The organism is Enterococcus sp. E4-223, assembly GCF_035727065.1.
GTDB classification, from domain to species: Bacteria; Bacillota; Bacilli; order Lactobacillales; family Enterococcaceae; genus Enterococcus_B; species Enterococcus_B faecium.
On the sequence record NZ_JAPMLH010000006.1, the window covers coordinates 1 to 209,064 of the forward strand.

General features: G+C 38.3%; 189 protein-coding genes, 2 rRNA genes, 6 pseudogenes, 1 riboswitch and 3 other annotated features. Of the genes and pseudogenes, 154 read left to right on the forward strand and 43 right to left on the reverse strand.

The features are described from left to right. Both OS139_RS09045 and rrf read left to right on the forward strand, forming a co-directional pair. Positions 1-110, forward strand: a 23S ribosomal RNA gene (locus OS139_RS09045); the annotation flags it as partial. A gap of 94 nt (positions 111-204) precedes the next feature. After that, positions 205-320, forward strand: a 5S ribosomal RNA gene (gene rrf, locus OS139_RS09050). A 52-nt stretch (positions 321-372) separates the two neighbouring features. Here rrf and OS139_RS09055 read toward each other — a convergent pair. The 4 genes from OS139_RS09055 to OS139_RS09070 all read right to left on the reverse strand — a co-directional run bounded on the left by OS139_RS09055 (position 373) and on the right by OS139_RS09070 (position 3,707). After that, positions 373-843 (reverse strand): glutathione peroxidase, encoded by a 471-nt coding sequence (locus OS139_RS09055; protein ID WP_002289440.1) that lies wholly within the window; start codon positions 841-843, stop codon positions 373-375. Positions 844-1,001: 158 nt separating this feature from the next. After that, positions 1,002-1,460 (reverse strand): S-ribosylhomocysteine lyase, encoded by a 459-nt coding sequence (locus tag OS139_RS09060; RefSeq protein ID WP_002289439.1) that lies wholly within the window; start codon positions 1,458-1,460, stop codon positions 1,002-1,004. A gap of 171 nt (positions 1,461-1,631) precedes the next feature. Next, positions 1,632-2,777 (reverse strand): cystathionine gamma-synthase, encoded by a 1,146-nt coding sequence (locus OS139_RS09065; protein WP_002289438.1) that lies wholly within the window; start codon positions 2,775-2,777, stop codon positions 1,632-1,634. A 12-nt stretch (positions 2,778-2,789) separates the two neighbouring features. Further along, positions 2,790-3,707, reverse strand: coding sequence for a PLP-dependent cysteine synthase family protein (locus OS139_RS09070; RefSeq protein ID WP_002289436.1), 918 nt, complete (start codon positions 3,705-3,707; stop codon positions 2,790-2,792). A gap of 426 nt (positions 3,708-4,133) precedes the next feature. Between OS139_RS09070 and efp the strand changes: the two genes are divergently transcribed. The 14 genes and pseudogenes from efp (at position 4,134) to OS139_RS09140 (ending at position 17,647) form a co-directional block, all read left to right on the forward strand. Next, complete coding sequence (gene efp, locus OS139_RS09075) at positions 4,134-4,697, forward strand: elongation factor P (RefSeq protein WP_002289434.1); 564 nt, start codon at positions 4,134-4,136, stop codon at positions 4,695-4,697. A gap of 100 nt (positions 4,698-4,797) precedes the next feature. Further along, positions 4,798-4,968: a hypothetical protein gene (locus OS139_RS09080; protein WP_002294348.1), complete on the forward strand. Its 171-nt coding sequence runs from the start codon at positions 4,798-4,800 to the stop codon at positions 4,966-4,968. A 214-nt stretch (positions 4,969-5,182) separates the two neighbouring features. Further along, the gene (lysA, locus tag OS139_RS09085; protein WP_002286883.1) at positions 5,183-6,442 is read left to right on the forward strand and encodes a diaminopimelate decarboxylase; all 1,260 of its coding nucleotides are present in this window, start codon (positions 5,183-5,185) and stop codon (positions 6,440-6,442) included. Further along, entirely contained in the window at positions 6,429-7,229 is an 801-nt protein-coding gene (gene dapF / locus OS139_RS09090) for a diaminopimelate epimerase (RefSeq protein WP_002331674.1), read from the forward strand. The genes lysA and dapF overlap by 14 nt, the downstream gene beginning before the upstream one ends. Before the next feature lie 2 nt (positions 7,230-7,231). Beyond that, entirely contained in the window at positions 7,232-8,113 is an 882-nt protein-coding gene (dapA, locus tag OS139_RS09095; protein ID WP_002286879.1) for a 4-hydroxy-tetrahydrodipicolinate synthase, read from the forward strand. Beyond that, the gene (dapB, locus tag OS139_RS09100) at positions 8,110-8,826 is read left to right on the forward strand and encodes a 4-hydroxy-tetrahydrodipicolinate reductase (RefSeq protein WP_002331673.1); all 717 of its coding nucleotides are present in this window, start codon (positions 8,110-8,112) and stop codon (positions 8,824-8,826) included. Before dapA ends, dapB begins: the two co-directional genes overlap by 4 nt. A 5-nt stretch (positions 8,827-8,831) precedes the next feature. After that, a complete protein-coding gene (gene dapD, locus OS139_RS09105; RefSeq protein ID WP_002301230.1) occupies positions 8,832-9,527 on the forward strand; it encodes a 2,3,4,5-tetrahydropyridine-2,6-dicarboxylate N-acetyltransferase in 696 nt (231 codons plus the stop codon). Positions 9,528-9,542: 15 nt separating this feature from the next. Continuing rightward, positions 9,543-10,544, forward strand: a complete 1,002-nt coding sequence (locus OS139_RS09110; protein WP_002286873.1) for an aspartate-semialdehyde dehydrogenase — start codon at positions 9,543-9,545, stop codon at positions 10,542-10,544. A gap of 8 nt (positions 10,545-10,552) precedes the next feature. Further along, positions 10,553-11,902, forward strand: a complete 1,350-nt coding sequence (locus OS139_RS09115) for an aspartate kinase (RefSeq protein ID WP_002304192.1) — start codon at positions 10,553-10,555, stop codon at positions 11,900-11,902. Further along, positions 11,862-13,013 carry a M20 family metallopeptidase gene (locus OS139_RS09120; RefSeq protein WP_002297890.1) on the forward strand — a complete coding sequence of 384 codons (1,152 nt, stop codon included), beginning with the start codon at positions 11,862-11,864 and terminating at the stop codon, positions 13,011-13,013. The genes OS139_RS09115 and OS139_RS09120 overlap by 41 nt, the downstream gene beginning before the upstream one ends. Further along, a complete protein-coding gene (locus tag OS139_RS09125; RefSeq protein WP_002331672.1) occupies positions 12,988-14,157 on the forward strand; it encodes a pyridoxal phosphate-dependent aminotransferase in 1,170 nt (389 codons plus the stop codon). Before OS139_RS09120 ends, OS139_RS09125 begins: the two co-directional genes overlap by 26 nt. 175 nt (positions 14,158-14,332) lie before the next feature. Further along, the gene (locus tag OS139_RS09130) at positions 14,333-15,712 is read left to right on the forward strand and encodes an FAD-dependent oxidoreductase (RefSeq protein ID WP_002286868.1); all 1,380 of its coding nucleotides are present in this window, start codon (positions 14,333-14,335) and stop codon (positions 15,710-15,712) included. Positions 15,713-15,992: 280 nt separating this feature from the next. After that, positions 15,993-16,790, forward strand: a pseudogene (locus OS139_RS09135) (IS3 family transposase); the annotation flags it as partial. Between the two features lie 188 nt (positions 16,791-16,978). After that, positions 16,979-17,647 (forward strand): DUF421 domain-containing protein, encoded by a 669-nt coding sequence (locus OS139_RS09140; protein ID WP_002297894.1) that lies wholly within the window; start codon positions 16,979-16,981, stop codon positions 17,645-17,647. Between the two features lie 195 nt (positions 17,648-17,842). On the opposite strand, the gene OS139_RS09145 is transcribed toward OS139_RS09140, so the two are convergent. The 5 genes from OS139_RS09145 to OS139_RS09165 all read right to left on the reverse strand — a co-directional run bounded on the left by OS139_RS09145 (position 17,843) and on the right by OS139_RS09165 (position 23,434). Continuing rightward, positions 17,843-18,229 (reverse strand): hypothetical protein, encoded by a 387-nt coding sequence (locus OS139_RS09145; RefSeq protein ID WP_002293692.1) that lies wholly within the window; start codon positions 18,227-18,229, stop codon positions 17,843-17,845. Next, the gene (locus OS139_RS09150) at positions 18,201-19,583 is read right to left on the reverse strand and encodes a Y-family DNA polymerase (RefSeq protein WP_002323727.1); all 1,383 of its coding nucleotides are present in this window, start codon (positions 19,581-19,583) and stop codon (positions 18,201-18,203) included. Before OS139_RS09150 ends, OS139_RS09145 begins: the two co-directional genes overlap by 29 nt. 155 nt (positions 19,584-19,738) lie before the next feature. After that, positions 19,739-20,926, reverse strand: a complete 1,188-nt coding sequence (locus tag OS139_RS09155; RefSeq protein ID WP_002286858.1) for a galactokinase — start codon at positions 20,924-20,926, stop codon at positions 19,739-19,741. A 6-nt stretch (positions 20,927-20,932) separates the two neighbouring features. Continuing rightward, entirely contained in the window at positions 20,933-21,964 is a 1,032-nt protein-coding gene (locus OS139_RS09160) for an aldose epimerase family protein (RefSeq protein WP_002331671.1), read from the reverse strand. A 15-nt stretch (positions 21,965-21,979) separates the two neighbouring features. Continuing rightward, positions 21,980-23,434 (reverse strand): glycoside-pentoside-hexuronide (GPH):cation symporter, encoded by a 1,455-nt coding sequence (locus tag OS139_RS09165; protein ID WP_002293689.1) that lies wholly within the window; start codon positions 23,432-23,434, stop codon positions 21,980-21,982. A gap of 174 nt (positions 23,435-23,608) precedes the next feature. Here OS139_RS09165 and OS139_RS09170 point away from each other — a divergent pair, with 174 nt between their 5' ends. The 4 genes from OS139_RS09170 (at position 23,609) to OS139_RS09185 (ending at position 26,458) form a co-directional block, all read left to right on the forward strand. Beyond that, entirely contained in the window at positions 23,609-24,514 is a 906-nt protein-coding gene (locus tag OS139_RS09170) for an AraC family transcriptional regulator (RefSeq protein ID WP_002286852.1), read from the forward strand. Positions 24,515-24,604: 90 nt separating this feature from the next. Continuing rightward, entirely contained in the window at positions 24,605-25,282 is a 678-nt protein-coding gene (locus OS139_RS09175) for an NAD(P)H-dependent oxidoreductase (protein WP_002286851.1), read from the forward strand. Continuing rightward, a complete protein-coding gene (locus OS139_RS09180) occupies positions 25,279-25,449 on the forward strand; it encodes a hypothetical protein (RefSeq protein ID WP_002286849.1) in 171 nt (56 codons plus the stop codon). Before OS139_RS09175 ends, OS139_RS09180 begins: the two co-directional genes overlap by 4 nt. A 112-nt stretch (positions 25,450-25,561) precedes the next feature. Next, a complete protein-coding gene (locus tag OS139_RS09185; RefSeq protein WP_325066882.1) occupies positions 25,562-26,458 on the forward strand; it encodes a LysM peptidoglycan-binding domain-containing protein in 897 nt (298 codons plus the stop codon). Positions 26,459-26,512: 54 nt separating this feature from the next. Here OS139_RS09185 and OS139_RS09190 read toward each other — a convergent pair whose 3' ends face one another. Next, positions 26,513-27,883 carry an amino acid permease gene (locus tag OS139_RS09190; protein WP_002318348.1) on the reverse strand — a complete coding sequence of 457 codons (1,371 nt, stop codon included), beginning with the start codon at positions 27,881-27,883 and terminating at the stop codon, positions 26,513-26,515. Positions 27,884-28,120: 237 nt separating this feature from the next. Between OS139_RS09190 and OS139_RS09195 the strand changes: the two genes are divergently transcribed. From OS139_RS09195 to OS139_RS09225, 7 genes are all read left to right on the forward strand, one after another. Then, a complete protein-coding gene (locus OS139_RS09195; RefSeq protein WP_002331669.1) occupies positions 28,121-28,867 on the forward strand; it encodes a metal ABC transporter ATP-binding protein in 747 nt (248 codons plus the stop codon). Next, the gene (locus OS139_RS09200; RefSeq protein ID WP_002286845.1) at positions 28,864-29,703 is read left to right on the forward strand and encodes a metal ABC transporter permease; all 840 of its coding nucleotides are present in this window, start codon (positions 28,864-28,866) and stop codon (positions 29,701-29,703) included. The genes OS139_RS09195 and OS139_RS09200 overlap by 4 nt, the downstream gene beginning before the upstream one ends. Further along, complete coding sequence (locus OS139_RS09205) at positions 29,704-30,654, forward strand: metal ABC transporter substrate-binding protein (protein WP_002297904.1); 951 nt, start codon at positions 29,704-29,706, stop codon at positions 30,652-30,654. A 139-nt stretch (positions 30,655-30,793) separates the two neighbouring features. Further along, entirely contained in the window at positions 30,794-31,546 is a 753-nt protein-coding gene (locus OS139_RS09210) for a hypothetical protein (RefSeq protein WP_002331668.1), read from the forward strand. Positions 31,547-31,564: 18 nt separating this feature from the next. Then, on the forward strand, positions 31,565-32,716 hold the full coding sequence (queG, locus tag OS139_RS09215) for a tRNA epoxyqueuosine(34) reductase QueG (RefSeq protein WP_002331667.1): 1,152 nt from the start codon (positions 31,565-31,567) through the stop codon (positions 32,714-32,716). Between the two features lie 383 nt (positions 32,717-33,099). After that, a complete protein-coding gene (locus tag OS139_RS09220) occupies positions 33,100-33,708 on the forward strand; it encodes a LysM peptidoglycan-binding domain-containing protein (RefSeq protein ID WP_002286836.1) in 609 nt (202 codons plus the stop codon). 167 nt (positions 33,709-33,875) lie between these two features. Further along, a complete protein-coding gene (locus OS139_RS09225; protein ID WP_002331666.1) occupies positions 33,876-35,513 on the forward strand; it encodes a phosphoenolpyruvate carboxykinase (ATP) in 1,638 nt (545 codons plus the stop codon). A gap of 71 nt (positions 35,514-35,584) precedes the next feature. On the opposite strand, the gene OS139_RS09230 is transcribed toward OS139_RS09225, so the two are convergent. Then, positions 35,585-36,697, reverse strand: a complete 1,113-nt coding sequence (locus OS139_RS09230) for an NAD(P)/FAD-dependent oxidoreductase (protein WP_002286834.1) — start codon at positions 36,695-36,697, stop codon at positions 35,585-35,587. A 74-nt stretch (positions 36,698-36,771) separates the two neighbouring features. After that, positions 36,772-38,145, reverse strand: a complete 1,374-nt coding sequence (locus OS139_RS09235; protein WP_002293681.1) for an MFS transporter — start codon at positions 38,143-38,145, stop codon at positions 36,772-36,774. Between the two features lie 220 nt (positions 38,146-38,365). Between OS139_RS09235 and OS139_RS09240 the strand changes: the two genes are divergently transcribed. The 9 genes from OS139_RS09240 (at position 38,366) to OS139_RS09280 (ending at position 46,048) form a co-directional block, all read left to right on the forward strand. Next, positions 38,366-38,983, forward strand: coding sequence for a GyrI-like domain-containing protein (locus tag OS139_RS09240; RefSeq protein WP_002331665.1), 618 nt, complete (start codon positions 38,366-38,368; stop codon positions 38,981-38,983). Between the two features lie 97 nt (positions 38,984-39,080). After that, positions 39,081-39,536: an arginine repressor gene (argR, locus tag OS139_RS09245; RefSeq protein WP_002286829.1), complete on the forward strand. Its 456-nt coding sequence runs from the start codon at positions 39,081-39,083 to the stop codon at positions 39,534-39,536. A gap of 17 nt (positions 39,537-39,553) precedes the next feature. Next, the gene (locus OS139_RS09250) at positions 39,554-41,056 is read left to right on the forward strand and encodes a phosphomannomutase/phosphoglucomutase (RefSeq protein WP_325066884.1); all 1,503 of its coding nucleotides are present in this window, start codon (positions 39,554-39,556) and stop codon (positions 41,054-41,056) included. A 94-nt stretch (positions 41,057-41,150) separates the two neighbouring features. After that, positions 41,151-41,357, forward strand: a complete 207-nt coding sequence (locus OS139_RS09255) for a hypothetical protein (protein WP_002293677.1) — start codon at positions 41,151-41,153, stop codon at positions 41,355-41,357. Positions 41,358-41,442: 85 nt separating this feature from the next. After that, positions 41,443-41,844, forward strand: a complete 402-nt coding sequence (locus OS139_RS09260; RefSeq protein WP_002286825.1) for an organic hydroperoxide resistance protein — start codon at positions 41,443-41,445, stop codon at positions 41,842-41,844. Between the two features lie 153 nt (positions 41,845-41,997). Further along, complete coding sequence (locus OS139_RS09265; protein WP_002331664.1) at positions 41,998-43,329, forward strand: FAD-containing oxidoreductase; 1,332 nt, start codon at positions 41,998-42,000, stop codon at positions 43,327-43,329. A gap of 21 nt (positions 43,330-43,350) precedes the next feature. Then, positions 43,351-43,977, forward strand: a complete 627-nt coding sequence (locus OS139_RS09270) for a cysteine hydrolase (protein ID WP_002286816.1) — start codon at positions 43,351-43,353, stop codon at positions 43,975-43,977. A gap of 182 nt (positions 43,978-44,159) precedes the next feature. Further along, a complete protein-coding gene (locus OS139_RS09275; protein ID WP_002331663.1) occupies positions 44,160-44,741 on the forward strand; it encodes a TetR/AcrR family transcriptional regulator in 582 nt (193 codons plus the stop codon). Positions 44,742-45,472: 731 nt separating this feature from the next. Further along, positions 45,473-46,048, forward strand: a complete 576-nt coding sequence (locus OS139_RS09280; protein ID WP_002331662.1) for an SOS response-associated peptidase — start codon at positions 45,473-45,475, stop codon at positions 46,046-46,048. Between the two features lie 190 nt (positions 46,049-46,238). Here the strand turns inward: OS139_RS09280 and OS139_RS09285 are convergent, their stop codons facing one another. After that, positions 46,239-46,577, reverse strand: a complete 339-nt coding sequence (locus tag OS139_RS09285) for a hypothetical protein (protein ID WP_002306002.1) — start codon at positions 46,575-46,577, stop codon at positions 46,239-46,241. Positions 46,578-46,863: 286 nt separating this feature from the next. On the opposite strand from OS139_RS09285, the gene mazE reads away from it, so the two are divergent. From mazE to OS139_RS09310, 5 genes and pseudogenes are all read left to right on the forward strand, one after another. Then, positions 46,864-47,094: a type II toxin-antitoxin system PemI/MazE family antitoxin gene (gene mazE, locus OS139_RS09290; protein ID WP_002323011.1), complete on the forward strand. Its 231-nt coding sequence runs from the start codon at positions 46,864-46,866 to the stop codon at positions 47,092-47,094. Next, positions 47,094-47,435 (forward strand): type II toxin-antitoxin system PemK/MazF family toxin, encoded by a 342-nt coding sequence (locus OS139_RS09295; protein WP_002306003.1) that lies wholly within the window; start codon positions 47,094-47,096, stop codon positions 47,433-47,435. The genes mazE and OS139_RS09295 overlap by 1 nt, the downstream gene beginning before the upstream one ends. An 849-nt stretch (positions 47,436-48,284) precedes the next feature. After that, the gene (locus OS139_RS09300; protein WP_002304207.1) at positions 48,285-48,470 is read left to right on the forward strand and encodes a hypothetical protein; all 186 of its coding nucleotides are present in this window, start codon (positions 48,285-48,287) and stop codon (positions 48,468-48,470) included. Between the two features lie 504 nt (positions 48,471-48,974). After that, positions 48,975-49,169, forward strand: coding sequence for a hypothetical protein (locus tag OS139_RS09305; protein ID WP_002295146.1), 195 nt, complete (start codon positions 48,975-48,977; stop codon positions 49,167-49,169). A gap of 190 nt (positions 49,170-49,359) precedes the next feature. Further along, positions 49,360-49,609, forward strand: a pseudogene (locus OS139_RS09310) (transposase). Positions 49,610-49,852: 243 nt separating this feature from the next. Here the strand turns inward: OS139_RS09310 and OS139_RS09315 are convergent. Next, on the reverse strand, positions 49,853-50,683 hold the full coding sequence (locus OS139_RS09315) for a manganese catalase family protein (RefSeq protein ID WP_002286789.1): 831 nt from the start codon (positions 50,681-50,683) through the stop codon (positions 49,853-49,855). A gap of 207 nt (positions 50,684-50,890) precedes the next feature. Between OS139_RS09315 and OS139_RS09320 the strand changes: the two genes are divergently transcribed. The 13 genes from OS139_RS09320 to OS139_RS09380 all read left to right on the forward strand — a co-directional run bounded on the left by OS139_RS09320 (position 50,891) and on the right by OS139_RS09380 (position 68,206). Further along, complete coding sequence (locus tag OS139_RS09320; protein ID WP_002286788.1) at positions 50,891-52,225, forward strand: ABC transporter substrate-binding protein; 1,335 nt, start codon at positions 50,891-50,893, stop codon at positions 52,223-52,225. Between the two features lie 40 nt (positions 52,226-52,265). Beyond that, complete coding sequence (locus tag OS139_RS09325; protein ID WP_002286787.1) at positions 52,266-53,177, forward strand: carbohydrate ABC transporter permease; 912 nt, start codon at positions 52,266-52,268, stop codon at positions 53,175-53,177. Continuing rightward, complete coding sequence (locus OS139_RS09330) at positions 53,174-54,028, forward strand: carbohydrate ABC transporter permease (RefSeq protein WP_002286786.1); 855 nt, start codon at positions 53,174-53,176, stop codon at positions 54,026-54,028. Before OS139_RS09325 ends, OS139_RS09330 begins: the two co-directional genes overlap by 4 nt. Beyond that, complete coding sequence (locus OS139_RS09335) at positions 54,025-54,642, forward strand: YesL family protein (protein ID WP_002286784.1); 618 nt, start codon at positions 54,025-54,027, stop codon at positions 54,640-54,642. The genes OS139_RS09330 and OS139_RS09335 overlap by 4 nt, the downstream gene beginning before the upstream one ends. 1 nt (position 54,643) lies before the next feature. Then, positions 54,644-55,162 (forward strand): phosphatase PAP2 family protein, encoded by a 519-nt coding sequence (locus OS139_RS09340; RefSeq protein ID WP_002286782.1) that lies wholly within the window; start codon positions 54,644-54,646, stop codon positions 55,160-55,162. Positions 55,163-55,459: 297 nt separating this feature from the next. Further along, positions 55,460-59,968 (forward strand): SpaA isopeptide-forming pilin-related protein, encoded by a 4,509-nt coding sequence (locus OS139_RS09345; protein ID WP_325066885.1) that lies wholly within the window; start codon positions 55,460-55,462, stop codon positions 59,966-59,968. Continuing rightward, a complete protein-coding gene (locus OS139_RS09350) occupies positions 59,968-61,281 on the forward strand; it encodes a pilin N-terminal domain-containing protein (RefSeq protein WP_002331659.1) in 1,314 nt (437 codons plus the stop codon). The genes OS139_RS09345 and OS139_RS09350 overlap by 1 nt, the downstream gene beginning before the upstream one ends. Beyond that, positions 61,274-62,971, forward strand: a complete 1,698-nt coding sequence (locus OS139_RS09355) for a SpaH/EbpB family LPXTG-anchored major pilin (protein ID WP_002331658.1) — start codon at positions 61,274-61,276, stop codon at positions 62,969-62,971. The genes OS139_RS09350 and OS139_RS09355 overlap by 8 nt, the downstream gene beginning before the upstream one ends. Positions 62,972-63,044: 73 nt before the next feature. Further along, entirely contained in the window at positions 63,045-63,938 is an 894-nt protein-coding gene (locus OS139_RS09360; RefSeq protein ID WP_002331657.1) for a class C sortase, read from the forward strand. 182 nt (positions 63,939-64,120) lie between these two features. Continuing rightward, positions 64,121-64,795 (forward strand): two-component system response regulator SapR, encoded by a 675-nt coding sequence (gene sapR, locus OS139_RS09365; protein ID WP_002291233.1) that lies wholly within the window; start codon positions 64,121-64,123, stop codon positions 64,793-64,795. Between the two features lie 17 nt (positions 64,796-64,812). Continuing rightward, a complete protein-coding gene (gene sapS, locus OS139_RS09370) occupies positions 64,813-65,838 on the forward strand; it encodes a two-component system sensor histidine kinase SapS (RefSeq protein WP_002286770.1) in 1,026 nt (341 codons plus the stop codon). Between the two features lie 88 nt (positions 65,839-65,926). Then, positions 65,927-66,793, forward strand: a complete 867-nt coding sequence (locus OS139_RS09375) for a GRP family sugar transporter (protein WP_002286769.1) — start codon at positions 65,927-65,929, stop codon at positions 66,791-66,793. A 36-nt stretch (positions 66,794-66,829) separates the two neighbouring features. Then, a complete protein-coding gene (locus OS139_RS09380) occupies positions 66,830-68,206 on the forward strand; it encodes an amino acid permease (RefSeq protein ID WP_002286768.1) in 1,377 nt (458 codons plus the stop codon). Positions 68,207-68,306: 100 nt separating this feature from the next. Here OS139_RS09380 and OS139_RS09385 read toward each other — a convergent pair whose 3' ends face one another. Next, on the reverse strand, positions 68,307-69,503 hold the full coding sequence (locus OS139_RS09385) for a toxic anion resistance protein (protein ID WP_002286766.1): 1,197 nt from the start codon (positions 69,501-69,503) through the stop codon (positions 68,307-68,309). Positions 69,504-69,626: 123 nt separating this feature from the next. Further along, positions 69,627-70,289, reverse strand: coding sequence for a 5-bromo-4-chloroindolyl phosphate hydrolysis family protein (locus OS139_RS09390; protein WP_002286764.1), 663 nt, complete (start codon positions 70,287-70,289; stop codon positions 69,627-69,629). 227 nt (positions 70,290-70,516) lie between these two features. Here OS139_RS09390 and OS139_RS09395 point away from each other — a divergent pair, with 227 nt between their 5' ends. The 5 genes from OS139_RS09395 to OS139_RS09415 all read left to right on the forward strand — a co-directional run bounded on the left by OS139_RS09395 (position 70,517) and on the right by OS139_RS09415 (position 76,258). Further along, the gene (locus OS139_RS09395) at positions 70,517-71,080 is read left to right on the forward strand and encodes an NUDIX hydrolase (RefSeq protein WP_002325125.1); all 564 of its coding nucleotides are present in this window, start codon (positions 70,517-70,519) and stop codon (positions 71,078-71,080) included. Positions 71,081-71,092: 12 nt separating this feature from the next. Beyond that, positions 71,093-71,377, forward strand: a complete 285-nt coding sequence (macP, locus tag OS139_RS09400) for a cell wall synthase accessory phosphoprotein MacP (protein WP_002286760.1) — start codon at positions 71,093-71,095, stop codon at positions 71,375-71,377. Positions 71,378-71,395: 18 nt separating this feature from the next. Beyond that, complete coding sequence (locus OS139_RS09405) at positions 71,396-72,088, forward strand: 5'-methylthioadenosine/adenosylhomocysteine nucleosidase (RefSeq protein ID WP_002291218.1); 693 nt, start codon at positions 71,396-71,398, stop codon at positions 72,086-72,088. Positions 72,089-72,099: 11 nt separating this feature from the next. Next, positions 72,100-72,645 carry a cysteine hydrolase family protein gene (locus tag OS139_RS09410; RefSeq protein ID WP_002291217.1) on the forward strand — a complete coding sequence of 182 codons (546 nt, stop codon included), beginning with the start codon at positions 72,100-72,102 and terminating at the stop codon, positions 72,643-72,645. Positions 72,646-72,916: 271 nt separating this feature from the next. Then, positions 72,917-76,258, forward strand: coding sequence for a right-handed parallel beta-helix repeat-containing protein (locus OS139_RS09415; protein WP_002331656.1), 3,342 nt, complete (start codon positions 72,917-72,919; stop codon positions 76,256-76,258). A gap of 718 nt (positions 76,259-76,976) precedes the next feature. Here the strand turns inward: OS139_RS09415 and OS139_RS09420 are convergent. After that, positions 76,977-78,884 (reverse strand): M13 family metallopeptidase, encoded by a 1,908-nt coding sequence (locus OS139_RS09420; RefSeq protein ID WP_002331655.1) that lies wholly within the window; start codon positions 78,882-78,884, stop codon positions 76,977-76,979. A gap of 129 nt (positions 78,885-79,013) precedes the next feature. Between OS139_RS09420 and OS139_RS09425 the strand changes: the two genes are divergently transcribed. From OS139_RS09425 to efmA, 5 genes are all read left to right on the forward strand, one after another. Further along, on the forward strand, positions 79,014-79,889 hold the full coding sequence (locus OS139_RS09425) for a hypothetical protein (protein WP_002331654.1): 876 nt from the start codon (positions 79,014-79,016) through the stop codon (positions 79,887-79,889). Positions 79,890-79,968: 79 nt separating this feature from the next. Continuing rightward, positions 79,969-80,943 (forward strand): ribose-phosphate diphosphokinase, encoded by a 975-nt coding sequence (locus tag OS139_RS09430; RefSeq protein ID WP_002286741.1) that lies wholly within the window; start codon positions 79,969-79,971, stop codon positions 80,941-80,943. A gap of 179 nt (positions 80,944-81,122) precedes the next feature. After that, complete coding sequence (locus tag OS139_RS09435; RefSeq protein WP_002295158.1) at positions 81,123-82,268, forward strand: cysteine desulfurase family protein; 1,146 nt, start codon at positions 81,123-81,125, stop codon at positions 82,266-82,268. A 136-nt stretch (positions 82,269-82,404) separates the two neighbouring features. After that, positions 82,405-82,749, forward strand: coding sequence for a DUF1831 domain-containing protein (locus tag OS139_RS09440; RefSeq protein WP_002286736.1), 345 nt, complete (start codon positions 82,405-82,407; stop codon positions 82,747-82,749). 270 nt (positions 82,750-83,019) lie between these two features. Then, positions 83,020-84,306, forward strand: a complete 1,287-nt coding sequence (gene efmA / locus OS139_RS09445) for a multidrug efflux MFS transporter EfmA (RefSeq protein WP_002291207.1) — start codon at positions 83,020-83,022, stop codon at positions 84,304-84,306. 137 nt (positions 84,307-84,443) lie between these two features. On the opposite strand, the gene OS139_RS09450 is transcribed toward efmA, so the two are convergent. Further along, the gene (locus tag OS139_RS09450) at positions 84,444-85,043 is read right to left on the reverse strand and encodes a metallophosphoesterase (protein WP_002331653.1); all 600 of its coding nucleotides are present in this window, start codon (positions 85,041-85,043) and stop codon (positions 84,444-84,446) included. 403 nt (positions 85,044-85,446) lie between these two features. Here OS139_RS09450 and mnmA point away from each other — a divergent pair, with 403 nt between their 5' ends. From mnmA to OS139_RS09465, 3 genes are all read left to right on the forward strand, one after another. Further along, a complete protein-coding gene (gene mnmA, locus OS139_RS09455) occupies positions 85,447-86,568 on the forward strand; it encodes a tRNA 2-thiouridine(34) synthase MnmA (RefSeq protein WP_002286726.1) in 1,122 nt (373 codons plus the stop codon). 246 nt (positions 86,569-86,814) lie between these two features. Next, on the forward strand, positions 86,815-88,236 hold the full coding sequence (gene arcD / locus OS139_RS09460; RefSeq protein WP_002331652.1) for an arginine-ornithine antiporter: 1,422 nt from the start codon (positions 86,815-86,817) through the stop codon (positions 88,234-88,236). A gap of 13 nt (positions 88,237-88,249) precedes the next feature. Next, positions 88,250-89,368 carry an aminotransferase gene (locus OS139_RS09465; protein WP_002331651.1) on the forward strand — a complete coding sequence of 373 codons (1,119 nt, stop codon included), beginning with the start codon at positions 88,250-88,252 and terminating at the stop codon, positions 89,366-89,368. A gap of 59 nt (positions 89,369-89,427) precedes the next feature. On the opposite strand, the gene OS139_RS09470 is transcribed toward OS139_RS09465, so the two are convergent. Continuing rightward, positions 89,428-90,720, reverse strand: coding sequence for a multidrug efflux MFS transporter (locus OS139_RS09470; RefSeq protein WP_002325116.1), 1,293 nt, complete (start codon positions 90,718-90,720; stop codon positions 89,428-89,430). Between the two features lie 149 nt (positions 90,721-90,869). On the opposite strand from OS139_RS09470, the gene OS139_RS09475 reads away from it, so the two are divergent. The 3 genes from OS139_RS09475 to OS139_RS09485 all read left to right on the forward strand — a co-directional run bounded on the left by OS139_RS09475 (position 90,870) and on the right by OS139_RS09485 (position 93,941). Beyond that, positions 90,870-91,430, forward strand: a complete 561-nt coding sequence (locus tag OS139_RS09475; RefSeq protein WP_002323745.1) for a TetR/AcrR family transcriptional regulator — start codon at positions 90,870-90,872, stop codon at positions 91,428-91,430. Positions 91,431-91,558: 128 nt separating this feature from the next. Continuing rightward, the gene (locus OS139_RS09480; protein WP_002306018.1) at positions 91,559-91,936 is read left to right on the forward strand and encodes a DUF1033 family protein; all 378 of its coding nucleotides are present in this window, start codon (positions 91,559-91,561) and stop codon (positions 91,934-91,936) included. Then, the gene (locus OS139_RS09485; RefSeq protein ID WP_033581948.1) at positions 91,869-93,941 is read left to right on the forward strand and encodes a DNA topoisomerase III; all 2,073 of its coding nucleotides are present in this window, start codon (positions 91,869-91,871) and stop codon (positions 93,939-93,941) included. Before OS139_RS09480 ends, OS139_RS09485 begins: the two co-directional genes overlap by 68 nt. 210 nt (positions 93,942-94,151) lie before the next feature. Here the strand turns inward: OS139_RS09485 and OS139_RS09490 are convergent, their stop codons facing one another. After that, positions 94,152-95,099 carry a glycosyltransferase family 2 protein gene (locus tag OS139_RS09490; RefSeq protein WP_002331650.1) on the reverse strand — a complete coding sequence of 316 codons (948 nt, stop codon included), beginning with the start codon at positions 95,097-95,099 and terminating at the stop codon, positions 94,152-94,154. Positions 95,100-95,344: 245 nt separating this feature from the next. Here OS139_RS09490 and OS139_RS09495 point away from each other — a divergent pair, with 245 nt between their 5' ends. Next, positions 95,345-95,809: a methylated-DNA--[protein]-cysteine S-methyltransferase gene (locus tag OS139_RS09495; RefSeq protein WP_002298278.1), complete on the forward strand. Its 465-nt coding sequence runs from the start codon at positions 95,345-95,347 to the stop codon at positions 95,807-95,809. A 61-nt stretch (positions 95,810-95,870) separates the two neighbouring features. On the opposite strand, the gene OS139_RS09500 is transcribed toward OS139_RS09495, so the two are convergent. Beyond that, entirely contained in the window at positions 95,871-96,914 is a 1,044-nt protein-coding gene (locus OS139_RS09500; protein WP_002331649.1) for a YeiH family protein, read from the reverse strand. A gap of 499 nt (positions 96,915-97,413) precedes the next feature. Further along, a complete protein-coding gene (locus OS139_RS09505) occupies positions 97,414-98,379 on the reverse strand; it encodes a TDT family transporter (protein WP_002291188.1) in 966 nt (321 codons plus the stop codon). Between the two features lie 233 nt (positions 98,380-98,612). Between OS139_RS09505 and OS139_RS09510 the strand changes: the two genes are divergently transcribed. The 12 genes from OS139_RS09510 (at position 98,613) to sufB (ending at position 109,872) form a co-directional block, all read left to right on the forward strand. Further along, positions 98,613-99,458, forward strand: coding sequence for a LysR family transcriptional regulator (locus OS139_RS09510; protein WP_002291186.1), 846 nt, complete (start codon positions 98,613-98,615; stop codon positions 99,456-99,458). 190 nt (positions 99,459-99,648) lie between these two features. Continuing rightward, positions 99,649-100,836 carry an FtsW/RodA/SpoVE family cell cycle protein gene (locus OS139_RS09515; RefSeq protein ID WP_002291183.1) on the forward strand — a complete coding sequence of 396 codons (1,188 nt, stop codon included), beginning with the start codon at positions 99,649-99,651 and terminating at the stop codon, positions 100,834-100,836. Between the two features lie 5 nt (positions 100,837-100,841). Beyond that, positions 100,842-101,198: an arsenate reductase family protein gene (locus OS139_RS09520; RefSeq protein WP_002306033.1), complete on the forward strand. Its 357-nt coding sequence runs from the start codon at positions 100,842-100,844 to the stop codon at positions 101,196-101,198. Position 101,199: 1 nt separating this feature from the next. Continuing rightward, positions 101,200-101,538 (forward strand): glycine cleavage system protein H, encoded by a 339-nt coding sequence (locus OS139_RS09525; RefSeq protein WP_002291179.1) that lies wholly within the window; start codon positions 101,200-101,202, stop codon positions 101,536-101,538. A gap of 75 nt (positions 101,539-101,613) precedes the next feature. Then, positions 101,614-101,870: a binding site (T-box leader), on the forward strand. Between the two features lie 62 nt (positions 101,871-101,932). Continuing rightward, positions 101,933-102,967, forward strand: a complete 1,035-nt coding sequence (locus OS139_RS09530) for a methionine ABC transporter ATP-binding protein (RefSeq protein ID WP_002304234.1) — start codon at positions 101,933-101,935, stop codon at positions 102,965-102,967. Next, the gene (locus OS139_RS09535) at positions 102,960-103,646 is read left to right on the forward strand and encodes a methionine ABC transporter permease (RefSeq protein ID WP_002287674.1); all 687 of its coding nucleotides are present in this window, start codon (positions 102,960-102,962) and stop codon (positions 103,644-103,646) included. The genes OS139_RS09530 and OS139_RS09535 overlap by 8 nt, the downstream gene beginning before the upstream one ends. Before the next feature lie 23 nt (positions 103,647-103,669). Then, the gene (locus OS139_RS09540) at positions 103,670-104,518 is read left to right on the forward strand and encodes a MetQ/NlpA family ABC transporter substrate-binding protein (protein WP_002287678.1); all 849 of its coding nucleotides are present in this window, start codon (positions 103,670-103,672) and stop codon (positions 104,516-104,518) included. A 196-nt stretch (positions 104,519-104,714) separates the two neighbouring features. After that, a complete protein-coding gene (gene sufC, locus OS139_RS09545) occupies positions 104,715-105,488 on the forward strand; it encodes a Fe-S cluster assembly ATPase SufC (protein ID WP_002306034.1) in 774 nt (257 codons plus the stop codon). Between the two features lie 12 nt (positions 105,489-105,500). Next, positions 105,501-106,787 (forward strand): Fe-S cluster assembly protein SufD, encoded by a 1,287-nt coding sequence (gene sufD, locus OS139_RS09550; RefSeq protein WP_002331648.1) that lies wholly within the window; start codon positions 105,501-105,503, stop codon positions 106,785-106,787. Beyond that, positions 106,784-108,019, forward strand: coding sequence for a cysteine desulfurase (locus OS139_RS09555; RefSeq protein ID WP_002331647.1), 1,236 nt, complete (start codon positions 106,784-106,786; stop codon positions 108,017-108,019). Before sufD ends, OS139_RS09555 begins: the two co-directional genes overlap by 4 nt. Then, positions 108,006-108,476 carry a Fe-S cluster assembly sulfur transfer protein SufU gene (gene sufU / locus OS139_RS09560; RefSeq protein ID WP_002287684.1) on the forward strand — a complete coding sequence of 157 codons (471 nt, stop codon included), beginning with the start codon at positions 108,006-108,008 and terminating at the stop codon, positions 108,474-108,476. Before OS139_RS09555 ends, sufU begins: the two co-directional genes overlap by 14 nt. A 4-nt stretch (positions 108,477-108,480) precedes the next feature. Continuing rightward, positions 108,481-109,872, forward strand: coding sequence for a Fe-S cluster assembly protein SufB (gene sufB, locus OS139_RS09565; RefSeq protein ID WP_002287686.1), 1,392 nt, complete (start codon positions 108,481-108,483; stop codon positions 109,870-109,872). Positions 109,873-109,969: 97 nt separating this feature from the next. Here the strand turns inward: sufB and OS139_RS09570 are convergent, their stop codons facing one another. Then, a complete protein-coding gene (locus OS139_RS09570) occupies positions 109,970-111,112 on the reverse strand; it encodes a tyrosine-type recombinase/integrase (RefSeq protein ID WP_002295169.1) in 1,143 nt (380 codons plus the stop codon). A gap of 50 nt (positions 111,113-111,162) precedes the next feature. Next, positions 111,163-111,960, reverse strand: coding sequence for a helix-turn-helix domain-containing protein (locus OS139_RS09575; protein ID WP_002331646.1), 798 nt, complete (start codon positions 111,958-111,960; stop codon positions 111,163-111,165). 196 nt (positions 111,961-112,156) lie between these two features. On the opposite strand from OS139_RS09575, the gene OS139_RS09580 reads away from it, so the two are divergent. The 6 genes and pseudogenes from OS139_RS09580 (at position 112,157) to tnpA (ending at position 117,181) form a co-directional block, all read left to right on the forward strand. Further along, a complete protein-coding gene (locus OS139_RS09580) occupies positions 112,157-112,459 on the forward strand; it encodes a helix-turn-helix domain-containing protein (protein WP_002313373.1) in 303 nt (100 codons plus the stop codon). A 156-nt stretch (positions 112,460-112,615) separates the two neighbouring features. Further along, positions 112,616-113,413: a helix-turn-helix domain-containing protein gene (locus OS139_RS09585; RefSeq protein ID WP_002331645.1), complete on the forward strand. Its 798-nt coding sequence runs from the start codon at positions 112,616-112,618 to the stop codon at positions 113,411-113,413. Next, positions 113,410-113,619: a hypothetical protein gene (locus OS139_RS09590; RefSeq protein WP_002331644.1), complete on the forward strand. Its 210-nt coding sequence runs from the start codon at positions 113,410-113,412 to the stop codon at positions 113,617-113,619. Before OS139_RS09585 ends, OS139_RS09590 begins: the two co-directional genes overlap by 4 nt. Further along, positions 113,616-114,956 (forward strand): annotated as a pseudogene (locus OS139_RS09595) (pLS20_p028 family conjugation system transmembrane protein); the annotation flags it as partial. The gene OS139_RS09590 and the pseudogene OS139_RS09595, both read left to right, overlap by 4 nt. 20 nt (positions 114,957-114,976) lie before the next feature. Continuing rightward, positions 114,977-116,473: a BREX-1 system adenine-specific DNA-methyltransferase PglX gene (pglX, locus tag OS139_RS09600; RefSeq protein ID WP_149031635.1), complete on the forward strand. Its 1,497-nt coding sequence runs from the start codon at positions 114,977-114,979 to the stop codon at positions 116,471-116,473. Between the two features lie 231 nt (positions 116,474-116,704). Further along, complete coding sequence (tnpA, locus tag OS139_RS09605; RefSeq protein ID WP_002327395.1) at positions 116,705-117,181, forward strand: IS200/IS605 family transposase; 477 nt, start codon at positions 116,705-116,707, stop codon at positions 117,179-117,181. 143 nt (positions 117,182-117,324) lie between these two features. Here tnpA and OS139_RS13690 read toward each other — a convergent pair. Beyond that, a pseudogene (locus OS139_RS13690) lies at positions 117,325-117,489 on the reverse strand (IS5/IS1182 family transposase); the annotation flags it as partial. A 157-nt stretch (positions 117,490-117,646) separates the two neighbouring features. Here OS139_RS13690 and pglZ point away from each other — a divergent pair. Together pglZ and brxL are read left to right on the forward strand one after the other, a co-directional pair. After that, a complete protein-coding gene (pglZ, locus tag OS139_RS09610; RefSeq protein WP_325066898.1) occupies positions 117,647-120,169 on the forward strand; it encodes a BREX-1 system phosphatase PglZ type A in 2,523 nt (840 codons plus the stop codon). Positions 120,170-120,412: 243 nt separating this feature from the next. After that, complete coding sequence (gene brxL, locus OS139_RS09615; protein ID WP_002327393.1) at positions 120,413-122,446, forward strand: protease Lon-related BREX system protein BrxL; 2,034 nt, start codon at positions 120,413-120,415, stop codon at positions 122,444-122,446. A gap of 391 nt (positions 122,447-122,837) precedes the next feature. Here brxL and OS139_RS09620 read toward each other — a convergent pair. Beyond that, positions 122,838-123,503: pseudogene (locus OS139_RS09620) on the reverse strand (helix-turn-helix domain-containing protein). A gap of 125 nt (positions 123,504-123,628) precedes the next feature. On the opposite strand from OS139_RS09620, the gene OS139_RS09625 reads away from it, so the two are divergent. The 8 genes from OS139_RS09625 (at position 123,629) to OS139_RS09660 (ending at position 134,423) form a co-directional block, all read left to right on the forward strand. Further along, positions 123,629-125,665 carry a DUF1430 domain-containing protein gene (locus tag OS139_RS09625; protein WP_002331639.1) on the forward strand — a complete coding sequence of 679 codons (2,037 nt, stop codon included), beginning with the start codon at positions 123,629-123,631 and terminating at the stop codon, positions 125,663-125,665. Positions 125,666-125,668: 3 nt separating this feature from the next. Next, entirely contained in the window at positions 125,669-126,307 is a 639-nt protein-coding gene (locus OS139_RS09630; protein ID WP_002291166.1) for an ABC transporter ATP-binding protein, read from the forward strand. A 376-nt stretch (positions 126,308-126,683) separates the two neighbouring features. Then, positions 126,684-127,595, forward strand: coding sequence for a peptidylprolyl isomerase (locus OS139_RS09635; protein ID WP_325066886.1), 912 nt, complete (start codon positions 126,684-126,686; stop codon positions 127,593-127,595). Between the two features lie 216 nt (positions 127,596-127,811). Continuing rightward, the gene (locus OS139_RS09640; protein ID WP_002331638.1) at positions 127,812-128,249 is read left to right on the forward strand and encodes a hypothetical protein; all 438 of its coding nucleotides are present in this window, start codon (positions 127,812-127,814) and stop codon (positions 128,247-128,249) included. A 94-nt stretch (positions 128,250-128,343) separates the two neighbouring features. Then, positions 128,344-129,228, forward strand: a complete 885-nt coding sequence (locus OS139_RS09645; RefSeq protein ID WP_002291161.1) for a diacylglycerol/lipid kinase family protein — start codon at positions 128,344-128,346, stop codon at positions 129,226-129,228. Positions 129,229-129,449: 221 nt separating this feature from the next. Further along, positions 129,450-132,620: an Ig-like domain-containing protein gene (locus tag OS139_RS09650; protein ID WP_325066887.1), complete on the forward strand. Its 3,171-nt coding sequence runs from the start codon at positions 129,450-129,452 to the stop codon at positions 132,618-132,620. A 19-nt stretch (positions 132,621-132,639) separates the two neighbouring features. Next, positions 132,640-133,668 (forward strand): DUF916 and DUF3324 domain-containing protein, encoded by a 1,029-nt coding sequence (locus OS139_RS09655; protein WP_002306053.1) that lies wholly within the window; start codon positions 132,640-132,642, stop codon positions 133,666-133,668. Then, positions 133,665-134,423 (forward strand): WxL domain-containing protein, encoded by a 759-nt coding sequence (locus OS139_RS09660; RefSeq protein ID WP_325066888.1) that lies wholly within the window; start codon positions 133,665-133,667, stop codon positions 134,421-134,423. Before OS139_RS09655 ends, OS139_RS09660 begins: the two co-directional genes overlap by 4 nt. An 85-nt stretch (positions 134,424-134,508) precedes the next feature. Here OS139_RS09660 and OS139_RS09665 read toward each other — a convergent pair whose 3' ends face one another. Further along, positions 134,509-135,249: a LytR/AlgR family response regulator transcription factor gene (locus OS139_RS09665; protein WP_002306055.1), complete on the reverse strand. Its 741-nt coding sequence runs from the start codon at positions 135,247-135,249 to the stop codon at positions 134,509-134,511. A gap of 60 nt (positions 135,250-135,309) precedes the next feature. Between OS139_RS09665 and OS139_RS09670 the strand changes: the two genes are divergently transcribed. The 15 genes and pseudogenes from OS139_RS09670 (at position 135,310) to OS139_RS09740 (ending at position 151,396) form a co-directional block, all read left to right on the forward strand. Beyond that, positions 135,310-136,563, forward strand: a complete 1,254-nt coding sequence (locus OS139_RS09670; RefSeq protein WP_002306056.1) for a GHKL domain-containing protein — start codon at positions 135,310-135,312, stop codon at positions 136,561-136,563. A 294-nt stretch (positions 136,564-136,857) separates the two neighbouring features. Further along, positions 136,858-137,112, forward strand: a pseudogene (locus OS139_RS09675) (winged helix-turn-helix transcriptional regulator); the annotation flags it as partial. Between the two features lie 121 nt (positions 137,113-137,233). Continuing rightward, a complete protein-coding gene (locus OS139_RS09680; RefSeq protein ID WP_002291148.1) occupies positions 137,234-137,560 on the forward strand; it encodes a nucleotide pyrophosphohydrolase in 327 nt (108 codons plus the stop codon). 67 nt (positions 137,561-137,627) lie between these two features. Continuing rightward, positions 137,628-138,341, forward strand: coding sequence for a class A sortase (locus OS139_RS09685; protein WP_002317959.1), 714 nt, complete (start codon positions 137,628-137,630; stop codon positions 138,339-138,341). A gap of 311 nt (positions 138,342-138,652) precedes the next feature. Beyond that, positions 138,653-139,504 (forward strand): BglG family transcription antiterminator LicT, encoded by an 852-nt coding sequence (gene licT, locus OS139_RS09690; RefSeq protein WP_002331635.1) that lies wholly within the window; start codon positions 138,653-138,655, stop codon positions 139,502-139,504. Positions 139,505-139,624: 120 nt separating this feature from the next. Continuing rightward, entirely contained in the window at positions 139,625-141,490 is a 1,866-nt protein-coding gene (locus OS139_RS09695; RefSeq protein ID WP_002306060.1) for a beta-glucoside-specific PTS transporter subunit IIABC, read from the forward strand. A gap of 13 nt (positions 141,491-141,503) precedes the next feature. Continuing rightward, the gene (locus tag OS139_RS09700; RefSeq protein ID WP_002331634.1) at positions 141,504-142,946 is read left to right on the forward strand and encodes a glycoside hydrolase family 1 protein; all 1,443 of its coding nucleotides are present in this window, start codon (positions 141,504-141,506) and stop codon (positions 142,944-142,946) included. Positions 142,947-143,053: 107 nt separating this feature from the next. Beyond that, positions 143,054-143,755: a GntR family transcriptional regulator gene (locus tag OS139_RS09705; protein ID WP_002306063.1), complete on the forward strand. Its 702-nt coding sequence runs from the start codon at positions 143,054-143,056 to the stop codon at positions 143,753-143,755. Positions 143,756-144,051: 296 nt separating this feature from the next. Then, positions 144,052-145,392 carry a PTS sugar transporter subunit IIC gene (locus OS139_RS09710; RefSeq protein WP_002306065.1) on the forward strand — a complete coding sequence of 447 codons (1,341 nt, stop codon included), beginning with the start codon at positions 144,052-144,054 and terminating at the stop codon, positions 145,390-145,392. Between the two features lie 25 nt (positions 145,393-145,417). After that, the gene (locus tag OS139_RS09715) at positions 145,418-146,506 is read left to right on the forward strand and encodes a DUF871 domain-containing protein (RefSeq protein WP_325066889.1); all 1,089 of its coding nucleotides are present in this window, start codon (positions 145,418-145,420) and stop codon (positions 146,504-146,506) included. Positions 146,507-146,514: 8 nt separating this feature from the next. Continuing rightward, positions 146,515-147,627 carry an amidohydrolase/deacetylase family metallohydrolase gene (locus OS139_RS09720; protein ID WP_002331633.1) on the forward strand — a complete coding sequence of 371 codons (1,113 nt, stop codon included), beginning with the start codon at positions 146,515-146,517 and terminating at the stop codon, positions 147,625-147,627. Beyond that, a complete protein-coding gene (locus OS139_RS09725) occupies positions 147,611-148,708 on the forward strand; it encodes a DgaE family pyridoxal phosphate-dependent ammonia lyase (protein ID WP_325066890.1) in 1,098 nt (365 codons plus the stop codon). The genes OS139_RS09720 and OS139_RS09725 overlap by 17 nt, the downstream gene beginning before the upstream one ends. 13 nt (positions 148,709-148,721) lie before the next feature. Next, positions 148,722-149,462, forward strand: coding sequence for a 2-dehydro-3-deoxy-phosphogluconate aldolase (gene dagF, locus OS139_RS09730; RefSeq protein WP_002306070.1), 741 nt, complete (start codon positions 148,722-148,724; stop codon positions 149,460-149,462). A 10-nt stretch (positions 149,463-149,472) separates the two neighbouring features. Next, a complete protein-coding gene (locus OS139_RS09735) occupies positions 149,473-150,486 on the forward strand; it encodes a sugar kinase (protein ID WP_002291132.1) in 1,014 nt (337 codons plus the stop codon). A 586-nt stretch (positions 150,487-151,072) separates the two neighbouring features. Beyond that, positions 151,073-151,396, forward strand: coding sequence for a hypothetical protein (locus tag OS139_RS09740; RefSeq protein WP_002306071.1), 324 nt, complete (start codon positions 151,073-151,075; stop codon positions 151,394-151,396). Positions 151,397-151,819: 423 nt separating this feature from the next. On the opposite strand, the gene OS139_RS09745 is transcribed toward OS139_RS09740, so the two are convergent. Continuing rightward, positions 151,820-152,278: a hypothetical protein gene (locus OS139_RS09745; RefSeq protein ID WP_325066891.1), complete on the reverse strand. Its 459-nt coding sequence runs from the start codon at positions 152,276-152,278 to the stop codon at positions 151,820-151,822. Positions 152,279-152,481: 203 nt separating this feature from the next. Further along, the gene (locus OS139_RS09750) at positions 152,482-152,835 is read right to left on the reverse strand and encodes a hypothetical protein (protein WP_002306073.1); all 354 of its coding nucleotides are present in this window, start codon (positions 152,833-152,835) and stop codon (positions 152,482-152,484) included. A gap of 1,077 nt (positions 152,836-153,912) precedes the next feature. Here OS139_RS09750 and OS139_RS09755 point away from each other — a divergent pair. From OS139_RS09755 to OS139_RS09775, 5 genes are all read left to right on the forward strand, one after another. After that, a complete protein-coding gene (locus OS139_RS09755) occupies positions 153,913-154,134 on the forward strand; it encodes a CAT RNA binding domain-containing protein (protein ID WP_016628078.1) in 222 nt (73 codons plus the stop codon). A gap of 94 nt (positions 154,135-154,228) precedes the next feature. Next, the gene (locus OS139_RS09760; protein ID WP_002331631.1) at positions 154,229-154,678 is read left to right on the forward strand and encodes a PTS sugar transporter subunit IIA; all 450 of its coding nucleotides are present in this window, start codon (positions 154,229-154,231) and stop codon (positions 154,676-154,678) included. Between the two features lie 15 nt (positions 154,679-154,693). Beyond that, positions 154,694-155,563: a ketose-bisphosphate aldolase gene (locus OS139_RS09765; RefSeq protein WP_002331630.1), complete on the forward strand. Its 870-nt coding sequence runs from the start codon at positions 154,694-154,696 to the stop codon at positions 155,561-155,563. Positions 155,564-155,575: 12 nt separating this feature from the next. After that, positions 155,576-155,902, forward strand: coding sequence for a PTS fructose transporter subunit IIB (locus OS139_RS09770; RefSeq protein WP_002331629.1), 327 nt, complete (start codon positions 155,576-155,578; stop codon positions 155,900-155,902). Between the two features lies 1 nt (position 155,903). After that, on the forward strand, positions 155,904-157,001 hold the full coding sequence (locus tag OS139_RS09775) for a PTS fructose transporter subunit IIC (protein WP_002331628.1): 1,098 nt from the start codon (positions 155,904-155,906) through the stop codon (positions 156,999-157,001). A 397-nt stretch (positions 157,002-157,398) separates the two neighbouring features. On the opposite strand, the gene OS139_RS09780 is transcribed toward OS139_RS09775, so the two are convergent. Next, the gene (locus OS139_RS09780; protein ID WP_016628075.1) at positions 157,399-157,608 is read right to left on the reverse strand and encodes a hypothetical protein; all 210 of its coding nucleotides are present in this window, start codon (positions 157,606-157,608) and stop codon (positions 157,399-157,401) included. Positions 157,609-157,848: 240 nt separating this feature from the next. Here OS139_RS09780 and OS139_RS09785 point away from each other — a divergent pair, with 240 nt between their 5' ends. From OS139_RS09785 to OS139_RS09795, 3 genes are read left to right on the forward strand one after another with little or no spacing between them, the layout of a single operon-like run. Continuing rightward, a complete protein-coding gene (locus OS139_RS09785; protein ID WP_002293608.1) occupies positions 157,849-158,424 on the forward strand; it encodes a TIGR00730 family Rossman fold protein in 576 nt (191 codons plus the stop codon). Then, positions 158,424-158,864, forward strand: coding sequence for a nucleoside 2-deoxyribosyltransferase (locus tag OS139_RS09790; protein ID WP_002306079.1), 441 nt, complete (start codon positions 158,424-158,426; stop codon positions 158,862-158,864). The genes OS139_RS09785 and OS139_RS09790 overlap by 1 nt, the downstream gene beginning before the upstream one ends. Before the next feature lie 15 nt (positions 158,865-158,879). Then, on the forward strand, positions 158,880-159,581 hold the full coding sequence (locus OS139_RS09795) for a deoxynucleoside kinase (protein WP_002293604.1): 702 nt from the start codon (positions 158,880-158,882) through the stop codon (positions 159,579-159,581). 487 nt (positions 159,582-160,068) lie between these two features. Here OS139_RS09795 and OS139_RS09800 read toward each other — a convergent pair whose 3' ends face one another. Next, a complete protein-coding gene (locus tag OS139_RS09800) occupies positions 160,069-160,494 on the reverse strand; it encodes a hypothetical protein (protein WP_002293832.1) in 426 nt (141 codons plus the stop codon). A 373-nt stretch (positions 160,495-160,867) separates the two neighbouring features. Here OS139_RS09800 and OS139_RS09805 point away from each other — a divergent pair, with 373 nt between their 5' ends. The 5 genes from OS139_RS09805 (at position 160,868) to OS139_RS09825 (ending at position 167,916) form a co-directional block, all read left to right on the forward strand. Beyond that, complete coding sequence (locus OS139_RS09805) at positions 160,868-161,839, forward strand: LacI family DNA-binding transcriptional regulator (RefSeq protein ID WP_002331627.1); 972 nt, start codon at positions 160,868-160,870, stop codon at positions 161,837-161,839. A gap of 31 nt (positions 161,840-161,870) precedes the next feature. Then, entirely contained in the window at positions 161,871-163,268 is a 1,398-nt protein-coding gene (locus tag OS139_RS09810; protein WP_002306082.1) for a glycoside hydrolase family 1 protein, read from the forward strand. A 158-nt stretch (positions 163,269-163,426) separates the two neighbouring features. Further along, the gene (locus tag OS139_RS09815) at positions 163,427-164,050 is read left to right on the forward strand and encodes a hypothetical protein (protein WP_002306084.1); all 624 of its coding nucleotides are present in this window, start codon (positions 163,427-163,429) and stop codon (positions 164,048-164,050) included. Between the two features lie 747 nt (positions 164,051-164,797). Continuing rightward, positions 164,798-166,891, forward strand: a complete 2,094-nt coding sequence (locus OS139_RS09820) for an LTA synthase family protein (protein ID WP_325066893.1) — start codon at positions 164,798-164,800, stop codon at positions 166,889-166,891. Between the two features lie 158 nt (positions 166,892-167,049). Beyond that, positions 167,050-167,916 carry an Rgg/GadR/MutR family transcriptional regulator gene (locus tag OS139_RS09825; RefSeq protein ID WP_002293329.1) on the forward strand — a complete coding sequence of 289 codons (867 nt, stop codon included), beginning with the start codon at positions 167,050-167,052 and terminating at the stop codon, positions 167,914-167,916. A 21-nt stretch (positions 167,917-167,937) separates the two neighbouring features. On the opposite strand, the gene ndk is transcribed toward OS139_RS09825, so the two are convergent. Then, positions 167,938-168,375: a nucleoside-diphosphate kinase gene (ndk, locus tag OS139_RS09830; protein WP_002293327.1), complete on the reverse strand. Its 438-nt coding sequence runs from the start codon at positions 168,373-168,375 to the stop codon at positions 167,938-167,940. A 172-nt stretch (positions 168,376-168,547) separates the two neighbouring features. Next, a riboswitch (M-box (ykoK) riboswitch) is annotated at positions 168,548-168,722 on the forward strand. A 341-nt stretch (positions 168,723-169,063) separates the two neighbouring features. Between ndk and mgtA the strand changes: the two genes are divergently transcribed. The 7 genes from mgtA (at position 169,064) to nhaC (ending at position 178,802) form a co-directional block, all read left to right on the forward strand. After that, positions 169,064-171,712: a magnesium-translocating P-type ATPase gene (gene mgtA / locus OS139_RS09835; protein ID WP_002323359.1), complete on the forward strand. Its 2,649-nt coding sequence runs from the start codon at positions 169,064-169,066 to the stop codon at positions 171,710-171,712. An 86-nt stretch (positions 171,713-171,798) separates the two neighbouring features. After that, positions 171,799-172,470 (forward strand): HAD family hydrolase, encoded by a 672-nt coding sequence (locus OS139_RS09840; protein WP_002293780.1) that lies wholly within the window; start codon positions 171,799-171,801, stop codon positions 172,468-172,470. Positions 172,471-172,546: 76 nt separating this feature from the next. Further along, positions 172,547-172,780: a binding site (T-box leader), on the forward strand. Between the two features lie 42 nt (positions 172,781-172,822). After that, positions 172,823-173,061 (forward strand) — a binding site (T-box leader). 54 nt (positions 173,062-173,115) lie between these two features. Further along, positions 173,116-174,189: a methionine ABC transporter ATP-binding protein gene (locus OS139_RS09845; RefSeq protein ID WP_002293318.1), complete on the forward strand. Its 1,074-nt coding sequence runs from the start codon at positions 173,116-173,118 to the stop codon at positions 174,187-174,189. Between the two features lies 1 nt (position 174,190). Then, positions 174,191-174,871, forward strand: coding sequence for a methionine ABC transporter permease (locus tag OS139_RS09850; RefSeq protein WP_002293786.1), 681 nt, complete (start codon positions 174,191-174,193; stop codon positions 174,869-174,871). Positions 174,872-174,887: 16 nt separating this feature from the next. Beyond that, positions 174,888-175,727: a MetQ/NlpA family ABC transporter substrate-binding protein gene (locus OS139_RS09855; RefSeq protein ID WP_002306089.1), complete on the forward strand. Its 840-nt coding sequence runs from the start codon at positions 174,888-174,890 to the stop codon at positions 175,725-175,727. Positions 175,728-175,757: 30 nt separating this feature from the next. Then, positions 175,758-176,981 carry a M20 family metallopeptidase gene (locus OS139_RS09860; protein WP_002306090.1) on the forward strand — a complete coding sequence of 408 codons (1,224 nt, stop codon included), beginning with the start codon at positions 175,758-175,760 and terminating at the stop codon, positions 176,979-176,981. A gap of 402 nt (positions 176,982-177,383) precedes the next feature. Further along, positions 177,384-178,802, forward strand: a complete 1,419-nt coding sequence (gene nhaC / locus OS139_RS09865) for a Na+/H+ antiporter NhaC (protein WP_325066895.1) — start codon at positions 177,384-177,386, stop codon at positions 178,800-178,802. Positions 178,803-178,877: 75 nt separating this feature from the next. On the opposite strand, the gene OS139_RS09870 is transcribed toward nhaC, so the two are convergent. Next, complete coding sequence (locus OS139_RS09870; protein ID WP_002293791.1) at positions 178,878-179,321, reverse strand: DUF305 domain-containing protein; 444 nt, start codon at positions 179,319-179,321, stop codon at positions 178,878-178,880. Positions 179,322-179,637: 316 nt separating this feature from the next. Then, positions 179,638-180,978, reverse strand: a complete 1,341-nt coding sequence (locus OS139_RS09875; protein WP_002331624.1) for an amino acid permease — start codon at positions 180,976-180,978, stop codon at positions 179,638-179,640. 281 nt (positions 180,979-181,259) lie between these two features. On the opposite strand from OS139_RS09875, the gene OS139_RS09880 reads away from it, so the two are divergent. Then, positions 181,260-182,156, forward strand: a complete 897-nt coding sequence (locus OS139_RS09880) for a hypothetical protein (RefSeq protein WP_002306093.1) — start codon at positions 181,260-181,262, stop codon at positions 182,154-182,156. A gap of 142 nt (positions 182,157-182,298) precedes the next feature. On the opposite strand, the gene OS139_RS09885 is transcribed toward OS139_RS09880, so the two are convergent. Then, on the reverse strand, positions 182,299-183,240 hold the full coding sequence (locus OS139_RS09885; RefSeq protein WP_002306094.1) for a 2-dehydropantoate 2-reductase: 942 nt from the start codon (positions 183,238-183,240) through the stop codon (positions 182,299-182,301). Between the two features lie 125 nt (positions 183,241-183,365). Here OS139_RS09885 and OS139_RS09890 point away from each other — a divergent pair, with 125 nt between their 5' ends. From OS139_RS09890 to OS139_RS09915, 6 genes are all read left to right on the forward strand, one after another. Next, on the forward strand, positions 183,366-184,487 hold the full coding sequence (locus tag OS139_RS09890) for a glycerate kinase family protein (protein ID WP_002306095.1): 1,122 nt from the start codon (positions 183,366-183,368) through the stop codon (positions 184,485-184,487). A gap of 257 nt (positions 184,488-184,744) precedes the next feature. Further along, positions 184,745-186,247 (forward strand): ABC-F type ribosomal protection-like protein Eat(A), encoded by a 1,503-nt coding sequence (gene eat(A) / locus OS139_RS09895; RefSeq protein ID WP_002331623.1) that lies wholly within the window; start codon positions 184,745-184,747, stop codon positions 186,245-186,247. Positions 186,248-186,313: 66 nt separating this feature from the next. Further along, on the forward strand, positions 186,314-186,841 hold the full coding sequence (locus tag OS139_RS09900) for a histidine phosphatase family protein (protein ID WP_002331622.1): 528 nt from the start codon (positions 186,314-186,316) through the stop codon (positions 186,839-186,841). A 211-nt stretch (positions 186,842-187,052) separates the two neighbouring features. Continuing rightward, positions 187,053-188,114 (forward strand): DUF871 domain-containing protein, encoded by a 1,062-nt coding sequence (locus OS139_RS09905; protein ID WP_002331621.1) that lies wholly within the window; start codon positions 187,053-187,055, stop codon positions 188,112-188,114. A 2-nt stretch (positions 188,115-188,116) separates the two neighbouring features. Beyond that, a complete protein-coding gene (murQ, locus tag OS139_RS09910; RefSeq protein ID WP_002306098.1) occupies positions 188,117-189,013 on the forward strand; it encodes an N-acetylmuramic acid 6-phosphate etherase in 897 nt (298 codons plus the stop codon). Between the two features lie 13 nt (positions 189,014-189,026). Then, positions 189,027-191,009 (forward strand): glucose PTS transporter subunit IIA, encoded by a 1,983-nt coding sequence (locus OS139_RS09915; RefSeq protein WP_002308350.1) that lies wholly within the window; start codon positions 189,027-189,029, stop codon positions 191,007-191,009. A 69-nt stretch (positions 191,010-191,078) separates the two neighbouring features. Here OS139_RS09915 and nrdI read toward each other — a convergent pair whose 3' ends face one another. Further along, a complete protein-coding gene (nrdI, locus tag OS139_RS09920) occupies positions 191,079-191,525 on the reverse strand; it encodes a class Ib ribonucleoside-diphosphate reductase assembly flavoprotein NrdI (protein WP_002306102.1) in 447 nt (148 codons plus the stop codon). 209 nt (positions 191,526-191,734) lie between these two features. Here nrdI and OS139_RS09925 point away from each other — a divergent pair, with 209 nt between their 5' ends. Continuing rightward, positions 191,735-193,159: a basic amino acid/polyamine antiporter gene (locus tag OS139_RS09925; protein ID WP_002306103.1), complete on the forward strand. Its 1,425-nt coding sequence runs from the start codon at positions 191,735-191,737 to the stop codon at positions 193,157-193,159. A gap of 180 nt (positions 193,160-193,339) precedes the next feature. On the opposite strand, the gene OS139_RS09930 is transcribed toward OS139_RS09925, so the two are convergent. From OS139_RS09930 to OS139_RS09940, 3 genes are all read right to left on the reverse strand, one after another. Continuing rightward, positions 193,340-194,113, reverse strand: coding sequence for an ABC transporter permease subunit (locus tag OS139_RS09930; RefSeq protein WP_002287088.1), 774 nt, complete (start codon positions 194,111-194,113; stop codon positions 193,340-193,342). Beyond that, entirely contained in the window at positions 194,110-195,015 is a 906-nt protein-coding gene (locus tag OS139_RS09935) for an ABC transporter ATP-binding protein (RefSeq protein WP_002331619.1), read from the reverse strand. The genes OS139_RS09930 and OS139_RS09935 overlap by 4 nt, the downstream gene beginning before the upstream one ends. 153 nt (positions 195,016-195,168) lie before the next feature. Beyond that, complete coding sequence (locus OS139_RS09940) at positions 195,169-195,489, reverse strand: DMT family transporter (RefSeq protein ID WP_002287086.1); 321 nt, start codon at positions 195,487-195,489, stop codon at positions 195,169-195,171. A gap of 473 nt (positions 195,490-195,962) precedes the next feature. Between OS139_RS09940 and OS139_RS09945 the strand changes: the two genes are divergently transcribed. The 4 genes from OS139_RS09945 to OS139_RS09960 all read left to right on the forward strand — a co-directional run bounded on the left by OS139_RS09945 (position 195,963) and on the right by OS139_RS09960 (position 199,794). Continuing rightward, a complete protein-coding gene (locus tag OS139_RS09945) occupies positions 195,963-196,649 on the forward strand; it encodes a DUF969 domain-containing protein (RefSeq protein WP_002291575.1) in 687 nt (228 codons plus the stop codon). Between the two features lies 1 nt (position 196,650). Then, positions 196,651-197,595, forward strand: coding sequence for a DUF979 domain-containing protein (locus OS139_RS09950; protein WP_002306105.1), 945 nt, complete (start codon positions 196,651-196,653; stop codon positions 197,593-197,595). 198 nt (positions 197,596-197,793) lie between these two features. Then, positions 197,794-198,438, forward strand: coding sequence for a pyroglutamyl-peptidase I (pcp, locus tag OS139_RS09955; RefSeq protein WP_002287081.1), 645 nt, complete (start codon positions 197,794-197,796; stop codon positions 198,436-198,438). Positions 198,439-198,516: 78 nt separating this feature from the next. Beyond that, positions 198,517-199,794: a hypothetical protein gene (locus OS139_RS09960; RefSeq protein WP_002306106.1), complete on the forward strand. Its 1,278-nt coding sequence runs from the start codon at positions 198,517-198,519 to the stop codon at positions 199,792-199,794. Between the two features lie 183 nt (positions 199,795-199,977). Here OS139_RS09960 and pnuC read toward each other — a convergent pair whose 3' ends face one another. Next, positions 199,978-200,727, reverse strand: a complete 750-nt coding sequence (pnuC, locus tag OS139_RS09965) for a nicotinamide riboside transporter PnuC (protein ID WP_002299958.1) — start codon at positions 200,725-200,727, stop codon at positions 199,978-199,980. 330 nt (positions 200,728-201,057) lie between these two features. Here pnuC and gloA2 point away from each other — a divergent pair, with 330 nt between their 5' ends. From gloA2 to OS139_RS09985, 4 genes are all read left to right on the forward strand, one after another. Then, entirely contained in the window at positions 201,058-201,438 is a 381-nt protein-coding gene (gene gloA2, locus OS139_RS09970; RefSeq protein WP_002287076.1) for an SMU1112c/YaeR family gloxylase I-like metalloprotein, read from the forward strand. 95 nt (positions 201,439-201,533) lie between these two features. After that, a complete protein-coding gene (locus OS139_RS09975; RefSeq protein WP_002291572.1) occupies positions 201,534-202,043 on the forward strand; it encodes a hypothetical protein in 510 nt (169 codons plus the stop codon). A 76-nt stretch (positions 202,044-202,119) separates the two neighbouring features. Continuing rightward, complete coding sequence (locus tag OS139_RS09980) at positions 202,120-202,299, forward strand: hypothetical protein (protein ID WP_002291570.1); 180 nt, start codon at positions 202,120-202,122, stop codon at positions 202,297-202,299. Between the two features lie 54 nt (positions 202,300-202,353). Next, the gene (locus tag OS139_RS09985; protein WP_002331618.1) at positions 202,354-202,917 is read left to right on the forward strand and encodes a GNAT family N-acetyltransferase; all 564 of its coding nucleotides are present in this window, start codon (positions 202,354-202,356) and stop codon (positions 202,915-202,917) included. A gap of 46 nt (positions 202,918-202,963) precedes the next feature. On the opposite strand, the gene OS139_RS09990 is transcribed toward OS139_RS09985, so the two are convergent. Then, positions 202,964-203,479, reverse strand: a complete 516-nt coding sequence (locus OS139_RS09990) for an LURP-one-related/scramblase family protein (protein ID WP_002331617.1) — start codon at positions 203,477-203,479, stop codon at positions 202,964-202,966. Between the two features lie 25 nt (positions 203,480-203,504). After that, positions 203,505-204,374, reverse strand: coding sequence for a Cof-type HAD-IIB family hydrolase (locus OS139_RS09995; protein ID WP_002287072.1), 870 nt, complete (start codon positions 204,372-204,374; stop codon positions 203,505-203,507). Positions 204,375-204,499: 125 nt separating this feature from the next. Here OS139_RS09995 and OS139_RS10000 point away from each other — a divergent pair, with 125 nt between their 5' ends. The 4 genes from OS139_RS10000 to OS139_RS10015 all read left to right on the forward strand — a co-directional run bounded on the left by OS139_RS10000 (position 204,500) and on the right by OS139_RS10015 (position 207,428). Then, on the forward strand, positions 204,500-205,180 hold the full coding sequence (locus OS139_RS10000; protein WP_002331616.1) for a uracil-DNA glycosylase: 681 nt from the start codon (positions 204,500-204,502) through the stop codon (positions 205,178-205,180). 152 nt (positions 205,181-205,332) lie between these two features. Next, entirely contained in the window at positions 205,333-206,313 is a 981-nt protein-coding gene (pta, locus tag OS139_RS10005; protein ID WP_002306110.1) for a phosphate acetyltransferase, read from the forward strand. Positions 206,314-206,437: 124 nt separating this feature from the next. Beyond that, positions 206,438-206,911 (forward strand): tRNA (adenosine(37)-N6)-threonylcarbamoyltransferase complex ATPase subunit type 1 TsaE, encoded by a 474-nt coding sequence (tsaE, locus tag OS139_RS10010; protein WP_002306111.1) that lies wholly within the window; start codon positions 206,438-206,440, stop codon positions 206,909-206,911. Beyond that, positions 206,904-207,428 carry a GNAT family N-acetyltransferase gene (locus tag OS139_RS10015; protein ID WP_002306112.1) on the forward strand — a complete coding sequence of 175 codons (525 nt, stop codon included), beginning with the start codon at positions 206,904-206,906 and terminating at the stop codon, positions 207,426-207,428. The genes tsaE and OS139_RS10015 overlap by 8 nt, the downstream gene beginning before the upstream one ends. 488 nt (positions 207,429-207,916) lie before the next feature. Here OS139_RS10015 and OS139_RS10020 read toward each other — a convergent pair whose 3' ends face one another. Continuing rightward, positions 207,917-208,450, reverse strand: a complete 534-nt coding sequence (locus OS139_RS10020) for a 3'-5' exonuclease (RefSeq protein WP_002291442.1) — start codon at positions 208,448-208,450, stop codon at positions 207,917-207,919. Between the last annotated feature and the right edge of the window lie 614 nt (positions 208,451-209,064).

Below are 209,064 nucleotides of genomic sequence, written 5' to 3' on the forward strand. Positions count from 1 at the left end.
TTTCTTTAAGAAAGTAAGATCCCTGAGAGATGATCAGGTAGATAGGTCAGGAGTGGAAGTACAGTGATGTATGGAGCGGACTGATACTAATCGATCGAGGACTTAACCAATAGGTTAAAAGAAAAGAACTCGGAAAAAAACTTATGTGACTTCAAATCCAGTTTTGAGTGAACAAAATTTACTCAATAAAAGATAACACCACAGTGTGGTGGCGATAGCGAGAAGGATACACCTGTAACCATGCCGAACACAGAAGTTAAGCTTCTTAGCGCCGATTGTAGTGAGGGGTTGCCCCTTGTGAGAGTAGGACGTCGCCACGCAAAGGCAAAAAGATGAACTAGAAATAGTTCATCTTTTTTTATTTTTATTAAGTTAAAGAACGGATTCAATTGCAGCGGTCATTTTCAATGGAGAAGTTTGTGGTGCAAATCGTTCGATTACTTTGCCATTTCTATCAATCAAAAATTTAGTAAAATTCCATTTTATTGCTTTAGTGACAGTACCAGGAGCTTCATTTTTAAGATAAGTAAAAAGAGGATCTGTATTTTCTCCATTTACGTCAATCAATTGATGCATAGGGAAGGTAACGCCATAAGTGGTTTTACAAGCTTCTGCTGCTTCAGTCGCTGAATCTAGCTCTTGTTTAAATTGATTGGAAGGAAAGCCTAAGATAACCAGACCTTGTGTCTGATAAGCTTGGTAAAGTTCTTCTAATTGTTTAAATTGAGGTGCTAGACCGCATTTTGTTGCAGTGTTAACAATGATTATCGGTTTGCCTGCATATTTTTTCAATGAATAGACAGTGCCGTCTTCTAAAGTAGTTTCAAAATTATAAATAGACATAAAGTTTTCTCCTTTCTATTTTATATAATAAAAAGAGCGCTAAACTGAAAACTAGCTATTTGTTTTCCCGTTTAGAACTCTTTTCAGACAATAAATATTTAATAAAATACGAAGATAAGATAGCTATATTGCTTCTCATCTTTACGTTCTTTTAGAAACTATGCTTCTACTTCAGACCATTCATCGCGTTTTGCTAAAAATTCACGAGCCAAAGCTTGTGCACCTTCTAGTGTATGGCTGGCAGCCCAGCCACATTGTGTTTCATTACTTGCAGGTACTTCAGTAGCTTCAAGAACATCTTTCATTGTTGCTTCAAGAACATCTAAAATGTCTTCGTAGCTTTCATGATTCAATACAGTCAAGTAAAAGCCTGTTTGGCATCCCATTGGAGACCAGTCTACGATGTAATCTGCGTGATTGCGGATTAGTTCGGCAGTCAAGTGCTCAAGTGAATGTAGACTTGGCATGTCCATGTGTTCTTTATTTGGTTGTTTAAAGCGGACGTCGTATTTAATGATGACATCGCCATGCGCACCCGTTTTTCGATCAGCTACACGTACATAAGGTGCTTTGACTTTTGTATGGTCAAGATTAAAACTTTCGACATTCATTCTCATTTGTAAGACTCCTATCTGTTTGTTCATTCGTTTTGATGCTTTTCACTAGAGAATTATTTAGTGAAAAGCATCAAAAACGTCTTTCTACTTGATTCTAACACTTATCGTTTCCAAGGTGTAGCAATCTGAAATATTTTTTAGATTTTTCTGCTAAGTCGTTTATTGGGACTTCTAGTTCTTGATTCTGTCAAATGCCTGAGCTAAATCGTTTATGAGATCCTGACCATACTCAATTCCTACAGAAAGACGGATCAAGCCGTCCTTTATGCCAGCCTCTTCTCGTTTTTCTTTTGGAATAGACGCATGAGTCATGACAGAAGGAATTTCCACTAAACTTTCTACGCCACCTAAACTTTCTGCTAAAGTAAATAGTTGGAGTGATTCAACAAATGGAATAGCAGATTCTTCATTTTTTAAAGTAAAAGAAATCATTCCGCTAAAGCCGCTCATCTGCTGCTTAGCAACTCCATGGAGTTCATGATCGGGTAATCCTGGATAGTAGACCTTTTCTACTGCTGGATGAGAAAATAGAAAATCAGCTACCACAAAAGCATTTTTTTGATGTTCCTCCATACGAACACTTAGTGTCTTGATTCCGCGCTGAAGTAACCAGCTATCTTGGGGACCAAGTACGGCTCCGATAGCATTTTGGTAAAATCCGATCTGATCGGCTAGATCTTTATGGTTAGAAGTCACTAAACCAGCTACTACATCGCTGTGTCCGCCTAGATATTTGGTACCGCTATGGACAACGATATCAGAACCGAGATCTAAAGGTCTTTGAAAATAAGGAGTAGCAAATGTATTGTCAGCAATAACTATCAATCCATGTTGATGAGCCAGAGTGGCACTTTTTTCTAAATCAGTAATCTTTAGAAGCGGATTGCTAGGTGTTTCAAGATAAAGTGCTTTTGTATTGGGTTTGATGGATTGTTCTATTTTATCAAGATTACTCGTATCTATGATCGTGTACTCGAGACCATTTTTAGTAAGAACTTTGTCAAATAGACGGAATGTTCCTCCATAGACATCATCTCCTAATAAGATATGATCGCCAGCTTGAAAAAGAGAAAAAACGGCATGAATCCCAGAAAGACCAGAAGAAAAAGCGAATCCTCGAACACCGCCTTCCAAATCAGCAATCAGTTCTTCCAATGCAAAACGAGTAGGATTACCAGATCTTGAATATTCATATTGTTTAGGCTGGCCGACGCCATCTTGCCGATAAGTGGATGTTTGATAAATAGGTACACTGACAGCTCCTGTTGTGGGATCTTCACTGATGCCTCCGTGGATCAATTTTGTTTGAATGTGCATGTTTCTTTCCTCCTATAAGTAAATGTTTTTTGATAAATAGCGGTCTGCTGCGTCTGGAAAAATCGTAACGACACGATGACCAGGTGGTAAACGACGAATTTCTCTTAATGCTGCTGCAAAAGCCGCACCACTCGAACTTCCAACTAATAGTCCTTGTTCTCGTGCTAACTGCCTAGTATAGTTAAACCCTTCTACATCAGAGATTGTCTCGATCTGATTGATTGAAAGGGGAGAAAGAAACGGCGGAATGAATTCTACACCGATACCCTCAATTTCGTGAGGGGCTGGATCACCACCATTTAACACAGAGCCCTCTGGTTCTACACCGATTATTCGAATGTCGGGATATTTTTCTTTCAAAAAGGTAGAAGTTCCAGCAAAGGTTCCACCACTCCCAATTCCTGCTACAAAACTATGGATATTTTCTTTGATTTCATGAAAGATTTCTGGCCCTAACGTATGATAGTAAGCAGCAGGATTATCTTTATTTTCAAATTGAAGAGGCAGATAGCTGTTTGATATCTCCTCTGCAAGTTTTTTACTTTTGCTGATGGCACCGATGATTCCTTGCTCACTAGGAGAATGGATGATCTTTGCTCCCAATGCTTTCATCAATTGTTGTTTTTCTAAGCTAAACTTCTCTGGAACAACAAAAACCGTTCTTAATTTGTATGTGAGTGCGGCCAGAGCGATCCCAATTCCTGTATTTCCGGCAGTTGGTTCGATGATCGTCGTTTTTTCATTGATTTTTCCTTGGGCAAATCCTTCTTTGATCAAATAACTGCCCAATCTATCTTTGATACTTCCTCCAGGATTTAAATATTCTAGTTTTGCATAAATAGCAGAACCTTTAGGCATAGAATAGTGCTGATTGTCAAAGCGATAAAGCGGTGTGGAACCAATAGCTTCTGTAATTGTCGAGATAATCATGTGGGCCTCCTAAAAAAGATAATAAAAAAAGGAGCTGACTATTAAATCAGCTCCTTGAAAGACATAGAGAAAAATTGAGTAGATAAAAAGATAAGTTACCTGGTACTCATTCTATGAAGGGCAATTAATAGACATGACAAATAGTATGCTGCTTTTATGCACCATACAACAGCAACGATTCAATTGTTTTTGGTTGCTGACTGTCATGTGTATCCCTCCAAGTAAAATTTTTATTAACGATAGCATGAAAAAAAATAAAAGTCAAAGGCTTGAAAGAAAAAAATATTTCGATAGCATCGTTTACCCGTGTTTATTTTTCTGACAAATAGGCATGAGACCTTAAAAGATAGAGAATACTCTAGTTTTCTGGCCGGTTGTCTGATACAATAAAGTTGATTATGATAAAGAAAAGAAGGAGCAAAAATAATGATCTCAGCAAGTGATTTAAGAGCCGGTATGACTTTCGTACAAGACGGCAAACTGATTAAAGTTCTGGATGCAAGCCACCATAAACCTGGTAAAGGAAATACAGTTATGCGTATGAAACTGAAAGATGTCCGTTCAGGTGCAACATACGACACAACGTTCAGACCAGAAGAAAAATTTGAAAAAGCACATATCGACACAAAACCTGTACAATATTTGTACACGATGGATGATACAGCTTTCTTCATGGATTTGGAAACATATGAGCAATATGAAATTCCTGTAGAAACAGTAGAAGAAGAAATGAAATATATCCTAGAAAACATGGAAGTAAAAATCCAATTTTTCGGTAGCGAAGTCATCGGCGTTCAATTACCAACAACTGTCGTATTACGTGTTGTGGAAACACAACCTTCCATCAAAGGTGCAACAGTCACTGGTTCAGGTAAGCCAGCGACAATGGAAACTGGCTTAGTAGTCAATGTTCCTGACTTCATCGAAACAGATGAATTGTTGGAAATCAATACAGCAGAAGGTTCTTATGTAAAACGTGCGTCAAAATAATTCGCTAACGGATTGATAAGAATTTGAAAACAGAGCTTGACCTCTTGAAAGGCAGATCATCGGATCTGCCTTTCAAGAGGTTTTTTGTGGAATCAGCAAATTGAAAAATAAAAAAGTATTTGATTTTATTTATATTTTGAAAGATGAATGGCAAAAGCTAGAGAAAGAAGAAACTGCACTTATTTATGAAGAAATTGAAATGATTCATAAAATTGAAAATATCCGAACTATTCCGAACTATATTGAAGCGAAAATATTTTTTCATCACTAAATAGTGTTGAATTTATGTTTTTATGTATAAATAGCTTCTAATAGTTCGGGTATTTTGTTTTTATAACCATTTTTATTCTTATTTTTAAAAAAATATTTCGAAATATACTAGACAATTCAGAAAATTTTGTTTAATATTATTCCAATAAAATTCAAATCTTTATCAAATGAAATTCCAATAAAAACGGAAAAAAAGTGAAAAGAGGAATGAAAAAATGACAGAATTGATAATTGGCGGAGTCACAGCAAGCACATTGGCAGAAAAGTATAAGACACCTCTGTATGTGTATGATGAAGAAAAGATGAGACAAACGATGCTGTCATTCAAGCGAGGCTTTGTATCGAAACGTTTTGATACAAAAGTGCTTTACGCCTCTAAAGCATTCCAAACGATTGAGATGCTGCATTTAGTTCGTGAATATGGATTCGGGCTAGATGTTGTCAGTGGTGGGGAAATCTATACCGCTTTGCAAGCTGATTTTCCTAGAGATACTATCTACTTCCATGGTAACAACAAGACGCCAGAGGAACTGATCTATGCACTTGAAAATGATTTGTTGCATATTGTTGCCGATAATTTGATGGAAGTTGAATTATTAGCAGAATTAAGCCAACGCTATTTAAAAAAAATCTGTATCATGCTTCGGTTGAATGTCGGAGTAGAAGCACATACTCATGAATATATCGTCACTGCGCATATTGATTCAAAATTCGGCATGAGCTATGAAAGTAAAGAGTGCCAACAAGCCCTTCAGTTGATAAAAGAAAGCAGCTATCTAGAGTTAGAAGGATTTCATGCTCATATCGGGTCACAAATTTTTGATGTTACTGCTTGGTTAGCTGAAATCGACAAATTGACGAATTACTTAACCGATTTTGACCAACCTCTTTCCTTGAATCTTGGCGGAGGGTTTGGGATTCGTTATACACAAAATGATCAGCCGATCCCAGTCGAAGAGGCACTAAAAAAACTGATTGAATATACGGAAGAAGCTTTGGAAAAACGAAAACTGACCATTCGTCAATTACTGATCGAACCGGGTAGAAGTATTGTTGGAGAAGCTGGTACAACACTATACACGATTGGTTTCATCAAAAAGACACCACATAAAAAATATTACTTTGTAGATGGCGGGATGACAGATAATATCCGTCCAGCTCTGTATCAGGCAGAATACGATTGTGATTTAGCAGCAAAACTGTCGGAAGAAAAAACAGAGAAAGTGACGATTGCAGGAAAAATGTGTGAATCAGGCGATGTGGTAATTAAAGAAGCTTATTTGCCGAAAGCAGAATCGGGTGATCTTTTAGCTGTTTATTCCACGGGAGCTTATGGATACTCGATGAGCAGCAACTACAATCGAGCGACACGACCAGCAGTTGTTTTTGTCAATAATGGCCAATCAAGACTGATTGTTCGCAGACAAGCATTTTCTGATCTACTAAGGGGGGAAGTTTCTTATGATCCTTCATAAATATAATGGCTGTGGAAATGATTTTATCTTATTAGATTACACAGAGGATACGGATTATAGTCAATTAGCTGCTTCTTTATGTGCAAAAGAAAAATATGACACAGACGGATTGATCGCCGTAAAAACCGATCCGTTGGAAATGATCTATTACAACAAAGATGGCAGTCGCGCGCCGATGTGCGGAAATGGCATTCGCTGTTTTGCTCGATACGTAAATGATCAGAACATGATGAATGAACAGGAATTCAACGTAGAGACATTAGCAGGCACAAGAAAAATTACGGTGTTGGATCCCTCACCTTTTTATTGCAGCGTAGATATGGGAGTGCCAGATGATTCTCCGGAAAAAATCAAAGCTAATCAAACTTATCCAATAAAAAACCAGGAAATAGAGATCAATGGTGACAAAGTAACGATCACTAGTTTATTTTTAGGAACGATTCATACCGTTGTTTTTGTTGAAAATGCGCGTGAGGAAGTCTGGAGAAAAAGAGGTGAACTGATCTGTCATCATCCTTTGTTCAAAGAAAAAACCAATGTCAACTTTGTAGAAGTAGTCAATGAACAAGAATTGATCGTCCGTACCTATGAAAGAGGAGTAGGTTGGACACTTGCTTGCGGTACAGGTTGCTGTGCCTCTTATGTGGTTGCTAAGGAAACTGGGAAAATTTCAGCAGATCAGGTAGTTGTTCACTTGGAACAAGGAGACTTGATGATCTCTGGTGAGGATACGATACAAATGGCTGGCCCAGCAGTTCATGAATGGACAAGAATATTGGAGGAATGAAGATGATAAAAGGTTCGATCGTGGCGCTGATCACGCCGATGAATGAAGAGGGATCAGTAGATTATGCTGGTTTGGAAAAATTGATCCAATTCCATTTAGATGAACAAACAGACGGATTATTAGTTTTAGGTACAACAGGAGAATCTTCTACGCTCACACAATCTGAGGAGGAGCAGATCCTTCAACTGACAGTAAAGAAAGTGGCTGGCCGTGTGCCGGTGATTGCAGGAGCTGGAACGAATAATACAAAAGAAACGATTGAAAAAGCGAAGCATTTTGCTTCTTTGGGGGCAGACGCACTTTTGGTCATCACCCCTTACTACAACAAAACAAGTGACGCAGGACTAGCTGCTCATTTTACAGCAATTGCAGAAGCCTCACCGATTCCGCTTATTTTGTATAATGTTCCTTCTAGAACAGGCATGTCGATTCCAATTCATGTATTAGTAAATTTAGCAGAACATCCTAATATCATTGGTTTGAAAGAAGCCTCAGGAGATATGGCTTATGTGATGGATGCCGCTCGGTTGATTGGAGAAGAATTCTTCCTTTACAGTGGAAATGATGATTTGATCCTACCAGTAATGAGTGTAGGAGGAAGCGGTGTAATAAGTGTATGGGCGAATATCCAACCTAAAATAGTCCATGAATTAGTAAAAGATACGCAGGACGGAAGATGGCAGCAAGCAAAAGAAAAGCAATTAAATGCACTTGAACTGATCCATGCCTTGTTCAGTGAGACCAATCCTATTCCTGTCAAAGCAGCCATGTCATTATTAGACTTACCTTCCGGACCTCTACGCCTGCCTTTAGTTTCTCTTTCAAAAGAGAAAAAGAAACAATTAGCTCAGCTTTTGTTAAAAGAAAGGACGGTTGAAAAATGAAAATCGGATTGATTGGCAGTGGACAGATGGGAAATAGAGTCGAAGAAGTTGCACAAGAAAGAGGAGATACGGTCCTTCTTTTACGGACGGCACCTAAAGAAGCAACTACGCTTGCTTTTACGGAACTGCCAGAACTGCTTATTGATTTTTCTCATCCAGATAATTTAGAGATGATCCTTTCGTATAGCTTGTCTTATCAACTTCCGTTAGTCATTGGCACGACAGGTTATACACAATCACAGTTCCAAGAAATAAAAGAACATGCCAAACATGTACCTGTGATGTATAGTGCTAATTTTTCGTTCGGCATCATGGTGATGAATCAACTAATCAAGCAAGCAGCTGCAATGTTGCAAGGCTGGCAGATCGAACTGATTGAAAAACATCATAGTCGTAAAAAAGATGCACCATCTGGTACTGCAAATATGCTGCTTCAAACAATCCAAGAAGTGCAAAAGCTGCAGCCCGTATACAACTGGCAAGGGAAAAAAAGAGAAGAAAACCAAATTGGTGTACACAGTATTCGTGCAGGTTCTTTACCTGGTGAACATGATGTATTGTTTGCTGCTACTGATGAAATATTTACGATCAAACATGAATCTTTTTCTAATCGAATCTTTGCTGCAGGCGCAGTAGAAGCAGCGGACTGGTTGAAAGATCAGTCACCAGGTTATTACAAATTAGAAGATTTATTAATGGACAAAGGGGTGTAAAAAACGTGGAAGCTCAAGAAATCATCCGCTACATTCAAACGGCATCTAAAAAGACGCCTGTGAAAGTCTATCTGAATGTAACCGAGCCAATCGAATTTAAAGAAAGTAAAGTTTTTGGTGAAGGAAGCAGCTTCGTTGTTTTTGGTGACTATGAGACGATTGCTCCGGTTTTAGAAGCTGAATCAGAAAAAATCATTGAAATCGAAATCGAAACTGCTGCAAGATACAGCGCAGTTCCTTTGCTAGATATTAAAAAAATTAATGCTCGTATCGAACCAGGTGCTATTATCAGAGATCAAGTGTCAATCGGCAACAATGCCGTGATCATGATGGGAGCGATTATCAATATTGGTGCAGTAATCGGTGAAAACACGATGATTGATATGGGTGCTGTCTTAGGTGGACGAGCGACAGTGGGCAAAAACTGCCATATTGGTGCAGGAGCTGTCTTAGCAGGTGTGATCGAACCAGCATCGGCCAAACCGGTTATCGTAGAAGACGGCGTACTGGTAGGTGCGAATGCAGTGATTGTTGAAGGTGTCCATATCGGAAAAGATGCAGTCGTGGCAGCAGGAGCAGTGGTTTTAGAAGATGTGGCAGCAGGCACTGTTGTCGGTGGAATACCTGCACGTGTATTAAAAATAAGTGATGATCAGACAAAAGAAAATACAGCATTGATTGCTGCGTTACGCGAATTATAGAGGAGATGGAGAAAAATGCGCGAAATAGATACCTGTATTGTGGGGGCAACCGGATTAGTCGGCCAAACGATGCTCAAAGTGTTAGAAGAATATGATTTTCCAGTAGGACGATTGAAATTATTAGCTTCAAAACGTTCAGCCGGTAAAGTTTGTGTATTCAAGAAAAAGAAACACACTGTACAGGAATTGACAGAAACTTCATTTGAAGGATATGATTTAGCGCTATTTTCTGCAGGTGCTTCTGTATCCAAAGAGTTTGCGCCAATCGCACGAAGTCAGGGACTATTTGTCATAGATAATTCCTCAGCATGGCGGGAAGATTCGGATATTCCATTAATCGTTCCAGAGGTCAATCTGGAAGACTATACATTGAATCGGCTGATTGCAAATCCAAATTGTTCAACCATTCAAGCGGTACTTCCACTTAAAGCTTTACAAGAAGCCTTTGGTATCCAGCGAGTCAATTATTCGACCTATCAAGCAGTTTCTGGTTCCGGGCAAAAAGGCATTGAAGATCTTCATCGTACGCAAAATGACGAGGAACCAGTTTTGTATCCTTATAATATTAGCCAAACGGTGATTCCGGAAATCGATCAGCCTTTGGAAAATGGGTATACAAAAGAAGAACAGAAAATGATAAATGAGACCCGTAAGATTCTGCATCAGCCTGCTTTGCCAGTATCAGCAACCTGCGTACGTGTGCCAATCGAAAATGGACATGGAGTCTCTGTGGCAGTTCAACTGCAAAAAGAGTTTACGACGGAAGAAATTAGAGAGTGTCTCAGCCAGTTTCCAGGGATTCAATTAGAAGATGATCTAGCAGCACATAAATATCCGACGAGCATTCTTGCTAGAGGAACAGATATGGTTTATGTTGGGAGGATCAGAAAAGACACTTCTTTAGAGAACGGATTGTTGTTCTATACGACTGCCGATAACATACGCAAAGGAGCCGCTGCGAATGCCGTACAGATTGCTGCAGCTTTAATGCAGAAAATAGCGGAGGTGGCAAGATGAGTAATACGCTGAAAGTAGCGAAATTCGGCGGAACATCGATGTCTCATGAAGAACAATTCAAAAAAGTCCGTACAATTGTTCTTTCAGATCCCAATCGCCAAGTGATCGTTGTTTCTGCTTTAGGCAAACGTACGTCAGATGATGACAAAGTAACAGACTTACTTTATTTGATTTATGCTTACCTTCAGCATCATGTTGATTGGACACCCCTTTGGAAAAGGATTTGTGATCGTTTCATTCAAGTAAGAGATGTTCTTGCCCTGCAGTTACCTATTGAAGATGAACTAGCACGCATACAGAAACAACTGGAAGACGAAAAGATAACTGAAGATTATTTAGTAAGTAGAGGTGAATATCTGACTGCTCAACTGATGGCTGAGTATCTTGGTTACCAGTTTATTGACGCAAAAGACCTGATTTTCTTTGACTATGATGGGAAAATCGATCAGGAAAAAACAGCACAGGAAATCACAAAAGCATTTAAAAGATATCCGAAAATGGTTGTTCCAGGGTTTTACGGGGCGAACCCTGCAGGAAAAGAAAAATTATTGGGCCGTGGGGGAAGCGACATTACCGGCGCGATACTGGCGAAGATGTTGCAAGCGGAAAGTTATGAGAATTGGACGGATGTTTCAGGAATCATGATGGCTGATCCGCGAATCATCGATCATCCTAAAATCATCGAGGAAATCTCTTTTAGAGAACTGAGAGAGATGGCTTATATGGGGGCTAACGTTCTTCATGAAGCAGCTGTTTTCCCAGTTCAAGAGGCTGATATCCCCATCCAAATAAAAAATACCAATGATCCTTTCGCTCAAGGGACAAAAATATCGAATCACGAAATAGAAAAGGAAAATGGACTGACAGGAATAGCTGGACGCAAGGATTTTCTTTCCATCACTTTATTCAAACGTCATATGTCCGATGAAATCGGGTTTATCTGGAAAGCAATGAGCATTTTTGCTAAACATGAGATATCAATCGAACATATTCCTTCAGGGATCGACAATATCGGAGTGATCGTCTCAGCAGAAGCGATTGCCGATAAATTATTTCTCATCACGAAAGAATTAAAAGAAACACTTGGCGTGGAAGAAATCGTCGTGATTGAAGACTTAGCTTTGATCTCTGTCGTTGGCGGACCGCATAAAGAATTGATCGGTTTATCTGGAAAAGTGTTATCGATATTGAACAAATTAGAAATTCGCACATCGATCTTATCACAAGGAGCACAGGAGTTGAATCTGATCATCGGTGTACCGAATAATCAATATGAAACAGTAGTGAAGGGTATCTATGAAGGGATGGTGAATACGGATGCTGAAAGAATATCGAATGGCACTCCATCAAATTCCTGAAATCGGATTTCATGAATTCAAGACAAAAAAATATTTATATGAACAAGTAAAAAACAGCGGGGCCGTTATCCATGAAATCGGCGAAACAGGACTACTCCTTTATTTTGATAATCAACAAGAAGAAACGATTGCTTTTCGAACAGATATCGATGCACTGCCAGTCAAAGAAGAAACGAATCTCTCTTTTGCTTCTAAGCATGAAGGGTATATGCATGCATGTGGTCATGACGGACATATGGCGATGCTTTTAGGGTTGACTGACTTTATAACTAAACACATTGAGGATCTTATTTATAATGTAGTACTGATCTATCAGCCATCAGAAGAAATTTCCGGTGGCGCACAAAGCGTTATTCAGTCAGGATTGTTGGATAAATATGAAGTACAAGCAATATTTGGCTTTCATCTATGGCCTGGACTAGCTAAGGGAGAAGTTTTCTCTCGACCAGGACCTTTGATGGCACAAAGCAGTGAAACAGACATTATCATTAAAGGCCAGTCTGCACATATTGCTTCTAGTGAAAAAGGAATCGATAGTCTGGAGGCAGCTGTACGATTTTTGAAGAATGTTTATGATTTTGACCGGCAATTACCGGCAGAGTGGAATCATCTAATGAAATTTGGCCAAATCCAAGGTGGAACGATCCGAAATGTTTTAGCTGGAGAAGTTATTGTATCCGGAAGTATCCGTTCTTACAGTTCAGATATGCAAAATTATTTGAAGAGGGGATTAGACCATTTAGCAGAACAGTTTCACTCTACAGCTACTATTTCTTTTCACTATAATGACGGCTATCCAGCTGTAATCAACCATAGAGGCTTATATGCAGCACTGCTAGATTCAAACAAACTACATGAATTAGATGCTCCAGTTCTTCAAGCCGAAGATTTTGGCATATATACGCAACAATATCCATGTGTATTTTTCTTTTTAGGTGTCGGTGATACCCCTGCTTTACATGATCCGACGTTCGATTTTGATATGGATGTTTTAGAAAATGGTGTAGAATGGTACAAAACGATTCTTTTTACAGAAAATCTTCTTGTAAAAATCGATAGCAGTTCAAAAGAGGAGCGAGTAAATAATGATGAATTTATCCAATCGATTTAGTCCCAGGCTTTCTAGAATAGAAGTATCAAAAATACGACAATTCGATCAGCAAATATCTTCGATACCAGATGTGATCAAACTCACCCTGGGAGAACCGGATTTTCCAACTCCCGAGCATGTCAAACAAGCCGGAATAGCAGCGATTGAAGAAGACTTTTCTCACTATACCGGAATGAGAGGACTGGAGGAACTGCGGGAAGCTGCTTGTATGTTTCAGCAGCAGCGTTATGGACTAACTTATGATCCGCAAACGGAAGTTTTGACGACGGTTGGTGCAACGGAAGCGATTGCCTCTGCATTGTTATCTGTTTTGGAAGAAGGAGACAAGGTTCTTATTCCAGCGCCTGCTTATTCAGGATATCAGCCATTAGTGGAACTAGCTGGTGCTGAATTGATCCCGATAGATACTTCTGACACAGGGTTTGTCTGTCAGCCGGAACAATTTGAACGAGCATTTGAACAATATGGATCAGCTGTCAAAGCAGTCATTTTAAACTATCCTAACAATCCTACTGGGACGACATTGTCTGCAAAACAATTGAAAGCAATCGCTGAGGTTTTAAAAAAATATCCGGTATTTGTTATAAGTGATGAAGTATATGCTGAATTGACTTATAGTGGAACGCATATGTCCATAGCTACTTATCTTCCAGAACAAACAATCGTGATAAGCGGGTTATCCAAGTCACATGCGATGACTGGTTGGCGAGTGGGCTTTATTTTTGCTCAAAAAGCCCTTATTGACGAACTAATTAAAGTCCATCAATATCTGGTGACTGCCGCTACAACGATGGCGCAAAAAGCTGCGGCTGAAGCGCTAATAAATGGGGTGAAAGATAGCGAGAATATGAAAGAGCAATATCAAACACGAAGAGACTATCTGGTCCAGCAATTGGCGCCTTTAGGATTTGAAGTGACCCAGCCAAACGGTGCATTTTACTTGTTTTGCAAACTCCCAGCTGCCATTCAAACTGACTCTTGGCAGTTTTGTGTAGAATTAGCGGAACAGGCAAAAGTTGCGTGTATCCCAGGAATTGCATTTGGCCCAGAAGGAGAAGGTTATATCCGGATTTCTTATGCTAGCAGCATGGAAAAATTACATGAGGCCTGCAAACGGATCAAAGACTTTTTAACAGAACAGTGATTCATAGATTTTATCAAAAAAAACAATCGTTAATTTTGCGGTATATTCTGCAAGGAGACGATTGTTTTTTAAATTTAGTTCAAATGAACGCGTTTCTTTTGATTCATAACTAATGTAATGTTAAGTTTAAATTGTTTAGAATGATTTTAAAAGAATATTCAAGGAGGTTTCATCAATGGAAAAAATCAAAGTTGTCATTGTAGGTGCATCTCATGGAGGGCATCAATCGATCTTGGAACTATTGACACGATACGGTGAAAATGTAGATATCACGCTATTTGAAGCAGGAGACTATATTTCCTTCATGTCATGTGGTATGGAGCTGTATTTAGAAGACAAGGTAACAGATGTAAATGATGTACGTAATTTCAGACCAGAAAACTTTCCGCAATCCAATGTTCATATTTTAAATAATCACGAAGTAAAAACGATCGATGCCGATAAAAAAACAGTAACGGTTACTAGCGCATCAGATAACGAAACAAAAGAATATCCTTATGACAAATTGATTTTGAGTTCTGGTGTCAAACCAAACAATCTGCCAGTACCAGGAGCAGATCTAGAAAATGTCTACTTGATGCGTGGATACAATTGGGCAACCAAAATCAAAGAAAAATTAAATGATCCGGCTATTAAAAAAATCGCTGTCGTAGGTGCGGGTTACATTGGGATCGAAGCAGCAGAAGCAAGCCGAAAAGCTGGGAAAGAAGTCGTATTGCTTGATGTGATCGATAGACCTTTAGGCACTTATTTAGATGCTGAGATGACAGATATTTTAGAACAACACCTAAATGAAAACGGTATTGAAGTTTTGACAAATGCAAAAATCGAAGCTTTTACTGGTAACGGAAAAGTTGAGGCAATCAAAACAAGTGAAAAAGAAATCCCAGCAGATCTAGTCATTCAAGCTGCCGGTGTGAAGGCAAATACAGAATGGTTAAAAGGGATCGTCGACTTAGATGAACGTGGCTGGATCCAAACAAATGAATACTTGCAAACGAATCTTCCAGATGTGTATGCAGTAGGAGATGCTACACTTGCTTATTCTATCCCAGCACGCAAAAAAATGCCGATCGCTTTAGCGACTGTTGCACGTAGAGAAGCACGTTATGTAGTAAAACATCTTTTTGAAGAAGTACCAAACAAACCGTTCGGCGGAGTCGTAGGTTCCTCTGCATTAAGTGTCTTTGACTATCATTTTGCAGCAAGCGGATTGAATAGCTTTACAGCAGCAAAAGCAGGAGTAGATGTACGAGTGTCTTATTATGAAGATACGTTAAGACCAAAATATGTACCAGAAGAACAAGGAAATCCAAAAGTGTCCATCCAATTATTCTCGGATCCAATGACCCATCAATTGCTAGGAGGAGCAGTATTATCTACCTATGATGTTACAGGTCAAGGAAATGTATTGGCACTAGCGATCCAAAACAAACTGACTTTAGAAGAACTAGCAGAAGCTGACTTCTTCTTCCAGCCAGGCTTTGACCGACAATGGAGCATGTTGAATCTAGCCGCTCAACAAGCGTTAGGAGAAGAACCATTTGTAGAATAAGAAAACGAAATATTTGAAAAGAGGTTGTGAAAAAGCTGCCTTGCATCAAGTAATAAGAACAGCCAAGTAAAAACAGCTTCTTATGTTTTTAACTTGGCTGGACTTATTACCGCAGATGCAAGCTTTTGAACACCGTTTATTTTCAAAAAAGGGACTGTGACACGATTTGTGTACCGACCCCCAAAAGTTAGACCAAAAAATCTAACTTTTGGAGGTCGGTATTTTTTATGGTTAAATATACTTTTGAACTTAAATTAAAGATCGTTCATGATTATTTGGATGGCAAAGGCGATTGGACCGTAAAAATCCAGATCAAGAGATTGAAGCGGAAATGCTTAAAATTCGGGAGAAGCACAAGGATTATGGCTGTTTACGGATGACCAATGAACTAAGAAACCGCGGTTTCTCTATCAATAAAAAGAAAGTTCAGCGCTTGATCAAGAAGCTAGGAATAAAAGTAACGGCATACACGCGTAAATCACGTCGCTACAATTCTTATCGAGGAAAAGTTGGAGCAGTAGCCAAAAATCGGATCCATCGTCGTTTCTACACCAGTATCTGCCATCAGAAAATCACGACGGATACAACTGAATTTAAATACCATGAAGTGGATGCCAAAGGCATTATCCGTCAAAAGAAATTGTATCTAGATCCTTTTATGGATATGTTCAATAGTGAGATTTTATCCTATCGTATCTCTGAAAAGCCCAATGCATTAGCGGTAATGGAAGGTTTGGAGGAAGCTATCCAGACCACTAACGATTGTCCCTATCGTCGTACGTTTCACTCAGATCAAGGTTGGGCGTATCAAATGAAAGCTTATAGAAACAAATTGAAGGAGTACAAAATCTTTCAAAGCATGTCTCGGAAAGGGAACTGCTTAGATAATTCACTTATGGAGAATTTTTTTGGCTTATTAAAACAAGAGATTTTTCACGGGAAAGTTTATAACTGTTTCGAGGAATTAAAATCAGCCATCGATAGCTATATCTATTACTACAATAATGAACGGATAAAACAGAAATTAAACTGGCAAAGTCTCGTCCAATTTCGTAAAACAACCGTAACGGTTGTGTAAAAATATCATTTTAGAGCATGAAAAAAAGGAGTGGATTTCTCCACTCCAAAAAAGTCTAACTTTTGGGGGTCACTACAGTGTCACAGTCCTTTTTTTAGTAAAAGGATACATTTCTTCCTTGTATATTCCATGCGTGTTCGTGAGAAAGCATATATAATTTAATTAACAGATAGTTAGGGGGAGAAAAAATGATTTTTTCAATTACAATGAAACTGGTATTCGGGTTGATCGGTTTATTATTAGTGGTACGTTTGCTTGGGAAGAAATCCATGTCAGAAATCACACCGTTTGATTTAGTCTATACGCTTGTTTTAGGTGGGATCTTAGAAGAATCAACCTATGATGACAATGTCCATGTAGGGCATGTCCTATTTGCCATTGCGCTTTGGGCAGTAATGATTTATGGTATCGAACGTATCGTCCAAAGAAATGAAAAGGTCAATCGTTGGGTCAAAGGCGAGCCATCTGTTCTAATCAAAGACGGCGTCATCAACATGACAGAGTTGACAAATAACCATATCGAGATGGAGCAGTTGCGAGCAATCTTAAGACAGCAGGAATGCTTTTCTCTTGAAAATGCCAAACATGTTATCCTAGAGAATGCCGGTCAAATGAGTGTATTGAAAAAATCAGATGAAGACAAAGCTTTATCGATCCTGCTTGTAGATGAAGGGCAAATTCAGCATAAAGTGCTTCAGTCCAATCAATTGACTGAATCATGGCTTATGGAGAACTTGAAGAAAGAAGGCTATGCAGATGTAAAACAGCTGATTTATGTTGAATGGTCAGAAGAAAAAGGGCTCTACATACTAAATAAAGAAGACGTCATGCATGAATCTTACCGAATAGATGGATAGACAGAGGTTGTGAAATCAGCGCCTTGGATTGTTACTCAAAACTAAGCGACTTTTTCACAACCTCTGATATCTAATATACGTTGTTCCAGAAGTTGCTTCTTCGAAAAATAAGCCAAAATTCCACAAAAATTTAAGAAGCAATTTTCGAAAAATCCTTTCTTATTTTTTGAAGTTGATCACTTCTGTCACAACCTCTCATGTCACAAACCATTTTTTTGTTTCCTTTAACTCAATATACCGTACGTCTTCCCACAATATCGGCTGATGGTCAATCATAAAGTAATCTTCATAGGCTTCACCAATGAAGTGCCCTTCGACCTCATCCAAGAGTCTTCCAAATTCATCTTTTAAATTGAGCTGAATGATTACTGCTTTACGAGATAAAAAGGCTTCTGTCAGTATACTATCGATTTCTTGCAATGTCATTTGTTGTTTAGGAAGAGGCTGTTTGCGTGCTTCTTCTTCATTTTTTTTGATACCGTTGACTAGTTCTTCCATCGCAAAAGCAGTCCCCCATTTTAATCCAAATGGCCGATCTCGATACTCGTTATAGTCAATGAATTTTTTTGCTGTCCGTCTCATCTTTTCCACCTTCTAATCCACTCATACCACCTGCATGCCCGCCAACGAGAGAACTACGTGCGATGGCGCGTCCTCCTTGCAAGAGACTATGCGCATGGATGATTGATTGAAAGCCGTATTTTTTTCTAATCGTATCGACAACAAAATCAACTTTCGCTTCATTTATCTGCTTTTCAGGATCTTCAAAAAGGTTAAGCTGTAAACCTGTCGCGTATACGAGGTCGGAACAGTTCACGCCTACACGCCGAATATCCTGGTAGTGGTAATGCTGGTGGAAAATGGTCAATAAAGCATCTGCTAGATCTCTGCTAGCATTTGTCGCTTCGATTTTCATTTGCTGGTGAAACCCGGTCTTGCCATTTGGATCAAGATAGCCTAAAGAGTATCCTACCCATAAGCTGACTACTTGTGTTTTTGCTGCAGATCGTCTCAAGCGAGTGCCGACTTGATCGGCCATTTCTTTGATAACGATCTCGATTTCTTCTCGTCTTGTATAATCTCTATCTAGGATTTGACTATTTCCGATACTTTTTGATTTTGGTGTATATTCTTGTCCCAAAAAACTTCGATCGATCCCCCAAGCATGGGCATAAAGCTGAGTACCGATGACCCCTAGCTTGCTTTTCAAGTGATAATAATCCGCGTGAGCTAAATCATAAACAGAATGTATACCCATTTGTTTCAGACGTTTTGCTGTTCGTTTGCCGATTCCCCAAAAGTCAGTGATATCTGAGATTTTCCATAACTTTTCTGGTACATCTTCATAACGCCATTCAGCAAACATTTGCTTTCCGTCTTTTGAGCCATTGTCTAAGGCTAGTTTAGCAAGTAGCGGGTTATCGCCAATTCCTATAGTCGTGTAGATTCCGGTCTGCTTAAACACATCTTTATGGATCAGTTTAGCCATGTCGTACGCATTTGTTTTACCAAAGAGTGCCATGCTATTTGTTACATCAAGGAAGCTTTCATCGACGGAATAGACATGATGGTTCGCTTCGTCTGCATATTTTTTATAGATAGAATTGATTTCTCTGTTCTTTTCCATATAATAGGCCATCCTTGGGGCAACAATATATAAATCACTTGGATAGGGGAAGGGAAGATCTCTGGCACGGCTGATATTGGTGATGCCGTAAGCTTTTTTTGCTGCAGGACTGGAAGCCAAGATTAATCCGCTACCCCGTGTTTCTGTCGAATCGGACGGATAGGACATGACTACTAATTTAGTTGTAAGGGGATCAAGATCCTTTTCAACGCACTCTACGGAGGCGTAAAAAGATTTGCAGTCAATACATAAAATATCTCTTGAAGGTTCTTTTTCATAAACAAATACCGGATTTTGATTCGCCCACATAACAATCACCTCTTCAACACAATTAGAACACATGTTCTCTTTCCGTGTCAATAAAAAACAGCAATTTTCAAATACGAGCAAAAGGCTCACATTTGGAAATTGCTGAGAGGTTATTTTTATCTATTTGTTTTTAGCTGAGATCGTTGATTTTTTTATCAAACATGAACAGCTTCTGGATCGATCTTTGTTGTCCCATTTCCAATGTGTGCAACATAAAATTCCGGAGCATAGCCGACAACTTTCATGTATTCATCATAGACATTGTTTTTGAAGGCAGGTATATTTTCTTCTTTGACAAGAGCAATCGCACAGCCACCAAATCCAGCTCCTGTCATTCGTGCACCTAAGACACCTTCTTGTTTTTGAGCAGCATCTACTAGTGTATCTAATTCGATCCCAGTTACTTCATAATCATAGCGAAGAGAGTGGTGAGAATCATTTAACAGTTGACCAAATGCTTCTAAGTTCCCAGCTTCTAATTCAGCTTTTGCCTTCAAAGTCCGCTGATTTTCAGAAACGGCATGGCGAGCTCTGCGTATCAATGTATCATCGCCGATTTGGTCAATAGTTGATTCAAATTCTTCTTCATCTAAGTCTCCTAAAGAAGAGATAGGCAAAGTTTTTTGCAAACGTGCCAAGGCTTCTTCGCATTCGCTGCGACGTTCATTGTATTTTGAATCTGCCAATTCCCGCCGCTTATTCGTATTCATGATGACGATTGCATAACCATCTAGTTTCACTGGGACCATTTCGTATTTCAGCGTATTTGTATCTAATAAGATTGCATGATCTAGCTCACCGAAGCCGATGGCAAACTGATCCATGATACCTGAATTGACACCGATGAATTCATTTTCTACTTTTTTACCTGTTTGGACTAGTTCCAAGCGATCTGTTTTTAAATCAAACAGATCTTCTAATACAACACCTACCAATAATTCTAATGAAGCGCTACTGGAAAGTCCTGCACCATTAGGGATTGTTCCTTCCACTAACAACTCAAACCCATGATCGATTGAGTGTCCAGCTTCTTTTAATTTAAGGACCATTCCTTTTACGTAATTTGCCCAGTTTGCTTTTTTATCATATTCTAGCTCATCTAAAGTAAAACTAATGACACCGATATCGTCAAAGTTTGTGGAATAAACTAATATTTTATTATCGTCTCGAGGTGCTGCTACACCTTGCGTTCCATAAGTGATGGAAGCGGGGAAGACATGGCCTCCATTGTAATCTGTGTGTTCACCAATCAAATTGATGCGTCCTGGTGAGAAGTATTGTGTAGTTTTTTTAGGTCCGAATGTTTCGGCAAATTTTGTGTTTAAGCTTCTTTTGATTTCCATGATGAGTTATTCCTTTCTTGTTTTGATTTTGAATTCTGTCACTGTTTCAAATACTGATCCGGCTTTTAAATGAATCGAACCAAATGCTGAGAAGCGCTCTGCACCTGGAGCTGTTTGAGTCTCAAATGTGATGCCACCATGATGTGCCAGTTTTCGGTTGCGCATTTCTGGTGTTTCTGTGCCGAAATTTGCAGTGAAAATAACCACACTAGAAGCATCTGTAGCAATATCTACTTGGATTCTTTTATCGGGGCTAGTCAAGCGAGCGGCTTCTTTATCCAAGCCGGTTTCTTTTAAGAAAAATGGATGATCGATTCCGTCAACAAGATTTTTTTGATCCAAATCACTAGCAAAAACGGACGCTAATTTTTTAGGTATTTGAAAATCGAAAGCACTTCCTGCAGCATTTTCTTTTACCCCTATAGGAATACTATCTGTTCGCAAAGGAGCATAAGCTTCGCTATTGAGCCAAAGCTCATGTTGATCGATTGACTGAGAAGCATCTCCCGTCAAGTTGAAGTAAACATGATTTGTCGGATTGAATAAAGTATCTTGGTCACTGGTGCCGCGAGAGGTCACTCGCCAGATATTATCTTGTGTCAAAGTATAGCGGATTTCCACATCCATTGTACCTGGAAAACCATGTTCTCCGTCGGGACTTGTAGTAGTAAAAATGACAGAAGCTTCATTTTCGCCATTCAAAATGACATAAGACCATTTTTTTAATTCAAATCCAGGAGCACCACCATGCAGATTATGTCCAGTTTTTGGATCTGTGGCTAATTGGTAAGTTTTTCCATTGAGAGAAAAGCGGCCATTTTCGATTCTCCCTGCGGTGCGACCGATAGAAGCACCGATATACGGATCTTTTTCGATATATTCTTCAGCGGTGTCAAATCCCAAAACTAATTCTCGATCATTTGATTTTAAACTGACGATTCTAGCACCTAAATCAGAGATAGAAAGTGCTAGCTTGTTTTTGTTCTCCAAGGTTATCAAGTGATAACCTTGGCCAAAATCTTTTTCTGTAATCTTCATTTTCAAGATCCTTTCTTAATGGGAAGGAACTACTGCATCGTGAAGTTCATCTTCCATTGTATCAGCTGGAGCCAATTTGTTTTCCAATTCCTCAACGATTTGTGCATGTTTTTTCTCTGTCAATGTAATCTTCCAAGCAAAAATAATAGCGGAGAAAATCATCAAAGCAGCAGGAGCATAGAATGCATAAGCTTTGAAAGTCGTTACGCCATGAGCAGTGATATCAGCAGCAGTAGCATTACCAGTCATCCCAGAAGCGATAGCGACAAACCCTACGATCCCGTTAGACAAAGCACCAGCGATTTTATCTAGTAAAGGGCGAATTGATAGAGTAACAGCTTCGTTACGGATACCATTTTTCCATTGACCATATTCAACAGAGTCTGTGATCGTCATCAAAGCGGATAAGAAAATTAATTGTTGAGGGAAGTAGAACAATACTAGCCCGATGATAACGATTGGCAAACTTGAACCTGCGATCGTAAAGAAAAAGTAAGAAGAAATCATCATTGCGATCCCTCCAAGGTAAACGTAGCGACGAGAGATGACGCGTGTAAGCATTGGGAATAGTGGAACAGCTACTAAACCAAGTAAGGCAGCAACTAGACCAACGATCCAAAATTCAGTTGGTTGGCCAAGTACATATTTGAAGAAGTAGAATAATACGGCAGTTGTTGCTACATTGGCAATCGCATAAGCGATATAAGCAAGGGCAAGCCACATCAACTGATCATTTTGAGCAACTGCTTTGAACACATCTTTGATCCCAGCTTTTTCATTTTGCTGACGGATCGCAGTATCGACTTCTTTTGTGCCCAAGGCAGTGATAATCGCAGTACCGCCTGAAATAACAGCAGCAATCACACCGAACCAGAACCAGCCTGAAGCGCCTTCAATATGTTTATGAGTAACAAGATAGGTAAAGAAAGTAACGATAGGGACAACGACTAGAGTAGTACCATTTGCACCTAGAGAAGAGCCGAAACGAGCAAACGTAGCAAATTTTTCACGTTCCTTTGTTTCCGTACTCAAAGCTGGAATCATTGACCAAAAAGCGATATCCTTAAATGAATAAAAACTATCCAATAAGATGAAAACGATTGCAAATAATATGATAAATAAAGTCGTATTATGAGTAGCTAAGCCAAAGAAATTGGTAAAGATTGCTACCAAGAGTACGGAACTAACAACGCCGCCGATAACTAACCATGGTTTGAATTTACCGTATTTTGTACGAGTATTATCGATGATGCCACCAATCAAAGGATCAAAAATAATTTCAACTAAGCGGATACCTACAACTAAGCTTGTAACTGTAGCAATCATTTTTGCATTCGTTGCCTTATCTGTTCCTGCGAACATCTGGCTTGTCACGAATACCATAAAATAAGTGCTTAATGTAACATAGAATGTGTCGTGTCCAAAAGCGCCTAAAGCGTAGGACACACGTTGGATCATTTTGCTTTTCATAATCTGTATTCCTCTCCTGTTCAATATATAATACTAAGTAAACCGGTTACAACGAATAACAAAGATCTTTTAATGACTTAAGCTTAACAAGAAATCGCTTTCTTTTTAATATATTTCTGTGACTTTTATTTAACTTTTTGTTGCATTATACTAAAGGAGTAAGGAGGGATAGACGTGGAGCAATCGATTTTTTTAAAAAAGGAACATCAACAAGTAGAAAAAGAATTGTATTTTGATTTTTGTGGTTTCTCTAAAACGATGCCGTTTCATTCTTTTGGTCCTGCTATTCGCAATGATTACATCCTGCATGTCGTGATGGAAGGCAAAGGATCTTATCATGTGAAAAATCAACAATTCCAATTGAAAAAAGGTGATCTGTTCTTGATTCGTCCAGGAGACTCGACGTTTTACTTATCAGATGGAGAAGATCCGTGGATGTATTGCTGGCTTTCATTTGGTGGGAGTGCTGCAGAAGAAATCATTCGGCAGTCGCTTTTCAGAGAAGACCAATACACGATGGTCTCTTCTGACATACAAAAATATATCGACATTATTTTAGAATGCATGAAAGATACGGAAGAAACCTTGGAAAATGAATTACAGTTAACAGCATTAACCTACCGTTTTTTATCAGTCCTTTTAAAAGATGGCGGAAAGGTCAGCGGAGGTGTACAAAAGGTTCATTCCTCTTTAGCTGTTGAAACAGTCAAATACATCGAGGCACATTATGCTGAAAAATTGTCTGTTGAGGAAATCGCCCAGCATTTAGCGGTCAATCGGAGCCATTTGTCGCGAGTATTCAAAAATCATATGGGCACCAGTATCAAGGAATATTTGATCGGGGTACGGATCAATCGAGGGGCGTTTCTTCTTTCTCTGACGGATGAATCCGTGGAAAGTATTGCCTATCAAGTAGGGTTCAATAGTCTAGTCGTATTTAGCCGAATGTTCAAAAAGAGTACCGGAGAAACGGCTACGAACTATCGTAAACGTATGAAAAACGAAAATTTTAAGAATATTGCTTTGGATACCTTGAAAAAACAGTTGGAAAAACAAACCGCAGTTTCTTGGACAACCTGATTAGTCTGGTTAAAATGACAAGCATCGGCAAAAGAAACTTGTGGCGATTATGCTACACTGTAAAGCGAAGACTAAAAAGGAGGAAAAGGGATGCGTACACTTATCATCATTAGCCATCCAACGATCGAAGAATCTTTAAATCAGCAATTTTTCAAAGAAGCTTCTGCTGGTTTACCAGCTACTTGGCATCATTTGGAATCAAGTTATCCAGACGGAAAAATAGATATAGAGACTGAATTACAGCTCTTGGCCCAGCATGATCGGATCATTTTCCAGTTTCCGTTTTACTGGTATAGTTCTCCTGCTCATTTAAAAATTTGGCAAGATAATGTCTTGGAACGAGCAGCACATGTATTAAAAGGGAAAGAACTAGGAATCGTATTGACAACAGGTGTGGCGGAAAAAGAATACCAAGCTGGAGGAAAAGAAGAATATACGATTTCCGAATTTTTGAGGCCGTATCAGCGAATCGCAAATAAATTCCATATGACCTATCTTCCGCCATTCGTTTTAGCACAATTTATGTATTTATCCCAGGAAAAACGTTGGGAGAAGCTAATTGCTTATCAGCAGTATCTCTCATTGGAAGGCAAACCATCGCTGACTCAGCGGATTGACTGGTTTATTCAAAGAGTACAGGAAAATCAGAAAATGCAGGAAGAAGAATCTGAAAAACAAGCATATATCGTAGAAGCACTGACTGAGGCAAAAGAGCAGATCGAAGACTTGACCTTTACACTGCAAGAAATGAAAGGAACTTCATTATGACAAATGATTGGCTGATCCAACAATTAGATGAATTAAGCGAAAAATCAGAATATCAAGACCGTGCGCTCTTATATGAAATAAAGAAACTGATGGCTGAGATAGACGAACGAACAATGCAGCTGCAAGGAGAAATCGACGGACAATCTTGGAATCATCTCAACTGGTGAAATTTTCTTATAAATAACAAAGATAAAAATGTGCACAGCGGCAATTATTTGCTACAATAAGAATATGAAGCGTTTGATAACGCTATTATACATAAAATTGGTGGTGAAAAAAATGTATGATGAAAATGAGTGGGGAGAAAGTGTTCGGATGACCCGAAGAAGACAGCAAAAACAGGCAGCTCGTAAGCGGATGATCATGATTGGGGCAGCAGTTGCCGTGTTTTTGATCATAGCAGGAGGAGTTGCGGGTCTATATTTTCATGGAAAAAATTCGTCAGAAGCGAAAAGTACGACCATAACGGAAACCACGACAAAGAAAACAGAGACGAAACAAACAAGTGAGTCATCAACTAAAACAAAAGAGACACAAACTTCTGAAGAAAAAACAGCAAATGGTTTGCCAGAGCAACTTCAAGCAATCGTAAAAGATTATTCGAAAAAGATCGAAGAAAAGACGCCTGCATTGATTGAAGAATACCAGACAGAAATTCAGGGAAATCAAGAGGGCATAGCTGGTTTATCAGCAGTTGCTAACCAAAAAGCACGTGAGCTTCAAGCAATCTCCGACGAAGGGATCAGAAAATTACGTGCAGCGTATCAGGCAGCAGAAAATAAAGACGGTGTAGACTTAGATACTTTGATCAATCAATTATCGGCTAATTATACGAATCATGTAGCTAAGATTTCCGATATTTATTTGCAGACTAGCGCCTCTCTTCAAGCAGAGTCAACAAGCACACAAGACACAACATCTTCTGATTCTGAGACGGCAGAGTCGGTAGAAGCTTCTGAAATGCAAGCTCGAACAACACAAGACACAACAGATCCCTCTGAAACTAATACCAACAGCGCGACTTCACAGGCTGCGACAACCGTAGTTTTGGAAGGAGAAGGTCCAAATCAAATAGCCGAACGAACTGGCGTACCAGTAGAAACAATCTTGTCGCTGAATGAGATGAGCATGGAGAATTATTTCCTGACTCCCGGTGAGACGCTAAAATTGAATTGATAAAAGCAATAAAAAAGAACGAAGCTTCCACTAAGGTGAAGCTTCGTTCTTTTTTTATTTTCCGGTTCTTTTTTCGCGTACAAAGTAATGGATCGTCATGTAAAGCAAGAAAACGAGTCCAATAATCAATGAGATTCTCGTTTCAGGATTGATAAACATGAAAATCAATACGATAGCTAAAAAAGCAAGTGTCACATAATTCGTATAAGGAGATAGTGGCATTTTAAAAGGATGATCATGCATTTTATCTGCGTGCTTCTTTTTGAAGCGAATCTCGCTGATCAAAATCACTACCCAAGGAACCATACCAGGCAAAATACTTGAGCTGTATACGAAAACGAAAATATTTTCTGACTGGTTGATGAACATTGGTAGAAGATAATTTAAGATCAGACCAATTAAGATTCCACCTGAGATTGCTACGACAGGATAAAAAGGCGCGCCGTGACGAGATAGTTTCAGAAATTTTTTAGACATCTTTCCATTCATGGCAAGTGTATAGACCATACGACTTGCGCTGAAAATCCCTGAATTGCAACCTGATAATGCCGCTGTAATCACGACAAAATTAATCAGTCCTGCAGCAAATGTAATGCCGACTTTAGAAAAAGTTTGTACAAAAGGTGAACCAATCTCACTCAATTGATTCCACGGATAGATACTCACAATGATAAAAATAGCACCAATATAAAAAATCAAGATTCGACCGATAGTGGACTGGACAGCTTCAATGATCGTCTTTTTAGGATTCTCTGCTTCACCAGCAGTCATTCCGATCAGTTCGATTCCTTGATAGGAAGCAACAACGATCGATAATGCAAAGAAAAATCCTTTGACGCCTCCAGTGAAGAATCCACCATTTTTCCAAAGATTTGAAATCCCTACTGCCTGACCATGATTACCAAATCCAAATAAGATTACCCCAAGACCTGCAATGATCATCAAAATGATCGTTATGACTTTGATGATCGAAAACCAAAATTCTAATTCGCCAAACGCCTTGACAGAAATAAGATTTGCCAGCATAAGAAACAAGACGACAATGATCCCGGGAATAATTGCCGGCAAATCAGGCCACCAATAATTCATATAAGATCCTACAGCAATCACTTCACTTATTCCTACGACAATATATTGAAAAATATTACTCCAAGCGGTCAAGTAGCCAGCCACAGGATGGATGTATTCGCTCGCGTAATTTGCAAAAGAACCAGTCGAAGGATCAACGTAAAGCATTTCGCCTAAAGCACGCATAATCAAATACAAAAAGAATCCTGCAATCGCATAGGCTCCCATCACTGAGGGCCCTGTCCAGCGTATGGTTGAGGAGGCACCCATAAACAGACCGACACCGATCGTTCCACCTAGTGCGATCATTTGGATATGACGGGCACTAAGACTTCGAGTTAACTTTTCTTCTTCCATACAAAAACTCCTTTCGTTGTTGAGTCAACAAGAAAAAATAATCAAACGTTTCAACACATGTTTTTCATTATTAGGTTAGCCTTATTGAACTCTTGATGTGATTCTACAGAAAATTTTCATAAAATGCGAGGAAAATTCGAAAAAAACTTTTTCATCATTCTACTTGAAAATGCTTTCCATTTTAGTTAAACTATATTTAAATAAAAAGTTAGGTAAACCTAAAAAGGAGTGTAAAATTTGGAACGTACGGCCATTGTAATTCAAGACCTTTCAGCCGCTTATCAAGGGAAAACTGTTTTGAAAACTATCAACTTGGCGATAAATCCACAAAAAATTACCGGTATTATCGGACCAAACGGTGCAGGAAAATCAACATTTATGAAATCTTTGCTAGAGTTGATACCAGCTACTACTGGTAAAGTCACCTTTTCTGGACAGCCGGTAAACTCAGTCCGTAAAAAAATAGCCTACGTGGAACAGCGAAGTGAATTGGATCTTTCCTTTCCAATTGATGTATTAGGCGTTGTACTTTTAGGAACATATCCATCTTTACGAATTGGACAAAGACCTGGGAAAAAAGAAAAAGAACATGCAAGACAAGCTTTGAAAAAAGTAGGGATGGAAGAATATGCCAAAAGACAGATCAGCGAACTATCGGGTGGACAGCTTCAGAGAGTTTTTATTGCAAGAGCTCTAGCCCAAGGAGCAGAATGGATCTTTTTAGATGAACCATTCGTAGGGATTGATGCGTTAAGTGAACGAAAGATCTTTGACATCTTGCAGGAATTGAAGAATTCAGGAAAAACGATTTTGATCGTCCATCATGATCTTCATAAAGTAGAAGAATATTTCGATGAGGTTATTCTTTTAAATAAACAGCTGATTGCTTCCGGTCCAGTACAAGAAGTCTTTACATCGAAGAACCTTCAATTGGCCTATGGTGAGATCATCAGACATTTAGTAAAAGGAGGAGAGAAAAAATGATCCAATCCTTTATTGATGGATTAATGAATTATCAATTCCTGCAATACGCTTTGGTCACTTCCATGCTTGTAGGACTTGCTTCTGGAGTCATCGGTTCTTTTATTATTTTACGAGGGATGTCTTTGATGGGAGACGCTATCTCTCACGCAGTTCTTCCAGGTGTAGCCATTTCTTATATGTTTGGTTTTAGTTACATCTTTGGAGCCACTGCTTTTGGGATGCTAACAGCAGCAGTGATTGGTTTCGTGACTCAGCGGAGCCGATTGAAAAATGATACAGCGATTGGAATTGTCTTTAGCTCCTTTTTTGCATTAGGGATTATCTTGATTTCATATGCCCAGAGTGCGACAGATTTGTATCATATTTTATTTGGGAATGTCTTAGCTGTTAGGGAAAGCGATTTGTTGCTGACAGCACTCGTTAGTGGAATCGTCTTGATATTTGTCTTTTTCTTTTATAAAGAATTGAAGATCACATCGTTCGACCCGACAATGGCAAAAGCTTATGGGCTGAACACATCGCTGATCCATTATCTTTTGATGTTCTTTTTGACATTAGTGGCTGTAGTCAGTTTACAGACAGTAGGAACAATCTTGGTGATTGCCATGTTGATCACACCAGCCGCCACGGCTTACTTGCTAACGAACCATTTACTGAAAATGATCATTACAGCTGCAGGAATCGGTATGCTAAGTGCAGTTGTTGGTGTGTTTTTCAGTTATAGTTACAATTGGCCATCAGGAGCTACGATCGTGTTAGCATGTACCGCATTTTTTATCCTTGCTTTTTTATTTTCTCCAACAAAAGGAATTTTATTTCAGAAAGGAAGCAGATAGATGAAAACAAAAAAATCACTCTTTTTAATCTTGGCAGTTAGTTTCTTGGTATTAGCCGGTTGCGGAAAGCAGGCTTCTGACCAAGCGGATGAAGGAAGTAAAGAAAAGTTGTCAGTCGTGGCTACCAATTCGATCTTGGCGGACATGGCAAAAGAGGTCGGAACAGATCAAATAGATATCCACAGTATCGTACCAGTCGGAACAGATCCGCATGAATATGAAGTACTACCAGAAGACATCAAAAAGGCAAGCGATGCGGATGTTATTTTATACAACGGTTTGAATCTTGAAACAGGTAACAGCTGGTTCGATAACTTGATGGAAACGGCTAAAAAAGAAGAAGGAAAAGATTATTTTGCAGTTAGCAAAAATGTAGAACCTCTTTATTTAACTAGCGGTGAAGAACATACAAAAGCAGATCCCCATGCTTGGCTAGACCTATCTAACGGAATAAAATATGTGGAGGAAATCGCACGTATATTCTCTGAAAAAGATGCAGAAAATGCGACACTCTATAAAAAAAATGCAGAAGCATATGTGGAAAAACTAAAAGAATTAGATACACAAGCGAAGGAAAGTTTTGCTTCTATCGAAGAGAACAAAAAATTATTAGTAACAAGTGAAGGGGCATTCAAGTATTTTTCACGAGCATATGATTTGCCAGCAGCTTATATATGGGAGATCAATACAGAAAGTCAAGGTACGCCTGATCAAATGAAAGCGATCATTGATCAGATAAGAGCAAAAGAAGTACCGGTTTTATTCGTGGAAACCAGTGTAGACTCAAGAAGCATGGAACGGGTAGCAAAAGAAACGGGTTTGAAAATCTATGATAAACTGTTCACTGATTCCATAGCAAAAGAAGGAGAACAAGGAGATTCTTACTATCAGATGATGAAATGGAATATTGAAACGATCCATGAAGGTTTGTCACAAATAAAAGAAAGCTGAAAAGTGCAAGGTCTAGCTTGAGGAGCAGGCCTTGCATTTTTTATAAGAGATATGAAAAAAATTATGCTGTTTTTCGTCGTACAGATACCTTTTTTGAAGAAATTCCGTTATAGTTAGAGTAAGGAAGGAAGGTGTGGCTATGAATTTTACACGTAAAGATAAATATACGATTAAAGAAGAAGTCTTTCGATTGATCAGCCAGCAGGAAAATACCGACAAGGATCAAGACCTTCAATTTCTTGAAGTAGAATTAGCTAAATTATTCATAGCAAATCAAAATGAGACAACAGAACCAGATGAAGAGCTGTACATAGGCAAATGGTTGTTTGATGAATTTCAGCCTTTAGATGAAAATACCGGTATCGGTTATTTTGTGTTCCTTTCTCCAGTCGGCTTCACACCTGGCGTATTAGTTAAACAAAACGACGAAATAACCGTCAAAGCATGGCCTGCATTATTTTCAGTCATCAAAGCAGAAGGAGTAATCAAAAAGATCCAGTCGGCCTATTATAAAAGTCAATTTATTGCCAACAGCAAATTAATGAATATGTTTTATAATCGTCTAGTAGAAATTGCCAGGCCTGGGAAAATCCCGCAAACATTCACGTACACACAGCAAAAAAATCTCTATGAAGAAGTATTGTATTCCCGCGATCTGTCTGAGTTTTCGCCATGGGAAGAGGTAAGGCTCCATGAACTGTTAAGTACAAAACCAGTTTCATTGAATTTTTTTAATGCATTAGATAACAAAAGAAAATTAATTTCAACAAATTATTGGGAAGTATTTGCTGCAAGAAAAAAATGGATGGAAGAAAAGAAGATTGCCGATCAGCAGATCCAGTTTGTCCAGCTGAAAAAAGAAAAACTATATTATGGGTTATACAGCCGTTAACAGCAAGCGAGGAAGACCATGACATTAAAAGAAGAAATCATACAAGAAAGCAAACGATTAGGAATTGACAAAATCGGGTTCACCACGGCGGAACCTTTTGATTCATTAAAAGAATCGTTGGAAGAACAAAAAGCAGCTGGCCATACTTCTGGCTTTGAACATCCAAATATCGATGAGCGTCTTTATCCTGAAATGACATTTGATCAGCCGAAATCGATCATTTCCATTGCACTTGCGTATCCTACTAGGATCCATGAAGAAGTGCCTAGGGATGAAAAACGCGGACAGTTTGCTCGTGCTTCTTGGGGGATCGATTACCATGATATACTCAGAGACCGTTTGAACCGATTGATCGAATTCATCCAAACAAGAGCAGAAAAATGGCAAAAAGAAGAGGAATGGCGTCTAGCTCCGCAAGTAGATACTGGAGAACTGATCGATGTCGCTGTAGCACAGCGAGCTGGTTTAGGATTTATTGGACGAAACGGATTGTTGATCACTGAAGAGTTCGGTTCATTTGTCTATCTTGGTGAGATCGTTACTAATATTGTATTTGAGCCTGATAAACCAGGAGAATTTGGTTGCGGTGACTGTATGCGCTGCGTGACTGCTTGTCCGACAAAAGCATTGCTTGGTGACGGAAGAATGAATGCCCAGCGATGTTTGTCTTATCAAACTCAGACAAAAGGGATGATGCCGGAAGAATATCGTAAAAAAATGCGAAATGTCATTTATGGATGTGATATCTGCCAGTTAGTCTGCCCTTACAATCAAGGAAAAGATTTTCATTTTCATGAAGAGATGGAACCAAAAGTAGACGAAGTATATCCAAAATTAAAGCCAATGCTTTCGATGTCTAATAAAGACTTCAAACAGCAATTTGGGCATTTAGCTGGTTCATGGCGTGGGAAGAAACCTTTGCAGAGAAACGCATTGATTGCTTTAGCTAATCTAGGTGATCGAACGGCATTGCCTGAGATTTCAGAATGTTTAATAGATGTCCGCCCTGTCATCAGAGGAACAGCAGCTTGGGCTATTGGACGTCTAGGAACAAAAGAACCGGAAAAATGGCTTGATGTATTAGATGAAATATTAGCTAAAGAAACAGAAGAAGTCGTTATAAACGAATTGGAACATGCCCAGAAATTATTGCGGAGAAAGTTAAAATAAAAAAATAGTTAACATTATTCAAAGTTTTTGTCCAGTAATTGTTGTAACAATTACTGGTTTTTTTGTATTTTTTACATTTTTTTAAGAGAATTTGATAAAAATCAAAAATTTTTTTGCTTTTTTTTATGGATTATTGCAGTGAATGTTACAGAATCTGCGTTTTTCATTCAAAAATAAAAAAACATAGAAAAACGATTACTTTGCTTATACAACAAGGCTTTTATGGTTTTGTATCAAAAAAATATTTGTTTAAATGTTACAAATATTAAATAATTCGTCATTTTGTCATTAAATGTCATGATTCTTTTACCTATGAAATATTTCTAAATGATAAAGTTAATAGCGTCGAAAGAATAAAAAACGGAGAAAAAAAGGAGTTTAATATGAATTCATTTAAGAAAATTGTTTTAGGTACAACTTTTGCTGCTGGTGCTACTGCAATGTTTGTAGGAACTACAAATGCTCACGCTGATGAAGTTTATACAGTAAAATCAGGTGATTCATTATCTAAGATCTCACAAAAATTTGCAGGAGACAACTCAATGATCGATGCAATTGCTGAAAAAAATTCGATCGCAAACATCAACCGCATTTATGTTGGTGAACAATTAACAATCCCAACTTCAAATGATTCTTCAGCAACAACAGAAAACAAAACAACAGAAAATACAGCATCTACAACTGAAACAGCAACGCAAGAACATACATACGTTGCACCTGTTGAAACAGTTGAAGTAGCTCCTGCTGCCCCAGCTGCTGCAACAGCGCCAACTTCAAGCTCTGCAAAAGAATGGATCGCACAAAAAGAATCAGGCGGTTCATACACAGCTACTAACGGACGTTACATCGGCCGTTATCAATTAGATGCTTCATACTTAAACGGCGACTATTCAGCTGCCAATCAAGAACGTGTAGCAGAACAATATGTAACATCTCGTTATGGTTCATGGGATGCTGCTAAAACATTCTGGTTAGCAAACGGCTGGTACTAAGCCGATAAAAGGAAAATGATGAAACCGAGAAACTTGTTTATTCAAGTTCTCGGTTTTTTTGTGTGAAAAATAACTCGTTTGCTTCCCACAGCGCAGCAGTACAAATAAAAACTCGAATAATGTATAATAAAGAAAACGTTTTTTTGTTTAGGGAATGAGGAGGAGCCATGAGTACAAAAGAGAGTCTCGAATTAAACGAAATCACAAGTGGAAATCCACTGTTATCCAGTATTCGATCGATTGTAGAAACGACATTTTACGGTAATAATGTTCATGAAGTTTTTGACAGGAAGACAGCTTATCAACTAGCAAAAGGGAGTCCAGGAACGATCATCACAGATTTAACAATCTCACATGCTGAAGAACTAGATTTACCAGCTGATGTCAGGACACTAGTATTCAATGATGGAAGCATTGTGGGAAGAACAGCAAGTGCTCGGCGGATCTTTGAGGACTTAGACAAGGAACAAAGCAAATACGAGAAAATTTTAAGAGAAGCTGTGTATCAAAGTCGCAAGCGCCAGTTTTACCATACAAAAGTAATCGTTGGCCTATCTGAAGAATTTTCTGTGCAAAGTCATTTGCTGATTCCAGAAGGATTTGAGAACAATTTGTATTCTTATTTGCTGAATTTTCAGCCAGCGAATTCGAAGATCTTAAAGACTTATCAAAAGTCTGTTTCCTTTGATGAGGGAGATCTTTATATTTTTTGTGATCCCGAGTGGACACATGAAACATTTCCCAATGGACTCATTTTGTTTGATGCTCTCCATAATACAGCGGCTGTGCTAGGATTACGTTACTTTGGAGAATTAAAAAAAGCGACTTTGACGCTTGCTTGGGCATTGGGAAATCGCAATGGTTTTATTGCCTGCCACGGTGGGATGAAACAATATGCTAGTAATGACCAGACCTATACGATGGCTGTATTTGGGTTGTCCGGTTCTGGAAAATCAACGATTACCTTAGCAAAACATACGGAAGGTCACTCTGTTTCGATCTTGCATGACGATGCTTTCGTTATTTCTCGAAAAAATGGTTTTGCTACTGCCTTGGAACCTTCTTACTTTGATAAAACACAAGACTATCCGTCTGATGATCCGGCCATTTCTTCTTTCCTTACTTGTCAGAATGTGGGCGTGACATGTACAAGTAAAGGAGAAAAAGTCCTAGTAACAGGAGATATACGAAACGGAAATGGGCGGACAGTCAAATCACGTTATGCGACACCCGACCGAGTCGATCATCTTAGCGAAAAGATCGATGCTGTTTTTTGGATCATGAAAGATGATTCGCTTCCGCCAATTATCAAGATCAATGACCCAGTTTTAGCAGCGTCTTTTGGTGCAACATTAGCAACAAAACGATCAGACGCGGAAAATATCACTACAAAAAGACAGCTAGATGAGCTAGTCATTGAACCATTTGCTAATCCTTTCCGTGTCTATCCTCTTAGGGAAGACTATCAAGCTTTTCGAGAGTTGTTTTTGAAACAGCAAACAGCCTGCTATGTCCTGAATACTGGATATTTCGATGATAAAAAAATCAAACCTGAAACGACATTGTCAATCATTGAAAGAATTGTGCAACAAACGGCAGAATTCAAGTCGTTTGGTCCATTTGAAGACATCCACTATTTACCTATACCAGATTTTCCTGTTTCTTTTGAGGATACGTCCTATAAAAATCTGGTGAAACAACGACTTGATATTCGTTTACGATTCATTGAAGCTCAGATAGGAAAAGATCTCTTGCCAGATGAAGCAAAAGAAAGTTTGGAGAATTTGATTCAGAAATTGAACTAAAATAACAGCTTTTTCAAGAAGTAATCCATGCGCAATATCGCTCGGGATCCTTACTTGAAAAAGCTGTTTTTCTATGATGGATTTTTCGTAATATAGGTGGAGATGTCCTTTTGATAATCTTCCGTAGGCCAATGACCAGTATTTAAGAAGTTGGCTAATAGATAGCCGATATAAGGACCTGTGGTCAAGCCAGAAGAGCCTAGACCGCTAGCAGCCAGTAAGCTTGGATCATCTGGCAGTACGCCGAAAAATGGGGAAAAATCTGACGTATAAGCACGGGTACCTACACGGAACTCGTATGGCCAGTTTTTTATCTGATCTGGATCAGTCAAGAACTGTTCTGTACTCTTAGTCAATCCCTTATAAGCTTCGCTAGTAGGAGCCAAATCCCAGCCTTGATCGTTTTCATGGGTAGCACCTAAAAGGATCTTTCCATCCATGAAAGGAATGAAATCAGCTTCTCCGTCAAGCATAGCAACAGGCCAGTCTTGACTCATCTTATAAGATGTCTGAAATGCTAAGAGCTGCCCTTTTTGCGGACGTATATCTGCAGCATAGCCTAATTCTTGTAATAAAGGCTTAAGTGCCGGGCCAGGTGTCAAAATTACACGATCAGCTGTGTATTCTCCAAACGGTCCCTTGATGAGCCAAGAATCGCTCTTCTTATGCAAAGTGACTTTTGCCTGGATCTGCTCCATTTGTTTTTGTGCTAAACGCTGACCAAGATGTTCTAAGTATGCTTTTCCATCCAGACGACCACCACCACTGATACGCAGTGAAACTGCTGGTTTCAATAACGGAAGTGCTTGAGATGTTTGTTCAGGTGAAAGCCATTCGATGTTTCCAATTTCTGGAGCTTCTTCTTTTCGTTTCTCGGCAAGAACAGCCAATTCAGCTAAATCTTTTTCAGGTCGAAGCAAAAGTGTCCCTGATTGTGCGTAAATCGTTTGATCAAGTTGGAAATCTTTTATAAGTTTAGGGAAAAAAGCAGCGCCGTCTTTAGCCAGACGATACCATTGTTTGTTTCTGCGTTTCGACAACCAAGGGGAGATAATCCCAGCGCTAGCTTTCGTTGCCTGTCCTGTCCCTTCATCAAATAAAGCAACATTGAATTTTGATGTATCTAAGTAACTGGCTAGGGTCATACCAATGATCCCGCCACCGATAATGGCAATTTTTTCCATAAAAAAGCCTCCTTTTACAAACAACCATTTTCACACAAAAAAACGGCAGATGCAACACCTGCCGTATATGGAATCTACGCTTTTTTAGCAAAGAACAGATAATAGGCGAATCGAGCAAAGCTTACGAGAAGCAACAGCAACAAGACGCCTAATGCTGCTTTTGATCCTAATGTAGTAGACACTTCATAGTTATGGGAAGTATGATGCTGGACGTAATTGATAATGACCGCTACTAATGAAGTAGCCACAGCGCCAGAAAACTGCTGCAAGGTATTGAACATTGCGTTCCCGTCTCCTTGTAGTTCTTCATTCAGTGCATTCATTCCGGTGGTCATCATATTGCTGTAAGATAATCCGATACCGATCATATAAAACACATGACAAGCAATCAATACACCCACTGAAGCGTGTCCTATGAGTAGGAATAATGCTAGCCAACCAATCAAAGAAAGAATCAGCCCAGCAAAAATTGGCTTCTTCGGACCATATTGATCCAGCATTTTCCCGGAAAAAGGAGAAAGCAAAGCACCAACCGCTGCGCCGGGAAGCATCGCTAATCCAGCGACAAAAGGACTACTTCCTTGAACGATCTGAAGGAAATTCGGCAAGACAAAAGATACACCAAGTAATAAAAACTGATAAACTAAGAAGCCAATCAAAAACAAGCGGAATGTTTTATTTGAAAGAATAGACAGTCGGATCAGCGGATGCTCCACTTTTTTACTTCGATAGTAAAAAAGGAACCAGCCAATACCGCCGATGATTAAAGCAATCCAGCTGGAAACTGTTCCCAACGTACTCAAAAATGTTAGACTTCCACTAAACAAAAGACAAATTCCTAAAACGCTTATCCAATCCAAATAACCACTTTTTTGTACTGCCATCTCGGGAATAGCAAACCAGCCGATAATCAAAGAAAGAATCAAAACGGGCACAAGAAACAGGAAGATATGATTCCATGTAAAATGTGAAGTCATAATGCCTCCATAAGTGGGACCAATTGCTGGAGCAATGGCCGTTGTCAAAGTACCGACACCCATCATCGCGCCTCGTCGATTGAGGGGGGCAAACGTCAAGATAATATGGAACATCAACGGAAGAGCGATACCTGTCGCTGCACCTTGGAGCAATCGACCAAACAATAGGACCATGAAGGTAGGAGAGAAGAAATCGATCATTATACCTGCCAAGAAAAGCAGATTTGAAGCTAAAAAGAGTTTTTTGAGACTAAAATTGCGATTCAAATAAGTAGACAGCGGAACAATGATCGAAATCATCAAAAGATAAATCGTTGTTACCCATTGGACTTGTGCAGTCGTTAAATCAAACTGTCTGATAAGAGTTGGGAAAGTTACATTCATGGCCGTCTCGATCAATACGCCCGCAAAAGACATCATCCCTGTTGCAATTACTGCAGGTACTAAAAGCAGCTGTTTTTGTTTTGTCATTTACATCACCTCTAAAAAATTTCGTAAAAAAAGAGAGTGATTTCTATTATAAAAATAGAAACCGCCTCTCTCTCGACACGCCGAAACGTGTTATCTGTACGATTTATTTACTTAACTTATTCTAGCACAAACTGAAAAATAGTGTCAACACGATTAGCCAAGTCACTCAAAAAGAGGTATGATAATAAATAACTAAATGGAATTTCGCGGAGGAAGAAAAATGGAAAAAATTGAATGGCGTAAAGACAAGAGCTATAGTATGAAAAAAAGCCCGCAAATACTAGAGGTTCCTAAAAAACCATTCTTTAGCATCAGAGGGATCGGCGACCCGAATCAGGAAGACTTTAAACGAAGAGTAGCCTGTCTATATGCAGTCAGCTATGCAATACGCATGTCGCCTAAAAAAAATTGGCTGATTCCTGATTATCAGATGTATAGTGTCTGTCCACTGGAAGGACAATGGGGACTGCAAGAAAAGTATTTGCATGAACCAGTGATGAAAAAAGAACATTTTTCTTATCAATTGATGATCCGACAGCCTGACTTTGTTACAGAAGCGATAGCACAAGAAGCCATTCAGCGTTCTAGCAAACTTCCGGAAGACTTGAAAGAACAAGTAGTATTCAAAAAGATGGAAGAAGGTCTTTGTGCCCAAATCTTACACGTCGGGCCCTATGACGAAGAACCAGCAACGTTTGAGAAATTAGAAGCATTCATCGCAAAAGAAGGCTATGAAAGAGCTTCTAAAGAACACAAAGAGATTTACATCAGCGATCCAAGAAAATCAGCACCTGAAAAAATGAAGACGATTTTGCGTGTTAAAATAGAAAAAGGTTAGCAACCTGAATGAAAACAAAAAATAAAAGTAAAAAATACCAAAATATGAAGAAATATTACTTATCTTTTGCTATAATCAACATTGAGAGGTGTCTAATATGAAAAAGAAACAGCGACAAGCACTGATCCGCCAGATCATTACAGAACAACCTATTGGGACACAGGAAGAGCTGCTTGCGCGGCTGCATGAAGCAGGCGCCGATGTGACTCAAGCAACGATTTCTCGAGACATTCGAGAAATGAAGTTAGTAAAAAGTCAAAATGAAAACAAAATAGTACGCTATACATTATTTAACCAGCCATCTGTTTCTTTAAATGAAGAACGTTTGCGTACAGCAATTAGACGCGAGGTTTTGCGTATCCAGTCTGTTCAGTTCATGGTCATCGTATTGACTGAACGAAATGGTGCCGATGTGGTAACGAATTGGCTAGATGAAGTGGCTTACCCTGAAGTTGTCGGAACGATGGCCGGTGTAGATACATTCATTATTATTTGTCGCTCAGAAGAAGAAGCACAGCGATTTGCAGAAAAGCTGGAAAAAATGAGGGAATAAATGAGGAGGACTTTTATATGAAAGGTATGAAAGCGCTACAAAACGGATCGGATATTCGAGGAATCGCATTACCAGTTGAAGGATATGAAGTAAACTTGACGACAGACATGGTAAAAAAGATCGGCTGGGGACTAGCAAACTGGATAAAGAAAAAGAAGAAGTCAACCGATCCAAATAAAAAATGGACGATTGGGATTGGTCATGACAGTAGGATAAGCGGACCAGCACTGAAAGAGGCGTTGATCCAAAGTCTGAAAGAACAAGGGATACATGTCATCGATTTCGAATTAGCTACTACGCCTGCTATGTTTATGTCCACTCAATTTGAACAGTTCTCGTGCGATGCTGCGGTTATGCTGACTGCTAGCCATCTTCCCTATTATTATAATGGAATAAAATTCTTTACCTCAGAAGGAGGAGCAGAAAAAGAAGATATTGCTTTTATCCTATCACAGCAGCAAAAAATAAAAAGCGAACAAACTGGAAGCGTAGAAAAAGCAGACCTTTTGACACCTTATGCGCAAGATTTAGTCACAAAAATTAAAAAGGGGATTGGAACACTAGAAAGCAAACCACTAAATGGTTGGAAAATCATTGTTGATGCCGGAAATGGTGCTGGTGGATTCTTTGCTGAAAAAGTATTGAATAGCTTAGGTGCGGATTCAACAGGTTCCCAATTTTTGGAACCAGATGGCCGATTTCCTAATCATATCCCAAATCCTGATAATAAAGAAGCGATGGAAAGTATCAAGCAGGCTGTTTTAGCAAATGAAGCAGATCTTGGGATCATTTTCGATACAGATGTGGATCGTTCTGCAGTTATCAGTGCTTCTGGAACAGTGATCAATCGAAATAATTTGATCGCAGTATTAAGTACAATCGTATTAAAAGAGCATCCAGGAACAAGAATCGTGACGAATTCCCCTACTTCTTCTCATCTACAAAGATTCATTGAAGAAAAAGGAGGCATCCAAGTTCGTTATATTTCCGGCTATCGAAATGTAATCAATAAAGCATTAGAACTTAACCGTCTTGGGAAAGATACACAGCTAGCCATCGAAACAAGCGGACACGCTGCATTCAAGGAAAACTATTTTCTGGATGATGGTGCATATGTCATCGCAAAGATCCTGATGCTTTTGCCAGAATTAAAAAGAAAAGGTATCACATTAGATGAACAAATCAAAGAGTTGAAACAGCCCGTAGAAGTACAAGAAATCCGACTAAAATTGTTCAGCGATGAACCACACGAACAAGGAAACAAGATATTAGAAGAAATGAAGCGACTGTTGGAAGAAGAAAAAGGGATGAACTTCGACCCGGCAAATGAAGAAGGTATTCGATATGATCTAGAAGAGCCATACGGAAACGGCTGGTTTTTGATCCGTTTAAGCTTACATGAGCCGTTACTAGTATTACAGATAGAAAATGATGAATTCGGAAAGAACAAGTTGGCGTTAGTAAAATTAGCAAAATTATTCGGACATTTTTCTGATCTTGAATCATTAACAGCAGAATAAACCAGTCTTTTTGAAAGGCTAGTTGCTTGGACGGCAAAAAAAGTGGTATGGTTAAATCGAGTGCTGGTAGGGAGACCAGCAAAAGGAGGAAAAAATGGTAACGAATATGGTTATTTTTTTAACAGTATTGGTTTATGGGGTCAACTTTCTGGTATATATGTATCTTAAAATCAATCATATAAAAGATTATGTAGAAAAGATTGCTATTTATTTTGGAACAAATATGACGCTGTTGTTCACGAGTAGTATTTTTTTGTTTTTTGGAAAAATAGTAGAAGACGGCATTCTGGTATTCGAATAAGCAGAATTTTTGTAGAAAGCGCCTTACTTGTCATACACTATAGTTATAGCCAAGTAGCAAATGGTCAATCGAAAGGAGCAGTACAATGAAAAAAGCATACGAAACAGCAATGATCAACCATGGCGGGCGCAATGGAGAAGTCGAGGCACCAAATGGCTCGATGCATATGAAAATCACTCCTCCAGGAATCCATGCAGAAGGAACAAATCCAGAACAATTATTTGCAGCAGGTTATGCTTCTTGTTTCAATGGGGCGGTACAACATATGATCAAAGAAGCAGGAATGACAGCAGAGTCCACAGTAAAAGCACGTGTCTCTCTTTATAATTTAGATGATGGCGGCTATCAGATCGGTGTAGTATTAGAAGTGCATATCGATGGCATCAGCGAAGAAGAAGCCCAAAAAATTGCAGAAGATGCGCATGAATTCTGTCCTTACTCCAAAGCAACTAGAGGAAATATCGATGTAGAAGTAACGATTGTTTAGAAGAATAAAGGAAATCGAACCAGACTAAAAACGTGAAAGGACCGCTTTTTGTCTGGTTTTTTTGACAAATAAAGCAGATGATTTGGAAAATAGACGATTATCGGTTATCATATTTTTGTACCAATCGGTAGGTAAAAAAGAAGCGAGGGAAAAATGATGGAAAAATATCAAAATATTGTGATCGGTTTTGGAAAGGGCGGTAAGACTTTAGCGAAGGCGTTAGCTTCAAAAGGCGAATCGGTTTTAGTCGTTGAAAAGTCAACACGTATGTATGGCGGAACATGTATCAACATCGGCTGTATTCCTTCTAAATCATTGATTTTCAATGGAGAAAGAGGAATCGACTTTACAGAGGCTGTTGCTCGGAAAGAAAAATTGACGGGCATGCTTCGAGCCAAAAATTATCATATGATCAGTGATGAGGCAACTGGGACAGTGATGGACGGTACAGCACGTTTTCTTTCTAACCATCAAATCGAAGTGACGAATAATGGCGAAAAAGTGATTGTTGAAGGCGAACGGATTTTCATCAATACTGGTTCTGAACCAATCATTTTACCAATCAAAGGATTGAATACAAGTCGCTACTTGATTGATTCTACGCAAGCAATGGATCAGGAACAATTACCGGAAAAATTAGTGATCATCGGGGCTGGATATATTGGCTTGGAATTTGCATCAATGTTCAATGAATACGGATCTAAAGTTGTCGTTCTTGATGCCCATCCTGAATTTCTTCCTCGTGAAGATGAAGATATCGCGCAAATGATTTTAGAAGACATGACAAATGTGGGAATCGAATTCCATCTAGGTGTATCTGTAGATCAAGTAGCAGACCAAGAATCAACAGTTGCCGTCACCTTTACAGAAGATGGCCAAGAAGTAACAATCCAAGCGTCAAAAGTTTTGGCTGCAACTGGAAGAAAACCAAGTACAGCATCACTTGGATTAGAAAATACAGATGTTAAACTAACAGATCGCGGAGCAATCGCTGTGGATGAATACCTTCGTACAGATGCAGACAACATTTGGGCGATTGGAGACGTCAAAGGCGGATTGCAGTTCACTTATATCTCTCTAGATGATTATCGAATCATTATGGATCAGTTGAAGGGCGAGAATAAACGAACAACGAATAACCGGAAAGCTGTGCCTTACAGTGTATTTATCACTCCGACTTTATCCAATGTAGGTTTAACAGAAAAACAAGCCAAAGCACAAGGCGTCAATTACAAATTATTCAAGTATATGACAAGCGGTGTCCCTAAAGCACAAGTATTAGAAGATCCTAAAGGTGTATTCAAAGTTTTAGTCGACCCTGAAACTGACTTGATTCTAGGGGCAAGTATCTATGCGGAAGATTCTCATGAAGTCATCAACTTGATTTCGCTAGCTATGAATGGAAAACTTCCTTATACGTTATTGAGAGATCAAATCTATTCTCATCCAACAATGAGTGAAGCTCTAAATGATGTATTAAAATAAATAACGAATGGAGAATCCACCATGTTCAATAATAAAAATACAGCAGTAGTTCTCACTGACCCGCAAGTCGAGTTCTTGAAACCAGCAGGCGGTGGCTTTGGTTTGACAAAAGATATCTTAGAAAAATACAATACGATCGAAAACATGATCGAAATGGTGAAACAAGCAAAAGAAAAAGGATACAAACTCTTTATTTCTCCTCATTATTTTTACCCACATGACCATAAATGGCAATTTGGCGGTGCAGGAGAACACATGATGCTTGAACAGCAGATGTTTGCTAGAAAAAGTCAATATGAATCAGTTGAAGAAGGTTCAGGAGCTGATTTCATCGAAGAATTGAAACCATATTTGGATGAAAATACGATCATCAGCTCTCCTCATAAAATCTTTGGACCAGAAAGCAACGACTTAGCGCTTCAATTGAGAAAAAATGGAATCGACACAGTGATTCTTGGTGGAATGAACGGAAACTTGTGTAGCGATTCCCATATGCGTGAATTGGTAGAGAGTGGATTCAATGTTGTGGTAGCGACAGATGCAATTGGTGCTCCTGGTCAAGAAGCAATGGATGCAGCGTTGACGAACTTTGGCTTTATTGCAGATCAAGTGATGACAACAGAGGAAGTATTAGAGCAACTATCATAAGATAGGAATTGCTTTTGTCCTCGCAGTTCTTGAATCAATGAACATCTAGCTATATGAGAACAGTTTTATAATGAGGGCTGTGTCAGATAATTTGGCACAGTCTTTTTTGAACGATTAAGAAGAAAAAATGATGAATTTACTGTATAATATAGGACTATGAGAAATGAAAAAGGAGAATATCATTGAAAACAAAGGAAAAGATCTTGGAAGCGACCAAAGATCTTATTTATAAAAAAGGCTATCATGAAACGTCAATCCGAGATATTCTAGCAGCTTCTGATACAGGAAAAGGTCAATTTTATTATTACTTTTCTTCAAAAAAAGAAGTTTGTCTAGCGGTGATCCATGCGCATATGGACGTATGGCAGACAGAATTGTTCGAAGACATCTTAAATGCTGGAAAACAGCCAGAAGAAGCATTAGAAGAAATGTTGGACTGGATTTTTGCTGATCATGAGACACAGATCACTTATCATGGCTGTCCTGTAGGTAATTTGATTATTGAGTTGAGTACAGTGGATGAAGAATACCGTCTGTTGCTACTAGAATTAGTCAATCAATGGGTCAAGTATACGAAACAAAATATCCTGGCACTTTCTGAAGAAAAACTGTCCGATGCAGAGGCAGACCGTCAAGCCAAAGCGTTGATTGCTGAAATCCAGGGCAGTATCTTATTGTTGAAAGTCACACAAGATCTATCACTACTTAGACAGAATTTCCAATTGATCAAAGAAAGATTGTTAACTTCGCAAAAGGTTCTTTAATAATTAGAGGTTGTGACAGAAGTGGTCAGCTTCAAGAAATAAGAAGGAATTTACGAAAATTGCTTCTCAAATTTTTGTGAAATTTCGGCTTATTTTTCGAAGAAGCTACTTCTGGAACACCGTGTATTAGAGGTTGTGAAATCAGCGCTTTGACCTGAGTATTAGAGAAACAAACGGCAAAATAGTTCCTCATATTTTGCCGTTTTTTGAGCTAATACCGAAGGTTAGCTGATTGAACACCGTTTAGTGGAGAGGTTGTGAAAAAGCTGCCCTGCATCAAGTAATAAGAACAGCCAAATAAAAATAGCTGCTCATATTTTTCGTTTGGTTGGGCTTATTACCGCAGATGCAAGCTTTGGAACACCGTTTAAGGAAGAGGTTGTGAAAAAGTCGCTTAGTTTCGAGTATTAAGAAAAATTTTGTGAAAATGGCTTTCTACATTTTTGCATAAATTTGGCTTAATACCGAGAAACTGGCTTTGGAACACCGTTTACCCAGAGGTCGTAAGCCTGCCGTTTCACTCCGAGTCACAAGGAACAATTTCAAAAAGCAGCTTCTCATGTTTGTTGAATATTGTGACTTGTGACCGAGGAGTTGGCAGGAGAATACCATTCACTGGAGAGTTTGTCACTTGTCACAACTTTTTTAGTTCTACACAAATTGAAAGCGTTTTGTTGGTGCGAACTTCTTGTTGCAGTGTATGATAGAAAAAAAGATTGGGAGGGATTAGGATGTGTGGTCGTTATTTTTTTGATCTAGAGTCAGAGCTCCTTCAGAATTATTATCGAGAAGCCCAGAAGAAACAACCGGAGCAGGCAGCAGAATTAGCAGCTGGAGAAGTTTTTCCGTCAAATCTTGTTGTGACGTTAAGAAAAGAGGAAGAAAACATCCTCACTCCGGAAATCATGAAGTGGGGATTTACCGGATTTAAAAAAGGACAATTGATGATTAATGCCCGTGCAGAGACAGTAGAAGAAAAAAAGACCTTTCATCAACCATTTTTGCAAAATCGTTGTGTTTTCCCAATGAGTGGCTTTTATGAGTGGAATGAAGAAAAAGACAAATTTATGTTTTCAAATAAGGAAAAAATAGTGTATATTGGCGGTTTTTATCGTAGCCATCAGGATGAAAAAATGGCAGAATCAATCATAATGACTACTGAACCTAACCGCACAGTCGCACCAATCCATGACCGAATGCCGCTTGTCTTGACTGAAGAACAAATCGAACCTTGGGTAACAGATATTTCTTTTGCGCGAAAAATCATTACTCAGCAGATGCCTGAATTAGTAATGGAGAAGGTATAACATAATCGATTTTTCAAAGAAAGAGCGGCAAAAAACGAAAAAGACTTCAGCACAGATCCCAAAAACAAAGAGAACAGAAGAAATGCTCATAAGCTGCATATACTGCATCTATAGAGTCACAGTTATAGCTTCTATTTGTTTTTTACTCGTGCTGCGAGTCTTTTTTATTTATACCTAACGATGTTTATCATTATGACTCTTTGAATTCTTGGAATCTAAAATTCAAACTTAACGACTGGTTGGCAGTTGTATATTCTCTGAGTTTATAGATAAGAGGTTGCCATTTATCCACATTGATATGAGTTGGATCATGTAAAATCCCTTCTTCTACAAAAATAGCTACGATCTCACATTCTACAATAGCAAAGTCTTCTCTAGTTGAAATTCGTTGAACCAACGTTTCTATTTGAATCGGGCATTCTTTGATCCGAACAGTTGAAACTTCTTCACCTGCTAGTTTCGTGAACTTTCCCAATTGAAATTTGTCAGAGCAAAAGGAATAGCCAGCTTTTTGTTTATAATCGGGCATGATAGGATGGCCTGTTGTCTTTGAAATTTTCTCCCAAAGCGTTTTATCTGCAAAATTGAAGGTAGCGGGGGGTTAGCTATAGTATTTGGGTAGCTTTTGGATCCATAGGTTCAATGTTTCTTGGATTATTTTTTTATTTAAAGAAAAAATGAACTGGCTACAATTTATTTCTATTTATATCCAATAAGATATACTTTAAACAAAACAATTTTCTAGATAGTTTACAAAGGGGAATTTTGCGTTACTTAGTGTTATATAGTATACTTTTATTAAGGGAGTGATGATAATGCTTGTTACAAAATCTAGATTACAAGGAAGTTCTGTAGTGGTAACTTTACCTTCTGATAACGGAAAGAAACCTTCAGAAAACCAAGAATATATCGTTGTGTATTCTGATGATGGAACAATTACGTTAGTTCCAAAAATTGAAGATCCATTTAGTGGTGGGGAAGAGGCCGAGTATTATGAGAAAGACGAATGGGAAGATTTAACTCCTGAAGGGAGAGAAATTTTATAGTGTCAGGAGAAAGAATTTATATTCCTAAAAAAGGTGATATTGTATGGATTGATTTTGATCCCTCAGTAGGAAAAGAAATTCAAAAAAGACGACCAGGACTAGTCGTCTCTCGTTATGAATTTAACCGTAAAACAATGTTTTCGGTCATATGTCCAATTACTTCCACTATAAAGAATTTACCGACACGTTACTCATTACCTGAAGAGCTAGATATAAAAGGACAAGTAATTATTACACAATTAAAATCTCTTGATTTTAAGAAACGAAAACTCAAAAAAATAGAAAACTTACCATTGCAAGACATGGCTAAAATTGATCAGATTATACAGTATATGTTTTAAGCATTGTAAGTAAACTCTATAATATTTTTATATGCTAAACATAACGAAATTAAAAAAAGGCCAAGTAAATGTCGTTCATTCTACTAGTGTGGTCGATGGGATTAATTTCCGTATCTTAAACTAAAGAATATATAGCATTTTAAACGAATGATTGAGGTGATTTCCTCAAGTCATTCGTTTTTTTGTGTCACAAAACTTGTTTTTTCACGACATATCTTAACGTATACGAAAAGTCGCGACAATACTTTAACAGAAAGAAGAAAAAGAACAACTGACAGTTTTAGTCCTAAAAAATCTAAACTCTTTAGATATGAGTAATATCATTTTAAACTATATCGATGCTCAAAAACGTAAAATTTGGGATCAAGATCTGTCTAGGAAAGAATTTCTATAGTTTAACTGAATAACACAAAAAGGCATATCATGCGACAAGAAAAACAATGAAAAGAGAAATTTGCCATCACTGGAACATCCGTACAGAAATTAGCATAGATTCTGAAAAATCTACCGCTAGTTTTTATTTAGTTGTTCTAACGACACCAATACTTGTAATGCTCGAAAATGTGCAATTGGGTCAGATAGTGAACCAAAGTAGAATCTCAAAGCGACAATTATGAATGTAAAAGTACCTTTTATGATTAGTTTATTCTCTAATTGATTACATCCCGTATAATTAATAAAATTACTTTACCGATTACACGATCTTATGTCAGTAGAGCTTTTAGGTACACTATCAATACAGTTCATTCCAGTATAATGTAAGGTTTTTTTTATTTTGAGTCACTTTTTGTCAATATTATTATTTACAATACCTTCTATAATAAAAGCTATTTAAGGAAGTGTTTATGAATGAGTAAAAATTCTAAAGGATTCCTAACCATCTTATTAGCTTTTATAGGGTATATGTTGGTTGGGCTGCTAAAATCATACAGTAATGAGTTGCTGAATTTTTCAACATTTATTAATGATACATTAGTTCCAAGTTTGTTTTTCATTGTATTTTTTGCTGTTGGTTATTTTATAATAAAGATATGATGACTAATTTAGCTCAACTATTCCAGCGTCAGCTGAAGATATTGCAATTCCCGATTCCTTAATCATTTATCTGGATGAGACAGAAAGTGAAGTTGCAACAGATGTGCATGTAGTTGAGGATAAAAATGATAGTTTAAAAATTAATAGTTCAGATACTTTACTAAGAGTAAGTCCTATCTTTTCAGCTGTTATTTAGATGCAAGTAGCAACTAAGTTAGGTAGTACTCCTGCAATGGATAGGTATTGGTGTGTTCGATATATAAGTGGTCGAAGTATCAAGGTTATGTATACTGGATGGGAGATAGAAGAGTTAAAAATTGGAGGTCACCGCCACAAATGGAATTTAGATTTAGAGGTACCTTAGATTTGGTATAGTTATTAAACACCAGATGCCCTGGTTTGTAGGGAAAGTCGAAGAGTATTTTTCCACTTCTGCGCCCCTTTAATTTTTCTAGTAATGCCGTGAATTTGTGATTAATTGGAAATATGAAGAAAGGAGAGTCTATGAAAACAACACTAGTTCTATTCTATAAAAAGCATCCTTATTTTACACTTCTGATAAATATATTGTTGGCTAGTGTTATCGGGATTTCTGTTGAATATCTAATAAATAAAGATTTCATAGGTTCTGGTTTTTATACGGCTTTATTTCTTGGACTTCTTGAAGCATTTTCAATTTATAAAAAATCAAAAAAATAAAATAGATTGTCGTAAGAGATCTTTTTCATTTCATTTTTTTCTGAAAACCCGTTGTTTCTGTCAGTGAAGCAGCGGGTTTTTAGATTTATTGTCTTTAGACCTAATTGAGCGCGCCGAGCGAGTGAAATACAAAACCACTTGCTATGCGGGTGGGGCAATAAAGGGAAATAGTTTAGCCCGTACAAAGTAGATGTGTAAATACCACATTGCATTCACACCAAAGTATAGAAGAAAAATAATTTATAATCAATATCGAGCCAATATTCAGGAGATCATCAAGAGATTGTGCAAATCTAAAATATAAATTTGGATATCGACACTTTTGGGTGGAAGGATACTATGTGACAAAAGTAGGACAAAATGAAGCGACCATCAAAAAGTACATTCAAGAACAAGAAAAACATGATAGTGCGTTAGATAAGCTGAGTGTACGAGAGTAAGACGATCCTTTTAAGGGCTAAGGAGTAGTACATAAACCTTTTAAGAGGTGGGCAAAACTGGCAAAGGCAATATGGCTTGAACATAAAATGTGAAAGCCAGCGTCTTTAGGCGCTGGCCGGTGTTTTGAGCTTATAGCTCTAGAGAAAACCACCCTTTTGAAGGGTGGTTATGATTAATGACTTTAGTCAGTTTTGCTCACAAAGCGTGTGGAACAAAAAACGGGTGTTTCTACGGGTAGATATTTATTTCTTGAATGGAGGTGTCCCATACATTTTTGGTGTTACTGGTTCTAATTTTGGCGCAGCGCCTTCGATCTTAGGTTCTTTCAACCATTGATATTCGCCTTCGCCATCCAATGCTTTGCCGCTAGCCCAAGAACCCTCACTACTTTGGTCTCCTTCTGAGAAGTTATAGAAGTCATAAGCAATGTCTTTTCGTTCTTTGTCACGCGGGAAAGTACTTGGGACTAAGATCGAACCTTCTTTTTCTTCTAATTCTTTCACTGCACATTCCCATAGATTTTGATGATAGCTATCTCTTGCAAGGAGAACAGACAGCATATCTTTTACGCCACGATCATCGATCATTTCGTAAATACGTGCTACTTGAAGTCTTCCTTGTGATTCGGCATTTAAATTAGCTCTAAAATCTGCTAACAAGTTGCCACTCGCAATGATATAGGCACCGCTCCATGGATTGCCCACGCTGTCAGCAGGACGAGGTCCTAAGCCAGCTACGATCGCGTGCTGTGGATTCATTCCAGAGATAATGGCACCGATTGTTGGATCTTTTTGCATCGCTGCTTCTTGATCTTCAACAGGCGCACCCTCTAATAAACGAGCAACCATTGTCGCCAACATTTCCACGTGGCCGATTTCTTCTGTTGCAATGTCCATCAGCATATCTTTATATTTTTCTTCTCCTCGGCAGCTCCAGCCTTGGAACAGGTACTGCATAGCTACACTCATCTCGCCATATTGGCCGCCGATCAGCTCCTGCAGATATTTCGCGATTAATGGATTCGGACGATCTGGTTTTGCTTCAAACTGCAATTCTTTCTGGTGTCTAAACATCAAAATTCCTCCTAATCTATTTTTAATACATTCTCATTCTGCTACGAAAGATTAAAAAATTCAAAGAAAACGATCGCGAATTATATAAAGTATTGGTATCATTAATAATTTTTTTAGAATCATACCTTATAAATTGTTATTTTCAGAACAAAATGATATCGTTATATTAAAACCGACATCGGTTACATTAAAATTTGGAGGTAAAATATGAAAAAATTATTGTTTACAGGGTTGCTGGCAAGTTCAGCATTGTTTTTATTAGGAGGATGCGGATCAAGTAATGCAAGCGATGCCAGTTCAAGTGCAGCAAATTCTTCTGAAAAAACAAGTGATGGAAGAAAAAATATTGATTTCTGGTCCTTTTGGGGATCCGGTGCACGAAAAGAAGCTATCGAAGAAATCATTGAGGATTTCAATCAATCACAAAACGAGATCCATGTAAATTATAAGTATCAGCCATGGGGTGACATCTGGACTAAATCTTTATCTGCAATAACAGCTGGAAATGCACCCGATGTTATTGTACAGGACATAAATTCCGTTGCCCAAAGAGCAGAAGCACAGCAAGCAACTAATCTCTCCAAATATGTAGAAAAAGACACTTCTAAGGATTTTTATCCGCAGCTTTGGGATACAGTAGAATATGAAGGTGATCCTTATGCGATCCCATTCAATACAGATACACAAGTCATTTTTTATAATAAAAAGTTATTTAAAGAAGCTGGAATCAGTGAACAAGATCTACCGACAACTTGGGATGAATTAGAAGAAACAGCACGTAAACTAGATAAAAAAGAAGGAAAAGAATTTACACGCATCGGTTTTTATCCATTATGGAATTTAGGGGCTGATGTATGGGCGCTAAACGCAGATAACGGGACTAGTTGGTTTGACAAAGATGAAAAAGTCAAGATTGATACTAAAAATAAAGTGGAAGCCTTGGAGTGGATCCAAGACTGGCAAGATTATTATGGGAAAAATACGATCAATAAATTAGAAGCCGAATTTGGGTCTGGTGTATCTGATCCATTTATTTCCGGATTAGTAGCCATGCGTGCCCAAAATATCAATTATTACTCTAGTTTGATGGAAAATGCACCGGATGATTTTGATTTTGGCGTGATGCAGCTCCCAGAAAAAGAAGAAGGTTCAGGCCATTGGTCGTGGGGTGGCGGATTCGTCTTGGAAGTACCATACGGAGCAAAAGATCCTGAGGCCTCTTATGAATTCATCAAATATCTTTCTTCTCCAGAAGTACAAGAAAAATTCGGCGAAAAAAGTTTTGATATCATGGCGAGCAAGACAGCCAATGAGAATTTAGTGAATAATGACAACCTAACGGATAAAGGAAAAATGATCTATCAAATGGCGGACGAAAACTTTAAAAATACGGTGATCACACCAGTTCCTTTAGATGCTCCGGATTACACGACATTAGTGAATGAACAGATTGACCAGATTCTTTTAGGAACAAAATCACCAAAAGAAGGATTGGCAGATGCACAAAAAGCAGTAGAAAACTTAGTCAAGCAAAATCAATAATCCATTTTTGACTGTCTAGGTACAGAGGAGGCAAGAAAATTTGAAGCGTTTATCTATCCGAAAGAAAAAAGAAGCAAGATGGGCCTATTTATTTATCTCGCCTTTTATTATCGGGTTCTTGGTATTTATGCTAGGGCCTATGCTTTTTTCAGTTATTGGTAGTTTCACCGATTATAATTTGACATCCAAGATGAATTTCATTGGTCTAGCAAATTTCAAAAGAATGTTCGTTCACGATGATTTATTTTGGAAATCGTTATACAACACCGTTTATTTCGTCATCTTCAATGTACCGTTGACGACGATTTTCAGTGTGTTTTTAGCCACAGTACTCAATCAAAAAATCAAAGGAATCAGTGTATTCCGTACAGCTTTCTATTTACCGGCAGTCTTATCAGGAGTAGCAGTCTACATCTTATGGATGCAGCTGCTTTCTCCATCTGCAGGATTGATCAACACATTTCTGGGCTGGTTCCATATCCCTGGACCAGCTTGGCTGTTTGATCCACAATGGACGAAACCTGCGTTGATTTTGATGAAAATATGGAGTTCTGGAGGAGCAATGCTACTTTACTTAGCTACATTACAAAATGTTCCTAGATCTTTATATGAATCAGCAGAAATCGATGGAGCAGGCGTTTGGGGAAAGTTCAAAAGTATTACTTTGCCATTAATCACTCCTATTATTTTTTACGATGTGATCACCTCTACGATCGGTTCTTTCCAAATTTTTCAAGAAGCTTATGTCATGACGAAAAATGGAACAGGCGGACCTGCAAATTCTTTGCTTTTTTATAATCTGCATATGTGGAACAAGGCGTTCGTAGCTTTTGATATGGGTTATGCGATGGCTATGTCAATGATCCTGTTTCTGATCGTGTTGGTTCTGACGTTTGTCAATTTGAAGCTTGCACCTAAGTGGGTCTATTATTCTGGAGGTGACGGCAAATGATGGATTATTTCAAAAAGACCAGTGTGAATCGGCAAACAAAAAAAATACTAAGTTATGTCCTCATGACAGTGATAGGAATCATTTTGATCATTCCATTGCTTTGGATGGTGTTTACTTCATTGAAACCAATGGAAGAAATCGTTCGTTATCCTCCGACCTTTTTCCCAGAAAAAATCGTATGGGAAAACTATCTGGATACGATTGCCGCCTTTCCTTTTTGGCGCTATGCAAGAAATACATTATTCATCACTGTGCTAGTAGTGATCGGTAATGTCCTTTCAAATTCTTTTATTGCTTATGGATTTGCGAAGCTTGATTTTCCTGGGAAAAAGCTGATGTTTGCTTTGGTTCTTTCTACGATGATGATCCCGGGGTTTGTAACGATGATCCCTCAATATGTATTATTCTCCAAGATCGGCTGGGTAGGTACTTATTTGCCCCTGATCGTTCCATCGTTCTTCGGCAATGCGTTCAATATATTTCTGATGCGTCAATTTTACTTATCGATCAATAATGAATTGATCGAAGCTGCTGAAATCGACGGAGCGAATCATTTGTATATTTGGAGTCATTTGATGCTTCCATTGACGAAACCTGCCTTGATTACCATTGCGATCAATTCCTTCAACGCAGCTTGGAATGATTTCTTAGGTCCTCTGTTATATATCCAAGATCAAGAAAAATACACGTTACAGATTGGCTTGCAAGTTTTTCAGAACCAAGCAACGACACAATGGAATTATCTGATGGCAGGAGCAACACTTGTCTTGATCCCGACGATTTTGCTGTTCTTTTTTGCACAACGTTATTTCATTGAAGGGATGGATTTGACAGGAGGTTCAAAAGGATGATGAATCGATCGATTGGTAAAAAAGCCAATGATTATTTCTTAGAAATCATTGAATGGATTCCACGTCTTATCCATTTACAGCTACTATGGTTCCTGTGCGTCTTGCCTGTTTTCACATTAGGAACTGCAAGTCGAACAGTTCTGTATATGATTTATCATTACAAAAAAAATGAAGAGAAAAAGCTCGGTTCACTATTCTGGAAAAAGTTTCGTGAGAACTTCTCTCTTTATGGAAAGCAAGATAGTTTAGCAAGTGTTTATTTTCTTCTTCTATTGATCGATTATCAGATTTTCCGCTATTGGGGTGGGGGAATTGGCTATACATTGATGTATACTACGTTGTTTTTGCTTCTATTAAGCGCGCTTCTCTTTAGTTACAAAATCTTGCTTCAACTGGAACAAAAAGAAGCTTCTTGGATTACTGCATTTTTCTTGTTTTTTAATGATTTCAAAAGCGCGCTTTTCTATTTGGCAGGCACGTTGATCCTTCTTGTCGCATTCTGGTTTGCAGGACCAATCTATTTTGCTTTATTAGGTTTCAGTTTCTTGTTTTATTTTCAAGTCCTGCTTTTTATCCATCGTACGCAAGAAAAGGTTCTTAAAAAGGAGGAATAACATGTTGCGTTTGATTGCTAAAATCGATGATAGTATTATCAACAAGTTCGCCAAGCAACGGAAAACGGATAGTCGAAAAATCAATTTTTTGAAATTTATCAGTAATATCTCTAATGGTGGTTTTATTTGGTTGCTCCTTGCTGCTGTTTTAGTCTTGATACCTGATACTAGAGAATATGGTCTAGCCATTCTTATCGGCAGTTTGATCTATTTTTTTGTTGGTTTGCTTTTTATCAAAAAAACGACAAGACGGAAAAGACCTTATGAAAAAAATCGTCGGCTTGTCCTTTACACAAGTAAACCGAAGACTTCTTCTTTTCCTTCAGGACATACAGCGCTAGCCTTTTTATCAGTAGCTGCGTTGTTCGAATTAAGTCCAGTTGCAGGAATATTAGCCTTTTTATTTGCTTGTTTGATCGCTTATTCGAGGATTTTTTTACTTTTACATTATCCTACTGACATTTTAGGAGGAGCTATTTTAGGAAGTGTTATTGGCATCCTATGCGCTGCCGTTATCTGAATTAATTGTACGAATAAAGCATGAGTGCGTAAATGCGCATTTGTGCTTTATTTTTTTGTTTCGAGGAAAGCGTAGTTGTTTATTCATTTGTCTTAATAACTTAAGTTTTGTTAAATGAGAACGTTATAAAATTTTATAATTTAATTTTAATAATAAACGTTGTATAATTGGTGTTTTTTAACTAAAAAGGATATTTTTTGATTTAAAATTAAAATTAAATTAAATTATAATTAGATGGGCATTGTTTTGTTGATTGTTGTGAAAGAAGACAAATATTTTTGAAAGGAGTATAAGGATGTGAAAGGGTTAAAATTGAAGCTTTTGCAGTTAGTAACTGTCAGTTTGCTATTTGGACCATATTTCCAGTCAGTCTATCATATGACGACACTGGATGTAGCTGCTGAGTCAACAGAAACAAAGGAGGATGAGGTATTCTTAGATGAGGACTATGCAAAAATTGAAGGGAAGTATATTGAAAAAGAAGAAACCCTTGAATGGCATCTGGCTTTTGAAAAAAAGGAAAGTGCCAATGAAGGTAGAATACGTTTAGCAATCGATGCGGCAGCCGCCGGGATTGGTACCGTAAAAAACGTTCGTGGAACAGGTCTATCCTCCTATGATGAAGATGGAGAAGACCTAAAAGTCGAGACAATCGATGGTCAAGAATGGTATGTCGGAAAAGTTTATTCAAAAGAAGCAGAAACCGGCACATTGATTTTTGAAACAGAAAAGATCCCCGATGTGAACGAAGGGGAACTACCTCTTCAAGTGGTGGTTGATGAAAGAATAGATAACCAAGAATTACAAGAAAATGAAACTGATACAGAAGATTCCGCTGAAATTCAACGTAGCGAAGAAAATGAGATGGAAAAGCTGGACGAACCAATCGTACCCAGCGGTCAAGCACTCCAGCGCATTCAACGCCAGTTATTCAACGGTATTTTGGAGCGTCTTGGGCCAACAGCTACGCAAGACCCCTATGAATATATCTATCCTAGCGGAGAAGTTGAAAACGAACAGCATCGCTACCCGAAATTTACAACGAATGACTATACAAAAGTGTTAGGAAATTGGACACAAAGCAATGAACGCTATCAAGGAGACAAAGGCTCGCCATATGACGGAGAGAACTTAATCGATGATAGTGATTATACAAACGGGGGAGCGAACTGGCGAAATTACGACTATGCTACTAATAATGGATCAACTGCAGGCGAAGAAGATAGAAACGTTCCAGCTCAAACCGTTCAGCTTTGGGGAAATGAACGGAATTTTGAAAACAGTTACTTGGATTATAACGGGGCGTACATCAAAAAATGGGTAGAACCTGTTCTGCCAAGCAGCACAGCATCTGATCTACATCCTGAAGATGCAACAACCCTTTACAATGTCTATCTAGATGTCATCGGGAGCGAGAAAAAGGAAATCAGTCCAATCGATATCGTTTTTGTTCTAGATAAGTCAGCGAGTATGAGTGAATTAACTGTTGGGACCAATAGTCAAACTAAAAATGCTGCGTTGATTGAGGCAGTAAACGAAATGAGTAAAGATCTGCTCTCTGACCCGAGTCTGGATATTCGAATCGGTATGGTGAATTTTTACCATAATAGTACAGCTATCAATAACCATGAGCAAATCAGTTCGGACATCTTTCCATTGACAAATGATATCAATCGTTTGACGGGAAGTGAGAATACAGCATTAAATCGTACACCAATCGGAGGAACTCCGCTTACACTAGGGCTTAAAAATGGCTATGAAACATTGTATAAAGACAATGGCGGAGAAAATAGAAATCCAGAAAAAATCCTGATCGTTGTGGGAGATGGGACACCGACCTTCAGTTATGCACCGATTCAGTCAAGTTATCGTACGAACACTAATGGAGCTTGGAGCAACTGGACTGTGATGGAAGATAAGATTGCTGAAGATAATGGCGTTTTGTTCAGAAATTTTGAGGAGTTTTCTGGGAATACTTCTAATGCAGGGTTTACTCATCCAGTTACCTATGCATCTGACTTTAACCGTCCAGAAGATGAAGTAAATGTACACTATCGTTATGGAGAGGTAAAAGAAGGAGATAATAAAGCGACTCACTGGGTTGGTGATGGTTCTTCTAATAACAATACGAATGGCAGTCCTACTTCGCAAGAAAAGTCATCTGCGATCAACACAGTTGCTTATCATCATTGGCTGAAAAACAAGTATCAAGAGAACCCGCCAAGTATCTTCTCCATTGGTTTAGGAATCGATGGAAACGTTAGCGGGAGACAACGACTAGATGCTATTGGACGAAATGTATTGAAAAATATTGCTGATTTAGAAGAAGATGGCGTAACACCGCGATATTACAATGCGAACAACAAGAATGACATTGTTACAGCCTTGGAGGATATCTCTTCTACCTTCAAGAGAACGATCCAGCAAGCCACACTTTATGATGAAACTGGTTTTAATGTCTCACCATTTAGAGCTGGCAGATCGGCAGATATTCAGTTTTACCATCTAGATCCAGGAGAAAACGGCATGAAGTACCAAGAGCCAGAAATATGGGATGAAGAACGTCATGGACAAGCCCCACCAGAAGTAGTGGCGACTCCGACAACGTATGTCGGACGGGAAAACCAAGCTTATAAATTTTCTCCGATTTCTTTAGGTGAAGGGGAAATGGTCAGGATCAAGTACCAAGTAAAACTTGATGCGGGAGCTCAAGACGGAAATTTTTACACAGTGAACAATATGGCCTATATTCAGAACCTGGAGGATTATGAGAATGATATCACTACTGGACGGATGTATTTCCCATCTCCTTCCATTCGTTACGAACATAAAGGCCGTAATTTCCAAGTCAGCAAGAAGGGTCAAAATGGAGAGCCGTTGGCTGGAGTCGAATTTGCATTATATGACCAAAATCCAGAGAGTGGGGAAGCCGAACCAATCGAAACAAGTAAAACGACCACGGACGGAATAGCGATCTTTGAAACGAAGATGCCGATTTTAGGAGATGAAACTGGAGCAGTCAGCGACATATTTTGGATCAGAGAGATCGCTGGACCACCACGTTATCAGTTAGTAGATGAGACATATCAATTCCAAATCAAAAAATATGCAGCCAACGAAGATGAGATGTTAGGTCACTACGAGCTTGTAGATGAATATACATCTGGTTCGAGAGTCGGCGGACCGGAAGGTAAAGATCCGAATTCCTATTATGAAGGAGAATATCACAAGCTTTCTGTTGTACAAGAGCCCAACATAGAAGGCACAGAGTATGATGAGTTGTATGTCAAACTGGAAATGCGAAATGAATTCAAGCCAATCCACATGAATATCAATAAACTAATTGAAGGAAGTAATATGCCAATCAATGGCGCAGAGTTTGAACTTTATGAAACAGATGGTAACGGACTGGAAATCGGATATCCAGTAGCGAAAGGGCTTTCTGGTGTGAACGAAGTGGAGGAAGAGAAAGGGAGGCTCACGTTCTATTCAGTAGATGAAGACGGGAAATATGTAATCGTGGATGGTGAGAAAGTTATTCATCCAATCGGAGAGCCAGATTCATTTGTTTATAAGGATAGTGAAGAAACTACTAACTATGCAGAATACAAAATCATTGAGAGCCAGAACCCAGAAGGTTTCAAAGAACCTGACGAAAATGACACATGGATCTTGCGAATTTACGATAATGGTATAGGGACTATCCAGCTCAAGCAAACAGGTGAAGAAAATTGGCAATATCTCACGTATACAACAGATGAAGAGGATCGTTTATGGGTAGCATTCACTGCTTACAATACGTTTGATTATCGGGAGATCCGAGTGAGAAAATTAGACCATGAAGGCCATACATTAGATGGTGCAGGTTTCGATATCAGGAAAGTGGGGGATTCTTCCTTCCCGCTGTATCGAGCATACACTGGTAATCCGTTAGAACCAGAAGAATCGAAACGTTTGCCTGGGATCGGATACTTCTATTCTCGTGCCGTAGGAGTAGAAAAGTATGTCGATTTAAATTACGACCAACCCCTGCATCTGTCTATCGGTGAATATGAGGTCTCGGAATCTGTCGCACCAAATGGGTATCGGCTATCTGATCAAGTGTTCCAGTTTGCACTGAATGAAGAAGGTAAGTTTATCATTGAAGATACGGTCATCGAAGACGAAACTGCTCCCTTGCCGGAAGGCTATGAAATCATCGATGGTGTACTACAAGTAACCTTAGAAGATGAACTAACGCCAATCGATTTGGAACTTTTGAAAATTGACAGTATGAATAGCCGACGTCTCGAAGGCGCAGAATTTTCAATTGAGAAACAAAATAGTGCAGGAGAGTATGAAATCATCGAGGGAGGCTTGGCACCAGATCCAAACGATTCTTCCCTATTCAATGCTTCAGACTTGTTGGAAGGGGTCTATCGGATCAAGGAAGTGAAGTCACCTGACAGCTATAGAAAACTTCCAGGTTACTTTATTTTAGAAATTAGTTATCGAGAAGAACCTGACATAGAAAATGATCGGGTAGTTCCAGGAAAAGAAGCGGGTACACTAAAAGTTGAGATTTCGTATTATCCAAACGAAGAAGCAGAGACGCCTGATCTACAGCAAGAGTTAGAATATGAACTTTTGGAGACAAATCGAATCAGATTACAGCTTAGTGTCGGGAACGATCCTGAAAATCCGTTGCCTGCTACAGGAGGATCCGGACGATTATTCTATATCCTGCTTGCTGCATTCTTCATGGCGCTTGCAGGAGCAGCCTATGGTTTGTTTGTCAGACAATCTAAAAAGGAGGGAGCAAGGTAATGAAAAAGCTGTTGTGTTTGATGCTTCAATTACTTGTTTTACTACCGCTTGCAGCAGTCCTTCTTCCACAGGCGATGTCGGCAGAAGAATCAGGGGAAGATGTCGTGGAATTCGTGTTGCATAAACGGATGATTCGAGATATCGATTATAACGATCAATTTGAATACCATGAAAATGATGGCTTGGCTATCTCTGAGGAAGCAGGGGAAACAGCAGATATCATTTCACAGACGGTGCCACTAAATGGAGCGACATTTGCCATTTACGACATGACCGATTATTATCATGAAAAAAAAGCTGCTGAAAACATGACTCCTAAAGAATTCGTCCAGCAAATCGCTGAAACGAACAGAAACAATATCCGTCAGCTAATCACAGAAGAAAGGCTTGTCCAAATAGGGACTTCGGTAACAACTGGGAAAGATACGGTTGGCGGATTAGGAGACGGGATTGCACGTATCAAAGCACCTAAGAAAAACCAAGATCGGGATGCAGTTTATTTGATTTTCGAAGAATCGATTGATCCAGAAGTTGGATTGGATGTTGATATCGATCAGACAGCTATCCCAATTGCTGCTATTTTGCCAATTTATCACCCGACAGAATCAACCGAGGAACTGCAAGAGATTCATATCTATCCTAAAAATGTCGGTTATCTAAGAGATCCATACTTCTTCAAGTATGGACGTCAAAGAGGAACAACTGAAAAAGGAAAACCATTAGAAGGTGCTGTTTTTGCTCTATATCAGATGATAGAAGGGGAGAAATATTATTTAGATATGGCTCCTGCTAATGACTTGAAAAATCAATGGATCAAACCAGCAGACAATGATCCTTTGAATGACAAAAATGTAAGCAAATTCATTTCGGATAAAGAGGGCCTTGTTACGACAGGACAACGTTTCTTGCCTTCTGGCACCTATTATTTTGAAGAATTAAAAGGTGTGGAAGGTTACGAGATGGATGAAGCAAGTAAGAGAATCGAGGTCATCATCCCTGAATTTTGGGTGGATGCAAAAGGCCAACCACAATATGTAGTAGTTAACGGACAGGAGATGGCTGAATTAGAATCCGGGAAAGTTCCAGTCTCTGCCTATGAATCCGCAACACCACGTGTTTATAACGAGACCGTAAAAGAAACAACGGACAACCCGAAAGAGCCGAGTGGTCCAAGCAATCCAGGTCAATCAGGAAAATGGTCCGTATTCCCGCAAACGAATGAAGCAAGAACGTTGATTTCTTTACTAGGAATTCTTTTATTGTTAGGTGCTGTTTTATTAATAAAAAAAGAACGGGGAGAAAAAAATGAATAAAAAAATGATTGTCACGGGAATGAGTGTACTGTTACTCGTTACTGCGGGAATAGGGATTTTCGGGAACGGAAAACTAGTCCAAGCCGAAGAAGTCGCACAAAAACCAAGTGAAGTGACGATTACATTACACAAAAAAGGTTTCTCATCTGTTCCGGAAGAACGACCGAATAGCGGATTGGTTTCTACGGATTTTGGTGAAGAAAATATTCCAGGAGTCGATTTTGATTTGTTTGACGTAACGGAAGTATATTACGATTTGATTCGAGATAATCCTTTAACTCCGGAACGAGAAGACGGTCTTAATTCTGCCGAAGCGATTGAATGGATTCAAAAACGGCACACAGAAAGTTGGTTTTTAAAATATCGACTGACAAGTATTGACAAACAAACAACGAATGAAGCTGGAGAAGCGGTATTTTCTACCGTCCAAGTGACGGAAGAAGCACCTTCTTCTAGAGATAAAGTCTATCTTTTCTTAGAAACTTATTCGCCAGCTCATATTTCCAGAATCGCGTCTCCAATGGTTGTTATGATGCCAGTGATGATGCCTGATATGGTGGATGGTGTGTGGGATGGTTCTACATGGAAAGACACATACAATACAGATGTGCATTTGTATCCGAAAAACGAAATCAGAGAAGCAGATAAACAGATGAATGTAGAGGAAAGCGACCTTAGACAAGTAACGATTATTAATGAAGCTGGAGAACAAGAAACGATTTCTTATATTGATCTAGAAAGAGGAAAAACGGCTTCTTACACGATCACAGCACCTATTCCTTATTTCATCGATTCTGTCCTTGAAAACGGAAGCGCTGTTATCAAAAATTACAAAATCACAGATACGCCTACAGTTGGTCTAACTTATTATGATCAGGAAATAGAAGTGCGAGCCGGCGAGACGATTTTAACAAAAGGACAAGATTATATAGTAGAAGTAGTAAACAACGGGTTTGTCGTGACGATTTTGACAGAAGAAAATGGAGTAGCCAAAGTAGATACTTTAGGTAGATTAGCAGATGCACGTGGAGGAGATTTAACGATCACGTATAATTTGAAGGTTTCCACAGAACTAGAAGCGGATGATTTCCATAACAACACAGCGGTTATTGAAATCGGACGAAATGATGAATTTGATTATGAAGAAGGAGTAGAGCCGCCAGAGAAAGTCACAACAGGTGGAAGAAAGTTTGAAAAATATGATGCATCAAGCAGTGAATTGCTTAAAGATGCAAGATTCGAATTGTGGAATGAAGACCGTTCTGAATACGCAATATTTTATAAAGGGGAGTCGTCTTTAGCTGTTTATGAATCAGGAGCAGATAGAATTGAGTGGGCAACAAGCGGACAAGCAACAGAATTTGTCGCAGATGGAAATGGATACTTTGAGGTTCAAGGGTTAGATTATGGAACCTATCAAATGAAAGAGACCATGGCGCCAGAAGGTTATGTACTTCCAACAGGTGAGGCAGCCTTTACTGAATTTATCATCTCTTATGGAAGCTATAATGAAGAAATTCAGATCGTAGGAGTAGAAAATCCAGGGCCAGAAAGAGTACCGAATATGAAACGCGGGTCACTTCCTGCTACTGGTGGGAACGGGCTCTTGGCATTCTTACTAATCGGAATAAGTTTGATGATTGGAGCGTACAGCTGGTACCGTAAATCTAAAATGAAGTCTGAAGTATAAGCAACAAAAATAAGCTGCAGCAATCGGTTTTATAAAGGTTGCTGCAGTTTTTTTAAATAAGAAGGTGAAGAAAATGAAAAAGAAAACAGGTAATAGACCTCAAGCCCAAATCAGTCTTTTATTACAATTATTTATGGCAGTGATGTTTCTTGCCGGAGCTGCAGTTTTTACATATCCATTTTTAGCAGATGCTCTCAGCAATTATTTGGATCAAAGAAGGATCGAGAATTATCAAAAGCAGCTTGAACGCGATAAAGAAGAAAAACATGAGCAACAATTAGCAGTGCATGAAAAGAAAAATCAGACGCTTGCTCATACATCAGTAATCCCAGGAATGGGACAAGTCAAAGATCCTTTTGAGCAAGCGGTTAGAAATGTCCAAAATCCAGGAAAAGAATATTACGAACAACATATGATCGGAGCCATCTATATTCCGAAAATCAATGTTAGCTTGCCTTTATTTGATGAAACGAATGATCTTTTGTTAGATAGAGGAGCGACAGTCCTGCAAGGCACCTCTTTTCCAACTGGAGGAGAGAGTACACATTCCGTGATTACCGCCCATAGCGGTATTGCTGAGAAAAAACTCTTTACGGATCTTGAAGAAATGGAGCAAGATGACCGATTCTATCTTGAAGTGTATGGTCGGATGCTCGCTTATGAAGTCGTTGAGAAAATTGTTGTCCTTCCAACAAAAACAAATACATTAGCAATCAGAGAAAAGCAGGATCTAGTCACACTTATCACTTGTACACCTTACACCGTGAACACTCACCGATTACTAGTGACAGGAAGGCGAGTTCCCTTTACAGAAGAAGTCTCTTCAAAGATAGAACAGACAAAAAAATACCATCTTTATCGATTACTTATACTCCTTCTAGGTATATTGCTAGTGCTAACGCTTTTCGGTTATTGGTGTTATCGAAAATTTAAAAGACAAAAACAACTAAGGAAAAATAACAGATAATAGACCAATTATTAAGAATAACATAATAAATTTAAGCTGCTTGGAAGAGACAAACGCGATTAAATCGCATATTTCCAGTTTTTTTAACGTTTGCTAAAATGACATTTTCCAGGTAAGCCAACTTGTTTCACAAGGGCTTCTTTGATATTGTAGTAGCAAGATGAAAGATGGAGGGATTTTTTATGGCAAAAATCATGGTAGTCGAAGACGAAGAGATCATTCGACAATTGATCATGGAGGAACTTGAGAAATGGCAATTTGAAACCTTTGGAACGACCGATTTCAATCAAGTGTTCTCAGACTTTGAAAGAGAAGAACCACAGCTTGTATTACTAGATATTAATCTTCCCGTTTTGGATGGCTATTATTGGTGTCAAAAAATACGTGAAGTATCGAAAGTACCGATCATTTTTATCTCCAGCAGGAATACGAATATGGATATGATCATGGCTATGAACATGGGGGCAGATGATTTTGTGACAAAACCTTTCCAAATCGATGTACTGATTGCAAAAATCAATGCATTACTTCGCCGTTCTTACAACTACACAGAATTATCTAGTGAAATGATGAGCCACAATGGCATTACGTTGAATGTTGACAACGGAAGTATGGAAATCAACGGAGAGATCATTGATTTGAGCAAAAATGAATATCGTCTATTATTTATTTTGATGAAGCACAATGGAAAGATCTTAAGTCGGGAAAAATTGCTGCGAGCACTGTGGGATGACGAACGATTTGTAGATGACAATACATTGACAGTCAACATAAATCGGTTACGCCGAAAAATCGAACAGGCAGGTATCCAAGGATATATCGAAACAAAAGTAGGACAGGGATATATCGTTCCCTGAAAGGATGAGCGGTTAAGATGAATTTTTTTAAATATTTGAAAGATCAGTGGACATTGATCTTGGGATGGCTGTTTTTTATTGCATTGACGATCTTTGTGATGTGGCTGGCGCCAAACATCAAAGTGGATTTGAGCACAATTGCTTATTTAGCTTTGATTGAGGGCGTCTTTCTGATTTTTTATCTGCTGGGTGGTTACTTGAGCAAGAGAAGATGGTGGGGAAAATTAGCCGACATACAAAAAACTTCCCCTTTGCAAAACTATTTGAGCGGTGGACGAACAGAAGAAGAAAAACTTGTGGAAGAATATATCAATCAGCTGATCCGTGAACACCAAGAAGTAATGCAATCAGCAATCAGTAATCAACAAGACCAAAAAGATTATATTGACTCATGGGTCCATGAAATCAAAGTGCCACTTTCCGCTTCTAAATTGCTAGTTCGTTCGATCGAGTTCGATATTGACGATCAAAAGTATACATTACTAGAAAATGAATTATCAAAAATCGATGAATACGTAGAACAAGTTTTGTATTATGCAAGACTCGACAGTTTCTCGCGGGACTACCTCATCCAAGAATATGGACTAAAAGGAATCATTCAGCCTGTGATACGCAGTCAGGCAAATTATTTTATCCAAAAAAATATTCGCTACGAGATTGTTGGTGAGGATCATACTGTTTTGACCGATGCTAAATGGATCGCTTTTATCTTCAACCAATTGCTTAGTAATGCCATCAAATATACGCCGGATCACGGAAACATCATTGTGAGCATAGAAAAGGAAGCACAAGGAGTCAGCCTTTCAGTTAAAGATTCAGGGATCGGTATCCCAGCGGAAGACTTGAAACGGATCTTTGATAAGGGATTTACTGGGAGAAATGGTCGACTTAGCAAAACACATTCAACAGGATTAGGACTTTATTTAGCAAAAAATCTGGCCGAAAAATTAGGTATCCATTTGACGGCTGAATCAACTGAAGGAAAAGGGACAACAATGACTTTATTTTTCCCAATCTTAAATTTTTATAATGAAAAACGTTAGAAAATCGTTAGAAACGAAAAAAAGTGCTTGTGTTGTTAACGTTTTCGCTGATAAGTTTCTTATCATGTGAAATAAAAGGAGATTGGTTATGGAAATTTTAATAGCATTAGTCCCTATGTTGGCATGGGGTAGTATTGGTTTAGTAAGTGGTAAAATTGGTGGCGATGCCAATCAACAAACACTAGGAATGACGATCGGTGCATTTCTGTTTTCTTTAGTTGTCTTTTTCGTTGTTAGTCCTGTAATCACCCCTTGGATTTTCTTGATCGGATTTTTATCCGGCTTAGCTTGGAGTGTTGGACAAAATGGACAGTTCCATGGAATGAAGTACATGGGTGTTTCTGTAGGGTTACCATTGTCTACTGGTTTTCAATTAATTTTGAATACGATTGCGGGAGCCGTTTTCTTCCATGAATGGACACAAACGAAAGATTATGTATACGGTATTATTGCTTTAGCTCTTCTTGTAAGCGGTGCGTATTTGACTGCCCGACAAGATGACGAAGGAAAAATAGATACAGATAATAAAATGCTTGATTTTGGTAAGGGTTTTAGAGCATTGATCTTCTCTACGATTGGTTATGGTGTATATACCATCATCGTCAACTGGGCGAATTTGGATGCGATGTCAATTATCTTACCTCAAAGTATCGGAATGATCTTAGGCGCAAGCTTCTTTGCTTTCCGTAAAGTTAAAGTCGATCAGTTTGTGTGGAAAAACATGATCTGTGGATTATTATGGGGCTTAGGAAACATCTGCATGCTTCTAACAGTCAAATCACTTGGTTTAGCTGTTGGCTTCTCACTTTCACAAATGGGGATCATTATCTCTACTTTAGGTGGGATTTTCATCCTTGGCGAAAGAAAAACGAAAAAAGAGCTCATTTATGTTATTGTTGGTTGCCTTTTAGTCATTTTAGGTGGTATCCTTTTAGGGTATATGAAAACAGTTTAATCGCTGTTTTCCAACCTAAAATGGGGAGGAACTTCAATGGATTTGTTTCGTAAGAAAGAGATCAATCTCAATCATACGAGTGAGATGAAAAAAGAACTAAAAACGTCTGATTTGATCATGCTTGGAATTGGTGCGATCATCGGTACGGGAATATTTGTGGTGACAGGGGTTGCGGCCAATCAAAATGCTGGTCCAGCACTGTCACTTTCATTTGTCTTAGCTGCAATCGTTGTCATTTTGTCTGGACTAAGTTTCGCAGAATTTGCTTCGCGAGTGCCAGTGATTGGTGGGCCATATGCCTATCTGTATGTTGTATTTGGTGAATTTGCTGCCTGGCTGACAGGGTGGTTGTTGATCGGGGAATTTTTACTAGCAGTTTCCTCTGTTGCTTCCGGATGGTCTGGCTATATGCAAGGTTTTTTGAAAAGTTTAGGGGCCGAACTTCCACAAGCATTAACTGGCGGGTACAATCCGGAAAATGGTACATACATTGACTTGATTGCGGTGCTCGTAGTGATATTCGTCACTTACATCGTGTCGCTTGAAGCCAAGAAAGCATTACGTTTGAATAATGCCATGGTATATGTCAAATTTGGTATCATCGCGTTGTTTATCATTGTAGGAATATTTTTCGTTAAACCTGATAACTGGCAGCCATTCATGCCTTTTGGTTTTTCCGGTGTGCTAGATGGTGCAGCTCTTGTGTTTTTTGCTTTCTTGGGATTTGATGCCGTTGCAATGGCAGCCGAGGAAGTCAAAAACCCGCAAAAAGATGTGCCAAGAGGAATCATTGGTTCGATACTGATTGCTACTGTCCTTTACATCATCGTGACGCTGATCTTGACAGGAATCGTTCCGTATACTGAACTAGGAGTCAATGACCCAGTGGCTTTTGCAATGAGGTATGTAGGACATGGAACAGTGGGCGCGGTGATCGCTGTAGGGGCAATTTTAACGCTACTGACGGTAACGATCTCGATGATGTATTCACTTGCTCGTTTACTGTTTGCTGTCAGCAAGGATGGCTTACTTCCTAAGTTTATGACAGAAATCGATCAAAAGCATCGTACACCGAAAAAAGCGACTTATGCCGCTGGTGTGGCAGCTGTATTCTTTGCCGGATTTTTCCCATTGAATGTATTAGCGGAACTAACGAATATCATGGCGCTCGCCTATTTGATGCTTGTTAGTCTAGGCTTACTGAAGTTGAGAAAAATGTTTGGCAAACCAAAAGCTGGAGAATTCAAAGTGCCATTCGTTCCGCTATTGCCAATCGTCTCCATCTTGACTTGTATTGTATTGATGCTTCGTCTGCAAACTGTGACATGGATCGTGTTCGGTATCGTAATGGTTATTGGACTGATCATTTATTTTGGCTATGGCTATGGACACAGCAAGATGAATGAGAAATAGACTCCAATGGAGAAGTTAGAAGAAAGATAAGAAAAACGCCCATCAACAGTTGTAATAAACTGTTGTTGGGCGTTTGTTTTAGTAACAAGCGAAAGGTGATCTATTGGGTTAAATCCAACAGTTTTTGTTTCAGATCTTCTTCCATGTGTCCAAGCTCTACTTCTGCATGACGACGTTTTTCTTTTCCTTCTTTTTGGATACGCAATGTCTCTTGGATTGTTTCGATCAAATCATTTTGAGTGGTTTGAAGGGTCTCGATATCCACGATTCCACGTTCATTTTCTTTCGCTGTTTCGATGGCTGAGATTTTCAGCATTTCTGAATTTTTCTTCAATAAGTCGTTTGTTGTTTCAGAGACTTGGCGTTGAGCAGTTACTGCATCTTTTTGACGAAGCAAGGTCAATGCGATCACGACTTGGTTTTTCCACAGCGGAATGGCTGTAGCGATAGATGCTTGGATCTTTTCAGCCAAGGCCTGATTTGTGTTTTGGATCAAACGGATTTGTGGTGCTTGCTGGATCGTGATCTGTCTAGCTAAGCGAAGATCATGCGTACGTTTATCTAGACGATCTAGGAATTGCGTGTAATCATTGGCAATCTGAACATCCATCTGATCGCCAGTTTCTTCTGCTCTTTTCATCGCTTCTGGAATGATCGTTGTTTGAAGTTCTTCCATTTTCAATTCTCCAGCAGCGATATAAATATTCAGTGCATCAAAGTAGTCTTTGTTTTTCTGGTAAAGCTGTTCTAACATCAGATTATCTTTTAGCAGACCGTCTTTTTCTTTATCTAATTTCACTGAAATCTTGTCAATTTGTGCACCAATCTTTTGATATTTTGCTGTCACTTCATAGATCGATTGTTTGACCTTCCCGAAGACACGCTGGAAGATGTTCCCTTCTCCGGCACGCAGTTCGTCAGGATTGGCTTCTTGGAGACGATACATCAGTTCAGTTAAGGAATCTCCTACAGGACCAATATCTTGTGCTTGCACATGATTCAACATCGATTGTGAGAATTCACTTAATTTTGCTTGGGCAGCCGATCCGTAGCTGATGACAGACTGTGCATCATTAGCATCGATTTTTGCTGCTAGCTGTTTAGCTTGTTCTTGGCGTTCCGCCGGTAGTTTGTCAATTAAACGAGCAGCTGTCTGTTGCTCTTGGAGCTGATCAATCTCCGCTTGTTGTGAAGTGGTCAGCGTATCTGTTGGAGTTGAAAACGGGTTGTTCAATAAATCTTCAAGTGTATCGTTAACTGGTGTAACATCTTTTGTTTCAGTCGGTTTATGATCCATAAAAAATTCCTCCTTGTTGAATCTGTTCTCGATTCTTACATGAATGTCTCTACTTTAGAAAAAGTACTCGAAACAGCCAGACATCATCTGAATGTTCCGAGTCTTCTTTTATGAACAAAAGAGTTAATCCTTTTGTTCTGGTTCATATTTATTATCACGCTTTAAGCTCTGTTTCGCAACAGATATCTCTACGTCGATATCATCTAGATCCTCAGCAACGAATTTTTGATAATCTTGTGCGATTAAAGCTGACAGCTGGTCGATGATCTGCGCGCTTTCTTCTAGTTTTTCATAGGTCTGTTTGTTTTTGATCTCATGGTCATTGATCTCATTATACTTATTTGTCAAATCAACTAGATTCGGCAGATGCGTATAAAGAAACTGACTTGCTTCATGCAGTCGGTTTGGTTCTTTCACCAATTCTTTGAATAAAGCTTTTGCTGCTTTGACTGGATCATGGCGGAGATCGATTGCTTTAAGTTTGGCTGTCTGCTGCATATTCATTTGCAATTGATTGATCTCATTTTTTGTTTGATTCATTGTTTGCCGAAAAAATGAAATTTCATTCGCTGTCATACCGCTTTTTTCATAGTGAGTTTCAAGTTCGTCAGTCAGTGCAGGAATTTCTTCTTGTTTTCCCTTTTTCCTGCGCGAACCAAAGAGTCCCCACAAAACTAAAACTACACCTATCAATAAAAGTCCTAGAACAAAAGAAAAACTATTGTTTCGGACAAAGAGAAATAGCAAGACCAATGCTAGAAGCCACGGCCAATTTCGTTTTATCATAATAAACCCTCCATGTCATTTATCGTTGAGTATTGAATTCTTTTCGTTATTCGATTACATACTTATTTTAGCATACGGACTACTAGAAAGAGTATCGGACTAAAGAAGGATTTTCTATATTTAGAGAAAATCTAAGGTTTATCTATGGTAAACTAATAAGGAGTTTTTGAGAAAAATTGAAAAATGAAAAAAAAGCAGTTATGATTACAAAGAAAGCAGGAGAAGATATGCTGAACAATGAGCAATTTGAAGAAAAAACAATCAGTCGCAAAGAAATCTATAGCGGAAAAATTATTGATGTTGCTGTAGACGAAGTTCGTTTGCCAGATGGAGGAACTTCGAAGAGAGAACTGGTATTTCATCCTGGCGGTGTTGGGATCATTGCTTTTGACGAACAAGATCGTCTGCTTCTTGTCAAACAATTTCGAAAACCTTTAGAAAAAGTGATTTTGGAGATTCCAGCTGGAAAAATCGATCCAGGAGAAGGACAAAATCCCGAAATGACAGCAGCTAGAGAATTAGAAGAAGAAACTGGCTATCGTGCGAAGTCGCTGAGCCATCTTACTTCGATGTATCTTTCACCAGGTTTTGCAAATGAAGTCCTTCATATTTATCATGCACAAGGGGTAGAGAAGGTCGAGAATCCTTTAGCACAAGATGAAGACGAAGTACTGGAGTTGTATCATCTAACTCTTGAAGAGGCGCAACAAGCGATGAAAGATCAGTTGATTTGTGATGCAAAGACGATTTATGCGATTCAATACTGGGAACTATTGACCAAAGGAAAGTAGAGGGATCGGCTTATGGCCAAAGGACCGCTTATTACGCGAAGCGAACTTCGCAAGCGACAACAAGCACAAGCAAGCGAGTCATTAAAAAAACAGCGAAAAGCAGAAACAGCTTATCAGCAAGAAGAAAAAAAGATTGCCAGCTTTTATCGTAAAGAAAGCAAAAAGAATAAACCAATCACGAAAACAAGGATCAGCGAACGGGAAAAGACGACCAAATGGAACTCTTTTTTGATGAAATCTCTTATTATTGTTATCCTAATGTTATGTGTGGTTTTTTTAGCAATCGCATTTATATAGAAAGAAGGAATTAAAAAGATGAAAATCGGTATTATCGGCGCAATGGAAGAAGAAGTAAAAATTTTGAGAGAGAACCTAAGCGAACCATTATCATGGGAACGCGCAGGCGCTTTATTTATTTCAGGTTCATTAGGTAACCACGAAGTGATCGTCGTACGTTCCGGTATAGGAAAAGTCTTAGCATCTATTACCACAAGTCTGTTGATCCAACAATACGGCGTGAACATGGTGATCAATACAGGTTCAGCTGGCGGAATCGGTGAAGGCTTACAAGTAGGTGACATCGTTATATCAGACAAAGTAGCTTATTTTGATGCAGATGCAACAGGATTTGGCTACAAACCAGGACAATTACCAGGAATGCCTCTATATTATGAAGCAAGCACATATTTGCGCAGTGAAATGGTTAAAGCAGCAAAAGCAACGAATTTGAATGCAAAAGAAGGATTGATCGTTACAGGTGATACATTTGTCGACTCGCCAGATAAAATCAAAGAAATCTTAACGAATTTCCCTGAAGCATTAGCTTGCGAAATGGAAGGAGCCGCTGTTGGACAAACAGCTCGTCAGTTCAATATCCCATTTTTGATCGTACGTGCAATGAGCGACACAGCAGATCACTCGGCGACACAAAGCTTTGACGAATTTATCGAAGACGCAGGCAAACGATCAGCAGAAATGGTGATCGAATTTGTCAAACATCTCGTATAAGGAGGACTAAGATGAACGCATTGATCTCGATTGACTACACATATGATTTTGTTGCAGAGGATGGAAAGCTGACTACTGGGACAGCAGGACAAGTAATTGAAAAAAAGCTGACTGCTCATACAAAGAAGTTTATTGATCAAAAGGATTTTGTCGTTTTTGCCATTGATGCGCATGATCCAAAAGATTCCTTTCATCCGGAAAACCGCTTATTTCCTCCGCATAATGTGATAGGAACGGGTGGACGGGAATTGTACGGCTCTTTAAAAAGTTTATACCAAGACTATGAGCAAGAGGAAAATGTTTATTGGATAGACAAACGGCATTATTCCGCTTTTAGTGGAACAGATCTAGACATCCGTTTGCGAGAACGCCAGATCACAGATATTTATTTGACCGGCGTATGTACAGATATCTGTGTGTTGCATACAGCAGTCGATGCGTATAATCTAGGATACAAACTCCATATTTTCAAAGATGCCGTGGCAAGTTTCGATCCCGTTGGACATGAATGGGCATTGAGACATTTTGAATCCACACTAGGCGCAGAAATTTTATAAAAAAACAAAGTAATTTGATAAAATAAAAAGCACAAAATAATAAAAGAAGAGCATAAAACAAACGACTTTGTTTTATGCTCTTTTTTATACGTTATTTTAAAAAAATCTTATTCTTTTTACGTTAATAAATCTCTTTATTATCAACAACTTAAGTTATATTTTTTCTTTTTATAAAATACACTTATTATAATTTTGTTTTTTATTGACAGTAAAAATAAATTAGGTAACACTTTAAGTAAACGCTTTCTAATTTGTTGCGGGAGGAATACACTTGTTAAAAAAACGTATAAAATACAGTGCGCTAATGATGAATCTCCTTATGCTCAGTACCCCGGTTTTAATTTCTGTCGTTGAAGTTGCTGCTAACGAACAACAGTCTGTGAACGAAGGAAATGCACACGTGAACATTGAAGGGATGTCAACAATGGAGGAAGTACCAAGAACTAGTGAAGATATGGATACGGAAGAAGGAAATGATCCTATGATGAAAGAATCAGAAAATGAAAAGACAAAAAAGCAATCTGAAGAAGCAAATGAAGAGTGGAAAGGGGTTGTTTTCGGAGAAAGCACAAGTGCTAGTAGGTATGCCATTGAACCATTAGAAGACGGCGTGCGGCTCTCTTCCACGAATAACGGCGGAAAATTCCAGTCAAGCGGATCAGATGGAATGACCTATTATTATCAAGCAATCCCCAAAGACATCAACTTTAGGATGCGGGCGACGATCGAAATAGAATCTTGGACCTATACGAATGCCCAAGAAGGATTTGCTTTAATGGTAAGAGACGCAGTACCAAAAAATCATTTGTTTGGGCAGGCATTTTATTCAAATTCATTTGCCATACTAGGCAGTCGGATCGAATATGTCTGGGACTCGGATAGACAAGAAGTGGTCAACACGAGCGGCAGCAAATATACGATGCGACTTGGATTAGGGACACGGGCAATCACAGGAATATCATCTGAAGATCCGCAAGCTGCGCCAGCTCCTGGGAGTGTCTCAGTGGAAACAACACCTTTAGAGACTTCAGCAGGGTTCTTGGAAAAAGAAACAGGTTCTTATAATATATTCGGAAACGGTCATGGGAATCTGTTTCCGGCCACGAACTCGATTACTAAACTGGACGTAGAGATGAAAAAAACGAATACTGGTTTAGAGGCATATTATTACGATCCTGAAACAGGAGAAGAAATGGCTTCTGACATCATGTATGACTGGGAAAAATTATACGCTTCAGATGAATCGGTTATTTATGCAGGATTTGCTGCAGCAAGGAATATGACGATCAAGGTAGAAGGAATCGAAGTGGCTTACTCAGATCCTGCGACAGATCCTCCTGGACAAGAAAGGCCCATTCGCTTGATTGATCCGATTTACACTGTGACCTCTAGTAATCATTCAGGAAACCAAGACCATACTATGTCCTTTAGAGCAAATGCTGACGGATTATTAACAATCAAAAATCAAGCAACAGGAGAGGTACTTGAGAACGCAAAAGACTTGGCAATCACTGCAAATCGGGAATTTGATTATCAGACAAAACTGATGGAAGGAACGAACGAATTTACTTTCAGTTTTACACCAGATAAAAACTATCCGCCAGAAGAATACGTAGAGATGGCTAGTTATGAAACAAAAGAGATTCTGCATACAGTTGACTACCGTAAACCTAACTATTCGACAGTTTATGTAACACCGGAAGGGTCAGATACAGGAAACGGAAGCAGACAAAATCCGTTATCTCTGACGCAAGCATTGAGATACGCATATGCTGGGCAGACAATCGTCCTGGCTCCTGGAACTTATTCCTTTGAAAGAGGATTGACGATTCCAAAAGGAGTTAACGGGACAAGAGAAAACCCGATTCAATTGATTGCAGAGAAAAATCCAGAAAACAAGCGACCTGTACTTGATTTTAAAGGAACTGGAAATGGGATGACACTGTTTAGTCATTACTGGGTTTTACGTGGGTTTGACGTTACAAATAGTGCCGCTATGCAAAAAGGATTGCAGATTTCTGGAAACCATAATTTGATTGAAGAGATCCATGCTTATCGGAATGGAAATACAGGAATCCAAATCAGTGGTAGCTCAAATGATCCTTTCGAAGCATGGCCAGCGCATAACTTAGTCAAGAACTGTACATCTTTTGAAAATGCCGATCCAGGATTTGAAGATGCCGATGGATTTGCGGCCAAACTGACAATAGGAGAAGGAAATGTATTTGACGGTTGTATCGCGTATCATAATGCAGATGACGGTTGGGACCTTTTTGCTAAAAATGAAACAGGTTCGATCGGAAAAGTAATCATCAAAAACTCAGTTGCTTATCGAAACGGCTGGGTACCGGGAATTGAGGGAGAAGGTAACGGTAATGGATTCAAAATGGGCGGTTCTTCTTTAACGGGCCCTCATGAATTGATCAATAGTTTGTCTTTCGAAAATCTTGCGAAAGGAATCGATTCCAATAGCGGAACAGATATTATCGTCAATAGCAGTACAAGTTTTAATAACGGTTCATATAATGTGGCTCTTTATACCTCTTCAGCAGGAAACACAGACTACCATGCTTCTGGTATCTTATCTTTCCGAACAGAGAATCTTGAGATGAGAGAGCAGATCCGCCCATTGAATCAAAACGAAGATCAAATCTACCACTCGTTGAACTACTATTGGAATGAACGAGAGAAACAATCAGAAAATACTCTTGGACATACCGTATCAAAAGATTGGATCGAATCTCTAAATACACATTCGCAAGAAGGGCAGCAGCCTGTTACTCGCTATGCGAATGGAAGCATCCATGTCCATGGATTGATGCAAATCAAACCGGAGAATCGTCAAACAGAAAAGGGAAGAGTAGATGGTCTTCCATTATCTGTAGGTGCTATTTTTGACGGAGAAACCTCACCGTCTTCGGAATATCCAGAGTATGCAATCGTACAAGAACCAAATCAGACAAAACCAAATGAACAAAATAATCCGATTATTATACAAGAAGCAAATGGTGTGGCGGAGAATGCAGAAGGAAATATCATTGAACTGAAGCCTTTTACAGTTTTTGTGTCAACTTTCACACCAAATCAAGGAACGCCTGTCTTTGAAGATATGCGTTATTTCCCAGAAAAGATCCAAATCGTTGAAACACAGTCAAGTGCTCAATTTTCTAATCATACCGCTATTTTTTCAGCACCTTCAAAAGGAGAATATACGCTAGAAGTCACTTATCGTTCGGAAATATTTGATGGGGAAAAATGGTCTGCTCATACAGAATCTGTTACCCAGCAAAAAGCGATCACTGTGCGAGAAACTGCCGATGTGCCCCCGGGAAATGACAAACCAGAAAGAGAAAATCCAGGAAATGAATCACCAAATGGAAAACCAAATGGAAAACCTTCTCATCCGGATAGGACAGCAAAAGAAAGTGAAAAAAATGGCACTCAAGGACTCCCAAAAACGGGAGAATTTAATAACCCGTTGCTAGCATTAGCTGGAGGAATTTTGTTAATCGGTGTAGTTGTTTATGTCATGAAACAGCGAAAAAATAAGTGGAATTTCTCCTTTTATGATGTAAAACAATTGACTGAGGAAAGTAAAAATAGAAGGAAATGAGACCAATAGATGTCTCACTTCCTTCTATCTTTTTATAGATGAGGTTCTCCTTGCTGCTTTTGATTGGCTGTTCTTATTACTTGATGCAGGACAGCTTTTTCACAACCTTTCCACTAAACGGTGTTCAATCAGCTGACCCTCGGTATTAGCTCAACAAGCGGCAAAATATGAGGAACTATTTTTCCGTTTTTTTCTCTAATACTCAGGTCAGGACGCTGATTTCACAATCTCTGATATACGGTGTTCAAAAGCCAGTTTCTCGGTAGTAAGTCAAATTTATGCAAAAATGTGGAAAGCCATTTTCACAAAATTTTTCTTACTACTTGAAACTAAGCGGCTTTTTCACAACCTCTCGATAAACGGTGTTCAAAAGCCAGTTTCTCAGTAGTAAGTCAAATTTATGCAAAAATGTGGAAAGCTATTTTCACAAAATTTTTCTTACTACTTGAAACTAAGCGACTTTTTCACAACCTCTGATATACGGTGTTCAAAAGCCAGTTTCTCGGTAGTAAGTCAAATTTATGCAAAAATGTGGAAAGCTATTTTCACAAAATTTTTCTTACTACTTGAAACTAAGCGGCTTTTTCACAACCTCTGATACATGGTATTCCAGAAGTAACTTCTTCGAAAAATAAGCCGAAATGTCACAAAAATTTGAGAAGCAATTTTCCCCAATTCCTTCTTATTTCTTGAAGCTGACCACTTCTGGCACAACCTCTTACCAGATTCGCACTCTTTTTTCTGGCGCTAGATACATAGCGTCTTGTTCCGTGATACCAAATGTTTCATAGAATTCGTCAAGGTTTTTTGGTTGCACGTTTGCTCGGAGTTTAGCAGGGGCATGGACATCGATTTGCAGTAAAAGTTGTTGGTATTCTTTTTTTGCTTTTGTACGCCAAATCGTTGCCCAATTGACAAAGAATTCCTCGATAGAAAGATCTGATTCCGTTTTTGCTGCTTCCAATGCACAGCTTAGACCGCCTGCATCAGCAATATTTTCCGAAACGGTTAATTTTCCGTTTACTTTTCCGTCAGCAAAAGGCAGACCATCGAATTCTTCGATCATTGCTTGTGCTTTGTTTTGAAATTGTGTAAGATCTTCTTCTGTCCACCAGTTGTTCAAGTTGCCATATTCGTCAAATAAAGCGCCGTTATTATCAAATGCATGGGAAATCTCATGAGCGATAACAGCTCCGATTCCACCATAATTAGCAGAGCTTGATTGTTCTAGACTGTAAAATGGTGCTTGAAGGATCGCTGCCGGAAAGACGATCACATTCCGAAATGGATGATAATAAGCATTGACCGTGTCAGCACTCATTTCCCATTCTGAACGATCCACTGGTTTGTTCCATTTGCTGAAACGATCTTTTAATGTGAGTTTGCTGAAAACAAGAGTATTTGAAAGCAAAGTACCACCCTGATCTGCAGGTACTGTTTTGAACTGGTCTAATAATGCTGGGATCTTATCGGGGTAGCCTACTTGGATACCTAAGTTATTTAATTTTATGACGGCTTTTTCTTTTGTTGCATCCCCAAGCCAGTCATTTTCTTCTAGACGTTTTTTATAAACGGCGATCATTTTTTTCACCATTTGTTCTACGTCTTTTTTAGCAGCTTCGCCAAAATATTTTTTTCCGTAGTAATCGCCAACTACTTGATCGAATTGTCCAGAGGCAAGGTAATACGCTGATTTTTTCTGAGGCATTGCTTCGTCTGTTCCAGACAATACGCGAGAATAGATTCCGCTGACTTGGCGGAATTCTTCTGATAGATAACCACTAAGAGAACGTACTGTTTTAATGATCATCCAGCTTTTGAATAACGGGAAATGAGCTTCTGTCAGGATGTCATTCAAATGATCGAAGTACACTGGATCAGTTACGATCACTTTATCTGGAGTTGTCCCAATCAAACCCGTGACAAGTTTTTTCAAGTCCAGTTTATCTGTGTATTGAATAAATGTATCAAAAGATTGCGGATTATACATTTTGCTGTAATCTGCGTTTTCTTCTGCACTTTTTACATGAGGAGCAATCAATTTATCAAATTGCACTGCTTGTTCCGTGATTGCTTCTGCCTGACTTTTTTCTTTGCCGGCAAGCTCTAATAACTGAACAGCCATATCAAAGAAAACGCCTATTAGTTGTGCACCGTTGGGATGGTCTGATGCATAATACGTCTTATCTGGAAGGAATAAAGAAGGCGGATAAGCAAAGAAGGCGTTCGTTTGCGCATTCTTCATATCTGCATCTACATCCAGATTAAATGGCAATGGTAATGTATCCAACAGCCATTCTGGAAATTGCTTATTCAATTCGTCGAAAGACTGCAATGATTCAACTTTTTCGATTATAGGTTGAAGTGGTTGAGCATGCAACTCATTTCTTCGGTCATAATCGTTTGCCAGTTGATAATATGCAAGGAAATGTTTCATTTTTTCTGAAGACACTTTTTCTGGATGGGCAAGCAGATCGTCTGTTTCTCCCATCAAAAGTTGGTCGATCCCGTCAACTAAATCTTGGAAACCGCCTGTAGCTGGTTTATCTGCAGGGATTTTTGCTGTTTTTTGCCATTCTTCATTGACTGCTTCATAGAAATCTTGTTTCAATCGTTCTTTGTTCATTCATCGATCGCTCCTTTTTTGTTTCGTGTGCCCATTATCTTACAAAATGAAGGAATTAACAAATAGAACATAAAAAATTGAAAATTCGAACAATCAAACTGATTTGTTTTTTTCAATCCTTCACTTATAATGAAAAAAAGGAGGCGATCCCAACTGAATCAAGTAGTGGATAAACCTTTATATTTCAAAGTAGATAAAAAAATTAAAAAATTAGCCAGCACTCAGCAGCTGCAGTCAAGAAAAAGTAAATTGCTTTTTTTAGCTCTGGTTTTTGAAGATCAAAGTTATGTGATTATCGATCAATCAGGACATCCGGTAGAATATTCTCCAGCAAAATATACTTATCAAGAGGGTCTTTCTTGTAAAAAATGGAAGCTGATCAATGAAGAGCCAATCGAGTTATCTAGATGGATCAACAGAAAAGAAGATATTCCCGCTTTGATCGAAGAAAAAAGGTCAGGAAAGGAACTCGCAAATTGCTGGGTGGGATTGCCAGAAGAACGTTTTTTGAGGTATAAGAAATGGGCTACCCCCTCAGGCTATCTTTGTGGTACTTACGCGGCAGCAGTTCTCCTTGCCTATTATCAAGACTATCGTAAGGGGTGGATGCTTCCAAATGAGATTCGCAAGAAAAATACGGCTGATTCGTTGGTTTTGACGAAGGCATTGCGTAGCCAGATCCAACCACTAGGACTTCCTACGATTCCTTTTCAGGTTAGTACAGGGATTTCTAGTTTTTTAAAGAAGAATGGCAATCATGAGCGTGCACGAGCAACTCTTCTAGGTTCATGGCAGCGAGCTACAAAACGTATACGTGAAGGCAAACCTGTGATGATTGGTATTTTGAAAGTACTTGGCAGTACATATGGCAATCATTGGGTGACAGCGTACGCTTATTTTGAAACTGAAACAGGAGAACGTTATTACAAAGTACACGACAACTGGGGCGATTATCATAAAGTCATTCCTGCCAGTTGGAGTAACGGAACAGTTTCACTTCCTTAAGAATTTGCTGAAATTAACAGAAAATCTTGGAAAAATATGTTAAACTATCGAAGAATAGAGAAGTTTTGGGGAGGACTACATGAGTAATAAGTATCAGGATGACACGTTGAAGATTTTTAGTTTGAATGGCAACCGTCCATTAGCTGAAAAAATCGCGAAAGTGTTCGGAACAGAATTAGGTAAAAGCGTCGTGAAGCAATTTAGTGATGGCGAGATTTCCATCAATATCGAAGAAAGTATTCGAGGGGATCATGTGTATATCGTTCAATCAACGAATGCACCTGTCAATGACTACTATATGGAACTACTGATCATGATCGATGCAATGAAGCGAGCAAGTGCGAAAACGATCAATGTCGTATTGCCTTACTATGGGTATGCTAGGCAAGACCGCACGGCGAAACCTCATGAACCGATCACTGCGAAATTGATCGCTAACTTGATCGAAGAAGCAGGGGCAACTCGAGTACTGACTTTAGATCTGCACACGGTTCAAGTACAAGGATTCTTTGATATTCCTGTAGATAATTTATTTACGATGCCGTTGTTTGCTCATTATTACCGTCAATTAGGTCTGACGGGAGATGACATCGTAGTTGTTTCGCCAAAAAACAGCGGTGTTCAGCGTGCACGTAGTCTTTCAGAATATTTGAACAGCACATTAGCCATCGTAGATCATGCAGATGATGCTTCAACTGAGGGTGGTTATGTGATCGGTGATGTTCAGGGAAAGACATGTATCATGGTAGATGATATCTTGAACACAGGAGCAACGCTTGCACGAGCAGCAAATGTATTAAAAGAAAACGGCGCAAAAGAAGTATATGCCTGTGCGTCACATGGATTATTGTCCGATCATGCGAAAAGTATTTTAGACAATGCACCAATCAAAGATATTTGTATCACTGATTCTGTTTTCACAGAAGAAAATCGTCATCCAGAAAACTTAACAATCGTTACATGTTCAGAATTAATGGGTGAAGCGGTCAAACGCATCCATGAAAATACACCGATGAGTCCGTTATTCCGTCTGGAAGAAAAAGAATTCGAATAAACAAAAAAAAGAGGGAAAGAAGTTGTGACAGAAGTGAGCAGCTTCAAGGAGCTGCGACAAGACTTTTGTCACAGCTCCTTTTTTCTATGCCCATGAAACGTCCTCTAGACAAAAATGAGCTCTTCTTTGGTTTGTTCGCTATTTTATGCTAGAATGTGCCTAGCAATAATTTGGAAGGGATGAATGAAGTGAAAACTATTTATCTAGATCATGCGGCAACTACCCCCATGCATCCACAAGTAATTGAAGCGATGACGGCAATCATGCAAGACACGTTTGGAAATCCTTCAAGCATACATGGATTTGGTCGCCACGCGCATGAAAAATTGGAAACAGCAAGACAAATCATTGCAGACAGTCTGCAAGCAAAACCTCACGAGATCATCTTTAACAGTGGGGGAACAGAAGGGGATAATACAGCTATCTTAGAAACAGCGTTCTCGCGTCAAAAAGAAGGCAGACATCTAATCACTACAGCTATCGAACATCCTGCTGTTCTTAACACCATGAAATATTTAGAGACAAAGGGGTTTGACGTTACATATCTGCCTGTAGATGAAAAAGGGAATCTGTCGATCGAAGAGGTCAAAAAAGCGTTACGAGAAGATACGATCTTGGTCTCTGTGATGTACGGGAACAATGAAATCGGAAATTTGATGCCAATCAAAGAAATCGGTGAACTTTTAGCGGATCATCCAGCTTATTTCCATACAGATGCGGTACAAGCGTACGGAAACCAAACGATCCATCCAGAAGAATTAGGAATCGATTTATTAAGTATCTCTGCTCATAAAATCAATGGGCCAAAAGGCGTCGGTTTCTTATATAAACGAGACGGAGTAAATATCCCTGCATTGCTTTTAGGCGGGGAGCAGGAAGAAAAGCGGCGTGCAGGTACAGAAAATTTAGCAGGGATCTGGGGTATGGCAAAAGCAGTTGAACTGCTGTCACCTGAAGAACGTGAAGCACGTAACAACAAATATAAAGGATTCCAGCAATTGATTCTTGATACATTAGAAGCAAACGAAATCCCTTATCAAGTAAATGGTGATTTAACGAATAAACTCCCTCATGTGTTGAATCTTCGCTTAATTGGCGAAGCAAATGATTTGCTACTGATGAAGCTTGATCTTAATGGGGTCGCTATTTCTACTGGTTCAGCTTGTACAGCAGGAAATATCGAGCCTTCACACGTATTAGAAGCAATGTATGGAGAAGATACACCGATACTAAAAGAATCCATCCGTATCAGCTTTGGTTTGGGAAATACCGAAGACGACATCCAGTATTTCCTTGATCAATTAGTTCGTGCTGTCAAAAAATAACTAGTGAAGTCATTCTTATATGAACAGATGTCTGAGAGAACGCCTTCATTTTTTAGGGAACTTAACTGAAAAACCTAGTAAAAATCAGGATAAACTTTTATAATAAAGAGAAACTAATTTTATCGAGGTGAAAATCATGGCATTTGAAACAACAGCAACGGTACTGGGCGCACCAATTAGCTATCGTTTGCATCCTGATGCAAAAAGATATACATTGCGCGATAATGGATTTACAGAAACAAACGGAGGCAATTATCAATTGATCCGACCATTAGATGCCACGCCGCAAAGCAAAGAAGGATTCAAATTAAAAATCACTGTATCAAAAGATATTCAAACATTGAAAATGTCGATCACTACAGCAAATGGATTGAAAGCAGTCAATATTTTCAAAGATCCAAAACAGAAAATGAGCCAAGATAAATTTTATTTTCTGATGGATGGGATGATTAGCCGTGGGTTATTCGAAAAAGTCGAATGATCTGTGGATATAAAAAGACAACTAGTTTTGAAACGGCCTATTGTTAGATGACTAACTTTGTAAGGACGACGCAAATTAGTTGTCTTTTTTATTTTTAAATTTAACACATGTTGTTATTTTTAATATTTTGCTGATTTATTGTTTCTAAGTAAAGAAATTTAAATTGAAACGATTGTTATTTAGGGAAAAAGGTATTTTTTGAAAAAAGAATCCCGTATAATGATTGTTGTGCAAACGCTATACAAAATGAAAAAGAAAAGAGGGATGTTTATGGAAAATGAACAGTCGGTCGTTTTAACGAATTGGAAGAGAAATTATTTGTTCTTTTTATCGGGACAGTTTTTGTCAGGAATCACTAGTATGGTCGTCCAATATGCGATCATCTGGTATTTGACAAGAGAAACCGGTTCGGCGACAATTTTGAGTTTTGCTACTTTACTAGGAATGATTCCCATGGTTTTACTAAGCCCATTTGTAGGACCGCTAGTGGATCGCTGGGATAAAAAAGCTCTTTTGATTGTCACGGATATTATTGTAGCGATTTTCGCGCTTATTTTAGCAGTAGTCGGAACGATTTCAGAATCCTTCCCGATTTGGCTAGTTTTTGTGTCTTTGTTTATGCGTTCGGTCGCACAAACATTCCAAATGCCAACGATCCAGTCGATTATGCCGACAATCGTTCCATCTTCTCACATAACAAGGACGAATGGACAGTTAGGAATGGTCCAATCAGCGAATTTCATCATTGCGCCAGCTCTAGGAGCGGCTTTGTTTTCAGTCGTTCCTGTCAATTACCTTATTTTATTAGATGTATTGGGGGCAGTTTTTGGTGTCGGCTTATTGATTTTTGTGAAGATCCCAAAAGTTTCTCCTGAAATATTGGAAGTTCCGCTTACTATTTTTAAAGATGCAAAATTTGGGCTGCAGCAATTGATGGATAATAAAGGGTTATGGTACATAACGATCAATGGTGCATTTGTGATGCTGTTGTTCATGCCAGCAATCAGTCTGTATCCATTGATGACGCTAGATTACTTTGGTGGTTCCGTTGGACAGGCGGGAGCAGTGGAAGTAGTCTACGCAGTCGGAATGCTCTTAGGCGGTGCACTGATCAGTTTTATAGGAACATGGAAAGACCGAATGAAACCTATTATTATAGCCTACATCATTATGGGCCTGACGATCGGTGCAAGCGGATTGGTTCCAAACGATAGTCAAGGGTTCTTGTACTTTCTTATCTTGAATGCAGGAGCAGGTTGTGCAACGCCATATTTCAATACACTGCTGATGGCAATGATCCAGCAGAGTTATGAATCGAATGTTTTAGGTCGTGTCTTAGGGAACTTCAACTCTTTGATGAACCTGGCAGGTCCAATTGGATTATTATTTGCAGGACCATTAGCTGATCGTTTAGGGGTAGAAAAAATGTTCTTGTTTTCCGGAATCGGGATTTTATTATGCGGAATCGTTTTATTTTTAACGTCAGCTGCCCGAAATTATGATAAAGAATTACAGAAAAAACTGGTAAAAGAACACCATGAGCAAAAAGACGAATAGTATGGAGTGGAGTTGTGACAGAAGTCTTGTTACAACTCCATTTCTGATCCTAATGTTCCTGTGGCAATAAGCCTACTCAAATGAAAAATATGAGTAATTATCTTTATTTGTTTAATACTTGATATAGGGCAGTTTTTTCACGACCTATCGTACTTCCTCTTTGCTTCATAGATTTCTTTGATTTGTTGCTCAGATAACGGAGTGCCAAATGGTAGTTTTTCCTTTAAGAGTTCTCTTTCCGGTGCGTCTACGCCTACATTGACATCGTTCTCGATAGGTACGCTGTAATGATGGATATGTCCATGAAGATTGCGGATAGTGTCGTTAGGCCCGAGCAACATCGGATAATGAGTCAAGTAATATTGTTGATGGTCGAATTTAACGATGGCACCTACATCATAAAAATAAAATTTGGGACTTCCGTCAGTAAGCCTAGGATCATTTTTTTCTAAATAACGGAAAAAAGCGCGACTGTCATGGTTCCCTTTGATCAAGTGGATTGTTCCTTGCAGTTGAGTGACCAGTTCCAAAATTTCTGCATTTGCTTTTTCATATTGCGGATGCATAGCAAGGTCGCCTAGATGATAAACATGGTCGGTTTCTTTTATTACTGCATTCCAGCTAGTGATCAACTGTTGGTTCATTTCATCCACATTTGCAAAGAGCCGCGGAGCAAAGTCGTTTTTTCCTAATAAGCGTTCATGGAAAAAGTGTATATCACTGGTAAAGTAATTCATGTATCTTTTGCCTCCCTTTTTTCTTAGAGTAAACAAAATCACTTATCTGAGCAACTCATAACATCTAAAAAGAAAAGGTTGTAAATGAGACGTGCAGCTTTAAGCGATAAGAAGCAATTTTGAAAAATAGTTTTTCACAATTTACAAAACTATTCCTTATTGCCGAAAGGCTGGCCCTTTTTATGAGTATGCCAATTTTTTATATCGAATGCTCAAAAGATGAGTGATTTTTTGGTTGACTATCATGTTTGTGTACTGAATAGGTCCAGTAGAACAGTATTTTTACGACTTGATAATTAAGGGATGAAATTTTCAGAAATATGACGTATAATGTAAAATACTGAAAAGTTGCGACCTTCAACTCGTAGATGTTTCAGAATCTAATTGAAATGATGGTGATATCATGACAGACAACAGCAAAACACGCGTTGTCGTAGGGATGAGCGGCGGTGTCGACTCATCTGTAACAGCACTTTTGTTAAAGGAACAAGGATACGACGTGATCGGAATATTCATGAAAAATTGGGATGACACGGACGAAAACGGTGTATGCACGGCCACGGAAGATTATAAGGATGTAGCGAAAGTAGCTGCTCAAATCGGGATTCCTTATTACTCTGTGAATTTTGAAAAAGAATATTGGGATCGTGTATTTGAATATTTCCTAGCCGAATACCGCGCAGGACGTACACCTAACCCAGACGTGATGTGCAACAAAGAAATCAAATTCAAAGCATTCTTGGATTATGCAATGGATCTTGGCGCCGATTATGTAGCTACTGGACATTATGCGCAAGTCACTCGCGATGAAAACGGCGTGGTCCACATGCTTCGTGGAGTAGACAATAATAAAGATCAAACTTACTTCCTTAGCCAATTATCACAAGAACAGCTTTCAAAAACGATGTTCCCTCTAGGCGGCATGGAAAAATCAGAAGTACGGGCAATTGCTGAACGCGCAGGCCTTGCGACAGCTAAGAAAAAAGATTCAACGGGAATCTGCTTTATTGGTGAAAAGAACTTCAAACAATTTTTGAGCAACTATCTGCCAGCAAAAAAAGGAAATATGGTCACTCTTGATGGTGAAGTCAAAGGACAACATGCTGGCTTGATGTATTATACGATTGGTCAACGTCAAGGACTAGGGATCGGTGGCGGAGGAGATTCGCAAGAACCCTGGTTTGTTGTAGGAAAAGATCTAGCGACAAACACATTATATGTGGGGCAAGGGTTCCATCATCCTGCATTGTATGCCACAAGCTTGGATGCAAGTGAAATCCACTTTACGACGAATGAACCAATGCCAAAAGAATTCAAGTGTACAGCGAAATTCCGTTATCGTCAGCAAGACGTTCCTGTGACAGTTCGCTTATTGGATGATAATCGTGCAGAAGTCGTATTCGACGAACCTGTACGTGCAATCACTCCTGGACAAGCAGTTGTATTTTATGATGGAATGGAATGTCTGGGTGGTGGTTTGATCGACCACGCATATCAAGAAACAAAAGTTTTACAATACGTTTAAGCGATATTAAATGAATCAAAACAGCTATGGCTAACAAAAGAAACACCTTTTCTTTTGGATAGCATAGCTGTTTTTTTTGCAATAAAATTAATTTTTATTCATTTTATACTTGAAATACTTGTGTAAAAAGTTCATAATATCCAATAATATGAATAAAGTTGCTTTTTGTTAAGCAAGAGCAGTTGCAAAATAGAAGGGAATCTTTTGCAAGTGATTTGTTCAATTTTATAAGTGAGGGTGATGGAAATGGAAAAGAAATCAAAGGGTATTAGCAAATGGGGACTGGTTGCTCTGGTTGTCAGTTCGTCAATCGGAAGCGGTGTGTTTGGGATCACAAGTGATCTGGCTAGTTCTGCAGCTCCAGGGCCAGCGATCCTTTCATGGATAATCGTTGGGATTGGTATTTTAGCTTTGGTATTATCGCTGAATCATTTAGGAGAAAAACGTCCAGATCTAGATGGTGGTATTTTCGGTTATGCGGAAGCTTCATTTGGTAAATTAGGTGGCTTCATCAGTGGTTGGGGTTACTGGTTGTCTGCGTGGCTGGGAAATGTTGCTTTTGCAACGATGCTGATGAGCGCCATGGGAGAATTTTTCCCGATATTCAAAGGTGGACAAAATGTTCCTTCTATTTTATTTGCAAGTATTTTTATTTGGGGTCTGACTTTATTAGTAAACAATGGAGTTGAAGGAGCGAGCGTCATCAATACAATCGTGACGATCTGTAAATTAGTGCCATTATTCCTATTTTTAATATTTGTATTTATCGCATTTAAAGTGAATATATTCACTGCTGATTTTTGGGGTAACGTATCTGATAATCTAGTGAATGGAACAGGGCAGCAAGGAACGATCTGGTTGCAGATTAAAGGTTGTTTGATGGTTATGATGTGGGTCTTTGTAGGGATCGAAGGCGCAAGTGTTTTAGCCAACCGCGCGAAGAAACGTTCAGAAGCCCAGCAAGCATCGATCATTGGTCTGCTTTGTTTATTGTTTATCTATATCCTTGCTTCGATCTTGCCATACGGCGTCTTATCTCAAGAAGAGTTAGCAACTATTTCACAACCTGCTATGGCAAATATTTTAAAAGGAATCGTGGGAAATTGGGGAGCAGCGCTGATCAATATCGGCTTGATTATTTCGATCATTGGTTCTTGGTTGTCTTGGACGATGCTCCCAGCAGAAACAACGATGTTGATGGCTCGAGACGGTCTGTTGCCGAAAGGTTGGGGAAAAACGAATAAAAAAAATGCCCCAACTTATTCGTTAGTTGTTACTGCAATCTTGACTAATCTATTCTTATTGACTTTCTTAGTTACTGATTATGCCTATCAATTTGCCTATTCTTTATGTACAGCGGCAATTTTGATTTGTTATCTACTTGTCGGGATCTATCAAGTCCAGTTTTCTTTAAAAGAAGGAATCAAAAAACAAGTAGTGATCGGTGGGATTGCTGTAGTTTTTGAATTGATGGGCATCATTTTAGCAGGATTTTCTTATGTCCTTTTATGTAGTATTGCCTATCTTCCTGGTTTTTGCTTCTACTGGATCGCTTGTCGTGAAACCAAACATCAAATTACGGGAAAAGAAAAAGTAATGATTGGGCTGATTTGTGTGGCCGCACTGCTTTCAATCGGGTTGCTTGCTGTAGGCTGGATCAAGATATAAGGGGGAAAGAAACATGGAAATCGCAAATTTCGGTGTAGAAGAATGGCTAAATAAATGGGAAAAGAAAGCGGTATATGATATTGCACAAAGTTCGATCGAAGCATTGACATTAGACGAACTCGTTGGCTTAGATGGGACTAGCGTAAGTGAATTTTTCGAAAAACGCAAAAACGAACCATTGGACTATGGCTGGATCGAAGGATCAGATGTTTTCAAACAAGAAGTCGCTTCTCTTTATCAAACCGTCGATCCGGAAAACATCTTACAAACGAATGGAGCGACTGGTGCTAATCTTTTAGCTCTATACGCGTTAGTGGAAGCAGGAGACCATGTTGTTTCGATGCTTCCTACTTATCAGCAATTATATGACATCCCCCAATCTTTAGGTGCCGCTGTTGACTTTGTTCATTTGAAGGAAGAAGAAGATTGGCAGTTTGATTTAGAACAGCTAGAAGCCTTAGTCAAACCTGAAACAAAAATCATCTGTTTGAATAGTGCAAACAATCCTACAGGCACATTGCTAGATCGGAAAACTTTAGAAAAAATCGCAGAAATTGCTCGTACAGTAGATGCATATGTATTGATAGATGAAGTATATGCGCCTTTAACGGATAAAGGTGAATTCTTGTCGATCGTAGATGTCTATGAAAAAGGTATAGCAACCAATTCCTTATCCAAGACCTACTCCATTCCAGGTATTCGTATTGGCTGGACAGCTACTGGACCTGAGTTGGCAGAAGTTTTTCGAAAGTATCGAGACTACACGATGATTTGCGGCGGAGTCCTGTCAGATGATCTTGCTGTACATGCATTGAAGAATAAAGAAAAAATATTGGAGCGAAACAAAAAGATCATTACAGAGAACCTTATGATTTTAAAACAATGGGTAGCCAATGAACCGAAAGTTGAACTTGTCGCTCCCAATTACGTCTCTACTTCTTTCATTAAATTAGCCATCGAAGAAGATGACCAGACATTTTGTATCAATTTATTAGAAGAAACAGGAGTACTATTAGTACCAGGAAGTGCCTTTGATTTACCGAAGCATGCCCGACTAGGTTACTGTTGTAAAAAAGAAACCTTGGAAAAGGGATTATTCCTCTTATCTGAGTTCTTGAAAAAACAGGCCTAAACAAAAACACTGCAAGGACAGTCTGTGACAACTGTTCAAGCAGTGTTTTTCATTTACGCTTATTGTCTATGAGAAGGAGAGTGCCCTGAAGATATGGAGACTCCTGAAGCTTTTTCTTCTGCAGTTTCTTGCTGATGGATCTCTTGTGTATTGTGTCGTACAAGCAAGAAGTTGACCAAAACAAGAAGAGAAGTCGAAAGAAAAACGCCACGATAACCAAATGCACTGGAAACACTGGAGCCGATCATAGGCCCTACTACGTTACCAGTTGCTTGGAAAGATTGGTTATAACTGAAGATCCGTCCAGCAGCTTGATGAGGCGAATATTTTGTGATCAATGCTTGGACAGCAGGGAGCAGACAAGCATCAGAGATACCAATCAAAAAACGTAAGGCAGCTAATTGCCAAACATTCGTGACGAATGCCATTGGGATATAAACCAGAATCGCAAAACCCAAACCAATCGCAAGTATTCTTTCACTCCCAATCTTGTCACCTAAGCGACCAAATCTTGGAGCGGCTATCAAAGTGGCAATCCCAGGTATCGAAGCGATGATTCCGCTGATCAACGTAACATTCCCATGTCCATGCAGCAATTGACGAATGTACAGACTGATGATTGGACTAATGGAATTGTTGGATGCTTGGATGATCATCGTTGTGACGAACATACCGATGACGACGTGTGGATATTTCAAGTCTTTGAAAATCTGTTTGGCAGAAACCATGTTTTCTTTTTTCACTGGGACAAATTTTTCATGGACGAAAAACAGACTCAACAAGAAGACGAAAAATAAGATGATCCCTGTAATGAAAAAGGTAGGGCGATAGCCAAACGCTGAAGCAGAGATCCCGCCAAGAAGCGGTCCAAGTAATGTTCCTGTAACAGAACCAGTTGCTAAGGTTCCAAGAACTTGACCACTTTTTTCTTTTGGCGTCCCAGTTGCGACAAGGGCAGTGGCATTACTGATATAACCAGAAAAAATCCCTTGAAGCAGACGCAATGCGACTAATTGATACACACTAGTCACGCAACCCATCAAAGAAATGACGATTGCCATTCCTAATGAAGCACGCAACAGCATCAATTTTCTTCCTTTTTGGTCGGCTAATTTTCCCCACCAAGGAGAGATCAGCGTAGTCACCAAGAAAGTAGATGAAAAAGTCAATCCGCTCCAAAAGTTCAATTGTGACGTACTATAATTACCTAACGTATCTATGTAAAGTGACATAAAAGGCATGACTAAACTAAATCCGATACCAGCCATAAATGTTCCAAACCATAAGACAAACAAGTTTTGTTCCCAAGTTTCTCTTTTCCTAAATAATTTTTCCTTTATTCTTGCAGCCAATTAGACTCCTTCTTTCTGAAAATTTTCATCTACAGCTCTTTATTATAAACTACAATATGTAGTTTATCAATGAAAGTCTCTTTTTTCTCTTTCTTTTTCGTGGTAAACTGAAAGAGTGAAGGATTTATTTTATGAGAGGAAACATGGAGATGAAAAAAAGAAATCTGTCTCAAGAGAAAATAATCGACTGCTTTCGAGAACTAGCAGAAGAGATGGATGTTCAGCAAATAACCTTTCAGCATTTAGCCAAACGCTTGGATATCAAGGCTCCCTCGCTGTATAACCATTTCAAAAATATTCGTGATGTCAAAACAGCGTTAACAGCAAAACTTCTGCAGGAACTTAATGACCAGCTGCGTCGGGCTCTTGTGGGAAAAAGTGGTCAGGAAGCACTGCAGATCTATGCAGAAACTTATCGATCCTTTGCTTTTTCAAATCAAGCAGTGTATGAGTTACTGATCAGTGTACCGCATACCAATGAAGCTGTTTTATTAGATGGAATCCATGAAACGAATCAGATCATTTTGCAGATATTTGAGGCTTTTCAATTAACGAAAGAAGAAAAAGTTCATCGAAGCAGGGAACTTCGTAGTATGATCCACGGTTATCTTTCCTTACGTTTTTTAGGATACTTTACAAAAGAACCAACAATCGATCCAGAAGACAGCTATTTTTGGATGATCAATGACTTTATCGCTACTTTGCCTTAAACAATCAGATTCATTTGTAACAATTTTAAGATGTTCATTAAATGACCCTTTTATAAGAGAAAATTCTTGCAACTTTCTTGAAAAGTGACTAAGATGAGTCTAGAAAAGCTGAAAGAAGGAGCACGAGTATGTATCAAGTAATTACCATGTTCGGGGACAATGAGCCTTGGTGGTTTTTTGAAGACTGGGAAGAAGATATTGAAGCAGAAGAAACATTCGAGTCTTTCGAAGAAGCACGACAAGCGTACGAAAAACAATGGAACGAAATCCATCAAAATTATGAATATATCAATGCAAAAAGTAACTTTCTCAGCGCCTTTTGGAATGACGGAGATGAGCGCTGGTGTGAAGAGTGTGACGATGATTTACAGCAATACAAGGGACTTGCGTTGTTGAAAAATCATCAGCCCATCACAGTAGAAAGCAGAAAGGAATTTTATGAAACAACTAATTCTAGCGGAAAAACCAAGCGTTGCGAAAGACCTAAGCAAGGTGCTTGGTGCTAATCAAAAGCACAAAAATTATTATGAAGGACCCAAGGTGATCGTTACTTGGGCCCTTGGTCATTTATTAGGATTGAAAATGCCGGAAGATCTGAATAAGGAATGGCAGAGCTGGCAAATGGACACGTTGCCAATGATCCCTAAAAAACTAGGAATCAAACCACTGCCTAAAACAGGACATCAATTAAAAGCAATCAAGCAGCTGGCTCAACGAAAAGATGTCTCAGAAGCAGTCATTGCGACAGATGCCGGAAGAGAAGGGGAACTTGTTGCTCGCTGGATCTTAGAGTATGTGCATTTCAATAAACCAGTGAAGCGGTTATGGATCTCTTCTCAAACAGATAAAGCAATCAAAACTGGATTCAAGCAACTAAGACCTGCGAAAGAATATGATGCATTGTATGAATCTGCTCTTGCCCGGGCAAAAGCGGACTGGCTGGTAGGATTGAATGTGACCAGAGCCTTAACTGTGAAGTACGCGGATAATTTATCAGCAGGCCGTGTGCAGACACCGACACTAGCATTAGTGAGAGACCAAGAAAAGAAAATCGAGCAGTTCCGTCCACAAACGTATTTCACGATCACGTTGCAAGCTGGAAAAGAACAAGCCAAAATGCTTCAAAAAAATCAATTTGCTTTAAAAACACAAGAAGAAGCACAAAAACTTGTTCAATTGATCAGTACAAGCAAAGGAACTGTCACAGAAGTCCAAGAAAAATTAAAAACGGAATCTGCGCCATTGCCTTATGATTTAACAGAGATCCAAAGAGAAGCCAATCAACGCTATGGCTATTCTGCAAAGAAAACATTAAGTCTTGTACAAAGTTTGTATGAGACCCATAAGATCGTTACTTATCCGCGTACAGACAGCAAATATCTGACAAATGACATGAAAAGTACGATGAAAGAACGATTGCAAGCAGTCAGCGACTTTGCTCCTGAGGTCAAGCAGTATTTGAAAAACGGAGCCATCGTCCAACAGACAAAAGTATTCCAAGACAGTAAAGTGACCGATCACCATGCACTTTTGCCAACTGAAAACAGAGCACGTTATGAAAAATTAAGTAATGAAGAGCAAAAAATCTATCAAATGATTGTCTCTCGTTTTTTAGGACTGTTTGCTCAACCCCATAAAGTCAGCCAAACAAAAGTTACGGTTGAATTTGGTAAAGAACGATTCATTTTTCGGCAAAATCGTGTCGTCCAAGCAGGATGGAAAGGCGAAACTGAAACTGAGACGGAAACAGTCAAATGGGAAAAAGGAATGAGAATCAATCCCGATTTCACCATCAAAAAAGAACTATCTGCACCGCCTAAACCATTGTCAGAAGCAAGCTTGCTTGGTCAAATGGAAAAATACAGTCTGGGAACCCCAGCTACGCGTGCAGAGATTATCGAGAAACTAATCAAATCTGAACTGATGGAACGTACCCCTCAAGGACTGCAAGTATCTCCTAAAGGTAAGCAATTATTAGTATTGGTAAATCCCTCTTTAGTAACACCAGATTTGACAGAAAGCTGGGAAAAAGACCTTGAAGCTATTGCTGCAGGAAAGAAACAAGCAGGAACCTTCTTGAATGGAATCGAAAAAGAAACAAAACGCTTGGTGAATGAGATCAAATCAAGCAAACAAGAATATCAAGATTTCTCGATTACCCAAAAGAAATGCCCAGAATGTGGGGCCAATCTGCGCGAGAAAAACACACGTGACGGCAAAATCTATGTCTGCACCAATTCAGATTGCAACTACCGCAGAAGAAAAGATCCAAAAGTCTCTAATCATCGATGCCCGCAATGTCACCGGAAAATGGAAATCATCGAAGGTAAAAACGGTGCTTATTTCCGTTGTAAATACGATGGAACGACAGAAAAAATGCTTGATAAAAAAGAGCAGAAGAAGAAAATGACCAAACATGAAGAACGACGCTTGCTGAAAAAATATGCACAAGCAGAAGAACCAGAAGAAAGCCCATTAGCAGCAGCACTAAAAGCAGCAATGAAGAAGTAATAAGATATGAAAGAGGTTGTGATAGAAGTGGTCAGCTTCAAGAAATAAGAAGGAATTTACGAAAATTGCTTCTCAAATTTTTGTGAAATTTCGGCTTATTTTCGAAGAAGCTACTTCTGGAACACCATTTATTCGGAAAAAAGGACTGTGACAAGACTTTTGTCACAGTCCTTTTTCATTTAAAAAAATGTTTACTTCATTTGACGTATATTATTGGTGAGGCTTCAATTCATTTGGCTTCACTTTTTCTGTTTCTCTTATGATATAAACAGGACGCTGTTTCGTTTCTAAGAAGATTTTCCCGATATATTTCCCGATGATTCCAAGACATAACAATTGGATTCCACCAATGAACAGGAAGATCGAGACCATGGAAGGCCATCCTGATGTAGGATCACCAAACAACAATGCCCGCAAAATAATGAACAAAATTGCAATACCAGAACCGACACAAGACAAAGCGCCGATAAATGAAGCAATCGTTAACGGTGCATCCGAGAAGTTCACGATACCATCAATCGAGTAGTTGAATAATTTCCAGAAGGACCAAGATGTTTCGCCAGCCACACGTTCGCGGTTTTCATAAGAAATATATTCTGTTTTAAATCCGACCCAGCTAAATAATCCTTTTGAAAATCGGTTGTATTCTGTTAATTCTAGGACGGCATCCACCATTTGACGAGTCATCAAGCGGAAATCACGAGCGCCATCGACCATTTCTGTATCGCTGATTTTATTGATCAACTGGTAGAATTTTTTCGCAAAGAAACTGCGTATCGTAGGCTCGCCTTCACGAGTCGAACGCCGGGTGCCGACACAATCGATATCAGAAGTAGTGATCCGGTTGATCATCTCAGGAAGCAGTTCGGGCGGATCTTGCAGATCAACATCCATCACGGTCACTAAATCTCCTGTAGAAGCTTGCAATCCAGCGTACAGAGCCGCTTCTTTCCCAAAATTTCTGGAAAATGAGACAAAGCGGACATAAGGATAAGCTGAGGCTAGCTTCTTGATTGCTGCTAACGTACCGTCTTTTGATCCGTCGTCAATAAACAAATATTCGAACTCATGGGCACCTTTGAATTTTTCAACCTCATCAAAAAAAAGAGGAACAGTTTTTTCTTCATTAAAACATGGGACAACAATTGATACTTTCATCGTTTCTATCCTTTCAATCGTATGTTTATATATGGTTTACATTCAAAATTTAATAAACCTTAAATAACACCTTTAAAATTTGATTTTACGTAAAAGAACAGGTATTCTTTTTGTAAACTAACGTATTTAGTTTACCATGTTTCCTCGGTTTATCAAACTTTTAAGAACAATTTTTATTAGTTGGCAAGTAGTTTTGGATAGAGAAAAAGGAGGAAGTTCCAGTCTATTGACTAGGAGCAAACAAAATGAAAATACACACACCTATCGGCTTTTTATGGTTAGATGCAGATGAATCCGGATTGACTGCTGTATCTTTTCAGCCAATTTCAGAAAGCGAATCAGCGAATCAGCAAATTTTAACGCGCACACAAGAACAGTTTGAAGAATATTTTGCGGGAAAAAGAAAAGAATTTGATGTTCCTTTATCTATAAAGAGAGGTACGCCTTTTCAGCAAAATGTCTGGAAAGCTTTGTCGACCATTCCTTATGGAGAAATCCGAACGTATAAAGAAGTAGCTGTTGCTGTTGATAGTCCGAAAGCTGTGCGAGCGATTGGGCAGGCAAATCGAACCAATCCATTGCCAATCGTTATTCCTTGTCATCGAGTGATCGGGCAAAATGGAAAACTGACAGGATATATGGGAAACGCAATAGATGGGGTTGAAATCAAACGCCAATTGTTGTTGTTAGAAGGATATCTGCAAAATTAAAAACAGTTGTGATTCGGACATTGTTCCATGCGAGAATCACAACTGTTTTTTCATGTTCATTCTAAACTTTGATCAGCCAAATAAATAGTAAAGCCATCACTGTTTGGAGAAGCCCGACAGCTAATCCATAAGATAAGAAGCGTGTACCTTCTTTCATGAATTTTGCAAAGTCTAAACGCAGACCAATTGCCGCTAAAGCAGTGATCTCAAACCAGCTGCTGATAAAATGTGCCGATTGGTCAATAACTACAGGTAAAGAAAACAAGCTGTTGACCAAACAAAAGATCACAAACCCTAATACATACCAAGGAAGTGGTAATTTTCGTTTTTTCTGCGTATCAGTTGGCGTTTCAAACAGAGCTGGTTGTTTCTTGTGCATGAATTTTTCAAACAGATAGACAACAACAACGAGCATCATAATACGTAGAATCTTAAATAGCATGGCGAATTCGACAACAGAATTGTCAAGTAAGCTTGCCCCAGCGACTACTTGACCAACAGATTGGAGTGTGCCACCCAAAAGTGCACTTTTTTCAATGAGATTTCTACCAAACAACTGTAATCCAAGAAAAGGGAGAGTCAACATCATCACAGTACCCAGTAGATTGACTAGTGTGATGATCTGTCCTTTTTCTTCCTCTTTCGCATGGATGGAAGGGGCGATCGAAGCAATAGCAGAAGAACCACAAACAGCGTTTCCTCCAGCCATCATCAAAGAAGAAGTATCGCTGAATTGCAGTTTTTTACCAATCAAGTAAGCACCGATGATAGTGACTGACATTTGCAGTAACACAAAAACAATTCCTTTTATACCAATTTGAGCAATCGTTTGAGCTGTGACAGTTGCACCTAGTAAAAAAACAGAGAATTCTAATAGTTTGCTTTCAGCAAATTTTGTGCCGATTGCTAGAACAGGCTGTTTAAAAAAAGTATTTCCTAATAAAATACCCAATAAAATAGCAATAGTCGCTCCACCTAACTGTGGCAGATAAATAGCAAGAAGCCTGCTGAAGGCAGCGATGGCAAAAGAAAGCAGTAAACCGGGTAAGATTTCGCGGACCGCTGAATCCTTTACAGATTTTATTGGATGTGACAATGATTTCATTTGATCGGTTCCTTTCGTCAATAAATACTAAAAGCATACTCGAACATAGTAGCACTAAACCAGTATTTTGACAAAAGAACAAGAGGGCGTGACAAAAGTCTTGTCACGACCTCTTGTTTCGAATAAATGGTGTTCAAAAGCCAGTTTCTCGGTATTAAGCCAAATTTATGCAAAAATGTGGAAAGCCATTTTCACAAAATTTTTCTTAATACTCGAAACTAAGCGGCTTTTTCACGACCTCTTGGTAAACGGTGTTCCAGAAGTAGCTTCTTCGGAAATAAGCCGAAATTTCACAAAAATTTGAGAAGCAATTTTCGTAAATTCCTTCTTATTTCTTGAAGCTGACCACTTCTTTTACGACCTCTTGGTAAACGGTGTTCAAAAGCTTGCATCTGCGGTAATAAGCCCAACCAGTACAAAAACATGAACAGCTGTTTTTGTTTGGCCGTTCTTATTACTTGATGCAGAACAGCTTTTTCACAACCTATTGAATCGATTATTAAGCGATTTTTTTAGAAACAAATTTTCCATGTTTGCTATGTTCTTTAATTAAGAAACGTACGTAATGAGCAAGAACGTAGAAGACAACTACACTTGCAAACAGACATTCCGCAACTTTTAAGAAATCCAATACGCTACTATAGATACCTAAACTGTTGAAGTAATGAACAGTAGTAAATATAGCTGTTGCAGAGATAACAAGCGGGAATGTAAAGGCTGCATAGCTTGGATAAAAACGAAGCTTGAACAAACGTGGAAGCATAGACAGCACAACGAAATACAATACTTGAGATAAAGCGAACAATGCTACGACAAGATAAAAATTAGGTTCAGCAAAGTTTTTAAGATAACCTGTTAGGCAAAGAGAACCAGGTGCTGCAACGATCGTAATCAGCGGACGTGTCGGATGAGCCATATTTCTTACGAAAAAGACACGTTTGATGATGATCGGCAATAAGAACGCATAGCAGATCAATGAAATCCAAAAGAAAATTTTTCCAATAAGTGGGAAGAAGTTCCCGGCAGTTACAGTGATGACCCCAAATCCAACATAAATGATAAACCAGCTTGGATAAATTGCTTCAATTGAAAGATCAGCTTTGATAACATGGTGATAATTGAAATAAAAGACAAGGATCACTTGGAAGATAACAGCGCACAGCCAAATGAATTTGACAATTGGTGCAATACTTTCATATGAAACAAAATAAGTACAAATAACCATGAGTGACATCGTAAAAGTTGGTGAAACGGAGGCGATGATTGGATCATGCAACGTTTGTTTCGTGTGTTCGAATAAGATAAACAATTTAACAAAAATGAATATCATAAGAATCATAGAGATACCGCCAGTTAGATTGCCTAAAGCAACATGGTGATAGTCTTTAAACAGATTTCCAAGGGAAGCTAACCCAAGGATCAACCCGCAGATCGGGATCGGAATAATTTTCAAAAAGTTCTTCATATATAATATTCTCCTTTTTATTTAATAGATTTTAGTACCAAGATGAACGAATACATTGTAAAATGAATAGGAATGTATGATTACGAGCAAGCAGACAGCTGATTGTCTTCATCTAAGTTACTAGTTGGATCAGCAACTGTTTTGTTGTACATTTCTATTATAGATGGTTTTTTGTATATTTAAATCAAATAGTTTTTATAGTAATTATCATAAAAAGTTATGGAAGTGGTGCCATGTTTAAGTTATTAACGACTTTTCGAGCAGTATATGAAACAAGAAATTTTTCCAGAGCAGCAGAAGTACTGTTTTTATCTCAACCAGCAGTCTCGAATCAAATCAAACAGTTGGAGCGGGAATTGAATATCGATCTTTTTCAACGTAACGGAAGAAAAGAGATGCTTCCAACTAAGCAAGCCGACTTATTATATGAACGGACACTGGTTTTGTTAGAAGAATGGGAAGAAACTCAGCAAAAATTGCTCAATGAACAAAATGAAGAAGAAGTATGTCGGATCGTTGCTTCCCACACCTTTGCTGTCTATCTTTTGCCTCAGTTGATGAAACATCTGATCAAAAGGTTTCCTAAAGTGCATTTTGAGATCGAAATCGCGAATTCTCATGAATCATTAGAACAAGTAGCGAAACATGAATCCGATTTTGGTTTTATCGAAAAGCCATTAGAGACTTCCGGCGTACAAAGATACTCTTTGATGGAAGACCAGCTAGTCATCGCTGGGGACCCAAAAAGCAAATTGTGGCTTGTAAGAGAAGCAAACTCTGGTGTTTTTCATTACACGCAGCGTTATTTTGAAGAGATGAATATCCAAGATAAGAAGATGATCGTGAAAAGTAACGATGTAATTGTTGCGTTGCTGAAGGAAGGAATCGGTCGCTCGATTTTGTCTAAGCGCTCTGTTCCAGAAAATGTGCCAATGACTCCGTTGAATTTCCATCGATATTTTTATTTCATCCAACGAACCAATCTGGTTTCTGATCAGCTGCTAGAGATTGCCGAAGAGATCCTTCGATACAATGAAAGCACAGAAACTTCTCACAGCGAGGAGAATCTCAGCTGGTAGATAATTGCATGTATCAAAAAAAGTTCTATGATACACTAAAGATAAGCAGTAGGCTTTTGTACTGCATTTGCTCAAGCAACTGCACAAACGGAAAGTTAATTTTTCCCAAATGTCTATGGAAAGACTTTCCATTATCTAACTGGACCGCTATAATAATCAGCAGTATGGTTTTTAAGAAAAGGGATGAAACATGGAAAAAAAATTAAAAGCTTCGAACGATAATCGTATTGATTATGGCGTGATTTTACCAGTCTTTCTGTTATGTTTGATTGGTCTGCTCTCATTATATGTAGCACTTAGCCATGATCCGAACAATCCAGCAGTCTTGAAAGGCGTAGGGATGCAAGTTGTGTGGTATTTAGTTGGAGCGGCAGCAATCGTTGTCATCATGCATTTGAATTCCAAATGGATCTGGAAACTGACTCCTTACCTTTATGGTTTGGGGTTAGTGGTAATGGGACTCTTGCTCAAATTCTATGATCAGAATTTAGCTGCTTCAACAGGGTCTAAAAACTGGTTTCGATTCGGTGCGTTTACTTTCCAGCCAGCAGAGTTGATGAAGATTGCGTACATCTTGATGATGGCACTGATCGTAACTAAACATAATACGCAAGTAAAAGAACGGACGATGAAATCGGACTTTTGGCTGATTGGGAAGCTCTTGATCGTGACAATACCGGTTTTAGCATTGATCATGGCCCAAGATGACTTTGGAACGATGCTTGTCTTTCTTGCGATCTTTGGCGGGATTTTCTTGATGTCTGGAATCTCTTGGCGCATCATCGCACCTGTAGTAATCTTGGCAGTAGTCGTTGGAGCAGGAACGATCTTCTTGGTTACGACTGAAGGCGGAAGAGACTTGCTTTACAAAGTTGGCTTCAAATCTTATCAGTTTGCACGTATTGATTCATGGCTGGACCCTTTCCATGATACGTCAGGAATGAGTTATCAGCCGGCCCAAGGACTTTTGGCAATTGGTACCGGTGGCTTGTTTGGTAAAGGATTCAACGTAAGCAATATTTATGTGCCTGTTCGTGAGTCCGATATGATTTTTACCGTTATCGGTGAAAACTTCGGCTTTATCGGTGGTGCATTCGTCATTTTCTTGTATTTTATTTTAATCTATCGTATGATTCGGGTGTGTTTCGATACGAATAATGAATTTTACGCCTATATCGCAAGCGGTTTGATCATGATGCTGCTGTTCCATGTCTTTGAGAATATTGGAGCAAATATCGGATTACTTCCTTTAACAGGGATCCCATTGCCTTTCATTAGCCAAGGAGGATCTTCGATTTTAGGGAACATGATCGGTATCGGGTTGATATTATCGATGAGATACCAAAATGAAGCACCTGCAAGATCTTCAAGGAGGTAAGAAAATTGTACACCTTTTACTGGTACCCGAAATGTTCAACATGCAAAAAAGCCAAAGCGTGGTTAGACCAGCATGGCGTTAGTTATCAAACTGTTGATATGATCAAAGAAGTACCGAAGGCCTCAACGATTGAGACTTGGCTAGAAACGAGTCAAGTACCAATCCGTCGCCTGTTCAACACAAGCGGGATGAAATATCGGGAACTTGGACTGAAAGATCAAGTAGGCGAGTTTACGACTTCAAAAGCAAGCCAAGTCTTATCGACAGATGGTATGCTGATCAAGCGGCCACTGATCTTACGAGAGGACCAGCTTGTTGCAATTGGATTCAATGAAAAAATTTATGAAGGAGAACTGATATAAAATGGCAGGCAAGCATTTGAAGAAAAAGGACAACCTTTGGATCTTATTTAATGGAAAAGAATACTGTGTTGGTTTGACAAATGAAGCGCAAGAAGAACTTGGAGACATCACGTTTGCCAATCTGCCAAAAGCAGGACAATCGCTAAAAAAAGATGAACCTCTGATCGAAGTTGAAGCGGAAAAAGCGGTCAATGAATTTGCCAGCCCGCTAACGGGTACAGTTTCTTCTGTTAATGATAAAATCGGTGAAGATATCAATATCTTGAATGATTCAGATGAAATGAATGCGTGGATCTTAAGTTTCAAAGATGTTGATCCAAAAGAATTTGACGAATTATAAAATCAGAAAATCACTTGAAAAAAGTTGACACTGATTCTTCCAGTTGCTATAATCATAAGCAATCCTATATGAAACGAGAAAGCTTTGAAAAGAAGAGTACATGTCACGGACGTTTGAAGAGAGCCCTGTTTGCTGAAAATGGGTAACGAAAATGAGATGGAAGATGGTCTTAGAGCAGAGTAAGCGAGCGTAAGCAAACTTACTACGGGAGTGCCCGTTACAGCGCGACAGTATACGGAAAGAAGCTAAGTCCAAGTACTGGAAGAGGCTGTTATTGCGAAGTAACGGTAAATCAAGGTGGTAACACGGAAGTTCAAGCTTTCGTCCTTTTGCTTAAGGCAAGAGGGCGAAGGCTTTTTTGTTTGAAAAATCATAAGAGAAAGATGTGAATGGCATGTCATTAATCCAACTAACGAATGTCAAAAAGACATTCAATGGGAAAAACGGAAACATCCAAGCCGTCAATGACGTTTCACTAAACGTTGAAAAAGGGGATATTTATGGAATCGTCGGCTATTCTGGCGCAGGAAAAAGTACATTAGTCCGTCTCCTGAATGGACTTGAGCTTCCCACGAGCGGCGAAGTGATCGTAAACGATCAAGATATTACAAAATTAAAAAACAAAGAATTACGTACATTCCGAAAGAAAATCGGTATGATCTTCCAGCATTTCAACCTGTTATGGTCAAGAACTGTACTTGAAAATATCCAGCTGCCGCTGGAATTAGCTGGCGTACCAAAGAGCAAACGTAAAGAACGGGCAGAAGAACTGTTGCGTTTAGTCGGGTTAGAAGGACGCGGACAAGCATATCCTTCACAACTTTCCGGCGGACAGAAACAACGCGTCGGTATCGCACGAGCATTGGCAAATGATCCTGAGATCCTGCTTTGTGATGAGGCTACTAGCGCATTGGACCCGCAAACAACAGAAGAAGTATTAGACTTATTGTTAGCGATCAATAAGAAATTGAATTTGACCATCGTCTTGATCACACATGAAATGAATGTGATCCGCAAAATCTGCAACAAAGTCGCTGTGATGGAGTTGGGGAAAGTCGTAGAAGAAGGAGACGTATTGACTGTCTTCAGACAACCGAAAAAAGAAGTAACCAAACGCTTTGTACAACAAGACATCGAACCAGAAGCTGATTCGACAGAACTATTAGCTGAACTCATCAAAGAAAATCCAAGCGGCCGTTTGGCAACTTTGACCTTTAGCGAAAGAAATGCCAACGAGCCAGTCATTTCCCAAGCGATTCGACGCTATAACATCGATGTCAACGTTGTGTATGGAAAGATCAAACAAGTGAAAGAAGGTTCCTTTGGTTCATTGACTGTCTTGATGACTGGTGAAACCAAAGAATTAGATCAAGCAGAAGTGTTCATCAAAGAACAAGGAGTAGGAATTGAGGTGATCCATCGTGGATAAAAGCTTTTCAGAAACATATCTAGATTTTAAACAAATCAACCCGGAAACGATGAATCAGGCTATCCTTGATACACTATATATGACATTAATCTCAATGGTCTTAGTGACGATCATCGGATTAGTTTTGGGATTGATCCTTTACTCTATTGGACGCAAAAACAAACCGTATGCTCGAATCATTTATGGAATCGTATCGATCATCAGTAATATTTTCCGGTCAACGCCATTTATGATCCTGATGGTTTTGATCATTCCATTTACTAAAGCAATCGTAGGCACTATGCTAGGTGCGCAAGCAGCCATTCCAGCTCTTGTTTTATCCGCAGCACCATTTTATGCCCGTCTAGTAGAGATTGCTTTTCGTGAAGTCAGCCCTGGTGTACTGGAAGCAGCAGATGCAATGGGAGCAAGTTACTGGGAAATCATCTGGAAGGTCTTGATACCTGAAAGTATTCCCGCATTGATTTCTGGATTAACAGTTACAACGATCTCGATGATCGGATTTACTGCGATGGCCGGCGCGATCGGCGCAGGTGGACTTGGAGGTCTTGCTTGGCAGGAAGGCTACCAGCGTGGTAATCTAACAGTGACATTCGTTGCGACTTTAATTATTTTACTAATCGTATTTATCGTTCAAGGAATCGGTGATTTCTTAACTAAGAAAACAGACAAAAGATAATAGGATATAGGGGGATGTAGGATATGAAAAAGAAAATTTTTGGATTTGCAGCAGCGCTTTTGCTGACTGTAGGATTAGCAGCATGCGGTAACAACAGCGACAGCAAAGATTCAGCAAATAAAGCAGACGACACGACATTGAAAGTCGGCGCTTCACCGACACCGCACGCAGAGATTTTGGAACATGTGAAACCATTATTGAAAGATGAAGGAATCGATCTTGAAATCGTCAAATTCGATGACTATGTATTACCGAACCAATCTTTGGAAGAAGGCGACATTGATGCCAATTACTTCCAGCATATTCCTTATTTGAACAAAGAAATCAAAGAAAAAGGATATGACTTTGTCAATGCCGGTGCTGTCCACATCGAACCAATGGGCTTGTACTCTAAAAAAGTCAAAGATGTTTCCGAATTAAAAGATGGTGCAACAATCATTACTTCAAATTCTGAATCAGACTGGGGACGCATCATCACAATTCTACAAGATGCTGGCTTAGTCAAAGTCAAAGATGGAGTAGATCTGGAAACAGCAACATTCGATGATATTGAAGAAAACCCTAAGAACTTGAAGTTCAACCATACGATCGACCCATCACTTTTAGCTTCTACGTACCAAAATGATGAAGGTGACCTAGTTGCAATCAACGCAAACTTCGCTTACGGCGCAGGGTTGAATCCATTAGAAGATGCCGTATTGCTTGAAAAGGACAACTCTCCTTACGTGAATATTATTGCGACTCGTAAAGGTGATGAAGACAGTGACAAAATCAAAAAACTGATTGAAGTGCTTCACCGCAAAGAAGTCCAAGAATGGATCACAGACAAATGGGGCGGCTCTGTTAAACCAGTAAAGGCTGATGCAAAATAAGGTATGGAACAAAAAAGATGAGAAATAAGTCTGTAATGGCTTATTTCTCATCTTTTTTATACCTATTCTAATTTAGAAATCAAAATTGTTTAATAATAAATAAAAGATATTTGATTTTAGTAAGGAAGGTCATTGCGCTTCATTCTCAATTAGTCTAAAATGAGTGAGAACGAAAGAGAATTTGGGGGTATAATGCATGTCTGTCTTAGAAATAAAAAATCTACATGTGTCGATCGAGGAAAAAGAAATCCTTAAAGGCGTAAACCTAACAATGAAAACCGGAGAAATCCATGCCATCATGGGACCTAACGGCACAGGAAAATCTACCTTATCTGCCGCTATCATGGGCAATCCAAACTATGAAGTAACAGAAGGCGAAATTTTGTTTGACGGGAAAAATGTTTTAGACTTGGAAGTAGATGAACGTGCGCGACTTGGCTTATTTTTAGCTATGCAATATCCAAGTGAGATACCAGGTATCACGAATGCGGAATTCATGCGTGCAGCGATCAATGCGAAACGTGATGAAAACGACAAAATTTCTGTTATGGCATTTTTGAAAAAGTTAGATGAAAAAATGGCTTTACTAAATATGCCAGAAGAAATGGCTGAACGTTATCTGAACGAAGGTTTTTCTGGCGGAGAAAAGAAACGGAATGAGATCCTGCAATTGTTGATGTTAGAACCAACATTTGCAATTTTAGACGAAATCGATTCAGGTCTGGATATCGATGCTTTGAAAGTCGTTGCTAAAGGAGTAAATGAAATGCGCGGAGACAATTTCGGTGCATTGATCATCACCCACTATCAACGATTATTGAACTATATCACACCTGATGTCGTTCACATCATGATGGAAGGCCGAATAGTCATGACAGGGAATGCTGACCTAGCTAAACGTCTGGAAGCAGAAGGCTACGCTGGTATCAGTAAAGAATTAGGAATCGACTATAAAGAAGAAGAAGCGTAAGGGGGAGCAAGAATGAAAGAAAAAAACTGGCTCGATTATCTTGACGCGGTAAATGATTTTTCTTTAAGTAAAGGCGAACCTGATTGGATGAGAACCTTCCGTCAAGACGCACTAACGAAAGCAGATGAACTGCCATTGCCGCATATCGATCGGGTGAAATTCCATCGCTGGTCGTTATTCGATGTGAAAGAAACACAAACCATCAGTGAAACAGGCACGATTCCGGCATTTGATGCAATGAAAGATAATCCTGTGCTTGTCCAACAAGGTTCATGGACGATTTTTGAACAACTGCCTGTGGAATTAGCAGAAAAAGGAGTCATTTTTACCGACTTGTTCACTGCAATGATCGAATATCCAGAACTAGTCCAAGAATATTATATGAAAAAAGCAGTAAACATGAACGAAGACCAATTGACTGCACTCCATGTAGCTTTTATGAACAGCGGTATTTTCCTGTATGTGCCTAAAAATGTCGTGATCGATGAACCACTCGAGTCCTTATTCATTCAAGATGGCGCATCCGATGATCACTTCTTCAAGCATGTGTTGATCGTGGCAGATGAACATAGTGAATTTTCTTATCTGGAACGTTTCCAGACAACCAAAGAACAAGTAGCAAAATCATCAGGTAATATCATCGTGGAAGTCATCGCTAAAGCTGGTTCAAAAATCAAATATTCAGCCGTAGATCAATTAGGAGAAAATATTACTTCTTATATGAATCGCCGTGGGCACATTTTACGAGATGCTTCTGTCGACTGGGCAATTGGTGTCATGAATGACGGTCATGTGATCGCTGACTTTGACTCAGATTTAGCAGGAGAAGGTGCACACGCAGAAGTCAAAATCGTGGCAATCAGCTCGGGCAGACAAATCCAAGGAATCGATACGCGAGTAACCAATAAAGCCCCTCATACGATCGGGCATATTTTGCAACACGGAGTGATCCGAGAAAAAGGAACATTGACCTTTAATGGTATCGGCCACATCTTGAAAGGGGCAAAAGGTGCAGATGCCCAACAAGAAAGTCGTGTCTTGATGCTTTCTGATAAAGCACGTGGTGATGCGAATCCTATTCTTTTGATCGATGAAAACGAAGTAACTGCTGGACATGCTGCCAGTGTAGGACGAGTTGATCCAGAAGAAATGTACTATCTGATGAGTAGAGGATTGCATAAAGAAGAAGCAGAGCGCTTAGTGATTCGAGGATTCCTCGGTTCTGTCTTAACAGCAATCCCTGTAGAACAAGTTCGGAAAGAATTAGTCGAAGTAATTGAAGGGAAGTTGAATGGATGATCGATGCTAAAAAGCTACGCAATGATTTTCCTATCTTATTTCAAGACGTCAATGATGAACCTTTAGTTTATCTGGATAATGCAGCGACGACCCAAAAGCCAAAACAAGTACTCCAGGCATTAGCGCACTATTACGAACACGATAACGCCAATGTTCATCGCGGTGTCCATACGTTAGCAGAACGCGCGACCCATGATTATGAACAAGCAAGAGAAAAAGTACGGGCGTTCATCCATGCAAAAGAAACAGCAGAAGTGCTGTTTACTCGTGGTACGACGACAAGCTTGAATTGGGTAGCCAGAAGCTTCGGCGACCGCTATATCAAAGCAGGAGACGAGATAGTGCTCTCTTACATGGAACATCATTCTAATGTTATCCCGTGGCAGCAGTTGGCAAAACGAACAGGTGCTGTCTTGAAATATATCGAACTAACAGAAGAAGGCTTCCTGGATATGGAGGATGCAGCGAAAAAGATTACGGACAAAACCAAAATCGTCTCCATTGCTCATGTATCCAATGTCTTAGGTGTCATCAATCCTGTTCAAGAATTAGCTGAACTTGTCCATGAAAACGGCGGGGTCATCGTAGTAGATGGTGCTCAATCTGTCCCGCACATGGCCATTGATGTCCAAGCACTAGACTGTGATTTCTTTGCTTTCAGCGGACACAAAATGTGCGGACCAACAGGTATTGGTGTTTTATATGGTAAACGAAAATGGTTAGAAGAAATGGAACCTGTTGAATTTGGTGGCGAAATGATCGATTTTGTCGAATTATACGACAGTACATGGAAAGAACTACCTTGGAAATTCGAAGCAGGGACACCAAATATCGCCGGCGCTATCGCATTAGGCCATGCAATCGATTATTTGCAAAAACTCGGTATGGACAATATCCATCGATATGAAGAAGAACTAGCCGCTTATGTGTTGCCAAAATTACAAGCAATTGATGGATTGACTGTTTATGGTCCACAAGACCCGAATTTTCGGACAGGAGTCGTTGCATTCAATTTGGATGGGTTACATCCCCATGATGTCGCGACAGCTTTAGACATGGAAGGGGTAGCCGTCAGAGCAGGTCATCATTGTGCGCAACCGCTATTGAAGTACCTTGAAGTATCAGCGACTGCTCGCGCGAGCTTTTATTTCTACAACACAACGCAAGACGCCGACCGTTTAGTTGAAGCAATCATGGCAACAAAGGAGTTTTTCCAGCATGGGACTATCTAAATTAGACAATTTATACCGTCAAGTGATCTTGGATCATTCTTCCCATCCGCATCATCGTGGAAGCTTGACTGACTCGACAAGTAAGATCGAATTGAACAACCCCACATGTGGAGATGTGATCGAATTGCAAGTCGATGTAAAAGACGGAATCATCAAAAATATCGCCTTTGACGGCAGTGGCTGCTCCATCAGTACGGCAAGTGCCTCGATGATGACAGACGCCGTCATCGGAAAATCAATAGAAGAAGCAGAACATTTAACTGTAGACTTTCTACAGCTTGTCCAAGGAAAAGAAGTCAAAGATCCCGACCAATTAGGCGATGCTGCTATGCTTGGTGGTGTAGCTAAATTTCCAGCTCGGATCAAATGTGCGACACTTGCCTGGAAAGCACTAGGAAAAGCAATGGAAAACGATGGTACCGCAGCTTTCCATCATTACCACAAGGAAGAGGAGTGAGAACATGGGCGTACCAGAATTAGAAGAATATAAATTCGGGTTTCACGATGATGTCGAACCGGTTTTCAGTACAGGAGAAGGCTTGACAGAAGAAGTGATCCGTGAGATGTCAAGAATCAAAGGCGAACCAGAATGGATGCTTGAATTCCGTCTGAAATCTCTAGAAACATTTAACAAAATGCCAATGCAAACATGGGGCCCCGACCTTTCAGACATCGATTTCGATGCCATCAAATATTACCAAAAACCAAGTGACAAACCCGCTCGTGACTGGGAAGACGTACCAGAAAAAATCAAAGATACATTTGAAAAGATTGGTATCCCAGAAGCAGAACGAGCTTATCTAGCCGGTGCTTCCGCACAATATGAATCAGAAGTCGTGTACCATAATATGAAAGATGAATTCGAAAAGTTAGGAATCGTCTTTACTGACACTGACTCTGCTTTGAAAGAATACCCTGAATTGTTCAAAGAGTACTTTTCAAAACTTGTACCGCCAACTGACAACAAATTAGCAGCGCTGAATTCAGCCGTATGGTCAGGTGGCACCTTTATTTACGTGCCAAAAGGTGTCAAAGTCGATGTTCCATTACAAACTTACTTCCGGATCAATGCGGAAAACACGGGGCAATTCGAACGTACGCTGATCATCGTTGACGAAGGAGCAAGCATCCACTATGTCGAAGGTTGTACGGCACCTACTTATTCAAGTAACAGCCTGCATGCCGCCATCGTAGAAATCTTTACAAGAAAAGATGCGTATTGCCGTTACACAACGATCCAAAACTGGTCAGACAATGTGTACAACTTAGTAACCAAACGAGCAAAAGCATACGAAGGCGCAACCGTTGAATGGATTGACGGAAACCTAGGTGCAAAAACAACGATGAAATACCCAAGTGTTTACTTAGATGGAAAAGGCGCACGAGGCACCATGCTCTCCATCGCCTTTGCAGGAGCAAACCAAATCCAAGATACGGGTGCAAAAATGATCCATAATGCACCAAATACATCTAGCTCTATCGTCTCTAAATCAATCTCAAAAGACGGCGGCGAAGTAAACTATCGAGGACAAGTAACCTTCGCCAAAAACAGTGCGGGTTCGATCTCTCATATCGAATGTGACACAATCATCATGGACGAATGGTCGAAATCCGATACGATCCCATTTAATGAGATCCACAACAGCCAAGTCTCTTTAGAACACGAAGCCAAAGTCTCAAAAATCTCAGAAGAACAACTCTATTATCTGATGAGCCGAGGCCTGACCGAATCTGAAGCAACTGAAATGATCGTCATGGGCTTTGTTGAACCATTCACCAAAGAACTTCCAATGGAATATGCAGTCGAACTCAACCGATTGATCAGTTATGAGATGGAAGGGTCTGTTGGATAATAACTATTTCATTGCTCGAAACGTTGATATTAAAGCGTTTCGAGCATTTTTTTATTTGCATTTTAATAGTTGGCTACGTTTTTGGCTACGTTTGGAATTATTCGCCCATAAATTTTGCAAATCGGTCACCTGTTTTCTTAATAGATTGTGGTGTGACATGAGCATAGATATTCATGGTAGTTTTAATATCTTTGTGACCTAATCGTTCTTGTACTTCTTTTATCGACGCACCACTTTCAAACAATAAGCTACAGTGGGTATGCCTAAATCCATGTGGAGTAATTTGAGGCTCCATCGGTGTCTTTTTGTAAATCCAGTCTAACCAATCGTTTACTACTTGGGGGTAGTACAGCTTGTTTGTGTTTGTAGTGAAAAGAAACTGCTTTGGTGAATTCGTGTTATAGCCATATAAGATCATTATTTTCATTTGTTCTTGTTGCCAAATACGCAGTTGTTTAAGTGTAAAATCATCAAGCTGAATCGTTCTTGATGAATTTTTAGTTTTAGGTACTTGTAGAACTACTTGATTAAACTCGTCTTGAGCGATAGTTTTACCAATTGTTATTGTTTTATTGAAATAGTCTATATCTTCCCATTGAAGCGCCAATGCCTCGCTTTTACGCATTCCTGTATAAGCTAATAAACGGAAAAAAGTGTACAGTTTAACTGAATTATTTTCTTTAGTATTCTTTAAAAATAGTTGTAATTGATCTTTCGTATAAAACTTCAAGGGTTGTTCTTCTTCAATTTTTCTTGGAAGCAATGTTTTAGACATAGGATTATCTTTACAGACTTCCATTGCTACTCCAAATTTAAATATTTGAGCAGTTGTTTTTCTCAAGAAACCATATTGTTTTAATGTTTTGTGCCATTCATTAACCTGTTTTTGACAATAACTAACACTTATTTTATCCAATCGTAATTCCCCAAAAGCAGGTAATATATGGTTCTTGCAAAAACGTTGAGCAACGGCAACGGAAGATGGTTTTACTCTCGTTCTGTAGTTATCAATCCATAATTCATATAACTCTTGAAAAGTTGTAACATTGATTTTAAACTCTTGTTTTTCTTTAAAGTCTACAAGTAGTCTATTAAGTGCTATTTGTGCCTCAGCTTTTGATTTGAATCTTCTACGCTTTGTACGTATATCTTTTCCAGTCTTGGGATCTTTTCCTAAATAAGTTTCAAATCCCCAATATTTTTCGCCATTTTGTAATTTATAACTAAAAAATGTGGCCATTTGATTCTCTCTTTACTTCATGATTGCAGGTAGAGAAGTTATTTGAAGAATCAATTGCTTTTAAATTTATCGTGATTATTAGTTAGAAATTTTGCGACTATACTATTTTTCTCATATGGGAAATTGTATTTTTTGCTAAGATCAGAAATAAATTTTTCTGTTTCAAATTGGTTTTTAGTAATTTTATAAAAGAAATCCTCGACAGATGAATACTGTGAAATATCTTGATAGGCTAAGTCCATTTCGTTTAATAGCTGTTTTGAAGAATCAATCAGTATTTCTTTTTCACCGTATTTGAAATCCCCATTTCTTATCTTATCTTGAAGTTTACTGTTGGCTCTTTTGAAAAATAGCTCTTTAGAGATAGAGTGTTTTTGACTAGCATACTCTTCGATAAGAGGATTGATATCATTAGCAAGTATCTCATTTAGATAAATTTCAAAATCTTTTGAGTAATATTTTGAAAATATATTTTTTATTATAGGATTCAATAACTCATAGTCTTTATCTAGCGAAAACGTATCACTATATCTTTCTTGAATATCATTAAAGACTTTGTGAGGTATCTCTGGGAAGTCCTTAATATATAGCTCATACCCTGAATCTATAAGGTATGAAGCTATGTATTCTTCCAAAGTTCCCCATTTAATCCAGTCTGCACTAGTGTTTCCAATATTTGCAATTGTTAAAAGCCTATTTTTATTGGGTAAAGACACACCTCTAAGCCAATTATTAACGGAACTTATTGGTGTGTCTCCAATTAAATCACCGAATCGTTCTAATGTCAGACCTTTGGATTCGATAATTTTTCTAATACGTTCACTAGTTAACGATAGATTAGGTTTCATAACTAAGCCTCCTTTTTCTGATTTATTGTAACATATATTGCTATCATTTACTAAAATTTATTAAAAATGTTGACAATGGAATTTCTATAAGATATTATAAAATAGTAATTTTTAGTAATTATTTTTTTGTTGCTCATTACTAAAAATTACTATTTAGGTAGAGAAGTTATAGAACAATCAAAAAGGAGAGGTTTTTGTGGAAGCAATAAAATTAATGATCTCAGAAGAGCAGGAGGAAATGTTTCTGAAGCAGTTTTATCAAATTGCTACAAAAGCTATTGAAAAGGCTCAAGAAAATGCTGGTATGACAAGGGAATATCTCAATCAAAAAGAAATGGCAGAATACTTAAATGTGAGCGAAAACTTTTTAAAAAATGCTGTAAGAAATGAGGGATTACCTGTGGTTGAATTGGGGGCAAGAAAATTTTATTCGAAAAAGGCAGTTAATGAGTTTATGTTTGCTCGAATGAAGAGAGGTGAAAGTTTTGAGAGAAGATGAAATAACAAATTTAGTATTGAAAAGAATTGAAAAATATATAAAAAAGAGTGCTCCCGATAGTTTGCAGACGAAGGGGAACACTCGATAATGAATAAAGTTCTAAGAAAACTTTATTTGACTACATTTTAACATACTTTAAAGATAGGGAGAAAGTATATGAGTGATGAACAAAAGATTCAAAGAAATTACTATGCTATCATCCCCGCTAATGTTAGATATGACCGAGACTTAATTACAAGTTCAAAGCTTTTGTATGGTGAAATCACTGCTTTATGCAATGAAAAAGGATTTTGCTGGGCGAAAACACAGTATTTTCAAGATTTATACGGCGTTAGTAGGGTATCTATTCAAAAATGGCTTAAATCTTTAGAAGCAAATGGCTACATTTCGAGAGAAGTTATATATAAAGAAAATTCGAAGGAGGTAGATAAAAGAGTTATAAGAATTGTTAACACCCCTGACAAAGAAAAGTTAGCTACCCCGCTAACAAAAGTTAACACCCCTAGCAAAGAAAAGTTAACAGAGGATAATACATCTAATAATACAATTAATGAAGAAGAGGATATTAATATAAAAGAAATTTACACTAAGGTTAGTGTTCTTTATGAAGAAAATAATGACGATGGTCGAAAATTATTACAAGTGTATCACTATTTGAAAAACGCTAATGTATATATAGATGATATCAGAAAAATCATTGAATTTTTATATGAAAATACTCAGTATCTTAACGCTCAATGCATTATAACACAACATAAAGCATGTGTTTTTCAAGCGAAAACAGACGAAGGACTATTCGATTACGCAAAATTTTTTCTAAATGGACTTCAAATTAGATATAAAAATCAGCTTTTAGAAAATATAGAGACTACAGATCAATTCAATAAAGCATTCGGAATTAAAGAGTTACCTAAAATCCCTATGCATAATTGGTTAGAAGGAGAAAAAACATGATTAAAAATCGTCTAATAGATCAGATTTGGTGTCTTGATCAAAACACTGATACTCTCGAACTAATCGAGAGTATCTGCTTCAACACAGTAGTTCTCGATTTAAGAGCTGAAAATGACAATTGTGTAACTCATGTCATAATTAATCAAAAAATAGCTCAGCAGCTCTCTGAGAGTCTTAGAAAATGGGCTGAAGGGGAAAAACTATGAAAGCAATTAAAGAAAAAATCGTTAGTAGAAAAATAAACTGGTTAGCACACAGTGTACTTGTTTTAATGATTAGCGTTGTTTTTACAAGTAATATTGTTGAAGCTAGCATTTTCAATTGGTTTGATGACACAAAAAGTCAAACAGAGTTTTTGAATAATTCTCTTTATAGACCTTACCTGAAAAAACACAATGGAGATTTCCTTAGTCAGTTTGGGTTTTGGCTTGGATGGGCTGTGGTAAAAGGTATGTTTACTGTGACTGATTCGATTCAAAATATGATTCCAGATGTGCTAGATTTGTTCAATTTTATTGAAAGTACAGGGCTAAATAACGTTTATCAATCAGTCATGAATACAATTGTCGTTGGATTAATGATCCTTTCATTGATGTTTGTTGGCTACAAGATGATTACTGGAAAAGGAACAATAGATTTAAAATCTGTTGCAATGAATATAGTGATGTCTGTAGCATTAATTCTTTTAATGCCAACGATGATTTCTAGCGGTATTCAATTTTCCAAAATATTTTACAATGATGCTACTACGATTACAAATTCAGATGACGGAGTCGCTTGGTCATTGATAAAACAAGGAGTAACAGATTTGGCATATATTAATAAAACAGATCAGTACTCAAGCATTGATAAAACGGAGGATCGGAATAAGTTAACACGAAAAAATTTTCAACAGACGGATCTCACACAAGTGTTGACGAATAAAGTGATTGATAAATTGGAAAAAGAAAATCCAGCTGCGGATAATCTTCGCTATGAATTAGTTGAAAATTCTAATAATGAATTTGTTGCCACAAAGTTTTCTGATAACTTTTTATCAACATTTTCTGATAGCTTGAAATCAGGCTATTATCGCTATCAAGCAAATCTTTGGGGAATTTCGATTGGGTTGACAGCGTTGGCAATCGCATACGTGTTTAGCGCGTTTGTCATTATTACAGCAATACTAGAACTTGCATTTAAACGTGTGTTAGGTGTTCTTGTTTTTGCAACAGATATTGAGACAGGACAGCGTTCAAAAGTTGTTCTATCAGATATTCTACAATGTTACTTAACTGTTGGATTTCAAGGATTTGGACTATCCATGTTTGCTATGTTTATCAATTTTCTGAACTCAGGACAAGGTATCTCAACAAATATTTTTATAAAAACAATTGCTTATATCTGTGCCGTGTTCGTTCTAATAAAGGGTAGTGGAACAGTCATGCGTTACTTTGGCGTGGATATTGGTTTAAAAGAAGGCTATGGCCAGCTTGCTTCAGCATTTGGCATGGGCGCTATGCTGTTTAGAAAAGGATCAAATGGATTTAATCGAGCGAATGGTGGGAAGTTGAGTTTGACAAAATAAAATTCAATGCAAAATCTTTAAAATGCTTTGTCAACTCTGGTAAGAAATGGGCACCTTATAATAAAGGTGGATCTTACAGAAAATGGTATGGAAATTATGATTATATTGTTAATTGGGAGAATAATGGAGCTGAAATAAAAAATTTTATTGATGATAAGGGGAAAGTAAGGTCGCGTCCACAGAATATTAAGCATTATTTTTTTGAAGCTTTAACATGGTCTGAAATTACTAGTAGTAGGTTTTCTTTGAGGTATAGGGAATATGGAAGTATTCATGGAAATAAAGGAATGTCAGCATTTAGTACTAATCATTTATCTATGATGAATATTTTAGCAGTGGTGAACAGTAAAGTTGGAGATTATATCTTAAATATTTTAAATCCAACAATTTCACTGGGGGTTGGAGATTTTAAAAGATTTCCAATTAAAGTAATAAATTCAATTGATATAGATAAAATATCAGAGAACTTAGTAGACATATATAAAAAAGATTGGGATTCTTATGAACTATCATGGAATTTTAATAGACATCCATTATTAAAAAATATTTTTAAAGATAATATTTTACGACAAAGTATCAAGGATTTAGAACAGGATTGCGTTAAAAATATAGAAGTAGCGATAGAAAACGAAGAATATTTGAACGTCTGGGTTATAAATGAGTATGGACTGAATAGTGAGTTATCATATTCAGTTAACTCTTCAGATGTTGGATTAAGAAAAGGAACCACCAAAAGCGAAATAAAATCTTTTATTTCGTACAGTATGGGTGTTATATTTGGTCGCTACTCCATAGACGAAGATGGTCTCATCTACGCCGGTGGAGAATGGGATCCTTCTCGCTATCAAAAATTTAAACCTGATGCTGATAATGTTTTACTCATCACCGATGATGAGTATTTCAAAGATAGCCAAATTGACATTGTCAATCGTTTCATTGATTTCGTTGAGATTACTTTTGGTAAAGAAACTCTTGAAGAAAATCTCCAGTTTATCGCTGACACTTTAGGTGGCAAAGGGACAAGTCGAGAAATTATTCGTCGTTACTTTGTAAAAGATTTTTACAAAGACCATTTAAAAACATACTCCAATCGACCAATTTATTGGCAATTGGACTCAGGAAAACAAAATGGCTTTAAAGCGTTAATGTACTTGCATCGCTATACACCAGATCAATTAGGAAAAGTACGTACTGAATACCTACATGAATTACAAAAAGCGTATGACAATCGAATCGAATTGCGTCAGCAGCAAATTTCAACAAGTGATAACCCAAAAGAAAGAAATGCAATGACAAAAGAAATTGCAAAGATTCAGAAGCAATTAAAAGAAGTTCGTGAGTATGACGAGAAGTTGGGTCACTTAGCATTAAAACGAATTGAATTAGACTTAGATGATGGTGTGATTGTCAACTATGATAAGTTGCAGCGTGATCCTAAAACCGGCGAGAAATTCCAAATTTTGGCAAAAGGGGTCAAAGAACCAAAAAAATAGTTATCTAAGAAAGTTGTTTGGTTCTTTGTCAAATCGGACTGATAAGGTCATCTATGAACATCAAAGTTAGTAAAAGTTACTAGCTTTGATGTTTTTGTGTGTTTTGAAAACCACCTGCTATGCAGGTGGTTCCGGAAAGCTTCCAGCGAGGTATAAAAAAAGCCTCCTAAACTGATAAGATGAAGTAGGTTTCCCGACCACCACATCAAAAAGTTTAGGAGGTACCTTTTTATGAAAAAGGCTACAGAAAGTTTATCACACACAGTTTGGAAATGTAAGTATCATATAGTGTTCGCTCCGAAATATCGCCGCCAAATCATTTATGGCAAATACAAAGCAAGTATTGGAGAGATTATACGTGAATTATGCGAAAGAAAGGGCGTTGAGATTTTAGAAGCAAATGCTTGTCCAGATCATATACACATGTTAGTCAGTATCCCACCAAAAATAAGTGTCTCTCAATTTTTAGGTTACCTAAAAGGAAAAAGTAGTCTAATGATTTTTGATAGACATGCAGAACTCAAATATCGTTATGGAAATAGAAAGTTTTGGTGTAGAGGATATTATGTGGACACAGTAGGACGAAACAAGGAAAAAATTGCAGAATATATTCGTAATCAATTAAGAGAAGACCACGTAGCGGATCAGCTTACATTGTTTGAAGAAGTTGATCCGTTTACTGGAGAAAAAAATCGTAAGAAACACTAAGGGCTTCTTTGAGAAGCAGCGAGTAAATGTGGTGCAAGAGGGAACCGGTTCGGTAAGCCTTTCAGGCTTAGGCCGGTAAAAAAGGCTTTCAGCCGCAGAACAAACCACCCGTTCACACGGGTGGTTCAGATTGTAGACAAACCTTATGTAAAAATGAGGTTTGTCTTTTTTATATGTATGATTTCAAGAATAAAAGAGAAATAGCTCTGTTTTTCTTTAGAAAAACACTCCTTTCTTGCTCTAATTTTTTTGATTTTTACTAGTTTTTTCATATTTAGGCAGGCAAAAGTAAGCCCAATTTTCGGCTCTATAATTTCTAGGACTGATAGAATTTTCTGTCGGTCCTAGAAATTATAGAGCCAGTTGTTTTCTAACAACTTTCTTTTTTATTCTTAAATTGCGTGCGAAATTATCCAAATTATGTCAATATAAGGGGTATAGAAAGAGAACGATTAGGTGAGATTGATGACAGATATAAATACGCAACAAATTGAAGAAAAATTAAATCAACGTTTTCCTAATTATGGACGTAGGAAAATCATTTTTTGGTTTGATTCAAATCAGGATTTTCTTGAAGAAATTGACTCATTGGTCATTCAAAATGCAAAAATCTATCGATTAGAAAAGGACGCACAATTTAAAACCAAGCGTTTATTAGAATATGAAGATCCCGAAACTAACTATTTAATCTATGCGCCATTTCCTCGTTGGGATGATAAAGATGAAGATAATCATTTGTTGAGTGTATTGAACTATTCAGAGGAATTTAGTGCAGACCGCTTAGCGATTATCATGAATGAATTGGCTATTCCACTTAGATTTCATCAGACAGTTAAACAGTATCGTAATTTCTTTAATGCAAAGGATCGCATGAGAAGTTTTGGTGAATTTAGTACGCATATGACAATTAATAAATCGGAAACGATTGAATTAATGATAATGGCTGTTTTGTTGAAATCGAAAAGTATTCGATTAAATGACTTACTGCGTGTAGTTCTAAAAAGCTTTACAGAAAGTAGGGAGAATCCTTTAAAGGAACTTGATAAGTATCAGTTAACAGCTAAATTTTGGGAATTTATTCAAATAAAATTTGGCTTTACGGATAGCCAGCCTACATTGGAAAAGTTGACGATGTGTCTTTATTTGAACTATTTTTATTATCAAATTGATCAAGAGATGCCGAAGAAGTTCAAAGGATTTGAAATACTCCATTTGAAAGCAAACATTATTACTTTCATGGATCAGTTTATGAATGATACACGTTACGTGGAAAGCTTTGAACAGCTATCTAAAAAAGTATATCAGACTATTGATGGTGATGGATTATTAGACAGTATAGAAATTGATGATCTAATTGAAGCAGACGTATTTTCTGAGATTCATGCAAAAATATTAATGTTTTATGCAGAACGATTAAAGGCTTCTGACACTACAACGAAAATTGCAGGACAAACAATTTTTGATAGTTTAAAGCAGCGTGAAAAAATGCATTTCGCATCGGATTATATTTACGAGTATCAATTATTGAAACATGCTTATTATCTTGTGGATAAAAACAGATTATGCTTGCTGATGAACATGGATAATTTGCTAACTCAATATGAGAAGGAAATGTATTGGATTGATACGCATTATCGGAAATTTATTTGGAATAGTGATCATATAGAAGAAAAGCAAAAATATGACCAATTGTATCGATTAGTTGAAGCAAATTATTCGAAGTTTCTTGATCAATCAGGACAAATTTGGAATCAAACTTTTGAATTTAAGAATCGTCCATCCATTCGGAAATTTTATAATCAAGCCGTAATGAAACGCTCTGTTAAAACTGTAGTTATTATTTCAGATGCTTTTCGATATGAGTTAGGGATGAATTTAGAACGTAAGTTAGTTAGAGAAAAGAAGTATTCAACAAATATGGCTAGCTTTCTTTCTGTATTACCTTCAGTTACTGAATTCGGTAAAGCCGCCTTATTACCAAACAATCAACTAACTTACAATGAAGGAACAGAAGTACTGGTTGATGGGAAAAAAACGAATGGTTTATCCAATCGAAATGCGATTCTCCAGCAACGAGATGCAAATGCTGTAGCTTTAAATTATGATGATGTGGTTAAGATGAATAAGGCTGAGATACGAGAAGTATTTAATGGCAAATCAGTCATTTATATTTATCACGATCAAGTGGATAGAACAGGTGATCACTCGAATGAAAATCGAGTTTTTGATGCCTGTGATTTAGCGATAAGCGAAATTTCCCGACTTATTAATCGCTTGCATAATGATGGAAGTATCTATCGTTTTATAGTTACGGCTGATCATGGATTTATTTATAAAAGAAGCCACGTTGAAGAAGTAGATAAGATTGAAAATCCATCTAGAAATGAAAAAGATCGTGTAGAACGTCGTTTTATTCTTAGTGAAGAAGAATACGAAATAATTGGTACGAAAAATTACTCTTTGGGAGATTCTTTAGGAAATGATGACACTAGAAACATTTGTGTCCCGGTTACTTCAAGTATTTTTAAGAAAGCTGGCGGGGGACAAAACTACGTTCATGGAGGGTCATCTATTCAAGAAATGCTAGTCCCTGTTCTAGAAATTACGGTAGCCAAAGGTAGCAATGCAAAGGAACCAGTAGCAATTGAATTAATGACTAGCAACCGCAGAATTACAGGATTATCAACCACGTTAGAATTCTATCAAAAAAATGCAATTAGTGATGTTTATGACCCAGTATCTTTCTGGCTTTATTTTGAAGATGAACATGGTGAACGTATCTCAAATGAAGAAATCTATGTTGCGGATTCAAAAGCAGAAGATGCGAATCAGCGGTTTACTAAATTTGTTTTTGAATTTGTAAATCGTCGATATACAGTTGAAGATACTTATTATTTAGTGATAAAAAATCAAAAAAATGATTTGACCGAGCGAATAAAATTCATTATAGATAATCCTTTTGCAGAATCATTTGATTTTGATATATAAAAACGAGGGAGCTGTGACAAAAGTCTTGTCGCAGCTCCTTTTTCCGAATAAACGGTGTTCCAGAAGTAGCTTCTTCGGAAATTTCACAAAAATTTGAGAAGCAATTTTCGTAAATTCTTTCTTATTTCTTGAAGCTGCCCACTTCTTTCACAACCTCTTTTTATTTTGTATTATCAAGCCTACTGGTTAAATATGATATACTTTAATTGCTATTATAATGACTGAACACATGGAGGAATTCTAGTGGAACAACAGGAAATTTTAAAGTTATCTGAATTCTTTCCCGGAAAGATTGTCAGAAAAGATTTAACAAAGAAAATTAAAGAAGGTGCGAATGTACCTGTTTATGTATTGGAATATTTACTTGGTATGTATGCTTCGTCATTGGATGAAACATTGGTTGAAAAAGGTGTAGAAAATGTTAAAAATATACTTGCTCGAAACTATGTGCGTCCTGATGAAGCAGAAAAAGTAAAAGCTAAAATTCGTGAATTGGGTGGCTATACAGTTATTGATAAAGTAACTGTACATTTAAATGAAAAGAAAGATTGCTATGAAGCAGAATTCTCTAACCTCGGATTAAAAAATGTTCAAATTAGTGAAGAATATCCGAAAAAATTTGATCGATTATTAGGTGGGGGAATCTGGTGTATTGTTTCGATGGAATATTGGTATGACGAGAATGATCGTTGGAATAGCCCTTTTATTGCAAAAAAGGTTGATCCAATCCAAATGCCTGGTTTAGATATTGAGGCTTACAAGATGGCTCGCAAAGAGTTTACTACAGATGAATGGATTGACTTACTTCTACGGTCCATTGGTATGGAACCTACACAATTTAATAAAAGGGTAAAATGGCTTCATTTAGCAAGACTTATTCCATTAATTGAAAATAATTTTAATCTCTGTGAACTAGGACCACGTGGTACAGGTAAATCGCATGTATATAAAGAAATTTCACCAAACTCAATCCTTGTTTCAGGTGGACAAACAACAGTAGCAAACCTTTTCTATAATATGGCTAGTCGTACAATGGGACTTGTAGGTATGTGGGACTGTGTTGCTTTTGACGAAGTTGCTGGGATTAAATTTAAGGATAATGATGGCGTTCAAATCATGAAAGATTACATGGCTTCAGGATCTTTTGCTAGAGGCAAAGAAGAAAAGAATGCTTCAGCATCAATGGCTTTTGTAGGAAATATTAATCAAAGCGTTGATGTAATATTGAAAACTTCGAATTTATTTGAGCCATTTCCGGAGGTTATGGGGACGGATTCAGCCTTTTTGGATCGGATGCATTGTTATTTACCAGGGTGGGAAATTCCTAAATATCGACCAGACTTTTTTACAAATGACTATGGCTTCATTACAGATTATTTTTCTGAAGTCATGCGTGAGCTTCGAAAAGTTAGTTTTGGGGATAGTTTTGATAAATATTTCAAACTTGGTTCTCAATTAAATCAGCGGGATACTATTGCAGTTCGTCGGATTGTATCTGGGATGATGAAACTGTTGTATCCTGATGGTAGATTTGAAAAAAGTGATGTTGAAGAAATACTAAGATTTGCTCTTGAAATGCGTCGTCGTGTAAAAGAACAATTAAAGAAAATTGGTGGAATGGAATTTTATGATGTCAATTTTTCATACATTGATTTAGAAGAAGAGCGAGAAGAGTATGTTTCTGTTCCTGAACAAGGTGGAGGAACTTTGATTCCAGAAGGGTTAGGAAAGCCAGGGCATTTGTACACGGTATCTTATGGCAAAACTGGGCAATTAGGTACCTATAAATTGGAAACGCAAATGACTTCGGGAAATGGTAAGTTTGAACGTACTGGGATCAATTCAGATGCTGGAGCAAGAGAAGCGATGGATTCGGCATACCGATATTTAAGAGCTAATTATGGAAGTGTTAGTCAGTCTATTAGTTTGACGACAAAAGACTTTGTCGTACATGTCCAAGATATGAATGGCATTGGTATGACAAAAACATTATCGTTACCAACTATAATAGCTTTATGTTCAGTTTCCTTAAACAAACCTGTATTACCAAGTTTAGTTATTTTAGGTGATATTACAATTGGTGGATCTATGATTAAGGTAGATAATTTAGCTAACTGTTTACAAGTAGCAAAAGATGCCGGAGCGAAAAAAGTACTTGTACCTATGATAAGCGCTGCTGATATTGGAACTGTACCCCCAGAATTAATGGGTACCTTTAATTTGATTTTTTATCAAACGCCGGAAGATGCTGTCTTTAAAGCCCTTGGGGTGGAATAGACAACTTTTCCATTTGCTGGTTTGACTACGTACCAATCTATATTACTTACTAGATTAGTCGTTAATCTATTCGGATCGAATGGGCAAAATATTTTTGTGTATGTTCGTCCTTGATTATGATTCCAAAAAGAATCATTGGGGGCTGTGGCGTAAATATTATACTATAAGCCAGAAATACCTATATTTAGTTATTTCTGGATTTTTTGATAGAAAAATAACAGAAGAATAATACAAATAGCCTAATACTAGAATAGTTAGTCATTTTTTTTACCTATCATTCTGAACTTTTTTATTTAGGAACTTTCATCTCAAAGCTTTTTCAATTAATTTGTACCCTTGTTTTTTTTGATAAGATCATGTGCATTGTTCTATCTCTACGTTCATCTCCTACTTAATGCCTATCTGGCTCCTGAGGGGTTCTTTTTAAGGCGTCGTCATAGTCTTGGCTGAGGATTTCTTGGTAATCTGAGGGAATGGCTTCCCAAGAGAGCAGGCGAACGTTCATGACGTGTTTTCCTTTGTGTTTGATTACAGCATGATTCTTACCTTTTTCTACCTCTCCAGCGTGAAAAGAGAGCCATGTACCATGACCAAAGATATCATTACATACCTAATGTTCGATGGAATTGTCCACGTATCCTACAGGGAGTGTGGTATAGCCGATTTGTGGTTTCAAAAAAGGATTGAATCGATCAATCGTTTCATTTTTGTATTGATAATTGATAAGAAAAAGATAGACCAAACAAAAGACGAGCAGAAAGAAAGATAGTGTCTTTTTGAGTGAGAAGGGTTGTTTTGATGAATAAGATTTCTTGATAACAAGAGGTTCGTCTGGCAATGTTGGTTCTATTGATTCGGTAGCTGATTCAATAGAAGGAAAATCAATCGGCAGACCTAAAGTCTGATGTAAAAGTGACAGCATTTCAAGGTCTGGCATTGTACGAGAATTTTCCCAACTAGAAATCGTTTTATCGGAAACACCAATTTTTTCGCCTAATTCTTTTTGCGTAAGCTTACAATTTCTGCGGTAAGTTCGTATTTTTTCTCCGATGTTCATCTTCTTCTCCTTTCGATTCTACAGTATATAGATTTATTCTACATGACCTATACACTTGATAGATACGTTTTTTTGATGAAAAACGGTATGATTTTATCAAAGAATCATTTAAGTAAGGGAGAGTGGTGATAATCAAAAAAAAGTTCACAGTTTTACTCACAATCATAGTGACCGGTATCATGAGTGGTTTTGCCTTGGTTAGTATAAATAAACAGGTACTCTATCGGACAAATGAATTTTTCCATCAAACAGATACTTATACTCCGATTCGATTGCCACAACATTTTATTGGGCAAGAAGAATATGAGCAGCTAATCATGGTATTTGAAAATGTCTCATCAGAAACTGAGCTTTCTTATATGAAAAAAACAGTAAATGAATCCAATGAAGTAGATACATCTTGGAACTTCAAGATACAGCCAAAGCTTGAAATGACATTGTATTATCAAGGGGATGTCAAATCTTCTCACGAGAAGGTACCCTATTCTAATACCTCCTTTCGCGTAACGTCCATTGAAGAATCGATCAAAATAAAAGATTTTGAAGGTGAATTTTTCTTGATGACGAGAGAAAAAGAAGCCTATGAACGGTTCATTTCACTATTTGTGGAACGATTCAATCAAGCATTTCACACTGATTATGCCACTAATATTTTTGAAGACTTTGAAAATAGCTATTCGTATTCGGTTATTTCAAGTACAGACTTATATAATTATCGAGTGTATTTAACTATTGGATTGATTCTTTTATTCCTTTTGTTATCATCCTTTTTCTTATTGATGAATAAAGAAATCAGTTTATTGTTGAATAATGGCTTTTCATTACATCAAGTATTGTGGTGTTTATTGGGGAAAAAGAAAATCATTATTACATTCATAATTGCAGGAATCATTGGTGGTTTTATTTTTATGTATTATAAGGAGCAATTTCTTTATTTGTTCCAGATGTACGTTTTCTTGTTCAGCGGAATATATGGTATCTCTTTGATTTCTCTTTTATTAGTTGAAAAAATCGCTTCGTTAAGAGAAGCGTTCAACTATATCCAATACATTCTTTTTACATTTGGATTGTTGTTTTCTCTTCTTTTGACCGTTGCCAATGTCGAATTAGCAACTATCGTTTTTTCTTCTTCACAGTTAGCTGTTTCCCATGAACCACCAAAAGAAATCGCTGGTGAGGACTATCATGTATTTTATCCAGTAACCATCGGGAAAAACCACGTGGATTTTATTTATTCCAATCGTTTTGCATCAGTAGCAGATCAGGAATTATATGAAACTTTGAATAAAAACGGAAGTATATTAGTCAATGTATCAGATTACTTGAATGAAGAAAATGAACAGTTTGGCAGAGGGATAAAAATAAATCTGAATTATCTTAAGAAATTTCCTTTGATTGATGTCTCTGGAAGGTTGATCCAAATAACCGAAGAAGAAACGCACCCTGTTATATTGATCCCTGAACGATATAGACATACAGATTTAAAAAATGACCTGGCGCAAATAACAGAATATTATCAAGAAATCAGTGAAAAAGAACCGGAATTTCTATTTATAAAAAACAATCAGCCCATTTATACATTTATTCCTTCTATCCCCTGGATCGAACATTATCCGGTTGTTGAAATACTGACATTGAAAAACAGTACGTATTGGGAAAGAAATATTCTCAGCGGAGAAATCTATCCACCGTTAAAGATCAAGATAGGCTCTTTGTCGAAAGAAAGGTTATTTGAGCTGATTGAAGAAAGTCAGTTACGTGATAACTTGCAGTTATCATTTCCGTATACTCAGACTGAAGAGATAGCTGTCAAAGTGTTAAGCAGATCATTTCATTACTTGATACAGATATTTTTACTCACTTTCTTTTCTTTCTTCTTGTTGAGCTATGTCATGTTATGCATATATTTTGTCTACAATTGTCGGAAAATCGCTATCTTTCGTTCAAGTGGTTATTCGCTCTTTGAAACGTATAAAGATTTCTTCATGATGAACCTCATCAAATGGGGGACGACAAGTGTAATCTTCCTTTTTCTTATAGAAAGAGAGCCTAAATATCTTTTTAATATTTTTTTCTTTAGTTTCATTGATTTTATTCTTTCAGTTGTTTTTATTTTGTCTACAGAAAAGAAAAGTCAGTTATTGCTGATGAATGGAGGTTAACAATTGGAGCCGTTGATAGTGATAAAAGGTGCGAAAAAAATCATTCGAAACAAAACGATTCTTCATTTGGATCGTTTCACTGCGGATGCTGGGGATCTTGTGACTGTTGTTGGAGAAAGTGGAGCAGGTAAAAGTACGTTATTGAATATATTAGGATTGAATGATCAGTTCAGTTCAGGACAATTCTATTTGTTCGATCAAGAGACGAAACAATTAACTGGAAGAGAGAAGCGCTTGATAAAAAGAAATACCATATCTTTTCTTTTTCAAGATTTTGGGTTGATTGAATATGAAACAATCGATTTTAATTTAGATATTGGATTGAAGTTTTCGAATTTAAATGTTTCAGATAAGCGAACAGCAAAGTATGAGGCATTGAAAAAAGTAAATATAAACAAGAAACTAAGTACGCCTATCTACACATTATCTGGTGGTGAGAAGCAAAGAATCGCCTGTGCGAGAGTCTTATTGAAGAATAGCAAAATCATTTTAGCCGATGAACCAACTGGGTCATTGGATAAACGAAATAAGGATAAAGTAGTTGAAATTTTATCGCAACAAGCTTCCCAAGGTACGTTAGTTATCGTGGTCACGCATGATCCATATCTGACCAAAATAGGAAACAAGAAGATCATGCTTTAGAAAACAAATGAAAAATCAAATTTTTTTCAATAAAAACAACAAAAAAATGTCTGGAAAATCGAACATAAAAGTGTCTGATTTGAATATCCCAGCAGCGGAAGAAGAAAAACAAAATCGATAACATTTGTTCTAAGAATTAGTTACGTTAAATACGGAACGCAAGATAGACTTGAAAAACGGTAACAAAAGAAGTAGTATATTAAGGTGTGATGTGCTACTTGACATTTATTCTGCTGAGCGAACTTTCTGGATTGTGTAGCCTTATATCTATTCAGGACGTATCGAGCAGATTAGTAAAGGTGTTCTTGATGATTTTCATCTTGAACACCTTTGTTTTTAGCAATTCGCAAAAAACGAAAAGTAGGAGAATTGATAAATGAAAAAAAGATTTTTAGCACTTGCCATCGTACTAGGCACTGGCTTATTGTCAGGCTGTACGAATGCCGGTGAAAAAACAGCCGTTAGTTATAAAGGCGGTACAATCAGCGAACAAGAAGTAATGGATAGCTTGAAAAAAATGCAAGGAGCAGATTCCGCTGTGCAACAGTTGATCGTTTACCAAATATTTGAAGATAAATATGGAGATGACGTATCAACCAAAGAAATCGATTCCCAATATGATCAAACAAAGAAACAATTGGGTGATTCATTTGATTCACAATTGAAATCTGCAGGTTACACAGAACAAACATTCAAAGACAGTATCAAACAAAGTCTAGCCTTTCAAGAAGGTCTAAAGAAACATATCAAATTGACCGATGAAGATTTAAAAACGGCTTGGGAATCTTTCCATCCAGAAGTGGAAGCTCAAATTATCCAAGTAGCAAGTGAAGATGATGCAAAAGATGTGAAGAAAGCTGCTGATAAGGGAGACGATTTCTCTAAATTAGCCAAAGACAAGTCAACTGATACTACGACAAAAGAAGATGGCGGAAAAGTGAAATTTGATTCCACTACTACAACGGTTCCGGCAGAAGTCAAAGAAGCAGCCTTTAAGTTGAAAGATGGTCAAGTTTCTGATGTGATCACTTCTACCAATGCTTCAACTTATACTACGGAATATTATGTGGTTAAAATGGTGAAAAACCAAAACAAAGGCAACGACATGGATAAATACAAAAAAGAATTGAAAGAAATTGCAACAGACACAAAATTAAGTGACAGTACCTTCCAGAATAAAGTAATTGGCGAAGTATTGAAAGACGCTAATGTAAAAATCAAAGACAAAGACTTTGAAAATGTTTTGAGTACATTCACTTCAGATTCTAGTACAGCAAGTAGTAAATAAGCGGTATAAATAAAAAATATGAACTATTTAAATCAATAAAACTGTTCATCTAAATCTTTTTATTAGAACTAAATCAACAGTAGTTTAATTACTACTTGATTTAGTTCTTTTTATTTTAAAAATTTTTTTTACTTAGAATCCAGCGACCCTAGATATTTTTCTGTATAATCTTAAATAAAGAAAACAATATCAAAAAATGCACGTAGAAGTAGATAAATGGAGTGGTTTTGCAAATTTCTTTTATTTCTAGAAGTTATTCACGTATACGGATTTGTTTTTCTCACAAATAAAAAGGCAGGAAGTACAATGGATCATTTGTATATAAAATATATTCATCAATTTTCCGTTTTGGTGTTAGGCACACTAATTATAGCGGGGATTGTCGCATTTATTATTCAAGGTCATGACATATTAACAGTACATCAAGAGTTTTTCAGTTATGCATTTGGTATTCCTCTGATCGCTATAAGGTCTGATAACAAAAAGTGGAAGAAACGCTATTACATTCTCTTGCTATTTTTGTGTTTTTATCTGCCACCTAAGATTTTTACTTTATTAGGTATACAATGCCTATCATTTTCTTTTATTTCCTATATCATTGTTTTAATTTTCCTCAGTTTCATAGTATGGGTGTTTTATCTTGTCAAAAAATAAATGAATGTTTCATGAACAGTACTTCATCACAGCCTAATTTTTTTCTTTATGCTATCGTTATATTAAAGAAATCAATCAGAAGGGAAAGAAAGTGATGAAAAAAGTTTTATTAGTGGTAAACCCCAGTTCAGGCGGTGAACAAGCAAAGGAATTTGAGCAATTAGCGATAGCAAAATTGGAATCGGTGTTTGATGAAGTGGTCGTCTTGCATACAAAAAAAGCAGGGGATGCAAAAAACTTTACTCGCGAAGCGGCTACGGAAGGGTATCATAGTGTGTTTGTCATGGGCGGAGATGGAACAGTCAACGAAGGAATCAGTGGAATCGCTGAACAAGAACATCGGCCAAATTTCGGATTTTTCCCATTGGGTACGGTGAATGACTTGGCTCGAGCATTAGGGATACCGCTAGAACCTGAGGAAGCGATCAATCATTTTTCGATTGAATCAGTCAAGCCATTGGATATTGGAAAAATAAATGACGACTATTTTATGAATGTCGTCGCAATTGGCTCTATCCCTGAAGCAATCAATGATGTAGATGCGGAGAAGAAGACGAAATTTGGAAAACTAGCTTATTTCATGTCAGGAATCAAACAGTTAGCTTCCACACAATCCTACTCGTTTCACGTAGAAGTTGATGGAAAGAAGGAAGAAATTGAGAGCAGTACCTTGCTGATAGGACTAACTAACTCAGTCGGCGGTTTTGAAACATTACTTCCAAATGCAAAAGTGGATGATGGTAAGCTCCATTTGGTTTATTTAAAAGATTCTTCTTTGATCGATACGCTTAAAACATTGCCAGACCTATTAAAAGGAGTAGATGAATCTACGAAAAATCTAGCCTATCTTACTTGTGAGCAATTAGTTGTGTCATTAGCTGATGAGGAAGAATTGACGACGAATGTTGATGGAGATGAAGGGGATAAATTACCTGTGACAATCAAAGTGTTACCCTCACATTTACAGGTTTATTGTTAAAATGGAGGTTGTGACCGAAGAGTTGTCAGGAGGACATCGGTTGTTCGGAATAAGGGACTGTGACAAGACTTTTGTCACAGCCTTTTTTTGTACAAAAAAGAAATTTTCACCTAACAGAAAAATTTGCCATAAAAATACATATTTTAAATATGAAAGTACAATTACAAATAAATTAAAACGTTAAAATAAAATTGTCAAAACGTCAGAGAGGATGGTGGAGAATGAATCAATATGTAAAAAAGCTGATTGCGTCGATTTTGTTTGTCTTCCCTCTCTTGATGGTGACATCCGTTTTTGCCGATGTAGAGAAAACAAGCGAATCAACGCAATCAGAGAATCAAAGTTTTGACAAGACTACTTTTTCAGAAGAATCAATTACTTCTGAAACTACAGAATCCCAAAGTGAGGCGCCTACTTCTAATACAAGGCAAGAAGAAAATAAGACAAGTGAGACCTCAGAAGTAGCTGAACAAACGTCTGATAGCAGTGAAGAGGTACAGGTTAGAGTTGTTTCAGCGGATGGGTACAGCGAAGCTGCCACAACAGAAGAACTGACGCAGCTTCTCGCAGACGAATCAGTAGCTAAGATTCGTTTAACTCAGCCTTTGACTTTAGACAGGGAATTAGAGATCAAGCGAGATATCGTTATCGATTTTGGCGGACTTGCTCATAATTTCGGCACACATCACATCTATATCAATGAGACACCTCAGTCGATCGAGTTTCAGAATTTTAAAGGAACGGCAGCTCATCCAGGTGGGTTGATACCAAATATCGATGGAAATGCCATTATCATTGCTTATATGTCCGATTTTTGGGGAAACAGATATCATTTTACGGGAGAAATAAAATTTACCGGGAAACTTGACTTATATGATGGTTCTAAATTAGGCCTGATTTACGCCCCTCGGGCAACTGTCACATTAGATGGTGTTTCCGGTGTATTGGATGTCCAACCAGTGAAAGAAGGGATGAATGCCGCTCCGGGTAAAGCTTATTTTTGTAGAAGCTATCAGCTAAATGTAATCAATGGTAGTCAGCTTTATGGACCATATCTAGGAAAATTCTATGGTTTTCTAGATTCAGGTGATGAGACGGGCAGTGGAAAAACAGCACCAGGACTCCATATCTTGAGTGGTTCAAAGGTCTCTCTTGACTATGATCGGGCAGATGGCGTCAGCGATGAAGGAGAGGCTGTCGATACGCTACCCGGGAATGTCACATTTGAAGTCAGTAGCTCAGGAAGTGAATTTTCGGTAAATACAAAGATTAATATTACCAACGACAACAATCGCGGAATTATCCAAATGAGAGGCTCAGGATCAAGAGTCGCTGTGTCGAATGATGGGAAAATCACAATCAATACAGCGACTACTGGCGGATTTCGCCTGCAAGGAGATTCTAGTCAAATCCATGTATCAAGTGGTGGACAAATCTCGGTCAAAATGGCTGGAGATGGCGACCAGCCTGGAAACAATGGGATGCGTTTTGTAGGGAAAGGACTTTCTTTGATCGTAGAAGGAGCCGGATCAGTCATCGATATTGATAAGCAAAGTGGTCGTTCTAGCGCAGTTCGTTTTGAGAACGGTACGCAAAAACTAACAGTAACTAATGGAGGCTCATTGAAGGTAAGAAATGCAGGGGATGGCAAATCTTATGTGAACAGACTCAATCAAGGAAACCAAGCGATCCAATTTTATGACGCTTCTGGTTTTCTAGAAAGTCCAGGGTCAGCTGATTTTACGGTTACTGGAGAAAAATCAAATATCGATATACGCGCAGATTCCGGAGCTACCGTAGATACAACTGGAGATATTGATTTGAACTTTATGGCTGGCGAAAAAACTTATTTAGTCATGGTCGGGAAAACTGGGGAAGATAAGACTGGCATCATCAGTGGGGATGTGTTGAATGTAGACTTAGAATCTCCTACCTATTTCGATTTCCAAAACAAACGGATCGGAAGCGAGACTAATGGCATAGGTGGTTGGGTATTTCAAGGAAATGGCGATTCTTCTTTGAAGATCGCTCATTCAGAAATTGCTTTATGGCGAAAGGCAGGAGCAACGTTCGATAACTTTGAAAAAGATCCGGGTTATTTTTCTGATATGACAGACTTATCGATCAATGGAACCGACTTAGGTAATTTTGTGTCAAGCCCTAGTGCAGGTTTAACAAATGAATTTGCTCAGACAGGTGCCGGAATGAAAAATTATAATCGAATCAGTGCCAATAACCAGCTTCCGATGATTGAATCCTTAAGAGTACCAACGAATGCAGATAAAAAAATCTATGGGCATGTCGTTGTTCCCGAAGGTGTCGAGGCAAAGCCAAGAGATGCTTGGACAGGCGAAGTAGAAGTGACTTTACGTATTACTTATGCAGATACGACGAAATCACCTGTAGAAATTACTGCTCTCACACAAGGACAAACAGATGAAAATGAAGGGGCAGGATATAATCCGTGGGGAGAAGGCGAACAAGGCGGTTTGTTTGAAGTTCAAGTACCCAACGAAGAAAGACTAACAACGGGGGATCAAGTGCAAGTAGTTGCTGCTAAAAAAGTAAGAGGCGGCCAAGAAGTGACAGAACTGGACTCTGCCAAAACGACAGTCGATGTGATTCCTCCTGAACCTGCTAATTTAAGTACCACATTGATCAATGCAGCTTCTCGCACGATCACAGGTACAGGTGAAGCAGGAGCCTTGGTTTCATTGAAAAAAAATCAAGCTGTTTTGTCCGAAACAACTATTGATGATACAGGGAAATTTGTTCTTTCTATCCCAGAAAATCAACTTTTTGCAGGAGATGTATTAGAAATTGTATTAAACGACCAAGCAGGAGAAGCTGCTGCTAAGGGTGTGCAGAACAAGCCAAGTACCAACGATGAAATTGGGAATCACAATCCAAGTGATACGCCAGTTGTTTATCATGATGCCCCGCCTTTTGCACCTGCTACAAAGATCGTAGTAGAAGGTGGTCTCTCATTTCTTGCCCCTTCCAAACTCGATTTTGGTCAGATCAAAGCAACTGGTTTGATACAAGAAGCATTTGGCCAAATGGATGGGCAGGAAAAATTATGGATTTATGATCAGCGAGAAACAAAAAGTCCATGGATCTTAACGATAAAATTATCTCAGCCTTTCACAAACGATGCAGGATTTTCTATGCAGGATGTCCTATATTTCAAGAAAGGCGAGGAGTATCAATTAGTGAATGAAGAAGAACTGGAAATTGTCAGAGGACAAAATTCAACGAATGTGCAAACAGATTATTCAGAATATTTAAATAACGGTCGGGCGTTTAAACTTGTCTTAACCAAAGAAAATCAGATAGCTGGTAATTACTCAGCAGAGATGACATGGACATTAGCAGATGCGCCGGCAGAATAAAGATCAAGGAGGATGATTGATGAATCGAATATGGAATAAAAGTCATCGAAACAACTGCTCTTTACTTCTGATCCTTCTCCTTGGATTCATCCTTTGGCAGACACCTGTCCATGCCTCCGAATTCAATTTTGCGGTAGATTTTGAATTACCGGCTAATCAGATTGATAAGAACAAAACATATATAAATGTAAGGATGGAGCCTGGGAAAACACAGGAAATCCCCTACACGGTCTTTAACCGAACAGATAAATCAGTAACAGTTGAGACATTGATCCACTCCGCTACGACGAATTCAAACGGTGTGATCGAATATGGAGAATCAAAAAGTAAATTTGATGAAACATTAAGTTATGATATGAAAAACTTAGCAAAAACAGTGGGAGAAATAACTGTTCCTCCTCAAAGTGCGGTCACTGAGACACTTTCACTGAAAGCGCCAGAAAAAGAGCTGGCTGGTGTGGTCGCAGGAGGGATCACGTTTCAAGAAAAAAAAGAGAACGTTTCTAACAAAAGTACAGTTGGTGTCGTCAATCAATTTTCTCAAGTGAAAGCAATCTTGATTCGAAATAGCGAAAAAGAGTCTTCCCCAGATTTGAAATTAAAAAAAGCTTATGCGGATCAAAGCGATGGAAGAAATGTGATTAAGGCGAATCTTCAAAATCCAAATGCTTCTTATATGTTCGGCTTGACTACATCGGTTGAAATCTACAAAAAAGAAACAAAAGAGCCTTACCTTTCAATAAAAAAAGAAAAAATAGATGTAGCACCCAATACAAATTTTGATTTACTTGTCCCATTAGAAGGAAAAAAATTAGCTCCGGGACATTATCAAGCGGTTGTGAAGGGTGCTTGGAAAGAAAAACGCTGGAATCTTCATACTGATTTTGAAATAACTGATGATGCAGCGGACCAATTGAATGAAAAGGATATTGATTTAAAAAATCAGCCAGAAACATTTGACTGGCGATGGCTGATACTTGTTGGAGTCATTCTTATTGGCTTATTTGCTGGATTATTTATTTTAAAAGAAAGAAGGAAAAAGAAATGAAAAAAACAATTGCATTAAGTACCGTTCTAGCTGGAAGTCTATTATTATGTACACAAAGTGTTTTTGCTGAGAATAAGAGCTCAGCCACTACAGAAGGAACGATTTCTGTAACAAAACCAGATGCCGCAAATCCTGAAGACGTTGTTCCAGTTCCTCCTGTTGATCCAAATGATCCCGATACGCCGTTTACACCTGACGAACCAAATCAGGGAACATCCGGATTACTGACGATTGACCAAGCTCCAGATCTTGATTTTGGAACAATCAAGTTAGGTACAGCAAAAACAGTATATGCTGCATTACAAAACGGAACGGACAGTACAGGGACAGCAACACAAGTACAGAATTTCGTACAAGTAACGGATAAAAGCGGAAATTATGCCGGTTGGAAACTATCAGTCAAACGAACAGAATTTATTGGTAAAACATCTGATACGAATAAACTAACTGGTTCAAAGGTGAAATTCAAAAACGCCGTGATTCGAAATAGCGCAACTAATAGCAGTGGAACGCCATCTACTATTTCTGGTACTGGCGCTGAAGGAATTGAGATCCCAGCAGATCAGGCAGTAGATCTAGTAACTGCAGGAGCAAATGAAGGGATTGGCACATGGATTTATTCATTAGGAGAGAATGTGGAACAAGGGAGACAATCAGTGGAATTATTTGTTCCTGTATCCAATTATGCCGTAGACAACTACGTTTCAACATTCACATGGTCGTTAACAGATGCTCCTACAGAAGGGAAAGCGTAAAATCAAATCAATGACTTCAGGGAGTGGAGCCGATTCAAGGCCTACTCCCTGAAATCTGCTATGCTTACGTCTCAGCTCTTATTCATCAACTCGAAGCAGTTTTTTGGAAGTCATGGAAACGTTCCTTTGTCTTTTCAAAGATCTTTCGACCAACGAGTAAGGAGTCACCATTGAAAAATTCTAACACATAATGAGCAGAATCAATTTTCTGCAATTGCGATAAGTTGATACAGTAAGATTTTAATAGTAAAAAGTAAGCATACTTTTCCAACTCTGTCTTCAATTGTTTTAAAGAAGTATTCACTAATTTATCTTCTGTAGTTGTTTTGACCATAACTTGGTTTTTCAAACCTTTGATACTTTCAATATATAAAATTTCCCGAGGATACAGGACGAGACTTCCACCTTTTTGATCAATAAAGATTTTATCAACATTTACGATCTGCTGTTCTTTCCAATTGATCTGTTCTAGCACTTGACGAATTTGTTCAGATAAATTCCTGTCTTTTCTGATATATCCAATCGGAAGGATTTTCCGATTGATGATCTCTACTGCAAAATTCGTATAAGCGGTGAAAAAAACAATATTACTATGTGCATTTTTTTTACGTATTTGTTCGGCGACATCAATACCTGTGAGTGATTGCTTCAAGTCAATATCGATAAAGAAAACATCGTGATTATCAATAGTGCCCAACTGGATCAACTGATTGATTTGAGAGATAGAAGTGAGCTGCACGATATTCTCGATATGATGATTGACCAATTCTTTGATGATCCATTCGCTGTGAAACTGGTTATCTTCTATGATAAAATACTTTTTCATATGCAGGCTCCTATTAAAAAAATATGTGTACATTTTGAAACAAAACAATGGAGGAATAAGATGGTCGCAACAGTGACACTTTATTTGACCTTTACTTTGATTTTAGATTTAGGTATCTATTTATTCTTTTCGAAACAACTGCTAGTAAAAAACAGCTTTGGTTGTATAGCTTTGATGGTGGTGACACTTTTACTTCCTATCCCTAAAGTGAGCTTTCCTTACCTAGTTGGCTTATTATTGATGTTTCTTTTTTATTTTACTACGAAAAACCTGTTTATCAGCTGTTTGATCAGTAATCTTTTTTTTGCTATCACTGGACTCAGCTTTTTTCTGGTTTTTGATCTGATGGATTATTTAGGAAAGAGACATCTTGGAACAGCAAGTTTTTTTGCACTACTTATCGCATTTATTTTCTATCTATTAGTAAAAAGTATAGACAAACAGACGAGATTTCTCAACTTGCTTTTTACTTATCCAACTGAACACTATTTTGGAGGTATTTGTATTTTATTAAGCTGGGGCGTGATTTACTTGGTATTGGGAAGTGTTCACTTCCGCTCATCTAATTATCTGCTTCTATCTCTTTTGTCGATAGTCATCAGTTTTTTTTCTTTGTTTTTTTCCATTATGTTGATCAGTTTCCAAGTAAAAGAAAGACAACATCAGGAATCGCTTCAACTGTATCAAATAAATGAAGAATATTACCATCATCTAGAGGAATTCAAACATGATTATAAAAGTCTACTGTTTTCATTAAAAATTACTCTTCAGGAAAATAAAAAAGAAACGTTGGAATTTTTAGAAATCTTAGAAGATCATTCTGCAGCTATTTTTGAAAAACCGCAAATACAACAGCTAACAAATATTGTATCCCCAGCTGTCAGGGGTGTCTTTTTAAAATTTCTAGAAAAAGCAGAATCGGAGAAAATCCCGATCCAAGTAGTTATTCCTGTCGAAGTGAAAACAATCCCGATTGATCTGGTTGTTTTTATTCGCTGTTTATCTATTTTTATTTCTAACGCATTCGATCATCGTGTAGCCGATCAGAGTCCGATTACGATCAATCTGCTGGAAGAAAAAGAGGGATTACGTTTTAGTATAGCGAACAAGGCAAATCCAACGAATTTGACGCTATCGGAGATGGTCAAAAGAGGAAAAACCTCTAAAAAAAATGGCGGGTTAGGTCTATACAGTGCGAAAAAAATGCTGGATGTTTACGAAAATGCAGAACTAAAAATCGATTTTTCAAAGCAGAATCACTGTTTCTTCGTAGAAATGTATCTGGCATCTAGAAAGAGCAAATCAGCCTACTGACTTATTGTCAAAGGATAAGCTTGAGGAAAGTCTACACGGAGATAGAGACAACAACACAGCATATTCAAAAGAAACAGAAGCGTGATGACCGTTGTCACCCTTCTGTTTCTTTTGCTATGTAGTTAAACAACGTAGTTGACACTTCCGCTACTTAGTATTAGTACGAAAGTATACTTCGTGATACTAAGTAGATAAGAAGTGAAAAGCGGAACCCACGATCGTCAAAATGCTAACTGCTTTGCTTACACCAGATAAAGGGAAGAGCAATATCGCTTATTTTAGGCGTGGAGAAGCAAGAAAATCCCTACGATCACACAAAAAATGCTGACCCAGCAGTTAAGAGAGTTAGAACAAGATGGCATTGTCCATCGAAAAGTCTATAACCAAGTCCCGCCTAAAGTAGAGTACTCGCTCACCGAAGAAGGAAAATCATTAAGAGAGATTCTAGTAGCGATGTCTGTTTGGGGAGAAGAACGTATCGAAAAACAAAAAGCCTCAGGGGAAGAAGTCACATTACTGCATACACATGGTGGCTACCTAAATTACTGATTTCTATGACATTTATTTTAAATAAAAGAAAACAGGAGTTTTTTTAAAAGCATCATCTATTTTTTATGTAAAAAAATGGTATGATTAATCAAGTAAGAAATGATTGGAAGAAGGCAAGCAAATGAATAGCATGGAAAAAGTCAACCAGTTTAGAGATGAACGTAATTGGCGACAATTTCATAACGAAAAAGATTTGGCTATCTCTATTTCTTTGGAAGCATCTGAATTGTTAGAACTTTTTCAATGGAAAACGCCGGAAGAAGTAAAAGAAACACAATTAGAACGAATCAAAGAAGAACTGGCGGATGTATTGATCTATTCATACATGATGGCAGATAACCTTCAGCTGGATCTAGATGAGATCATTGAAGAAAAATTGATCAAAAATAATTTGAAATATCCTGTAGAAAAAAGCGCAGGTGTACGAAAAAAATACACAGAGTTGTAGAAATGTGTCATTCGGCTGTTGGAAAGAGCAAAAGAAAAACAGTAAAATGAGTCTGGAGGGAGAGAAAATGAAAAAAAAAGGAAAAGCAAAAAGATGGCTAGTCAATATCCTCTTGTTCCTCTTGTTATTAGTAGGACTAGCTTTGATTTTCAATGAACAGATCAAGGATTATCTTGTCAGAGAGACAGGAGATAAATATGCTATAGCGAATGTAACAAAAGAAGATCTGAAAAAGAATAACGATAAAGATGTCAGTTTTGACTTTGATGCGGTAGAACCAATGACGACAGAAGGGGTCATGAGGTCGCAGATGAGAGGAACAGATCTACCAGTGATTGCTAGTATCGCAGTCCCTTCAGTTTCAATCAATTTACCGATTTTCAAAGGCTTGGATAATACGTCACTACTTTACGGAGCAGGAACATTATCTCCAGATCAAGAAATGGGAAAAGGAAATTATGCCTTAGCAAGCCATCGTGCAACGAACCCTGAATTGCTGTTTACACCGCTGGAAAATTTAGAGATGGGTGCCAAGATCTATTTGACAGATTTAGAAAATGTGTATACATACAAAACATTTTTTAAAGAAAAAGTTGCTCCTACAGATACCCAATTACTGAATGAAGTCGAGGGAAAAGAAATTGTCACACTAATTACTTGTGGCGACATGGATGCCGTCACGCGACTAGTTGTACAAGGAGAACTGGAAAGTGTTACACCGATAAAAGATGCGACAGATGATATGAGAACTGCTTTCAATCTAGAGACAAAAACATTTTAGGATACTGGGACATAAGTCGTTACAGATCAAAAACAGCCAAAGGATATGAATCGATAAGGAAAAACCGATTTGCTGAAAAAAAGAGGAACGCAAAGAGGTGCATCTCTGATTTGGTTGTTTTCTAGATAGACTTGTGTTCCAGTTTTTTTTATTTTTTTATATGAAAAGGCTTGCATAAGTGAAAATTCGATGGTATGATGATTTTGAATAAGAAATGGATTGTTACTGTACGGCAGGCAAAACCAGAATTCAGCTAAGAAACAGTAGGCGAATTCTAGGTTTTTTTATTTTTCTTGAGAGGGCGAAGCAAAATGAAAATTGATAAAATTTTGAATAACAACGTCGTCATTTCGAAAAATGGATTCGGGGAAGAAGTCGTTTGTATGGGAAGAGGACTAGCTTTTCAAAAAAAGATTGGGGACGAGATTTCGCCAGAAGCGGTCCAAAAAGAATTTGTTTTAAGAGATTCTTTTGCTAAAAACCAATTCCAGCAGCTGATGGCTGATATTCCGGCAGAGGAGATCGAATGGGTCAAGCAAGTAGTAGAACAAGCTGAAGATAAACTAAAAGTTGAATTTTCGCCTAATATTTATCTGACGTTGACCGATCATCTTCATTATGCGATCACACGAGCAAAAGAAAATATCCAACTGCCTAATCCATTATTATTTGAAACAAAAAAATTTTATCCGAAAGAATATCAAGCAGCGAAAGAGGCTCTTTTGTTCGTGAAACAAAAGACGGGTGTGGAACTTTCTGAGGATGAAGCCGGTTTTATTGCCTTTCATTTTGTGAATAGCCAACAAGGAAACGAAGACATGCAAGTGACGATGACCGCTACCACAATGGTAAGAGATATACTGAGTATCATCAGTAAATTCTTCGGTATCGTGTTCGATGAAGAATCTTTGAATTATCAGCGTATCATTACTCATCTGCAGTTTTTTGCCCAGCGTTATCTCAAAGGGGAAGGATCTGACGAACAAGATGAGTTTCTCTACGCATTAGTTCAAGGAAAATATCCAAAAGTGTTTCATTGTGTCGAACGGATCAATGAGTACCTTCGACAAACGCAAAAACAGGAAATGGGAATAGCAGAGCAGATTTATTTAACGATTCATATTCAAAGAGTAGTAAGTGAGAAAAAAAGCATCCAATCATAAGGATTGTTACTGTATGGCAGGCAAAACCTGGATTGAAAAAATAGGTTCACAAATGTTTGTGACTGTTTTTTTCAATCTGGGTTTTTATTTTTTAAATAAAAAAGAAAGAAGGAAAAAACAATGGATAATCAAGCAGTTGGTCGTCGTGTATGGGAAGCGGTAGGAGGACAAAAGAATGTCAAAAGTTTAGTACATTGTGCTACGCGGTTGCGATTCAGATTAAAAGATGAATCTTTAGCAGATACGCAAAAGTTAAAAGAAGACCCGGACGTGATCCAAGTCGTCCAAAGTGGCGGTCAGTATCAAGTAGTGATTGGCAGTAATGTAGCAGATGTTTATCAATCGATCGTGGATGAGGAAGGTCTTGCAGTTTCGGAGGATGGAAAAGAAGAGTCCAAAAATATTTTGAATCGTCTAATTGATATCATTTCTAGTATATTTACACCTTTTCTAGGGGCGATGGCAGCCGCCGGGGTATTGAAAGGATTCTTGTCATTGGCAACGGTGATGGGCTGGATGACAGCTGATAGCGGTACTTATCAAATATTGTTTGCTGCAACAGATGGTGTCTTTACCTTCTTACCTGTCATGCTTGCTTTTACAGCAGCTAAAAAGTTCAAGGCCAACCAGTTTTTAGCAGTAGCAATTGCTATGGCACTTGTGTATCCAGCTATCACAGCAGTTGCTGGTGCGGGAGAAGCTATCAGTTTCTTTGGGATCCCAGTGATTCTTTCACCATCTGGTTATACTTCTTCTGTCATACCAATCATTCTAGCCGTATGGGTTCAAAGTAAATTAGAGCCATTCGTAAAAAAAGTGATTCCGCAATTTCTGCAAATGATTTTAGTTCCGCTTGTCGTTTTAGTAGTGATGGTTCCGTTGACATTTCTTGCTTTAGGACCAATCGGGACGGTTGCCGGTAATGCTTTAGGCGGTCTCTTCAACTCGATTTATGGATTTAGTCCAATCGTAGCAGGTCTGATCATGGGAAGTTTATGGCAAGTATTCGTGATGTTCGGCATGCATTGGGGATTCGTACCAATCATGTTCTTGAATATCGAACAATATGGGTTTGATGTATTGATGCCAATGCTTCTTCCAGCCATCTTGGCACAAGGTGGGGCTGCTTTAGCTGTAGCATTGCGAACAAAAGATACGAAACTTCGAGCATTAGGGATTTCTTCTACAGTGACTTCGTTATTTGGAATCACTGAACCAACTGTGTATGGTGTGACATTACCTTTGAAGAAACCATTCATTGCCGCTTGTATTTCTGGAGGTATTGGTGGAGCTATTATCGGATTTTCTGGAGTAAAAGCTTTCTCCAGCAGTTTGGTCAGCTTATTGACGATTCCGACTTTCATTAGTACGGTGGATGGTGTAGAGTCAAATGTGACAGTAGCAGTAATAGCCACAGGAATTGCTTTTGTTCTTGCATTCGTAGGTACATTGATTTTAGGATTTGACGAACAAACACAAGACAATCAATTAGAAAACAAACATGCGAATGCAGGAGAACCGATTACTTCAGCACGGCATACCTTAAAAAGTCCTTTAACGGGTAAAGTACTGCCATTGAGTGAAGTACCAGACCAAGTTTTTTCTTCTGGCGTGATGGGAAAAGGTATCGCTATTGATCCAGAAGTAGGAGAACTAGTTGCACCTGCAGACGGAGAGATCACGACTATTTTCCCAACTGGACATGCTGTAGGGATCACAACGACTGACGGAGCGGAGATTTTGATTCATATCGGGATGGATACAGTAGAATTAAATGGGAATGGCTTTGAGATCTTAGTCAAACAAGGGGATCTCGTCAAAGCAGGAGATTTATTGATTCGTTTTGACATCGAAGCAATTAGAGCAGCTGGCTATAGCGTAATCACTCCAGTTGTCATTACGAATACTGATGCATTTGCCGATATACTTGAATTAGACCAAAAAGAGATTATTGCAAACGAAGATGTTCTAGCAATTGTAAAATAAGGAGGAAATCAGGATGCAATCACGTTTTTCAGAAAAATTTTTATGGGGTGGAGCAACTGCTGCCAATCAATTAGAAGGGGCTTATGATCGAGACGGAAAGGGGCTATCCGTTGCAGATGCTATGCCTGGAGGTAAGCAGCGCTTTGCGATTATCGGCAGTGAAGAATTTGACTGGACGATTGATCAAGAAAAATATATTTACCCGAATCATCGAGGAATCGATCATTACGATCGTTTCAAAGAAGATCTTGCCTTGTTTGCGGAAATGGGATTCAAATGTTATCGTTTTTCGATTGCCTGGACACGAATTTTTCCAAATGGAGACGAAGGTACTCCTAACGAAGCGGGATTAGAATTTTATGATCAGCTGATTGATGAGTGCTTAAAATATGATATCGAACCTGTGATCACGATTTCTCATTACGAAATGCCTCTTCATTTAGCAAAAGAATACGGTGGCTGGAAAAATCGGAAACTGATCGACTTCTATGAACGATTTGCTCAGACAGTATTAGAGAGATACAGCAGTAAAGTCAAATATTGGATGACTTTCAATGAAATCAATTCGGCCTTTCACTTTCCAGCTTTAAGTCAAGGATTAGTAAAAAGCAATGGAGCAGGAGAGTACCAAAATATTTTCCAAGCATGGCATAATCAATTCGTTGCAAGTAGCAAAGCCGTAAAAATCGGCCACGAATTGCGTTCGGATATCCAAATCGGCTGCATGATTATCTATGCAACAACTTACAGCATCGATGCCAATCCAGTCAATCAGGCAGCAACAATGATCCAAAACCAAGAATTCAATTTTTTCTGCACGGATGTCCAAGTACGTGGAGAATACCCTGCATACACAGCGCGTACCCATAAAAAATATGGAGTCGATCCGGAAAAATTAGAGCAAACGGAAGAAGACTTCCAGTTGCTAAAAGAATATCCAGTGGACTACATCGGATTTAGTTATTATATGTCTACGGCAATCAATGAGACTGATCCACAAGCAGCAACTTCAGAAGAGAACTTGCTGGGAGGAGTAAAAAATCCGTTTCTTGAGGCAAGTGAATGGGGCTGGCAGATCGATCCAGAAGGGCTGAGAATCGCATTGAATGAATTATACAATCGTTACCAGAAACCATTATTCATTGTTGAAAACGGTCTTGGAGCCATTGATCATATGGAAGAGGATGGCACGATTATTGATGATTATCGGATCGATTATTTACGTCGTCATATCGAAGCGATGGCTAATGCAGTAGCAGACGATGTAGATTTGATGGGCTATACGCCTTGGGGATGTATCGATCTTGTCAGTGCATCAACAGGAGAAATGAGTAAACGTTACGGCTTTATCTATGTGGATCTAGACGATGAAGGAAATGGGACACTGAATCGATCAAAGAAAAAATCTTTTGATTGGTATAAAGAAGTAATTGCCTCAAATGGCGTAAACTTGTAATTAAAGCAGCTGAATGAAAAAGAACACACTTCTCACATGTGATTTGTGTTCTTTTTTTATTTTTTATGTGCTATTCTTTTAGTAATAGTAAAGCAAAGGGTGACGTTATGAAAAGGACACGTGTACTATACTTGGAAGTCGCAGATAAAATTAAAGAAGATATTTTCTCAGGAAAATATCCAGTCGGTTCGATGTTGCCGACAGAAAGTGAATTAGAAGAACTGTTTCAAGTCAGCAAAATCACTGTCCGAAAGGCAATCGAACTGCTGGCATCAGATGAATATGTCGAAAAGAAAAGTGGTCGTGGGACGACGGTTCTAAGCAATCGTCCTTATAATCGATTATCCAAAGCGGCAAGCTTTACGCAAATCTTGGAGAACTCCCGATATGAAGTCCGGAAAGAAACGCTGGATTTGCAATTGGTCCATATAAAGAAGGAAGATCCTTTGTTTTCCTTTTTCGGTGAGCAAGCTGTTTGTTTTAAGCGCTTATATTATTTGAACAATCAGCCTTATATTTATTTTGCTCATTATCTTCCACAAGAAATGATGCAATTCAGCAGAGAAGAATTTGGCAAAGAATCTTTGTATCGTTTGCTGACGAAAAAAGGATATACTATTGACTCATTTTCTGATGATTTCTCTGCAGTATTTTTAACAGAAGAAGAACAAGGAATTCTGAAAACAAACGCACAGATCGGCATCAAACGGATACGGAAATCGTCTACGCAAATTGGGGAAATGATTGAATATTCGGAGGCGGTCTACCATACGGAGCTGCATCCTTACCATATTGATTATGAAACATAAATAAAAAAAGAGGTTGTGAAAAAGCTGCCCTGCATCAAGTACTAAGAACAGCCAAACAAAAATAGCTTCTCATATTTTTCGTTTGGTTAGGCTTATTACCGCAGATACACGGCTGTTTCTGGATTACCATTTATTCTGGATAAGGGGGTGTGGCACGACTTTTGTCATATCTCCTTTTCTTTCTAAAAAGAAAACAGCAAAAGAAGGAGAGATTGTTAGAAAAGCGTTTACAATTAACAGAGAAGTGTGTTACTATTCATTTGTAAACATTATAATGTTATAAAAGGAGAAAGAAGATGGATAAATTTATAGGAATTATCGAACAAAAAATCATGCCCGTAGCCAATCGTATTGGTACTCAGCGACATATGACTGCCATTAGAAAAGGAATCATTGCCACTATGCCACTGACAATCGTAGGATCATTTTTTACAATTTTACTGAACATCCCAATTGAATCGATTGCAGCAGTCATTGAGCCATACCGTGAGATATTAGATATTCCTTTTCGCTATACTGTTGGTATCCTTGCGCTTTATGCGACATTTGGGATAGCTTCTTCTTTGGCGAAAAGCTATCGACTCGATTCCCTAACAGCAGGTATCTTGGCATTAATGTCTTTTCTGATCGTGGCAGCTCCTCCTACACGTATTTTAGAAGATATGGGGGAAGTCACAGCCGGACGTTACATCAACATTGCTAATCTAGGATCGGGCTCATTATTTGGAGCTATCGTGACAGCAATTATTTCAGTAGAAATTTACCGGTTTTTTATTGAGAAAAAAATAACCATCAGAATGCCAGATGGTGTACCGCCGGAAGTAACAAATTCTTTTGTGGCATTGATACCAGGAGCAGTTATCTTGATTTTCTTTTGGATCATCCGCCATATGCTTGGGTTCGATTTAAATGGATTCTTGAGTCAACTACTTATGCCTTTAAAAGGTGTATTAGCGGGTAACAGCTTGTTTGGCGGTCTTTTGACTGTCTTCCTGATTTGTTTCTTCTGGGTATTAGGAATCCATGGCCCAGCGATCATGGGTCCGGTTATTCGTCCGTTTTGGGATATTTCGATTGCTGAAAATATTGATGCGTTTAATGCAGGGACAAGTGCTCACGCCATGCCGAATATTTTCACTGAACAATTTCTACAATGGTTCGTTTGGATTGGCGGAGCAGGAACCACTCTTGCGTTAGTCGTCTTATTCATGTTTTCTAAATCCAAGTATTTAAAAAGCTTAGGACGTTTGTCCATTCTGCCGGGTTTGTTCAATATTAATGAACCAATGATTTTTGGTGCACCAGTAGTGATGAACCCAGTTTTAGGAATTCCATTTATTCTTGCACCTCTTGTGACGACGACTCTGTCTTATATTCTCACTGTCAGTGGTGTCGTGCCAATGATGGTTGCGCGTCTGCCGTTTGCGATGCCTGCGCCGATTGCTGCTTGGATGAGCACGAACTGGAGTATTGCAGCAGGATTATTGGTTATTGGTAATTTCTTGATTACTTTGGCTATTTATTATCCATTCTTCAAAGTGTTTGAAAAACAGCAATTAGCCAGAGAAGCAGAGGAGCAAGCGAAAGAGCAAGCAGATCTCACTCTGACAGATGGCGTCACCGAAGAACGACTATAATTGAAAAGAAAGAAGAGAACAAATCATGAAACGTTCATTAGGCATTTCCCTTTACCCAGACCACAGTGATCCTCAAAAAGATCGTGAGTATATCGAAACAGCCCATCAATACGGATTCAGCAGGATTTTTATGAGTATGCTTGAAATCTCGGAAGATCCGAAAGTTGTTCAGAAAAAATTCCAGCAATTGATCTTTTTTGCAAAAGAGAGAGGATTTGAAACGATATTAGATGTTTCGCCCGCTATTTTTGAACAACTGAATATTTCTTATGACGATTTAGGATTCTTCCATAAATTAGGAGCAGATGGTATTCGTTTAGACTTAGGATTTGATGGAAAAAAAGAAGCACTTTTGACTTTTAATCCTTATCAATTGGCCATCGAGTTGAATATGAGTAACGATGTCGCTTATCTAGAAAATATCTTGACACATCAGGCGAATACATCTTTTCTATATGGCTGTCACAATTTTTATCCGCAAGAAGGAACCGGTTTACCGTATCATTTTTTCCAATCTAGTAGTGAACGATTCAAAAAAAACGGTATTCGAACGGCAGCCTTCATTACCTCACAATCAGGTACAATCGGACCATGGGATATCAATGATGGACTGCCTACTTTAGAAATGCATCGCCATTTCTCTGTAGAAACAGCAGCTAAGCATTTGTTTGCCACAAATCTAATTGATGATATAATTATTGGAAACGCATACGCAAGTGAAGAAGAATTGAAGTCATTAGGGCATTTGGATCGTTACCAGACTGTTTTTAGGGTCGAGTTTGTTGCAAATATAAATAAGGTGGAACGGCAAATCGTATTGGAAGAGCAGCATGTTCGTCGAGGGGACATCACAGATCAAGTGATACGATCAACGGAAGTTCGAAAAAAATATCAAAAATATGAAAACAAAGCACATGATACCGAGTTTGAATTTGTCGTAGGAGATGTTGTCGTTGGAAATGACCGTTTTGGCAAATATAAAAACGAGCTGCAAATCGTTTTAGAGCCCCACAGTGATCCGCGAAAGAATAAAGTAGGGCATATTATTCAAGAAGAATTGATCTTGCTGCCATTCATTCATCCATGGTCTAAATTCAAATTTATAGAAAAGTAGGAATGATTATGTATGATTTAGTCATTAAAAATGCAAGAAAGCTTAACGGGATGACCTTCGATATCGGGATAACCAAAGGAAAGATCTGCGAAATTGCACCTCACATCACAAAAAAAGCTCGTCAGAAAATCAGCTTGACCCCTCAGCAATATTTGTCGGCTGGTTGGATCGACGATCATGTTCATTGTTTTGAAGAAATGACCCTGTATTATGATTATCCAGATCAAATCGGCGTGAATAAAGGTGTGACAACAGTCATCGATGCGGGGACGACTGGGGCAGAAAACATTGCTGATTTTTATGAACATGCTAAACAGGCAAAAACAAATGTCTATGCGCTTTTGAATATCTCAAAATGGGGAATCATTGCACAAGATGAACTAGCAGACCTAAACAAGATCCAAGCTGATATGGTAAAGCAAAAAATCGAGGAACTGCCGGATTTCATTATTGGTCTCAAAGCACGGATGAGCAAGAGCGTAGTGGGTCAAAACGGCATCACTCCGCTACAGCTAGCAAAAAGGATACAAAAAGAAAACCATCAGCTTCCTTTGATGGTTCATATCGGTTCTGCTCCGCCAAATTTGTTGGATATTTTAGCTTTACTGGAATCAGGAGATATTATGACTCATTGTTTCAATGGAAAAACAAACGGGATCTTGGAACAGGAAACGAAAAAAATCAAACAAATAGCTGTAGAAGCAAAAAATCGAGGAATCATCTTCGATATTGGACACGGGACGGATAGTTTTAATTTCCAAGTTGCAGAAACCGCCTATCATCAAGGGATAAAAGCAGATACGATCAGCACAGACATCTATATTCGTAATCGTAAAAACGGTCCAGTCTACGATTTGGCCACAACAATGGAAAAATTGCGGCTTGTCGGATATACGTGGGAAGAAATCATCGAAAAGGTGACGGAAGTTCCAGCACAGAATTTTCACTTGAAGACGAAGGGACAAATCAAAGAAGGCTTTGACGCTGATTTTACTGTTTTTGAATTGATCAATCAACCTAAGGAACTAATCGATTCCAATGGAGAGAAAAGACAGTCAAATCAGCAAATCAAACCAGTACAAACGATTATCGGAGGAAAAAGTTATGCATGCGAATCATGAGAAATTTCAGCTGAAAAAAGTAATCAATGCTTCAGGAAGAATGACGATTCTAGGAGTCTCGACCCTCTCAGAGACAGTTCTTGACGCGCAACGTTTTGGTGGCCAGAATTTTTTTGAGATGAAAGAATTAAGCATTCAAACAGGAAAATATTTAGCCGATTTGTTAGAAGTAGAAGATGTCCAGATCGTTTCATCCGCATCTGCAGGAATCGCTCAATCGGTAGCTGCTGTTATAGGTAAAGGAGAACTGTATCCCCTTTATCATCCTTATGCAGAATCCATCAAAAAACGACAAATCATTTTGCCAAAAGGACACAATGTAGATTACGGCACGGCTGTGGAAATCATGGTACAGCAAGGAGGCGGTCAGGTAGTCGAAGCAGGTTACGCTAATATGTGTACGCCGGAACAGATCGAAATGATGATCACAGAAGAAACAGCAGGGATTCTCTATATAAAAAGCCATCACACGGTACAAAAAAGTATGCTTGACGTGTCAGAGGCAGCACAGATTGCCAAAAAGCACCAGCTTCCGTTAATCGTTGATGCTGCGGCAGAAGAAGATCTGAAAAAATATGTGCAGTTGGGCGCTGATCTAGTTATTTATTCAGGGGCAAAAGCGATCGAAGGACCAAGCGCCGGAATGGTGATTGGAAAAAAAACTTATGTTTCATGGGTTCGGATGCAATCAAAAGGAATCGGACGTTCTATGAAAATCGGAAAGGAAAATATCCTCGGTTTTGTCCAAGCAGTGGAAGACTATTTGAATAAAGGCAGTGAGTCTAGCCTTACAATGAAAGAAAGACTACAACCGTTCATCGAACAACTCAATCAGATCGAACATTTGGAAGCTAAAATCGTTCAAGATAGCGCAGGTCGAGAAATCTATCGAGCAAGTGTGAAAGTTTCAGGAGATCAATCAGCTAAACAAGTGATTAAAGCATTGAAAGAAAAAAATCCTGCCATCTATACAAGAGAATACCAGGCAAACAACGGCATCATTGAATTTGATATCCGTTCCGTCAATCAACAGGAGATGGAGAAAATCATCGATCGCTTAAAAGAAATCTTGAAGAACTAGGAGAGAAAAAGGAATGAGATTAAGTCCCAATTATTTAAAAGATAAGATATGTCTAAATGTGTTAGCAAATTCTGTAGAAAACGCAAAAGAATGCTATGAGGCCGCGGAAGGCCATATTGTTTTAGGGGTTCTTTCAAAGAATTTTTCTGACGACGAAACAGCTATTGCAGAAATGAAAAAATACCAGCAAGCAACAAATAATGCCTTATCTATCGGTCTAGGCGCGGGAGACCCAAACCAGAGCCAGATGGTCACTCGTTTAGCCGAAGTATTGCAGCCTCAGCATGTCAATCAAGTCTTTACAGGAGTAGGAGCTTCCCGAGCTGTATTGAAACAGACAGAAACAGTCATCAACGGTTTGGTTTCTCCCACGGGAAAAGAAGGATATGTCAACATCGCAACTGGTCCTTTAAGTTCACAAGGACCTGCAGGAGTCGTGACACTTGAAACAGCTATTCGATTGTTGAAAGATATGGGCGGCAGCTCAATCAAATATTTTCCTATGAAGGGACTTGCTCATATCAAAGAATATAAAGCCTTAGCAGAAGCTTGTGCTGCCAATGATTTTTATTTAGAGCCAACTGGTGGAATCGACCTTGATAATGTGGAAGAAATCGTACGGATCGCAATAGACGCAGGAGTGAAAAAGGTCATCCCTCATGTATATAGTGCAATTATCGACAAGGATACAGGTAATACACGCCCAGAAGAGGTACGCCAACTGTTGCAATTGATGAAAAAAATCGTGGAATAAGGTGAGAAGAATGAAAATTGGTGCATTTGGGGAAGTCATGCTGCGACTCACGCCTCCAGAACATTTGATGCTGGAACAAACCCATACCTTACGCATGGCTTACACAGGGACTGGCGTAAATCTAGTAGGGAACCTTGCCCATTTTGGTGTTGAAAGTTATTTACTGACGGCTCTGCCAGACAATCGTCTAGGAAAAGCAGCACTCACTAATTTGAACGGCCTAGGTATCCAAACGAAGTATGTGATCCATCAATATCAACACATCGGGACTTATTTTGCAGAAATGGGGTATGGTGTCCGCCCAACAGAAGTCACTTATCAAAACCGAAAACATAGCTCATTTGGTTTATCTGTAATAGAGGATTATGACTGTGCAGCATTTATTGATGAGATCGATTTGATCCATATCTGCGGGATCAGTTTAAGCTTATCTGATGAGACGGCTGAAACAGCTATCCAGTTAGCAGAACAAGCACATAAAGCAGGGAAAAAAGTTTGTTTTGATTTCAATTATCGTCCTAGTTTGAATCAAGAAGATGGAAAAAAAGAACAGATGAAGAAGCGTTATCATTCAATGTTACCTTATTGCGACATCTTGTTTGGCTCAGTTAGAGATCTGACAGAACTGGTGCAGTGGGAGGAAACAGACAATGTAGAAAACGAACATGATCCTATTTCTTATATCCAGTCCTTTATGAATCACTACGATATCCAGTGGTTTGCTGGGACGAGGCGAGAAAGTGTGGATGGAAGAAAACAGTTAAGTGGTTACTTGATCACACAACAAGAAGCAGAGAAAACAACAGTTTATCCCTTGGATGTACTTGATCGAATCGGGGCAGGAGATGCATTTGCTGCTGGAATCTTACTCGGTTTCTCTGAGAAGTGGTCCTTACAGAAGACCGTTTATTTTGCCTTAGGAAATGCTCGATTAGCTCATTCGATCCAAGGAGATGTTCCGTTAACGACAAGAGTACAAGTCGAGCGTCTGCTGAATGATCCTGAAACAGACTTGATCCGTTAAGTATACCAATCAGACAAGGTGAAAAACTATCTTACATCGAGTATCAAAAAAGCTCATGACGAATTTTGGTCATGGGTTTTTTCTTTTATTTGAGTCTTTGCAAATAAAAAATCATATAACGAAGAGTACAGAAAAAGAGACATGACACATGAGGTCCGTAACCATAAAGTTTTACACTAGGTATGCTGGAAGATTCTAAGAAAACACTCGAGAAGGATTGATACTATCTTACTAAAATAGGAAAAAGTCAAATTTCCCCCTGTTAGATTTTTGATATACACCGATACAGATAACAAACCAACTTATTTGTAAACTTAAACAAAATTCATGGGTAATTAATGTTTGATAGTTACAATGAGGACTATAAAAATTATCGAGGTGGATAAATGGAATGATTTAAAGTATCGTAAGCTTAGAATATACTTATCAACACACATATCTTACGGGGAGATTTAAGTCTGCCATCAAATAAACGCAGAGAACTATGATGAAATCATTGAAAGTGTTAAAATTCCCTTTTTGAATAGAAAACCATTTGAAACAATCCATGTAAGATATAAAATTCTTAATTAAAAGAGGAGAAAAAATGAAAAATAAAAAAAAGAAACTCAAAGGAATGAAAGCAAATGATCTTTTAGTAGGTATTTTGGTTGTTATTGTATTCATTATGCTAGTTCTAAGACATACAATATTCAAAAACAGCCAATTTGATTTTCTTCCGCTGATTTCATTTATTGTTGTATTAGGGATTATTATTGTTAGTTTCATAAACGTAGAACCTTCGAAAAAACATGAGGTATTCGTTGAAAAGGGCCTGGGATTTGGGTATACTATCAATCCTAGAAATCTGTTTGGACTGTTTCTCTATATTATTTTGCTAGTAGCAACTATATTGCCTTACTTTATATAAAGTAAGCTTTTAAGTCTCCAAAAATTGTAAATCATTTATTAATAAGAGCATACAAAACTCAACCATGTAGATATATAGCGTATGTAATCTAAAGAAATCAATTTAAAGATAAACGTAAAGTATGACGCTAAGAGGGAACTGTGACAAAAGTCTTGTCGCAGTTCCTTTTTCCGAATAAACGGAGTTCAAAAGCTTGCATCTGCGGTAATAAGCTCAACCAAACGTAAAATATGAGGAACTATTTTTGTTTGGCTGTTCTTATTACTTGATGCAGGGCAGCTTTTTCACAACCTCTGATACACGGTGTTCCAGAAGTAACTTCTTCGAAAAATAAGCCGAAATTTCACAAAAATTTGAAAAGCAATTTTCGTAAATTCCTTCTTATTTCTTGAAGCTACCCACTTCTGTCACAACCTCCATCCATTATGAAAGGAAAACACTGCAAGCAGAACTACGGTCTTCTGTATGATTCAAAGAGATGTCGATTTTCAAAGTTGAAACATAATCTAAAAAATAAATATCTCTATTATCTAAATGTTCCTGTTCGATTCCTTGTTGGATTCTAAAGTCAATAGCTAATAAACTGCAATTTGTTTCCATGATCCCCAGTGACGCTTCGAATATAATATAAATTGTTCCTTTCTTTAACCTAGGGAGTGTGATTGGATTTTTTGCATATGACTGACAATATATTTTGCTTTTTGAGTTGTCTTCTACATAAAATAGGTGAAATTCTATTGTTTTTTCTTTTCGAACATAAATCGAGTTAACAACATTGGTTTTTAACATTTCAAGATGATCTTTATAGATTTTGGAAATAGGGATCTCATTTACATCTACTATTTCTTTTAATGTAGTTAATGGTTTTTTTCTTTTTTTCACGCAGTGTATTTTTTCTTTATATTTTTCAAAAAGAAAATCCGTATCTAACAATATTCCTTTTCAAATAAGTATATGGATCTGGTCAATATAACTTACATAAGGATTGTTAAATAGTAGTTTGGTAATAATCGGTTTTTAGTAACGTAGCAAATATTCCCTAAAAATTAATAGCTGTTTGCTATGGTGGTAATAAACTCAAAGATCTATAACACAGGATCATTCAATTTGTAATGATTATATTTCGAAAAGGCTTCTATCTTATCGAAAATGCTATCTACGTCAGCTGTTGCTAAATCCTGATAAGGGATGGAAAGCCCATTTTTTTTGATCTCATCATTCATATAAGCTTGATCCATTTCATTGTACATAATCAAATCAGCTTGGGGAATATCAGTAGTAATATCGTAGCTAATGATTGAAAGGTCCCATTCGGGTTCAACTTTTATACGTAATTGTTCCTGAAGCTTCTTTGATCTACTCCAGATCATACCGGCTCCGCTACTCTTAAGAATTCCCCCTCTTGTGTTTACCGAATAAATCCATACCAGCTTTTTCATACCTTTCACTCCTTAATACTTTTATTGTGTCTATATAATATAAGTAATGTAGTATATACTTTAATACTCTTGAACTTGATAGTTATCTTCAGTTAGCAGAGAAGATCATTATCTGTTCGTTTAACCTAATCATAGACCACTCTTGGAAATAATCAAGTTGTTCGTATACCAGTATACTTTTTCAACATACTGAGTTGAGTACTGACTAGCTATAAATCACTAATTCTATAATTTCATTAACAATAGTAGCTTTAGGGAGCTTAAGACGTATCTCTTGAAGTTTCTTGCGAATAAATTTTTTATAAACTGTGAGGGGAGCTAACAAAATGGCTAAACACACGACACTTTTCTTTGTTTACGGTGTTTGCATAAGATTTGCATAAGAGGAGAAAAATTATTATGTAGCAAAAAAAGCAGGTCCTTATCAGTAGCGCTTTGACTTAAGGTGTAGCCAAGAATCAGGAAAAGGATTGGCTAAAAAAGTATGATCACCAGAAGTTTTGGATGAATGAAATGCCGTACCTCTCATCTTGAGACTGTTAGAAGAAAGAAAAAAAGAGAAGGAGCACTAGAAACAAGTGTATTTCGTGAATGGATCGTAAAAGAATAAGAAATATTGTTTTTACAAAAACCTGACCGAAAAACAGTACACATTTTCGTATTTTTTCGTTTTTTCTTGACTACTGATGGCGCTATCAGTATCATAAATGGCAGATAGACACAGCCAAATAAAAAAGGCACCTCTGCTTCTAGTGGCAGCTAGAAGCAGAGACCTTGAAAAGTCATCACACGTGACCGTCCAAGTTTGCCATAGTCAATGTAAATACATCAACCTTGTTTATTGTATCGAATCTAAAAGGAGAAATCTACCCTTTAGAGGAGAAATTTTAACAAAATGTATGCGTTTTATTTGCTGAGCAAAAGGTATTGGACGTTTGTGTTCAATACCTTTTTTGTCTGAACATACACCTGAAGATAAAACTGCTCTGTTCGAAGATCTCTTGTGCTTTTAATAGAGCTATAGCCAGCAGAATCGGTCAGTGTAAAAAGATGTTTTTTCGTCAAAGGAACTAGCCTTTGCGTATCTTATTATGGAAGCAGATTTTATTTGGCTGTTTTCTATCGCTGAAAGGAGAGGAGCAACCGATGCAAGTGATCGCTATTTTAAATCACAATGCTATCATTGCGAAATCAGAGGAAGGGGAGTGGGTGTTGATCAAAAAAGGAATAGGCTTTGGACGCAAAATCGGGGATCCAATCAATGAAAGAGATGTGGAAAGTGTCTATCAAAAAATTTAAAAATCGGGGAGTCACTGTTCAACAGGCTTGACCCATTTCGCTTCAGCGGAATGCGTCAAGCCTGTTTTTTTGAAGGGAGGAAATACCGCTGGAATTGACTCAAGTCATTTATGAAGAGTTGCTGATCATTCAGTCAAAAGCACAAACGAAACGCCAAATCTTAAAAGAATTAACAAAACTTATGACAGATAAAGGCGTAATAACTGATACAGAAAGTTTCTTGGATGATGTCTATCAAAGAGAAGCAGAAGGAGCAACAGGAATCGGACAAGGGATTGCTATCCCTCATGGTAAATCACCAAGTGTCCAGCAGACAGTGATCGCAGCTGCTACTTTAGCGGATCCGATTCCATGGGAAACATTAGATGATCGTCCTGTAGAAATCGTGATTTTATTTGCTGTACAAGAAGGTGACAAAAATAAAGGGCATCTTCAGCTTTTGCAAAAGATTGCCGTACTTTTGGCAAGAGAGAGGTTTATCAAAGAACTGAAAAAAGCTGCTTCAATCGAGGAATTATATATATTATTGACACAAAATGACTAGGAGGAATAATGACTTATGTTAATAACAGGAAAAGAAATACTAGCCGTAGCGAAAGAGAGAAGCTTTGCCGTTCCTGCCTTTAATGCAGGTTCTGGGCAATTATTGAACGCAGTGATAGAAGCTTGTGAAGAAGCAGAATCTCCTGTTATGATTGCAATCCATCCAGAAGAACTGAAATTTTTGGCAGACAGTTTCATCGCTCAAGTGAAATATGCAGCTGAGCAGACAGATATTCCCGTATGTATCCATTTAGACCATGGTGATGAATTCAAACAAATTATTCATGCCATCCGCTTAGGTTTTACTTCTGTTATGATCGATGCATCCCATCAATCGTATGAAACAAATGTCATGTTATCTAAAAAAATAGTAGAAGCTGCTCACGCTGTTGGTATTTCTGTAGAGGCCGAGCTGGGGACGATCGGAGACACAGGTAATACTGTAGAAGGCGGTGTCAGCGAGATTATTTATACGGATCCGTTAACAGCACAAGCATTCATTGAGGAGACCGGAATCGACAGTTTAGCGATCGCTATTGGAACAGCCCACGGGATCTATCCTAAAGAACTCAAACCCAAGCTTCGCTTCGATATTTTAGAATCGATTCGATCATTGACTACTATTCCTTTAGTCCTTCATGGAGGATCAAGCAATCCAGATGAGGAGATTCGTCAGGCAGTAGAATTAGGAATAAATAAAATCAATATTTCCAGTGATATCAAAATGGCATTCGCAGAAAAACTCCGAGATATCTTGAACTCAGGAGATTTAGAGATACGTGAACCGAATATGCTGTTTCCGCCTTGTATGGAAGCTGCAAAACAGGTTGCTTTAGATAAAATTTATTTATTCCAATCAGATGGCAAAGCAAAATACTATATGTGAGGGGGCAACAAAATGAAGATCGTAGGAATCGCAGCTTGTACCGCGGGGATTGCACACACGTATATCGCAAAGGAAAAACTGCTTCAAGCAGCAGAGAGCCTTGGACATGAAATCTGGATTGAGACACAAGGTCTTGCTGGAACACAAGAGCCACTAGAGCAAAAGTGCATTGCTGCTGCAGATGTCGTGCTTATTGTAGCAGATATCAAGGTAAACGGAAAAGAGCGTTTTCGTGGAAAAAAAGTAGTCGAAGTACCAACTAGTTTAGTTGTCAAATCTCCGAGAAAGATGATCGAAAAATTAGAAGAGATGCTGAATGAAAGAATGGAAGGGGAATAAGATGGAGATACTGAAATCAATAGGCTTCAAAAAACATTTAATGACGGCGATCTCTTTCTTTTTACCTATCGTCGTCGCTTCCGGATTCTTGCTAGCTATTGGGAATATGATGGATGGAGTCACTATTGAATCATTCACAGATGGGTTTTCTTTTGCAGATACGATGACAACGATGGGAGGATATGGTTTAGGTTTATTACCAATGATTGTTTCCTGTGCCATTTCTTATTCAATAGCAGATAAGCCTGGTATTGCCCCTGGTTTGATTACTGGGATGACCGCTAGTGGGATTGGAGCGGGATTTTTAGGTGGAATGGTTGGCGGATATTTATCTGGATTAGTTGTTATTGGACTAACGGCAGGAATCAAAGTACCTAAATGGATGGATGGTCTAATGCCGACTCTGGTTTTACCATTTCTCAGTTCTTTCATTGGAGGATTGGTCATGTATTACGTGATAGGGACACCTATTAATTGGATTACAGAGATGGTTACAGGTTATCTAAGTAATTTAGATACTTCTTCGTTATTTTTATATGGTGCAGTAATTGGCGTATTATCATCAATCGATTACGGTGGAGCAATCAACAAAGTAGTATTTGCTTTTGTGTTTGCTTTGTTTTCAGAAGGAATCTATGAACCAATCACTGTATTGATTTTAGCTTCGATGGTAACCCCATTCGGCTTGACGATCGCTTATTTCTTAGGGAAAATCATTCGTAAAAATATATTCAATCGTCAAGAAATCGATACATTGAAGACCGCTTTTCCTATGGGGATCTGTCAGATCACAGAGGGATGTTTCCCTATCGTATTGAACGACTTGGCACGCAATGTCATAGCAACGGGAGTCGGTGGGGCAGTAGGTGGCGGATTAAGCATGCTTTGGGGCGCAGATAGCCGTATTCCGGCATCGGGAATGTTTGCAGTCGCTACGATGACCAGACCATGGGCATTCATTGGTGCATTGTTAGCTGGTTCTTTTGTCACAGGAATAACCATTTTATTATTGAAAAAAACAGTAGATCCGAATGCAGAAATCATCCAAGAAGAAAAAGAGGAAGAAGACATATCTTGGGATGATTTGACAATTAGTTAGGAGAGGCAGAATGGATTACAAGAAAAAAGTACAATAGATGTACCTTGAGGCAGGAATGGTATGAAAGAATCAGAGTTAGAAAGAATCGAATATACAGATTTTGGTTTAGGAGCGATCGAAACTGTCCAGAGCATCGGCACCCTCCTTGAAATGACGATGAAGGAAAAATGAGAACCTTTCGTTGTCGAAAAGGTCTGGTATACCTTATGTCGAAGGAAAGGAAACAAAAAAACTTTCCTGTACTATTCCAAAAAGGAAAGAAAGCTATTATACAGTAAAAAAAGAAATTATTCTTCATGCTAGAGATCAGTACACGATCGAGCCCAATATCAAACACTAGTTCCAGGCAGGCGCAACAGGTGCGGTTATCACTGAATTTTCTTCCAGCAGTGACGATTCAAGTGATATTTTTACAAATCCAGCTATTTATCGTTAACAAAAAGATTTTTAGGAGAAGCTGATGAACAAAAATGATCAAATTTTGATCGTTTAGTTCGTCGGCTTTTTTATTTAGAGAAACATCATTTATCAGTGAAACATAACACGAGAACAAAATGATTTTTTCGTTCATAAAAGAAACAAGTATTTGTTGTTTAAAATAATACACGTTATTGGCATATAGGACGAAATCCCAGTATCTCCTATAAGTAAGTCATTTCATATCGATGAAAACACGTTATTTATTTTTGTTTTATCTATAAAATAGCTGAAAAATGATTTTTTTATAAATACTATATATAGTGGTGTCTATCCTATATACCACTAAAAAACTACAAAATCTAGTCTTTTATTTTAAAAAAACACGTGTAGAATGAAGATAGACTTTTGAGTTAGGGAGTGTTTTTTTATGAAACTTACTGTTTTTTGCGGTTCCCGTTTTGGCAATAAAGAAAGTTACAAATTTATTGCGCAAACGTTAGGAAAATACATGGCACAAGAAGAAATCGAACTGGTTTACGGTGGTTCATACTCCGGGATTATGGGAGTGATTAGTAAAACAGTACTGGAAAATAACGGAAAAGTCACAGGTATCTATCCGAATGGGCTTTTTGAAACTGAATTGCCTGGAAAAGATGTTACTACATTTATTCCTACAGAAACGATTGATGAAAGAAAGGTATTATTATTTGAAAAGGGAGATGCTGTCCTCGTTTTCCCTGGAGGTCTAGGTACATTGGAGGAATTCTCACAACTTCTTTCTTGGATAGCAATCGGTCTGACGCCTGACAAGCCAATCGGAATATTGAATATTGGCGGTTATTACAGCGGCTTGCAACAATTATTAGAAACTTTTGCAAAAGAGGATTTTATGGATAAAAAATGGTTGGATCAAGTAATCTTTTCCAACAATCCATTGGAACTGGTCAATGAATTACGAGCAGTATCTATTAAAAATCAGTTATTATTGAAGGAGGCAAAATAATGAGTCAAATATATTTAGCAGGACCATTTTTTTCAGAGGAGCAAATCGATCGAGTAAGTCGTATCGAAAAAGCGTTGGAGGAAAACAAAACAGTCACAAGTTTCTACTCTCCACGTCATCACCAAGAAAGCAATTATGAACTATTCAGCGCTGGATGGGCGCAGGAAGTATACGAAAAAGATATGGAAGAACTGACAAATGCAGAATTTGTTGTTGCTATCCTTGACTTTGAGCATCAAACAATCGATCCAGGAACGGCTTACGAATTAGGTGTGGCAACTATGTTGAAAAAACCGATGATCATTGTACAAGAAGAAACGGTACCTACGAACTTGATGATTACACAAAGTCTCCATACGTATTTAAAATCAGACCAAGCTGTACGTGAATATGATTTTAAAACATTGCCTGTTGAAACTTACGTAGGCGAGTACTTATAGAAGAGGAAGGGTTGTATGTCAGTGATTTTGATTTCAGGAACGATTGGTGCAGGTAAGAGCAGTTTGACGGATATGCTTGCAAAAGAGATTGATTCTAAACCATTTTATGAAAATGTCGAAGATAACGAAGTATTGCCGCTCTTTTATTCAAATCCTGAGCAGTACGCTTTTTTATTGCAAATCTTCTTTTTGAACAAGCGATTTTTAGCAATGAAAAATGCTTTAGTGAACGATGACAATGTGCTAGACCGATCCATCTATGAAGATAGCCTGTTGTTCCATCTAAACGCTGATTTAGGTCGGGTAACGGATATCGAAGTACAGCAGTACGATAGCTTATTAGATACGATGCTAAACGAGTTAGATGATGTTGCTCCAAAAAAACGGCCTGATTTGATGGTCCATATCAAAGTTTCTTTGGACACGATGCTAGAACGTATCAAAAAACGTGGGCGTGATTATGAACAGCTAGAAAGCGATGAAACGTTATATACCTATTACGAGACGTTGAACACCCGCTATAATCAATGGTATGAAGATTTTGATGTATGTCCTAAAATACAAGTGGATGGGGATACATTCGATTTTGTAGAAAATCCAGAAGATGCAAAAAAGGTGATCCGTCAGATCCAAGAAAAATTAGCTGAATTGGAAGGAAAGCCTGCTGGAAAATATTTTACGGATAACCAGCATGCAAAAGGTCAAGAATTAGGCTAAAAATAAAAAACCAAACGACGGGAAAGAAAAATTACTACGTGATGTAGAATAAGCCTTTCTATCGTTTGGTTATTTTATATTCAAATATTTGAAATAAATAAATCTTTACTCTTTGATTTGTAAACTGAAATGATCCACTGTTTGTTTTACTGATGAAGCTTGATCAAAGGAAGAAGCTGAGTTTGAAGTTCATAAAAATCAGCCATAGTGAGTTTTGCTTGATTTTGTTTATCTTCTTCTACTTTTTACATAATTTTGAACAGGATAAGATTCAAATGTTTTAAATGAATCTTTGACTAGTTTGTGACAGTTGTCGCATATGCTCAAGCTTCCTTGGTCATTAAATTCTGTATGGATATTTTTGTTGTTATTACATGTACAATAATCAGGACTATCGATCATCCATTTCGTCTCCTTTACAATCATCTTGCTTCTTTACTATAGCAGAAAAGAAGGGGAGAAACAAAAGAAGATCCAACAGACGGCACTATAGACTGTAGATGTTGCCATCCTCATCCTTCAAACGGTAATTACCGATTTTTGTAAATATGACTGTTGTTTCTTTTTTATTTTCTTTTCCTGAAATAATATATTCGTCATCTTTGGTAGTAATCTTGATATCTGTCAGCACCGTTTTTTCTTCAGATGATTCAGAAGAATCAGTTCCTTGTGTCTGATACGTGCGTGTCCATTCCATTTTTTTATCTGTAAATGTCAACTGTCCCGCGGATAAATCCATATCTTTACGTACTTTTAGCGTATATACACTGTTGGTGATATCTGCTTTTTCCGCTTTTAAGACAGAAGAATCGGTTGTTTCGTCCGAGGATTGGTCAGAGCCGCCAAACAAATCACAGCCAGTCAATGTCAAAAGTCCCGCAGACAAAATAAATAGTACGATTAATTTCTTCAAAATACTTCCCCCATTTGATAGGATAAAGAAATTATACCATTGGAATGTAAAACTTCAAACGGATGGAAGAGAAAAACGCACAAAACACCCACAAATAGAGTAAATTTTAGAATAAAATTTTAAAAAGGCAAAAAATCCGCCACTTTCAGAAAGCGTTTTAAAAAAGTGTTGCAATCTTTTAAAAAAATGCTATATTAAAAATGAACCGGTTCAAATACTTGTTTAAGTATAATTAATAGTGAGAGGAAGTTGCTCTACTGAAGACTTTAGTTATATGGATATTGATGACAAGCAACACTATGCAAAGAATGCGGTCATCATAATCGAACAACAAGAAAGAGAAATCAAATGTAACTGGCAGGAGTGAGAATGTATGGCATCGATCCGTGACGTGGCTAAGATGGCTGGTGTTTCAGTGGGAACAGTTTCCCGTTACTTGAATGGTCAGCAACTGAAGGAAAAGAACATGAAAAAAATAGCAGAAGCGATTTCAGCGTTGGACTATAAAGAAAACATCATTGCTAAAGGGTTGAAGAATAATCGAAGCTTCTCTATTGGACTTTTGATAAACGGGATATCTAGCCGTTTTGGTTCGGAGGTTGTTTCAGGGATCGAAAGAGTAGCTGAAGAAAATGGGTATAGCTTATTATTAAGCGGGTTTGCCGATCAGCCAGAAAAAATCGAACAAAAAATCGAATACCTGATGAAGCATGCAATCGATGGGTTGATCGTCTTCTTATCCGAAGAAGAGTGGTCTGGATTTGAAATGCTCACAAAAATGAGTATTCCAGTTATCGCATTGAATTGTCCAGAAGGGCCAGCAGGTATTGATACAATATTAGTGAATGATCGAGAAAGTGTAGCAAAAGTGATCGCTCATCATGGTGAACAAGGACATAAAAAAATCGGATTTATTGCTGCCACTCAAACAGACTACGTAGCAAGAGAACGTTTAGCAGGAGCCAAAGAAGCGGTACAAAATGATCCATCGATCCAATTAGAGGTCTTTACAGGAGACTATTCTAGAAAAAGTGGCTATTATGGGGCAAAAGAATTATTAGAAAAAGGAGTAACAGCGATTTTTGTCAGCAATTATAATATGTCGATCGGTGCTATCGAATGTTTCAATCAAGAAGGTATCAGAATCGGGAAGGACATTGCGTTCAGTCATTATGATTATTTGGATAAAAACGATTTGAGCATCCTTCCGAAAATCACGATTACACCACCAACAGATAAAATCGGGGAACAAGCCGCAGAACAGCTGTTGAAACGAATCAAAAAAGAAGAGGAAGAAAATGAAAAAGTAATTGTGATGGAAAATATCATACATGGAATCAACTAAAACGAACTAAAAAAGAAAAAGAGGTGCTTTGATGAAAAAATATCAATTTCCAGCAAATTTTTGGTGGGGTTCTGCAGCAAGTGGCCCACAAACAGAAGGAAGGATTTCAGGTGATGGAAAAGGAGAGAACATTTTTGATTATTGGTACAAAAAAGAACCGCAAAAGTTCTTTGACCAAGTAGGACCTGAAAAAACTTCACAAGTTTATACGAAGTATCAAGAGGATGTACAGTTGATGAAACAGACTGGGCATAATTCATTTCGAACATCTATCCAATGGAGCCGTTTGATACCTGATGAATCTGGAACAATCAACGAAGAAGCCGTTCGTTTCTATCATCGTTATTTTGATGAGTTGATTGAAAACGGTATCGAACCCTTTGTGAATCTGTATCATTTCGATATGCCGATGTATCTGCAAGAAAAAGGCGGATGGTTGAACCGAGAAACGGTTGAAGCCTATGAAAAATATGCCAAAAGTTGTTTTGAATTGTTTGGTTCGAAAGTAAAAAAATGGTTTACTCATAATGAACCAATCGTTCCAGTCGAAGCAGGTTATTTATATCGATGGCATTATCCAGAAGAGTCAGATATGAAAAAAGCGATCCAAGTTGGCTATCATGAAGCGTTGGCTTCAGCGTTAGCCATCAAATCTTACCATGAAATGGAGCAAGGTGGTGTTATTGGTATCATCTTGAATCTGACACCAAGCTATCCAAGAGACGAATCAAACCCTGAAGATGTTAAAGCAGCGCAAATAGCAGATGCGTTCTTCAATCGTTCATTCCTTGATCCAGCTGTAAAAGGCGAGTTTCCAAGTGAATTGATTGAGATAGTAAAAGAACTTGATCTCATGCCTGTGATCCATCCAGAGGATTTGACGGTCATCAAAGAAAATACAGTAGATCTTTTAGGTATCAATTATTACCAGCCACGCCGGGTAAAAGCAAAAGAAACACCAATCGATACTAAAAACGGCCCAATGCCTGAGGATTATTTCGACAATTATGAAATGCCTGGTCGTAAAATGAATCCTTATCGCGGATGGGAGATCTATGAACAAGGAATCTATGATATTTTGATCAATGTACGAGATCATTATGGAAATATCGACTGCTTTATTTCTGAAAACGGTATGGGTGTAGAAAACGAAGCACGATTTATCAAAGAAGATGGCATGATCCACGATGATTATCGGATCGAATTTGTTCAATCTCATCTGAAATATGTCCATCAAGCCATTCAAGAAGGTGCCAATTGTTTAGGTTATCATATGTGGACATGCATGGATAACTGGTCGTGGACCAATGCCTATAAGAATCGTTACGGTTTTATTTCAGTAGATTTAGCACAAGATGGAAAAAGAACGATCAAGAAATCGGGTCATTGGTTCAAAGACGTATCAGATAAAAACGGATTTGAGGCTTAAGAAAGAATAGTTGAGAGCAAATGCGTGAAATTCTCCATTCTTACCATTTTGTGAAAAAGAAGTTCAATTATTTACGATCTTTTTCAACTTTTTTGTCTTTCTATTTCATTTTTTGTATATAATAGAATAGTCAAAATTAAATAGGAGTGGAGGAAAGCATGAGGAAAAAAAGACCGTTTCTTCTCTTTTGGTTATTCGGTTTTTTCTTACTGCTTATTTTATCCGCAGCATTTTCAGGAAAAATGACAGCAGATCTTGCTCAGAAAGAAACAGAAAAAATCGTAGCAAGCAAAGAATCAGTAGATAATTTCAAAAAAGAATTCTCAACTTATTGGTGGGCGGAATATAAATTAACTGCCAATTACGAAAAAGGTGAATTGGATATCTATTTGCCGAAAGGAAAAGAAGAAAATCAATTTATCAATATCGATGACGTACTTAGTGCGATTTCTCTCAGACAATATCAATTCAAAGACAAACATTTGACCGTTTTGCTTTTGACTCATGATGGCGACAAGGTAGCTCGTTTGAAAAATGGAAAAGTGGTCACAGCTTATTCTGAAAAAGTGGACAAAAAAGTGGTGGCCGATCGATTAGCGGAATGGAAAAAGACCAATGAACAAGTCAAGAAAACAACAGATTCTTCTCAAAAAAACGAATCGACAGGAACAAGCCCTTCAGATTCTGGCAGTGGGCAAACGATAACGGGAAATGAAGAAAATCAAGCCTCAATTATTACGAATGAGTCATCAGAAGGACAATATCAAACTTATGGACAATGAAAAACAGAGGTTGTGAAATCAGCGTTTTGACCTGTGTATTAGAGAAACAAACGGCAAAATAGTTCCTCATATTTTGCCGTTTGTTTCTCTAATACACAGGTCAGCTGATTGAACACCGTGTATCAAGAGGTCTTGAGCCTGCCGTTTAACTCTGAGCCACAAGGAGCAATTTCAAAAAATAGCTCCTTATATTTTTCGTTTGGTTGGGCTTATTACCGCAGATGCAAGCTTTTGAACACCGTTTACCAAGAGGTTGTAAAATTAGCGTCCTGACATAATCTAATACCGAGGGTCAGCTGATTGAACACCGTGTATCAAGAGGTCTTGAGCCTGCCGTTTAACTCTGAGTGACAAGGAACAATTTCAAAAAACAGCTTCTCATGTTTTATAAATATTGTGACTTGTGGCCGAGGAGTTGGCAGGAGAACACCGTTTAAAGAAGAAGTTGTGAAAAAGCTGTCCTGCATCAAGAAATAAGGAGCTGCGACAAGAATTTTGTCACAGCCTCTTTTTTTGTACGAATACCGAGAAACTGGCTTTTGAATACCGTGGAGTGAAGCGGTCACCACAAGACTTTTATCTCTTCATTAGTTTAATCGCTTACATCGCAGCGGTTTTATGCTGTGAAAAGTGCACGGAATAATCTTTAGAAAGAATAAAAAAATCTTAAGATAACAACTTTTTTAGGGAATTTTCATTTTTCAGGAGCAAAATAAGGAAAAATGTGAATAGAGAGAAGTGATATACGTGACACAACTTAAAAAATTGTGCCAAAATCGTTTAGCAATCGTTTTGACAGCTGTTTTCTTTTTCTGGATGAAGACGATTATTGCTTACTATGCAGATTTTTCATTAGGTGTGGAAGGTACGATCCAGTACTTTATCTTGTGGATCAACCCAATTGCGACTACCTTATTGTTTTTTGGCCTTTCTTTGTATATTAAAAAGCCAAAGTCAGCATTAGCCATTCTTTTGATCATTGATATTTTAAACACGCTTTTGTTGTACTTGAACATTATTTTTTATCGGGAATTCACAGATTTCATTACAGTCAAATCTGTATTGGGATTTTCGAAAGTGTCGCAAGGGTTATCAGGAAGCTCCTTTTCTTTGATGAAACCCCATGATGTCCTCTACTGGCTGGATATCGCTACGTTCATTGGGCTACTGGTTTGGTTGACGATCAAGAAAATACCTATCAAAAGTCAACCTGTCAGCAAACCGATGGCTATCGCTGTGACCTGTCTTTCAGGGCTTATTTTTTCAGGAAATCTAGCGCTGAGCGAAGCCAACCGTCCACAATTGCTGCAGCGAACATTTGACCGTTCATATATTGTCAAATATCTAGGAATCGATGCGTATACTATTTATGACGGAATCAAAACAGGAATGACTAGCAGTGTTCGCGCGCATGCAAGCAGTAATGGGATTGATGAAGTTTTAGATTATACAAAGAAACATTATGCAGAGCCAAATCCCGAAACATTTGGGATCGCTAAAGGGAAAAATGTGATCGTTCTCCATTTAGAAAGTTTCCAGCAGTTTTTGATTAATATGAAGGTAGACGGACAAGAAGTCACACCGTTTTTAAATAGTATTTTCCAGAATCAAGCAACGATCAGCTTTGACAATTTCTTTCATGAAGTAGGACAGGGAAAGACAAGTGATGCTGAAAATATGTTGGAAACTGGCACATTTGGTTTACCTCAAGGCTCATTATTCACAGAGCTTGGGTCAGACAATGTCTTTCAAGCCGCACCAGCGATCCTTGGACAAAAGCAAGGCTATACAAGCGCTGTTTTCCATGGGAATGTAGCTAGTTTTTGGAATAGAGATCATGTATATAAAAACTTAGGTTATGACAATTTCTTTGATCGATCTTATTTTGATGAATCAGATGAAACGCTAGGTTATGGAATATTAGATAAAGATTTATTCAGTGAATCTGCCCAATATCTTGAACATCTACAACAGCCGTTCTACACGAAATTCCTTTCCGTAACCAATCACACGCCTTATTATACGGATGATAAGAATTTCGATTTTCCATCTTTGAACACTGGAAATAGCACAGTAGATAACTATGTTCGAACGGCACATTATTTGGATCAGTCATTGGAACAATTTTTTACGTACCTGAAAAAATCCGGTATTTACCAAAATTCGATCTTTGTGATTTATGGGGATCATTTTGGCATCTCAAATACAGATAATAAAGACTTAGCAAGTGCTCTTGGAAAAGACCCAGATACATGGAATGAATTTGACAACGCACAAATGCAGCGTGTGCCATTGATGATCCATATGCCTGGTTATACTAAAGGGTCAGTCAATCACGAATACGGTGGAGAAATCGATGTTTTGCCGACATTACTTCATCTCTTGGGAATCGATGATAAAGACTATCTCCATTTTGGTACGGATTTATTATCTCCTCAGCATGATCAAGTAGTGGCTTTTCGAAATGGGAACTTCGTGACACCCAAATACACCGTCTTAGGAAGAAAAGTTTACAATAACCAAACAGGAGAAATCATCGATACGAAAGCAGCAGGAATCGACGAGGAAATCTCCAAAGATCAGGAAAAAGTCAAGACTGCGTTAAGTCTTTCAGATAAGCTGAATCAGGAAAATCTCTTGCGGTTTTATGTGCCAAACGGATTTGAGATGATTGATCCGAAAAAATATGACTATAAAAATGAAGCGGAACGTAATGAAGCAATCGAAAAGCAAAAAGGCGAACATTCGACAAGTGTCTTTTCAAAAAATGGTAATAAAACAACAACCAACTTATATCCAGTAACAAGAACAGACGTTGAACAGCAAAAAAATAATCAATAAACAATCAAACCAACCTTCAGTAGTTAGACAACATTCTAATGCTTGAAGGTTGGTATTTTTTATGAAAAAACATTTTTTTATTTTTTTCGTGTATTTTTCCTTTTTAACGTATCTATTTATTGAATGTGGAAAAATTTAAATTAAAAAGGAGAACTATTATGTATGATGGTGAATTGATTAAGAAACTTCGAGTCAACAAGAAGTTGACACAGTCCCAATTAGCGGAAGGAATCTGTTCTAAGACTTCTCTAGTCGGGATTGAGACAAATTCAGTGAAAAAAATGTCATTTGTAACATTGAGATCATTTTTAGAGCGAATGAACATGACACTTGCAGAATATGAATGGATGCGAAACCAGCTGGATGAACCAATAAAGTTAAAGAAAAAAAGACGAATGCTAGATCGGGTACAAGAAGACAGCTTTGATCCTTATAAAGAGATCAGCAATAACCGTAGGCATTTTAAGAAAACAGAAGATCTGTATTATTTGGTTTTGAATCTTCACATGGTCGAAAAAACAGAAGTATCTGAGACAGAATTTGAATTTTTACGTTATGAATGCCGAATCATTGAAGAATACTTGATGCAGATACCAGACTATGGTCAATTTGAACTATCTATTCTAGCTGATTTTCCTTGGATATTCAGTGATCGGTTCATTGAGAACAATTATTTGAAAATCAAAAAAAGAATGCGACGATTAGCACAGTTGAACAATCATGAGCAGTATCTCTTTACTTTTTTAATGAACCTGACTTCGTTTTATATAGAAAATGGTCGGTTGAAAAAGGCACGTAGTGTGAATGAAGATATGAAACGGAGCTTAGCACATAAAGAAAGAAGTACAGTGATCTATGAAACATTGATGGCAGATTATTATCAAAGATTGATTTCTGCTGCTTTAGGGGAAGAAAAGACGAAAGACTACCAAGAATTCTTCACAGTGCTCGAATATATGTTAGGAAAGAATCAACGGAGGTCCTTAGAGAAAAAACTGCTGGCCATTGCTGAACCCAGCAACTAGACCAGCAGTTTAGAATTTGTATCACTTCGCCGCTTTTTCAGACGGTTTGTTTATATCGAATGGCGGGAAAAAGCGGGCGATCTCTTTTACCGCAGCATCACGGGAATCAGAAGCGTGAATGATGTTTTCAGTCCCCGGCAGCGCGTAGTCTCCTCGGATCGTACCTGGAACAGCATCGGCAGCTTTTGTTGCCCCAACCATCTTACGGACGATATCGATCACTTCCTCGCCGACCAGCACAAGATAAACGACAGGACCGGAAGTCATGTAATCGATCAGTTCATCAAAAAAACTGCGCTCAGTCAAGTGCTGATAATGTTCTTTTGCTAATTCAGGAGTCATAGTTTCAAACTTCATTTCAGCAATGGCCAGTCCCTTTGCTTCAAAACGTTGAATGATGCTTCCGACTAAATGGCGTCTCACGCCGTCTGGCTTGATAATAACAAGTGTTCTTTCCATAACAGCACCTCGTTTCCTACTATATTTCTATTATAGCGGGAGGTGGAAAATGAGACAAATAAAACCGCGTGAGACAGGAATATAACGTGTGTATTTTAAAAAAAGTATGAAAAACATGGAAAATTGATTTGACATCCTCTTTTTTAGTTGTTATATTAACGAAGGAAAACCGAATAAGATTTGTTAGGTGAGGCTCCTATACAAACATAGGCTACTGCCCAAAAACGTCGAGAGACGCCAATGGGTAGAACAGGAATTGTCGAGATAAGGCTTTTCATAAGGTAGCTAAAAGCAGGTATCTGCTTTTTACGTTGTACAGTGTCAAAACTCAACGATGAGATCTGAGAAGCTTTTTTTAATATGCTTTTTCAAACCTTTCGCTGAGTATTTGGCGAGAGGTTTTTTTGTTGCTGCAAATCCCCATCGGTGAAAAATAAAAAGGAGGTGGTCTAATTGGGAAAATAACTATTCGAAAAATGATTGGAAGTCATGAATTAAAATTACTTAGTAAAGGAGATGAGAACAAATGGATGACAGTCATTCGAAAAACAAGGATCTAGAGGAAAGGCCAGGGCTATTATCTATCTGTTCTCAGCCCCTTTCAGTTTTTTCTCTATCGATCCGATGAATAGCTAAAGACCAAAAGCAGCGAGAACAGCTGTCTTTTGGACACAAAGGAGAGATTGAGATGGAAAAAAAGAAAGATACACAAAAAATCTATGCAGCTTTTGCTGGAAAAACGAAACAAGAATTATTTGAACTATTCCATGCATCAGCAAATGGATTGACAGAAGAACAAATCGAACGTTCAAGAGAAAATTACGGTGAAAATGCGATTTCATATGGCAAAAAAACACCATTCATCGTAGAAATATTGAAAGCATACATCACGCCATTTACATTAGTGTTGATCGCATTAGGAATTATTTCATTCATCACGGAATATGTATTAGCAGCTCCTGGAGATAAAGATCTTTTCGGTGTAGCCATTATCTTCACTATGGTTATCGTCAGCGGGACAATGACGTTGATTCAGTCCGTACGTTCCAATCAAGCGGCTGAAAAACTGAAATCACTTGTGAAAGTAACGGCAGCTGTAAAACGTAATGGAAAGTACACAGAGATTCCTATGGAAGAAATCGTCTGTGGAGATCTTGTTCGGCTTTCAGCAGGGGATATGATACCAGCGGATATGCGTTTATTGTCCGCAAAGGATTTATTCATTTCCCAAGCAGCATTGACAGGGGAAAGCTATCCAGTAGAAAAGCATGCGAAAGTATGTGAAGACGATCAGCAAAGCGAAACAAGTTACGAAAATCTTGTCTTTATGGGAAGTAATGTCATCAGTGGAAGTGCGGAAGGAATCATTGTTTCTGTTGGAAATGAAACACTATTTGGTCATGTAGCAGAAACGCTATCTGAAAAACCAATTCAATCAAGCTTTGAATTAGGCATCCATAAAACATCCATGCTACTGATCAAATTTATGTCATTGATGGCTCCAGCAGTTATCGTCATCAATGGGCTTACAAAAGGGGATTGGCTAGAAGCTTTTCTTTTTGGACTATCTGTAGCAGTTGGTCTAACACCTGAAATGCTTCCAATGATCGTTACGACGAATTTGGTCAAAGGAGCAAGTGTGATGGCCAAAAAAGGAACAGTGATCAAAAATTTGAATGCCATCCAGAACTTTGGTGCAATCGATGTGTTATGTACGGATAAAACGGGGACATTGACACAAGATAAAATCATTCTTGAATATCATATGGATTGTGAAGGAAATGAAGATGATCGTGTTTTGCGCCATGCGTATCTAAATAGCTACTATCAAACAGGGCTGAAAAATTTGTTAGATGTGGCTATCATTGATGAAGCAACAGAAACTTTAGATACAGATAAGATCAATTATCAAAAAGTGGATGAAATTCCTTTTGATTTTGAACGTCGCCGTATGAGTGTTGTGGTTGCTGATCCAGCTGGTAAAACACAAATGATCACAAAAGGCGCGATTGAAGAAATGCTGAACATTTCTAAATTTATTGATCTTGGCGGTACTGTTACACCATTAACAAAAGAACGAAAAGAAGCCGTACTTGCAAAAGTACAGTCACTTAATGAAGATGGCTTACGAGTGATTGGTGTCGCACAAAAGACCAATCCAAGCGTCGTTGGAGAATTTTCAGTCAAAGATGAGTCAGACATGGTTTTGATTGGTTATCTTGCTTTCCTTGATCCACCAAAAGAAACAACGAAACAAGCGTTGAAAGCTCTGAAAGAACATGGTGTAGCTGTAAAAGTTCTGACTGGGGACAACGAATTAGTTACACGTTCAGTGTGCCGTCAAGTAGGTCTAGAGATCAATGAATTGGTTACCGGTGAGAAAATCTCGGAAATGAGTGATCATGAATTAGCACAAGTAGCTGAAGACCATGAAGTATTCGTAAAATTGAATCCTCAGCAAAAAGCACGTTTGACGACAGCTTTACGTAAAAATGGTCATACTGTCGGATTTTTAGGAGATGGTATCAATGACGCTCCTGCAATGAAAGTGGCTGATATCGGTATTTCTGTAGATACAGCTGTGGATATTGCGAAAGAATCTGCAGACGTGATCCTTTTAGAAAAAGATTTGACGATTTTGGAAAGAGGCCTTCTTTCTGGACGAGAAACTTTTGGGAATATCATGAAATATATCAAGGCTACAGCAAGTTCTAATTTTGGCAATATGTTTTCCGTGCTGATTGCAAGTACGTTCCTGCCATTTTTACCAATGCTGCCTTTACAACTTCTGTTTTTGAATCTGATCTATGATGTTTCCTGCATTTCCTTGCCATGGGATCGGATGGATAAAGAATATTTGGACGAGCCAAAAAAATGGAATGCATCTAGTATTGGGAAATTCATGGTTTACTTTGGCCCAACAAGTTCGATATTTGATATTACTACTTACTTGTTGATGTATTTTGTTATTTGTCCTGCTGTAGTGGGCGGAAGTTTCCATACATTGGATAGTTCACAGCAAGTGATTTTCATCGCATTATTCCATGCAGGATGGTTTGTCGAATCACTATGGACACAAACCTTAGTGCTCCATGCACTGCGTACACCGAAAGTACCATTTATCCAAAGCAATGCAACATTTGCCATGTTTGTTATCACTACATTAGGAATTATTGTCGGTTCTGTCCTTCCTTTTACAAGTTTTGGTACTGAATTAGGCTTGATGCCACTTCCTGGCAATTACTGGTTATGGTTATTTGCTACAGTCATCGCTTATCTGGCGCTTGTGACAGCTGTGAAGAAAATCTATATCCGTCGATTCCAAGAACTCTTATAAACGAGAAGGCTGGTTCTTTGCTTCTGTTCTTTTTGGACCAGTCGTGCTAAACTATGTGTATTGTTTTGGAAAGGATTAATGTATAAATGAAAGGTGCAATATTTGATTTAGATGGTTTGTTAGTTGACACAGAAAAAACGTATCGTGATGGCTGGCTTTGGGGATTTCAGCAATTTGATATCCATATCCCAAAAGAAATCGTTGACGCTTGGGGCGGAAAAAACTGGAAACAAAGTTTTGATATTTTAGTGAAAGCAGCAGGTAGCCCTGAAAAAGTACAGGAAGTCCGAGCGAAGCGCGAAGAATATTTTTATCAACAGCTGACAAGCGGAGCCATCCACTTAAAACCATATGCAAAAGAAATATTGGCAGACTTAAAAGAACGTCATATGAAACTAGGCATTGCTACGACCACTGTTACGAAAAGAGCAACAGATATCTTGGATCACTTTAAATTAGCTGATTACTTTGACACGTTTACATTCGGAGACGAAGTGTCGGAGAACAAGCCTTCACCGATTCCTTATCTGACAGCTTTGGAACGAACAGGATTAGAAGCTAGTTCAGCCTTTGCAGTGGAAGATTCTTTAGTAGGAGCAACAGCTGCTTCACGAGCAGGATTAGGCGTTGTTTTGATACCTGATTCCAGTTTTGTCCGAAATTATACCGTCGAAGAAAAGGAAAAATTGAAACTTCTTGCGGAAGGAAAAGATCTTCGAACTGTTATTGAAATGTTAAATAAAAAAACAGAAAAATAAATATAGAAAAAATAATTTGAATTTCGTACTTGACTTTTCAGTTTTCCTCATGTAGATTAATCCCAACAACAAAATATCGATTTCGTTGAAAAGGAAAGTAAGTTTGGAAACTTTGCAGAGAGGCTCTGGCTGGTGAGAAGAGTCAAGTAAGAAAAGCTGAAAATGGCCTTGGAGAATAATTTGTCGATAAGTAGGCAAATTCGGAACTGTTCGACCGTTAAAACGAACGCCAATCTCTCTTTTTGAGATGTTGGGCTTGAGGGAAGGAAACTTCCGAAAAAAGGTGGTACCGCGATACGTCGTCCTTTTACTGACATAGTTTATGTTAGTAAAAGGACTTTTTTTTTGAATATTATTTGCATTGAAATGGTAAGTACGATAGAAGAACCTTTGACAGAGAGCTTCGGTAGCTGAGAAGAAGCAAGGAACGACTATTGGAAAATGGCCATCGAGCAATTCATCCCGAGCATAGATGTAAGGCGATGACGGCTGCGACCGATATCTTGCTAGAGTATGATCGTACTTGAAGAGGAGTTGTGTGTGAACACAGCTTGAACATGAGGTGGTAACACGCAAAAAAGCGTCCTCAAGAAAATGACATTTTCATTTTCTTGAGGACGCTTTTTTAGATAAGGAGGAATTTTAATGATTGAATTGCGAGATGTTTCTGTATGTTTCAAACAAAAAGAAAAAGAGATACAGGCAGTAGATTCTGTAGATTTAACGATTGAAAAAGGCGATGTTTATGGAATCGTCGGTTACTCAGGTGCAGGGAAAAGTACGTTAGTTCGTGTGATGAATTTGCTACAGAAACCAACAGCAGGAGAAGTCATTGTCAATCAGACGAATTTGAGTCAGCTCTCTCCCAAAGAATTGCGAAAAGAAAGAAAGGCCATCGGTATGATCTTTCAGCATTTCAATCTAATGGAAAGCCGAACTATTTTTGACAACGTTGATTTTTCTTTAAAGTATTCTGGAAAATCGAAACAGGAACGTCGTCAAAAAGTGAATGAACTACTGGAACTTGTCGGTTTGGAAGAAAAAGCATCTGCTTATCCTAAACAACTGTCGGGGGGACAAAAACAACGAGTAGCAATCGCACGAGCTTTGGCGAATGAACCTAAGGTATTATTATGTGATGAAGCAACCAGTGCACTTGATCCGAAAACGACCCTTCAGATCCTTGCATTGTTAAAAAAATTGAATCGCCAGTTAGGTTTAACAATCGTCCTGATCACTCATGAGATGCAAGTTGTCAAAGAAATCTGCAACAAGGTAGCGGTTATGGAAGATGGAAGAATCATTGAAAAAGGTAGCAGCATCCAGATCTTCAGCAATCCTGAAGAAGAATTGACCAAAGATTTTATTCGAACAGCTACTCATCTTGACCAAGCATTAGAAACGATCATTGCCCATTCTGCTTTTGCCGATCAGATCGCCAATAAATGGCTGGTGGAATTAAGTTATATTGGAAATCAGACGAACGAACCTCTAATCGCTCATCTGTACAGCAAATATCAAGTAACAGCGAATATTTTATATGGCAATGTAGAGTTATTACAAGAAACGCCGTTAGGGAGTTTGATCGTTACTTTAGCTGGAGAAACCAAACAGCGGCAAAAAGCATTGGATTATTTGATCAAATCTGGTGTAAAAATAAATATTTTACAAAAAAACGAATTAGATAGTCGTATCAAAGTGATCGAAGGAGGAAGATAAAATGACTGATTTCTTTAAAACATATTTGCCCAATGTTTATTTGATTCCGGATGAATTTGTCGAAGCGACGAAGCAAACACTATATATGTCTTTTTGGACAGCATTCATTGGCGGGATGATCGGAATCATCTTAGGTGTGACGTTAGTAGTGACACGCCCTAATGGATTACTAGCTAACCGTCTGCTATTTGAAATACTTGATAAGCTGATCAATATCATTCGTTCCATCCCTTTCATTATCTTGCTTTCTCTTTTAGCATTGACTACTCGTTTCTTAGTTGGAACGACGATTGGTGCGAAAGCAGCTTTAGTGCCATTGATTTTTGGAGTTGTTCCGTTTTTTGCTCGTCAAATCGAGAACGCACTGCTAGAAGTTGATCCTGGGGTGATCGAAGCGGCAGAAGCGATGGGAACCAGTCCAATCGGTATTATTTTACGTGTGTATTTGTTAGAAGGTTTGCCTGGTATCATTCGGGTCTCGGCGTTGACTATCATCAACGTGATCGGACTGACTACCATGGCTGGAGCAGTAGGTGCAGGCGGATTAGGGAATCTTGCTATATCGAGAGGGTATAATCGATTCCAAACAGATGTAACGATTGTGGCTACATTATTGATTCTAATCTTAGTTTTTTTAAGTCAATTTATCAGTAATCAACTGATTAAAAAAATTACACATTGAAAGTGGAGGAGAAAAAATGAAAAAAATTATTCGTTTTGTAGTCATTACATTTGTAGCAATTATTTGGTTGGCAGGGTGTAGCCAAGGAAAAGCAGATACAACTGACAAAAAAGAAACTACCGTAAAACTAGGGATTATTGGAGAAGATACAGATGTATGGGACAACGTGAAAGACCGTTTGAAAAAGGAGAACATTAATTTGGAATACGTGAAATTTACAGATTACAATCAACCAAATGCGGCTTTAGCAGATGGATCGATTGATTTGAATTCTTTCCAACATCAATTCTTTTTAGACAATTACAATAAAGAACACGGAACTGATTTAGTATCAATCGGAAATACTGTCAATGCACCGCTGGGAATTTATTCTAACACTTTGAAGGATGTAGCTGATATCAAAGACGGAGCAAAAGTAGCAATCCCTAATGATGTCACAAATGGCGGCAGAGCTCTTCTGTTATTGCAAACTGCTGGATTGATCAAAGTGGATAAGGCAAAAGGACAAGCGCCCACTGTTTCTGATATTACCGAGAATAAAAAAAATCTAGACATTTCTGAATTAGATGCTTCACAAACAGCACGTGCTTTGTCGGATGTAGACATTTCAGTGATCAATAGCGGTGTAGCTGTAGATGCTGGATTTAATCCTGCTTCTGATGCCATCTTCTTAGAACCAGTGGATGACCATGCACGTCCTTATGTGAATATCATCGTTGCAAGAAAAGAAGATGAAAAAAATAAAACGTATCAAAAAATAGTAGACGCTTATCAAACAGAAGACACAGTCAAAGTAATCGAGAAAACATCAAAAGGATCAAGCGTGCCTGCATGGGAAACATTCGGGAGAAAATAAGAAAAATGACTAGCATAGGAGGAATTTTTTATGACAACAACAATCTCAACAAACCAATTGAAGGATCTAATCCAATATCGTTTACCAGAATATCAAGCACTTGCTCTAGATATCCACGAACATCCTGAAGTAAGTAACTATGAGTTTTATTCCTCAGCAGCGTTGATTAAACAATTAGAAAAAGAAGGGTTTTGGGTAGAAAAAGAAGTAGCTGGACACCGAACAGCCTTTGATGCACGTTATATTTCCAATAAACCCGGTCCCACAATTGCCTTTTTGGCAGAATTCGATGCTTTACCAGGTATTGGTCATGCATGCGGGCATAATTTGTTTGGTACTTACTCCGTATTAGCCGCCAGCATAGTGAAGCAATTTATTGATGAAACTGGTGGAGAAATCCGTGTATATGGCACCCCAGGGGAAGAAGGGGGCGAGAACGGATCAGCTAAAGGCAGCTTTGTTCGAGAAGGTTTTTTTGAGGATGTCGATGTAGCGTTATGCGTCCATCCAGCTTTTCGTTATGGGAAAACGACAGAATCTTTAGCGAATGATCCAGTCGACATCAAATTTTACGGTGTCGCTTCCCATGCAGCAGCAGCACCTGAAAAAGGAGTAAATGCTTTGGAAGCATTGATCCAAGTGTTTAATGGAATCAACGCTCTACGCTTGCAATTGCCAAAAGATGTCAATATCCATGGGATCATTACAGACGGAGGAGTAGCTGCCAACGTCATTCCAGATTACGCTGCTGGACGTTTCTATTTACGTGCAGGAAATCGGCAAACATTAGATAAGGTATATGAAAAAGTGGAAAATATCGTACGAGGTGCTGCGATAAGTACGGGCACGACTTTTGAGTTTGGATTGTTCCAAAATGCAGTTGATGATGTCATCGTTACTCCTTCTTTTGATGACTTATTCTTCCAGCATGCAAAAGAAGCAGGTGTTCCAGATGAAGAAATAGAAACGGAACAAAGAACAAGTCTCGGTTCTTCTGATGTAGGAAATGTCAGCCAAGTCATACCAACAATCCAGCCTACGGTAGCAATCTCTGAGACATATATTGCCGGACACACAGAAGAATTCAAAGCTGCTGCTAAAAGTGACAAAGGCCTTGCTTCTATTGCGATTGCAGCAGAACTACTCGCCAATACAGCTCTTGATCTGTTGAAAGAGCCAAAGCTATTAGAAAGAATCAAGCAAGAACATCAAGAAATAGTAGCAAGAAAAAAACAAGAGGGTGCTACTTTCTAGTAAAAAATAAACTTGTGTGTGAAAGTTATAAAAATAATTTTCAGAAAAATGAAAAAATATTTTCTTTTTCATTGACAAATGATCTTATGGAAGGTAAACTTCATACAAGTCAACTTTTCACGCAGTAGCGGTTAGGTGTTTTGTTCAGAAAGTCGGTGGTCGCTGTGAACCGATCAAGCCTAATTGACGAATTACATGGAAAGTCCATACATTTGAATAAAAGTTTGAAAGTGAAAAACAGATCTGTTTTTAATTAAGGTGGTACCGCGGAGTCATTCGTCCTTAGTTTAAAACAGGTCTTTTTATTTTTATAAAGGAGGAATCGCGGATGAATTGCGGCGGAGTAATCCGATATCTTAACTTTTTTAGAACATAAGAACAACTAAAAAAGGAGAGATTATCATGGAAAAAAAAGGAACACCAAGTTTTTTAGAAGCAACACTTGTATTAATGGTTATTGTTTTAGGCATTGCGATTGGCGTTGTCGGATTAAAGGTCTCACCTAATATCACGATCTTAGCAGCGATCGGAATGGTCATGTTGTATGCAGTGATAAAAAGATACCCGACAGATTGGCTGCACGAAGGAATCATCAATGGCATCAAACCAGGAATCATCCCAATCTTTATTTTTATTTTAGTCGGTTCATTGATTGCTGTATGGATACAAGCAGGGATCATTCCAACTCTAATGGTCATTGGGTTCAAATTGATCAGTGTCCAGTGGTTTGTCCCTTCTGTATTTGTTGTGTGTGCAATCGTAGGTAGCGCTGTAGGGAGTGCCTTTACTGTTATGTCAACGATTGGGATTGCATTTTTCGGTATTGGCACAACACTAGGCCTAAATCCAGCGCTGGTTGTTGGAGCTATTGTTTCAGGTGCCGTTTTTGGAGATAAGATGTCTCCATTATCCGAATCAACAAATCTAGCAGCAGCTATTGTTGATGCCGATTTGTTCAAACACATCAAGCATATGATGTGGTCAACTGTTCCGGCATTTGTTGTTTCTTTCTTTTTATTCATGATTTTAGGACACACAAGTAAAGCCGCAAGTCTTTCATCTATTCGTGAAGTGACTGATGTTCTAGAAGCAAACTTTACTATTTCAATCTGGTCACTGATTCCTTTATTTTTAATGTTACTGTGTGCATGGAAAAAGGTGCCGGCAATTTTGACTATTTTGTTGAATATCGCTGTAGCAGTAGGAATGATTTTTATTCAAAACCCACAAACTTCCTTAACGAAGTTGGCTGGGGTCATCGAATCAGGGTTTGTTTCAAATACTGGAAACCAACAAATCGATTCACTGCTTAGCCGCGGAGGAATCGAAAGTATGATGCCTACTGTGTCATTGATTATTCTAACTTTGTCATTAGGTGGATTGTTGATCGAATTTGGCTTGATCTCAACCGTGATGGAACGAGTATCAAGAAAGATGACGAACACACCAAAATTGATTTTTACAACATTGATGACAAGTATCGGAGTAAATATTTTTATTGGTGAACAATTCCTATCTGTTATTCTGCCTGGTAATGCATTTAAAGAAACTTATGAAAAAGCAGGACTTGATCCAACTGTATTAGGTAGAACGCTAGAAGATGGTGGAACAGTAATCAACTACTTAGTGCCTTGGGGAATTGCCGGAAGCTTCGTAGCAAGTACATTTGGTATTCCTACACTCACTTACTTGCCATTCGTATTTTTCAGTTTGCTTTCTCCTGTGTTTTCGATGGTCAGTGCCTTCACAGGGTGGGGAATCTCAAAGAAATTTGTGAAACCGCAAGAAGCAGTAAGCAAGACAGCGCAATTAGAACAATAAAAACAGGATGTTTATGTAAAAAACTGCCGAGAAACTTTCGTTTCCCAGCAGTTTTTCTGTTTGGATAGATAATGGTCATTCCATTTCTTTGATCATTTTTTTCATTTTGTCGATTTCTTCTTCTTGTGCCTGAATGATTTCTTCCGCTAATTTTTTTACTTCAGGATCTTTTAAATCAGCTCGTTTACTTGTCAAGATAGCAATAGAGTGATGAGGGATCATCGCCTTCATCCACGCCGTATCATTGACAGTTGTTTGGCTTCGTACCATAAATAAGGAACCGGCAAAAACAAGAAGACTAGCGGCTAAAATCATAGCATTTATCTTTTTGTTTTCATACATTTTCCACATGAACAACAACATAATGACTGCCATGACTGCACCCATCATCAGCGCCATGAATACACGTGTGCGACTGAAGAAGATATGATCAAGCGCATAAACATTCAAATACATCATACCAAACATGACTACCGTCGAAACACCAATCATCAACAAAAACTTCCAATACTTTTTCATTTAAAACAAACTCCTTTTTCTTCATTCCTTTCTTCTATCATGTCATGAGCGTGGAGAACAATCAATTAATCTGCACAGATGGTTTTTGAACACCGTTTATCAAGAGGTCGTGAGCCTGCCGTTTAACGCTGAGTCACAAGGAACAATTTCAAAAAACAGTTTCTCATGTTTGTTGAATATTGTGACTTGTGACCGAGAAGTTGGCAGGAGAACACCGTTTATTCGGAAAAAAGAACTGCAACAATTTTTGTCGCAGCTCCTTTTTTTCAATAGCTCCAGCTATTCAATATAAATAGAATAAAATTCTCTATTGGTTTCATTCATTCGTCAAGACGAAAGCATCATTCTTTTTTTGATAACTGAAATAAATGAACAGGTAAAGCAAACCGGTCAATACAGTTACCCCAATGGAGTTCGTGAATAGGATACCAAGGAAAATCAACCCTAAGACTGCTAATGCAAAAAAGCTGATTCCTTTGTCCCATAACGTTCCTTTACTTAGTGCCAGTACAAAGGACGCAGCACTGATAATGATCCAGATCAATAATACTGTATAGGAAAGAGAACCTGCCAGATAGCCAAATAATTTGTCACCGACAAAATAAGAAAGAGCAACACCTAGATAAAGAACACTGGTACAAAACAGCACAGCACGTTGCGGTACTTGATGCTTGTTTAAAACAGCTAGTTTTCTAGAGGAACCTTTTCGATCTTTCAAGCGGAAGAACAAAATTCTCGAAGAAGCATATACACCTGAATTGATAGACGAGAACAGAGCAAGAACAATCACGAAATTGACGATATCTGCCGCAAATGGAATATTCATTTTTTCAAATACCAACACAAAAGGACTAACGTTCGTGCCTGCTAAAGTATTCCAAGGAAAAATAATCAAAAGCAAAAATAAAGGAATAATGTAAAAGGAAATGATTCTTCCCATGACGCCTTTGATTGCTTTAGGAATCGCACGTTTAGGATCATCTGCTTCGCTTACTGTGATAGCAATCAACTCAGAACCGCCGTAAGAATAGATAACTACAAGCAAAGAACTGATGATTCCCTTCATACCGTGGGGAGTAAAACCACCATGATCAGTTAATTGCTGAAGGGTAGGGAAAACACCAGTACCCAACATTTGCTGACCGACAAGATAAGCAGCAAAAATGATCAATAGGATAATGACACTGATTTTAGCAAAGGCCAGCCAATATTCTGTCTCTGCGAATAATCGTACCGAATAAAGATTGATGATAGTAGTTAAAACAGCCAACATAAAAACAAATACCCAAGCTGGGATGTGGGGGAACCACAACTGTAAAAAGGAAGCAGCTGCAACAGCTTCAGCAATGATATTGATAATCCACATGGACCAGTAGACCCAATCGGTAAAATCGGCAGCATGAGCACCTAGATATGGACGAATCAATCCAGATAATCCGTGGTGCGTATCACCACCACTTAAAACAATTTTTCCCAGACCTTTCATCACGATATATAAAATTATGCCGCCAATCAAAAAAGCGATCAATACAGAAGGGCCGGCGATTCCAATCGCTTCGCCACTTCCTTTAAATAGACCTGCACCAATCGCTCCACCTAAAGCTAGCATGGTGATATGTCGGGAGCTAAGTTGTTTTTTCAATTTTTTATCTTCCATAAATAACCTCTTTCTTTTAAATTCACAATCAAAATGTATAGTAAGAATAAATAGTAAGAATAAATAGTAATAATAACAATGACTAATGATAACAAATTTTCAGATAATTACAACTATTCAGAAAACTTTTAGGCATATTTTAATGGAAGAATGATTTATTTCATCGTATTTTCATAGAAATGTTAAATTTTTATAAAAATAATAGGAAGCGTTTTACTGGCTTTTTACTATTTAAACAGGCTATCATAGGAAAAAGTGACAGAGAAAGTGAGGCGGAACAGATGAACAAAAACGACGTATTGCTAATTGCGAAAAATAAATCACTTTATTTTTTTCCTTCCATCCGCTCTTTAGATGTTTGGTCCGGAAAAGATTTACTACAGTCGGAATTCATTAAATCAGCTCGACAACAGTTGGCAAATTATCAGCTGATCGTTTTTTTAGATTATGGATTTGATATGGAGATGGCTCGACGCGTGCGTCCATTTACCAATGCAAAAATCGTGTTATTTTTTTGGAACCACTTTAAAGCAGAACACGAGGCGATGCTGAAGCAGGCACAAGATGAACCGGCAATCGATGAGATTTATCATTTTGATTTTTTGGAAGCGAAAGAACTTGGACTAAAACATAATAGTTCCTTTTATTCGAAACATATGGATTTTTCTTCTAGCGAACCAAAGACGGATCTTTTTTTTGGTGCAACAAATAACGGCAGAAAAGAACGGGCAGAAAAATATAAGCAGGAATTTATAAAAAGAGATGTTACGACCAACTATTTCATTCTTCCGCTTCGAGGAAATGAACAACCTGGATACCTTACTTATGAAGAATATCTGAAAAAAACCGGGGAATCGAGGGGGATTCTAGAACTGTTGCGGGAAGGGCAGCAAGGAGTGACTTTGCGAACGTTTGAATCTATGTATTTTCAAAAGAAACTAGTGACAGATAATCAAGCCATAGCTCATTATCAGTTTTATCATCCTGAAAATATTTTTTTGCTTCAAGAACGTGATTTAGATGAATTACCGGAATTTTTGCATACGCCATTTCAACCAATCCCATCAGAACTGTTGGAATTTTTTGATGCAGAAAATTGGGCAAAACGTTTTTTCACTACTGACTCCGCTATTTATGAACAATATGAATACGATCTTTCCTCTGTTAAAAATAAATAAAAGTGCCAACCAATCATAGATGAAAATAAACAAGCGCAATTCTTATGGCAACATGAGAATTGTGTTTTTCTTTTTGATCTTTCATGGGGGTAAAAAAATGAGAACCAGCTGCTGATTCAGCTGATTCTCATCAGAGAGCCTTTTACTCTGCGCCAAGGATTCCTTCTTTTGCATGGACTAATTGGGTCAAAAAGGCACAATATGGTGTAGCAATATCATATTTTTGTCCTTTTCGCCAAACGGCACCATTGATGTAGTCGATTTCAGTCAAACGATGGTTTTTGATCAGGTCTTGGTACATAGATGGGTAATGCAACCCGATGTTGTCAGGATCATAAGTAGAAGTAATATGTTGGTACACTTCTTCTTGATCTAATATGATTCCTTCTTTTGCTGCGATAGAAGCAAATTCAGATACGATTGTTCGAACCATGCTCTCTGCCGCTTTTTGCGCGCCTAGTTCAGCAATATTACAATCCAAAATCGTGCATAAACCATTCAATGTTCCATTTACACAAGCTTTTCGCCAAATGGAATAACGAACATTATGGCTATAGATCGGATTTAATTTTGCTTCTTGAAAGACTTCTACAACTTTTTTTGTAAATGCTTCGCCTTCTGGTTCCAAGTTCTCTAGTTCGATTTCTCCATCACCTAACAATGTGACTTTTCCCGGACCAGCCAGACCAGCTGTCCACATCGTGATCCCAAATAAGATATTTTTCTTTGGCACATATTTTTCCAGTACATCTTCATGACCTAATCCATTTAGTAAACACAAAACATAAGTATTGTCAGTAATAATGGATTGGATCGAACGAAACATATCATCTAATTGATTCGCTTTTGTTAATGCTACGATCAAGTCCACGTGTTCGTTGCTTTCGATGATTTCTTCTGGTGAATAGATTGGCAGTTTTGCGACCACTTCTTTACCGTTAAAGTCAGCAATCAACCCATTTGTACGAATGGCTTCAATGTGAGCAGGCCAACGATCGATCAAGAGGACCTCATTTCCGCTTTGATGTAGCATCAATCCAATTCGGCTGCCCATTGCTCCGGCCCCAGCTATTGCGATTTTCATGTTTTTTCTCTCCTTTATTCAATGATTTCCCTTTTAGTATATAGAAAAATGGAAGAAAATAGCATTGTTTTGTTTGAAAAAAATGAAAAAAAGTGTCTTACTTAAGAAGAAAGTGAGGGATACAGATGGATATTTTGGCGGCAATTGATTCATTTAAAGGAAGTGCTTCTTCATTTGAACTAAATCAGGCAGTTCTAAATGGCTGGGAAGATCGTAAAGGAAGAAAAATCAATGTGCCGATTGCAGATGGCGGAGAAAATACTGCAGAAGCAATCTATTACGCGCTCGGGGGAACATGGCGTACCATTGATGGGATGGATCTCTTATTCCGTCAGCGAAAAATCAGCTATTTATTGACAACTTGGCAAGGAAAAAATACCGCAGTCATCGAATCTGCACAAGCATTGGGGTTAGATCTACTTGATAAACCAACGGATCAAACTATCCGACTTGCTTCCAGTTATGCCTTAGGAGAACTTATCAAAGATGCACTGCTTCAAGAAGTAGAACAAATTATTGTCACTTTAGGAGGAAGCGGGTGTAGCGATGGTGGTCTAGGATTACTCCAATCCTTGGGTGCTTCTTTAGAAGGGTACACAGAAGGAAATCCTTTATTATCTACTAAAAAACTTCATTTTGATCGAAGAAACGTTCTTGTTTCTAAAGTAAAATTGATTATCGTTGCAGATGTTACCAATCCATATACAGGTCAACAAGGAGCTGCTTGGCAATTTGGAAGACAAAAAGGAGGAATAGATACGACGCTAGCTTTCTTAGATAAACAAGCAGGAAAGATTGCTCAGCAAATAAAAGATTTCTGGGAGGTGGATTTAGATGATATTCCAGGAAGTGGAGCAGCAGGCGGTATTGGTGGAGCCCTTTTTTTGTTGGGAGCGAAGATGGTTTCTGGTTTCGATTTAGTCAGCCAAATCACTGGATTGGAAAAAAAGATCGAACAAGCAGATGTCATCATTACAGGAGAAGGGCGGATCGATCAGCAAACGATCCACGGAAAAGTTCCATACGGTGTAGCAGTGCTTGCAAAAAAATATCGAAAACCAATAATCGCTATTTGCGGAAGTAGAGACCAAGAGCTAGAAGGACTCTCTGATTTTCTCCCAATTGTCTTAAGTATTCATTTGGGTCCAATAGGTTTAGAAGAAGCAATGGAACACAGGCAAACATTAGAAAAAACAAAAATCTTAGGACAGACACTTAGCAGATTTTTCACCATCCTCCCGAAGTAGTTGACAAAATCATTTTCTTTATGCTATCGTAATTTCAAATATAGGACAAAGTGAGGGATCCGTGCATTGAAAAATTAAGTCGATTGATGAAAGCTGCATTCAGACTGTACCTTGTGGAGACAAGGGAGCAGTGTGCAGATTTTCGGGATTGGCTTGGTTTTTTCGATGTATGGGTCTTTTTGTGTGTACCCAACCCTTGCATCCTCTTTAGCCAGTTCTGAAAATAGGACTGGTCTTTTTTTACGAGGTGATGGAAAATGTCTAAAATCGAAATAAAAAATCTGACATTCGGCTACGACAGCCAAGGCACATTATTATTTGAACAAGCAAATCTAAATTTTGACATACAATGGAAACTAGGACTTATCGGACGAAACGGTCGAGGAAAGACAACTTTACTGAATATTCTACAAAACAAACTACCTTATCAAGGGCAAGTAATCCATCAGCAAGAATTTGTCTATTTCCCGCAACAGACAAAAGATAAAGAACGTTTAACCTATTACGTGTTAAATGATATTACGGATTTTGAGATATGGGAAATCGAAAGAGAGCTCCAATTGATGCAAACAGATCCTGAAATCTTATGGAGAGAATTCAGCACACTATCAGGGGGAGAGAAGACAAAAGTCCTACTGGCACTTTTATTTGTGGATGACACTCATTTCCCGTTAATCGATGAACCAACGAATCATTTGGATATCTCTGGTAGAAAACAAGTAGCGGCTTATTTGAAAAAGAAAAAACAAGGCTTCATCGTGGTCAGCCATGACCGGGGATTTATCGATGAAGTAGTGGACCATGTTTTAGCAATCGAAAAAAGTCAACTGGAACTTTATCAAGGGAATTTCTCTATCTATGAAGAACAGAAAAAACTTCGTGATGAATTTGAAATGGCTCAAAATGAAAAATTGAAAAAAGAAGTCAGTAGGCTAAAGAAAACAGCAGCTGAAAAAGCCGAATGGTCTCGTTCCCGAGAAGGAGATAAAACAAAGAAACAAGTCGGATTCATCGATACTGAATCTAGACGAGTGAATAAAGGAGCAGTGGGTGCTGATGCTGCACGGACGATGAAACGATCCAAAGCAATCGTGAATCGGATGGAGACCCAGATCAGCGAGAAAGAAAAACTATTAAAAGATATCGAATATATCGATTCTTTGACGATGAATAGTCAAGCGTCTCACCATAAGCGACTTTTAAGCGTAGAAGATCTTCAATTAGGGTATGAAAATCTGTTATTCGAGCCAATTCATTTTACAATCGAGCCTCATCAGCGGGTGGCGATTTCAGGTCCTAACGGTGCAGGAAAGTCATCCATTATCCATTATCTTCTGGGGGCATTCAACGGCAAGGTTATAGGAGAAAAATCCCAGCCAAAACATCTGAGCATTAGTTATGTACGCCAAAATTATGAAGACAATCGAGGAACGTTGGCGGAATTTGCAGAGAAAAACCAAGTAGACTACCAAGCATTTTTGAACAACCTCCGAAAGCTTGGGATGGAAAGAGATGTTTTTCATAACAAGATCGAGCAGATGAGTATGGGTCAACGGAAAAAAGTGGAATTGGCTAAATCTTTATCACAGCCAGCTGAACTATATATATGGGATGAACCATTGAATTATTTGGATGTCTTCAATCAAGAACAATTAGAACAACTGATCTTGAACGTGAAACCTGCCATGTTACTAGTGGAACATGATCAAACCTTCCTGGATAAAGTATCTACTGAGATTATTTCTCTTGAGAAAATCTAACCCTTGTAATCTCAAGAACAACAAGGTATGGTTAAGGGGAACTTTGCCAACGAAGGAGAGAATCACATGCTTTATGTAACGAGACACGGAGAAACAACTTGGAACGCACAAGGATTAGTTTGCGGACGGGCAGATGTGCCGCTGACTGAAAAAGGACAGATGCAGGCACAGAAACTAGCAGAAAAGGTAGTAGATTTGCCTGTTCCAATCACGAAAATCATCCATTCCCCTCTTCAACGAGCAAGAGATACAGCACAAGCAGTTGCTGATCGTCTCAGCTTGCCGCTGACCGCTGATGAGCGATTGGTAGAAATGGATTTTGGGGATTATGACGGACTGCCAAGCAAAGATGAAAACTTTCAAAAAGCGCGTTTAGCGTTTGCTGTACGTTTCCCAAATGGAGAGTCGGTCTTAGATGTGTACGCACGAATCATTCCTTTATTGAAAGAATGCATGGAAGACGAAGAAAATGTCTACTTGTTAGTCTGTCATAATGCCTTGATAAGAGTGATCAATGCTTATTTTCATCCAATGCCTAATGAAGGGTTCTTTACATTCATGGTAGACAATACAGAATTAATTTCTTATGAGTAATTAGAATTTTGTGTTATTTAAATAAAATGTTTCAAGGCACTGCTTTTGCTTAGCAGTGCCTTTTTTGTGGCTGTGTCAATTCTTTTGGCATTATAAATCTAATTTTTAGAAATAAAATTTAATTATTTTAACAAAAGTATTGAAATTTTGTTTCTTTAGATATATACTCTAGTCATAGAAATGAAGACGGATACAGAAAAAGAGGGATAATATGTTTGGCTTTTCAATATTTATGAATGATTCTTTGTCAGAAGAGAAGAAACAGTATATCCGCCAAATGGCATCCAATGGCTTTGTCGGTATTTTCACTTCCATGCATATACCGGAAGATGATGTTTCGGCTTATCAAAATCGATTGATCGAACTAGGAAGCGAAGCGAAAAAGAATAAACTAGAGTTGATGGTCGATATTTCAGGAGAGGCATTGAAACGAGCTGGCTTTTCATTAGAAGATCTAACACCCTTGAAAGCAATTGGTGTAACAGGGTTAAGAATGGATTATCATATTTCTAATCAGCAGATCGCCGACTGGTCACATCAATTGAAAATCAGTTTGAATGCCAGCACGATCATGCCTAAAGATATCGATGAGTTGAAAGAAGCAGCGGCTGATTTTTCACAGATTGAAGCTTGGCATAATTATTATCCACGTCCTGAAACAGGGCTGGACAAAGAATGGTATCAGGAAAAAAATCAATGGCTCAAAACTCAAGGATTCCTTGTACAAGGCTTTGTACCAGGAGATACAGAGTTGAGAGGTCCACTGTATCAAGGATTACCAACTTTGGAAGAACATCGAGGGATCCATCCTCTGGCAGGTGCTCTTGATCTATTAGCAAGTAACACGGATATTGTTTATATCGGAGATGCAGGTCTGTCAGAACACGTTCAGGAGCAATTTGCTTCTTTCCAAAAAGAACAGACAGTCTTGCTCCATACGGAACCTGTAGATGAAGTTTTTTACGAATATATATTAGGAAAACATACGAATCGGCAAGATGATGCAAGAGATGTCATACGAAGCGCAGATGCGCGTTTTCGAGAGATTCCGCCAATCCCAGTAAGAAATACAGCTAAGCGTATGAAAGGATCTATTACTTTAGATAACGAAAAGTATTTGCGCTATATGGGTGAGATCCAATTAACTAAATATGATTTGCCAGCGGATGAAAAAGTGAATGTAGTAGCCAAAGTCATCAAAGAAGAACTACCGCTGATCAACCAAATCAAAGCTGGTATGAACTATCAATTTATAAGAAAAGAAGGAAGATAAAAATGAGCAAAATCAATTTAGAGAACCTAACAACGGAACGCAGAAACCAAGAAACTTTTGGATTAGATGAAATGAGTATTTCTCAAGCAGTCCAACTCATGAACAAAGAAGATCAGAAAGTGGCCGCTGCTGTTGAAAAAGAACTGACAAGTATCGAGCCAGTGATCGCCAACACGATTGAATCCTTTAAAAAAGGTGGTCGCTTGATTTATATGGGAGCTGGAACGAGTGGTAGACTTGGTGTATTAGATGCTGCTGAATGTGTACCGACATTCGGTGTAGAACCGGAAATGGTCATAGGCCTAATTGCTGGTGGAGAAGAAGCAATGACTGTAGCCGTCGAAGGAGCCGAAGATTCTTATGAATTAGGGCAAGAAGATCTAATCAAGCTGAATTTAACAAAAAATGATATAGTTATTGGTATCGCAGCTAGCGGTCGTACACCATATGTGATTGGTGGATTAGATTACGCAAAATCGATTGGTGCTGTTACAGGAACGATTTCTTGCAATAAACAAGCAGAAATCAGCAAGCATGCGGATTTCCCAATTGAAGTCGATGCAGGACCAGAATTTTTGACAGGCTCTACTCGATTGAAGTCAGGAACAGCACAAAAACTGATTTTGAATATGATTTCTACTATCAGTATGATCGGTATCGGTAAAGTATTCAATAACTTGATGGTCGACGTCAAACCAACAAATGAAAAACTAATCGAACGCTCAAAACGAATCATCATGCAAGCGACAGAAGCTGACTACGAAACAGCTGAAAAGTACTTTGAGGAAGCAGATCAAAATGTCAAACTGGCTATCGTCATGATTTTGACAAATAGTGATAAAGAGGCAGCTCAAGCAAAATTAGCTGAAGCAAACGGTTTTGTAAAAGGAACCTTATGAGGGGGAAAAGACCATGGCAAAAAACGAATTGACTTTGGAAGAACTGGCAAAACAAATTTATCAAGGAGCAGGCGGTATGGGCAATGTTGAAAGCATTGTCCACTGCATGACTCGTGTACGTATGAAGGTCATCAATGATGATCTTGTAAATGTCTCGGAATTAAAAGCGATTCCAGGAGTACTTGGCGTAGTAGAGGATGAACAGCTCCAAGTCATCATCGGACCTGGGAAAGTGAACAAAGTAGCGCAGGAAATGGTTGACTTAGCAGGCGTGAAATTAGGAGAAAAACTTCCTTCTGCTAGCGCAACTACAGCAAGTTCTTCTGCATCTGGAAAAGACCGTGTAAACGAACGGGCACAAGAAATGAAAGCGGCACAAAAATCGAAACAAAAACCCTCTAAAATCAAATCGGTATTAAAAGACATCTCTAATATCTTTGTACCAATGATCCCTGCATTTGTCGGCACTGGGATCGTGGCAGGGATTGCCGCAGTTTTAGCAAACTTAGTCACAGCTGGAACACTAGACGCAGGAACATGGCAACAATATATCGATGTGATGAACATCTTGAAAAACGGGATGTTTAGCTATCTAGTTATCTATACAGGTATCAATGCTGCACAAGTTTTTGGTGCAACGCCAACGCTTGGTGGAGTTATCGGGGCCGTTGTGATGCTGACAGGGATGAATCCAGAAGCACCACTGAAAAACTTGTTTACCGGTGAAGCTCTTGCAGCTGGACAAGGCGGGATCTTAGGTGTTATCTTCGCAGTTTGGTTATTGTCAATCGTTGAGAAAAAACTGCATAAAGTAGTACCTGATGCGGTAGATATCATCGTTACGCCAACTCTTTCCCTGATTGCCATCGGTCTGATCGAAATTTTCTTCATCATGCCTTTAGCAGGGTTCATTTCTGACGGCATGGTCGGTGGGATCAACTGGGTACTTGGTGTTGGAGGAGCATTTGCCGGCTTCGTTCTAGGTACATTATTCTTGCCAATGGTCATGTTCGGACTACATCAGATCTTGACGCCAATCCATGTACAAATGATTGATGAAACTGGTCGTACCTTATTGCTTCCAATCCTTGCGATGGCCGGAGCAGGACAAGTGGGTGCAGCATTGGCATTATGGATCCGCTGCAAAAAAGACAAAGAATTAACAGAAATGATCAAAGGGGCTTTACCAGTCGGAATCTTAGGAATCGGCGAACCATTGATTTACGGAGTAACATTACCTCTAGGACGTCCATTTATTACTGCTTGTATCGGTGGAGGTATCGGTGGGGCAGTGATCGGAATGATCGGAAATGTCGGAGCAATCGCTATTGGACCTTCAGGAGCCGCTTTGATTCCATTGATCTCTGATGGTAAATGGTTAGGCTATATCCTTGGTTTATTGGCTGCTTACGCTGGTGGCTTCGTTGCTACATTCTTCTTCGGTATTCCCAAAGACCGTTTAGAAAAAGAAGAACTAGCGACCGAAACAGCCACAGTAAATGAAGTACCTGAAAAAGCAGTACCTCAAGCTTCAGCTGAAAGTGTGACTATCTTATCATCAGTTGCTGACGGAACAGTTGTTTCTTTAGATAAAGCAAGTGACCCAGTTTTTGCACAAAAAATGATGGGTGAAGGTTACTTTGTAGAACCAGAAAACGGACATATCTATTCCCCGGTTACTGGAGTAATAAGTTCTGTTTTCCCAACAAAACATGCTATCGGCATTACGACACCAAATGGCTTAGAAATCTTGCTTCACATGGGCATCAACACAGTTGACTTAGGCGGTACGCCATTCGATGTGAAAGTAACAGAAGGACAGCAAGTGACACCTGATACGCTTGTAGCAGAAGCTGACTTAGAAGCAATCAAAGCAGCAGACAAAGAAACCTCCATGATCGTCTTGGTAACCAATATGGATCGTGTAAAAAACTTTGTCTTGGAAAAAACAGGTAAAGCGAAAGCAAAAGCACCTGTGATGGATGTCAAAGCTTAATAAGAATAGAAACAATAGAGAACATAAAAAGAAGAAGCCAAAATTTATTTTTCAGCTTCTTCTTTTGTGTTATTTATTTTTTTCTGCCAAAATTTGATAAACGCGTGCCACATCAGATGGTGTTCCCCGTAATTCATAATCTGCCAAGAAAGGAAAGCCGAATCTTTGTGCGTATTGTTTGGCTGTCAGACAATATTGATTGTTGAAGTTTTTATTACCGCTACCGACTACACCAAGGCAAAGTTTATGATTGTCTTCGTATTCCAGATATTCGCGCATCGTTTCGGTCAAGATTTCTGTGTCACCGTTGTCTAACCCATTCCCGCCGTCTAAATAAGTAGGAACGAAAGTAAAAAATGGTTCTGTTTCTTTCGTAAAATCACTATTTTCATGGATTTCTTTTAAAGTAACTTCAGGATTGACAGGATCTTCTGCATGCATTTTTTCAGCATATTCTGCTAGATGTTTGGCAAAAGCACGCGTATTTCCTGAAATCGATATATATAAAATGTTCATGGATCATCCCCCAATTCTTTCCCTTTAGTATAGCATCTTTTTAAGTTTTTTGGTGGTGTAATTTGGAAAGGGACTAGGCGCTTTGCTTGTATAATGAGAAAAAAGTCGGTAGAATTATATTTCTATTAAAGTTTTTATTAATTAAGTAAAAATAAAAAAGGTTTGTTATACTTTTTGATAAAAGCGGTTTTACTTTGGAGGATGCTTACATGGATACAGAGCAACAGAAAAAAGGAATTGGTTTGATTCCACTTGCTGCCTTAGTGATTGGTTCAGCGATTGGAGGTGGCGTATTTGGTATTATGACGGACATCTCCGGATCGGCTGGTGGCCCAGCTATCTTCAGCTGGGTACTCGTAGGAACAGCAATGTTGATGCTCTCCTTATCGATCAATAATATCAATAAAAAACGTCCAGATTTAAAAGGCGGGATCTTTAGTTACGCAGAAGAAGGTTTTGGCCGTTTCGCTGGTTTTATCAGCGGTTGGGGTTACTGGCTCACATGCTGGTTAGGAAACGTGGCGTTCGCAACATTGTTGATGAGTGCATTAGGTTATTTCTTCCCCGTATTCGAAGGTGGTCAAAATGTGGCATCGATCGTGATGAGTACGATCTTCTTATGGGGATATGCATGGCTAGTGAATCGTGGAGTTGAAAATGCTAGCTTTGTCAATGCTATCGTCACATTTTGTAAATTAGTGCCATTATTTTTATTTATTGTAGTAGCTATCAGCACCTTTTCGATCCAACAATTCATTAATAACTTTTCTAGCGATATCATATTGAATGCGAATGGGCAGCCGATCCCGTTTTCTAGTCAAGTATTGAGTTGCATCATGGTGATGCTCTGGGTATTCGTTGGTATTGAAGGAGCTTCTGTCGTAGGTTCACGAGCAAAAAAACAATCGGATGTTGGGAAAGCAACGATTCTAGGAATATTCGGTTTGATCATTATTTACGTCTTGGTTTCCATGCTTCCATATGGCACAATGACGATGAATCAGCTACAAACGATCAAAGCGCAACCTGCTATGGGATATGTATTTGAAATGATGGTTGGTAAATGGGGGGCGGTCGTGATCAACGGCGGTTTGATCATTTCTTTAGTTGGGGTTTGGCTCTCGTGGACAATCTTGCCGATTGAAACAATGGGGAATATGGCTGAGGACGGACTTTTGCCTAAAGCATGGGGAAAACTCAACAAAAATGGGGCACCAACTTATGCTATCGTATTGACGACGTTATGTACGAATGTCTTTTTACTTTCATTATTATTCACTGACAGTGCATATAACTTTGCTTACACACTTGGTACAGCAGCTATTTTCTTCACGTGGCTTTTCTTAGGATTGTACCAAATGAAACTTTCTTATCAGCGGAAAGAATGGGTCCAATTTTTAGTAGGGTTTTTAGCAAGTGCTTTTCAAGTATGGGCCATGCTAGTTGTAGCCTTTAATGAAGTGATGCTTGTTCTTGTTCTTTTCTTACCAGGTATTTATTTTTACCTCAAAGCACGTAAAGAACAAAACGAACCTGTACAACATATCCACTTAGATAAGATTTTACTTATCGGTGTGACGATGGTCGGAGTAATCGCAATGGTTTTATTTGCCACTGGGATGCTTCACGTATAGAAGTATAAAAGAAGTATAAAGAGAGGTTGTGAGCCTGTCGTTTATTCAAAAACATACTAGGAAAGGAGCTGTGACACAAATGTTGTCACAGCTCCTTTTTCAGAATAAACGGTGTTTAAGAGACAGCCAATCGGCAATAAGGCTGAACGGCTCTTTCACAACCTCTTTTTTGATGAGTCATCATACATTTTTTCGCTTAAATACGAGATATCCTAATGCTAAGAACAAAACGATGTAAGCTAAATTACCGAACAGCATTTGATTAGTAGAAAGATGAGTCAATTGCTTCATGATCTCTTCGTTGCCAATTTGGTTTTGCAGATTCAACATACTGATCGGATTCCATTTGATCCACTCCCATTTTTGGATGAGTGCGATAAGGATACCAGATATGATTGACGAAGCAAAATAAAAGACGATTCCTGCTGAGATGGATGCACCGGAACTATTGATAAAGCAAGCAATCATCAACACTAAACTTAAAATCAGCCATAAACCGATATAACTACCCAAAGTATAAGTGAACAAGCTTTGGATCAGTGTTTGACCAGTAGAAACCTTCTCCGTGAAGGAAATCGAAGGGAAAAGAATCAGTTTCATCAACACAGTGACAATAATAGCTAAAAGGTATAAATAAACAGAATAAATAACTAATGTGATCCATTTGCTTACTAATATTTCTCCTCGAGAATACTTTCTATAAAGGAGATTTTTCAATGTACCATATTGTGCTTCCATCGAAATGATCGTGCTTGCAGCTGCAATCATGATAAAGACAATCCAAGATGTGGCACTAAAAAGCTGAGCAGTCATTTCAACTGGGTCAATGATCGTCGTGTATTTTTTGGCTAGAAGTGCTGTTCCTATGAGCAAAACAACTAATAGAACAGATAAAACAGCAGTTGACTTTTTCTTGATCAATTTAAATAATTCTTGTTTTACAAGCAATGTCATTTTTCTTCTTCCCCCTTTACTGAATCCAGAATTTCCAATAGAGAAGATTCCAAATCATTCGTCAGATGCTGGACGTCTGTCACATGGATATTTTGTGCAGACAATAACTGGATCACGGTTCCTAATAATTCTTCGTTTTCTTTTAAAAGCTTGATTTTATCAGAATCTTCCAAAGTATATCCAGCTTCTGTCAAGATCGTTCGAGCAGCTAGATCATTCGTTGTAGAGATAATGATGAAGTCTTGCGCTGCTTGGTTCAATTCAGCCATTGTACATTGCTTGATGATCTTTCCTTGATTGATCAGGATCAGCTCATCCACCATTTTTTCAAGCTCACTGAGTAAGTGACTGGAGATCAAGAAAGAGGTGCCTTGAGCAGCCAAGTCGGTAATGATTTTTCGCACATCTCTTGTTGCTTGTGGATCCAACCCGTTCATCGGTTCATCTAAAATAACGATAGAAGGATGGTTCAGTAAGGCAAGAGCAATCCCTAGCTTTTGTTTCATTCCCAACGAGTAAGATTTCGCTTTTTTGTGAATGTACTTTTCCATCTTGAGCTGATTCACGATAGTATCGATAGCAGATACATCGTTTGTTTCAGAGAATAACTTCAGATGATCATAGCCTGTTAAGAATGGGTAGATACCCGGATATTCGATCAATGCTCCTACTTGTTCCAACCCTTTATGACTAGAGGGAGAAATCTCATTTTCACCAATACGGATTGTTCCATCTGAGTAATGGATCAGTCCTAAAATAGCTTTCATGATCGTTGTTTTTCCAGCGCCATTAGGACCTACTAATCCAACGATTTTGCCAGGAGATAAGTTAAAACTGACATCGCTGAGGGCTTGTTTGTGACCAAAGTTCTTGGATAATTCTTGGACCGAAAGACTTTTCAAAAATATTCACTCCTTTTCTATAGATAGTACAAGCATACACCTGATGAGTGGAGAAGTCGCTAGGTCATTGGACTTATTTCTTATTTTTTCATAAAAAAATTGAATATTAAATAAAAAGGCTTATTTTTTCTGATCAGTACTTATTCCAAGTGTCTAGTGGCCGCTAGTAATCTTGATGCCAATGATACTGATGAGTAGCATCCCCACAAAGAACCAAGTGGAAAGATTCAGCTTATCATGAAACAAGACCACACCAATTATGACCGAACCAACTGCGCCAATCCCTGTCCAGATAGGATAAGAGAGACTCATCGGCAAACTTTTGATTGCCTTTGATAAAAAGTAAAAACTAGCAATCATTCCAATCACTGTGTAAAAAGAATAATTGATTTTAGAAAAACCATCACTCCATTTCATCATCGTTGACCAGAATACTTCCAAAATTCCTGCTATGATTAATTCCATCCATGCCATACATACGTTCCTCCTTCAATATAAAAAATACACAAAAAGAGGAGAATCATCCCTTCAAAGACCTAATGGAATGATCATCCTCTTTTTTACTACCCGGTGGCAGATCGTATATCTTTTTCTGTAGTATAGCACACCTATCCAGATATCGGCAATCTCATACTTTTTAGTAAAGTGTACCAAGCATTGACGGATATATCGTTAGCAGAAAAGAAGATGAATGCTTTGCAATTTCATAGAAAGGAGTTGTTATTTATTAATCATTTAAAAAAAACAGTAACTAGACCTTATTTCTATATATTAGCGGGCAATAAATTAAAAAAAGCTTTACCTTACAATAAGTAAGATAATTTTTGTGATAAAAAAATAACGAAAAATATTTAAAAATAGTGTCTATTTCGTGAGAAAACAACTATATTTTTTATGTGTTTTGCTTTATAATTAAAAAAATATTGTCATTTTATGGAGGAAAATATATGGAAAATTATCTTAGCCTTTTAGGCGTCTTGATTGTTATTCTCGGGTTTGCATTTAAATTAGACTCGATATTGATCGTAATGGTTGCTTTAGTTGTTACAGCTTTGACTGGCGGTCTTGGCATTCAAGGAATGTTAGAACTTTTAGGTACAAGTTTTGTAAACAATCGCGGGATGGCGATTTTTATCATCATTATGTTGGCAACAGGAACGCTTGAAAGAAATGGTCTGAAAGAATCAGCGGCTTCCTTGATCAAGCGATTCAAGAAAGTATCTGCTGGTATGATTGTAGATATTTATGGGATCTTTCGAATGATCTTTGCGGCTTTTAACGTGAGTTTTGGTGGAGTTGCTGGATTTGTTCGTCCGATCATTCTACCTATGGCATTGGGAACCATCGAATCAAAAGGATTAAAAGTCCATCCTAAGCATGAAGAAGAACTAAAAGGGATGGCTTCGGCTATGGAAAATGTCTGCTGGTTCTTTGGCCAAGTACTATTCATCGGAGGAGCAGGGGCGTTGCTAGTCCAATCAACACTGAAAGATCTAGGATATGACGTAACATTGGGACAGCTTGCTTTAGTGGAAGTTCCAGTGGCTATCACGGCTTTAGTTGTGGCAAGTGTCTACTTCTATCTTAAAGAAAAGAAATTAGCGAAGAAATATTATCCAGGAAAGGGGCAATAAGATGGACTTTTTTACAAATCCTGATATTTTATTAGGCGATAAATTACTGGAGATCCTTTATATCGTGATGGGACTCGTATTGATTTACACTGGAGTAAGAAATTTAACAGATAAAACCAATCCTCATCGTTATGGGTCAGCCTTTTTCTGGACGGTCTTAGGGGTAGTTATTGCAGGAGGAAGATGGCTTCCGGCAATCGTGAATGGTGGCTTGATCTTTGCGATGACCATACCAGCAATTGCTAAGAAAGTCAGCAAAGGAGAAAGCCGGCTTCCATCAAAAGAATATATGGAAAAAATGTCAGACAAACTAGGAATGAAAATCTTTATTCCAGCTTTGAGTATCGGTGTCTTTGCGATCTTGTTTGCTCTATTTACCAATTTAGGTGCTTTAGTCGGCGTGGGCGTCGGTGTTTTTGCAGCCATGCTAATCTTGATGTTCTTTTCTCAAGATAATCGACCAAGTACATTTTTAGATGATGCAGCAGATATGCTGGGCACAGTAGGGCCGTTAAGCATGTTGCCAATGCTTTTAGCTTCTCTAGGTGCGGTATTTACAAGCGCTGGAGTTGGGACAGTGATTTCCAATGCAGTAGGTACGATCGTTCCAGAAGGAAATGTGAACATCGGCATCATCATTTACGCTCTTGGCATGGTGATATTTACGGTAATCATGGGGAATGCATTTGCGGCCATCACCGTGATGACGGTTGGGATCGGTGCACCATTCGTATTTAGTCATGGAGCGAATCCAGCGTTAATAGGAATGGTTGCATTGACTTGCGGTTTTTGTGGGACCCTGCTGACACCGATGGCTGCTAACTTCAATATCGTGCCTGTAGCGATGCTGGAGATGAAAGACAAATACGGAGTGATCAAAAACCAGTTGTTTATTGCGTTATTTATGCTAGTTTTCCAAATTGCTTATATGATTCTATTTAAATAATAGAAGAGAAGGGTTGTGACAGAATAATTGTCGCAACCTCTTCTAACATTGTAGTGGAACACTATTTTTTTATAAGAATATATTAAGTTTGATCTGTTATGTTATTTAAACTATTGTTTCCTTTATTTACGCTGTTCAAGGAAAATGGTATGATAAAAGATAACCATATGTTAAATCAATCGGACGGAGGAACAACAGATGAAAGTACTAGTAACAGGTTTTGATCCATTTGGTGGGGACAAAGTGAATCCAGCCTATGAAGCAGTAAAAAAAATGCCAGATGAAATCAGCGGTGCTGAAATCATCAAAGTGGAAGTACCGACCGTATTCGAAAAAAGCAGTCAAGTAGTCAAAGAAGCCATCCAACAGCACCAACCAGATGTCGTGATCTGTGTCGGACAAGCAGGTGGACGGTCAGCAGTCTCGTTCGAACGTGTCGCAATCAATCTAGCAGAAGCAAGAATCCCTGATAATGAAGGAAATCAGCCATTCGATACGGCTTTAGAAGAAAACGGTCCAGCCGCTTACTTTACCTCATTGCCAATCAAAGCAATGACAAAAAATGTACAAGATCATGGTCTACCAGCGTACATCTCTTATACAGCAGGAACATTTGTCTGCAACGATATCATGTATCGTTTGCTTCATTTGATCGAAACACAATTCCCGGCCATTCGAGGTGGGTTCATCCACGTGCCATTCTCACCCGATCAAGTGATCGATCGTCCAGTGGGTACACCTTCTATGTCTTTAGAAGACATTGCTTCTTCTTTGACTTATGCAGTTGAAGCAGCAGTAGAAAATAAAGAAGATATTTCCGGAAATGCCGGAACAACTCACTAGTTTAGCAAGAAACACTGGCTGGTTGCTAACGTTATGTTAGTAGCCAGCTTTTTGTAATTAGAAAGGAAAGAAACAGCCGTGGAAGAATGGCAATCCGTCTTTGAAGAATGGTTTCCAAAAGAAATCAGCAAAAGCTATCCCATCAAAATTTCTAAACAATACACAAGCAGTCAACGTTGGGAGATCTATGCAAAATTAACGAAAAAACAGCGGGAACTAGTCGATAAGCACCGCCGATATCTAATCAGCTCTCGTTTTATGGAAGAACATTATTTAGCTGCAACAGATTGGGTGTTTTCTGACTTCAAGATCAATCCGTTTTTTCGAACAAAACGAAGCCAGCAAAAATTGTATTGTGAGTGTGGTAGAGAATTAAAAGTGCAATACATCGTTAAATCGCCAAAAACCGGAAAGATCCTAAAACTAGGCATCAACCACTTTGCCGATCACCTGCATGTCTCTCCGACAGTGGCAGCTTCGATCCATCAGGGAATGACAAAAGTTGATCTGGCCTTAGACGAATTATTATGGCTTAAGCAGAAGAATATCGATTTTCCTGAAGGACTATGGCAAAAATACTGTTTTGTCTTGTACCAAAATCGTCGGATGAAACAGCCATATTTACCGGATATAAAATTAGCTCAGCGGCTCGCAGAATTTCGCCAAGTAGAAATGCCGATTTACATAGCGGATTATCAAGCATTGGAAAATGAAATCAAGAAAATAAGTGAACACATCAATGGGCAGCCAAAAAAGCGACAGATAAAAAAAGAACTATTTGACGACTTTGCAGAAGAATTAGTAAAGGATGTAGAAGAATTCTTGATCAACTATCGCGCATTTTTACGTAAAGATTGGCAATCCATCGTATATGAAGAAGTGCCAGTACATCCTAATGCTTATTTTGAAACATTTATTTCCGTGTTGAGAAAGACAAAACGTCAACGAACACCAGAAGTCACTGCTCAGATGGAATATTTTGCGAAAAACCAACGATTCATCCAACCAAAAATCTATCTATTTATTTGGAAGCAATATTGTCGCTATGGTTTTACAGAAGGGTTCTTCGACAGCATTCCTCGGATAGTCAGAAATGGTTTTTTAAAAGTATTGCGTAAAGAACGAGAAGCTATACAATCTGCTGATAAGAAAGACCGTACAGTCTCAAAAGAAAAATGGCAACTAGTAGTTAAAGATATCCAATCTGGAAATATGCAAGAGACAATCGACAAATGGAAAGGAAAACATTATCGTTTTACTGAAGCTCAGAAACAAGCGTTGGAATATTATCAGAAGTTAGAAGAATCACTGCGTTTCAATGATGAGGCAAGAAAGTATCTGAAGGAATTACTATAAAAAATAGAGGCTGGGACAGAAGCGTTTAACTCCAAGAAATAAGAAGGAATTCACGAAAATTGCTTTTCGAATTTTTGTGAATTTCAGCTTATTTCCGAAGGAGTTGCTTCTGCTTCAGCCGTTTATACGTGTTTAGAGCGTGAGACAAAAGTGTTCTTTACTTTTGTCCCACGCTCAGTTTTTTTATGCGTGTTGTTGTGCGTTGTAGTATTCTTCTTCCATTTTTTGCATACGTTCACGTTCTTTTTGGTTATACCAAGGTGAAACGGTAAATGCAAGGACATCATTCAGCAAGTAAACAGAGCTGTTCACGAACATCGCCAAACTTGCAGATCCATGCGTAAATGAAATATACCAAAGGACCATTTGAGCAAGCCCTGAAGCTAACCACCAGTAATATTGGTTGTTGTAACGCAAGAAACTGATGATACCAGCAGTCAAGCTAATAGAAAAAGCAATGGCATCTACCCACGGCCGAGGATCATCTGTATAACGACCAATCAGGAATCCTGAAACAAGATAGACAAGGAAAGTACTGATGATTGCGATAAACCAGCTTTTTCCAGTGAATTTTCGGATTTTTGAAGCCATATTATGATTCCATTCTTTACTTAACAATACGGGGATATCCAATGTGATCATATAAGCAATCTGTTCACCGATACTTAAATAGTTCTTTGCTGAGAATCCAACGATAATAAAACAAATCGCAGACAAAATACCTAAAATACCGTTGACTGATTTTGCCGCATTGATGGATAAAATACACAATACACCAAGCGTGGTACCGATAAATGTAATAACGGCCAGCCAAGTGATGGGACTATTGACAAGAGTCATGACCTGGCAGCCAAGACTGAAAAAGAAAAGATAATAATTTTGTTGCGGCCAGCCTTTTAGCTGATGAGCTAAAAACTGAAAATATGACTTCATGTATGAGGACTCCTTAAGACACTAAATGTAGTGTGTTCTGTATTTACTAACACAATCTATTGTATGCTTTTCTTAAAAAAAAACTAGTCTTTCAATTACAAATAATTTGTGTTATGATAATTTTCTGTTTGTTTTCTTGAAAATATAATTTCTTACTTTCATTTATTATATTGGGAACAGGAAGAGTGTCTTGGAGGACCTACTTTCTGTTTTTTTTGCCTTTTTTCTTAATAAAAAGGAAAAACAGCTATTTTTTTCAATCTGACACATTTACAATGGAACTGGAGATTAATATAGATCCGAGCTTAAACGAAGAATAGGAGTGCTCATATGAACCTTACAACGATCCATCATATAGCCATCATTGTTTCAGATTATCAGAAATCACGTGATTTTTATGTTAATAAATTAGGATTTGAAGTAATCAGAGAAAATTACCGCAAAGAACGAGATGACTATAAATTAGATCTGAAACTAGGAAGTGCTGAATTGGAGATTTTTGGAATTGCTAATGCACCACAACGACCAAACTATCCAGAAGCTTGTGGCTTGCGTCATCTTGCTTTCAAAGTAGACGATATTGAAGAAACAATTGCAGAATTGCAGTCCTTAGGGATCGAATCAGAACCGATTAGAGAAGATACCTTTACAGGAAAAAAAATGACGTTTTTCTTTGATCCAGACGGATTGCCATTAGAATTGCACGAATAAAGATAACAAAATTGTCACTTTTTTTTCGTTTCATTCGATTTTTCATTCGTTCATTTCTTGATATTCTTTAAAAAAAAGAAACAGGAGAATGAAGAATGAAAAAAATGATGTTTGGTGTTGCTGCCCTCATCGTAATAGGGATTACCGGTATGACGGGACTGCTCAATGCCGCTTTTCACATGGATGATATTAGTGACCAGGAATATCGGATCTCATTGAAAAAAGCAGCAGCAATTGTAAAAAACGAAACAAAAGAACATAACATATCTGCTATTCATTTTGCAGTTGAAAAAGACTTGGATAATCCTACGAATGCAACATATGAATACCAGTTTTTTTGTGAAGGACAAGTCATAGCAGTCAATCCATCCACTGGGAAAACAACCGTACGAAATGACACGAAAAAGGCCGCAGAACATCTTTTTGATATAGAAAAAGCGGAAGAGTTCAAACAACCGCAAGCAGCGATGAAGGAAGCAGTCAGCTACTACGGGAAAAAAGCAAAAGTGAAAGAGTGGACACTTCTAGTCAAAGATGAACGTCCTTATTATAAAGTCCGATTAATAGATGGAGAACAGGACCGTCAGGTATGGATATCTGCATAGAAGAAGGATATTGCTTCTCTTTTTTTCAATATAAGAGTAAGCTAAGAGAGTAAAGATGAAAGGAAGTTGAGATAACATGGAAAAAATGAAATGCCCTAATTGCGGAAAAAAATTTGCATACGAAGAAGTCAATAATGTAGTCGAACATAATGATAAAGAAATGCCAGTCGTCTGCCCTTATTGCCGAACTGAAGCGGCAAGAATCGTTACTCATGGTTATTTCATTACTGAAAAGATTGAAGATTTTTTAAAATAACGATTTTGCGATTTCTTTTTCTGCATGTTAGAATGGAGAAAAGGAGAGGAAACTATGATTCGTTTTGCGAGAAAAGAAGATGCTCCAGAAATCGCCCCATTGATCTTAGTGATTCTAAAAGACATGGAATTGCCATTTTTGAAGCAGACAGGGGAACAAAAGACTTTAGAGATTTTAGAAGAAGCAATCACTGATCCAAATTATCGTTACAGTTATTCACGAGGTATCGTAGAAGAAATAGACGGTAAAGTTGCAGGAGTTGCTTACGGTTATACAGATGAAGAAGAATCAATCATCGATCAGCCACTGGTACCTATCTTAGAGAAATATCAGCTAGATGCGTCTACACGTTTGTTTATTGATAAAGAAACGTTTCCCGATGAATGGTATTTGGACTCTATCAGCGTATCAGAAGATTTTAGAGGACAAGGCATCGGTTCACGGTTATTAGAAGCATTACCTAAATTGGCGAAGAAAGCTAATCGCTCCGTCATCGGTCTAAGTGTGGATGAAAAAAATCCAAAGGCTAAAAAATTATACGAACGCCATGACTTCAAAGTTGTCGGTCAGCGGATGATCAGTGGTCATCTTTATGATCATATGCAAAAGAATATCTAAAAAGATGTACCTAAAATGCGTATTTCCGCATTTCAGGTACATCTTTTTAACTTAAGTCAAGTCGGTAAGAAACAGACTTATCGCGACTTTTGTCTTTACGGTAGAGCCAGTAATCTAAAACCGCAGCAATACAAATACAAACTGGAGCATCTTCATCATTTGAGACATCCAATACATAGTAATCTCCTGAAAAAAGTGTTGCTTTATCCATTTTCATGATTTGCTGATTGAAATGATGGATTTGATATTGATGATTATAGATATCACCTTGGACTGTCCAGTGAAGTCTACGAATATAATAAAAATCACCGGGCCAATTGAATATTTTCTGCATGGTTCCCACCTTTTCGAACTCTTTATACAGCTCAAAACGCGTACCGAATGTCAGGCTTATCTGCTTGATGTGAGCAACGAGATCGCCATTCATGGCATAAAGAGACAATGCATCGCCCTTTGTTCCCCAGCGACCAACCATCAAAAACAGGGAATATCCTTTTTCGTTTTTGACAATTGTCCGAGTTGCACGTCCAAGCTGTTTTTCCTGAATGAAAAATTCTGACATCTATATCCCTCTTTTCTAGATAAAACTACAAGTCTTCTGCAATCGCGCGCAATATGGCTTTTCCTACGCCAGATTCAAGGTTTGTGTCCGTTGTATATTTGGCATAATCTTTTACTTCGATTTCTGCATTTCCCATTGCGAAACTGACTCCTGCTACTTGCAGCATGCTGACATCATTGAAGTTATCGCCAATCGTCATGACTTCTTCTAAAGAAATCCCACGCTCGTGAGCGACATGGGCAACAGCAATTCCTTTTTGAGCGTTTTTATGGTTCACTTCGATATTGTTTTGACCAGAGGAAGTAACGGCCAAATCGCCTAAAAGAGAAATCTGCTTTCCAACTGGACCTAATACAGCTGGCCCTTCTGTATGAAAACAAATAATTTTTAAAACTTCCAGATTCTTTTCTTCCAAGATAGCACGAATACTGTCCACGTATGTGATGTGCAATAACTCTAGCTTAGCTGAGGCCATGGCAATCGCCATTTTATACGTAAGGTGAGGTAAATGGGTAGCCACCATGGAAGCAAAACTTTCGATTCGTTTCGCTTGATTTTCAGAATAAAGACCATCGTTGGTTGCTACTTCATAGTAAATACCGTTAGCATCTAGAATATCTAAAACAGAGATTGCTTGATTATTTGGAATCGATACGGTAAACAGTGAATTTCCTTCTTTATCAAATACCTGTGCCCCGTTCAAAGTGATCATCGCACAATCGATTCCTACCTCATCTAAAGCTGCGCGAGCTTCTTGATAGTTTCGACCAGTAGCGACCATGAACTCAACACCGGCATCATTTGCAAAACGTATCGCCTCGGCATTTTCAGGAGAAACACTCATATGGGCATCTAATAATGTGCCGTCCATATCTGATGCAATTAATTTGATCATAATGATTATCGTTCCTTTCTGCTTCTTGTTCCTAGTTTACCATATTAATCAAGTGCTGAGGGTGAAGATTGTCCCTTGTGATTGAAGAAAATGTGAGTTATTCTTTTTATTAGGAGGTGGAGGTTTTGAAAGAAATCATTCATAACAGTTGGCAAGAAGTTTTGTCCTCAGAATTTTCAAAAGATTATTATCTGCATCTAAGAGAATTTTTAAAAAAAGAATATGCGTCCCAAAAGATCCATCCAGATATGTATCATATCTATGAAGCATTGAAATTGACTCCTTATGAAGAAGTTAAAGTTGTGATTTTAGGACAAGATCCTTATCATGGAGAAAATCAAGCTCATGGCTTATCTTTTTCTGTGCAACCCGGCGTAAAGATCCCGCCATCGTTAAGAAATATCTATAAAGAGCTTTATGATGATCTTGGAATCGCACCTGTTCAACATGGAAATCTAGTGTCATGGGCTAAACAGGGAGTCCTTTTACTCAACACCGTTCTTACCGTTCGGGAAGGGCAAGCGTATTCTCATCGCGGGAAAGGTTGGGAAAGATTAACAGACACGATCATTGAAAAATTAAATGAACGGGAAAAACCAATCGTGTTTATCTTGTGGGGAAAACCGGCACAAGAAAAAATCAAAATGATCGATAAGAGTCGCCATATCATCATAACATCTCCACATCCCAGTCCGTTATCTGCAAGTCGTGGCTTTTTTGGTTCCAAACCCTTCTCGAAAACGAATGATGCGCTCCTTGCGTTAGGAGAAGAACCGATTGATTGGCAACTGCCTGAAACAGTGTAATAAAACAGCGCTTTCCTGTTATAGCGCAGTTCGCTATGTATGTGAAAAACTTAATTTTTCCAGCATTTTTGACTGATACAGATAAAATAAACTGTTCTTTTTTTCTGGAATAGTGTATGATAATACATATAAAAACGTCTGGAGGTCATCTTGTGGAATTGTTTGATAGTTTAAGATTTAAGATTGTTCGCCGTGGGATCAAAATCGTTTTCCCGGAAGCTACTGATGCTCGTATTTTAGGCGCAGCTGCCCGGTTGAAAGCAGAAGAACTTGTGGAACCCATTTTAGTAGGGAACGAAGAAGAAATAAGAAATGCAGCGCATGCCAGAGGAATCAAAACATCTAGCTTTACGATCATCAGCCCTGATAATTACGATAAGTGGGATGAAATGGTGGATGCTTTTGTTGAACGCAGAAATGGAAAGGCATCCAAAGAACAAGCAGAAAAGATTTTAAAAGATGTGAATTACTTTGGTACGATGCTTACGTATATGGGGATTGCAGACGGAATGGTCTCTGGAGCGATCCATTCGACTGGCGACACTGTTCGCCCAGCACTTCAGATCATCAAAACAAAGCCTGGCATCAGTCGGACAAGCGGAGCGATGATCATGGTACGTGGAAGAGATCAAGAAAAATATGTCTTTTCGGATTGTGCGATCAACGTGAATCCAACTGCGCAAGAATTGGCTGAAATCGCCGTAGATTCTGCAAAAACAGCTGAACTGTTCGATATCGAACCAAAAGTGGCGATGATGAGCTTCTCGACAAAAGGTTCAGCGAAATCGCCAGAAGTAGACAAAGTAGTTGAAGCCACTAAAATCGCTAAAAAACTAGCACCACAATATTTGATCGACGGCGAATTGCAATTTGATGCTTCTTATGTTCCTTCAGTTGCACAACTGAAAGCGCCAGATTCAGAAGTAGCTGGTCAAGCAACAGTCTTTGTATTTCCAGAATTGCAATCAGGAAATATCGGCTATAAAATTGCTCAACGTTTTGGTAACTTTGAAGCAATCGGACCAATCTTGCAAGGTTTGAACAAACCGGTTTCTGATTTGTCTCGTGGGGCAAATGAAGAAGACGTATATAAATTATCGATTATCACAGCAGCACAAACATTGATTGATTAACAAATACACACGGACTAGTCCAAAAACGGCAGCTGCTGTTCTTGGCTAGTTCGTTTTTTTCTTTAAAAAAACTTCATTACGCGATATACTGGCAAAAAGAAAGAAGAGCGGGAGAAGATGAAAAATGATCGAACTATCAGGATTAACAATGACAGAACAATTTGCAGAGGCAATTGGTCATTCCGCCATGCCAGGTGATAATCTGATATTGACTGGTGATCTAGGTGCGGGTAAAACAACATTGACGAAAGGTATCGCCCAAGGACTGGGAATAAAGCAAATGATCAAAAGTCCGACATACACGATTATTAGAGAATATAATCAAGGCAGGATTCCGTTGTATCACATGGATATTTATCGGGTAGCAGCTAGCGGAGCTGACTTAGGGTTAGATGAATATTTTGAAGGAGATGGGCTTTCCGTTGTCGAATGGGGAAACCTATTAGAAGAAGCACTGCCAGAAGATTATTTGGAACTGATTTTAGAAAAAAGTGATACAGATTTAGAAAAGCGTTATGTGAAACTAATCTCATACGGGGAGCAAAGTGAAACCTTCAAACAGCGAATCCTAGAAAAATGGGTTGAAAACCATGAGTGAAGAAATTGGAATCATCTTGCGGGAAGCAGTGCCAGATGATGCAAAAGATATTCTTTCGATGATGGAACAAGTCAATAGCGAGACAGAATTTTTAGCTTTAGATGAAGCTGAACTTCTTTTACCCCCAGAAACTTTATCAGAAGAGTTGAGTTATATGTACGAAAGCAACAATAATTTATTGCTGCTTGCAATCAATGAGGGGACGATTGTTGGAACAGCATCAGTCAAAGCAGACAGTCAATTTCGTTTATCTCACGTGGGAGAAGTCGGTATCAGTATCCTGCAGGAATATTGGGGAATGGGACTAGGTACTCTTATGCTAGAAGAAATCATCAATTGGGCGAAGGAAATGGGTGTACTTTTTCGATTGGAGCTGGATGTTCAAGTTCGTAATGAAAGAGCCGTACACCTTTACCAGAAAATGGGTTTCCAAATCGAAGCAGTCATGCCTAGAGGGGCAAGAACAGATTTAGGTGAATTTTTAGATGTATATAAAATGAGTTATTTGATTGAATAGAAAAAATAAGAAAAGAGTTAAGAAACTGTCATCCTTTTGGGAAGGCAGAAAAACGTATGAATGGACTGTGACAAAAGTCGTGACGCAGTCCATTTTTTGAATAAACGGTGTTCAATCAGCTGACCTTCGATATTCGCTCAAAAAACGGCAAAATATGAGGAACTATTTTGCCGTTTGTTTCTCTAATACTCAGATCAAAACGCTGATTTCACAACCTCTTGGTAAACGGTGTTCAAAAGCTTGCATCTGCGGTAATAAGTCCAACCAAATGAAAAATATCAGAAGCTATTTTTGTTTGGCTGTTCTTATTACTTGATGCAGAACAGCTTTTTCACAACCTCTTCCTTATACGGTGTTCTCCTGCCAGCTCCTCGGTCACCAGTCACAATATTTAATAAACATGAGGAGCTATTTTTTGAGATTGCTCCTTGTGACTCGGAGTGAAACGGCAGGCTCACGACCTCTTTGTGTGTTTCATAAGTATTCTTTTACTTTATAGTCACAAGTTTTTTCAATGGATCTGTCCCGAATTTTTTTTCTTGATAAAGCAGGATTTCCGCACATGCACGACTATCTTCCAATGCATCATGGTGATGATCTAATTGGATGTTCAAATTTTCGCACACAGTGTTCAATCGATGATTTGGAAATTCAGGAAACAAGCGACGGCTACTTTTCACTGTACATAAAGAAAGATAATTAGGCTGTTCAAGATGATAATAATCTAAGCATCCCGCTAAGACCTTTGTATCAAAAGCAGCATTATGTGCAACGACTAAACGATTTTTTTGAAAATATGGTTGGATAGTTTGCCAGACTTCTGGGAATTTCGGCGCATTGCGTACGTCTTCTTGATGGATTCCGTGAATTTGGACATTTCGCCAGAAAAAAGGAGTCTCAGGCTGTATCAATGTATAGAATTCATCAACGATCTGGCTGTTTTTTACCATGACTAGTGCAAGAGAACAAGCACTATAAGGCTGATGATTGGCAGTTTCAAAATCCATGGCAACAAAATTCATTTCTGTAAAACCTCCTTGGGAAATTACTGTAACATACTTTTGAAAAAAGCAAATAAATTTAACAAAAAACATAGAATTTTTTATGTAATATTTGTTGAAAAAAGCTAGTTTTTGAACTTATTCCTTGTGATTTGGAGTTAGATAGGGATCATGACTTCTCGGTATTAAGTCAAATTTATGCAAAGTTGTGAGGAACCATTTTCAAAAAAATTTCTTACGACTCGAAAGTAGGCGACTTTTTCGCAACCTCTCCACTAAACGGTGTTCAATCAGCTGACCCTCGGTATTAGCTCAAAAAACGGCAAAATATGAGGAACTATTTTTCCGTTTCTTTCTCTACTACTCAGGTCAGAACGCTGATTTTACAACCTCTCCACTAAACGGTGTTCAATCAGCTGACTCTCGGTATTAGCTCAAAAAACGGCAAAATATGAGGAACTATTTTTTCCATTTGTTTCTCTAATACTCAGGTCAGAACGCTGATTTTACAACCTCTCCACTAAACGGTGTTCAATCAGCTGACCCTCGGTATTAGCTCAAAAAACGGCAAAATATGAGGAACTATTTTTCCGTTTGTTTCTCTAATACTCAGGTCAGAACGCTGATTTCACAAC

Excerpts from the sequence above, each read along its gene's own strand:
- OS139_RS09055 (WP_002289440.1), bottom strand. The coding sequence starts at position 843 with ATGTCTATTTATAATTTTGAAACTACTTTAGAAGACGGCACTGTCTAT.
- OS139_RS09060 (WP_002289439.1), bottom strand. The coding sequence starts at position 1,460 with ATGAGAATGAATGTCGAAAGTTTTAATCTTGACCATACAAAAGTCAAA.
- OS139_RS09065 (WP_002289438.1), bottom strand. The coding sequence starts at position 2,777 with ATGCACATTCAAACAAAATTGATCCACGGAGGCATCAGTGAAGATCCC.
- OS139_RS09070 (WP_002289436.1), bottom strand. The coding sequence starts at position 3,707 with ATGATTATCTCGACAATTACAGAAGCTATTGGTTCCACACCGCTTTAT.
- efp (WP_002289434.1), top strand. The coding sequence starts at position 4,134 with ATGATCTCAGCAAGTGATTTAAGAGCCGGTATGACTTTCGTACAAGAC.
- lysA (WP_002286883.1), top strand. The coding sequence starts at position 5,183 with ATGACAGAATTGATAATTGGCGGAGTCACAGCAAGCACATTGGCAGAA.
- dapF (WP_002331674.1), top strand. The coding sequence starts at position 6,429 with ATGATCCTTCATAAATATAATGGCTGTGGAAATGATTTTATCTTATTA.
- dapA (WP_002286879.1), top strand. The coding sequence starts at position 7,232 with ATGATAAAAGGTTCGATCGTGGCGCTGATCACGCCGATGAATGAAGAG.
- dapB (WP_002331673.1), top strand. The coding sequence starts at position 8,110 with ATGAAAATCGGATTGATTGGCAGTGGACAGATGGGAAATAGAGTCGAA.
- OS139_RS09110 (WP_002286873.1), top strand. The coding sequence starts at position 9,543 with ATGCGCGAAATAGATACCTGTATTGTGGGGGCAACCGGATTAGTCGGC.
- OS139_RS09120 (WP_002297890.1), top strand. The coding sequence starts at position 11,862 with ATGCTGAAAGAATATCGAATGGCACTCCATCAAATTCCTGAAATCGGA.
- OS139_RS09125 (WP_002331672.1), top strand. The coding sequence starts at position 12,988 with ATGATGAATTTATCCAATCGATTTAGTCCCAGGCTTTCTAGAATAGAA.
- OS139_RS09130 (WP_002286868.1), top strand. The coding sequence starts at position 14,333 with ATGGAAAAAATCAAAGTTGTCATTGTAGGTGCATCTCATGGAGGGCAT.
- OS139_RS09140 (WP_002297894.1), top strand. The coding sequence starts at position 16,979 with ATGATTTTTTCAATTACAATGAAACTGGTATTCGGGTTGATCGGTTTA.
- OS139_RS09145 (WP_002293692.1), bottom strand. The coding sequence starts at position 18,229 with ATGAGACGGACAGCAAAAAAATTCATTGACTATAACGAGTATCGAGAT.
- OS139_RS09150 (WP_002323727.1), bottom strand. The coding sequence starts at position 19,583 with ATGTGGGCGAATCAAAATCCGGTATTTGTTTATGAAAAAGAACCTTCA.
- OS139_RS09155 (WP_002286858.1), bottom strand. The coding sequence starts at position 20,926 with ATGGAAATCAAAAGAAGCTTAAACACAAAATTTGCCGAAACATTCGGA.
- OS139_RS09160 (WP_002331671.1), bottom strand. The coding sequence starts at position 21,964 with ATGAAGATTACAGAAAAAGATTTTGGCCAAGGTTATCACTTGATAACC.
- OS139_RS09165 (WP_002293689.1), bottom strand. The coding sequence starts at position 23,434 with ATGAAAAGCAAAATGATCCAACGTGTGTCCTACGCTTTAGGCGCTTTT.
- OS139_RS09175 (WP_002286851.1), top strand. The coding sequence starts at position 24,605 with ATGCGTACACTTATCATCATTAGCCATCCAACGATCGAAGAATCTTTA.
- OS139_RS09180 (WP_002286849.1), top strand. The coding sequence starts at position 25,279 with ATGACAAATGATTGGCTGATCCAACAATTAGATGAATTAAGCGAAAAA.
- OS139_RS09185 (WP_325066882.1), top strand. The coding sequence starts at position 25,562 with ATGTATGATGAAAATGAGTGGGGAGAAAGTGTTCGGATGACCCGAAGA.
- OS139_RS09190 (WP_002318348.1), bottom strand. The coding sequence starts at position 27,883 with ATGGAAGAAGAAAAGTTAACTCGAAGTCTTAGTGCCCGTCATATCCAA.
- OS139_RS09200 (WP_002286845.1), top strand. The coding sequence starts at position 28,864 with ATGATCCAATCCTTTATTGATGGATTAATGAATTATCAATTCCTGCAA.
- OS139_RS09205 (WP_002297904.1), top strand. The coding sequence starts at position 29,704 with ATGAAAACAAAAAAATCACTCTTTTTAATCTTGGCAGTTAGTTTCTTG.
- OS139_RS09210 (WP_002331668.1), top strand. The coding sequence starts at position 30,794 with ATGAATTTTACACGTAAAGATAAATATACGATTAAAGAAGAAGTCTTT.
- queG (WP_002331667.1), top strand. The coding sequence starts at position 31,565 with ATGACATTAAAAGAAGAAATCATACAAGAAAGCAAACGATTAGGAATT.
- OS139_RS09220 (WP_002286836.1), top strand. The coding sequence starts at position 33,100 with ATGAATTCATTTAAGAAAATTGTTTTAGGTACAACTTTTGCTGCTGGT.
- OS139_RS09225 (WP_002331666.1), top strand. The coding sequence starts at position 33,876 with ATGAGTACAAAAGAGAGTCTCGAATTAAACGAAATCACAAGTGGAAAT.
- OS139_RS09230 (WP_002286834.1), bottom strand. The coding sequence starts at position 36,697 with ATGGAAAAAATTGCCATTATCGGTGGCGGGATCATTGGTATGACCCTA.
- OS139_RS09235 (WP_002293681.1), bottom strand. The coding sequence starts at position 38,145 with ATGACAAAACAAAAACAGCTGCTTTTAGTACCTGCAGTAATTGCAACA.
- OS139_RS09240 (WP_002331665.1), top strand. The coding sequence starts at position 38,366 with ATGGAAAAAATTGAATGGCGTAAAGACAAGAGCTATAGTATGAAAAAA.
- argR (WP_002286829.1), top strand. The coding sequence starts at position 39,081 with ATGAAAAAGAAACAGCGACAAGCACTGATCCGCCAGATCATTACAGAA.
- OS139_RS09250 (WP_325066884.1), top strand. The coding sequence starts at position 39,554 with ATGAAAGGTATGAAAGCGCTACAAAACGGATCGGATATTCGAGGAATC.
- OS139_RS09255 (WP_002293677.1), top strand. The coding sequence starts at position 41,151 with ATGGTAACGAATATGGTTATTTTTTTAACAGTATTGGTTTATGGGGTC.
- OS139_RS09260 (WP_002286825.1), top strand. The coding sequence starts at position 41,443 with ATGAAAAAAGCATACGAAACAGCAATGATCAACCATGGCGGGCGCAAT.
- OS139_RS09265 (WP_002331664.1), top strand. The coding sequence starts at position 41,998 with ATGATGGAAAAATATCAAAATATTGTGATCGGTTTTGGAAAGGGCGGT.
- OS139_RS09270 (WP_002286816.1), top strand. The coding sequence starts at position 43,351 with ATGTTCAATAATAAAAATACAGCAGTAGTTCTCACTGACCCGCAAGTC.
- OS139_RS09280 (WP_002331662.1), top strand. The coding sequence starts at position 45,473 with ATGTGTGGTCGTTATTTTTTTGATCTAGAGTCAGAGCTCCTTCAGAAT.
- OS139_RS09285 (WP_002306002.1), bottom strand. The coding sequence starts at position 46,577 with ATGCCCGATTATAAACAAAAAGCTGGCTATTCCTTTTGCTCTGACAAA.
- mazE (WP_002323011.1), top strand. The coding sequence starts at position 46,864 with ATGCTTGTTACAAAATCTAGATTACAAGGAAGTTCTGTAGTGGTAACT.
- OS139_RS09300 (WP_002304207.1), top strand. The coding sequence starts at position 48,285 with ATGAGTAAAAATTCTAAAGGATTCCTAACCATCTTATTAGCTTTTATA.
- OS139_RS09305 (WP_002295146.1), top strand. The coding sequence starts at position 48,975 with ATGAAAACAACACTAGTTCTATTCTATAAAAAGCATCCTTATTTTACA.
- OS139_RS09315 (WP_002286789.1), bottom strand. The coding sequence starts at position 50,683 with ATGTTTAGACACCAGAAAGAATTGCAGTTTGAAGCAAAACCAGATCGT.
- OS139_RS09320 (WP_002286788.1), top strand. The coding sequence starts at position 50,891 with ATGAAAAAATTATTGTTTACAGGGTTGCTGGCAAGTTCAGCATTGTTT.
- OS139_RS09330 (WP_002286786.1), top strand. The coding sequence starts at position 53,174 with ATGATGGATTATTTCAAAAAGACCAGTGTGAATCGGCAAACAAAAAAA.
- OS139_RS09335 (WP_002286784.1), top strand. The coding sequence starts at position 54,025 with ATGATGAATCGATCGATTGGTAAAAAAGCCAATGATTATTTCTTAGAA.
- OS139_RS09340 (WP_002286782.1), top strand. The coding sequence starts at position 54,644 with ATGTTGCGTTTGATTGCTAAAATCGATGATAGTATTATCAACAAGTTC.
- OS139_RS09350 (WP_002331659.1), top strand. The coding sequence starts at position 59,968 with ATGAAAAAGCTGTTGTGTTTGATGCTTCAATTACTTGTTTTACTACCG.
- OS139_RS09355 (WP_002331658.1), top strand. The coding sequence starts at position 61,274 with ATGAATAAAAAAATGATTGTCACGGGAATGAGTGTACTGTTACTCGTT.
- OS139_RS09360 (WP_002331657.1), top strand. The coding sequence starts at position 63,045 with ATGAAAAAGAAAACAGGTAATAGACCTCAAGCCCAAATCAGTCTTTTA.
- sapR (WP_002291233.1), top strand. The coding sequence starts at position 64,121 with ATGGCAAAAATCATGGTAGTCGAAGACGAAGAGATCATTCGACAATTG.
- sapS (WP_002286770.1), top strand. The coding sequence starts at position 64,813 with ATGAATTTTTTTAAATATTTGAAAGATCAGTGGACATTGATCTTGGGA.
- OS139_RS09375 (WP_002286769.1), top strand. The coding sequence starts at position 65,927 with ATGGAAATTTTAATAGCATTAGTCCCTATGTTGGCATGGGGTAGTATT.
- OS139_RS09380 (WP_002286768.1), top strand. The coding sequence starts at position 66,830 with ATGGATTTGTTTCGTAAGAAAGAGATCAATCTCAATCATACGAGTGAG.
- OS139_RS09385 (WP_002286766.1), bottom strand. The coding sequence starts at position 69,503 with ATGGATCATAAACCGACTGAAACAAAAGATGTTACACCAGTTAACGAT.
- OS139_RS09390 (WP_002286764.1), bottom strand. The coding sequence starts at position 70,289 with ATGATAAAACGAAATTGGCCGTGGCTTCTAGCATTGGTCTTGCTATTT.
- OS139_RS09395 (WP_002325125.1), top strand. The coding sequence starts at position 70,517 with ATGCTGAACAATGAGCAATTTGAAGAAAAAACAATCAGTCGCAAAGAA.
- macP (WP_002286760.1), top strand. The coding sequence starts at position 71,093 with ATGGCCAAAGGACCGCTTATTACGCGAAGCGAACTTCGCAAGCGACAA.
- OS139_RS09405 (WP_002291218.1), top strand. The coding sequence starts at position 71,396 with ATGAAAATCGGTATTATCGGCGCAATGGAAGAAGAAGTAAAAATTTTG.
- OS139_RS09410 (WP_002291217.1), top strand. The coding sequence starts at position 72,100 with ATGAACGCATTGATCTCGATTGACTACACATATGATTTTGTTGCAGAG.
- OS139_RS09420 (WP_002331655.1), bottom strand. The coding sequence starts at position 78,884 with ATGAACAAAGAACGATTGAAACAAGATTTCTATGAAGCAGTCAATGAA.
- OS139_RS09425 (WP_002331654.1), top strand. The coding sequence starts at position 79,014 with ATGAAAAAAAGGAGGCGATCCCAACTGAATCAAGTAGTGGATAAACCT.
- OS139_RS09430 (WP_002286741.1), top strand. The coding sequence starts at position 79,969 with ATGAGTAATAAGTATCAGGATGACACGTTGAAGATTTTTAGTTTGAAT.
- OS139_RS09435 (WP_002295158.1), top strand. The coding sequence starts at position 81,123 with ATGAATGAAGTGAAAACTATTTATCTAGATCATGCGGCAACTACCCCC.
- OS139_RS09440 (WP_002286736.1), top strand. The coding sequence starts at position 82,405 with ATGGCATTTGAAACAACAGCAACGGTACTGGGCGCACCAATTAGCTAT.
- efmA (WP_002291207.1), top strand. The coding sequence starts at position 83,020 with ATGGAAAATGAACAGTCGGTCGTTTTAACGAATTGGAAGAGAAATTAT.
- OS139_RS09450 (WP_002331653.1), bottom strand. The coding sequence starts at position 85,043 with ATGAATTACTTTACCAGTGATATACACTTTTTCCATGAACGCTTATTA.
- mnmA (WP_002286726.1), top strand. The coding sequence starts at position 85,447 with ATGACAGACAACAGCAAAACACGCGTTGTCGTAGGGATGAGCGGCGGT.
- arcD (WP_002331652.1), top strand. The coding sequence starts at position 86,815 with ATGGAAAAGAAATCAAAGGGTATTAGCAAATGGGGACTGGTTGCTCTG.
- OS139_RS09465 (WP_002331651.1), top strand. The coding sequence starts at position 88,250 with ATGGAAATCGCAAATTTCGGTGTAGAAGAATGGCTAAATAAATGGGAA.
- OS139_RS09475 (WP_002323745.1), top strand. The coding sequence starts at position 90,870 with ATGAAAAAAAGAAATCTGTCTCAAGAGAAAATAATCGACTGCTTTCGA.
- OS139_RS09480 (WP_002306018.1), top strand. The coding sequence starts at position 91,559 with ATGTATCAAGTAATTACCATGTTCGGGGACAATGAGCCTTGGTGGTTT.
- OS139_RS09485 (WP_033581948.1), top strand. The coding sequence starts at position 91,869 with ATGAAACAACTAATTCTAGCGGAAAAACCAAGCGTTGCGAAAGACCTA.
- OS139_RS09490 (WP_002331650.1), bottom strand. The coding sequence starts at position 95,099 with ATGAAAGTATCAATTGTTGTCCCATGTTTTAATGAAGAAAAAACTGTT.
- OS139_RS09495 (WP_002298278.1), top strand. The coding sequence starts at position 95,345 with ATGAAAATACACACACCTATCGGCTTTTTATGGTTAGATGCAGATGAA.
- OS139_RS09500 (WP_002331649.1), bottom strand. The coding sequence starts at position 96,914 with ATGAAATCATTGTCACATCCAATAAAATCTGTAAAGGATTCAGCGGTC.
- OS139_RS09505 (WP_002291188.1), bottom strand. The coding sequence starts at position 98,379 with ATGAAGAACTTTTTGAAAATTATTCCGATCCCGATCTGCGGGTTGATC.
- OS139_RS09510 (WP_002291186.1), top strand. The coding sequence starts at position 98,613 with ATGTTTAAGTTATTAACGACTTTTCGAGCAGTATATGAAACAAGAAAT.
- OS139_RS09515 (WP_002291183.1), top strand. The coding sequence starts at position 99,649 with ATGGAAAAAAAATTAAAAGCTTCGAACGATAATCGTATTGATTATGGC.
- OS139_RS09525 (WP_002291179.1), top strand. The coding sequence starts at position 101,200 with ATGGCAGGCAAGCATTTGAAGAAAAAGGACAACCTTTGGATCTTATTT.
- OS139_RS09530 (WP_002304234.1), top strand. The coding sequence starts at position 101,933 with ATGTCATTAATCCAACTAACGAATGTCAAAAAGACATTCAATGGGAAA.
- OS139_RS09540 (WP_002287678.1), top strand. The coding sequence starts at position 103,670 with ATGAAAAAGAAAATTTTTGGATTTGCAGCAGCGCTTTTGCTGACTGTA.
- sufC (WP_002306034.1), top strand. The coding sequence starts at position 104,715 with ATGTCTGTCTTAGAAATAAAAAATCTACATGTGTCGATCGAGGAAAAA.
- sufD (WP_002331648.1), top strand. The coding sequence starts at position 105,501 with ATGAAAGAAAAAAACTGGCTCGATTATCTTGACGCGGTAAATGATTTT.
- OS139_RS09555 (WP_002331647.1), top strand. The coding sequence starts at position 106,784 with ATGATCGATGCTAAAAAGCTACGCAATGATTTTCCTATCTTATTTCAA.
- sufU (WP_002287684.1), top strand. The coding sequence starts at position 108,006 with ATGGGACTATCTAAATTAGACAATTTATACCGTCAAGTGATCTTGGAT.
- sufB (WP_002287686.1), top strand. The coding sequence starts at position 108,481 with ATGGGCGTACCAGAATTAGAAGAATATAAATTCGGGTTTCACGATGAT.
- OS139_RS09570 (WP_002295169.1), bottom strand. The coding sequence starts at position 111,112 with ATGGCCACATTTTTTAGTTATAAATTACAAAATGGCGAAAAATATTGG.
- OS139_RS09575 (WP_002331646.1), bottom strand. The coding sequence starts at position 111,960 with ATGAAACCTAATCTATCGTTAACTAGTGAACGTATTAGAAAAATTATC.
- OS139_RS09585 (WP_002331645.1), top strand. The coding sequence starts at position 112,616 with ATGAGTGATGAACAAAAGATTCAAAGAAATTACTATGCTATCATCCCC.
- OS139_RS09590 (WP_002331644.1), top strand. The coding sequence starts at position 113,410 with ATGATTAAAAATCGTCTAATAGATCAGATTTGGTGTCTTGATCAAAAC.
- tnpA (WP_002327395.1), top strand. The coding sequence starts at position 116,705 with ATGAAAAAGGCTACAGAAAGTTTATCACACACAGTTTGGAAATGTAAG.
- pglZ (WP_325066898.1), top strand. The coding sequence starts at position 117,647 with ATGACAGATATAAATACGCAACAAATTGAAGAAAAATTAAATCAACGT.
- OS139_RS09635 (WP_325066886.1), top strand. The coding sequence starts at position 126,684 with ATGAAAAAAAGATTTTTAGCACTTGCCATCGTACTAGGCACTGGCTTA.
- OS139_RS09640 (WP_002331638.1), top strand. The coding sequence starts at position 127,812 with ATGGAGTGGTTTTGCAAATTTCTTTTATTTCTAGAAGTTATTCACGTA.
- OS139_RS09645 (WP_002291161.1), top strand. The coding sequence starts at position 128,344 with ATGAAAAAAGTTTTATTAGTGGTAAACCCCAGTTCAGGCGGTGAACAA.
- OS139_RS09650 (WP_325066887.1), top strand. The coding sequence starts at position 129,450 with ATGAATCAATATGTAAAAAAGCTGATTGCGTCGATTTTGTTTGTCTTC.
- OS139_RS09655 (WP_002306053.1), top strand. The coding sequence starts at position 132,640 with ATGAATCGAATATGGAATAAAAGTCATCGAAACAACTGCTCTTTACTT.
- OS139_RS09660 (WP_325066888.1), top strand. The coding sequence starts at position 133,665 with ATGAAAAAAACAATTGCATTAAGTACCGTTCTAGCTGGAAGTCTATTA.
- OS139_RS09665 (WP_002306055.1), bottom strand. The coding sequence starts at position 135,249 with ATGAAAAAGTATTTTATCATAGAAGATAACCAGTTTCACAGCGAATGG.
- OS139_RS09670 (WP_002306056.1), top strand. The coding sequence starts at position 135,310 with ATGGTCGCAACAGTGACACTTTATTTGACCTTTACTTTGATTTTAGAT.
- OS139_RS09680 (WP_002291148.1), top strand. The coding sequence starts at position 137,234 with ATGAATAGCATGGAAAAAGTCAACCAGTTTAGAGATGAACGTAATTGG.
- OS139_RS09685 (WP_002317959.1), top strand. The coding sequence starts at position 137,628 with ATGAAAAAAAAAGGAAAAGCAAAAAGATGGCTAGTCAATATCCTCTTG.
- licT (WP_002331635.1), top strand. The coding sequence starts at position 138,653 with ATGAAAATTGATAAAATTTTGAATAACAACGTCGTCATTTCGAAAAAT.
- OS139_RS09695 (WP_002306060.1), top strand. The coding sequence starts at position 139,625 with ATGGATAATCAAGCAGTTGGTCGTCGTGTATGGGAAGCGGTAGGAGGA.
- OS139_RS09700 (WP_002331634.1), top strand. The coding sequence starts at position 141,504 with ATGCAATCACGTTTTTCAGAAAAATTTTTATGGGGTGGAGCAACTGCT.
- OS139_RS09705 (WP_002306063.1), top strand. The coding sequence starts at position 143,054 with ATGAAAAGGACACGTGTACTATACTTGGAAGTCGCAGATAAAATTAAA.
- OS139_RS09710 (WP_002306065.1), top strand. The coding sequence starts at position 144,052 with ATGGATAAATTTATAGGAATTATCGAACAAAAAATCATGCCCGTAGCC.
- OS139_RS09715 (WP_325066889.1), top strand. The coding sequence starts at position 145,418 with ATGAAACGTTCATTAGGCATTTCCCTTTACCCAGACCACAGTGATCCT.
- OS139_RS09720 (WP_002331633.1), top strand. The coding sequence starts at position 146,515 with ATGTATGATTTAGTCATTAAAAATGCAAGAAAGCTTAACGGGATGACC.
- OS139_RS09725 (WP_325066890.1), top strand. The coding sequence starts at position 147,611 with ATGCATGCGAATCATGAGAAATTTCAGCTGAAAAAAGTAATCAATGCT.
- dagF (WP_002306070.1), top strand. The coding sequence starts at position 148,722 with ATGAGATTAAGTCCCAATTATTTAAAAGATAAGATATGTCTAAATGTG.
- OS139_RS09735 (WP_002291132.1), top strand. The coding sequence starts at position 149,473 with ATGAAAATTGGTGCATTTGGGGAAGTCATGCTGCGACTCACGCCTCCA.
- OS139_RS09740 (WP_002306071.1), top strand. The coding sequence starts at position 151,073 with ATGAAAAATAAAAAAAAGAAACTCAAAGGAATGAAAGCAAATGATCTT.
- OS139_RS09750 (WP_002306073.1), bottom strand. The coding sequence starts at position 152,835 with ATGAAAAAGCTGGTATGGATTTATTCGGTAAACACAAGAGGGGGAATT.
- OS139_RS09765 (WP_002331630.1), top strand. The coding sequence starts at position 154,694 with ATGTTAATAACAGGAAAAGAAATACTAGCCGTAGCGAAAGAGAGAAGC.
- OS139_RS09770 (WP_002331629.1), top strand. The coding sequence starts at position 155,576 with ATGAAGATCGTAGGAATCGCAGCTTGTACCGCGGGGATTGCACACACG.
- OS139_RS09775 (WP_002331628.1), top strand. The coding sequence starts at position 155,904 with ATGGAGATACTGAAATCAATAGGCTTCAAAAAACATTTAATGACGGCG.
- OS139_RS09785 (WP_002293608.1), top strand. The coding sequence starts at position 157,849 with ATGAAACTTACTGTTTTTTGCGGTTCCCGTTTTGGCAATAAAGAAAGT.
- OS139_RS09790 (WP_002306079.1), top strand. The coding sequence starts at position 158,424 with ATGAGTCAAATATATTTAGCAGGACCATTTTTTTCAGAGGAGCAAATC.
- OS139_RS09795 (WP_002293604.1), top strand. The coding sequence starts at position 158,880 with ATGTCAGTGATTTTGATTTCAGGAACGATTGGTGCAGGTAAGAGCAGT.
- OS139_RS09805 (WP_002331627.1), top strand. The coding sequence starts at position 160,868 with ATGGCATCGATCCGTGACGTGGCTAAGATGGCTGGTGTTTCAGTGGGA.
- OS139_RS09810 (WP_002306082.1), top strand. The coding sequence starts at position 161,871 with ATGAAAAAATATCAATTTCCAGCAAATTTTTGGTGGGGTTCTGCAGCA.
- OS139_RS09815 (WP_002306084.1), top strand. The coding sequence starts at position 163,427 with ATGAGGAAAAAAAGACCGTTTCTTCTCTTTTGGTTATTCGGTTTTTTC.
- OS139_RS09825 (WP_002293329.1), top strand. The coding sequence starts at position 167,050 with ATGTATGATGGTGAATTGATTAAGAAACTTCGAGTCAACAAGAAGTTG.
- ndk (WP_002293327.1), bottom strand. The coding sequence starts at position 168,375 with ATGGAAAGAACACTTGTTATTATCAAGCCAGACGGCGTGAGACGCCAT.
- mgtA (WP_002323359.1), top strand. The coding sequence starts at position 169,064 with ATGGAAAAAAAGAAAGATACACAAAAAATCTATGCAGCTTTTGCTGGA.
- OS139_RS09840 (WP_002293780.1), top strand. The coding sequence starts at position 171,799 with ATGAAAGGTGCAATATTTGATTTAGATGGTTTGTTAGTTGACACAGAA.
- OS139_RS09845 (WP_002293318.1), top strand. The coding sequence starts at position 173,116 with ATGATTGAATTGCGAGATGTTTCTGTATGTTTCAAACAAAAAGAAAAA.
- OS139_RS09850 (WP_002293786.1), top strand. The coding sequence starts at position 174,191 with ATGACTGATTTCTTTAAAACATATTTGCCCAATGTTTATTTGATTCCG.
- OS139_RS09855 (WP_002306089.1), top strand. The coding sequence starts at position 174,888 with ATGAAAAAAATTATTCGTTTTGTAGTCATTACATTTGTAGCAATTATT.
- OS139_RS09860 (WP_002306090.1), top strand. The coding sequence starts at position 175,758 with ATGACAACAACAATCTCAACAAACCAATTGAAGGATCTAATCCAATAT.
- nhaC (WP_325066895.1), top strand. The coding sequence starts at position 177,384 with ATGGAAAAAAAAGGAACACCAAGTTTTTTAGAAGCAACACTTGTATTA.
- OS139_RS09870 (WP_002293791.1), bottom strand. The coding sequence starts at position 179,321 with ATGAAAAAGTATTGGAAGTTTTTGTTGATGATTGGTGTTTCGACGGTA.
- OS139_RS09875 (WP_002331624.1), bottom strand. The coding sequence starts at position 180,978 with ATGGAAGATAAAAAATTGAAAAAACAACTTAGCTCCCGACATATCACC.
- OS139_RS09880 (WP_002306093.1), top strand. The coding sequence starts at position 181,260 with ATGAACAAAAACGACGTATTGCTAATTGCGAAAAATAAATCACTTTAT.
- OS139_RS09885 (WP_002306094.1), bottom strand. The coding sequence starts at position 183,240 with ATGAAAATCGCAATAGCTGGGGCCGGAGCAATGGGCAGCCGAATTGGA.
- OS139_RS09890 (WP_002306095.1), top strand. The coding sequence starts at position 183,366 with ATGGATATTTTGGCGGCAATTGATTCATTTAAAGGAAGTGCTTCTTCA.
- OS139_RS09900 (WP_002331622.1), top strand. The coding sequence starts at position 186,314 with ATGCTTTATGTAACGAGACACGGAGAAACAACTTGGAACGCACAAGGA.
- OS139_RS09905 (WP_002331621.1), top strand. The coding sequence starts at position 187,053 with ATGTTTGGCTTTTCAATATTTATGAATGATTCTTTGTCAGAAGAGAAG.
- murQ (WP_002306098.1), top strand. The coding sequence starts at position 188,117 with ATGAGCAAAATCAATTTAGAGAACCTAACAACGGAACGCAGAAACCAA.
- OS139_RS09915 (WP_002308350.1), top strand. The coding sequence starts at position 189,027 with ATGGCAAAAAACGAATTGACTTTGGAAGAACTGGCAAAACAAATTTAT.
- nrdI (WP_002306102.1), bottom strand. The coding sequence starts at position 191,525 with ATGAACATTTTATATATATCGATTTCAGGAAATACGCGTGCTTTTGCC.
- OS139_RS09925 (WP_002306103.1), top strand. The coding sequence starts at position 191,735 with ATGGATACAGAGCAACAGAAAAAAGGAATTGGTTTGATTCCACTTGCT.
- OS139_RS09930 (WP_002287088.1), bottom strand. The coding sequence starts at position 194,113 with ATGACATTGCTTGTAAAACAAGAATTATTTAAATTGATCAAGAAAAAG.
- OS139_RS09940 (WP_002287086.1), bottom strand. The coding sequence starts at position 195,489 with ATGGCATGGATGGAATTAATCATAGCAGGAATTTTGGAAGTATTCTGG.
- OS139_RS09945 (WP_002291575.1), top strand. The coding sequence starts at position 195,963 with ATGGAAAATTATCTTAGCCTTTTAGGCGTCTTGATTGTTATTCTCGGG.
- OS139_RS09950 (WP_002306105.1), top strand. The coding sequence starts at position 196,651 with ATGGACTTTTTTACAAATCCTGATATTTTATTAGGCGATAAATTACTG.
- pcp (WP_002287081.1), top strand. The coding sequence starts at position 197,794 with ATGAAAGTACTAGTAACAGGTTTTGATCCATTTGGTGGGGACAAAGTG.
- pnuC (WP_002299958.1), bottom strand. The coding sequence starts at position 200,727 with ATGAAGTCATATTTTCAGTTTTTAGCTCATCAGCTAAAAGGCTGGCCG.
- gloA2 (WP_002287076.1), top strand. The coding sequence starts at position 201,058 with ATGAACCTTACAACGATCCATCATATAGCCATCATTGTTTCAGATTAT.
- OS139_RS09975 (WP_002291572.1), top strand. The coding sequence starts at position 201,534 with ATGAAAAAAATGATGTTTGGTGTTGCTGCCCTCATCGTAATAGGGATT.
- OS139_RS09980 (WP_002291570.1), top strand. The coding sequence starts at position 202,120 with ATGGAAAAAATGAAATGCCCTAATTGCGGAAAAAAATTTGCATACGAA.
- OS139_RS09985 (WP_002331618.1), top strand. The coding sequence starts at position 202,354 with ATGATTCGTTTTGCGAGAAAAGAAGATGCTCCAGAAATCGCCCCATTG.
- OS139_RS09990 (WP_002331617.1), bottom strand. The coding sequence starts at position 203,479 with ATGTCAGAATTTTTCATTCAGGAAAAACAGCTTGGACGTGCAACTCGG.
- OS139_RS09995 (WP_002287072.1), bottom strand. The coding sequence starts at position 204,374 with ATGATCAAATTAATTGCATCAGATATGGACGGCACATTATTAGATGCC.
- tsaE (WP_002306111.1), top strand. The coding sequence starts at position 206,438 with ATGATCGAACTATCAGGATTAACAATGACAGAACAATTTGCAGAGGCA.
- OS139_RS10015 (WP_002306112.1), top strand. The coding sequence starts at position 206,904 with ATGAGTGAAGAAATTGGAATCATCTTGCGGGAAGCAGTGCCAGATGAT.
- OS139_RS10020 (WP_002291442.1), bottom strand. The coding sequence starts at position 208,450 with ATGAATTTTGTTGCCATGGATTTTGAAACTGCCAATCATCAGCCTTAT.